Source organism: uncultured Paracoccus sp. (genome assembly GCF_937873615.1).
Lineage (GTDB): Bacteria > Pseudomonadota > Alphaproteobacteria > Rhodobacterales > Rhodobacteraceae > Paracoccus.
In genome coordinates, this window is the sequence record NZ_CALMYP010000017.1 from 57,672 (window position 1) to 284,591 (window position 226,920).

Genomic DNA, 226,920 nt, shown 5'->3' on the forward strand with positions numbered 1-226,920 from the left:
CTTCGCCCGGCGCGCCGTGATGGTCCTTGTCGGTGGTGCCGATCAGGGTGAAATCCTGCTCATAGGGGAGGGCGAAAACGATCCGCCCGTCGCTGCCCTGAAAGAAATAGCAGCGGTCGTGATCGTAAAGCTTCGGCACCACGATATGACTGCCGCGCACCAGCCGCACCCCCTCGGTCGAGGGGATATGGGCGACATTGCGGATCACATCCTCGACCCAGGGACCGCCGGCATTGACAAGCGCGCGGGCCTGCCAGATCCGGGGGCCGTCCGGTCCTTCGCATGTGATCTGCCAGAACTCGCCCTGCCGCTCGGCATGGGTGACGCGGGTCCGGGTCAGGATGCGCGCGCCCCGCGCCTCGGCATCGCGGGCGTTCAGCACCACCAGCCGCGAATCCTGCACCCAGCAATCGGAATATTCGTAAGCCAGCCGGAAGCCAGGTTTCAGCGGCCTGCCGGCAGGATCGCTCGTAAGATCCAGCCGCGCGGTCCCCGGCAGGATCCTGCGCCCCCCCAGACGGTCGTAAAGAAACAGCCCCAGCCGGATCAGCCAGGCCGGCCGCCGCCCGCGCATCCAGGGCATGACGAAGGACAGGATCCGCGAGGTCGGCGTATCGCTGTCGAAGCGCATATCCGGCGCATAGGGCAGCACGAAACGCATCGGCCAGCTGATATGGGGCATGGCGCGCAGCAGCGTCTCGCGTTCGTGCAGCGCCTCGCGGACCAGCCGGAACTCGAAATATTCGAGATAGCGCAGCCCGCCATGAAACAGCTTGGTCGAGGCCGACGAGGTTCCCTGCGCCAGATCGCCCTGCTCGGCCAGCACCACCGACAGCCCGCGCCCGGCGGCGTCGCGGGCAATGCCGCACCCGTTCACCCCGCCGCCGATGACGAACAGATCGACCGGCGCGGAAGATGCCGGTTGCGGCAGGCTGTCCTTGTGATGGGTCTTCACGGAATCGCTCATCAGGTATTTTCGTTTATATTCGTTATCTGCTAAAAGGAACGTAATGCAACATCCTTTCCGCTTTTCAACGCCCGGCAGGTCCCCGTCATGACGCTGAGCATCCGCCAATCCGAAATCCTGGAACTGGCCCGGGCCGAGGGCCGGGTCGGCGTCGATGCCCTGGCGCAGCGGTTCGATGTCACCCTGCAGACCATCCGCCGCGATCTGGGAGAGTTGGCCGAGGCTGGGCTGGTCGAACGCGTGCATGGCGGCGCGGTGCCGCGCATGGGCATGGTCAATCTGGGTTACGAGGCCCGGCGGCGGCTGAACGCCGATGCCAAGGCCGCCATCGGTGCCGCCTGCGCGGCCATGATCCCGGACAATTCCAGCCTGATCCTGAATCTCGGTACCACCACCGAAGCCGTGGCGCAGGCGCTGATCCATCACGCCAATATCACCGTCATCACCAATAACATGAATGTCGCCAATATCCTCGCCGCCAATCCGGGCTGCGAGATCATGGTGGCGGGCGGTGCGCTGCGGCGCTCGGATGGCGGGCTGGTGGGCGATCTGGCCACGCAGTTCATCGAACAGTTCAAGGTCGATTACGCCATCATCGGCAGCTCGGCGCTGGATCTGGACGGGGACCTGCTGGATTACGATCTGGCCGAGGTCCGCGTCAGCCGGGCCATCCTGCGGCAGGCGCGGCGCAGCTTTCTGGTCAGCGATCACTCGAAGTTCCGGCGTTCGGCCCCGGCCCGCATCGCCAGCCTGTCCGAGATCGACGCCTTCTTCACCGACCTTCCCCTGCCCGCGCCATTGGCAGGGCTTTGCCGCGACTGGGGCACGGATGTGCATCTTTGCGGCGAAACGGCGGGGTGAGGCCTGCCGGGCCGCGGGGGGCGGCCCGGCAGCGGCCTATTGCAGATCGAGGAGCCGCAGCGCTTGCGCCACCTGATCCTCGATGGACAGGCTCATGTCGATGATCTTGCCGTCTTCGTCGGGCTGCAACGGCTCCAGCGCCGCCAGTTGCGAATCCAGCAGTTCGGGGGCAAAGAAATGCCCCTGCCGACCGGCCAGACGCGCCACCAGCACCTCGCGCGAGCCATGCACCATCAGGAAGCGCACCCGTGGCGCGCCGCCGCGCAGGATGTCTCGATAGGCGCGCTTCAGCGAGGAACAGCCCATGACCGAGCTTTGTCCTTGCGCCTCGAACCGGCCCAGTTCCTGTGCCAGCGCATGAAGCCAGGGGTCGCGATCCGCGTCGTTCAGCGGAATGCCGCCATGCATCTTCTCGACATTGGCGGCGGGGTGGAAGGCATCGCCCTCGATGAAGGGCCAGCCAAGATGGCGGGCAAGCGCCTCGCCCGTGGTCGATTTGCCGGCACCCGAGACGCCCATCACGACAATATGCTGAGCGCCGCTCATGGCTGCCACCGGCCAAGGCTATCCACAGGCTGCACGGTCAAACTCCGCATTCTCGCCATCCGTTCTTCCTCGCCCTCCAACCCCGACCCGGGATGATCGCACAAGGCGCCCGATCCCGGCGTCATCACTGAAAGAGATCACCGCGCAGCTTTGGGCCGACGCGGCGGCGCGCTGCCACCTTTCGCGGTTTTCGCACGATCCGCCGCCTTCGGCTTCTTTCCCTTCGCCCAGCCTGCCGGCTTCGCGGCGTTCCCCGACTTGGTCTTGTCCTTCTTCCAGCGTGGCTTTTTCGGCGGTGCTTCCGTCACCTCGCCCGAATCCACGGGCGACCAGGCCTCGGCTTTCCTTTCCGCCTTGCGTCCCGCAGGCTTCCTTGGTGCCGCAGCAGCCTTGGGGGAAGGCGAAGTCGGCGGGGCGGCGCGTTCCTCAACCTCGCGACCAACCGCAGGCTTGCCGGCAGGACCGCCCTTGCCCTTGCGCGGGGCCCGAGCCGGACGCGCCGGACGGGGGGCAGCCGGCCCGCGTTCCAGCGACGGCTCGCCGTCCAGCCGGCGCATCGTCAGGCCCGGTTCCAGCTCCGTCGCCTCGCCGAATTTCGGGGCCGAGCCGGTCGCGATCTGCACGAAGGTCTCGTGCTCGCGCACCCGGATCGCGCCGATGGCGTCGCGGGTGATGCCGCCGGCCTCGCAGATCTTGGGCAGCAGCCAGCGCGCCTCGGCCCGGCCGCTATGGCCGACCGACAGCGTGAACCAGACCGCCGGTCCGAATTCGCGCGGCGGGCGCGGCGCGGCATCGGAAGGCGCCACGCTCTCGCTCAACTCCTCGGGCGCCGGGCGACCGTCGCGCCACAGCTGGACAAAGGCCGCCGCCACCTGCTCGGGCCCGACGCGGGCCAGCAACTCGCGCACGATCCCCATATCCTCAAGCTCAGCCGACAGCGCCGGATGCTCCAGCATCCGCTGATCGTCGCGGGCGCCGACCTCCTCGGCCGAGGGCGGCTTGCCCCATTCGGCGACGACCTTGGCCCCCTGCAACAGCCGCTGCGCCTTCTTGAACGAAGACGGCGGCACGATCAGCGCCGAGACCCCCTTCGCCCCCGCCCGCCCGGTCCGGCCCGAGCGGTGCAGAAGGGTTTCGGGATTGGTCGGCAGATCGGCATGGATGACCAGTTCCAGCCCCGGCAGGTCGATGCCGCGCGCGGCGACATCGGTGGCGATGCAGACCTGCGCGCGCCCGTCGCGCAACGCCTGCAGGGCATGGGTGCGTTCCTGCTGCGAGAGTTCGCCCGACAGCGCCACGACCCGGAAGCCGCGATTGCCCATGCGGGCCAGCAGGTGATTCACCTCGGCCCGGGTCTTGCAGAAGACGATGGCGGTGCGCGCCTCGTAGAAGCGCAGCAGGTTCAGGATCGCGTTCTCGCGGTCGCGGGCGGCCACCGACAGCGCGCGATAGGTGATGTCGCCATGCTGGCGCGACTCGCCCTGGGTGGCCAGCCGCAGCGCGTCGCGCTGGAAATCGCGGGCCAGCTTCTCGATCGCCGGCGGCACCGTGGCCGAGAACATCAGCGTGCGGCGGCTTTCGGGCGCGGCCTGAAGGATGAATTCCAGATCCTCGCGGAAACCCAGATCGAGCATCTCGTCGGCCTCGTCCAGCACCGCGACGCGCAGTTCCGCCAGATCGAGCGCCCCGCGCTCGATATGATCGCGCAGCCGGCCCGGGGTGCCTACGACGATGGCCGGGGCGCGGGCAAGCGCGCGACGCTCGGTCCGGTAATCCATGCCGCCGACGCAGGTCGCGATCTGGGCGCCGGTGCCGGCATAAAGCCAGCGCAGTTCCACCGCGACCTGAAGCGCCAGCTCGCGCGTCGGTGCCACGACAAGCGCCAAGGGCGCATTGCCCTGCGGCAGCGTGCCATCCGCGTTCAGCACGTCCGAGGCGGCGGCGATGCCGAAAGCCACGGTCTTGCCAGAGCCGGTCTGGGCCGAGACCAGCAGGTCGCGGCCGGGCGCCTCGGGGGTCAGCATCGCCTGCTGCACGGCGGTCAGGGTATCATAGCCTCGTTCGGCCAGTGCCGCAGCCAAAGGCGCGGCGATAAGTTCATGGGTCATGTTTCTGCCTGGATGGCCGCTCGGGCCGGGTTTGACGGCCCGATCCTGCCTCCACACGCCGCCTCGACGCGGCGCAACCAGAACAGCCGATCCGCTGACCTATCGCCATGCGCCGGCGAAGTCAAAGCCGGATTACTGCGCCCCCTGATAATAGGCGACGATATCGCGCGGCGAGATCGGCGTATCGGCCTTGCGACCATAGAAGAAGACGCCGCTGGCCGCATCCTGCGCGTAATCGGGTGGGATAATCCGGTCGAGATACTGGGTCCAGAAAAATGCCAGCTTCGCCGCCTTGCCGGCCTTGCGCGACCGAAAGACGCTGCGCGCCAGATAATCGACCGACCACATGAACTGCACGCCCGGCCCCCCGCTCGCCCCCGAGGCCAGCACGTCGAAATTCCGGAACAGATAGCGATGCCCGCTTTCGGTGAAACGGGTGAAATCGTAAGGCCCTTCATGGACCTGCTGCATGAAGGGGGTCTCGGCATAGACCAGCCCGCCGGGGCGCAGCACCCGCCAGATCTCGGCCACGACCTGCGCCGGTTGCAGCACATGTTCCAGCACCGCCTGAATGATCACCGCGTCGAACAGGTCATCGGGCAGCGGCAGGTGATGGCCGTCGGCGATGAACTGCACATTCGGGGTGTCGTAGATGTCGAAGGCGTAGATCTCGATCCCGGGATGGTCATAGATCGGGGCCATGCCCTGCCCGACGCTGCCGCCGCCGATCACCAGCAGCCGCGCCGGCCGGCCAAGCGCCTCAAGATCGGCGATCAGCCGGGCCACGTTTCGCGCCGTCGCCTTCTTCTCGGGCGAGACCAGCCGTTTGATCCGCGCCGTCAACCCGTTGTAATTCTTGCGGGCGATCTGGCTATGGGCCTTCGTGGCCATCACCGCCTCCTCGGACAGGACCGAGTCGCTGAAATCGACCAGAACCGGCTTGCCGCGCAGCACCGGATAGACCCGCCCCGAGGCCGTCCGCAGCCGGTCGGACCCGTCCCGAACCAGTGCCTCGCCACTGAGCGGGCAGCGCAGGATCGTCAAACAGTCTTCACTACTCACCAACATCGCAGTCATTCCTGAACATGCGGTCTATACGAGTGAAGCCAAATGCCGCCCGAATTTCAAGCCAAATCCCTGAAAATGGCGATGCGGCATCGTGAAAGCACGCTGCGACAGGTGCCTCGCAGACAGGCTTACCGTCGCCTTGCCTGTGCCAGAAACTCCTGCGCCAGCCGGTCGGCGCCGCTGAACAGCAACCCGCAATCGCTGCCGACCGAGACGAAATCGAGCCCCGCCGACAGGAACAACCGCGCCTGATCGGCGCTTGCCGCCAATGCGCCGGCGAACTTGCCTGCGGCCTGGACCTGTCTTGCCCCCCGGACGATGGCCTCGCTGATCTCGGGATCGGCGGGATGGCCCAGCTTGCCCATATGGGCCGACAGATCGCCCGGCCCGAAGAAAACCGCATCCATGCCCTCGACCGCTGCGATCTCGGAGACCTGCGACAGCGCCGCCGGCGTTTCCACCTGACCGATCAGGAACAGCCCCTCGCCTGCGCGCTGCACATAGTCGCGGATATGGCCATAGCGGCTGGCGCGATGCATGGCGGCGAATCCACGCTGACCGGCACCGGGATAGCGCATGGCCTGCACCGCCGAAGCCGCTTCCCCCGCTGACTGGATCATCGGCACCATGATGGTGCGCGCGCCGATATCGAGATGGCGCTTGAACAGCACCGGGTCGTTATCCGCGATCCGGGTGATCGCCACCGTGGGCGAGGCTTCCATGGCGCGCAGATGCGACAGCACGTCGCCAAGCTCGACCGGGGAATGCTCGCCGTCGATCAGAAGCCAGTCGAAACCGGCCCAGGACAGCCCCTCGATGGCGGCGGTCGAATTCAGCATCGCCCAGGCCCCGATCAGGGGCCGGCCTTCGGACAGGCGGCGACGGAACGGGTTGGCATAGAGCGTTTCGCTTTGGTCGTCGGGGGCGGCCATGATCTGTCCCTCTTCTCAGGTCGCGGCACTCAGGCGGCGGATTGGCTGTGGCAGGTCCGGTATCGGTCCAGTTCCTCGGGCAATGCCTCGATGCCGAGGCCGGGTTCAGCCCGGATGTCCCAGCCACGGGGCGACATGGCGCCGGGCAGGTCGCCGAAGGCCTGTCGCAGGCGGTTCGGATTGACATCGACCTCCAGCAGGCCCGGCCCGCCCGCCGCCGCCAGGAGATGCGCCGAAGCGGCAAGGCCGATGCCGCCGCCAAGGTAATGCGGGCAATAGCTTCGCCCCGCCCCGATGGCGCGGCGGGCGACGCCATGGCATCCGGTGATGCCGCCCCATTTGGCGACATCGGGTTGCAGCACCGACAGATAGCCCGCCGCCTGCGCCCGTTCGAAATCGGGATGACCGGCGATGTTCTCGCCCCCCGCGAGCGGCGTCGCGCTGACACGGGACAGGCGCTGCCAGCGGGCTTCGGGCGCGGTGGCGATGATCGGTTCTTCCACCCAGGCGAGGTTCAGCGCCTCGGTCTCGCGCAGAAAGGCCGCAGCCTGCACCTCGTCCCAGCCCTGATTGGCATCGACGCAAAGCCGCTCTCCGGTTTGCAGCCCTCCGGCCAGTTCGGCGATGCGCCCGGCCTCGTCCGGCCGGCCAAAGCCGGTCTTGACCTTGAACTGCGCAAAACCCTGCGCGCGTGCCTTCTCGATCTCGGCGGGCGCGGCATCGGGATGGATGCCGCTCGCATAGGCCGGGACATGGGCCGGCGATTGCGGGTTCAGGAAGCTGGCAAGCGGTTGCCCCGCCCGGCGCGCGAACAGGTCCCACAGCGCGATATCGAGCCCGGCGATCGCCTGCCGGAACGGCCCCCATTCGCCGCATTGCAGGGCCCGGATCTCGGTCCGCGCTTCCAGCAGATGAAACAGATCAGAGGGGTGCGCGAAGCTATTGCCAAGGAAAATATCGGCAATATCCTCGACCACCAGCCGGCAGCGATGCTCGGCCCCGGCGGCGGGCCAGTTGGCGAAGATCTCGCCCCAGCCGAACGCCCCATCGGCATCTTCCAGCCGCACGAACACCGCCGAGCGTTGCCGCATGATCCCGAAGGACAGGGCCACCGGCGTCCTGACATCCTCGCGAAAGGCGAAGGCCTCCAGCTTGCGCAGGTGGACCGGTGCGACCGGGCCGATCTCGATCCGGGGCGCGGCAATTGTCATCCTGTTCACCATTCGGCAAAGCTCCCATCTGGATGGCGCCAGTCATTGTCGGGCATCCGCGACTCGTCGCGGGCCGCGTTGATGCCGCCTGCATTCAACCCGATCCCGAGGCCCGGGCCACCAAGCCATTCAAACGCGCCGGCCCGCGTGGTCAAGGGCGCCGGGTCGTCCAGATAGTCCAGCAGATCCGCCGCCGGCAGCCCATCGTAACCCTGATTGTAATGCAGCCCGAGGCTCTGTTCCTGAATCGCGACATTGGCGCAACAGAAGCCGACCTGAAGCGAGGCCGCCAGCGAGACCGGGCCGTTCGGACAATGCGGGGCGACGGCGACATCGTGGACTTCCGCCAGACGGGCGATCTTTTCCAGCTCGAACAGGCCGGTGATCGAGACATCGGGCTGGACGATATCGACCCCGCCCCGGTCGAGCAGGCGCTTGAAGTCCCAGCGGTCCAGCAGCCGCTCGCCGGTGGCGATGGGGATATGGGGCGACAGGCTGGCCAGCATGGATTGGGTATCCTCGGCCTCGGGCAGCCATGCTTCTTCAAGCCACATCGGGCGGAAGGGCTCGACCTCGCGGATCAGTTCTTTCAGCGCCGTGCGCGGCACCCGGCCATGCAGATCGAGCGCGATATCGAGGCCCGTCCCGTAAGCGTCGCGCAACAGGCCCATGCGCTCGACAAGCGCGTCGATCTGGGCGTGATAGCCAAGCATGGGCACCGATGTGGTCGCGTTCATCTTGACGGCGGAAAATCCGGCTGTGATCCGTTCGCCCGCATGGGCGACCACATCGGCGGGCCTGTCGCCGCCGATCCAGCAATAGGAGCGGATGCGGTCGCGCACCCTGCCGCCAAGGAAATCATGGATCGGCAACCCGGCCCGCCGCGCTTTCAGGTCCCAGAGCGCGATCTCGATCCCGGCGGCGGCGGAACAGAGGACCGGGCCACGGCGGAAGAAGGCACCCTTGCGCATCTGCTGGAAGATATCCTCGATCCGGCTGGCATCCTGCCCGATCAGCCGGCGCGAGAAATCGGTGATCGCGCCAAGGATGGCGTCGCGGCGCTTGGGCAGGATCGGCTCCCCCCAGCCGCAATTGCCATCCTCGTCGGTGACGCGGATGAAGATCCAGCGCGGCGGCACCGGAAAGGCCTCGATGGCGGTGATGCGGGCCATGCTCACAACGCCGCCTCGGTCTCGGCATCGAACAGATGCACGGCATCCATGTCGATGGACAGCGTGACCTTCTGATCGGGACGCAGGCCGGCGGTGCGGGGCATCCGCGCGGTCAGCATTTCATCGGGGCCGAGGCGGCAATGAACATATTGCTCGGCCCCCAGCATCTCGACCATCTCGACCGTGGCGGAAAGCTGCGCCTGTCCGGCGACCTCGCCCAGGGTGATATGTTCGGGGCGGATGCCGATGGTGAGATTGCCGCGCGCCCCGATCCGTTGAGCCTGCGCGGCGCTGATCGCGACCTCGCCGGTCGCGGTGCCCAAGCCGCCCTCGCCGGCGCGTCGGGCGGCGACGAAACCCATCGCCGGGGTGCCGATGAACGAGGCGACGAAGCGGTTGCAGGGCTGGTCGTACAGTTCTTCCGGGGTGCCGACCTGCTGGATGCGGCCCTGATGCATGACCACGATCCGGTCGCCCATGGTCATCGCCTCGACCTGGTCATGGGTGACATAGACCGCCGTCGCCTTCACCCGCTGATGCACGCGCAGGATCTCATGGCGCATCTGCACCCGAAGCTGGGCGTCGAGATTGGACAGCGGCTCGTCCAGCAGGAAGACTTCAGGGTCGCGCACCATGGCCCGGCCAAGCGCCACGCGCTGACGCTGACCGCCGGACAACTGCTTTGGCCGCCGTTGCAGGTAATCCGACAGGTTCAGCAACTCGGCGGCGTTGCGCACCTTGGCGTCGATCTGCTGCCTGTCCAGACCCCGGCGGCGCAGGCTGAAGGCCATGTTCTCGAACACCGACATATGCGGATAAAGACCGTAATTCTGGAACACCATGGCAATGTCGCGATCCGATACGTCCAGATCGTTGACCCGGGTCTCGTCAAAATACATGTCCCCGCGCGAGATCGGCTCCAGCCCCGCGATCAGGCGCAGAAGCGTGGTCTTGCCCGACCCGGACGGGCCGACGAGGACGATGAACTCGTTATCCCGGATCTCCAGATTGCAATCGTGAAGGACGGTCAGGGCGCCGTAATCCTTTTCGACACCTGCCACGCGAATATCAGCCATCTTGGTCTTCCTGAGAGAGATCGTGTTCGAATTCGGCCTGAAACGGGTCATGGCGGCGGCTATGGGCGCGCCCGCCATCGACCGCCAGCATGGCGCCGGTGATGAAAGAGGCATCCTTCCCGGCCAGAAACAGGACCGCGTTTGCGACCTCCTCTGGCGTGCCGGCACGGCCCAGAAGCGAGGCCAGCGGCGGTGCATCGCTGCCGGCAAGACGCTCAAGACTGTCGCGATAGGCTTCCGAGGCGATGACGCCGGGGGCCACGCCATTGACGCGGATATTCAGATTGCCAAGCTCTGCCGCAAGCGCCCGCGTCATGGCCACCACCGCGCCCTTGCTGGAGACGTAAGCGGCATAGGACAGCGCCGGCAGATCGAACTGGACCGAGCCGATATTGACGATTGCCCCGCCGCCCTGCCGTGCCATGACCATCGCCGCCTGGCGCGACAGCGCGGCAGCGGCGAAGACATTGACCCGGAACACCTGCTCCCATTCCGCCATCGGCGTGTTCAGCACCGATTGCCGGCTGCCATGGAAAGCCGCGTTATTGACCAGGGCGTCGATCTGGCCCCAGCGATTGCGCGCTGCATCGACGATCCGCTTCGGGGCGGCGGGATCGGACAGTTCCTCGGCATGGGTCGCGATATCGAGCCCCTCGTCGGCAAGCGCCCTCGCCGCCACCTCCAACTCCCTGGCGTCAATATCGGTCAAAAGCGTGCGATAACCGTGGCGGGCGAAACGCGCGGCCACGGCGCGCCCGATGCCGCGCCCGGCCCCGGTCACGATGGCGACGGCTGGGCTGTCCACGGCCCCGCTCATGTCCCGGTCACCGATCCGGCGGTCAGCCCGCGCACCATCGAGCGCTGCACCGTGAAGAAGGCGATCATCAGCGGCAGGGTCGTGACCACCGAGGCCGCCATCATCCCGCCCCAATCGGTCTTGAACTGCCCGGTAAAGGTCAGTTGCAGCGCCGCCGGCAGGGTCTGCTTGTCCAGCGTGGTGATGAAGGTCAGCGGATAGATCAGGTTGTTCCAGGCCTCCATCAGCACGAAGATGCCGGTGGTGATCAGCCCGGGATAGATCAGCGGCACGACGATGCGCAGCAGGATCTGCCAGCGCGGATAGCCGTCGACACGGGCGGCCTCCTCGATCTCGATGGGAACCGCGTCGATGAAGCCCTTGATCATCCAGACCGCGAAGGGCAGCCCGAAGGTCGTATAGCCGACGATCAGCCCGAAATGCGTATCCAGAAGCCCGGTCGTCAGCAGGATCAGGTAAAGCGGCGCCAGCAGCACGACCATCGGGAACATGCGCACGATCAGGATCAGATAGCCCACCTGCGAGGCCGCCCGGAACTTCGCCCGCGACAGCGCATAGGCCGCCGGGATGGCGATGACCACGGCGACAATGGCGGCGACAAGGCAGGTCAGCACCGAGTTCACGAAGAACTGCATGAAAGGCAGAGAGCCGCCGGCCAGCCCGGTATAATTCTGCAAGGTGATGGAATGCGGAAACAGCGTCGGATCGAGCTGCGTCGCCTCCAACTCGGTTTTCAGCGAAGTTGCCACCATCCAGTAAAGCGGCGCCAGCGTCCACAGAAGCGCAAAGCCAAGCCCGGCGAATTGCAGCCCGCGCCCGATCCTGCGCCCGGCGCTCTGGCGGTGGCGAAAGCCCTGCCTGCCTGCATCGGTCATCAGTCGCGCCCCCTCAGCAGCCGGAAGTAAAGCGCCGCCGTCACCAGCAGAAGGATCAGCCAGATCACCCCGAGCGCCGAGGCATAGCCGAGGCGGAAATTCTCGAAGGCCATGCGATAGACATAGACGACAAGCGTCGTGGTCGAAAAACCGGGCCCGCCCTGGGTCATCACCCAGACCTTGGCGAAATCGTTGAAATTGGCGATGATCATCAGCAATGAGCCGATCACCAGCGGGTTGCGCATATAGGGCAGCTTGATGTGGTAAAGCGTGGCCCAGGTGCCGGCGCGGTCGACACGCGCGCTTTCCAGCACCGCATCGGGAATGCCCGACAGCGACGAGGCCACCAGCAGGAAAAAGAACGGCGTCGTCGTCCAGATATTGGCGACGATGATCGCCGGCAGCGCCAGATCGGAATCGTTCAGCCAGGGGATCGGGGCCTCGATGATCCCCAGATGCATCAGCACCGCGTTCAGGACCCCGCCCTTCTGCATGTAGATGAAGCGGAACAGGAAGGCCACGACGACGAAAGGCACCGCCCAGGGCGAGACCACGATGGCGCGCGCGGCATTGCCGAAGGGCCCGTTCAGGTTCTCCAGCATCAGCGCCATGGCCGCGCCCAGAAAGGCCGCGACAAAGACCGTCCCGAAGGTATAGATCAGCGTGTTCTTCACCGCCGTCCAGAAGATCTGGTCCGAGGCGATATCGCTGAAATTCCGCATCCCCACATAGCTCGGTGCGGCATCGTTGATAAGGTCGTATTGCTGGACCGACAGCATCAGCGTCGAGACCACCGGATAGCCGATGATCAGCGCCAGCACGATCAGCGTCGGCACCACCATGCCGTCGAGAAGCGGCGCCCTCCCCCGCATGGGGCGGGAGAGATGCGCCTTTTTCGCAGCGCCCGGCCTCATCAGCGGTCCAGCTGGCTCTGGATATCGGCGGCGATGTCGTCGATCGGGCGGTCGCTGGTCACCGCCTCCTGCACGCCGGCCATGATCGCCGTGGCGGCGGTGGCGAAGTCGGGGCCGAAGGGCTCGGGCGTGATCGTCGGGATGATGCTGGTCGAGAAGGCCTCGATCACCGGCGTATCCAGCGATGCCGCAAGCTCCGGGTCGGCGAAACTGGCCGCCGGCGGGATCGAGCGGTTGGTATCGACGGTGTAAAGCTTCGCCGCCGCCTCATCCGTCGCCAGATAGTTGATGAATTTCCAGGCCGCGTCCTTCTGCGCGCTCTTGTCGAACATCACCAGCTGATGCCCGCCCTCGAAGCTGTAGCCGCTGCCCAAGGCGCCGGCGGGCATGGGGGCCACGCCGAATTGCGCATTGAAGGTGGCGTCGTCGATGCCGCTGGCATTCTGGATGACGCCCTGCACCAGCACCTGATCCCACAGGAAAGCCACCTGCCCCTGCGCGATCAGGGGCCGGAACTCTCCGATCTTGCGGCCCGGATCGATATAGCCTTCCTGCGCCAGCATTCGCATCCAGCCGAGATAGGCCTTCATCTCGGGCGTATCCGCGCCGGTCGCGCCCTCGCCGATGGGCAGCGCCCCGAAGGCCCGCATCCAGGGCCAGTTCGATTGCAGCGAGAAGGCCCGGTTGGTCGTGTCCATGCCCAACACGATGATATCGGGATAGGCCTCCTTGACCTTGGCCATGGCGGCGTTCAGGTCCTCGATGGTGGCCGGCGGATTGTCGGGGTCAAGTCCCGCGCCCTTCAGAATATCGCGGCTGAACCAGAAGCCCGCCGGCGCCTGGTTCCAGGGCATCGCAACCAGCCCCTTCTCGGTCTGGAACGGCGCGTAGGAGCCGGGCTTGAGCGTGGCCAGCGTCTCGCCCGCGTAATCGTCGAGCGCCTGCAACCCGCCCGAGGCGGCCAGAAGGAAAGTGTCGTTGCCGGCGATCTGGGCCACGTCCGGCGGATTGCCCGAACGGATGCGCAGCACCATCTGGCGCCCGATTTCCGGGAAGGCGATGGCCTGGCTGTCGATCCTGATGCCCGGATTCGCCTCCTCGAAGCGGGCGATGACCTGCTCCATGCCGTCGCGCGTCGTGGCCTCTGCCGTGGCCCAGTTGGCGAAGGTCAGCGTGATATCCTGCGCCATTGCCGGCAGCGCCGCGAAAACCGCAGCACTCAGCATCAGCACCCGGCGGCTCATTCGAATTCTTGCCATGTCCTCGTCTCCTCCCTCGTGCCGGGCAGCGGACAAAGCTCCCCGGTCCTCACAACTGGCATCTAGCATATCAGATATCAGTTGTCAATTTTGCCGTGCCGGCCTATCATTGCCGGTGACAGATCTACCATTTGAAACGAGTTCGCCTTGCCCATTCATCGCATCAAACGCCCCCAGTCGCTGACCGAGACCGTGCTGAACGATATCCGCGAGGCGATCATCCAGGGCACGATCGAACTCGGCTCGCAACTGTCCGAGTTGCGCCTGTCGGAAAGCCTCGGCGTGTCGAAAACCCCGGTGCGCGAGGCGCTGCAGGAATTGCGCCGCAGCGGCCTTGTCCAGATCGCGCCGAAAAGCGGGACCGTGGTCTTCCTGCCCGATGAAAAGGAACTGACCGATATCTTCGACCTGCGACTTCTGCTGGAGCTCGGCTCGGCCGAGCGGCTGTTCGAACGCCGGTTCGAGGAGACGCTGGCCAAGATGACATCCGTCGTCGGACAGATGCAGGCGGCAGTTGCGGCCAAGGATTACCGCGCCTATCGGCAACTCGATTCCGACTTCCACAAGGCCATCGTCGCCGGCTCGGACAATGCCATGATCGTCGAGGCCTATGCGCCCCTGTCGCTGAAGATAGACGCCCTGCGCAATCGCGGGCTGGAAGTGGTCAGCGTGATCGAACGCTCGCTGGCCTTCCACGAAAAGCTGCTCGACCTGCTGCGCCGGCAGGAAAGCGCCGCCTTCCGCGATGCCCTCGCGCTCCATATCGCCAACAGCCGGCGCGATTACACCGCCTGGCTGGAGAAGTTCAGCCCCGCCCAGCAGGAGCGTCGGGGCGAGCGGCTGGACCGCGGGGCATGACGCTCAAGCCAAGCGGAACGGTGCCGTTGCGATATGCGTCTTGGCGGCGGGCGACGATGGCGCGGCCCTCGTCAGCGCGTGCCGACGCCATATGCACAGCATATGGACAGGATATGCACCCGAAGATGACGCCGTTTTTGCGGCCTCAATCCTCGGCAGTCGCCTCGGCCCGGCTCTTGCCCGAGACATCCAGCGCCAGCGTCGCCGCCATGAACGCATCGAGGTCGCCATCCAGCACCCCCTGCGTGTCCGAGGTCTCGTGCGAGGTGCGCAGGTCCTTCACCATCTGATAGGGATGGAGCACATAGGACCGGATCTGGTTGCCCCAGCCGGCATCGCCCTTGGCGTCGTGCTGGGCGTTGATCTCGGCATTCCGCTTGTCGAGTTCAAGCTGGTAAAGCCTTGCTTTCAAAGCATTCATTGCCGCGTCACGGTTCTGGTGCTGCGACTTCATCGAGCTTGTGACCACGATCCCGGTCGGCAAGTGGGTGATCCGCACCGCCGAATCCGTGGTGTTGACATGCTGCCCGCCCGCCCCTGACGAACGATAGGTGTCGATGCGGATATCGTTGTCCGGCACGTTGATCTCGATATTGTCGTCCACCACCGGATAGACCCAGACCGAGCTGAACGAGGTATGCCGCCGCGCCGCGCTGTCATAGGGAGAGATACGCACCAGCCGGTGCACCCCCGATTCCGACTTCAGCCAGCCATAGGCGTTATGCCCGCTGATCTTGTAGGCGGCCGAGCGAATCCCGGCCTCGTCGCCCGCGGATTCGGAAATGAGTTCAACCTCATAGCCCTTCTTCTCGGCCCAACGCACATACATCCGCGCCAGCATCGAGGCCCAGTCGCAGCTTTCGGTGCCGCCCGCCCCGGCATTGATTTCAAGGAAGGTGTCGTTGCCATCCGCCTCGCCGTTCAGCAGCGCCTCAAGCTCTTTCTGGGCGGCTTCCTCGGCCAGGGCTTTCAGGTTCGCCTCGGACTCGGCGACCAGTTCCGCGTCGCCCTCGGCCTCGGCCAGTTCGACCATTTCGGCATTGGCTTCCAGATCGCCCGACAGCCGCCGATAGCCCTCGACCGCATCCGACAGCGCCTGACGGTCGCGCATCAGCTTCTGCGCCCGGGCCGGATCGTTCCACAGATCGCCATCCTCGATCATGGCGTTCAGCTCCTCCAGCCGATGCGGCGCGGTCTCCCAGTCCATGCGCTGCGCCAGCAGCCGCAGGGATTTGCGGATCGCTTCGATGGTGGCGACGGTTTCGGCGCGCATGGCTTGTCCTTCCAGATCGGGTGGAGGCTGAAATAACCCGAGACCGCCGCCCTCACAAGGGCGGCCGGGTGCCGGATGGGCCGGTCAATACAGCCCGCCCGAGGAGATGGTGCCGAAATCGGCCTTGCGCGGGATCACCTTCTGCTGCCCGGTCGAGGTGGTGATGGCCTTGGTGCCATAGGTCCCCTCGCCCGCCTTGGGCAGTTCCTTCAAGGTCAGCGGCAGACCGTCGACGCCGGGCATGATCTTCGCCTCGAAGCCGCCATCGATGTAATCCATGCCGGTATTGCGGTCGGTGCCTTCGCGGAAGAATTCCGAAATCACATTGTCGCCGGTCGCGTCGGCGGACAGACGCGCCCCGGTGAAACGGTCGATCTTCACGAAATAACCGCCCTCGGGCACCCGGAACTGCGTGCCGCCATATTCCTTGACCGCCTGACGCATGAAGGCATTGAACACCGGCACGCAGAGCGTCCCGCCGAAAGCATTGCTGCCAAGCGTGCGCGGCTGGTCATAACCCAGATAGCAGCCGGCAACGATGTTCGAGGTAAAGCCCACGAACCAGACATCCTTGGCGTCATTGGTGGTGCCGGTCTTGCCGGCGACCGGCACCGGCAGGTTCACACCCTTGCCGGAACCGCGCTTGACCACGCCTTCCATCATCGAGGTGATCTGATAGGCGGTGATCGCATCCATCACCCGCTCTCGATTGGTGTCGATCTCGGGTGAAGTGCCGGCGGGCAAGGCATTCTGCGAACAGCCGACGCAATCGCGCTGATCGTGGCGATAGATGGTGCGGCCGCGACGGTCCTGCACCCGGTCAACCAGTGTCGGCTCCACCCGCTCGCCGCCATTGGCGAACATCGCATAGGCGGCGACCATGCGGTAAAGCGTGGTTTCCTGCGCGCCAAGCGAGTTGGCCAGGAAGGGCCGCATCTGGCCGTCGTCATAGACGCCGAAACGCTCGGCATATTTGGCGACCAGATCCATGCCGATATCCTGGGCCACGCGGATGGTCATCAGGTTGCGCGACATCTCGATCCCGGTACGCAGCGGCGTCGGCCCATAGGTCCGGTTCGAGGAGTTCTTCGGCCGCCACAACCCGGCGGGCGTGTTGATGGCGATCTCCTCGTCGACGACGATGGTCGAGGGGGTATAGCCGTTATCCAGCGCCGCCGCATAGACGAAGGGCTTGAAGCTCGACCCCGGCTGGCGCATCGCCTGCGTCGCCCGGTTGAAGACCGAGGACTGATAGGAAAAGCCGCCCTGCATGGCGATGACGCGGCCGGTATTGACGTCCATGGCCATGAAACCGCCCTCGATTTCCGGCACCTGGCGCAGGGTCCAGCGGATGAAGCTGCCATCGCCGTCATTGGTCATGGCGCGGACCATGACGACATCGCCGGTCTTGACCAGATCGCCGGCCCCGCCGGCCTTGCCGCCCAGCTTGCCATCGGCAAGGCGCGGCCTTGCCCATTGCGCGTCCTTGGCCGGGATCCAGTGACCATCGGCGTCTTCCTCGATCCCTTCGATGCCGATGCGGGCGTCGCCGCCCTCGACGGCCAGAACCACCGCCGGCATCCAGCCCGGAATGTCGCGCGGGGCTTCCTTGATGTCGAACAGCGCACCGCGCCAGGCGGCCTCGTCAGCGAGGCTTTCAGCCGGGATATTGGCGATCACACCGTGCCAGATGCCGCGGCCTCGGTCATAATCCTCAAGCGCCTCGCGCAGGGCGTCGGCGGCAAGGCGCTGCATGTCCGGTTCCACCGTGGCGCGAATGGTCAGACCGCCGCCGAAGAACTCATCCTCGCCGAACTCCTCGGAAAGCTGGCGGCGGATCTCGTCGGTGAAATAGTCGCGCGGCGGCAGCTTTTCCGAGAAGGCCGGGAAATCGCCATTCTGGACCGAGCGCAGCGGCAGCGCCGCCTCGGCGCGATAGGTCGCCTCGTCGATATAGCCGTTCTGCCACATCTCGCGCAGCACGTAATTGCGCCGGTTGGTCAGGTCCTCCTTGGCCCGGACCGGATGAAAATGGCTGGGCGCCTGCGGCATCGAGGCCAGGGTCGCGGCCTCATGCGGGGCCAGTTGCGAAAGGGTCTTGTTGAAATAGGTCTGCGCGGCGGCGGCCACGCCATAGCTGTTCTGGCCGAGGAAGATCTCGTTCAGATAGAGTTCGAGGATCTGGTCCTTGCTCAGCGACTGTTCCAGCCGCGTGGCCAGAATCAGTTCCTTCACCTTGCGTTCGACGCTGCGATCCGACGACAGCAGGAAGTTCTTCATCACCTGCTGGGTGATGGTCGAGGCGCCACGCACATTCGAGCCGCGCGAAGCCACCGCCTGATAGAAGGCGGCGGCAATGCCGCGCGGGTCGAAGCCGTGATGGACGTAGAAATTCTTGTCTTCGGCCGAGACGAAGGCCTGCTTCACCAGATCGGGAATTTCCTCGCCCGGCACGAAGATGCGGCGCTCCTGGGCGAATTCGTCGATCAACTCGCCCTCGCCGGAATAGACCCGGCTGATGGTCTTGGGTGCGTATTGGGACAGTTGCTCATGGCTGGGCAGGTCGCGCGAGAAGGTCCAGAACACGCCGCCGAGGATCAGCATGGCAAAGATCGCCCCGGTCACAACGAACGAGAAGATGGAGCCGAAGAAGGAAAGTATGAACCGGACCACGCAGTACTGCCTCTTGCGATTGTTGTGGCTTCTTAGACTTTGCCGGCGGACGCGTCAAAACAAGCTTGGGTGACTGGTATAGCCGAGGGGCGGATAATTGCCAGTGCCGGCACGAACTAGTGACGCCGCAGCGTCGCGCGGGCGGCGTCGTCTTCCGACCAGGCACTCACGGCAGCCGCAACGGCGGTGGCCATGCGCGCGCGCCATGCCGGGTCGATCAGATTGGCGCGGTCGCCCGGATCGGTCAGGAAACCCAGTTCCAGCAGGACCGAAGGGATATCGGGCGATTTCAGCACGCTGAAGGCCGCCCCCTTGACCGGCCTGCGGCGCAAGGCCAGCCCGGCCTGTGCCAGCGAGGCCGACATATGCTGCGCCAACGCCTGCGAGCGCGGATGCGTATCGGCCCGCGCCATGTCCATCAGCGTCGCTGCAATCTGGTCGTCTGTCCCGGCCAGATCCAGCCCCGCCACCAGATCGGCCCGGTCATGGCGCGAGGCCAGTTGCCGCGAGGCGCGGTCGTCGGCCTCGCTGTTCCAGGTGAAGATCGCCGCCCCCGCCGCCTGCCCCTCGGGCAGCGCATCGGCATGAAGCGAGATCAGCAGATCCGCCTTCGAGGCCCGCGCCTCGGTCATGCGCGCCTCCAGCCCGACGAAATCGTCATGGCGGCGGGTCAGCACCACCTCGAAGCCGGCACGGATCAGCTTTTCGGTCAGCTCGCGGGCGAAATCCAGCATCAGATCGGCCTCGCGCAGCCCCTGATCGACAGCACCGGAATCGATGCCGCCATGGCCCGGGTCGATGGCCACGCGCAAGGGACGCGGCCGCGAGGGATCGACCACCGGCGTGGTCGGCTGCGGCAGGTCCCAGAGCGCCGACATGGCATTGGCGGCACCCAGAAATTCCTCGGCCGCGACCGGCTTCAGGCGCATGTCCAGCACCCCGCCGCCGCCCGTGGTCTTCATGACCGCGCTGTCGATCGCGTAAGGGCCGCGCAATTCGAATACCAGCCGCGACCAGCCCGGCTTGAGCGGCCCGGCGCGCAGCCCCTCGAACAGATCCGCACCCTGAATCCCGGCCAACTCGCCTTGGGCATCGCCCGCGCTTTTCACGTCGATCACCAGCCGCTTCGGCCCCGTCACCAGCATCGGGCGATAGGGCACGGGTGCCGCGAAACGCAGCGAGATCAGCAGATCCCCATCTTCCTGCGTGACCGAGGATTGCGCGAGATCGAGCCCCGGCACCCCCTCCTGCGCCAGCACAGCCAGCGGCCAGAGCAGCGACAGGATCAGCGCCAGCCAGTGCATCAGCGCGCGCCCATGAAACGGGTCAGCCGGGCGATGCCATCGGCAATATCCTCGGTGCTGCGGGCATAGGAGAAACGCAGTGTTCGCGCCCCGCGCTTCGGGTCGAAATCCAACCCCGGCGTGACCGCGACCCCGGCCCGCTCCAGAATCTCGGCGGCGAAGGCCAGGCTGTCATCGGTCAGCGCCGACACATCGGCATAGATATAGAAGGCCCCGTCCGGCGGCGCGATGCGGTCGAACCCGATCTTCGGCAGCGCCTCCAGCAGCAGCCGGCGGTTTTCGGCATAGGTCGTCAGATTCGCCTCGCATTCATCGACGCCGTCCAGCGCCGCCAAGGCCGCGACCTGGCTGGCATGGGGCGGGCAGATGAACATGTTCTGGGCGATCCGCTCGATGGTGCGGATATGATCCTCGGGCACCACCATCCAGCCGACCCGCCAGCCGGTCATCGAGAAATATTTCGAAAACGAGTTGATCACATAGACATCGTCGCTGACCTCCAGCGCCGAATGGCAGCGCCCGCCATAGCTCAGCCCGTGATAGATCTCGTCCGAGATCACGGCGACGCCCAGTTCCGCCGCCCGCCCCAGCAGCCGGCGATAATCCTCCAACCCCAGCATGGTGCCGGAAGGATTGCCGGGCGAGGCCAGCATCAACCCGGCCACGTCACGCGGAATTTCCTCGGGCCGGGGCTGATAGCGGTTTTCGGGCGCGGTCTGGATGCCCACCGGCTCCAGCGACATGGCGCGCATGATCTGGCGATAGCTGGGATAGCCCGGCTCGCCCAGGGCCACGCGCTCGCCGGCGTCGAACAAGGCCGAAAAGGCCAGCATGAACGCCCCCGAGGAGCCCGGCGTCACCACCACCCGCGCCGGGTCCAGATCGACACCGTACCAGCGGCGATAAAGCCCGGCGATGCCGGCGCGCAGCTCCGGCAGGCCAAGCGCCACGGTGTAACCCAGCGGCTGATCCAGCCGCGCCTGCAATGCCGCGCGCGCCAGGGCGGGCGCCGGCGTTGCTGGCTGGCCGACTTCCATATGGATCACATGGTGCCCCGCCGCCTCGGCCCGGCGCGCGGCTTCCATCACATCCATGACGATGAAGGGATCGACCTGACCCCGTTTCGACTGCCGCATCTGCGCCTCTGCCCGGTTTTTTCTGACCTATGCCCGCCCGCGCGCCCCCGGGTCAAGCCGATCACGCAGGCTTTGCTTGTCATCGCCGCCGAATAGGGCCAGTGTCGCGCGCAAATCTGACAAGGATGACCCGATGAAAACGCTGATCGCCGCCCTGCTTCTTTCCGCCACCCCGGCCCTCGCGCTGGATCTCGGCGCCATGAGCGAGACCGAGAAGGACCAGTTCGGCACGGCGGTGCGCGATTACCTGATGGAAAATCCCGAAGTCCTGATCGAGGCGATGAACGCCCTCGAACAGCGCCGCCTGGCCGAGGAAACCAAGAACGACGCCGCCATGATCGCCCAGCTTTCCGATCAGATCTACAATGACGGCCATAGCTGGATCGGCGGCAATCCCGAGGGCGACGTGACCGTGGTCGAATTCATCGACTATCGCTGCGGCGTCTGCAAACAGGTCTTCCCCCATGTCGAGGATACCGTCGCCAAGGACGAGAACCTGCGGATCATTTTCAAGGAATTCCCCATCCTCGGTCAGGAAAGCGAGCTTGCCGCCCGCTTCGCCATCGCCGTCAAGCAGGCCGAGGGCGACGAGGCCTATAAGAAAGTCCATGACAATTTCTACACCATGCGCGGCAATGTCACCGTCGACAGCCTGAAGGCGATCTCGGAGGAGATGGGCTTTCAGACCGACGCGATCATCGAGGCCATGCAGGGCGATGCGGTGACCGATGTGCTGCGCGAAAACGCGCAACTGGCGCAGGCGCTGCAGGTTTCCGGCACGCCCACCTTCATCATCGGCGATACGCTGCTGCGCGGGATGCCGCAGACCGGCATCGTCCCGGTGATCGAGGCGACCCGCAAGGCCAGCGAAGGCTGATGCCCTCTTTGGTGTGAAAATACCTCGGGGTCCGGGGCAGCGCCCCGGTCCCTACTCCGCCGCTTTCGCGGCCTCGATTTTTTCGGCACGTTCCTCGACCAGCTCGACGATATGGTCGATCATCTGGTCGTTCGTCATCTTGTGGTCCTGCTTGCCGGCCAGATAGACCATGCCCGCGCCCGCACCGCCGCCGGTAAAACCGATATCGGTCATCAGCGCCTCGCCCGGCCCGTTGACCACGCAGCCGATGATCGAGAGGCTCATCGGGGTCTTGATATGCTCAAGCCGCGCCTCCAGAGCCTCGACCGTCCTGATCACATCGAAGCCCTGCCGCGCGCAGGAGGGGCAGGAGATGATCTGCACGCCCCGCGTCCTCAGCCCCAGCGATTTCAGGATCTCGAAGCCGACCTTGACCTCCTCGACCGGATCGGCGGACAGGCTGACCCGGATGGTATCGCCGATCCCGGCCCAGAGCAGGTTGCCAAGCCCGATCGCGGATTTCACCGTGCCGCCGCGCAGGCCCCCGGCCTCGGTGATGCCCAGATGGATCGGCGCGTCGGTGACATCGGCCAGCTGCTGATAGGCCGCCGCCGACAGGAACACGTCCGAGGCCTTCACGCTGATCTTGAATTCGTGGAAATCGTGGTCCTGCAGCAGCTTGATGTGATCGAGCCCGCTGTCCACCATCGCATCCGGGCAGGGTTCGCCGTATTTTTCCAGCAGGTGCTTTTCCAGACTGCCGGCATTGACGCCGATGCGGATCGAACAGCCGTGATCCTTGGCCGCACGCACCACCTCGGCCACGCGCGAGGCATCGCCGATATTGCCGGGATTGATGCGCAGGCAGGCGACGCCGGCCTCGGCGGCCTCGATGGCGCGCTTGTAGTGGAAATGGATGTCGGCGACGATGGGAACCGGGCTTTCGCGGCAGATCTCCTTCAGCGCCCGGGTGGTCTCCTGATCCGGCGCGCTGATGCGCACGATATCGGCACCGGCATCGGCGGCGCGGATCACCTGATCCAGCGTCGCGCGCACGTCGTGGCCATCGGTATTGGTCATGGTCTGCACCGAGATCGGGGCATCGCCGCCGACCGGCACATTGCCGACCATGATCTGGCGCGACTTGCGCCTTTCGATATCGCGCCACGGACGGATCGGGTTATGCGTCATCTCGGTCCCCAGATTGCTGCGCCACAGATAGACCCTTGCCGGGCGGGCGGCAAGTTCAGCCCCGGCCCGAACCGACCGGCAGGATCACGGTAAAGCAGGACCCCTCGCCCGGTTGCGATTCGATGCGCAGCTTGCCGCGATGCCGGCTGACGATATGCTTGACGATGGCCAGCCCCAGCCCGGTGCCGCCCTTCTGGCGCGAGCGGTCGTCGTCGACGCGATAGAAACGCTCGGTCAGGCGGGGCAGATGGCGTTCGTCGATCCCCTCGCCCCGGTCGATCACCGCCACCGCCCAGGCCGGACCGCGCAGGCTGGCATCATGGGCGATGGCTGCGATCCGCAGGATCACCTCGCCGCCGGCGCCGCCATATTTCACCGCATTCTCCACGAGATTGTGAAAGACCTGCGTCAGTTGATCGGCATCGCCCTCGACCGGCACCGGGCCATCGGCGCCCTCGACCCTGATGGTCACGCCCTGCGCATGGGCCGTCTGCGACAGCGTTTCGGCCACCGCGCGCACCAGCCGGCCCAGATCGAGCCTTTCGGAGGGGCGGCGGCGTTCCTCGGATTCCACCCGGCTGAGCGAAAGCAGGTCCAGCACCAGCCGGTTCATCCGCGCCGCCTCGGTCTCCATGATCGACAGGAAACGATCGCGCGCCGCCGGATCGTCGCGGGCCGGGCCGCGCAGGGTCTCGATGAAGCCGATCATCGCGGTCAGGGGCGTGCGCAATTCATGGCTGACATTGGCGACGAAATCGCGGCGCAGCTGCACCGCCTCCTCGATGCCCGAACTGTCCTCGATCACCACCAGCACCGCCGGACCGTTCTGCATCGGCAGGGCCGAGACGGTGATTTCCGCCGGCAGGTCGCGCCCCCGGGCCGAGATCACCACACGACTGCGATAGCCGCCGGCTTCCGCCCTGCCCGGCGCACCGTCCTGCGCCCCGTCAGACGGCGCGGCTGCTCTGGAGTCAAGCAATGTATCGACCGCCTGCACGATGGTCGGATGGCGCAGCACGGTGACGAAGGGCCGGTCGGTCAGGCGGTCGCCCAGAAGCCCGGTCGCGGCCCGGTTCGCGGCAAAGACCCGCGCCTCGGCATCGACGGCCAGAACCGGAACCGGCAGCGCCGCAATGACCTGCTGGACCAGCCCGACATCCATCCTAGCCGACCTGTTTCAGCCCGGCGCGGAACCGCGCCCCGTTCTGCTGATAGCGCCGCGCCGATTCCAGAAGATCGGCATAGCCGGCATCGTCGATCTCGCGCACGACGCGGCCGGGCGCGCCCATGACCAGCACCCGGTCGGGGATCTCCTTCTTCTCGGAAATCAGCGCGGCCGCCCCGATCAGGCTGCCGGACCCGATCCGCGCACCGTTCAGCACCGTGGCACCCATGCCGATCAGCGAGGCCGCACCGATCCGGCAGCCATGCAGCATCGCGCGATGGCCGACGGTCACATTCTCGCCGATCAGCAGCGGAAAGCCCGGATCGGTGTGCAGACAGCAGAGATCCTGCACGTTGGAGCCGCGCCCGATGCGGATCTCCTCGTTATCGCCGCGTAGGACGGCGCCCCACCAGACGCTCGCCCCCGGCTCGATGACCACCTTGCCGATGATCTGTGCATCCGGCGCCACCCAGGCATCCTCCGCGATTTCGGGGCGTACCCCGTCGAGTTCCCAGATCATGCGCTTTCTCCTCCCTCCATCAGCGATTTCACGAAACCGCCCAGACTTTTCTGCCGCTCGCGCCGCAGCCTTTCGGCCGTCAGGATCGCGATCAGGCGCTGGAAGCTGGCCTCAAGATCGTCATTGACCAGCACATAGTCATATTCCGCCCAATGCGAAATCTCGTCGCGGCTTTTCGCCATCCGCCCGGCGATCACCTCGGGCGCGTCCTGCCCGCGAGAGATCAGCCGCCGTTCGAGTTCGGGTAGCGAGGGCGGCAGGATGAAGATCGAGACCACATGCGGCCCCAGCACCGAGGCCCGGATCTGCTGGCCGCCCTGCCAGTCCACGTCGAAGAGCGTGTCACGTCCGGCCTGCATCGCGGCCTCGACCGGTGCGCGCGGGGTGCCGTAAAGGTTCCCGAAGACCTCGGCATGTTCCAGCATGTCGCCGGAACCGGCCATGCGGGCGAAGTCGTCGCGGGCGATGAAATGGTAATGCTGGCCGTCCACCTCGCCCGGGCGCGGGCTGCGCGTCGTCGCCGAGACCGAGAAGGACAGCGTCGGATCCCAGTCGATCAGCCGCCGCGCCAGCGTCGACTTCCCGGCCCCGGAGGGCGAGGAGAGAATGATCAGAAGCCCGGTCCGGTCCATGCGGTTCCCCTTGTGTCTTGCGCGCTTTTGCCCGCGAGCGCCGGGGAGAATCAAGCCTCCGCGCTTAACCAATTGCCGAAATCCTGCATTTCCAGCGCGTAAGGATAGGGTATGACAGCACCCCGGCGGACCGCTATCGGAAAAGATTGCCCGAGAGCCCGGATCTGCCTTAGGTTGAACTTGATGAGTGACGATATCGACGATACCCACCCGGCCGGGGCCGAACTGACTGCACCTCCGCAACAGGATCGGGGCGCAGAAATCCTGCAATTGACCGCCATTGCTGCCCCCAACTCTGTGCGGATCGTCAGCGAGATGCGCAGCTATTGGCAGGACTTGCGCCGGGGTCGCGCCGTGCCCGACCGCGCCGATGTCGAACCGCAGGGCATCCGCGCCGCGCTCGACTATGCCTTCATCCTTGAACGCATCGCGCCGGGTGCGGCCCGGTTTCGTCTGGCCGGGCGGCATCTGGTGGACCTGATGGGAATGGAAGTGCGCGGGATGCCGATCTGCTCTTTCCTCAACCCTGACAGCCGGGGGCGCCTGTCTGATGTTCTGGAAACCGTGTTCAAGGGTCCGCAGATCGCCGAGATCGCCATGCACTCCCATCCTGCCTATGGACGGCCACCGCTTGATGGAACGCTGCTTCTGCTGCCGCTGAAATCCGATCTGGGCGACATCACCCGCGCGCTCGGCTGCCTGGTCACCAGGGGCGAGGTCGGACGCGGCCCGCGGCGCTTCGATATCCTGAGCGATTCGGTCTTTCCGGTGATCGAAGGGGCGGCACCGCTTTTCCCCAGCCCCGGCGGCTTCGCCGAGGAGCCCGCGCCGTGGCGTCCCCCGAACCCCCGGAGAGATCCGCGCGACAGCGCCCCCCCACCAGCCGGGATCACACCAGAGGAACGCCGCGCCCGCTTCCTGGTGATCCGGTCCGAGGAAGGGGATCGCTAGGACCAGCCGGGCACAAGGGCTTTCCGCCCGGCACCTCTCGGCGACGAAACGGGAAATGCAATCGGCTTCTGGCGATGCCCGAAGAAAGGCGCTAGATGTGGCAGCCGTAGCCGCTGGCGGGCATCTCATCATGCCCGTCTTGCCAATCGGAAGGAATTGCCCATGCCCGCCTATCGTTCCCGCACCTCGACCCATGGCCGCAATATGGCGGGCGCGCGCGGGCTCTGGCGCGCCACCGGCATGACGGACGGCGATTTCGGCAAGCCGATCATCGCCATCGTCAACAGTTTCACCCAATTCGTGCCCGGCCATGTCCATCTGAAGGATCTGGGCCAGCTTGTCGCGCGCGAGGTCGAGAAGGCCGGCGGCGTCGCCAAGGAATTCAACACCATCGCCGTCGATGACGGCATCGCCATGGGCCATGACGGGATGCTCTATTCCCTGCCCTCGCGCGAGATCATCGCCGACAGCGTCGAATACATGGTCAACGCCCATTGCGCCGATGCCATGGTCTGCATCTCGAATTGCGACAAGATCACCCCGGGTATGCTGAACGCGGCAATGCGGCTGAACATTCCCGCGATCTTCGTCTCGGGCGGCCCGATGGAGGCCGGCAAGGTCGTGCTGCAGGACGGCAAGCTGCATGCGCTCGATCTGGTCGATGCCATGGTCGCCGCCGCCGATGACAAGGTCAGCGACGAGGACGTGGCCACCATCGAGCGTTCCGCCTGCCCGACCTGCGGGTCCTGTTCCGGCATGTTCACCGCCAATTCGATGAACTGCCTGACCGAGGCGCTTGGCCTGTCGCTGCCCGGCAATGGCTCGACCCTCGCCACCCATGCCGACCGCCAACGCCTGTTCGAGGAGGCCGGTCAGCGCATCGTCGGCCTCGCCCGGCGCTACTATGAGCAGGAGGATACCAGCATCCTGCCGCGCAATGTCGCCAACAAGAAGGCGTTCGAGAACGCCATGTCGCTGGATATCGCCATGGGCGGCTCCACCAATACCGTGCTCCATATCCTTGCCGCCGCGCATGAGGGCGGGATCGATTTCGACATGGACGATATCGACGCGCTGTCGCGCAAGGTGCCGTGCCTGTCCAAGGTCGCGCCGGCCAAGCAGGACGTGCATATGGAGGATGTCCACCGCGCCGGCGGCATCATGGCGATCCTCGGGCAGTTGGAACGCGGCGGGCTGATCCATCGCGACAGCCCCACCGTCCATGCGCCGACGCTTGGCGAGGCCATCGACCAATGGGACATCTCGCGGACCGAGGACGCCGCCGTGCACAAGTTCTATTCCGCGGCCCCCGGCGGTGTGCCGTCGCAGGTCGCGTTTTCGCAGGACAAGCGGTGGGATGCACTCGATCTCGACCGTCAGGGCGGGGTGATCCGTTCGGTGAATTCGCCGTTTTCGGCCGATGGCGGGCTGGCGGTGCTGAAGGGCAATATCGCGCTGGATGGCTGCATCGTGAAGACGGCGGGCGTGGACGATTCCATCCTGGTCTTCGCCGGCCCGGCGGTCGTCTATGAAAGCCAGGACGCGGCGGTCAGCGGCATCCTGACCGGCAAGGTCAAGGAGGGCGACGTGGTCGTCATCCGCTACGAAGGCCCCAAAGGCGGGCCGGGGATGCAGGAGATGCTTTATCCGACCAGCTACCTGAAATCGAAGGGCTTGGGCAAAGCCTGCGCGCTTGTCACCGACGGGCGTTTTTCGGGCGGCACCTCGGGCCTCTCCATCGGCCATGCCTCGCCCGAGGCGGCGCAGGGCGGCATGATCGGCCTTGTCCGCGACGGCGACCGGATCGAGATCGACATCCCGAACCGAACCATCCACCTGGCCGTCCCCGAGGCCGAACTGGCCACCCGCCGCGCCGAGCAGGACAGGCTGGGCTGGAAACCGGCCGAGAAGCGCAAGCGCAACGTCACCACCGCGCTGAAAGCCTATGCCGCCTTCGCGGCGAGTGCGGACAAGGGCGCGGTCCGGGTGCTGCCGGAATAGGTCGGTCTTCGGCGCAACTCGCCGCCGTATCAAATCGTCAAACGCGCCGATCCTCCTTCGGCGCGTTTGCTTTTTGAACCGCACGGTCTGGGAAACGTGCCCCTTTTGCCCGGCGGCCTTTCCCGCAGCATTCGCCGCACGAGAGCAGCTCACACCGCAATCATCAGGCTCAAAGCTCGTCCCGCCAGCGGTTGACCAGCGGATAGCGACGGTCGAGCCAGAAGGCCCTGGTCGAGATGCGCGGCCCGGGCGCGGCCTGATAGCGCTTCCATTCGCTGTTCAGAAGCAGCCATTCGACCTTCTTCACCGTCGCCGCGTCGAAGCCGCGCGCGACCAGTTCCTTCAGCGACAGGTCTTCCTCCACCAGCCCGAACAGGATCTGGTCGAGCACGTCATAGGGCGGCAGCGAATCGCTGTCCTTCTGGTCGGGGCGCAATTCGGCGCTTGGCGGCTTGGTGATGATCCGGGGCGGGATCACCTCGCCCGTCCTGCCCATCATCCAGCCACGATGATTGGCATTGCGCCAGCGGCAGGTCTCGAAGACGCGGGTCTTGTACAGGTCCTTGATCGGGTTATAGCCGCCGGCCATGTCGCCATAGATGGTGGCGTAACCGACCGCGACCTCGGACTTGTTGCCGGTGGTCAGCAGCATCTCGCCGAACTTGTTCGACAGCGCCATCAGCATCACCCCGCGCAGGCGGGACTGGATATTTTCCTCGGTCACGTCGGGCTTGGTGCCCTCCATCAGATGCGCCAATGCGCCCGAGACCGCGTCGCGGGCGCCGTCGATCTTCACCGTGTCCAGCCGCACGCCCAGCCGGGTCGCGCAATCGGCGGCATCGTCGAGGCTGGCCTGCGAGGTATATTCCGAGGGCAGCATCACGCAGCGCACGTTCTCCGGCCCGACCGCATCCGAGGCGATGGTCGCGACAAGCGCCGAATCGATGCCGCCCGACATGCCCAGCACCACCTTGCGAAAGCCCGACTTGCGCAGATAATCGCGCAGGCCGGTCATCATGGCGCGGTAATCCTGTTCCCACTCATCGGGCTGATCCGCCATCTGCCCGGGTTTCGCCCGCCAACCGGCTTCGGTGCGGATGAAATCGACATGCTCGATCACCTCGTCGAAAGGGGCGAACTGCACCACCTTTTCGGCACCGCCATCGGGGCCGGGGTTCAGAACGAAACTGGCCCCGTCATAGATCTGGTCGTCCTGCCCCCCGACCGAGTTCAGATAGACGAGCGGCAGCCGGTTCTCGACCACGCGGGCGACCATATGGCCCATGCGCAGGTCCAGCTTGTTGCGATGATAGGGGCTGCCATTGGGCACGATCAGGATTTCCGCCCCCGATTCCTGCAGCGCCTCGGCCACGTCGGGCCACCAGGCATCCTCGCAGATCGGCGATCCGATGCGCACGCCCTTGATGCTGTAGGGGCCAGAGATCGGGCCCTCGTCGAAAAGCCGCATCTCGTCGAAAAGCTGCTTGTGGGGCAGTTCGTGTTTCAGGACGCGTGCCACGACCTTTCCGCCCTCGCAGACGAAGAAGGCGTTGTAAAGCTTGCCATCCTGCGCCCAGGGGGTGCCGATGCCAAGCGCCGGGCCATCGGCGCATTCGCGCGCCAGAGCCTCGACCTGGGCCACGGCATGGGCGACGAATCCCTTCTTCAGCACCAGGTCCTGAGTCTGATAGCCGGTGATGAACATCTCGGGCAGGACGACGAAATCGGCCCCGGCATCGCGGCCCTTTTCCCAGGCCGAGCGCGCCTTGGCGGCATTGCCTTCCAGATCCCCCAGCGTCGGGTTTAGCTGGGCAAGCGTGATACGGATACTGTCGGTCATGTCCGGTCCCTCGTTCTGCTTGCGCCAGCCATAGCGCAGCGCGCGGCGAAGGGGAACGGCAGGCTTTGCGCTGCGGTTCCTTCTCGGCTAAACGGGGGGCCAAAGAACGGAGTCGGGCATGAAAGCAGCTCTCGTGGCAGCAGCTCTGGCGGTGGCAATGCCGGCCATGGCACAGGACAATACCGAGCAGGCGGCCAATGTGGTCACCAAGCCCTATGACGATGGCGGGGTCTATACCGGCACCTTCCGCAACGGGTTGCAGCATGGGCGCGGCACGTACACCCTGCCCTCGGGCTATGAATATGATGGCGACTGGGTCGAGGGCGAAATTCTGGGCCAGGGCCGGGCCAAATTCCCCAACGGTTCGATCTATGAGGGCAGCTTTGCCAAGGGCAAGCCGAACGGTCGCGGCAAGATCACCTATGCCGATGGCGGCACCTACGAAGGCGACTGGGTGGACGGCCAGATCACCGGTCAGGGCGTGGCGCAATATGCCAATGGCGCCAGCTACGAGGGCGGCTTCCAGAATGCCATGCATCACGGCAAGGGCGTGCTGAGCCAACCGAACGGCTATCGCTATGACGGCGACTGGGTGAAGGGCGTCAAGGAGGGCATGGGCCGCATCACCTATCCCGACGGCGCCAGCTATGAGGGCCAGATGCTGGCCGGGCAGCGCGCCGGGCGCGGCAAGCTGACCATGCCCGACGGGCTTTCCTATGACGGCACCTGGGAGGCCGGGCAGATGTCGGGCCGGGGCGCGCTGATCCAGCAATCCGGCGACCGCTACGAGGGCGAGATGCGGGCCGGCAAGCGCGAGGGTCAGGGCCGCGCCACCTATGCCAATGGCGATGTCTATGACGGCCAGTTCCGCGACGACCGCCGCGACGGCACCGGCACCTTCACCGGCACCGACGGCTATGTCTATGCCGGGCAATGGGCCGCCGGGCAGATGCAGGGCGAGGGCCGCATCACCTATCCCGACGGCTCGGTCTATCAGGGCCAGATGGCCGCCGACCAGCCCGACGGGCGCGGGCTGATCACCTATCCCGACGGCGCCACCTATGACGGCGACTGGGTGGCTGGCGTGATCCAGGGTCAGGGCCGGGCCGCCTATGCCAATGGCATGGTCTACGAGGGCAGCTTCCGCGAGGCCCGCATCGACGGTCAGGGCCGCATGACCTATCCCGACGGCTATGTCTATAACGGCGAATGGAAGAATGGCGAGCGCGACGGGCGCGGTCAGGCGACCTATCCCGACGGCACCGTCTATACCGGCGAATTCGCCGGCGGGCTGCGCGCCGGTCAGGGCAAGCTGACCACGCCGGACGGCTTCATCTATGAAGGCGGCTGGAAGGATGGCGAGATCGACGGCGAAGGCGTCGCCACCTATGCCACCGGCGACACCTATACCGGCCATTTCGCCGCCGGAAAGCGGCAGGGCCAGGGGGTCATGCGCTATGCCACCGGGCAGGTCGCATCCGGCGAATGGGATCAGAACCGGCTGAGCCGCCCCGGCCCGGTCGCGACCGAAGGCCCGGCGCCCGAGGAAGCGCCTGCCCCGGCAGAAGCGGCCACCGAGCCGACCGAAGCCGTCCCCCTGCCCGTGCAGGAAAACCCGGTCCCGGCACTTCCGGCTGAGGCCGACACGCCCGCCGAACCCGAAGCGCCGCCGGCAGAACCCACCGCACCAGACACCACCGAAGCCCAGCCCGCCAGCGGAGAGAATTGATGATCGTCATTGCCCTTGCCATCCTCGGCCTCGCCCTTGGCTGGATGCGCGCCGGGCGCGCCGGCGGCAACCGCAAGGACCGCGTGCAATGGGCCTTGGCGCATATGCTGGCCTTCATGCTGGTCGGACTGTTCGCCACCATCCTCATCGACCGCATGGCCTGATGTTTCGCCCCTTCCTCGACAGCCTGCGCCGTCATGGCGTGCCGGTCAGCCTTCGGGAATATCTCGATCTGCTGGGCGGGATGGCCGCCGGGGTGACGGGACAGAATACCGAGGATTTCTATCACTTCGCCCGCCTCTCGCTGGTGAAGGACGAACGCCATCTGGACCGCTTCGACCGCGCCTTCGCCGAGGCCTTCGCCGGTCTCGAACAGGTCCCGGTCGAGGCGCTGCTGGATCAGGCCGAACTGCCCCGCGAATGGCTGGAGAAACTGGCCGAGAAGCTGCTGACCGAGGCCGAAAAGGCCGAAATCGCGGCATCGGGCAGTTTCGAGGCGCTGATGGAAAAGCTGCGCGCGCGTCTGGCCGAACAGCAGGGCCGCCATCAGGGCGGCAGCAAATGGATCGGCACGGGCGGCACCTCGCCCTTCGGGGCTAATGGCTATAACCCGGAAGGGGTGCGGATCGGGCAGAACGAAAGCCGCCACCGCCGGGCGGCGAAGGTCTGGGACAAGCGCGAGTTCCGCGATTTCGACGACAGCGTCGAACTTGGCACCCGCAATATCAAGGTGGCGCTGAAACGCCTGCGGCAATGGGCGCGCCATGGCGCGGCCGAGGAACTGGACCTGCCCGCCACCATCCGCGCCACTGCGGACCACGGCTATATCGACGTGCAGACCCGGCCCGAGCGGCGCAATGCGGTGAAGGTGCTGCTGTTTCTCGACGTGGGCGGCAGCATGGACGACCATATCCGCGTCGTTGACGAGCTGTTCAGCGCCGCCCGCGCCGAGTTCAAGCATATGGAGCATTTCTTCTTCCATAACTGCCTTTACGAGGCGGTCTGGAAGGACAGCCGCCGCCGCTGGACCGAGACCACGCCGACATGGGACATCCTGCACCGTTACGGGCGCGACTATAAATGCATCTTCGTCGGCGATGCCTCGATGTCGCCCTACGAGATCGCGGTGCCGGGCGGTGCGAACGAGCACTGGAACCCCGAGCCGGGCGAATTATGGCTGCGCCGCGCGACCGAAACCTGGCCCGACCATGTCTGGCTGAACCCGGTCGCCCGCCAGCACTGGCGCCATACCCAATCCATCGGCATGATCGGCACCGTCTTCGAGAACCGGATGATGCCGCTGACGCTGGAAGGGTTGACGCAGGCGATGCGCATCCTTGGCTGAGGCCGCACCCGCAAACAGCGCTGCGACAGGTATTTTTACACCGAAGAGCCCCATCTTCGGTGCTCAAATACCTGTGCCGAGTTGCCAGGCGGCTTGATCGCCGGGCCGACTCGCGCCACATCTGTCACATGCTGAAATTCCTGCCCCTCCTGCTCATCCTCGCCTATACGCTGGCCATGTGGTTCTTCTCGGTCTGGCGGCTGAAACGCGAGATGGCCGCGCATTCGACGCCGCTCGACGATGCCCGGCTGAACCCGCTTCTGGACCGGCTGGGCGCGGCGATGGACCTGCCGCGAATCCGGGCGCAGGTCTATGAGGTGCCAATGGTGAACGGGCTGGCGGCCCCGGACGGGCGCATCTTCATCACCCGGGGCTTCATCGAGCGCATGGACAAGGGCGAGGTCACCCCCGAGGAGCTTGCCGGCGTCGTTGCGCATGAATTGGGCCATGTCGCCCACGGCCATTCCAAGCGCCGGCTGATCGACTTCGCCGGGCAGAATGTCATCCGCAGCGTGCTTCTGGTGACGATCGGCCGCTTCCTGCCCTTCATCGGCCCCTGGCTGATCAACCTGGCCGTCATGGCACTGGCGGCGCGCCTGTCGCAATCGGACGAGTTCGAGGCCGACCGCTTCGCCACCGCGCTGCTGATCAGATCGGGGATCGGCGCCGGCCCGCAGATTTCGCTGTTCGAGAAGCTCGGCCGGCTGACCGGGGGACGGAGTGCGGCCGCGCCGGCCTGGCTCCTGTCGCATCCGGTGACGGAAAAGCGGATCGAGGCGATCCGGGCCAATATGCAGCGCTGGCAGTAAGGCTCAGCTCAGCATCACCGCATCGCCATCGGTGCCGCCTTCCAGCACCAGGCTGTCGAAATCCGACAGGATCACGCCGCGCTTGCCCGAAAGCTCGATCAGCCCGTCGCGTTTCAGCGCCGTCATCTGGCGGCTGACCGTCTCGATGGTGAGGCCGAGGTAATCCGACATCGCCTCGCGGCTGAGCGGCAGTTCCAGATGCATCCGGCCCTGCGGGTCTTCACCGTCAAGCACAGCCTGGCGCCGGGCCAGGATCGACAGGAACGAGGCGATCTTCTCGCGCGCCGATTTGCGCCCCAGAAGCAGCAGCCATTCGCGGGCCGCGTCAAGCTCATCCAGCGTCATTTCCAGAAGGCGCGAGGAAATGCGATGATCGTCGCGCATCATCTTCTCGAAGGGTTGGCGGCGGAAGCAGCACAGTTCCAGATCGCTGGTCGCGGTCACCGTATAGGTGGCGACGCGATGCCCGGGACGGCCCAGAAAATCGCTGGGCATGAGCAGCCCGACCATCTGGATGCGCCCGTCGTCCAGCATCCGCGTCAGCGTGGCCACACCCCGTACGATGGAGGCGACGAAATCCATCTCGTCCCCGGCCCAGACGACGACCTGCCCGGCCTCATAACGGCGATAGTATTTCACTGTTTCGAGGCATTCGAGATAGCGCGTGTCGCAACGCGCGCAGACCGCCCGTTCATGGATCGGACAGGTCACGCAACTGGGCCCGCAAGGGGCAGCGGTGAACTCAGCTATGGCGGCCTTGACTTGCATCAATGTGTTTTCCTGTTCGCCGCATATTCCTACGCAGATGGAACACGAATCGCAACTTGCGCGGCTGGGACTGTTTGACGCACGGGTGCCGCGCTATACCTCATATCCGCCGGCCACGCAGTTCAAACCGGGCATCGGTCCCGCCGAGGTCGAGGCTTGGCAGGCGGCGATCCCGGCAGGCAGCGCGATCTCGCTTTACATGCATGTGCCCTTCTGCCGCCGGCTGTGCTGGTTCTGCGCCTGCCGCACCCAGGGCACGCAATCGGACGATCCGGTCCGGGTCTATGCCGAGACCCTGCTGGCCGAGCTGGAACTGCTGAAATCGCGCCTTGCGCCCGGCGTCCGGCTGTCGCGGCTGCATTGGGGCGGCGGCACCCCCACGATGATGCCGCCCGATGTCATGCGCCGGGTGGCGGCTGCGGTCTTCGACGCCTTCCCGCTGGCGGAGGGGGCCGAGTTTTCGGTCGAGATCGACCCGAACGAGATCGACGACACCCGCATGGACGCCCTGGCTGAGGCCGGGCTGACCCGCGCCAGCATCGGCGTGCAGGATTTCGATCCAGAGATCCAGGCCACCATCGGCCGCGAGCAGAGCTTCGAGGTCACCGCCAAGGCGGTCGAGATGCTGCGCGCCCGTGGGATTGCCAGCATCAATGCCGATATCCTGTTCGGGCTGCCGCATCAGGACAATCGCCGGATCGCGGAATCGGTGCAGCAATTGCTGGCGCTGTCGCCCGACCGGGTGGCGCTTTACGGCTATGCCCATGTGCCCTGGATGGCCAAGCGGCAGGTGCTGATCCCGACCGAGGCCCTGCCCTCGCCCGAGGCGCGGCTGGCGCTGTTCAACACCGCCCGCGACCTGTTCATGGCCGACGGCTATGCCGAGATCGGCATCGACCATTTCGCCCGCCCCGATGACGGGCTGGCAAAGGCGCAGGCGGCGGGGCTGATGCGGCGGAACTTTCAGGGCTATACCGACGATCAGGCCGATGTGCTGGTGGGCATCGGCGCCTCGTCGATCTCGCGCTATCCACAGGGCATCGCCCAGAACGCGCCGGCGACCGGCGCCCATGTGAAGGCGATCCGCGACGGGCGGCTGTCGGTCACGCGCGGCCATGCCTTCACCGCCGAAGACCATTGGCGCGCCCGCATGATCGAGGCGCTGATGTGCGATTTCCGCATCGACGCGGGCGAAATGTCGCGCCGCTTCGGCATGGGCGATGAGGCGCTGAAGGCGCTGTTCGCGCCCATTACCGCGCGGTTCGGCGAGATGGTGCAGCTTGACGCGGATGGCTCTCTGGCGATCCCGGTTCGGGCAAGGCCGCTGACGCGGATGATCGCGCGGATGCTAGACGCCTATGAGATGGAAAAGAGCGGCCATTCCCCGGCGATCTGAATCGTCGAGGATGCGCCAGCAACAGTCTGATTACATGTAGGGATCGACCGTGCGCCCGGGCTTATTGCCCGAGCGGCACCGGTTGGGCGATGCTGGCATCGAGCGGCATCATCGCCGGCTCGGCCGAGGCGACCGAGATCATCTCTCGCAGGTCCTCGTCCTTCGACAGATCGGCAAAGGCATAGCGCGCGGTCAGGTTGGCCGGCGAAAGCTCCAGGTTCTTCACCACCTGTGCGCCGGGCGCGGCCGGGCCATAGGTGCGGCCATTGACGGCGAAATAGACCGCGCCGGAATTGCCCGCGCGCAGGATCGGCGGCGATTCCAGCTTCGGCATGGCGAAGCGTTCGCCCGCATCCATGGTCTTTTCCAGAAGCACGGTGCCATCGGCCGAAGTCACCCGCACCCAGGACGGGCGCACGGCCAGGATTTCGACCTCGGGGGCGTCGGGGGCGACGGTGCGTACCGCCATCTGGTCAGCCGGCAGTTGCGGCCCGTAATCGGTCCCGAGCGCCATCTGGCGTGGCACGGTCGGCGCCATCGCGCCCGCCACCGTTTGCGCGGCACCGCTTGCAGGGGCCACCACCGCCGCCAGTTCCTCAGCCGTGGGCAGTTCGGGATCAATCGAGGCAATGGGACCGTCCCGCGCCGTCAGGACCGGAATTTCAAGGACTTGCGGCCTGTAGATGCGGTCGATGCCTTCTGGTTGCGGCAGGTTGACCGCCAGATCGCCGACTTCCTCCGTAGCGGGCTGTGCCGTGCTCTCGACCGGATCGAGCGCAGCGGTCACGCCGGGGGCCTGATCGCTGGGGGTCAGATTGACCTTCTGCAATTCCTGCAGCACCGACCAACCGCCATAGCCAAGGCCCGCGACAAGCGCGATCAGCACCATGACCGAGCCGATGGCGCGGGGTTCTACCGAAGACCAGAAGGACTCGGGCTGCGGAATGAACAGCGCGCGCGGATTGGCCAGGGCCTCTGCCGGGTCCGAAGGACGGCGCTGCGGCTTCGGCCCCGACGCGACCGGCGACATGCCATGCGGGGGTTTGAACCCCGATTCGTCACAGAAACGCGCGAAGACGATATCCGGGTTCATCTTCAGATAGCGCGCATAGGACCGCACATAGCCCGAGATGAAACTGGGCGCATCGAAGGCGGAGATGTCGCAATTCTCGATCGCGGCGATATAGCTGGCGCGAATGCGCAACTCTCGCTGCACGTCCAGCAGCGACTTGCCCATCGTCGCACGCTCGCCCCGCATGAGATCGCCCAGACGAATTTCGAAATCGTCAGCATCGGCGCCCGCGAGCACCATATCGTCATGCTTTGCCGAAGCCTTTGCCGGCAGCCTGATCATTCCGCCCGTCCTAACATTAACCTGCCTGTCGCAAGCCGCGAATCGCAAACCTGCATCGTATGATTAAGGCAAGGTTATCACAGAGGCGAGAGACGTTCACCCCGCATCGGGGTTTACGCAACCGCAACCGAGCGATTTAGCTGGCATTGTGACCAAAGCGCGTCCATCGCGTGCACCAGACCGTCGATCTGGTCGGGCGAATGCACCGGCGACGGCGTGAAACGCAGCCTTTCGGTGCCACGCGGCACGGTCGGGAAGTTGATCGGCTGCACATAAACGCCGAAATCGCGCAGCAGCATGTCCGACAGCGTCTTGCAATGCACCGGATGGCCGACATGGACCGGCACGATATGGCTGCCGTGGTCGATGATCGGCATTCCCAGCCCTTTCAGGCGCATCTTCAGGATCTTCGCATGAAGCTGCTGCATGTCGCGCAGCTCCTGCCCCGCATCCGACTTCAGGAAGGCGATCGAGGCCGCCGCCCCGGCCGCCACGGCGGGCGGCAGCGAGGTGGTGAAGATGAAGCCCGGCGCATAGGAGCGGATGGCATCGACCATCTTCGCGCTTGCCGCGATATAGCCGCCGAAAACCCCGAAGGCCTTGCCGAGCGTGCCGTTGAAGATGTCGATCCGGTCCATCAGCCCGTCGCGCTCGGCCACGCCGCCGCCACGGGGGCCATACATGCCGACGGCATGGACTTCGTCCAGATAGGTCAGGGCGCCGAATTCCTCGGCCAGATCGCAGATCGCGGCAATGGGGCCGAAATCGCCGTCCATCGAATAGATCGATTCGAAGGCGATCAGCTTCGGCGCCTGCGGGTCGTCGGCTTCCAGCAATTCGCGCAGATGATCGAGGTCGTTATGGCGAAAGATGCGCTTGGCACCGTCGAAGCGCTTGATCCCCTCGATCATCGAGGCGTGGTTCAGCGCATCGGAATAGATGATCAGGCCGGGGAACAGCTTGCGCAGCGTCGAAAGCGTCGCGTCATTGGCGATATAGGCGCTGCTGAACACAAGCGCGGCTTCCTTGCCGTGCAGATCGGACAGCTCGGCTTCCAGCTTCTTGTGATAGACCGTGGTGCCAGAAATGTTGCGCGTCCCGCCCGAGCCGGCGCCGGTTGCATCCAGCGCCTCATGCATGGCGGCAAGCACGACCGGGTGCTGGCCCATGCCAAGGTAATCGTTGCCGCACCAGACGGTGATTTCCTGTTCCGAGCCATCGGGCCGGGTCCAGACCGCATGTGGAAAGGCGCCCTTGCGACGTTCGATATCGATAAAGGTGCGGTAACGACCTTCTTCGTGTAGCTTACCGATAGCCTGATCGAGGGCTGCATCATAATCCATCGCGGGGTCCCTTGCCTTGCTTGCTGGGGGCGATCATGTCAAATCACTCGGACCTCACATTGATAAGGGTCAATTGCGCGAAGTTACAGTGCGAATTTCCGCCGATATGCCAAACAATTCCGTGCTTTAATCCCAAGTGAAACAGTCAGGAAACCCATGACCGACCATAAGCTTGACCAAATTCTCGACCGTCTCGATGCCGGCCTGCCCGCAGCGCTTGACCGTCTTCTGGGGTTTCTGCGCATCCCCTCGATCTCGACCGATCCGGCCCATGACGGCGATGTTCTCGATGCCGCGACCTGGCTGACCGACGAATTGCGAAACCTCGGTTTCGCCGCCGAGATCCGCGAAACCACGGGGCACCCGATGGTTGTCGCCTCGACCCCGCAAGGCACTGAAAGAACGCTGCTTTTCTATGGTCATTACGATGTGCAGCCGGTCGATCCGCTGAATCTCTGGACCCGCCCGCCCTTCGAGCCGGCCATCGAGGACACACCCGATGGCCGCGTCATCCGGGGGCGTGGCGCCTCGGACGACAAGGGCCAGTTGATGACCTTTGTCGAGGCCTGCCGGGCCTGGAAGGCGGTCCATGGCGAACTGCCCTCGGGGCTCACCCTGCTTTTCGAGGGCGAGGAGGAATCCGGTTCGCCCTCGCTCATCCCCTTCCTGGAAGCCAATCGCGACGAGTTGTCGCAGTCGCTGGCGCTGATCTGCGACACCGGGCTTTATTCGGACGGTCGCCCGGCGATTTCCAGCCAGTTGCGCGGTCTGGTGGGCGAGGAGATCGTGGTTCACGCCGCCAATCAGGATCTGCATTCGGGCAGTTTCGGCGGGCTTGCCGCGAACCCGATCCAGATCCTCTGCAATGCACTGGCAGCGCTGAAGGACGAAAACGGCCGCGTCACCCTGCCCGGCTTCTATGACGGCGTGGAGGAACTGTCCGACACGCTGCGGCGCGACTGGGAGGCGCTTGATTTCGATGCCGGGAAATTCCTGTCGCGCGTCGGGCTGAAATATCCCGTCGGCGAAAAGGGCCGCACACCGCTGGAAATGGTCTGGAACCAGCCGACGGCGGAAATCAATGGCATCTCCGGCGGCTATACCGGCGACGGCTTCAAGACCGTACTGCCAGCCGAAGCCCGCGCCAAGGTCAGCTTCCGCCTGACCGGCACGCAGGACCCCGAGAAGATCCGCAGCGCCTTCCGCGCCCATGTCCAGAGCTTCATCCCCGCCGATTGCCGGGTCGAGTTCCACGAACATGGCGGATCGCCCGCCGCTGTCATGGACCTGTCGGACCCGGGCTTCGCAGCGGCGAAACAGGCGCTTTCAGAGGAATGGGGTCGCGAGGCGGTTTACATCGGCATGGGCGGCTCGATCCCGATTGCCGGGGATTTCAAGCGCATCCTCGGCATGGATGCGATGCTGGTCGGCTTCGCGAAAGACGACGACCGCATCCATTCCCCGAACGAGAAATACGATGTCGAAAGCTTCGCCAAGGGCGCGCGAAGCTGGGCGCGCATCCTCGCCGCACTGCGCTGAGGCATACGCGCGGAAAGGCGGCGCATCATGCTTGCGCCGCCATCCGACTGGGAAACATTGGCCCGCAAGCCGAACCTTGCGGGCCCGACCACTTGCCCGCGCGCCCTGCCCGGCATAGAAACCGGGGCGACAAGACAGGACATGACCATGCTCGATCATCTCGAATTCACCGCGCCTGAACCGAAAACCATCGCCGGTGCGACCTCTGACTGGGAGCTGGTGATCGGGCTTGAGGTTCACGCCCAGGTCTCCTCGAACGCCAAGCTGTTTTCCGGCGCACCGACCACGTTCGGGGCGGAACCCAACAGCAATGTCGCTTTTGTCGATGCGGCCATGCCGGGGATGCTGCCGGTCATCAACGAATATTGCGTGGCCCAGGCGGTGAAGACCGGGCTGGGGCTGAAGGCCGAAATCAACCTGTTCAGCGCCTTCGACCGCAAGAACTATTTCTACCCGGACCTGCCGCAGGGCTATCAGATCAGCCAGCTTTACCACCCCATCGTCGGCGAGGGCGAGATCATCGTCGACATGGGCCCGGGCGTCGCCCGCAAGGTCCGTATCGAGCGCATTCATCTGGAACAGGATGCCGGCAAGTCGATCCATGACATGGACCCGAACATGTCCTTCATCGACTTCAACCGCACCGGCGTGGCGCTGATGGAAATCGTCAGCCGCCCCGACATTCGCGGCCCCGAGGAAGCGGCGGCTTATGTGTCGAAGCTGCGTCAGATCATGCGCTATCTCGGCACCTGCGACGGCAATATGCAGAACGGCAACCTGCGCGCCGATGTGAACGTCTCGGTCTGCAAGCCCGGCGATTACGAACGCTTCATCGAAACCGGCGATTTCGGCGTGCTCGGCACCCGCTGCGAGATCAAGAACATGAACTCGCTGCGCTTCATCCAGGCCGCCATCGAATACGAGGCGCGCCGCCAGATCGGCATCATCGAGGATGGCGGCAAGATCGTGCAGGAAACCCGGCTCTATAACCCGGATGACGGCAAGACGCATTCCATGCGCTCCAAGGAAGAGGCGCATGACTATCGCTATTTCCCCGATCCCGACCTGCTGCCCTTGGAAATCGAGCAGGCATGGGTCGATCAGATCGACGCCACCATGCCGGAACTGCCGGATGCGAAGAAGGTCCGCTTCGTCAAGGATCTGGGACTTTCGGAATACGATGCCGGCGTGCTGACCGCCGAGGTCGAGAATGCCGATTACTTCGAGGCCGTGGCTGCGGGCCGCGACGGCAAGATTTCCGCGAACTGGGTCATCAACGAGCTGTTCGGGCGGCTGAACAAGGAAGGTCTGAGCGTCGAGACCTCGCCCGTCAGCGCCGCACAGCTTGGCGGCATCATCGACCTGATCGGCAAGGGCGACATCTCGGGCAAGATCGCCAAGGACCTGTTCGAGATCGTCTGGACCGAGGGCGGCGACCCGGCCGCGATCGTCGAGGCGCGCGGCATGAAACAGGTCACCGATCTGGGCGCCATCGAGGCCGCCGTCGATGAGATCATCGCCGCCAACCCGGCCCAGGTCGAAAAGGCCAAGGCCAATCCGAAACTGGCCGGCTGGTTCGTCGGACAGGTGCTGAAAGCCACCAGCGGCAAGGCCAACCCGGCGGCGGTGAACGATCTGGTGGCGAAGAAGCTGGGTCTGTGACAGAGACTGACCGCTGGCGTCTTGCCGCGCTGTATTTGCTGATGACCGCGCCATTTTGCATGGCAGTGGCATTCGAGGCCGTTCCGCTTCCCGAAACCGGTTTGAAGCTGGTTTTCTATGGGGCACCGATTCTGGCGGCGGCGATCATTGGCATGGTCTTGCGGCGACGGCTGGGACATTTCCCGAAATGGCGAGAGCGTCATCCTTACAGTCGCGCCATGGCCTGGCTCTTATTCCTGTTCGTCTTTCTGGTTATCATGCTGCTGCCCTACGGCATGGTCGTGCAACGGAACTGGGCGGACGGCTTCTGGTCCATCGTGATCACAACCATCACCGGATTCTTCAAGGATGCCCTCCTGCTCGGTCTTCTGTCACTTGCGGCCTTGTTTCTGATGTCGCTGGCTCAGGCGGAAATCGGGTTGCTCGCAGGCTCGTGGATCGCGGATCGGATCGTCCGGCGGCGCGGTTCCGCCGAATAGCCATCCGGTCGGGCGAACCTGACCCGAAAGGCAGGCGAAAATCTGCGCAGGCGGGCTTGGCATGGCCGCGCCGAGCGGCCTATTCTTCGCCCGACCTTCGAAGAGGATGTGCCTTTGTCCAGTTTTCAATATATCGCGATCCCGGCCCCGATGCGCAGCGAGAAATCGAAAAGCGCCAAGACCCCCGCCGACCGCTATGCCGCGACCCTGACCGAGGCGATCAATTCGATGGCCGTCAACGGCTGGGAATATCTGCGCGCCGAAACCCTGCCTTCCGAGGAGCGCAGCGGGCTGACCGGGCGCACGACGCTGTTCCACAACCTGCTGATCTTCCGCCGCGCGGTAGAGGCCGCAGCCCCGGCCCATATCCCCGCTGAAACCGCGACGCCGCGAATCGAACCGGCCCCGCCCCGGCCAGAGGCCGCGAAGCCTGCCCCGGCCCCGGCCCCGGCCCTCGCCCCGGCGGAACCCTCGCCGGTGTTTTCGGAAAAGATGCCCGTGAGCGAACCGGTTGCCGAAAAGCCCGAGGCAAAGAAACCTCTGGCCGAAACCGCCGAAAAGCCCGCCGGCTGAGATCCGGCCCGCCTAATGCGGGCCGGCACCGGAAAACAGGTTGATGACGACGACGCCCGCCGCGATCAGCGCGATCCCGGCGACGGCGGCTGTATCGAGCCTCTGGCCCAGAAACACCGCCCCGATCAGCGAGATCAGCGCAATCCCGGTCCCCGACCAGATCGCGTAGACGACACCCATCGGCATCTGCTGGACGACGACCGACAAGGCATAGAAAGACAGCCCATAGCAGATTGCCATGATCGCGGTCGGCAACAAGCGCGAGAATTGCGCCGATTGCTGCAATGCCGTGGTGCCGATGACCTCCAGCAGGATCGCCCCGCCCAGCCAGACCCAGACCGGCATCAGATCAGCCTGCCGGCAAGCGAGTTGGGCGCGGAATGGGTGATCTCGACCTGCACCAGATCGCCGACCTTCGCGTCGGGCGCCTCGACGAAGACGGAATGCAGGTAATCGGACTTGCCGACCAACTGCCCGTCCAGCCGGCCCGGCTTTTCGAACAGCACACCAAGCCGCCGCCCGACCATGCTTTCCTGCGCCGCTTTCTGCTGGCGGCTCAGCAGCGCCTGCAATTCCTGCAAGCGCGCATCGGCAACGTCGCCCGGCACCTCCTCGCGGCCTGCGGCAGGCGTGCCGGGGCGTGGCGAATACTTGAAGCTGAAGGCGGTGCCGTAACCCACATCCTCGATCAGCTTCAGCGTGTCGCGATGGTCCTGATCGGTCTCGCCCGGGAATCCGGCGATGAAATCCGAGGTCAGCATGATGTCGGGCCGCGCCGCGCGGATACGCTCGATCAGGCGCAGATATTCGGCGGCCGTATGCTTGCGGTTCATCGCCTTCAAGACCCGGTCGCTGCCCGATTGCACCGGCAGGTGCAGATAGGGCATCAGCTTGGGCTCATGCCCATGCGCCTCGATCAGGTCATCGGTCATATCGTTCGGATGGCTGGTCGTATAGCGGATGCGGTCGAGCCCGTCGATTTCCGCCACCGCCCGGATCAGCCGGCCGAAATGCCATTCCTGCCCGTCCGCGCCGACCCCATGCCAGCCATTGACGTTCTGGCCCAGAAGCGTGATCTCGCGCACCCCGCGTTCGACCAGATCGCGGGCTTCCGACAGGATGCGTTCGACCGGGCGCGAGACCTCGGCCCCGCGCGTATAGGGCACCACGCAGAAGGCGCAGAACTTGTCGCAGCCCTCCTGCACGGTCAGGAAGGCGGTGGGCGCGCGGCGGGTGGCGCGCTTGGGCAGGTGGTCGAACTTGTCCTCGGCCGGGAATTCGGTCAGCACGCGCGGGCCTTCGCCGCGCGCCATGGCCGGCAGGTGGTGATAGCTTTGCGGGCCGACGACCAGATCGACCAGAGGCATCCGGTTCACGATCTCCTCGCCCTCGGCCTGGGCGACGCAGCCGGCGACGGCGATCTTCAGATCGGGCTTTTCGGCCTTGAAGGGCTTCAGCCGGCCCAGATCGGAATAAAGCTTCTCGGCCGCCTTTTCGCGGATATGGCAGGTGTTCAGCAGGACCATGTCGGCCTCGCCCTGATCCTCGGTCAGGACATAGCCGTCCGCGCCCATCGCCTCGGCCATGCGCGAGCTGTCATAGACATTCATCTGACAGCCATAGGTCTTGATGAAGAGCTTCTTCTGTTCGGCCATGTCGGGTTCCTTTGCAGCGCGCGTCATAGCCGAATCCGACGGCAAAGAGAAGCGCCGCTAAAGGTAACCCTGCCAGACCAGCACCCAGACGATGCCGATGCCCAGAACCAGCAGGCCGAAGACCACGGAGGCCGCGAAATTCGTCGCCTTCTCCTGCATCCGCGTGATCCGACCGAAGGGTTTCAGATAGGCGACCAGATCGGCATGGGCCTGTGCGGCGGCACGGAAATCGGTCTGGCGGGCGATCTTCGGGGCATTGGTCACCATCTCGGCATCGCGCAGCGCCACGGCCTTCTTGTAGAGATTGCGCGGCAGCGCCCCTCCGCGCCGGCGCAGCATGGTGTCGAGGTCGATCGCCTCGCCCCGGCGCGCGCCGCCAAGACGCGTGGCCATCAGCACCGCAACTTCCTCGGCCCAGCTTCTCACGTTCAGCGGCGTCATCCTGTCCCCCGTATCCTGGCGCGCAGCATAGTCGGGCTGGCGGCGGCATTCCAGCCCGGCTAAGCTGGCATCATGAAACTGAACACGATCATTTCGGGCGAGGATCACGGGCTGCCGCCGGTGCTGCTGGCGCATGGGCTTTTCGGATCGGCAAAGAACCTCGGCGGGTTGGCGCGGCGGCTGGACGATCATCGCAAGGTCATCTCGGTCGACATGCGCAATCACGGCGATTCCCCGCATGATACCGATCATTCCTATCCGGCGCTTGCCCGGGATCTGGCCGGGGTTATCGCCGAACATGGCGGCATTGCCGATATCGTCGGGCATTCCATGGGCGGCAAGGCGGCCATGGCACTGGCGCTGAACCATCCCGAGATGCTGCGCCGGCTGGTGGTGCTGGACATCTCGCCCATCGCCTATCGCCACAGCCAGCAGGAATATGTCGAGGCCATGCAGGGGCTGGACCTTGCCGGCGTAAAACTGCGCTCGGAAGCCGACCGGCGACTGGCCGAAACCGTGGATGATCCGGGCGTGCGCGCCTTCCTGCTGCAAAGCCTCGATCTGAAGGCCGAGCCGCCACGCTGGAAGCTGAACCTGCCGGTGCTGTCGGAGCAGATGGGCCTGCTGACCGGCTGGCCCGAGGACCTGCCGACCGGCGCGTTCACCGGCCCGGCGCTGTTTCTGGCGGGTGCCGCATCGGATTATGCGCGCGCGGGCAGGAACGCCGATGCGATCCACGCCTATTTCCCGCAGGCCGAGCTGCGCTATATCGCCGGCTGCGGGCATTGGCTTCATGCCGAGGAACCGAAGCTCGTGGCCGATGCGGTGGCGGATTTCCTGGGCTGAGCCCTCCGCCCTTTTCGCCGCTTCCATCCTATACAAAAAAAACCCCGCCGTTTCCGGCGGGGTTCTTCGTTTCAGATCGCAGAGACCGGGATTACCAGTCCGAGCGCTCGACGATGCGGGTCATGACCGGCAGCTTCATCGCGCCGAGACGCAGGGCCTCGCGGGCGATGGTGTCGCTGACGCCGTCGATCTCGAACATGATCCGGCCGGGATGGACGCGGGCGGCCCAGTAATCGACCGAGCCCTTACCTTTACCCATCCGCACTTCGGTCGGCTTCGAGGAGACCGGAACGTCCGGGAAAATCCGGATCCAGACCCGGCCCTGACGCTTCATGTGGCGGGTGATCGCGCGGCGGGCCGCTTCGATCTGGCGCGCGGTCACACGCTCCGGCTCGGTCGCTTTCAGGGCGAAGGAGCCGAAGTTCAGCTCGAAGCCACCCTTCGCCTCGCCGTGAATCCGGCCCTTGTGCTGTTTGCGGAACTTGGTCCGTTTCGGTTGCAGCATTGTTTCCTACTCCTTACCGGGCGTCGCGGTCGCGACGCGGGCCACGCGGGGCCGGACCTTCCTGCGCCTCGGCGGCCTTACGGTCGCGGGCGGACGGATCATGTTCCATGATCTCGCCCTTGAAGATCCAGACCTTGATGCCGATGATCCCGTAAGGGGTCATGGCTTCCGCCAGCGCATAGTCGATATCGGCGCGCAGGGTGTGCAGCGGCACACGGCCTTCGCGATACCATTCGGTCCGCGCGATCTCGGCACCGCCCAGACGGCCGGCGACGTTGACGCGGATACCGAGGGCACCCATGCGCATCGCGTTCTGAACCGAGCGCTTCATGGCACGGCGGAACGAGACCCGGCGCTCAAGCTGCTGGGCGATGGATTCGGCCACCAGCTGGGCGTCCAGTTCCGGCTTGCGGACCTCGACGATGTTGAGGTGCAGTTCCGAATCGGTGAACTGGGCAAGCTTCTTGCGCAGAACCTCGATATCGGCGCCCTTCTTGCCGATGATGACGCCCGGACGCGCGGCGTGAATGGTCACGCGGCACTTCTTGTGCGGACGCTCGATGATGACGCGGCTGATGCCGGCCTGCTTGGCTTCCTTCTTGACAAAGTCCCGGATCTTCAGGTCTTCGAGCAGAAGATCGCCGTAGTCCTTGTCATCGGCATACCAGCGGCTGTCCCAGGTGCGGTTGACCTGGAGGCGCATCCCGACGGGGTTTACCTTCTGACCCATTACGCTTGCTCCTCTGCGGTGTCTGCCTTGGCGGTCTTGCGCGAAGCCTTCTTGGCTTCGGCAGCAGCCGCGGCAGCGGCCGGATCGACCTCACGCAGCTTGATGGTGATTTCCGAGAACGGCTTCATGATCCGGCCATAACGGCCACGCGCCCGCGGACGGCCGCGCTTCATGACCAGGTTCTTGCCGACCCAGGCCTCGGCGACGATCAGGTTGTCGACATCGAGGTTGTGGTTGTTCTCGGCGTTGGCGATGGCCGATTGCAGGCACTTCTTCACATCGCCCGCGATGCGCTTGTGCGAGAAGGTCAGGTCCGACAGGGCCTTTTCAACCTTCTTGCCGCGGATCAGGCCGGCGACGAGGTTCAGTTTCTGCGGGCTGACGCGCAGCATGCGGGTCTTCGCCATCGCCTCGTTCTCCGCCACGCGGCGCGGATTCTTTTCCTTACCCATGACGATTACTTCCTTTTCGCTTTCTTGTCGGCCGCGTGACCGTAATAGGTCCGGGTCGGCGAATATTCACCGAATTTCTGACCGATCATATCCTCGCTCACATTGACCGGGATATGCTTCTGGCCATTGTAGACGCCAAAGGTCAGACCGACGAATTGCGGCAGGATGGTCGAACGGCGCGACCAGATCTTGATGACATCCGACTTGCCCGACTCGCGGGCCTTCTCGGCCTTCTTCAACACGTAAGCGTCGACGAACGGGCCTTTCCAAACAGAACGTGCCATGGATTAACGCCCCTTCTTCGCGTGACGCGACCGCAGGATATACTTGTCGGTCGACTTGTTCGAGCGGGTCTTCTTGCCCTTGGTGTCCTTGCCCCAAGGCGTGACCGGCGTGCGGCCACCCGAGGTCCGGCCCTCACCACCACCATGCGGGTGGTCGATCGGGTTCATGGCGACACCGCGAACGCTCGGACGGATGCCCTTGTGGCGGTTGCGACCGGCCTTGCCGAGGTTCTGGTTCGAATGATCGGCATTCGAGACGGCACCGATGGTCGCCATGCATTCCTGGCGGACCAGACGCAGCTCGCCCGAGCTCAGACGGATCTGGGCATAGCCACCGTCACGACCGACGAACTGGGCATAGGTCCCCGCCGAACGGGCAATCTGGCCACCCTTGCCGGGCTTGAGTTCCACATTGTGGACGATCGTGCCGATGGGCATACCGCTGAAGGGCATGGTGTTGCCCGGCTTCACGTCGACCTTGGCGCCGGCGATCACCTTGTCGCCCACGGCCAGACGCTGCGGGGCCAGGATATAGGCCTGCTCGCCATCGTCATATTTGATCAGCGCGATGAAGGCGGTGCGGTTGGGATCGTATTCGATCCGCTCGACCGTCGCCGCGACATCGAACTTGTTACGCTTGAAATCGACGATGCGATACAGGCGCTTGGCGCCGCCGCCCTTGCGGCGCATGGTGATCCGTCCGGTATTGTTCCGGCCGCCCTTCTTGGTCAGACCCTCGGTGAGGGTTTTGACCGGACGACCTTTCCAAAGCTCCGAACGGTCGATCAGAACCAGCCCGCGCTGGCCAGGCGTCGTCGGTTTATACGACTTGAGTGCCATCTTTCTGTCTTCCGTTGCTTTGTTTCGTCAAAAACTCAGGCGGCCCCCGCCTGGCGGAGACCGCGATCTTTCAAACCTCGATCAGAGGCCGGTGGACACGTCGATGGTGTTGCCGGCTTCCAGCGTGACATAGGCCTTCTTCACGTCCGAACGGACGCCGGGGCGGCCACGGAAACGCTTGTGCTTGCCCTTGGTCACGGTCGTGTTCACGGCCTTGACCTTCACGTCGAACAGGTTTTCCACAGCTTCCTTGATCTGCGGCTTGTTCGCATCCATCGCCACTTCGAAGACGAAGGCGTTCGATTCGCCCGCCAGGGTCGCCTTTTCGGTGATGACCGGCTTGCGGATCACGTCGTAATGTTCAGCTTTCGCGCTCATTTCAGGCGAGCCTCCAGAGCTTCGACACCAGCCCGCGTGATCACCAGCGTGTCGCGCTTGAGGATGTCATAGACATTGGCACCGATCGAGGGCAGCACATCGACGCCTTCGAGGTTGCGCGCGGCGCGGGCAAAACCTTCGTTGACATCGGCACCGTCGATGACCAGCACACGCTTCCAGCCGTTTTCCTTCACGGCCTTGGCGACGGCGGCGGTCTTGGCATCGGCGAGGTTCAGATCCTCGACGATCACCAGCTCGCCCGCAGTGGCTTTCGCCGACAGGGCATGCTTAAGACCGAGGGCGCGGACCTTCTTCGGCAGATCGAAGGCGTGGCTGCGCGGGGTCGGACCCTTGTAGACACCGCCCTTGCGGAAGATCGGCGCCTTGCGCGAACCGTGACGCGCGCCACCGGTGCCCTTCTGGCGATAGATCTTCTTGGTCGAGTAGGACACGTCCGACTTGCCCAGCACCGAATGGGTGCCGGCCTGCGCCTTGGCGTTCTGCCAGCGCACGACGCGCTGCAGCAGGTCGCCACGGGGCTCCAGCCCGAAGATCTCGTCGGCCAGCTCGATCGACCCGGCCTTGCCCGAGTCCAGCTTGATCACATCGAGTTTCATTCCTTGTCTCCTTCAGGAGCAGCATCGCCTTCGGCGGCCTGATCTGCCTCGATCGAGGCTTCGGCTTCGGCCAGGGCGGCAGCCTGAGCAGCGGCTTCGGCTTCAGCGGCGGCCTTGCGGGCGGCTTCTTCCTCGGCGGCGGCGGCAGCGGCGGCTTCCTCGGCGATACGCTGAGCTTCCTTCAGCGTCGAACGGGTCGCGGCCGGGGTAACCAGGTTCTCGGGCAGCGCTTTCTTGACGGCGTCCTTGATGACGACCCAGCCACCTTTCGAGCCCGGAACCGAGCCCTTGACCATGATCAGGCCACGGTCGCTGTCGGTGCGCACGACCTGCAGATTCTGCGTGGTGACGCGAACGGCACCCAGATGACCTGCCATCTTCTTGCCCTTGAACACCTTGCCGGGGTCCTGGCACTGGCCGGTCGAACCATGCGAGCGGTGGCTGATCGACACACCGTGCGAGGCGCGCAGACCGCCGAAATTGTGACGCTTCATGGCGCCCGCGAAGCCCTTACCGATCGAGGTGCCGGCAACGTCGACGAACTGGCCGGCGAAATAGTGATCGGCCACGATCTCTTCGCCCACATCGACCAGATTGTCTTCGGAAACGCGGAACTCGGCGATCTTGCGCTTCGGCGCGACACCGGCCTTGGCAAAATGACCGCGCAGCGGCGCGGAAACCCGCTTGGCCTTGGCATCGCCCGCGCCCAGCTGGACGGCGACATAGCCATCCTTCTCGGCGGTGCGCTGCGCGACCACTTGCAGATTGTCGAGATGAAGGACGGTCACCGGAACCTGGCGGCCGTCTTCCAGAAACAGCCGGGTCATGCCCAGCTTCTTGGCGATAACACCCGTACGCATGTCCGCCCCCTTACACCTTGATCTCGACATCCACGCCGGCGGCGAGGTCGAGCTTCATCAGCGCGTCGACGGTCTGCGGCGTCGGATCGACGATGTCCAGCAGACGCTTATGCGTGCGGATTTCCCACTGATCGCGCGATTTCTTGTCGATATGCGGACCGCGCAGGACGGTGAATTTCTCGATCTTGTTCGGCAGCGGGATCGGCCCGCGAACCGTGGCACCCGTGCGCTTGGCGGTGTTCACGATTTCCTGGGTGCTGGCATCCAGCACGCGGTAATCGAACGCCTTCAGCCGAATGCGGATATTCTGACTTTGCATCGTCATCCCTCGGAGCTTTGAGGGTTCCAGTCGAGAGGCTGACGACACACCACGCGGCGCCAGCATCGGACCTGTATAAAAACTGAGAAGCCGCCCTATAGGGGGCGGCCCCGTCAGATGCAAGCGAATCCTGTGATTTCCAGCGGATTCGGTCGCGATGTGGCTCTTTACGGGGGCATTCCTTGCCTGTCAAGCGGACTATCCGGGCGTGGAATGGGTGGGGTATTCATTGAAAGGCGGCAGCAGCGCGCAAAGCAGTCCTGCCTTTCCGAAACAGGTTCAGGTCCTGCCAACACCTTCGGCTGCGGGGAACCGACGAACCAGTTCTGGCCCGACAGGCGCAGGCATCTTGAGAATGTCCCCGTCGCTCCTTACCTTATGGGGGCGCAACAGAGGTTAAGACATGTTCTCGATCCCCGGACAGGCCCCGGTCACCATCACGCCTGCGGCAGAACGCCAGATTGCCCGGCTCATGGCCGGCAAGGATGCTTACGGTCTGAAGATCGGGCTGAAGAAGGGCGGCTGCGCGGGGATGGAATACACTATGGACATGGTCGCCGAGGCGGAAAAATCCGACGAGGTGATCGAACAGAACGGCGCCCGGGTGCTGATCGCCCCGACCGCGCAGATGTTCCTGTTCGGGACCGAGATCGATTATGAAACCGGATTGCTCGAATCCGGCTTCAAGTTTCGCAATCCGAATGTCGCCGATGCCTGCGGCTGCGGCGAATCGGTGTCCTTCAAGCTGGATCACAGTGACACAGGGACCGCCCCGCAGGCTTGAATGCCGGGCCGTGGGGGCCTATCCCTCCTTCCAACCACAGGAGGACATGATGGCCCCGAAGAAACTCGCCGCCGGAAACTGGAAGATGAACGGCCTGACCGCCGCCCTGGCAGAGCTTGACGCGATTGCCGCGCGCGACAATGGCTGCGACGTGCTGATCTGCCCGCCCGCCACGCTGATCACGGCGGCTGTCGCCCATTCGGGCGAGGTCGCCATCGGCGGGCAGGATTGCCACGCGAAGGATGCCGGCGCCCATACCGGCGATATCAGCGCCGCGATGCTGCGCGATGCGGGCGCGAGCCATGTCATCCTCGGCCATTCCGAGCGTCGCACCGACCATGCTGAGACCGATCCGCAGGTCGCCGCCAAGGCCGGGGCCGCCTACGGTGCCGGGCTGGTCGCGGTGATCTGCATCGGCGAGACCGAAGCCGAGCGCGACGGCGGCCAGACGCTCGACGTGATCGCGACGCAGCTTGCCGGCTCGGTGCCCGATGCCGCAACCGCCGCCAATACCGTCATCGCCTATGAGCCGGTCTGGGCCATCGGCACCGGGCGCACCCCGACCAATGACCAGATCGCCGAGGTTCATGCCCTGATGCGCGAGAAACTGGCCGCGCGTTTCGCCGATGGCGCGGATTTCACCCTGCTCTATGGCGGCAGCGTCAAGCCCGGCAATGCCAGCGAGATCTTCGACATTCCGCATGTGAACGGCGCGCTTGTCGGCGGCGCCAGCCTCAAGGCGGCCGATTTCGGGCCGATCATCGATGCTCTGGCGGCGGCGTAAACCGGAAATGGCGCTCAGCAAGGACATCGTGACCGAGGCGCTTCGCGGCATCGCAGCCCCGAAAGGCGGCAACCTGATCGACGCGGGCATTGCCCGGGCGATCACGGTCGAGCCCTCGGGCGAGGTGCGTTTCGTCATGGAAATCGACCCGGCCGAGGCCGAGGCGATGGAGGCGATGCTGGCCCGGGCCGAAGCCGCCATCCGCGCCCTGCCCGGCGTGACCAAAGTCGCGGGCGTGCTGACCGCGCATAGCGACAAGGTGCCGCCGGATCTGAAACCCAAGGCCAAAAGCCCGAACGCGCCCGAACGCGTGCCGGGGGTGCGTCATGTCATCGCCATCGCCTCGGGCAAGGGCGGGGTCGGCAAATCGACCGTGGCCGCGAACCTTGCCGCCGCACTCGCGGCCGAGGGGCGGCGCGTCGGGCTGCTGGACGCCGATGTCTACGGACCCAGCCAGCCGCGCATGATGGGGGTCTCGGGGCGGCCCGCCAGCCCGGACGGCAAGACCATCGTCCCGATGGACGGGCACGGGGTGAAGCTGATGTCGCTGGGTCTTTTGACCAAGGAAGACGAGGCGATCATCTGGCGCGGCCCGATGCTGATGGGCGCGCTGCAGCAGATGCTGTTTCAGGTGCAATGGGGCGAACTCGACTGCCTGATCATCGACCTGCCGCCCGGCACCGGCGATGTGCAGCTGTCGCTGTCGCAGAAGGCCCATGTCGACGGCGCCATCGTGGTTTCGACCCCGCAGGACGTGGCCCTGCTGGATGCGCGCAAGGGGATCGACATGTTCAAGCGGCTGAATGTCCCGATCCTCGGCCTGATCGAGAACATGGCCGTCCATGTCTGCACCCAATGCGGCCATGAAGAGCATATCTTCGGCCATGGCGGCGTCGCCGCCGAGGCCGAGAAGCTGGGCGTGCCGCTGCTGGGGGAACTGCCGCTGGAACTCGATGTGCGGCTGGCTTCGGATGCGGGCACCCCGGTGGTGGTGTCGACGCCCGAAAGTGCGGCCTCGAAAGCCTTCGTGAAGCTGGCGCGCGGGCTGGTCACGGCGGGGATCGCGTGATCCTGCCACCCGCCGTCATTCTGGCCGGCGGGCGGGCCAGCCGCATGGGCGGCGGCGACAAGGTGCTGCTGGAACTGCAGGGCAAGCCGCTGCTGGGCCATGTGATCGAAAGGCTGCGCCCGCAGGTCGGCGCAATCGCGATCAGCGCCAATGGCGATCCGGCGCGGTTTGCGGGCTTCGGGCTGAGGGTCCTGCCCGACGAAATGCCGGATTATCCCGGCCCGCTGGCCGGCATCCTTGCCGGGATGGACTGGGCGGCGGGTCTGGGCGCGAAAGCCGTGATCTCGGCGGCTGGTGACACGCCTTTCCTGCCCGCCGATCTGGCCCGGCACCTGCAGGACGTGGCGGGACCAACGGGTCTGGCCATCGCGGCGGATGGGGAGGCGCCCGATCTGCACCCGACCTTTGGCCTCTGGCCGGTGACGTTACGGGATGCGCTGCGCGATGCACTAATGAGTGGAGAACGCCGCATCCGCGCCTTCGCCGCCGCAAATGGCGCTCAGATCGCGCGTTTCGACGGAAGCGCACAGGCATTTTTCAACATCAACCGCCCCGAGGATCTGGCCCGCGCGGCAGCCGGCCTTCGATAGATGCCGAAGCCGGCAGATACGGCCTTGCACAATGGCGAAGAATCGCTATGTTCCGGCGTTCACGGGCCGCGCGCTCGGGCCAATCATACCGGTCAGCTTTCTGCTTGCTTCCGGCACGGTTGTCCCCTATTGCCGCGGCTCTGATCTATTTTTACACCGGCCCCGCACGGACTGCGCGGCCCCTGACCCGAGGTTGAGACATGGCTGTCCCTCAGAACCGCGTGACCCGTTCCAAGCGTAACATGCGCCGTGCGCATGATGCCCTGTCGGCGGCGAACCCGAATGAATGCCCCTCCTGCGGCGAGTTGAAGCGCCCGCATCACGTCTGCCCGTCCTGCGGCCATTACGCGGATCGCGAAGTCGTGGCCCAGTCGGCCGAGATCGACCTGGAAGACGACGCGGCCTGAGCGGCTGAGCAAGCTGCATGACGCAGACAGCGGACACAGATGCACCACGCAGCCCCCGGCAAGGGGGCGGCGTGGTCATTTCCGTTGACGCGATGGGCGGCGATCACGGGCCTTCGGCCATCGTCGCCGGCATCGCCCGCAGCGCCGAGAAGAACCCCGATATCCGCTTCATCGTCCACGGCCCCGAGGCCGAACTGTCCCGGCTGATCGCCAGGAAGCGCGACCTCGCCGGGCGCTGCGAGATCCGCGATGCAGCCGATGTCGTGACCATGGACGACAAGCCCGGTCAGGTGATCCGCAACGCCAAGGGCACCTCGATGTGGTCGGCGGTCGAATCGGTGCGCGCGGGCGAGGCTTCGATCGCGGTTTCCTGCGGCAACACCGGCGCGCTCATGGCGCTGTCGATGATCCGGCTGCGCAAGCTGCCCGGCGTGAACCGGCCCGCCATCGCCTGCCTCTGGCCCTCGCGCAATCCGCAGGGCTTCAACGTCATGCTGGATTGCGGCGCCGATATCCGCGCCGATGCCACCGACCTGCTGCAATATGCGCTGATGGGGGCCTCCTACGCGCGCAACGGTCTGGGGGTCGAACGCCCCCGCGTCGGCCTGCTGAATGTCGGCACCGAGGAGCACAAGGGCCGGGCCGAGCTGAAACAGGCGCATGAGCTGATCGGCGCGGCGCAGGATACCGGCGGCTTCGATTACGTGGGCTTTGTCGAGGGCGGCGACCTGCCCTCCAGCCGGACCGATGTGATCGTGACCGACGGCTTCACCGGCAATGTGGCGCTGAAGACCGGCGAAGGCACCGCCAAGCTGGTCAGCGACTTCCTGAAGGAAGCCTTCGCCAATTCGATCATGTCGAAGATCGCGGCGCTTCTGGCCATGACCTCGCTGAAGCGCTTGCAGAAGCGCATAGATCCGCGCAGGGTCAACGGCGGCGTGTTTCTCGGGTTGAACGGCATGGTGGTGAAATCGCATGGCTCGGCCGATGCAACCGGGGTTTCGGCGGCGATCAAGCTGGCCTTCCAGCTGGCCCAGTCGGGCTTTCAGGATCGTCTGGCCGCCCGCGTGGCCGAGGCCGCCGCGAGCGTCGAGGATGCCCGCGCCCTGACCGCCTCCCCGACCGAAGGATCCGCGCCGTGAGCCCCCGCGCCGTGATCCGCGGCACCGGCCATTACCTGCCCGAACGCGTGGTCGAAAACAGCTGGTTCGAAGACAGGATCGACACTTCGGACGAATGGATCCGCACCCGCACCGGGATCGAGCGCCGCCATTTCGCCGCCGAGGGCGAGACCACCTCGCAGATGGCCATCGAGGCCGCCAAAGCCGCGCTTGAGCGCGCCGGGCTGGCGGCCGATCAGATCGACGCGATCATCGTCGCCACCTCGACCCCCGACCTGACCTTCCCCTCGGTCGCCACCATGGTGCAGGCAGGTCTGGGCATGACGCGCGGTTTCGCCTTCGACGTGCAGGCGGTCTGCGCGGGTTTCGTCTTCGCGCTTGCGAATGCCGACGGGCTGATCCGCTCGGGCCAAGCCGAGCGCGTGCTGGTCATCGGCGCCGAGACCTTCAGCCGGCTGATGGACTGGGAAGATCGCGGCACCTGCGTGCTGTTCGGCGACGGCGCCGGCGCTGTGGTGCTGGAAGCCGCCGCGGGCGAGCGCGGAATTCTCTCCACCGATCTGAACAGCGATGGCAACTATCGCGACATTCTTTATGTCGATGGCGGCGTGTCCACCACCGGCACCGCCGGCAAGCTGCGGATGCAGGGCAATGTCCTGTTCCGCCACGCGGTCGAGAAACTGGCCGAGACCGCGCATCGCGCCATCGACAAGGCCGGGCTGACGCCGGGCGATATCGACTGGCTGGTGCCGCATCAGGCCAATGCCCGCATCATCGCCGCCACCGCGCAGCGCATGAACCTGCCGATGGACAAGGTCGTGCTGACCGTTGCCGATCACGGCAATACCTCGGCCGCCTCGATCCCGCTGGCGCTGTCGGTCGCGGATCGCGACGGCAAGCTGAACGCGGGCGACGTGGTGGTGACGGAAGCCATTGGCGGCGGGCTGAGCTGGGGCGCGGTCGTCCTTCGCTGGTAAGGCCTCTCGTCAGCCCAGTTGCATGACCCATCCCACTTCGGGAAGGTCGCGCGCGACCGATGTCAGCATGCCAAGCCGGATCTCTCGGAAGCCGGCCTTCTCCAGCACCCGCCTTGAGGCCGGGTTGTCGCGGAAGACCTCGGCGCGCAGCACCTCAAGCCCGAAGCGGTGCCGGACAGCCGCGCAGAAGGCCGGCACGATTTCCGAGGCGATGCCCCGCCCGGTCACATCCCGCGCCAGGCTGTAGAAAATCGCCGGCTCATCGCCATCGCCCACGCCGATGGTCCCGACACAGCGACCGGCGACGCGCACGGCCAGACGCAGGGGCCGCGACGCGGTGTCGATATCGCCGGCCAGAAGTTCGGCAATATCGCCGACGCTCTGGCCGGGATGAAAGCGCATCAGCATCCGCGCATTGTCCGGATCGGTCAGGATCGCATGCAGCGCCGGCATGTCTTCGGGCGCAAGCTGGTCCATCACCGTGCGCAGCGTGGCAATGCGGAACCCGGCGGCGTGGCGCAGCCCCTCGCTTTCGGCGAAGGCCTCGGGTGTCAGGACCATGCTCCGTGGCCCGGCATCGTCGCCGGGCGCGCTGTCCGGGCGATCCTGATCGCAATCGACGAAACCCAAGCGCAGAAGCATCCGCCGCGAGGCGGTATTGCCCGCGTGATGGGCGGCCTCGATGCTCTGCGCACCTTCGGCAAAGCGGTCCTGCAGCACGATCACCATGGCCTGCGTGGCGACGCCCTGACGGCGAAACTCCGGCAGCACCCAATAGCCAGGCTCGCCCACGCAGCGGATCACACCGGCGAATTCACCATCGACCGTGATTGCCTGATCGCAGCCGCGCGCCAGCCGCAGTAGGACCTGGGCGGTATCGTTCAACCGATAGGGCCAAGGCACCGAGGACAGCCATTTTTCTGCCTCGGCGTCCCGGATGCCCCGCTGGACCTGCGCGATATCCGCCTCTCCGAGCGGTCGCAGCCCGACCCTCACGTCAGATCGACAACACGGATCGCGCCACCTTCGGCAGAGAGCGCAATCTCTCCGCCCGCAAGGCGCAGCGCATCCAGCCCGAAAACCTTGGCGCGCCAGCCGTGAAGCGCCGGCACATCGCGGTTCCCCTGCGCGATGGCGTCAAGCTCCGACGTGGTGGCGATCAGCTTTGGCGCCACCCCGGTTTCCTCGGCCTTGGCCTTGAGAAGCACGCGCAGCAACTCTCCCAATGCGGCATTGCCGGGGGGGTTGTGCTGTTCCTTCGGCACGCGCGGCGGATCGGGATCGTCCAGCCCTGCCTTCACGGCGGCGAGGATCCCCTGCGCGATCTCGGGCTTGCGACCCTCGCGCAGCAGAAGCCGCGAGCGACCAAGCTCGGCCTCGGTTTGCGGTCGGGTTGACGCCAGTTCGACCAGAGCGTCATCCTTGAACACGCGCGAACGCGGTACGTTCTTGTTCTGCGCATATTCCTCGCGGAATTCGGCAAGCTTGCGCACCACGGCCAGGAAACGTGGCGAATTGGTGCGCGTGCGCACACGCTGCCAGGCATCCTCGGGACGAGAGATATAGGTCTCGGGGTCGACCAGTACAGCGACCTCCTCGGCCACCCAGGGGCTGCGACCGGTCTTGTCCAAATCGGCCCGAAGATGTTCATAGATGGCACGCAGATGGGTGACATCGGCAATCGCATAATCCTGCTGCGCCTTCGACAGGGGCCGCTGCGACCAGTCGGTAAAGCGGGACGACTTGTCGAGATTGCCCTTCGCAATCCGCCGCACCAGCGTTTCATAACCGACCTGCTCGCCGAAGCCGCACACCATCGCAGCGATCTGGGTGTCGAAAAGCGGCGTCGGGAAAACACCCGCGTCGTGGAAGAATATCTCCAGATCCTGACGGGCGGCGTGGAAAACCTTCACCGTGCTTTCATGCCGGAACAGATCGTAAAGCGGTTCCAGCGACAGCCCGAAGGTCAGCGGATCGACCAGAACCGCAGGGCCACCGTCAGTCTTCGCGCCCGATGCCGGGGGCAGCGCCATCTGGATCAGGCAGAGCCGCGAATAGAATGTCCGCTCGCGCAGGAACTCGGTGTCGATGGTGACATAAGGCTGCGCTTTCGCCTGCTCGCAAAATGCGGCAAGAGCGTCGGTCGTTGTTATGGTTGTAAATTCAGTCATAAAGGTCTGTCCGTTCAATGGGCGGGTCGTCCGCCGTTCCGTTGCCGTAACAGCATCTTGTTTTTATGACCAGAGACCGATTGACAATTGGTAAATTCCGTCACGTTTCTGCTGCCGATGAGCGAAGCTCTGCCGTATCGATCAATTGCTGCATGGCGCGCGCGCCCGCTTCGCCCATGCGGGGGGCGCGGCCGTTCTTCCAGGCCAGTCGCGCCGCCCTGAAACGCCGCTGCAAGGCATCGAGAGCGGCAATCCCGTAGCGCGGATTGTCCGCCCGCCATGCCAGAGAGCCCTTGGCCGGCTGCGGTACAAAGCCGGGGTCCCAGACTTTCAGGTCGCGGAACCAGACCTCGTTGATCTCGCTCACCGCAGGATCGTCGGTGATCAGCCAGGGTTTCTCGGCGCCGGCGAAATGCATGATGAAAGGGTCGAAGCGCCTGACCAGATCGCCCCGCCGCCAGCGTGCCAGATGCCAGTTCCAGCGCGGGTCCATGGTCACGGTCAGGTCTGCGGCGGCACCGTTCATCGCCGCCTGATCGCCCAGCTTGTGCTTTTTCAGCAGATCGAAGCGCCGTTCGGCGAATTCCAGCACCCTTCGCCCGATCCGTTCGGCGACATGCGGGCCGGTCTGCATCATCATCACCCCGGACTGGAAGAAGCGCCCTTTTCTGCCCCCCAGATCGGCAATGACCTCGCGCGAGCGGTCCCGGTTCCGCTGACTGGCACGGGTGCGCAGTTCCGGCTGATGCAGGAAGGTCAACGAGGCCGCCAGCGGCCATTCACCCGACACCGCATCGAACAGGCCCTGCATCCCGGCCCGGCGCTGCCAGGTATCCGTATCCATATAGAGAAGCCGCGCATAGTCGGCCTGCAGAAGCTCTGGCAACAGGTGGCGATAGAAGGTGCCAAGGGTGATGCGGGCGTTGGGATGAGTGATCTTTGGGATCGCGGCAATGTCCAGCCTGACCCAGCGGATCGGGCCGTCGCGCAGTCGCGCCGGCACGCAGTCCGTATCGGGCGAGGCAATGACGATATCGAAGCGACGCCCCTGCTCCAAGCGGTCGATCTGGCCGGCGGCGACCCAAGCATAAGGAAGATGGGCCGCGTCACAGGAGAAAATCGCAGCGTCGGAAAATTGTGCGGGGCGATCATACAAAACAGTCATTTGCGATCAGCTTTAGCGCGAATCGCAGCGGGTTCAATCCCGTTCACAGCGGCGGGATGTCACCCTGCGCACGCAATGCGTGGAAATCCGCCACCCAGGCATCGAGCCGCGCCTCGGCGATGGCCGCGCGCATTTCGCCCATGATCTGCTGGTAGTAGTGCAGATTGTGCCAGGTCAGCAACATGCCCGAGATCATTTCCCCGGCGCGGAAGACATGGTGCAGATAGGCGCGGGAATAGCCCCGGCAGGCCGGGCAGCTGCATTCCTCGTCCAGCGGGCGCGGATCGTCGGCATGGCGCGCGTTCTTGATATTGACCTGCCCGCGCCGGGTCCAGGCCTGCCCGGTCCGCCCCGAGCGCGAGGGCAGCACGCAATCCATCATGTCGACGCCGCGCTGCACCGCGCCGACGATATCGTCGGGCTTGCCCACCCCCATCAGATAGCGCGGCTTGTCCCCGGGCAGCAGGTCCGGCGCGTAATCGAGCACCTCGAACATCGCCTCCTGCCCCTCGCCCACCGCAAGCCCGCCGATGGCATAGCCGTCAAAGCCGATCCCGCGCAGGGCCTCGGCGCTTTCCTCGCGCAGATGGCGCAGAACGCCGCCCTGCATGATCCCGAAGAGCGCATGTCCGGGCCGGTCGCCGAAGGCATCTCGCGAACGCTCGGCCCAACGCATCGACAGCCGCATCGCCTCGGCCTGACGTTCTTCGGTCGCCGGCAGCGCCGGGCATTCGTCGAAGGCCATGACGATATCCGATCCCAGCAGGCGCTGGATCTCCATGCTGGTTTCCGGGCTGAGGAAATGGCGCGAGCCGTCGACATGGCTGGCGAAGGTCACGCCGTCCTCGGTGAGCTTGCGAAGATCGGCGAGGCTCATCACCTGAAAGCCGCCGCTATCGGTCAGGATCGGGCGATCCCAGTTCATGAAGCGGTGCAGCCCCCCCAGGCGGGCGATGCGTTCGGCGCCGGGGCGCAGCATCAGGTGATAGGTATTGCCCAGAAGGATATCGGCCCCGGTCGCCGCGACCGATTCCGGCAGCATCGCCTTGACCGTCGCCGCCGTGCCGACCGGCATGAAGGCGGGCGTGCGGATCTGGCCGCGCGGCGTGTCGATGATGCCGGTGCGGGCACGCCCGTCGGTGGCGTTCAGGGTGAAGGAAAATCGGCTCATGGCGCCCTCATCTCGCGAAGCCCGCCTTCTAGCGCGGCCCCGCCGCCTGCGAAAGCCCCGCCGCATGGCCCGAGGCCCAGGCCCATTGAAAGTTGTAACCGCCGAGCCAGCCGGTCACATCGACGCATTCGCCGATGAAATGCAGCCCCGGCACAGCCCGCGCCTCCAGGGTCTTCGCATCGAGATCGCGGGTATCGACGCCGCCGACCGTCACCTCGGCGGTGCGATAGCCTTCGGAACCGACCGGCCGGACCTGCCAGCGATGGATGCGTGCCGCGATCCGCTCGATGCTCGCATTGTTCTGATCGGCCAGCCGCGCCCCCATCAGGCCGAGATCGCCGGCAATCGCCTCGGCCAGCCGCGCCGGCAGATGCGCGCCCAGCACGGTCAGCAGCGCGACCCGGCCGCCCTGCCCGCGCCGCTCGCGCAGCACAGCACCCAGATCGAGCCCGGGGGCGAGGTCGATCACGATACCATCGCCCGGCTGCCAGAAGCTGGAAATCTGCAGCACCGCTGGCCCCGAGAGCCCGCGATGGGTGAACAGAAGCGCATCGCGGAAACGGGTCTTTTCATGACGGATCTCAACCTCGACCGAAATCCCGGCAAGCGGCTTGCACTGCGCCAGATCCTGCTCGGCAAAGGTCAGCGGCACGAGGCCCGGCCGGGTCTCGACCAGGCGCAGCCCGAATTGCCGGGCCAGATCGTAACCCAGACCCGTCGCCCCCATCTTCGGGATCGACTTGCCGCCACAGGCGACGACCACCCGCCGCGCCCGGATCACCCCCCGCGAGCTACGCGCCACAAACCCCTCGCCGTCGCGGTCGAGGCCTTGCAGCGTTGTCTCCAGCCACAGCGCGGCGCCCTCCATGCGGCGGATCAGCATATCGGTGATCTGCGTGGCCTTGCCGTCGCAGAACAACTGGCCTTGCGTCTTCTCATGCCAGGCGATCCCGGCCCGATCGACAAGCGCCACGAAATCCTGCGGCCTGAATCCCGCCAGCGCCGAGGCCGGGAATCGCGGATTTTCCGACAGGAAGCGGTCGCGCGCGGTGGCCATATTGGTGAAATTGCACCGCCCCCCGCCCGAGATGCGAATCTTCTCTCCGGGTCGGGCGACATGGTCGATGACCACGACGCTCGCCCCTTGCGCGCGGGCCGTGCCGGCACAGAATAGGCCAGCCGCGCCCGCCCCGATGATCAGGAATTCGCAATCCATGACCGTGCCATACGCGTGCCGAAATCTGCCCGCAAGTTTTTCCAAAACCCCCTTGCACCACCCCGCAACCGGCGCTAGACAGCCCCCCACAGTTGGGGCGTGGCCAAGTGGTAAGGCATCGGTTTTTGGTACCGTGTACCGTAGGTTCGAATCCTACCGCCCCAGCCAATCTTTCTTTTGACATTGATTTCCGAGGGATGCGGCACGATCAGGTGCGTTTTCTTCGTTGAACCTGCCTCGGGAAGATGTCGGGTTCTATGCCCGTTCGCGCGGCCATCCTCGCGAATGCCACGGGGCTTTCCTGACAGGAGCTGAACGCCTGCCTCGCGGATTGTAGGCCAGTTCGGCCTCGGTCCGACGCAACGCCCTTATCGCGCCAAACCCCTCGCCCGCTTTTTCAGCCCTTCGCCTTCGCGGCCAGATCGCGGGCGATGCCGTAAGCGCCCTTGATGCGGTCGCCGTCCGTGGACCAGTCGCGGCGGATGACGATCTTGTTGTCCTTGACCTTGGCCTGCCCGCGCTGATCGGTCAGGAATTCGACCAGACCCGCCGGGTTGGGGAACTTGTCGCCATGGAACTGCACCGTCGCGCCTTTCGGGCCGGCATCCAGCCGGGCGATATTGGCGCGCTTGGCCATGGCCTTGATGCGGATGACGTTCATCAGCATGGTGACCTCGCGCGGGACCGGGCCGAAACGGTCGATGAGTTCGGCGGCAAACCCCTCCATCTCGACCTTTGAGGAAATATCCGCGAGCCGCCGGTACAGCCCCAGCCGCACATCCAGATCGGCGATATAGCCTTCCGGGATCGTCACCGGCACGCCGAGGTTCAACTGCGGCGCCCATTCGTCCTCGGGTGTGCCTTCCAGCTCGCCCGATTTCAGCTTGGCGATGGTTTCCTCCAGCATCGCCTGGTAAAGCTCGAAGCCGACTTCCTTGATATGGCCCGACTGTTCCTCGCCCAGAAGGTTCCCCGCCCCCCGCAGGTCGAGATCCTGCGAGGCGAGGTTGAAGCCTGCCCCGAGCCCGTCGATATTGCCCAGAAACTTCAGCCGCCGTTCGGCCTGCGGGGTCAGCGGGCTGCGCGGTTTGGTGGTCAGGTAGCAATAGGCGCGCGTCCGCGAGCGCCCGACCCGGCCCCGGATCTGGTACAGCTGGGCGAGGCCGTAAATATCCGCGCGCCAGACGATCATCGTATTCGCGGTCGGGATATCGAGGCCGCTTTCGACGATGGTCGTCGCCAGCAGCACATCGGCCTGGCCGTCATAGAAGGCGTTCATCCGCTGATCCAGATCGCCCGCCGCCATCTGGCCATGGGCGACGATGAAGCTGACCTCGGGGACGTTCTCGCGCAGCCAGTCCTCGATTTCCGGCAGATCGGCGATGCGGGGGACGACGAAGAAGCTTTGCCCGCCGCGATATTTCTCGCGCAGCAGCGCCTCGCGGATGGTGACGCTGTCGAATTCCGACACATAGGTGCGGATCGCGAGGCGATCCACCGGCGGCGTGCCGATGATCGAGAGGTCGCGCACCCCCGACAGCGACAGTTGCAGGGTGCGCGGGATCGGCGTCGCGGTCATGGTCAGCACATGCACGTCGCTGCGCAGCTCTTTCAGGCGTTCCTTGTGGCCGACGCCGAAATGCTGTTCCTCGTCGATGACCAGCAGGCCCAGATTTCTGAAACGCACCGCCTTGGCCAGCACCGCATGGGTGCCGACGACGATATCGACGCTGCCATCGGCCAGCCCTGCCCGCGTCGCCGCGGCATCCTTGGCGCTGACGAAGCGCGACAGCGGGCGGACGTTCAGGGGCGTGCCACGGAAACGTTCGGCGAAGCTGCGGGCATGCTGGCGGGCCAGAAGCGTGGTCGGCGCGATCACCGCGACCTGCTTGCCCTGGCTCGCGGCGATATAGGCGGCGCGCATCGCCACCTCGGTCTTGCCGAAGCCCACATCGCCGACGATCAGCCGGTCCATGGGCCGGCCCGCCGCCAGATCGGCCATCACGTCCTCGATGGCGGTCATCTGGTCGTCGGTCTCGGTATAGGGGAAGCGGGCCGAAAAAGCCTCCCAGTCGTGATGATCGGGTTCCAGCACCGGGGCGGTGCGCAGCAGCCGTTCGGCGGCGACCCGCATCAGCCGGTCGGCGATCAGGCGGATGCGTTCCTTCAGCCGCGCCTTGCGCGCCTGCCACGCCCCGCCGCCCAAGCGGTCCAGCAGCCCTTCCTCGTGCCCGTAACGGCTGAGCAGTTCGATATTCTCGACCGGCAGATAGAGCCGGTCACCGCCGGCATATTCCAGCGCCACGCAGTCATGCGGCACCCCGGCGGCGCGGATGGTTTCGAGCCCGGTATAGCGCCCGATCCCGTGTTCGACATGCACGACCAGATCGCCAGGGCTCAGCGCGGTGGTGTCCTTCAGGAAATTCTCGGCCCGGCGGCGTTTCCGCGCCCCCCGGATCAGCCGGTCGCCCAGTACATCCTGTTCCGAGATCACCGCGATCTTCCCGAGCGCGGTGCCGTCTGCGGTAAACCCTTCCTCCAGCGGCCAGACCGCGAGGCCGAGCGCGCCGGGCTGATCCGGCAGATCGGCCAGCCGCGCGATGTCCTTCGCGCCCTCGACGCCTTCGTCAGCGATCAGCCCGCGCAGGCGTTCGCGCGCGCCGTCCGAGAACGAGGCGATGACGACGCGATGGGTCTTGCGCAGGTCACGCAGATGGGCGGCGAGCGCGCCGAAAAGGTCCAGTTGCTCCGACTGGCGTTCGGGCGCGAAATTCCGGCCGATCCTGCCGCCGGCATCCAGAACGCCGGGACCGGGCGGCGCGGCATTGACCGAGAGGCGCAACTGGCGGCGCGCGCCCAGCCAGTTCTGCCATTCGGGATCGGTCGCGAACATGGCGTCCGGCGCGACCGGGCGATAGACGTTTTCGGCCCCGCGCTTCGCGCCGGCTTCCTTCCGGGCAGAGTATTGCTCGGCGATCATCTCCCAGCGGGCATCCAGCACCTGCTGGCTGCGGTCGTCCAGCATCACCGAGGCGCCGGGGAGATAATCGAAGATGCTGTCGAGACTTTCATAGAACCAGGGCAGCCAGTGCTCGGTTCCGGCCAGCTTGCGCCCGGCGCTGACGGCCTCGTAAAGCGGGTCGTTGGAACCGCCGCCATATTCGGCGCGATAGGTGGTGCGGAAGCGGGTGATGGCGTCTTCGTCCAGGATCACCTCGGACATCGGCACCAGTTCCAGCCGGTCGAGCTTGTCCTTGCTGCGCTGGGTTTCAGGATCGAAGCGGCGCGCCGAATCCAGCACATCGCCGAACAGGTCCAGCCGGATCGGCCCCGAAGGGCCCGGCGGCCAGATATCGACGATGCCGCCGCGAATGGCGTAATCGCCCGGCTCGGTCACGGTCGGGGCCTGCACGAAGCCCATGCGGACCAGCCAGGCGCGCAGGCCGGCCTCGTCCATGCGATGCCCCACCCGCGCGGTGAAGCTGGCATCCTTCAGCGCCGCGCGCGGCGGCACCCGCTGGATGGCGGCGTTCAGCGTCGTCAGCAGCACGAATTTTCCCGGCACCGCACCATGGGCGAGTGCCGCCAGCGTCGCCATCCGCGCCGCCATGATCTCGCCCGCCGGTGAAACCCGGTCGTAAGGCGTGGTGTCCCAGGCCGGGAAATCCAGCACCGTCAGGCCCGGCGCGACGAAACGCAGCGCCTCGCGCATGGCCTCGGCCCGGCGGTCGTCGCGGGCGATGTGGATGACCGGCCCGCGTTCGGCCTCGCGGGCCAGAAGTGCGGCGTCATAGCCCTCGGGGGCGCCGGAAAGGGTGATGATGTCAGCCATGGCGTTCAGATAACCCAGAGGGCGGCGGGGTCAAGGTCACATGCCGTTCGGATGGAACGCCATCCAGCGCGCGGCCCAGAAAGCGGTGAGGGTGACCGCCAGAAGCGAGATCACCGTATGTTGCAGGCGATAGCGATTGATGCGCCGCATCGCCTCGATCGCCGCGACACGGGCGGGCTGGCCCAGATGCGCGGCCTCCATCACCCAGCCAAGCTGCCGGGCCAGTCGCAGCTTCAGGACCAGCAGAAGCGCGAAGGGCGCGGCGAGCAGCGTCAGCGCCTGCGCCATTTCCAGCTGATAGCGAAAGCCCAGAAGCGCCAGCGTGGTCAGCCCGAAAGCGGCGGCGCCGGTCAGAACCGCGCCCATGCCGGGGCTGATCTGCCAGCGCGGCAATTGCAGCGACAGCCAGTCGAGCAGCAGATGCGCGCCCTCGGGATCGGTATCGTCGGCATTGCGCAGGGCCTGCCCGGCGCGCGCCAGCACATCGTTTGGCACGCCCAGCACGCCGCGCCCGGCCAGCGTCCAGAGACTGACCAGCACCAGCCAGAACCAGGGCGATGCGAAGGATCGGGCATCGAGGATGGAAAGAATTTCGGAAACTATCACGCGGGGAAAGCCTGTCTCGGGTTTGCCTGCTTGCCGGGGCACCTCGGCGACCTTAGAACAGGGGCCGAACAAGGAAAAGGACGAATGCCGATGTCCCCGAACCCGATCCTCGCCCCCTTCCCGCTGTCCCGCCCGCGCCGGCTGCGCCGCACGGCGGGTCTGCGCGATCTGGTGGCCGAAACCGGGCTGTCCGCCCGCGACCTGATCTGGCCGGTCTTCGTGACCGAGGTCGAGGGCGCGGATGCCGAAATCCCGTCCATGCCCGGGGTGATGCGCTATACCGTCGATGGCGTGAAGGCCGCGGCCGAACGCGCCGCCCGTCTGGGCATCCCGGCGGTCTGCATCTTTCCGCATTCCGATCAGGCGCTGAAGACCGAAAGCTGCGAACGCGCCTGGGACCCCGACAATATCGGCAATCAGGCGATCCGCGCAGTGAAAGAGGCGGTGCCCGATCTGCTGGTGATGACGGATATCGCGCTCGATCCCTATAACGCCAACGGCCATGACGGGATCGTGCGCGACGGCGTGATCGTGAATGACGAGACCGTCGAATGCCTGACCCGCATGGCACTCGTGCAGGCCGAGGCCGGGGCCGATATCCTCGGGCCCTCGGACATGATGGACGGGCGCATCGGGGCGCTGCGCGCGGCGCTGGAACAGCGCGGCCACAAGGATGTGGCGATCATGTCCTATGCGGCGAAATTCGCCTCGGGGTTCTATGGGCCGTTCCGCGACGCGGTCGGCGCATCGGGCCGGCTGGTCGGCGACAAGAAGACCTATCAGATCAACCCCGCGAACCGCGAGGAAGCCCTGCGCTGCGTCGCCCGCGACCTGTCGGAAGGTGCCGACATGGTGATGGTCAAGCCCGGCTTGCCCTATCTGGATATCTGCCGAGAGGTCCGTGACCGCTTCGGCGCGCCGACCTTCGCCTATCAGGTCAGCGGCGAATACGCGATGATCGAGGGTGCGATCCGGCAGGGCTGGCTGTCGCGCGAGGTGGTGCTGGAAAGCCTGCTGGCCTTCCGCCGCGCCGGCTGCGACGGAATCCTGACCTATTTTGCCCCCGAGGTCGCGGAAGCTCTGGCCTGAGCAGGGCAATTTCGTTATTCTGCATCAAAATAGTGGGGTTTTGAGCATGGACAAACACAAGGTTTTGACTCGTCGCGCCTTCGTCGGCGGTGCTGCGCTTTTCACACTCGCCGCCTGCAACAACAGCACCAGCACCAATGCGACGCAGGTGCTTGAGGGCCGGGTGAACGGCACGCTGAACGAGCTGATCACCAAATATCCGAGCGCCGGCCCGCTGCTGGAAAACGCCAATGGCGTGCTGGTCATTCCGGTGATGACGCAGGCGGGGCTGGGGGTCGGCGGCTCTTACGGCGAAGGCGCGCTGCGCATCCGTGGCCAGACCGTCGACTACTATTCGGCGACGCAGGCCTCGGTCGGTTTCCAGGCCGGCGCGCGGCAATATGCGCAGGTGCTGGTCTTCCAGACCGACAAGGCGCTTGGCGATTTCCGCGCCGCGCCGGGCTGGGTCGCGGGGGCCGGTGCCTTCTACGCCCTGCCCGAAAACGGGCTGAGCTTCGGCGCCGATACCGTCACCTATAATCACCCGATCCTGGCGATGATCTTCGGCGAGACCGGCATCATGGCCGGCGCGGCGATCGAGGGCACGAAATACACCCGCATCATCCCCTCGGCGCTGGGCACCCGCTGAAGCGGCGTCCGAAATGACAAAAGGGGCCGCGAGGCCCCTTTTTTCCTGCGCCTTTCGCGGGCCGGATCAGCCGCCGGCGATGATGCGCACATAGTTGCGGGTCTCGCGATAGGGCGGGATGCCGCCATATTTCTGCACCGCGCCCGGCCCGGCATTATAGGCCGCCAGTGCCAGTCGCCAATCGCCGAACTGGTTGTACATCATGCGCAGATAGCGCGCCCCGCCTTCCAGATTCTGCACCGGATCGCGCGGGTTCACACCCAGTTTCGCGGCGGTGCCCGGCATCAGCTGCGCCAGCCCCATCGCCCCCTTGTGCGAGCGCGCATTCGGGTTCCAGCGCGATTCCTGGTTCACCAGCCGCAGGAACAACGCCTCGGGGATGCCGTATTTCCGCGCCATCGCCTGCGCATGGGGGATATAGGCCGAGCGCTTGCCGTTATAGGCCTTGGTCGAGATCGTCGGCGAAAGCTCCATCGTGGTGACATTCACCACCTGCCGGCCGGTCGGGCGCAGCCGCTTCGACTGCTGATACTGGCTGGCCAGCCGCGAATCCATCAACTGCTTCTGGCGGTCGAACTGTGCCTGCCGGTTCCGCTCGCTCACCGCCTTGAGGTTGAGCCCGTCGGCCGAGGCCGGCATGGGCAGCGCGGTGGCGCTGACACAGGCCGCAATCGCCCCGACCTTCATTGCTGCGCCGAGGCGGTTGAAAGCTCTGCCGATCATGTCCCTACCCGTGACTTGTTATTATTCGGTCAGACTATACGCGAATTTGACCATTTCACCAGATGCTTCGGAATCGGGTTCCCCACCCTCGCCGCATCGGCAGGTTTTCGCCGAAGCCGTGCAAAAGGCGCCGATGCGATTCCAGCGGGGCAACGAAGGATCAGGCTTGCCGCCTGCCCCCGCTGCGGGCTAGACCGTCACGACGAATATGGGAAAGGTACGACATGGCAGGCAGCGTCAACAAGGTGATCCTGATCGGCAATCTGGGGGCCGACCCGGAAGTCCGCACGTTCCAGAACGGCGGCAAGGTGGTGAACCTGCGCATTGCCACCTCGGAACAGTGGAAGGACCGCAATTCCGGCGAACGGCAGGAGCGGACGCAATGGCACTCGGTCGCGATCTTTTCCGAACCGCTGGGGCGTATCGCCGAGCAATATCTGCGCAAGGGCAGCAAGGTCTATCTGGAAGGCCAGCTTGAGACCCGCAAATGGCAGGACCAGTCCGGCCAGGACCGCTATACGACCGAGGTGGTGCTGCGTCCCTATCGCGGCGAGCTGACCCTGCTTGACGGGCGCGGCGAAGGCGGCGGCAGCCGTGGCGGTTCGGGTGGAAGCTATGGCGGTGGCGGCGGTTACGGCGATGGCGGCGGCTATGACAGCGGCCCCTCGGGTGGCGGCAACCAGGGCGGCGGCGGCGGTGGCGGGCGCCCGGATTTCGACGACGAAATCCCGTTCTGATCGCCAAACCACGGCATCGAAGGCCCGCCACGCGCGGGCCTTTTCAATTTCAGATCAACGCGATGCGGAAAGAACTTCCAGCAGGTCGGAATGCTGCACATCGTCCGAGACGAAGGACTGCCCGATCCCGCGCGCAAGGATGAAGCGCAGCTTGCCATCGACGACTTTCTTGTCCTGCCCCATCAGCGCGATCAGTTCCGCATCGCCGGGCAGGTCGCCGGGCACATCCGACAGCCGCGCCGGCATCCCCATCTCGGCCAGATGCGCCCCGACCCGCGACGGGTCCTCCTGACTGCACAGCCCCATCCGCGCCGACAGTTCGAACGCGAGCGCGCAACCGATGGCCACGCCTTCGCCATGCAGCAGCCGGTCGGAATAGCCGGTCGCGGATTCCAGCGCATGACCGAAGGTATGGCCAAGGTTCAGAAGCGCGCGCTCTCCCTGTTCGGTCTCGTCACGCTCGACGATACCGGCCTTCATGGCGACGGAATGGGCGACGGCATGGGCGCGGGCGTCCATATCGTCGCGCAGGCGGGGGGCGTTGCCTTCGAGCCAGGCGAAGAAATCGGCGTCGCCGAGCAGCCCGTATTTCATCACCTCGCCGTAACCGGCCAGAAAATCGCGGGGCGTGAGCGTGTCGAGCACCCCGATATCGGCCAGAACCAGCGAGGGCTGGTGAAAGGCCCCGATCAGGTTCTTGCCATGGGGCGAATTGATCCCGGTCTTGCCGCCGACCGAACTGTCGACCTGCGCCAGAAGCGAGGTCGGCATCTGCACGAAGCGCACCCCGCGCCGCAGGATGGCGGCGGCAAAGCCCACGAGATCGCCGATCACGCCCCCGCCCAGTGCCACGACGATATCGCGCCGTTCGACCTTCTGTTCCAGCAGCCATTCGACCACGCGGGTCAGGTTCGGCCAGGATTTCGTGGCCTCGCCTGCGGGCAGGGTCAGCGCCTCGGAGGCGATGCCTTCCTGCCGCAGCGCGGTCTCCAGTGCCGGCAGGTGCAGACGCCCGACATTTTCGTCGGTGACGATCACGACCCGCGGGCGGGCCAGAAAGGGTGCGATCTCGGCGCCGGCGCGTGCGATCAGGCCCGCACCGATGCGCACGTCATAGGCGCGATCTCCCAGCGGGACATGGACGGTGCGGGTCATTTTTCCTCCAGAAAGCGGGGGCGCGCGCTGCGGATCAGATCGATCGCGCGGCGGGCGGTGGTTTCGACATCGGATGCGGAATCGCTTTTCAGATGCAGATCGGCGCGGGCATAGACCGGGCTGCGCTGTTCGATCAGCCGCGCCAGCGTGCCGCGCGGATCCTCGGTCAGCAGCAGCGGCCTTGTCGGACGCTGGCGCACACGCTGCCAGAGCGTTTCCAGATCGGCATCCAGCCAGAGCGACAGGCCGGCCGCGCGGATCAGCGCCTGGTTCTGCGGCTGGATCCAGGCCCCGCCCCCGGTCGAGATAACCCCGCTCCGCCCTTCCAGCAGCCGCGACAGCACCAGCGATTCGCGGTCACGGAAGAAGGCCTCGCCGTCGCGGGCGAAGATTTCCGGGATCGACATGGCGGCGGCACGTTCGATCTCGGCATCGGTATCGGTGAAAACGACGCCGAGATGACGGGCAATTTCCTGCCCGACGGCGGTCTTTCCGACCCCCATCATGCCGACCATCACGATCTGTCCCTGCATCCCGCCTTCCCGTTCGATTCATGCCGTGAATGGCGTGATCTTTCCCGAAATGCCAGTTATAAAGCGGCAAACCGGCTGAAAAGCCGGAACCGGCGGCAGGCGAAAGGGCAGAAAATGCGGTTGCTGAAATTTCTGGTGGTGATTGTGCTCTTGGCGTTTCTGGCGCTGACCGGCTACGCCTATCTGGGCGACATGGCCCCGCGTCAGCAGGAAATGCGCCAGCCGGTCGCGCTGGATACCGGGGCCCCGGCACCGGTCGCGGCGGCCCCCGCCCCCGAAACGGCGCCCCCCGCAAACGACGCGGCCACGGAAGAACCGGCGAGCGAGAACGCCGAAGAAACGGAGACGAATGGGCTGGACTGATCTGCGGATCATGGGCGGGGGCCTCGGCGCCCTGCTTGTTGTCATGGGCCTTGTTGCAGGCCCGGGTTTCACGCCGGTTATGGCGCAAGAGGCACCGCTTTCCGCCAATGACTGGCTGAAAGGCGGTCGCCCCCCACCCGGCACGGCAAGTGCATGGCGGCCCGGCGATCCGGTGCCGCCCGATGCCGCGCGGCTGCGCGGTCAGGGCGAGGCCAGCCCCGAATCCGATAATATCGCCGAGAATGCTGCCGCCGTGCCGGTCGGCGTGCGCCGGTTGAGCGCGGCTGACCCGGACGGGGCGGGGATCATCTCGGCCCGGCAGGCCGGCCTGCCCGAGGATTTCTGGAACGGCACCGATCTCGACACCGCGATACGGATGATTCGCGCCAATCCCTCGCTTCCGGCTTCGGCCCAGATCACCCGCAGGGTGCTTGAGGCCCAGTTGGCCCCGCCCGCCGTGTCCGATTCTGCACGGATCGGGGAATTCTTCGCCGCCCGCGTCGATCAACTGGTCGATGCCGGCGCCCTGCCCTCGGCCCGCGATCTTCTGCAGGGGGCCGGCCATAACGGGCCGGACACGTTCCGGCGCCTGTTCGAACTGTCGCTGCTTCTGGGCGGGGATGAACAGGTGTGCCGCCAGATGAACCTGGCCACCGGCATCGCGACCGATCCCGAGGCGCGGGCCTTCTGTCTGGCGCAGACCGGCGACTGGGATGCGGCGGCAGTGCTGTTTCTGGGCGCCACGCGCCTTGGCATGATCGACGCCCCCACCGCCGAGCTGATGTCGCGCTATCTGGACGATGCCAGCGCCGAAAGCGGTGACCTGCTGGCCCCTCCGGACCCGATCAACCCGCTGGATTTCCGCCTGCACGAGGCGATCGGCCAGCCGCTGCCGACCGGCGATCTGCCGCTGGCCTATGCCTGGTCGGATATTGAGAACCATTCCGGCTGGAAGGCGCAACTGGAAGCAGCCGAGCGTCTGGCGCGGGCGCGCGCCCTGCCCGCCAGCATCCTTGACCAGCTTTATACTGCACAGCGGCCAGCGGCCTCGGGCGGGGTATGGGAACGCGCGGCGGCGGTGCAGGCGCTGGATGCGGCACTGGCGACCGGGGATGCGGCGCGGATCGGCCCGGCTCTGGTCACCGCCTTTCAGCGCATGGAACAGGCCGGGCTGCGCGACAGTTTCGCCGCCATCGCCGCCCCCCGGCTGCAGCCCGAGATCCTGCAGGGCGATGCCGCCCATCTGGCGCTGTGGCTGCGGCTCTGGGCCGGAGAGACCGAGGTCGCGCGCGCACCCGAAGACAAGCTCGACGCCTCGCTTCTGGCACTGGCGACCGGCGGCCAGCCCGAACCGCTGACGCCGGCGCTTGGCGCGCTGGCACCGGTCTTCGCGGCTGAGTTGCCGCCCCAGCCCGATCCCAAGGACGGCATCGCGCTCGCGCCGGCGCTTTACGGTGCGCTTGCCGATGCCGATGCCGGCACCCAGGGCGACATCACCCGTGCCGTTCGCGGAGTGCGGATGTTGCGCGAACTCGGCCTGATCGCCGATGCCCGCCGCGTCGCCACCCAGATCGCCATCGACCCGCTGCTGAAGGTCGCCTCGCAATGACCGCCCTCAAGCAGCGCATCGCCACCTTCCTCGACGCGCAGGCGGCCGAGGCGGGGGCGGCGCGCAATACCATCCTGAGCTATGGCCGCGATCTGGCCGATTTCGCCGATTGGCTGGCAGCGGAAGGGCTGGATTTCGACCGCGTCAGCCGCGACCAGATCGTCGGCTATCTGTCCCATTGCGAAGCGCAGGGGCTGGCGCGCTCGACCCGGGCGCGGCGCCTCTCGGCGATCCGCCAGCTGACCCGCTTCGCGCTGGAGGAAGGCTGGCGCGAGGACGACCCCGCGATCCGCATCCAGGGCCCGGGCAAGACCCAACGCCTGCCCAAGGTGCTGAGCCAACCCGAAGTCACCGCCCTGCTGGACGCCGCCCCGAAGACCGGCCGGACCGAGGCCGACCGCGCCCGCAACCGCTGCCTGATCGAACTGCTTTACGCCACCGGAATGCGGGTCAGCGAGCTGGTCTCGCTGCCGGTGGCGGCGACGCGGGGCGATCCGCAATTGCTGCTGATCCGGGGCAAGGGCGGCAAGGAACGCATGGTGCCGCTGTCTGCCCCCGCGCAGGCGGCGCTGCATGACTGGCTGGCGGTCCGCGATCACGCCGCCAAGGACAGCCCGCTTGGCCGGCTGATCGCCGACAAGGGCGGCCGCTTCCTGTTTCCCGCCGCCTCGAAGGCCGGGCATATGGCGCGCAAGTCGATGAACGACCTGATCCGCGACCTGGCCCTTGCCGCCGGCATCGACCCGGGCCGCGTCACCCCCCATGTCATCCGCCATGCCTTTGCCACCCATCTTCTGGAAGGCGGCGCCGATCTGCGCGCCATCCAGACCCTGCTCGGTCATGCCGATCTGTCGACGACCGAGATCTATACCCATGTACTGGACGCGCGGATGCGCGATCTGGTGCTGAACCATCACCCCCTCGCCCGCGTTTGAGCGCATCATGATGACCTTACTGCCCTATCTTACCGCCGCCGCTGCCCAGACAGCCGATGCCCCCGTTCCGCAAGACGGCGGGCCAAGCACGCTTGTCTGGACCTTCGGCATCGCCATCCTGTTCCTGCTGATCGGCTCGGCCTTCTTCTCGGGTTCGGAAACCGCACTCACTGCCGCCAGCCGCGCCAAGCTGCGCAACCGCGCCGACAAGGGCGATACCGGTGCCGAGACCGCCCTCGCCCTGACCCGCGACAGCGACCGGCTGATCGGGGCGATCCTGCTGGGCAACAATGTCATGAACATCCTCTCGGCCTCGCTGGCGACGGCGCTGTTCACGACGCTGTTCGGTTCCCACGGGGTGGCCGTCGCGACAATGGTGATGACGGTTCTGGTGCTGATCTTCGCCGAGGTGATGCCCAAAACCTATGCCATCGCCAATCCGGAATCGCTGGCCTCGGTCGTGGCGCGTCCGATGTCGCTGGTGATGAAGGTGCTGTCGCCCATCGTCATGGTGGTGCGCGCCTTCGTGCGCGCCATCCTGCGGCTGTTCGGGCTACAGACCGATCCCGATGCGAACATGTTCTCGGTCCATGAGGAAATCGCCGGTGCCCTGACCATCGGCCACGAATCCGGCACGGTCGAGAAAGAGGATCGCGACCGTCTGCTGGGCGCGCTCGATCTCGGCAATCGCAGCGTCGAGGAGATCATGAAGCACCGCTCGGAGATCCAGATGATCGACGCCGCGCTCGATCCGGCGGCGATCCTCGACGCGGTGCTGTCCAGCCCCCATACCCGCCTGCCGGTCTATAAGGGCGAGCGCGAGAACGTGGTCGGCGTCATCCATGCCAAGGACGTGCTGCGCGCGATCCACAAATCCGCCTATGACGGCGAAGGCGACGCCGCCGATGCGGTGCGCGATTTCGACGTGATGTCGGTGGCGATGAAGCCCTATTTCGTGCCCGAGACCACGGCGCTGGATGAACAGATGCGGGCCTTCCTCAAGCGGCGTTCGCATTTCGCGCTTGTCGTCGATGAATACGGCGCGCTGCGCGGGCTGATCACGCTGGAAGACATCATCGAGGAAATCGTGGGCGAGATCGCCGACGAACACGACACCGAGGCCGCCCATGACCTGAAACCCGGACCGGGCGGCGATTACCTGATCGACGGGGCGATGACGATCCGCGACCTCAACCGCGCGCTCGACTGGAGTCTGCCCGACGAGGAGGCCAATACCGTCGCCGGTCTGGTCATCCACATGGCCCAGTCGATCCCGGCGCAGGGACAGGTCTTCTCGTTCCACGGCTATCGCTTCGAGGTCGTGACCCGGAAGGAGAACCGCATCACCAAGCTGCGCATCCGTCCGCTGGCTGGTCCGGCAGAGTAACGGGATCAGCCGGCGGCAAGCGCCTCGACCAAGGCAGGGCTGCGCCGGATTGCATTGGCGAAGATCTCGTCCCGGCGCATCATGAGATCATGATACCAGTCCCGCCGGGCGGCGACCTGCTGGGCCATCATGCGACTGTCTCGCACCTCGGCCCAGGCTGTCGCCGCAACCGGGTTGCGCAAGGCCGGGTCGGCTGCAAGTTCGATCAGCAGGCGCGACCAATCGCCGGGTTCACGGGTGATGAATCCATTCTCGCCATGCCGAATGGTGCCCTCATAGACCGCGGGTGAGCCGATCGCGATGGCCCCGCGGCTCGCAGCCTCAACCCATTTGACATCCGACTTGCCGAGCTCCTCGGGCAGCCCCTCCAGCGGCATCAGGCAGATATCGCAGCGCCCCATCAGGTCGAGATAGCGGTCATATTTCATCCTGCTCAGGAAATTCTTGTTCTCCGCCGGCAGCGCATCGAAAAAGGCGCGGTCATGGACGACCTCGAAACAGGCGTCGGGCAAGGCCGCAATGGACGGCGCGAATTCCGCCGCCAGTTCTGCTGTCCGGCTGCGGTTCAGCGCCCCGAACAGGACCCGCACGGCCCCCGCCCGATGCTGGCGCAGCGGGGGCAGTTGCCCGGCGACATTGGGAAAGAACATGACCTCGGGATTGGATTTCCGAAATTGCTCTGCCAGCGAGGCGGTCGAAGTCTGCACGGCATGGGCAAGCGCGATATTACGCCGGTAAATCTCTGGCGTATCGTCGCGTTTGAGGACACGGGACACCAGCGTCGGATCGTCGTCATATTCGACAATCACCACAATCCCCCGCTTCTGACAGGATGCAACATAGTCCACCAGCCGTTTGGGGTCGGATATGCGCGGTCGTTGCAGCAGCAGGACGCCCCCAGCCGATCCGACGTCCGGAACCTCGTATCGCTTGAAGACGGTAGTCACATGAAGCGAAGGCTCTGCCGACAGCGCTGTCGCGGGAATGCGTGTGCGCACCTCCATCCCCGCCGCGAGTTCGACCTGGTGGAACCGCATTGCCTTCTGAAAGCTGCCATCTTCCTCTGGCCTGGTGGCGACAGAGACGTAATGCGTGACCGCCAGCCTGGATTCCATTTGATCCGACTCGCAGCCGCTGGTCAGGCCGGCCTGCAACATGCCATCGAACCACTGCCGGTCCTGACCTGCCGGCATATGTTGCCGATGTCCGCGCACGCGCCGCAAGGTCAATCCGGCATCGGCCAGCATACCCGCCGCCCCGTCAGGCGTCAGCGCGTCACGCGATACCGCCTTTCCTTCCAGACGAGCACGCATCCGCAACCAGTGCACATCGTTCCGGTAAGAGGTAACGAGATGTCCGCCCGGCCTCATTCGCGCCGAAAGCCGCCCCAGAAGCCGGGCCGGATCGTTCAGGGCGCCAAGCGTTTCATTGATGACGACAAGATCGAACGGCCCGCCAATCCTGGATTTCGGCAATGTCTCGACACGTCCGTCGATGACCGCATCGACAATCTCCGGGTCAGCTGCACCGATGGCCGTAATCCGGGCGGTCGGGTTCAGCAGTCGATAGGCGCGCGCCAGCGCCGGGCCATCGCAGATCAGGACATCGCTGGCGGAGAGCGGCATCAATTCCAGAAGTTCCGGAATGAAGTCCATGTCGTCCGGCCTGTCGTCCTGCATCCATTTCTCTCCGCATCGGATCGCGAGGGGCGCGACCTCAGCCCGCCTTTTCGGCCAGAAGCAGCCATTCTTCCTCGGCTGCGTCAAGCGCCGCCTGACGCTCGGCCAAAGCTTCGGTTGCCTTCTGCGCCTTGGCCGGGGCCTCGGCATAGACCGCCGCGTCCGAGAGGAATTCGGACAGCCTCGCGATCTCGGCCTCCAGCCGCTCGATCAGCGCCGGCAGCGCCTCCAGCCGGTGCTTCTCGGTAAAACTCAGCCCGGATTTCTGCGCCCGCGCGGGCTCGGGCGCCGGTGTCTCGGCGGGGCGCGGCTGTGCGGCACGGGCGGCAATCGGGGCGGCGTCGGGGGCGCGTTGCGCGCGATAATCCGACCACCCGCCGGGATAGATCGTGGCCCGGCCGTCGCCGTCCATCGCCACGGTCGATGTCGCCACGCGGTCGATGAAATCGCGGTCATGGCTGACCAGCAGCACGGTGCCGTCGTAATCGCCCAGGATATCCTGCAGAAGGTCCAGCGTTTCCACGTCCAGATCGTTGGTCGGCTCGTCAAGCACCAGCAGGTTCGAAGGCCGCGCCATGATCCGCGCCAGCAGCAGCCGCGCCTTCTCGCCCCCTGAAAGGCTGCCGACAGGGGCGCGCATCTGCGCATCGTCGAACAGGAAATCCTTCAGATAACCCACGACATGACGCGGCGTGCCGCGCACCATGACCTGATCCGAACGCCCCGACACCGCCATGCCCGGATCGGTGGTCATCGCGTCCCAGAGGCTGAGATCGGGATTGATGGCGCTGCGCGCCTGATCGAAGACCGCGATGTCCAGATTGGTGCCATGGCTGACAGAGCCGGCATCAGGGGCGATCTCGCCGGTCAGCATCTTGATCAGCGTGGTCTTTCCGACCCCGTTCGGGCCGACAAACGCCACCCGGTCGCCGCGCAGAACGCGCAGATCGATAGGTTTCAGGATCGTCCGATCCCCGAAGGATTTCGCGATCCCCTGCGCCTCGATCACCCGCTTGCCCGATTGCGGCCCGGCATCGAGCGCCATCGCCGCCGTGCCCTGACGGCGGATCTGGGCGGCGCGTTCGGCGCGCAGATCCTGCAACGCCCGCACCCGTCCCATATTGCGCTTCCGCCGGGCGCTGATCCCTTCGACGGCCCAACGCGCCTCGGCCTTGATCTTGCGGTCGAGCTTGTGGCGGGCCTCGTCCTCGGCTGCCCAGGTGGTTTCGCGCCATTCCTCGAACGCGTCGAAGCCCTTGTCCTGGCGGCGCACCTCGCCCCGGTCGATCCACAGCGTCGCACGCGTCAGCGCGCGCAGGAAGGCGCGGTCATGGCTGATCAGCACGAAGGCGGCGCGGGTCTGGGACAACTGCTCTTCCAGCCAGCCGATGGCCTCGATATCCAGATGGTTGGTCGGCTCGTCCAGCAGCATCAGGTCCGGCGCCTCGGCCAGAAGCCGTGCCAGCGCCGCCCGCCGCCGTTCCCCGCCCGAGGCGGTCTCGACCGGGCGGGCAGCGTCGAATTTCAGCCCTTCGGCAGCCATCTCGACCCGGTAGGTCTCGCCCGCCGGCAGGCTGGCACTGGCGAAATCGCCAAGCGTGGCAAAGCCCGACAGGTCCGGGTCCTGCTCCATGTAACCGACGCTGATCCCGGCAGGGGTAATGACCTCGCCCCGGTCCGGCTCGACCAGACCCGCCATGACCTTCATCAGCGTCGACTTGCCCGAGCCGTTGCGCCCGACAAGCGCCACCCGGTCGCCCGGCTGGATGGTCATGTTCAAATCGTCGAAGACCGGATTGCCGCCGAAGGTCAGCGAGATATCGGTCAGTTGAAGGATCGGTGCGCGTGCCATGGCGCGCAGTTACCCCTCCGCCCCGGTGCCGTCAATCGGCGCGGGCAAGACACAGCGGCTTGCACCGGCGGCGCAGATGCGCTGATCTGCCCGGAACGCGAAAGGGGGCCGCATGGCACGCAAGATCATCATCGACACCGATCCCGGACAGGATGACGCCGTGGCGATCCTGCTGGCGCTCGCCTCGCCCGAGATCGAGGTGCTGGGCATCACCACCGTGGCCGGCAATGTGCCGCTGCCGCTGACCACGCGCAATGCCCGGCTGATCGTGGGGCTTTGCGGGCGCGAGGTGCCGATCCATGCCGGCAGCGATGCGCCCCTGCAACGCAAGCTGGTCACGGCGGAATATGTCCATGGCAAGACCGGCCTCGACGGGATCGACCTTGGCGAGCCGACCGTGCCGCTGAGTGGCGAGGACGGCGTGGGCTTCATCATCGACACCCTGCGCCGCGAAGCGCCGGGCACGGTCACGCTGGTGCCCATCGGGCCCCTGACCAATATCGCCACCGCCTTCGCCCGCGCCCCCGACATCGTATCGCGCGTCCAGCAGATCGTGCTGATGGGCGGCGCCTATTTCGAGGTCGGCAATGTCACCCCGGCCGCCGAGTTCAACATCTATGTCGATCCCGAAGCGGCGGCGGCGGTCTTTGCCTCGGGCGTCGATCTGGTGGTGATGCCGCTCGACGTGACCCACAAGGCGCTGACCTCGGCCGATTGGGTGGCGGGGATGCGCGCGCTCGGCAACCGCGCCGGTCAGGCCGTGGCCGGCTGGACCGATTTCTTCGAGCGCTACGACCGGGAGAAATACGGCGCTCATGGCGCGCCGCTGCACGACCCCTGCACCATCGCCTTCCTGATCCGGCCCGATCTGTTTTCGGGGCGGCGGATCAATGTCGAGATCGAGACGACAGGCCAGTTCACCACCGGCATGACCGTGGCCGACTGGTGGGGCGTAAGCGGGCGCGCGGCGAATGCGCTGTTCATCCGCGACATCGACCGCGACGGCTTCTTCGCCTTGCTGACGGAACGGATCGCCGCCCTGCCCTGACGCCTCAGGGCGTCGTTTCCGGGCGGCGCGGCGGGGGCATGTCGACCAGTGGGATCGACGCGGCATCGCCCCCGTCATCCGACGCCTCGGCCGGCAGGTCCGGCAGCGCGCCGCCATCGCCAACCTCGGCATTCATCCGTTCGACCAATGCCTCGGTGATATCGACGGCATTGACCGCCACCAGCACTTGCCGACGGTCCAGCACGACGCCCGCCCTGCGGTCCTGCATGATCGCGGCGATCAGCGGCAGCGAGGCTTCCACAAAGGCATTGCGATCCGCTTGCGCACGGTTTCCCAGATCGATCGCCGCCTGCCGCCGCTCGCGGCGGACATTCTGGGCACGGGTATCGAAGGCTTCCGCCCGCGCGCGAAACTCTGCCGGGGTCAGGCCGTCGCGCTCTGCAGCAAGCGCCTGCTCCTCGGAAACGAGCTGATCCTCCATCCGGGCATTCTCGGCCTCTATCTCATAGGCGGCGGCCTCGATATCGCGCTGCGCACGATCACCCCAGTCCGAGGAGACATAGGCCTGATCCACGTCTAGAACCAGCACCGCCAGGGCATGTGGCTCGGCCTGTCCGGAAAGCGTGGTGACGGCGCCTGAACTCGCGGCCTCGGGCAAGGTCGGCATACGACGCCGCTCCTCACCCTCCACCTGCGCCTGAACCTGCGCGATCACCGGCAGATCGGTTGGCGCGGCGGTCTGTGCGGCGCCAATCAACGGCCAGCCGATCAGCATCAGGCCTGATGCAAACCGGACTGTCAGCCGCCGCAATCCCATCAGAACCTGGTCGAGATGGTCAGGTCGAAGTTCTGTTCCTCGTCGTAATCCTCTTTCTCGACCGCTTTCGAGAAGTTCATACGCAAGGGACCGATGGGCGTGGTCCAGAACAGCGAGACACCGACCGCCGCACGAACATGCATGTCATCGTCGATCTCATAGGTGGTGCCATCATAGGCACGCGCCGTCTTCGTATCGAGCCCCCAGATCGAGCCGACATCGGCGAAGACACCGCCGGTCAGGCCATATTCCTCGGGGAAGCCAATCGGAAACTGAGCTTCGGCACGCGCGACCCAGAAATAGTTGCCGCCAAGCGCGTCCTCGTTCGGCGCCACGTTATCGCGCGGCCCGATGCCGTTGGATTCAAACCCGCGTATCCGCTGGCCACCGAAACGGTCGATCACCCGGCTGGACTGATCGTCGAGCATATGGACCGCACCCGCCTCAAGCTCGGCCCTGAGGGTGACGTTGGGACGCCATGCGGTCGATTCGATGCCCGCCGACAGAACCGAGGTGACCGATTTCACATCGCCGCCGACGCCCGCGAAATCCTGGGTAAAGGACAGCTTGGTCGCCGTGCGCGGGTTCAGCCCGACGCGACGGCTGTCATAGCTGTAACGATAGCCAAGCGCCGAGGTGACGCGGCCGCCTTCCTCATCCACGAGGATCGACGACGAGCCGTCGAGTTCGCCCGTCTCCGGGTCCTCAGTGATCGGATCGACATCGCGGATCGTATCCTTGGCAAGCTTGTAATGCAGGTCCAGCCGGCCCGAGGCGGAAACCGGGAACTCGATCCCCGTTTGCAGCCCGACAGAGCGGGTATCGAATTTCGAGTTGTCGTTGTCGGTCTCGCGATACCAGACCCCGAAACTATAGCGCAGATCGCGACCCAGGAAAGCCGGCTCGGCAAAGCTGAGCGCGCCCGAGCGAGAGCCCTTGGTGGTCGACAGGTTGAAGGCAACCTCTTGCCCACGGCCAAGGAAATTCCGCTCTGACAGGCCGAAATTCAGACCGACGCCGGAACTCTTGCCATAGCTGGCGCCGAATTCCAGCGTCCCGGTCGGCTGTTCCTCGACGTTCACATCGACGATGATCTGCTGCGGGCTGGAGCCTTCGCGGGTATCGACCTGCGCATCCGCGAAATAGCCGAGCGCGCGGATGCGTTCAGCCGAGTTGCGGATCTCGCGCGGGTTGAAGGGGTCGCCCTCGACAGTCTGGAACTGACGGCGGATGACCTCGTCCAGCGTCGTGGTATTGCCCTCGATGTCGATCCGCTCGACGAAGACACGCGGGCCACGGGTCAGCGCGAAGGTCAGGTCCAGCGTCTGATTACGCGGGTTGCGGGTCACGCGCGGCTCGATATTGACGAAATCGAGGCCCTGCTGCAGGGCGATGGTCTCCATCCGGCGGATGGTGACATCGACGATCTCGGGCGAATACCAGGCGCCCTGACGGACACGGTTCTGGGCCTCGAAGGCGGCGGCATCGACGCCGGCAATCTCGGACACGGTGGTGACATTGCCAAAGCGATAGCGCGGGCCTTCGGTAATGGCGAAGGTAACGAAATAGGCGTCGCGTTCACGGCTCAGTTCCGGTGCCGCGCCCTGAACCTGAAAATCGGCATAGCCCTGCGAGCGATAGAAATCGGTCAGCAGCTTTTCATCAAGCGCCAGACGCTCGGGGTTGTAGGTATCGGACTGAATGAAGGTGCGCAGGATGCCGGCCTGCTTGGTGGCCAGCACATTGCGCAACCGGCGATCGGAAAAGGCGCGGTTGCCGGTGAAGCCGACACGCTCGATCTCGGTCACATCGCCTTCGCGGACCTCGAAGACCAGATCAACGCGGTTGCCGTTGCGCGGGATGATCTTGGGCGTCACCCGCGCCGCCAGGCGGCCCTGCGCGGAATAGGCCTGAGCAATGGCCGCCGCATCTGCCTCGGCCTGTGCCGGCGAATAGACCCGGCGGGCCTGGGACTGGGTCGCCTCGGCCAGAATATCGTCCTTGATGCGACGGTTGCCCTCGAAACTGATCTGGTTGATCGTCGGCCATTCCTTGACCCGGATCACCAGCGTATTGCCCTGCGGCTGAACCTCGACGCTTTCGAACAGGCCGGAATTCTGCAGGCGTTGCAGCGCGTCGTTCACGTCGCCGGCCGAAACCTCGCCGCCATTCACGATATTGGCGAAGGAGATGATGGTCTCTGGTTCGATCCGCTCATTGCCCTCGATACGAACCTGAGTGAAGACAAAGGCATAGGCCGGTGCCGGCACGGACAAGCTGCCTAGCCCGCCGGCCAGGCCCGCGATCAGCGCCACCGCGCAAGTGCTGCGTTTGATACTCATACTGCCTGCCCCTCACAATTTGGCTTTGGCGCCCTTTAGCACCTATTTTGCTGCCGAATCTACAGGGATCGGGCTGATGGTGTCAAAACCCGATTTGCCTTTCCTAGCAACGCAGATCGTTGCTGAGGCCAAAGAACATCAGTCCGACGACAAGCGCCAGCCCGATGGAGGTCAGCAGGTTCAGCGCCCGGTCCGAAGGCGGACGGCCTGTCACCCCCTCCCAGGCGTAGAAAGCCAGATGCCCGCCATCGAGGACCGGGATCGGCAACAGGTTCAGGAAGCCGATGGCCACCGACAGGACCGAAATCCACCAGATGAAGTTTCCGATCCCCGCATTCGCCGCCTGCCCGGTGCTTTCGGCGATAGAAATGGCGCCGCCGAGGTTGCAACTGCCGATCTGGCCGGTGATCATCGCCCAAAGCCCGCTCAGGCTGCTGGCGATGATGTCCCAGACCTGCGCCAGTCCCATCCACAGCGCCGTGAACGGACCGACCGCATCGACCGCCGGGGCGAAATAGCTGCCGGCGGTGATGCCGATCAGCCAGCGCTTTTCATAGCCGCCGCCGGCAGCGGGAAGGTCCTGTTCCTTCGGCGTCAGGGCGACTTCGGATTCAGTGCCGTCACGCAGAACCCGCAGGTTCAGCGGATTGCCCTGCGCCGCCTCGACCTGGCGGCGGATGGCGTCGAAACGCATCACCGGCTCGTCATTAATCGCGGTGATCACATCGCCGGGCAGCAGACCCGCCGCAGCAGCCGCGCTGCCGGGCGCAACGCCGCCGATGACCGGCGGCACCGGGTCCGGCCCCGGCACGGTGATCTCGCGGCCGTCGCGCAGTACGCGCCAGTCCTGCGAAGGTGCCTCGGGCAGGTCTGCGGCGGCGGTATAGATTTCGCCCCAGACGGCCACCTCATGACCGCCGACGGCCAGAATCCGGTCGCCGGGCTGCAGTTCATTGGTGAAACCGGGGGGCGGTGCCGTCACCGCGCCCACGGTCGGGGTCTCGACCGCGACGCCACGGATCATGATGAAGCCGGCGAAGATCAGCGTCGACAGGATGAAGTTGAAGACCGGCCCCGCCGCCACCGTCGCCACCCGCGCCCAGAGCGGCGCGCCTTCCAGCGTGTGCCGGCGCTGATCGGGGGCGACCTGCTGCCCGGAACCGGCACTGGCGGCATTGCTGTCGCCCAGAAAGCGCACATAGCCGCCAAGCGGGATCGCCGCCACCTGCCAGAGCGTGCCGCGCCTGTCGCGGCGCGAGATCAGCCTTGGACCGAACCCCAGCGAGAAGACCTCGGCCCGGATGCCCGACCAGCGACCGACGATGTAATGGCCGTATTCATGGACGGTGACGATGATCGACAGCGCCAGGATGAAGGCCACCAGCGTCCAGACCCCGCCGCCGAGCCCTGCCAGAAAATCCATATGCCGCTCCTGTTCCTCTATCGCTTGCCGTGTCGCGCGGCCCAGCCGGCCGCCTGCTGGCGGGCCTGCTGGTCCCAGTCCAGCACCGTCGCCAGATCCCCCGGCGATGTGGTGAAACCTGCCCGCGCGGTCAAGATGTCCAGCACCGCCTCGACCGCGTCGGCCATCTCGGTAAAGCGGATGCGCCCGGCCAGAAAATCGTCGAGCGCCTGTTCCTTGGCCCCGTTCAGCACAGCGCCCGCAGCCCCGCCCGCCGCCATCGCCTCTCGGGCGAGGCGCAGGGCCGGCCAGCGGGTCTCGTCCGGGGCGCGGAAGGTCAGGCTGCCAAGCGCGGCCAGATCCAGCCGCGCCACCGGCAGATCGGCGCGTTCGGGCCAGTGCAGCGCATAGCCGATGGCATGGCGCATATCCGGCGCGCCCAGATGCGCCAGCGTGCCGCCGTCGCGATGGCTGACCATGGCGTGAACGATCGATTCCGGGTGAACCAGCACCTTGATCCGCGCCGGATCGACGCCAAAAAACTCCCGCGTTTCAATTAGTTCCAGCGCCTTGTTGAACATCGAGGCGCTGTCGATGGTGATCCGCTGCCCCATGGCCCAGTTCGGATGGGTCGAGGCCTCGGCCACCGTCGCCCCGGCCAGCTTCTCCAGCGGCCAGTCGCGAAAGGCACCGCCCGAGGCGGTGATGGTCACGCTATCGACATGATCGAGGTTTTCAGCACCAAGCGCCTGAAATATCGCAGAATGTTCGGAATCCACCGGCAGGATGCGGGCACCGGTGCGGGCGGCGGTGCCCATGACCAGATGGCCGGCAGCCACCAGCGATTCCTTGTTGGCCAAGGCCAGCGTGCCGCCGCGTTCCAGCACCCGCAGTCCGGGCGGCAGGCCGGCGGCACCGACAATGGCCGAGAGCACCCAATCGGCCGGGCGGTCGGCGGCCTCGACAATCGCGCCGGCACCGGCTGCGACCTTCACCCCCGATCCGGCCAGGGCGGCGCGCAGGTCCTCCAGCAATTCGGGATGGGCGGTCACGGCGATCTCGGCACGCAGCGCGCGGGCCATCCCGGCCAGTCGGGCGATATTGCGTCCGCCGGTCAGCGCGACCACGCGCCAGCGATCCGCCCCGCCCGAGCGCATCAGCAGGTCGAACGCACTTTCCCCGATGGAGCCTGTCGCCCCCAGAACGGAAACGCTGCGCATCCGCTCAGCCCCCGGATACGGGAAAATCGAAGGTCAGAAGATAACCGGCAATCGCAAGCGATATCAGCATCATCGCAAGGAAAGCGCCGGCCATGGCGTCGAAGCGATCCATCACCCCGCCATGCCCGGGGATGAGATCGGAACTGTCCTTGACCCCGACCCGCCGCTTCAACCAGCTTTCCGCGATGTCGCCCATCTGCCCGGCCAGGGCGATGACCGGGGCCAGCAGGACCTGCACCAGATCGAGCCTGCCCACGATCATTTGCAGGATAATGGTGAAGACTAGGGCCCCGATCCAACCGGCGACGGTGCCGCTCCAGGTCTTCTTGGGGCTGATCGCCGGCCAGAACTTCGGACCACCGAAGGCGCGACCGGCGAAATAGCCCATGATATCAGAGATCACGACCACCCCGGCGATCCAGATCACGGCCTCAAGCCCGATCCCCTCGCGCGCGAAGGCAATCCCCGCAGCGGCGCCCATTATCCCGATGAAAAACAGGGCGAACGGCCAGCGATTGCGCGCCACCGAGCCGCGCCAGCCCAGAACGAGCGGCAGTAGCGGCAGCGCATAGGCCCAACGCATCGAATAAAGCACCCCCCCGATCTGCGCGTTCGGCAAAAGCGTGGCACCGGCAAAGGCAAGCCCCGCAAGCGCGCCGGTCAGCCGGGCGTGGCGTTCGTTGCGCGCGTGCTGGTCCAGATGCCCGGTCAGCCGTGCCAGTTCCCAGATCATCAGCCCGACCAGGACAGACAGCCCGATCCGCAGCACGATGCCGGTCGAGATCAGCAGCCCGATGCCAAGCGCCGCCAGCACCACGCCCGAGACGACCCGCGTCTTCAGGTCGGCCCAGTTGCCCTTTGCCGCCCCACCCGTCATGCGCCGCCAAAGCGACGGTCGCGCAGCCCGAAGCGGTCGAGGATCTCGGCCAGGTGATCCGGCGAGAAATCGGGCCAGAGCGTCGGGGTGAATTCATATTCGGCATAGGCCGCCTGCCAGGGCAGGAAATTCGAGGTCCGGGTCTCGCCCGAGGTGCGGATCACCAGATCCGGGTCGGGGATGCCGGCGGTATCGAGGCAATCGGCGAAATCCGCCTCGCTCGGGGTCTCGATGGCACCGCTTGCGATCTTGCGGGCCAGCTTCGCACTGGCGCGCAGGATTTCGTCGCGACCGCCGTAATTGATCGCCACGGTCAGGTTCAGGCGGGTATTGCCGGCGGTGCGCGCCTCGATCCCCGACATCAGCGCCTGCAGTTTCGGGTCCAGCCGCTCGCGCCCGCCGATGAAACGCATCCGCACGCCCTCGGCGGCCAGCCCGTCGGCCTCGCGCTGGATATAGCGGCGGAAGATCTTCATCAGCCCGAGCACTTCCTCGGTCGAGCGCTTCCAGTTCTCGGTCGAGAAGGCATAGACGGTCAGCCAGTTCACGCCCAGATCGGGACAGGCGCGCACGATCTGCTTGACACGCTCGGCCCCGCGCCGATGCCCGACAAGGCGTGGCCAGCCCCGGTTCTGGGCCCAACGCCCATTGCCGTCCATGATGATCGCGACATGGCGGGGGGGCGCGGCATCGCCCGGCTGCGGCGCGGCGTGGAGGGCCATCATCAGACCTGCATGATCTCGGCCTGTTTGACCTCAAGCGCCTCGTCGACCTTGCCGATCATGCGGTTGGTCAGGGCCTGGACCTCTTCTTCCCAGAACTTCTGGTCGTCCTCGGACATGCCGGAACCCTTGGCCTTCTTCACCTGATCCATGCCGTCGCGGCGCACGTTGCGGATGGCGACGCGGGCGTGTTCGGCATATTGGGCGGCGACCTTGGTCAGTTCGCGGCGACGTTCCTCGTTCAGTTCCGGGATCGGCAGCATGATGATGGTGCCGTTCAGCTGCGGATTGATGCCGAGGCCCGATTCGCGGATCGCCTTCTCGGCCTTGCCGACAAGCGCCTTGTCCCAGATGTTGATCGTCACCATGCGCGGCTCGGGCACGTTCACGGTGCCGACCTGATTGATCGGCGTCGGGCTGCCGTAAGCGTCGACCATGATCGGTTCCACCATGCTGGCCGAGGCGCGCCCGGTGCGCAGGCTGCCGAATTCGTGGCGCAGCGATTCCATGGCGCCGTTCATCCGGCGCTCCAGGTCATCGGTATCGATCTCGATCTCGTCGGACATGCCCGTCCCTCTCATCCATTCGTTCGGGCTGTTCTAACCCGTCACAGGGCACATGGCAAAGCCCTATCGCCGGGCTGACACAGCCGTGAGATCAGATGTTCATCTGCTGGCCCAGTTCGACCACGCGGTTCGAGGGCAGCCGATAGAAATTGGTCGGTTCCGCCGCCGAGCGATAGAGGCTGGCGAAAACCCGTCCCTGCCAGCGCGGCATCATGCTGCCCTTGCCGACCCGCAACGAGCGGCGGTTCAGGAAATAGGATGTCGTCATGATGTCGAACCGGTGCCCGAGACGCTTCGCCGCAGCCAGCGCGCGCGGCACATTGGGCTGCTCCATGTAACCGAAGCGCAGCCAGGCCTTCCAGAAGCCGGGGGCGACCTCCTCGATCCGGATCCGCTCCTCGTCGGGCACGCGCGGGGTATTGGCGCTTTCGACGCGGACGATGAAATTGCGCTCGTGCAGGATGCGGTTGTGTTTGAGGTTGTGGATCAGCGCCGGCGGCATGACCGAGATATCGGCGGTCAGGAAGACGGCCGTGCCCTCGACCCGGGTCGGCGGCTTCTCGGCCAGTTTCCGGGCCAGAAAGTCGGTCTCGACGCTTTCGGCGCGGATCCTGGCCTGCAGCCGGCGCATCCCGTCGGTCCAGATCAGCATCAGGGCGATCGCGACGATGGCGAAGGCGATGGGGATATAGCCGCCATCGGCGAATTTCAGGATATTGGCCGAGAAGAAGATCAGCTCGACCCCCAGCACCGGCAGCATGATCCCCAGAACCAGCAGCCAGGACCAGCCCCAGGCCCAGCGGAAGACAATGATGGCAAGGATCGAGGTAATAACCATGTCGCCGGTGACCGCGATCCCGTAGGCATTGGCCAGCCGCGCCGAGGACCCGAAGATCAGCACCAGTGCCACGACCCCGATCAGCAGGATGAAATTCACCCGCGGCATAAAGATCTGGCCGCGTTGCGTGTCCGAGGTGTGCTGAATATCCAGCCGCGGCAGCAGGCCAAGCTGCACCGCCTGCGCGGCGACCGAAAACGCGCCCGAGATCACCGCCTGGCTGGCGATGACCGTGGCCACCGTCGCCAGCACGATCAGCGGCAGGCGGAACCAGTCCGGTGCCATGAGAAAGAAGGGATTGGCCACGGTTTCAGGATGGGCAAGCACCATCGCCCCCTGCCCGAGATAGCTGAGTGCCAGCGCCGGGAAGACCAGAGCCGTCCAGGCAATGCGGATGGCCGAGCGGCCGAAATGGCCCATATCGGCGTAAAGCGCCTCGGCCCCGGTGACAGCGAGGAAGACCGAACCCAGCACCGGCATGGCGGCGAAACCGTAATGCTGGATGAAACCCACCGCCCGCAAAGGGTTCAGCGCCTGCAGAATGCGCGCGTCATCGGCGATATGGCTGATCCCGAGCACCGCCATGACCGTGAACCAGACCAGCATCACCGGCCCGAACAGCCGCGCGATCCGGTCGGTGCCGCCGCGCTGCACCCAGAACAGCGCAAAGACGATGAGCAGCGTCAGCGGCACGACGAAGCGCTGGAACGAGGGCTGGATCAGGGTCAGCCCCTCGACCGCCGACAGGACAGAGATCGCCGGCGTGATCATCGAATCGCCGAAGAACAGCGACACGCCCACGATCCCGACCACCATCAGCAGCATCCGCCGGCGCGGATAAGAGTTGCGCCCGCCAAGCGCACCCTGCGCCTTGGCCACAAGCGACAGGGTGCCGCCCTCGCCATTATTGTCGGCGCGCAGGATCAGGATGACGTATTTGACCGTCACGATCAGCACCACGGTCCAGAACAGCAGCGAAACGATGCCGATGACCGAGGTCTCGGGCAGCCCTTCCTCATGCGCATGAACCAGCGATTCGCGCAGCGCGTAAAGCGGCGAGGTGCCGATATCGCCGTAAACCACGCCCAAACAGGCGAGAACGAGCGCCGCACTGGTTTTCTGGGGAAGATGTGCGTGATCCTGGATCAGGCCAGCGTCATTCGGGTCCGCCATCTGGCTCTCCGCAAATTTTCTGGCGCGGCATATGCGCTCGTGGGGACGCAAAATCAAGATACGCTGAACGAAGGGGCCCATCGCCACGCTTGACCCTGTGGGGGCGCATGATAGCGTCCTTGGACCCAAGCAAGGATCTCTGCCATGGCCCTCGACCGCAAGCCCGCCCCGAACGACCTGTCCGCCTTCTGGATGCCCTTTACCGCGAACCGTCAGTTCAAGTCGAACCCGCGCATGTTCGTCGGCGCCAAGGACATGCATTACACCACCGCCGACGGGCGGCAGGTGCTGGACGGGACGGCGGGCCTGTGGTGCTGCAATGCCGGCCATTGCCGTCCGAAGATCAACGAGGCCATCGCCAGTCAGGCCGCGACGCTGGATTATGCGCCCGCCTTCCAGATGGGCCACCCCGCCGCGTTCGAGCTGGCCAACCGCCTGATCGACATCGCCCCCGAGAATATGGAGCATGTCTTCTTCACCAATTCCGGCTCTGAATCGGTCGACACCGCGCTGAAGATCGCGCTTGCCTATCATCGCGTCCGGGGCGAGGGCACCCGCACCCGCTTCATCGGCCGCGAGCGCGGTTATCACGGTGTGGGCTTCGGCGGCATCTCGGTCGGCGGCATCGTCAACAACCGCCGCTTCTTCGGCACCGCACTGGGCGGTGTCGATCACCTGCCGCATACGCATCTGCCGGAAAACGCCTTCTCGAAGGGCCTGCCCGAACATGGCGCAAATCTGGCCGACAGTCTGGAGGGGCTGGTGACCCTGCACGGGGCCGAAAACATCGCCGCCGTGATCGTAGAACCCATGGCCGGCTCGACCGGGGTGCTGATGCCGCCGAAGGGCTATCTGGAAAAGCTGCGCGCGATTACCGCGAAACACGGCATCCTGCTGATCTTCGACGAGGTGATCACCGGCTTCGGCCGCCTCGGCGCGCCCTTCGCCTCGCAATATTTCAACGTGCTGCCCGACATGATCACCTGCGCCAAGGGGTTGACCAACGGTGTCATCCCGATGGGCGGGGTGATGGTGACCGGCGCCATCCATGACGCCTTCATGAACGGCCCCGAACACGTGATCGAGCTTTTCCACGGCTATACCTATTCCGGCAACCCGGTCGCCTCGGCTGCGGGTCTGGCGACGCTGGACACCTATGCCGAGGAAGGTCTGTTCGAGCGCGCGGCGACGCTGGCGCCGAAATGGGAAGCGGCGCTGCATTCGCTGAAGGGCCTGCCGCATGTGACCGATATCCGCAATCTCGGCCTCGTCGGCGCGGTCGAGTTGGAGACCATCCCCGGCCAGCCCGGCAAGCGCGGCTTCGATGCCTTCCTGAAGGCCTATGATGCCGGCATCCTGATCCGCGTCACCGGCGACATCATCGCGCTGTCCCCGCCGCTGATCGTGTCGGACGCGCAGATCGACGAGCTGGTCGGCAAGCTGGCCGAGGTGCTGAAAGCGGTGGAATGAGGTTTCGCGTCCTCGCGGCGCTGCAGCGAGGCCATGCCGGTGACGATGGATGAACTGACCTTGCTTCTATCCTTGTTTCTGGTGGGCATGCCTGTCACCATCTTCCTCGCCCGGCTGATCTATCGCAAGCTGTGGCCGAACCTGTCCGCGATCTGACCCGGCTGCGACAAATCGGGCGCAACCCGCTTTTCGGGCCAGCGACGATTGCCTTCCTCGATCCGATCGGTAACAGACGATCAACCGATCCTGAACCGACCATGGCCCATGCCCGAAATCTCGCCCCCTCAACGCCCGCCCGAAACGAAACACAGCCCCCTCGACGACGCGCAGGGGCTGGCCTATGGCAGCTTCATGGCGGCGCTGTCGGTCGTGGTGCTGACCCATCTGGGCTTCGTCACCGGGCAGACGGCGGGGATCGCGCTGCTGATCTCCTATGCCAGCGGCTGGGATTGGGCCTGGGTCTTCTTCGTCGTGAACATTCCCTTCTACTGGGTCGGCTGGAAGCGCTTCGGGCCGGTCTTCGTGGCCAAAAGCCTGTTCGCGGTCACGCTGACCTCGGTCCTTGCCGCGATCCTGCCGCGCTATGTCAGCTTTGCCGAGTTGAACCCGATGCTGGGCGCGGTGATGATCGGGGCTTTCACCGGCTCCGGGCTGATCGCGCTGTTCCGGCACGGGGCGAGCCTCGGCGGGATCGGCATCGTCGGGCTTTATATCCAGGACGCAACGGGATTTCGCGCCGGCTGGGTGCAGCTGATCGTCGATGCGGCGATCTTCGCCATTGCGCTGTTCCTGCTGAACCCGGTGGCGGTCGGCTGGTCCTTCCTCGGCGCGCTCGTCGCCAACCTGACCATCGCCATCAACCACCGCCGGGACCGGTATATCGTTTGATCATCGCCGGAACCTGCCGGAAACTCAGGACGTTGGCCCCCGAATATCCCAGAAGGAGACCGCAATGAACAATATCATCTATATCGTCGGCCTTGTCGTCGTGGTGCTTTTCATCCTCTCGATGCTGGGCCTGCGCTGAACGCCCCGGCACCCCGATGACACGGCGCGGGCGGCATCCGTCCCGCGCCGTTTCCCGATCCGCCCCGGCGGCGGCTCGATGGACATTCCCGCTGGCGTTTCAGCCGGCCCTGCGTTAGGGGGGCGCAACTTTTCCTTACAGGCCGCGCCCCATGGATATCCGCAATATCGCCATTATCGCCCACGTCGACCACGGCAAGACGACGCTGGTCGACCAGCTTCTGAAGCAATCCGGTTCCTTCCGCGAGAACCAGTCCGTGGCCGAGCGCGCCATGGACAGCAACGATATCGAGCGCGAGCGCGGCATCACCATCCTCGCCAAGGCGACCTCGGTCGAGTGGAAGGGGACGCGGATCAATATCGTCGACACCCCCGGCCACGCCGATTTCGGCGGCGAGGTGGAGCGCATCCTCAGCATGGTCGATGGCGTCTGCCTGCTGGTCGATGCCGCCGAAGGCCCGATGCCGCAGACCAAGTTCGTGACCTCGAAGGCGCTGGCGCTCGGCCTGAAGCCCATCGTGGTGCTGAACAAGGTCGACAAGCCGGCGGCCGAACCCGAACATGCGCTGAACGAGGTGTTCGATCTGTTCGCAAACCTCGGTGCCAGCGACGAACAGCTTGATTTCCCGCATCTTTACGCCTCGGGTATCGGGGGCTGGGCGGTCGCCGATCTGGAGGACGAGCGCAAGGACATGTCCGCGCTTTTCGATCTGGTCCTGAAACATGTCGAGCCGCCGAAGCAGATCGCCCATACCGATGAACCCTTCCGGATGCTGGCCACCACGCTCGGCGCCGATCCGTTCCTGGGCCGGATCCTGACCGGGCGCGTCGAATCGGGCCGCGCCAAGGCCGGCGATACGGTCAAGGTGCTGAACCGCCAGAACGAGCGCGTCGAACAGTTCCGCATCTCGAAGGTGCTGGCCTTCCGCGGCCTGACCCAGCAGCCGATCGACGAGGCTGTCGCGGGCGATATCGTCAGCCTTGCCGGCCTGGCCAAGGGCACGGTTGCCGACACGATCTGCGCGCTTGACGTGGAAGCCGCGATCCCCGCCCAGCCCATCGACCCGCCGACGATCAGCGTGACCTTCGGCATCAACGATTCGCCCTTGGCCGGTCAGGACGGCAAGAAGGTCCAGTCCCGCGTCATCCGTGAACGCCTGATGAAGGAAGCCGAATCCAACGTCGCCATCAAGGTCGAGGACACGCCCGGCGGCGAGGCCTTCGTGGTTTCGGGTCGCGGCGAACTCCAGATGGGCGTGCTGATCGAGAACATGCGCCGCGAAGGGTTCGAGCTGTCGATCTCGCGCCCCCGCGTCATCTTCCGCGAGGAAGACGGCGTCCGCATGGAGCCGGTGGAAGAGGTCATCATCGATGTCGATGACGACTATACCGGCGCGGTGATCGAGAAGCTGACCGGCGACCGCAAGGGCGAGATGGTCGACATGCGCCCCGCCGGCCACGGCAAGACCCGCATCGTCGCCCATGTCCCCTCGCGCGGGCTGATCGGCTATCACGGCGAATTCATGACCGACACACGCGGCAATGGCGTGCTGAACCGGCTCTTCCATGGCTGGACCCCCTACAAGGGCGCCATCCAGGGCCGCCGTCAGGGCGTGCTGATCTCGATGGAGAACGGGGTCTCCGTCGCCTATGCGCTGTGGAACCTGGAAGAACGCGGCAAGCTCTTCATCGGCGCGCAGGAGCAGGTCTATACCGGCATGGTCATCGGCGAGCACTCGCGCGACAACGACCTTGAGGTGAACCCGCTCAAGGGCAAGAAACTGACCAACGTTCGCGCCTCCGGCACCGACGAGGCCGTGCGCCTGACGCCCCCGGTGCGGATGTCGCTGGAAGAGGCCATCGCCTATATCGACGACGACGAACTGGTCGAGGTCACGCCGAAGAACATCCGCCTGCGCAAACGCTATCTCGACCCGCATGAACGCAAGCGGGCCGCCCGCGCGGAATAATCACCGACCATGACGCCCGCCTCGCGCGGGCGTCGGACATATTGGGCTTTGCCAAGCGCCGAAGCCCCCCGCGCAGTGTCAGCCGGAATGGCGACTTTGTGCCCAGAGCTACCATGAGGTCAGTGATCCATCTGCGCGATGAAAGTAATCCAGTGTGCGCCGACGACCGACGGTGATTTGACCAGGACTTCCAACTCGCTTTCCGCATCTGTATTGACTTCGAAGTTTCGACCGACCTGTGCTGCAAGGTAAAACGTTTCCAAGAATATGCCGGGCCAATCATGAGCAGAGGCCTTTATGCTTCCAAAAACCCTAAAGAACTTCCCATCTCCTCGTGGCTGAAATCTTTCAGGCCGGAACGGAACTTCTTTTGCAACCCAAGTCGCAATCTTTCGAGCTTTTTCTGGCGCGCCAGTCTTAGCGAGAATTTGAACGGCAATATCCATCGTTCGCATCTTAGTTGGTCAAAGTGACTAAGCCAACGGCAGCTTCGTCCCACATTACTGCCATTTAATTAACTTACAGATATGAACGGAGGAAATTCCCGTAAACTCCCCGCGTGCACGCACCGCAGCGTTCTGCCCTACTCCCCGAAATTCTGCGTGATCCAACCGTTGATGCGCGTGGCCACCGGGGCGGTCTGGCCCGGCGACATGATATCGCCCGCGATCACATGGCCGGATGCGTCGTCGCCCGGTCCCGTCACCACCGGCAGCCTGGTCACCTGCCCGCCCCAGTTGGACAGCGCCTTCTGCATCGCCGCCGGATCGACCACCTGATCGGCATCCGACCACAGGACCAGCAGGGGTTGCTTCGCCTCGGCGTAATTGCTGCCCGCCGCCTCGGCCACGAGCGCCGCCATCGGCAGCGTCGCCACCATCGGATAGCAGACCGTCCAGAACTCCCGCTGGCGGTCACTCGCCGGATCGAAGCAGCGTTCGCGCCCGGCCAGCAGCGGCAGCCATTGCCGGGCCAGCGGCTGGCGCAGCAGGAAGGAGCCGCGCGCCTGCAGCCCGAAATTCGGCGAGACCAGCACCACCCCGTCGATCTGCGGCCCCAGCACCGGATCGCGCGCCGCAAGCGCGGCCAGCGTGCCCCCGGTCGAGGTGCCGATCAGCACCACCTTCTCGCCGATCCGATGGCCGATGGCGATGGCCTCGGCCAGATCGCGGGCCCAGTCCGAGACCCGCGCCTGCCCAAGCGAGGCGCCGTCCATGCCGTGCCCGCTCAGCCGCGCGAAATAAAGATTGGCCCCGCGCCAGGCGGCGATCAGGTCGGGGACCGGGCGGATTTCCTGCGAGGTGGCGGAAAAGCCGTGGATATAGACCAGGGCCACCGGGGTCTTTGTCGCCGGACGCCCGGCCCAGACGATCCGGCGCGAGACCTCGGGGCGGACGCCGCTTTCCTGCTGGTAAAGCCAGGCGTCGAGGTCTTCCGGCAGTTCGGCGACCTGCGGCGGGTCGAAGCGGCCCGGTTCGCGCGGACCGATCAGCCAGAGAAGCAGCACAAGACCGAGAACCCCGGCCAGAACAAACATCGACATACGCAGCACCGGACGTGATTTCTGGGGCGCCACCTTGGCAGGCGCCGGCTTCGGGCGCTTCTGCCCCTTCTTCGGCTGGCCCGCCGGGGCACGGGCGCGCGATTGCCTGGGCTTAGCCACGCAGCAATTCGGCCGCAGCCGCCCCAATCAGCGCCAGGCATTCGGGGGTCGAGAAGCGGTGATCGGCACCCTTGACCAGCATCAGCCGCATATCCGGGCTGTCGGCGTGGTCGAGCAAACGCAGCGCCCAATCGACCGGCACCTCGGCATCGGCGGTGCCCTGAAACAGCCGGACTGGAAACGGCAGCGCCAGCGGGGTTTCGAGCACCAGATGGCTCAGCCCGTCCTCGATCAGCCGGTGGGTGATCACATAGGGCTGGTCGTCGTAATCCGAGGGCAGTTCGATCCGGCCCTTCTCCATCACCTCGGCGCGCATGGCCGCGTCGAACCCCGCCCAGAAGCCGTTCTTGGTGAAATCCGGCGCGGCGGCGATGCCGATCAGCCCGGCCACCCGTTCGGGCATGGCGCGCGCCACCAGAAGCGAGATCCAGCCGCCCATGGAGGAGCCGATCAGCACCTGCGGACCGGTCGTCAGCACCGAGATCGCGGCCATGGCATCGGCGGCCCAATCGCCTATGCAGCCGTCCTCGAAGGCGCCATCCGATTCGCCATGGCCGGAATAGTCGAAGCGCAGGAAGGCGCGATCGTTCCGCGCCGCCCAATCGGCCAGGTATTCGGCCTTGGAGCCGCGCATATCCGACTTGAACCCGCCCAGAAACACCACGCCCGGCCCCTGCCCGGACTGGCTTTCGTAAGCGATGCGCCGGCCCTGCGGCGTCTCCAGATAGTCGGTCATCAGCGTTCCGTCAGTTTCAGCTCGATCCGGCGATTGCGCGCGCGGTTCTCGTCCGAGTCCTCTGGCGCCACGGGCCTTGTATCGGCGAATCCCGTGGGCGCCAGCCGGTCGGCCGGGAAGCCCAGATCGTCCACCATATAGCGCACCACCGCAAGGGCACGCGCCTGGCTGAGTTCCCAGTTGTCGCGATAACGCCCCTGCCCGGAAAGCGGCGTGGAATCGGTATGGCCATCGACGCGGATCACCCAGTCGATTTCCGGCGGGATGGTGGTGGCAATCTCCTGCAGCATGGCGGTCACGCGGGCAATGCTGGCCTGCCCGGCCTCGGACAGCGTCGCCTCGCCCTGACCGAACAGCACTTCCGACTGGAAGACGAAGCGGTCGCCGACCACCTGCACCCCCTCGCGGCCCTGCAGGATCTGGTTCAGCCGTCCGAAGAATTCCGAGCGGTAGCGGGCCAGATCGGCGGCCTCGGCTTCCAGCCGCTGACGCTCGGCCTCCTCTAAGGCCAGACGCTGCGCCTGTTCCTGCGAGGCCTGCAGAAGGGCGGCGTTCAGCTGCGCGCCGAGTTCTTCCAGCCGCAATTCGGCATCAGCACCGTCGGCGCGGCTGATGTTCAGCGCCTGCTGGATGCTGCCGAGTTGCGCGTTCAGTTCCGCCACCTGTTCGTTCAGCAGGGCGACGCGGCGCTGCGCCTCGGTCGAGGCCTGTTCCTGCCCGGCCAGTTGTTGCTGTGCCTGTGCCAGCAGCGCCGCCTGACGCTCGGCCTCGCTGGCATTGCCCTGCGCCGCCGCATCCAATTGCGCGCGCGCGGCATTGGCGGCGGCGAGAAGCGTCAGCGTATCCTCGGCCTCCTTGCGGCTTTCCTCCAGCGAGAGCGTCATGGCGGTCAGTTCGGCCTCAGACGCGCGCAGCTTGTCGCGGAGCGCCTGGGCGGCGGCGGCATCGGCCAGACGCACCTCCTCGGCCGCATCCAGCGCGGCACCCGCTTCGGCGTTCTTTGCCTGGAGGTCGCGGGTCAGGGCCTCAAGCGCCTCGCGCCGGGCGGCGGCAAGGCGGGCTTCCTCGGCCCTGGCGTCGATCTCGGTCCGCGCCGAAGCCAGCGCCTGTTCGGCCCGGTCGAGTGAGCCGCGCGTGGTGGCCAGCGTCTCCTCGCTCAGCGCCAGTTCCTGTTCCCGCGCGGACAGGCTTTGTTGCGCGGATTCCAGCGCCTGGGTGCTGCGCGTCAGTTCCGCTTGCGTTGCGGCGGCGCGCCGGGCCTCGGCCTCGCGGGCGGCGATCAGGCGCGAAATACGGGTTTCGAAATCATCGATCCGGGTCTCGGCATCGGCCAGACCGGCCTGCGCCGCGGCGCGCTCGTCCTGGGTGATCGACAGCGTGCTGGTCAGCCCGGCCACCTGTTCGCCCAACTGGTCAAGCTGGCTTTCCTGACGATCCACGGTGTCGCGCAGCACCGACTGGACGACCATGAAGATGGTGATGACGAACATCAGCACCATCAGCAGCGCCGTCATGGCATCGACGAAGCCGGGCCAGATCGTGGCCGAGAAGCGATTGCCGCCCCTGCCCCGCGACAGTGCCATCACGGCCCCCCAAGGGCGCGCAGCGCAGCCGTCAGTTCCACGATCTCGTGGCGCAATTCCTCGGTCGAAAGATGCCGCGAAGCGGTTTCCCGGACCAGCTTGCCCATGGCATCGTCGATGGAGCGCAGATGCACCCGCGCCTCGTCATCGGTGCCGTGATCGGGTTCGCGCATCTCGGCAAGGCTGGCCAGCCGTTCCTGCATGTCTGCCAGCCGCGCCATGACGCGGGTGTTTTCCGCCGCCTCGGCCGGGCGCTGTTCGCCGGCGCGGATCAGCCGTTCCTGACCTTCCGCCAGACGGTGCAGCGCATCGGTGACACCGGCCATATCGGGACGCCCGGCCTCGGCCAGACGGTCCTGGCCCTCGGCCAGACGGCCAAGCGCGGGGGCGATGCCGGTCAGGTCGGGCCGGCCGATCTCGGCCAGGCGCTCCTGCCCCTCGGCCAGGCGCCGCAGCGCCTCGGCCAAGGCACCCTGATCCGGCCCCCCGGATTCGGCGGCGCGGATCAGGCGTTCCTGCCCCTCGTTCATCTGCGCCATGGCCCGCGCCATCTCGCCCAGATTCGAGACATTCGCCTCGGAATCGTCCAGCATGAACTGGCCCAGCCGTTCGACATTGCGCGCCATCAGCAGCACGCGCTCATCGGCCTCGATCGCCTCCTGCTCGCGGATCTCGTCACGTTCGGCATAGAAGGCCTGCAGATCGCCCATCTGCGCGGCGATCTGGTCCAGAAAGCCCAGAATGCTGGCCTGATCCAGCTTCTCGCCATCGTCGCCGGCAATGCCCAGCCGGGTAAAGCCGGACAGCCATTCCTCAAGCTCGCGATAGAAGCGGTTCTGGCCATGGGTGGCGAAAAGTTCCAGCAGGCCCACGACAAGCGATCCGGCAAGGCCCAGAAGCGAGGACGAGAACGCCACCGCCATGCCGCCAAGCTGCGCTTCCAGCCCGGTCATCAGCTTCTCGAAGACCTGCAGGCCGGTCTCGCCCTCCTGCGGGGCAAGGGCGCGGATGGTGTCGACCACCGCCGGCACGGTCGTGGCCAGACCATAGAAGGTACCCAGAAGGCCAAGGAAGATCAGCAGGTTGGAGAGGTATCTTGTGATGTCCCGCGCCTCGTCGATCCGCGTCGCCACCGATTCGAGGATCGAGCGCGCCGAACCGGTCGAGATCACGCCACCGACCGGGCCACGCGCGCCCAGAAGTGCCGCCAGGGGCGCCAGCAGGCGCGGCGCGCGATCCTCGCCATCGCCCATGGCAGCAACGCCGCGTTCCGAGGCATTGCGGCGGCGTTCGGCGAAACGCTCGATCCAGCTGACCGACTGGATCAGTTGCGCCACCTGCCAGAAACAGGCCAGCACGCCGATCACGAAAACCGTCAGGATCAACCCGTTCAGCCAGGGATTGGCGGCAAAGATCGGCAGGATGCGGCCATAGGCGAACCAGCCGCCGAAGCCGACCAGAACCGAGACCACCAGCATCAGCACGACCTGCCGGATCGGCTGGCTGAAATGCGGCTGCGCCATGCGCCGTTCCTGCGCGCGCCGCGCGGTCAGCCGCCGGGTCGAGCGCGGTGCCGGATCGGTGACGCTGCGCCCGCCGGTCGGCGTCTCGGGCGTGGGCTGCTCTGCACCGGGATTCTCGGACGCCGCAGCCCGGCCAATCGGATCTTCGGCGGCGGGCTTGCCTTCGGGCGGCGTCTCGGGGCTCATCTTGCGTCTCCGGGCGGGGGCGGCATTCGGGGTGGAGTTTAGCAGCCCCGCAGGTTCTGCCAAGCGTTCATTCGGTATTTCAACCGCATAGGCGCCTGACCTGCGCGGCAAGCGCCTCCATATCCGGGTCGGTCAGGCCAAGCTCGGCCAGATGCGAAGCGGTGTTGTACAGATAATCGCGATTCGGCCCGCGCCCGCCTTCCGCCCCGGCGATGATCCGCGCCTGTTCATCGGCGCAAAGCCCGCCCGCATATTGCCAGTGATCGCGGCGCATGACGTAGGTGATGGCATTGACCTCGCGCCCGTCGTCGAGAAGCAGCGGCAGCACCTCCTCGCGGTAGGCATCGGTCAGCAATTCGCGGGCACGGACCTCGGCGATGACCTGCGGCCAATCGTCATCCCTGACCCGCATGGCCACGCCCTTGCAACTGGCCCCCTCGGTCGCGTCCAGTCCCAGCACCAGACCGGGGCTGTCGATGGTGCCGCGATACTCGATCGAGCGCAGGCAAAAGCTGCGGTGAAACCCTTCCACGGTGGCCACGATACGCTCTGCCACCTCGAAACCCGGGTCCCACATCAACGACCCGTAAGCAAATAACCAGTTCTGATCGCGCATCCCTGCCTCTTTCATTATGTGCCATTCTAGGCTTAGATGCGGCCGGTTCAAGCAACCGTCGGGAGAATGGGGTCCGCCATGAAGAAACTGCTGATTGGATTGGCAATTCTGGCACTTCTGCTGGTCGGTGCCTGGTATGGCGCCGAAACCTGGCTGAGCCGCTTCGTGACCCGGACGCTGGCCGATCAGCCCGGGATCGCGGCCGAGATCGCACCCCTGCGCCAACCGGGCCGGCTGGGGCTGCACATGCAGGGGATCGAGCTTGCGGACAGCAGCGCGGGCGGGCTGAATGCCGACAGTCTGGATGCCTATATCCGGCTGCTCAGCCCGACGACGCTGAATGTCGATCTGCCCCGGACCGCCACGCTGAACCCGGCCCAGGGCGCCGCGACGCTGGTGCAACTGCAGGACGGTCAGGCCGAGGTGACGCTGTCGCCGACCCGAGAGCTGGCCATCAGCCATGTCAGGCTGACCGGGCGCGACCTGATGCTGAACGAGGCCGCCGCCTTCGATCAGCTCGATGTGGCGGCAAACCTGACCCATATGGGCGGGGCCGCGCCCACAGGTTCGGCGGCGGCCTATCGTCTGGACCTCGCCGGTGCCGGGCTGGCCTTCGGCGCCCTGCCCGAGCGGCTCGATATCGGCGGTGCGGTGCAGGTCTGGCTGGACGGGATCCCCGATCTTCCGGTGATGCAGGGCACGACCCCGCCGCCGCAGCCGACCGGTTTCCAGACCCAGAACGTCACCTTCACGCTTGGCCCGATCAGCGCCCGGCTGGCCGGCCGGATCGAGGCCGATGCCGATGGCCTCGCCAGCGGTCAGGCCGCGATCTATACGGCCTCGGCCCCCGATCTGGTCGAGGCGGCAGTAACGGCGGGCCTGATGCCGCCGAAAATCGGCGAGGCCGTGCAGGCAGTCCTGATCCGACTGGCCGGCGAGCCTCCCGAAGCTGCGGAAGCGACTGAGCCAATGGATGCCGTCGAGGCCGCAGACGAACAGGCGCTGGCCGAAGAGGTCGTGACCCTGCCCCCCGCCGGCCCCGGCGAATTGCGCCTGCCGCTTTTCTTCGGCAATGGGATTGTCCGGCTGGGCCCGGTGCCGCTTGGCCCGGCACCGCGCATCTCGGGTTTTTGACACATCCACTGTGACCCTGGTTTTCTAACCAATCGCCACGCGCCTCGGGGGTCATCACAACCTATCCAAAGGCTTGACGACAATTCACCTTTCATGTCTGCGCCTGTCGCGGTTGCGGCGCGTTGTCACGGCGCGTAACAATCGCCCGAAATCTGCCCAAGAAGGAGGCCGAGCATGGCCCGCGCTCTCAAATCCCAACGCAAAGGCCCGCAACAGGCCCGCCGCGCCGTCGTCTTCCTGCATGGCTATGGTGCCGATGGGGCCGACCTTCTCGGCCTGGCCGATGTGCTGGCCCCGCACCTGCCCGATACCGCCTTCTACGCCTCCGACGCACCCGAACGCTGCGCGAACAACCCCTATGGCTATCAGTGGTTTCCGATCCCGTGGCTGGACGGCTCGACCGAGGAACAGGCCCGCGCCTCGATGGCGCTGTCGATCGAGGATATCAACGCCTTCCTCGACAAGGTGCTGGCGGATGAGGGGCTGACGCCCGAACATCTGGCCGTGGTGGGCTTCTCTCAGGGCACGATGATGGCGCTGCATGTGCTGCCCCGCCGCGAACGGGCCGTGGCCTGTATCGTCGGATTCTCGGGGCGGTTGCTGGAACCGGAACTGCTTGAAACGGAAGCGAAGACCAGACCGCCGGTCCTGCTTCTTCATGGCGATCAGGACCCGATGGTCCCCTTCGCCGATCTGGGCGCCGCAGCCGACGCACTGGCGAAGGCCGGGTTCGAGACCTATACGCATGTCATGAAGGGCACCGGTCATGGCATCTCGCCAGATGGGCTTGGCGCGGCCCTGCAATTCCTGACCCAGCACCTGAAGGGCCAATAGCCCCGCCGCAGGATACGTCGCCAAATGAGGCGACGGGGCCGCATGAAAACTCAAGCGATTGCGCGGGCTTGCAGCAACCTCGCCGGCAAGCCTTCGCATGGCTGTCCGACTGTCATCCGCTCGTCACGCTGCAGGGCTACAACCGGCCCATATTCTGGGGGTTGCCTGCCCTGACCCCCGAGATATAGTGAAGCCAAAGCGAACCGGTTCGAAGGGCCGGAAGGACGGGGTTGCGGATGCTCGACGACCACCACCACGCGGAATTCAGGACGCAGTTCGTGCGCGAACCGGCGGCGCTGAAACAGTTCCCGGCGCTCGTGCTGAACGCGGATTTCCGGCCACTCAGCTATTACCCGCTCTCGCTCTGGCCCTGGCAGGAGGCGATCAAGGCCGTCTTCCTCGACCGGGTCAGCATCATCGCCGAATATGACGAGGTGGTGCGCAGCCAGAGACAGGCTTTCCGCATCCCCTCGGTCGTGGTGCTGAAAGATTTCGTCAAACCTCAGAAGCGCGTGGCCTTCACGCGCTTCAATCTTTTTCTGCGGGACGCATTCGAGTGTCAGTATTGCGGATCGAAGGGCGATCTGACCTTCGATCATGTGGTTCCCCGGTCGCGCGGGGGAATAACCAGCTGGGAGAATGTCGTCGCGGCCTGCTCGCCCTGCAACCTGCGCAAGGCGAACCGTTCGCTTCGGCATTCCGGGCTGGTCCTGCAGCGCCCGGCGCGGCGCCCGACAGCCGAGGACATGCATGCCATGGGCCGGCGCTTTCCGCCGAACCATCTGCATGAGACCTGGATGGATTTCCTTTATTGGGATGCCGAGCTGGAAAGCTGAGCTTTCCCGGCCCTCAATGCTGCTGGTGATCGTTCCGGCTGAAGTGAACCACCGCCGCCGCGATCAGCGCCGCGAGAGCCAGCGCCACCAGCGGCACGCCATTGGCAATGCTGACCCAGAGCGTCGCGGCCGCCGCGAGAAACACGGCAATCATCAGCAGCAGGAAATGCGGCAATGGCATATCTGATCTCCCTTCCCGATCAATATGGGGGCGATGCCGGGGAATGGAAAGAGACTCGCGGCAGGCTTGGTAAATTCTGGACAATGTTCGCTTTATGTTCCAGACTTCATTATGCTTCCGCCGCGCGATCCCGACGAAATCCTGAAAGCCCGAGGCGCCGATACCCGCCCGGCGAATCGCTTTGACCGGCTGGCAAGCGAACGCGCGCATGACGGCTGGGACATCCCCGAGGAAGCCGCGCTTCTGCGGACCGAAGTGACGAACGAAACCCCGCGCAGCATCATCACCCGGAACCGCTCTCCGGATGTGCCCTTCGACCGCTCGATCAACCCCTATCGCGGCTGCGAACATGGCTGCATCTATTGCTTCGCCCGGCCCAGCCATGCCTATTGGGGGCTGTCGCCGGGGCTGGATTTCGAAACGAAGCTCACCGCCAAGCCAGAGGCCGCGCGGCTGCTGGCCGAAGAAATCGCAAAGCCTTCCTATCGCGTCGCCCCGATCGCCTTCGGCACCAATACCGATCCCTATCAACCGGTCGAATCGAAGCTGCGCATCATGCCCGGCCTGTGGCAGGTGCTGCTGGACTGGAACCACCCGGCCAGTCTGGTGACGCGCGGCCAGACCGTGCTGCGCGATCTGCCACTGCTGGCCGAGATGGCGGCGCGGCAACTGGTCCATGTCGGGGTCTCGATCACCACGCTGGATGCCGGCCTTGCCCGGGCGATGGAGCCGCGCGCCCCTGCCCCGGCGACCCGCCTGCGCATGATCCGTGACCTCGCCGATGCCGGGATTCAGGTCCGGGTCATGGTCGCCCCGGTGATCCCGGTCCTGACCGAACCCGAGATCGAGCGCATCCTGAGCGCCGCGCGCGAGGCCGGCGCCACCCATGCCAGCATGATCCCCTTGCGCCTGCCGCTGGAGGTCGCACCGCTGTTTCGCGACTGGCTGGCGCGACACCGCCCGGATGCCGCCACCCATGTCATGAACCGCGTCCGGGCCATGCGCGGCGGGCGCGACAACGACCCGCGCTTCGGTGCCCGGATGCGCGGCGAAGGGATCGAGGCCGAGCTGATGCTGAACCGCTTCCGGCTGGCGCTAAAACGCCTGAACTATGCCAGAACCATCCCGCCGCTCGATTGCACGCGCTTCGGCCCGCCGCCGCGTGCTGGCGATCAGCTGTCGCTGTTCTGACCGAGCGGGCCCGGGCGGCGTTCCTCGGAGAGCATCACGTTCGCCTCGACCTGGCCGAGGCCGGGCAGCGTCATGATCCGCCGCCGCAGGATGCGTTCGAAATCGGCGATGTCGCGGGCGACGATGCGCAGCCGGTAATCGAACTGGCCCAGAACGTGCTGAACCAGTTGCACCTCGGGGATGGCGGTCACGGCGCGCTCGAACTCCTCCAGGCTGGTGCGGCCCTTGGTGGCGAGGCGGATGCCCAGAAACACGGTGACCCCGAAGCCGAGGGCGGCATTGTCCAGCTCGACCCGGCTGCCGGCAAGAATGCCCTCCTCGTGCAAGCGCCGGATCCGCCGCCAGGTCGCGGGCTGGGTCATGTTCAGCGCCCGGCCCACTTCCGCCGCCCCCATGGTTGCGTCCCGCGACAGCAGCCGCAGGATCGCCAGATCGGTCGCGTCCGGGGTCACAGCGGCAACTCGGCTGTGTTCTTGATGGTCGAGACCAGCATCAGCGCATCGCTGGTTTCGACATTCGGCAGGGTCAGGATGCGGGTGCGATAGACCTCCTGCCAATGCGCCATGTCCCGGGCGATGACCGACAGGCGGAAATCGACGCTGCCCAGGAATGTCTGGATCTCGATCACCTCGGGCACCTCGCGCGCGGCGGCGGTGAATTCGTCGAAGGCGCGCGGGTTGGTCTTGTCGAGGGTGAAGCGCAGGCTGACCTCGACCTCATAGCCCAGCCTGCGCCAGTCGATCCGCGCCTGCTGGCCCCTGATGGTGCCGTCGCTGCGCATCTTTTCCAGCCGCCGCCAGAGCGTGGCCGAGGTGACGCCGGCGCGTTCCGCCAGCCCGGCGGCGGGCAGGTCGGGATCGGCCAGCATCTGGCGCAGGATGCGGCGGTCGGTGGCGTCAGGCATGATAGTTGCTCATATCCTGCCATATAGTGCATGATATTTTCACTTCCAATGCAATTTTCACGAAGAATGAACGGATCGGCGCGCAGGAATCATCTATCACCCTTGCCAGCATCAATGAAAGGACCGCTGACATGCGCGTTTACTACGACCGCGATTGCGACGTTAACCTGATCAAGGACAAGAAGATCGCCATTCTGGGCTATGGCAGCCAGGGCCATGCCCATGCGCTGAACCTGCGCGATTCCGGGGCCAAGAATGTCGCCGTGGCGCTGCGCGACGGCTCGCCCTCGAAAGCCAAGGCCGAAGCCGAGGGCCTGCAGGTCATGGGCATCGCCGAGGCCGCCAAATGGGCCGACCTGATCATGTTCACCATGCCCGACGAGCTGCAGGCCGACACCTACCGGAAATACGTCCATGACAACCTGCGTGAAGGTGCCGCCATCGCCTTTGCCCACGGGTTGAACGTGCATTTCGGCCTGATCGAGCCGAAGCCCGGCGTCGATGTCATCATGATGGCCCCGAAAGGCCCCGGCCACACCGTGCGCGGCGAATATGTCAAGGGCGGCGGCGTGCCCTGCCTGGTCGCGGTCCATCACGACGCCACCGGCAAGGCGATGGATCTGGGCCTCAGCTATTGCTCGGCCATCGGCGGCGGCCGTTCGGGCATCATCGAGACCAATTTCCGTCAGGAATGCGAAACCGACCTGTTCGGCGAGCAGGCCGTGCTGTGCGGCGGGCTGGTCGAACTGATCCGCATGGGTTTTGAGACCCTGGTCGAAGCCGGTTACGAGCCGGAAATGGCCTATTTCGAATGCCTCCACGAGGTGAAGCTGATCGTCGACCTGATCTATGAAGGCGGCATCGCCAACATGAACTACTCGATCTCGAACACCGCCGAATACGGCGAATACGTCTCCGGCCCGCGCATCCTGCCTTACGAGGAAACCAAGAAGCGCATGAAAGAGGTCCTGACCGACATCCAGAACGGCAAGTTCGTCCGCGACTTCATGCAGGAAAACGCTGTCGGCCAGCCCAGCTTCAAGGCCACCCGCCGCATCAACGACGAGCACCAGATCGAGCAGGTCGGCGCCAAGCTGCGCGAGATGATGCCCTGGATCTCCAAAGGCAAGATGGTGGACAAGGCGCGGAACTGATTTTCGCGACATGCCAAAACGAAAAAGGCCCGGAGGAAGCTCCGGGCCTTTGACGTCAGACGGTCTCGTTGGCCTTCTTTTCATCCGTTCCCTGCAAGACATCTCGTCAAGCAAGGCCGCAGCGGTTAGGAGGCCGCAACTTGGTGACGATAACAGCGAGGTGGCGTCATGCAGAATCTGAAACAGGCACTGTCCTTTCTGGATCCGAACACCTGGGCGGGTGCGCTTACCATAGCGGCGATTCTTGTCATCATCGGTCTGGCGATGACCTGGTTGGTGAAACGAGGTACGGTTGAAGTGCTGCGGCACGAGCACCAGTTGCAGATAGACGAGATTTCGCTGAATTTTCTTGGCCATCTGGTCAGCCTCGCCGTCTGGATGCTGATGGCCACGCTTTATGCCCATCTGATCCCGGCGCTCGACCGCCTGGCAAGTGCCATGCTTGCCGGGGTGGGTCTGGCCTCTGTGGTGATCGGTTTTGCCGCGCAGAAGACGCTGGGGAACCTGGTCGCCGGGATCAGCCTGGTGCTTTACCGACCGTTCAAGCAGGGGGACCGGCTTCAGATTGCGACGCCAACCGCGAGCTTCTGCGATACCGGCACCGTCGAAGCGATCTCTCTCGGTTATACCACCCTGCGCACCGATGACGGCAGGGCCATCGTCGTTGCCAATGGCACAATGGCAGATCAGACCATGATCAAGCTTACCCGGACAACGCAGGACAAGTGAGACGAGGCCCCCCGGGTCCTGTCGGTGCCCGGGGTCATGCCGCATGGATTTTCATTGCCGCAGATGCCTCACAACTCGGCGACGGAGCGGTGATAGGAGTGACCGTTCCGAGCCGCCTCCGCCACAGGCTTTGGCCAGTTGCGGCGGTGATAAGCGCTGTCCCAGAAATGCCATTCATGCCAGCAGCTACGCGCGAAGACCTTCTGCATCCGCGCCCGCGTCGCCGCATCTGCCGCCGCCGCCACCCGGTCGGTCAGCGCCAGCATCTTCGCCACGCCGGCGCTGAAGTCTTCGCCCGAATAGGTGGCGATCCATTCGGCGTAAGGGTTGCCCGGCGCGGCCATGGCGGCGATCTCGTGGCCGACATCGTGATAGATCCAGAAGCAGGGCAGAAGGGCGGCAAGCGCCTCGGGGAAGTCGCCAAGGGCGCAGGCGCGGATCAACGAGGCGATATAGTGATCGCAGGCCTGCGAGACGCCGGTGGCGCGGAACTGCGCCTCTGACACGCCGTAAAGCGCCATGTAATGCCCGTGCAGCAGGCGCTCGACCGCCGCCGCCGTGCCGGCGGAACCGGCCAGTTGCGCGATCGTGGCCGGATCGGGCGCCTTCGCCGCCGCCAGCGACAGCGCCCGGGCAAAGCCCTCCAGGTAATGCGCGTCCTGCACGATATAGCCGCGAAACACCTCGGCCGGCAGCGTGCCCTCGGCCAGTTCGCGGTTGAAGGGCATGTCGTGGATCTGGCGGCGCAAATCGGCCGTCTGCAGGGCGAGGTCCTGGGTGAAGCTCATGACGGGTCTCCGTGAAAAGCGTGGAAATGATGCACCGGGCCGTGGCCCCGCCCGACCGAAAGCCGGTCGGCGGCGGCAATCGCGGCGGTGATATAGGCCTTGGCATCTTCCGCCGCGCGCGGCAGCGGCAGGCCGCGCCCCAAGAGCGTGGCCAGCGTCGAGGACAGCGTGCAGCCGGTGCCATGGGTATTGGCGGTCTCGACCCGAGGCGCGCGCAGCCAAAGCTCCGCCTCGCCCGCGATCAGAAGGTCCGGACTGGTGGCGCCCGCCAGATGCCCGCCCTTCAGCATGACCGCCCCCGGCCCGAGCGACAGGATCGCCCGTGCCTGGCGCCGCATCTCGTCGCAATTGCCGGCCTCGGGCTGGCCCAGCAGGTCGGCGGCTTCGGGCAGGTTTGGCGTGACCAGAGTAACGCGGGGCAACAGCACCTCGCGCAGGGCCGCGACCGCCTCGGTCGCCAGCAGCCGGTCGCCGCCTTTTGCAACCATGACCGGATCGAGCACGATGGGACAATCCAGCCCCGCCAGCCCCTCGGCCACGCAGCGGACGATCCCGGCCGTGCCGAGCATCCCGATCTTGACCGCATGGATGGTAATGTCGTCGCGAATGGCGGCGATCTGATCGGCGATCATCGGCAGAGGGGCAAGATGAACGCTGCGGACACCTTGCGTATTCTGCGCGGTCAGCGCGGTGATCACGCTCATCGCGTAACCGCCATTGGCCGAAATCGCCTTGATATCGGCCTGAATGCCGGCCCCGCCCGAGCAGTCCGAGCCGGCGATGCTGAGGATATTCGGGATCATGCGCGCGCCCATTCCTGCGCCAGTGCCCGCGCCGCCGCCTGCATGTCCGGGGCCCGGGAAATGGCCGAGACCACGGCAACGCCCGCCGCGCCCGCCGCCTTCAGACCCGCCAGATCGCCCGGTCCGACCCCGCCGATGGCAAGGCAGGGCAGACGGGTGGCGCCGGCAATCGCGGCAAGCCCCGCCATGCCGATGGGCGGCGCGTGATCGGGTTTCGAGGCCGTCGCCCGGATCGGCCCGACGCCGAGGTAATCGACCCCCGCCGGAACGGCAGACAATTGCCCGGCATTCTCGACCGAGAGGCCGAGGATCATCTCGGGCCCGATCCGCTGCCGGATCGCGACCGGATCGCCGTCGCCCTGCCCGATATGCAGGCCCGCCGCACCGAGGGAGACCGCAACATCGACCCGGTCGTTGATGACCAGCCCCACGCCCTCGGCGGCCAGAAGGTCGATCAGCAGCAGGCCGAGCATCGCGAATTCGTCATCCGGCATGGTCTTGTGACGTAGTTGCACCCAACCCGCACCGCCCCGCGCGGCGGCAAGCGACTGCTCGACGATGCCATGCGGTGCCTGGGCATCGGTGATGAAGCAAAGCGGCGGGATCATGCCGGGGTGATCCTTGCGCCCCGGTCGAGTTCCTCGGGGGTCAGGCTGTAAAGCGCATCTATCAGCGCGACCTGGAACGAGGCCGGCCCGCTTGAATTGCGTCCCGCGATCTCGCCAGCCAGTCCGAAATAGCTTATCGTGGCAACCGTTGCCCCGAAGGCCGGCTGACTGGCAACGAAAGCGCCAACGAGTCCGGTCAATGAGCAACCGAGCGCGGTGATGCGCGGCATCATGTCATGCCCATTGGAAATGCGCACCGCGCGCGTGCCATCGGTCACGAAATCGACCGCCCCGGTCACCGCCACCACCATCCCGTGATTGAGCGCGAGCCGGCTGGCCGCAGCTTCGGCCGAGGCGACCTCATCGACGGAATCGGCGCCCTTGCCGGCCACCGCCCGCCCGGAGAGCGCCAGGATTTCAGACGCATTGCCGCGAACAACGCTCGGGCGCTGCGCCAGAAGCTGCGCGCCGATCTCGCGCCGGTAAGACGTGGCCCCGACCGCAACCGGGTCCAGCACCCAGGGCCGTCCGGCCGCACGCGCGGCAGCGGCGGTCTTCAGCATGGCGCGCGCCCAAGGTGCCGAAAAGGTGCCGATATTGATCGTCAGCGCCGAGGCAATGGCGGCGAATTCCGGCGCCTCCTCCTCGGCATGAACCATCGCCGGCGAGGCCCCTGCCGCCAGCATCACATTGGCCATCACGTTCATGGCGACGTAATTGGTCATGTTCTGCACCAGCGGTGCTGCGGCCCGCATCTGGGCCAGGTGCTGTCCGGGGTCGATCATCGGCATTCTCCTTTTGATTGCGGCGTACAGGAAAGGAGAACAGGGAAACGGCAAAGGCATTGCGCCACGACCGTTTCCTGCGCCTCCCTCCGCCGGCATTGTCCGGTTCAGGTTCAAAGGGTGCTTCTCAGCCCGGTTACAACCCCGAGCGCCCCCGTCGCGTCGGGGGCCTAGGTGACACGCCAAGGCTGAAAGGTCAACGCATTTGAACGGTTCCGTTCGGATCGCGGCGCTGTTTCTTGCTCTGCCAGACGCGACATGCGATCAATCCGGAATGCCACCCGGCCAAAGACAGCACCCCGGAACCGTGACCCCAGACGCAACCCCAAGTATTATCTTCGAGGACGATGCCATCCGCGTCATTTGGCAGCCCGGCCAGTCGGATCATCTGGTCGTTGCGTTCGGAAATCTGCAGATGCTGGCCGACGGCACCCGTTTCTTTGCCGACGCCCCGCTAAGGGCCCTCGGGGTAAGCGGCATCGGCATCATGGCCAAGACTGCGCATTGGTTTCCCGCAGCACCCCTGCGCGCTGCGCTGCCGGCCATGCGCGGCATTATCGCCAGCCACGACGCGGTCATTGCCTTTGGCAGCTCCATGGGCGGCTATGCGGCGCTGAAACATGCCCGTCTCCTTGGCGCGACCCATATCATCGCCTGCGAGCCGCAATGGTCCATCGATCCGTCCGAATGCGAGATCATGCCGGGCTGGAAAGCCTGGTTCCGCCCCGAAATGACCGGCATGGGCATCCGCGCGGAAGATGTCTGCGGCAAGGCCTTCATCCTGCACGACCCCTGGCAGCCGCGCGACCGCTGGCATGCCCGGCGGATCGCGGCAGTCCATGCCGATACGGCACTGATACCCATCTACGGGGCCGGTCATCATGCCACCAAGGTGGTGGCTGGAACTGCCAGCCTCGCCGGTCTCATTGACGCCTGCATGGCCGGGGATGCCACGCTGATGATGCGTCACTGTCGCCTTGTGGGCCGTCACAACCCGATCCGCCGGCGTGGCATCCTGCGCCGGGCGATCGCCAGGCATCCGGGCCTCGCCATTCCGCAGATCGAGCGGCTGGGACGGCGCGAGATCACTGCCTGTTTCCGGCCCTATCGGCACCTGCTGGCACAAGCGCCGCCCGGGGCAAGGCAAGTTCTGGCCTTTGGTCCGGCCCGTCGGGTTCTGGTCTATGATGCGACGCGCGACTGCATCGTCCACCGCAAACGCCCGCTCGGCATGGGCCAGATCGCGCTCTCGGCAGAGCGGCGCAACGGAAAGCTGCGTCTCTTCTGCGTCGCGGATGATGAGCGCCTGCCCATCCGGCTCGACCCGCGAGGCGAGCTGGTTCTGGGCGTCGAAGGTGGCCGGGCCTCCCGGTTTCTGATCGAAGGACCGCTCGACGCAAGGTTCTTTCTACGCGCGGGAGAGCGCTATCTGGGCGTAGACGAAACCGGTCGCGTGCGATTGCGAGACAAGCCGTCACGCATCGCGCCTTTCTCGTTTCTGCGCCTGTCACCAAAGGACGTGGTGCCGGACAACTGACGGCCGCGCCAAGGTTCAGTTCAACCCTCGGTTACATAAGTATAAGCTATTCAGTCTTGCCTTGAGGCAGGGTTTCGGGTCGATCTGTCATGGACTGAATGGAGGAAGCACCATGAGCGAAGCGATTTCCGGCATCGCCTTCATCGGTTTCGGTGAAGCGGCAGAGGCGATCAGCACCGGCTGGGGAAAGCCCATCGCGGCCAAGGCCAAGGGTTTCGACATCAAGCTTGAGACCCCCGAAGCCGCAGCCCTGCCCCGCGAACGCGCCGCCCGTGCCGGGGTGCCGCTTATGGACAACCGCGCCGCCACACTGGCCGATAGTCGCGCCGTTTTCTGCCTCGTCACCGCCGATCAGGCGGGCAATGCCGCCGAGCAATGCGCCGACTTGCTGCCCAAGGGCGCCTTCTGGTTTGACGGCAATTCCTGCTCGCCCGGTGCCAAGCGCCGCGCCGCCGCGCAGATCGAGGCTGTGGGCGGGCGTTACGTCGATGTGGCCATCATGGCCCCGGTCTATCCGAAAATGCACAAGGTGCCGCTGCTGATCGCCGGCCCCCATGCCGAGGCTGCGGCCCCATTTCTGGCGGCACTCGGCATGAATGCATCGGTGATGGGTGAGAATGTCGGCGACGCCTCATCCATCAAGATGCTGCGATCCGTCATGGTCAAGGGGATGGAGGCGCTGACCGCCGAATGCCTGCTGGCGGCGCGCCGCGCGGGGGTCGAGGACAAGGTGCTGGCCTCGCTCTCGGCCTCGAACCCGGAAATCGACTGGCCAAGGCAGGCGGCCTATAATCTCGAACGCATGATGGTCCATGGCCGCCGCCGCGCCGCCGAGATGCGCGAGGTCGCGGCGACGCTGGAGGAACTGGGCCTGCCGAACGGGTTGACCCGGGCGACAGTCGACTGGCAGCAGCGAATCGGCGATCTGAACCTCGATCCCGGGGCGGATGATTATCCGGGTCGTGCAGATGCGGTGCTGGGGAAGATCTAGATCGCCTCGCCCTCGTCGATCAGCGCCCGCAGCACCGCGACCTGACGATCCAGCAGCTTGCGGTCGCCGCGCGATTCGACATTCAACCGCAGAAGCGGCTCGGTATTCGAGACGCGCAGGTTGAAGCGCCAATCGCCCATGTCGAGCGACAGCCCGTCCATCTCGTCGCGGCCCCTGGCCTCGGGGGCGAAGGCGGCCTCGACCCGGGCGCGGGCGGCATCGGGGTCGATGACGACGAAATTGATCTCTCCCGAGGACGGGAAAGCCGCGCGGCGTTCGGCGACGAGCGCGGAAAGCGGCAGGTTCGAGCGGCCCATCAGTTCCGCCACCAGCAGCCAGGGGATCATGCCGCTGTCGCAATGGACGAAATCGCGGAAATAGTGATGCGCCGACATCTCGCCGCCATAGACCGCGCCATGTTCGCGCAGCGCCGCCTTCAGGAAGGCATGGCCGGTGCGCGACTGGATCGCGGTGCCGTCCGCCTGGGCGACGATATCCTGCGTGTTCCAGACCACGCGCGGGTCGTGGACGATCTTCGCGCCCGGTTCCCGCGCCAGAAAGGCCGAAGCCAGCAGGCCGACGATATATTCGCCGTCGATGAAGGCGCCGGTTTCGTCGAAGAAGAAGCAGCGGTCGAAATCGCCATCGAAGGCGATGCCCATATCGGCACCGGCATCGCGCACCGCATTGCCGGTCACCGGCTGGTTCTCGGGCAGAAGCGGGTTCGGAATGCCGTTCGGAAAGCTGCCATCGGGGGCGTGATGCAGGCGGATGAATTCCAGCGGCGCGCCGGCAGAGTCCAGCGCTGCGGCAAGCGCGTCGAAGGTCGGGCCGGCGGCACCATTGCCGCTGTTGACGACGATCTTCAGCGGTCGCAGCGCCGGGACATCGACGAATTCCATCAGCCGGGCGACATAGGCGGCGCGGGCCTGATCGGCCACATCGCGGCGCTGCCCCCCCGGCTTGCCGGGGCCGAAATCGCCGGCTTCTGCGGCCAGACGCACCGCCTCCAGCCCCGAGGCCGATCCCAAGGGGGCCGAGCCTTCGCGGACCATCTTCATGCCGTTGTAATCCATCGGATTATGCGAAGCCGTGACCTCGATCCCGCCATCGGCGCCGAAATGGGTCACGGCGAAATACATCTCCTCGGTGCCGGCAAGGCCGAGGTCCAGCACCTCGACCCCTTCGGCGATCAGCGCCTCGGCCACGGCATCGGCCAGGTCCTGCGAGGAGGCGCGGATATCGCGACCCAGCACGACGCGCCTGGCATCCAGCGCCGTGGCGAAGCCATGACCGATGCGCCGGGCGATCCCCGTATCCAGATCGACACCCAGCTTGCCGCGGATGTCATAGGCCTTGAAACAGGTCAGTGTCATCCCTTGGCCCCCTGCCCGCGCGCATAGATGTCCTCGTAGCGGACGATGTCGTCCTCGCCCAGATAGCTGCCGGTCTGGACCTCGATCAGCACCATGGGGAGCTTGCCGGGATTCTCCATCCGGTGCACGGCCCCGAGCGGGATATAGACCGACTGGTTCTCGGTCACCAACTGGGTCTTGTCGTCAATGGTGACCTTGGCCGTGCCCTCGACCACGATCCAGTGCTCGGCCCGGTGATGGTGGCTTTGCAGGCTGAGCGCGGCCCCGGGATTGACGACGATGCGCTTGACCTGAAAGCGGCCGCCCAGAACCAGCGTCTCATACCAGCCCCAGGGGCGATAATCGCGGGGCAGCATCTCGGCCTGCGGACGTTGGCGGGCTTTCAGCAGATCGACCGCTTTCTTCACATCCTGCGCGCGGTCCTTGGGGGCGACCAGCACCGCATCGGGCATGGCGATGGCCACGATATTGTCCAATCCGATACCGACCAGCACCTGCGCCTCGCTTTCGGCGCGCAGCAGCGTGTCATGGCAGTCGATCGCCTCGGCCGGGCCTGACAGCGCCACACCATCGCCATCCGGCCCCTGCTCGCGCCAGACCGCGTCCCAGCCGCCAAGATCGGACCAGCCGGCGGAAAACGGCACCACGGCCAGATTATCCGCCTTCTCCATCACCGCGTAATCGACGGAAATCGAGGGTGCTTTCGCGTAATCCGCCGGTGCCAGCCGCAGAAAGCCCAGATCCGCCGTTGCCGCATTCAGGGCCGCGCTGACCGGCTTCATCACCTCGGGCGCGTGGCGACGAAAGGCCTCGACCATATCGGCGGCGCGGGCGAGGAAAATGCCGGCATTCCACAGGAATTTCCCCGAGGCGAGCATCTTCGCCGCCGCCGCCGCATCCGGCTTCTCGACGAAGCGTTCCAGATCGACCGGGGTCTCCTGCGCATCCGGCATCGCCGCCAGTTCGAGATAGCCATATCCGGTCTCGGGCCGGTCGGGGGTGATGCCGAAGGTCAGGATCTTGCCCTGCGCCACCGCCGGCAGCCCGCGCGCAACGGCGGCGCGGAAGGCCGCGGCATCGGGAATGGCGTGATCCGAGGGCGCGATCAGCATCACTGCATCAGGATCGCGCGCCATCAGATAGAAGGCGGCGGTCAGCACGGCGGGGGCGGTATTGCGCGGCTCTGGCTCGATGATGACGGCGCCGGGGTCGATTCCGACGGCCTGCAACTGTTCGGTCACCACAAAGCGGAAATCCGCGCCGGTCACGACCACGGGCGGCTGGAAATCGCCATCGGCGAAGCGCAGGGCGGCCTTCTGGAACAGCGTTTCGGGCCCCATCAGCCGGGCGAATTGCTTGGGATGCGATTTGCGCGACAGCGGCCAGAGCCGGGTGCCAGAGCCGCCGCAGAGAATGACCGGATAGATCTGGCTTATATCGGCAGGCATCGTTTCCACGCTTCTTGTCCTGACCCGCAGAGGATGCCGGCCTTCGCGCAGAACCTAAGCAGCCCGGCGCGGCAAAGCAACGCGCAATGGGTTAACGCCTTGGCCGGCCTTGCTGCGAAACGCTCAGTTCTCCGCGAGGCGGCGCGGCGCCAGCCCGGTGGCGGCGCGATACCAGTCGACAATCGCCTGCCGCTCGGGCGCTTCCATGAAGCTGACATTGGCGGGCGGCATGGCATGGGTCAGCCCGGCCTGAAGATAGACCTCACGCGCGGCACGGGTCACGTCGTCGGGGGTTTCGAGCAGCAGCCCTTTCGGCGCGCGGTGGATACCCTCATAGCCCGGCTCGCGCGCATGGCACATGGCGCAGCGGCCCGGGACGATGTTCATCACCTCGTCGAAACCCGCCGCATCGGCGAATTTCTGCTGCGCGGGGGACAGGACGCGGGCCTCCGACTCGTCGTAATCCGACTGCCAGAGCGGCGCGGTCGACAGCCACATCACGCCGATGAACAGCATCGCCGTTGCCGCCCAGGTCCACCATTTCATGCCGCCGCCGGAATGCATGGTGTTGAAGAAATGCCGGATGGTGACCCCCATCAGGAAGATCAGCGCCGCGATCAGCCAGTTATACTGGGTGGCGAAGGCCAGCGGGTAATGGTTCGACAGCATCAGGAAGATGACCGGCAGGGTCAGGTAATTGTTATGGGTCGAGCGCAGCTTGGCGATACGCCCGTATTTCGGATCGGGCTTGCGGCCCTCCTGCAGGTCCTTCACCACGACACGCTGGTTCGGCATGATGATGAAGAAGACGTTCGCGGTCATGATCGTGGCCGTGAAAGCGCCCAGATGTAGCATGGTCGCGCGGCCGGTGAAGATCTGGTTATAGCCGTAACCCATCGCCACCAGCAGCGCGAAAAGCAGCAGCATCAGCGTTGTTGGGCGTTCCCCCAGCGGGGATTTGCACAGCCGGTCATAGACCAGCCAGCCGATCGACAGCGACGCCGCCGAAATCAGGATGCCCTGCCACAAGGCCAGTTCCGCCTTGGCCGGGTCGATCAGGAACAGTTCGCCCCCGACCCAATAGACGATCATCAGCAGCGCCGCGCCCGAAAGCCATGTCGAATAGCTTTCCCATTTGAACCAGATCAGGTGCTCGGGCATGTTTTCCGGTGCCACCAGGTATTTCTGGATATGGTAGAAGCCGCCGCCATGGACCTGCCATTCCTCGCCGTAAGCGCCCGGTGGCAGATGCGGCGCCTTGCGCAGGCCCAGATCGAGCGCGATGAAATAGAAGCTCGACCCGATCCAGGCGATGGCGGTGATGACATGGACCCAGCGGACGGCAAAGCCGATCCAGTCCCAGATGATGGCGAATTCGTACATGCACTGTCCCCTGCGGCTTCCGGCACCCAGCCTAGCCGAAGGCAGGGGGCAAGGTTAAGGCCGATTAATGGAAAAGCCGCCTTCGCCCGGCACTTATGCGGCACAAGCCCGCGCGGTGATGCCCCGGCCGGCGGTCTGCCCACCGGCCGGGCAAGGCGCGTTCAGCTATAGCTCGACACATTGGTGCCGGCGAGGGCCGAGATATTCATCAGCCCGCGCACGGTGATGCCGGGGGTGACGATATGGGCGCGGTTCTCCATCCCCATCAGGATCGGCCCGACCTCCAGCCCGCCGGCGACCGAGCGCAGCATGTTGCGGGCCGCGCTCGCGATCTCGGAATTGGCATAGACCAGCCCGTTGGCCCGCCCGGTCAGCCGCCCCTCGGGATAGAGCCTTTCGCGCAGTTCCGGATCCAGCGCCACATCGGCGGTCATCTCGCCCTCGTATTCGAAGTCGAGATCCATGCCGTCGAGGATCTCCATCGCCGCGCGCATGGTCCGGCTGGTCGGGGTGTCGAGATTGCCGAATTGCGAGGCCGAGCACAGCGCGATCTTCGGCTCGATCCCGAAGCGGCGCATGTGGCGCGCGGCCCCGATGACGGTTTCAGCGACCTGGGCCGGGGTGGGATCGAGATGCACCTGCGTATCGGCGATGAACATCGGCCCACGGTCGAGGATGATCAGCGACAGCGCGCCCACCGGATGCGCATTGCCCCGGGCCAGAACCTCGCTGACATAGCGCAGGTGCCAGCGATATTCGCCGAAGGTGCCGCAGATCATGCTGTCGGCATCGCCCTGATGAACCATCATCGCGGCAATCGCGGTGGTGTTGGTGCGAATGATCGCGCGCGCCAGATCGGGCGTCACCCCGCGCCGGCGCATCAGCTGGTGATAGGCCGACCAATAGTCACGGTAACGTGCATCGCTTTCCGGGTTGATGATCTCGATCGCGCCCAGATCGAGCCGGATGCCCTCGCGCTCCAGCCGGGCCTCGATCACCTCGGGGCGGCCGATCAGGATCGGCGTGTCATGGCCTTCCTCGATCAGTTGGCGGGCGGTGTGCAGGATGCGCTCGTCCTCGCCTTCCGAGAAAACCAGCCGGCGATTGGCGGCACGGTCGGCCTCGAAGACCTGACGCATGATGCTGTAGCTGCGATAGACCTGCCCCTGCAGACGGCGGGTGTAATCGCCCAGATCGAGTTCGCGCGTCGCCACCCCCGAGGAGATCGCGGCCTTGGCCACGGCGGTGGCGATGGTCGGCAGAAGCCGGGGATCGAAGGGTTTCGGGATCAGATATTCCGGCCCGAAGCTGAGGGTTTCGCCGCGATAGGCCTGCCCGACCTCGGCCGAGGTGGTCTCGCGCGCCAGAGCCGCGATGGCCTCGACACAGGCCACCTTCATTTCGTCGTTGATCTGGGTCGCGCCGGTATCCAGCGCCCCCCGGAAGATGAACGGGAAACACAGCACATTATTGACCTGGTTCGGATAATCGCTGCGCCCCGTCGCGATCAGCGCATCCGGGGCGGCGGCGCGGGCCTCTTCCGGCATGATCTCGGGCGTCGGGTTCGCCAGTGCGAAGATGATCGGCTTCGGCGCCATTTTCGCGACCATCTCGCCGGTCAGCAGGCCCGGCCCGGAAACGCCAAGGAACAGATCCGCCCCCTCCATCGCCTCCAGCGTGCTGCGCTTTTCGGTGTCGCGGGCGAATTCCTGCTTTTCCGGGTTCAGGTCGTTGCGCTGCGTATGCACCACGCCCTTGCTGTCGAGCATGGTGATATTGTCCTTCTTCACCCCCATGACCATCAGCATCTTCAGGCAGGCGATGCCGGCCGCCCCGGCGCCGAGCGCCACGACCTTGATATCCTCGAACTTCTTGCCCGACAGCCGCATCGCATTGCTGGCCGCCGCCGCCGCCACGATGGCGGTGCCGTGCTGGTCGTCATGGAAGACCGGGATGTTCATCCGCTCCTTGCAGAGCCGTTCGACCAGAAAGCAGTCGGGCGCCTTGATGTCTTCCAGATTGACCGCGCCGAAGGTCGGCTCCAGCTTGCAGACCAGATCGGCCAGCTTCTCGGGGTCGGTCTCGTTCACCTCGATGTCGAAGCAGTCGACGCCGGCGAATTTCTTGAACAGGACCGCCTTGCCCTCCATCACCGGTTTCGAGGCCAGCGGGCCGATATTGCCAAGGCCCAGCACCGCCGTGCCGTTGGAAATCACCGCGACCAGATTCGATTTCGCCGTATAGCGCATCGCGTCGAGCGGGTTCTTCTCGATCTCCAGACAGGCATCGGCGACGCCCGGCGAATAGGCATTCGACAGGTCGCGGCCCGTATCCATGGGCTTGGTCGCCCGGATCTCCAGCTTGCCCGGTTTCGGAAACTCGTGGTAATCCAGCGCCTCCTGGCGGCGGTCATTGGTGATATCATCGGCCGGCATGGTGTCCCTCCCAGACGCGTTAACGTTCTCCTCGGGTCAATTCGGCAATTTCTGAGCGGGATTTGCAATGCCCTGTTTTGCGGCGGCTCGCGCCCTTGTCGCGTGACATCATGTGGCGCGCGCTGAAAGCCCGCATTCCTGCGCGGCGCAACGGCAGGAAAACATGCCCGGTATCGAGCGGCCCCATCCAGCGCCGTTTGGCTTTCGTTTGGCTATGTCGCGCTATGGTGTCAGGGTTCATTTGCGGCTTGTCGAAACAACGGCCGTCCCCGACAATCGCAGCACAACCGGCGGCCATATTCCTCATGACGATCACTCAGCCCAGATCTTTCACCCGTCGCCTCGCCCGTCTGGCGCTGCTGGCGGTCCTGTCCGGCATTGTCCTGCACGGCCCCCTGCCGGCAGGCGCGCAGCCGATGGGCGGGTTTGGCGGCCCCGGCGGACCCGGTGGTCGTTCCGGTCCGAGCGAGGTCGGCGTGATGCCCGTTACCCGTGCCGATGTGCCGGTGACCGTCGAATTGCCGGGCCGCGCCACCGCTTTCCAACTGGCTGCCGTGCGCCCCAAGGTCGGCGGCGAGATCACCGAGATCCCCTATGAGGCCGGCACCCTGGTCGAGGCCGGCACGGTGCTGTTCCGGCTGGAGGACGAGACCCTTGCCGTCGAACTGACCGCGCGCGAGGTTGCCGTGGCCTCGGCGCAGGCGGCGCTGGAAGGCGCGCAGGCGACGGTGGATCGCTATCGCAAGCTCAGCGGTTCGGGCGTGACTCAGGCCGATCTCGAATCGGCGGTGGTGCTGCTGGCGGCGGCGCGGGCGGCGCTCGGCTCGGCCGAATTGCAGCGCGACCTGGCCGAACTGGCGCTGCGGCGCACCGAAATCCGCAGCCCGATCCGCGGCATTGCCGCCGTCACCCCGTTCAGCGTCGGCGATACCGTCAGCGAAGGACAGTCCGACGCGCTGACCGAGGTGGCGCAGGTCGATCCGATCTATGTCGATGTCTCGGAATCGCGTGCCCGCATCCTGCGCCATCAGCGCAGCATCGCCGATGGCAGCATGGAGCGTTTCGACAGCGGCGGCGTGGCGCAGCTGACGCTTGAAACCGGCGAGACCTATGCCCAGCCGGGCCGCATCCTTGCCCCCGGAACCCAGGTTTCGGCGACCACCGGGACGATCCCGATCCGGCTGCAATTCCCCAACCCCGAGCGCCAGATCCTGCCCGGCCAATTCGTCCGCGTCACGCTGACCATAGGCCGCATCAATGCCTTCCTTGTCCCGCAGCGCGCCACCAGCCGCGCCGCCAGCGGCGACCTGACCGCATTCGTCGCCCGCGACGGCAAGGCGGTGGAGGTGCGGCTGAGCGAGGTCGGCACACATGAAAACGCCTGGATCGTGACCGAGGGGCTGGAAGACGGCGACCAATTGATCCTCGACGGGCTGAGCAACCTGCGCGACGGGGCCGAGATCACCACCGTCCCGGTCGAGATCGACGAAGGCGGCGTCGTGCGCGACGCAGAAGACGCCGCCGCCACGACCGATCCGGCCCCCGAAACCGCCGCTGCGGGAACATCCGCGCGCGCGCCTGCCACGCCTTCGGATGGCGGCTGATGGGCCAGTTCTTCATCCACAGACCGGTTTTCGCCTGGGTTCTGGCCATCGTCACCATGCTGGCCGGGGCCTATAGCCTGATCGGCCTGCCGGTCTCGCAATATCCCGATATCGCGCCGACCACGATCCGCATCAGCGCCAGCTATTCCGGCGCCACCGCCGAGGCGGTGCAGAATTCCGTCACCACCCCCATCGAGGATTCGCTGACCGGGCTGGACGGGCTGCTCTATTTCGAATCCAGTTCGTCACAGGGGCGCGCCTCGCTGACGCTGACCTTCGACGACAGCGTCAGGCCGACCGATGCGCTGAACGACGTGCAATCCAAGGTCCGCAGCGTCGAATCGCGCCTGCCTTCGCCTGTGCAGTCTGACGGGGTCTCGGTCACGCGCTCGACCTCGTCGATCCTGATGGTCGGCTCTCTGGTCTCGACCGATGGCCGCTATTCCACGGTCGAGCTGGGCAATATGCTGGAAGAAATCGTCGAAGGCCCGGTGAAGCGCGTGCAGGGCGTCGGCGGGATCAATGTCTTCGGCTCGGGCTATGCGATGCGGATCTGGCTGGATCCGTTCCGGCTGGCGCAATACAACCTTCTGCCGACCGACATCACCTCGGCGGTGGCAGCGCAGAATTCGACCGTCTCGGTCGGCTCGCTGGGGTCGCAGCCGGTCAGCCGGGGGCAGCAATTCACCTCGACCATTACCGCGCAAAGTCAGCTTGAGAATGTCGAGGGCTTCCGGCGCATCCTTCTGAAAACCGGCGAGGACGGTGCCGCCGTCTGGCTGGGCGACGTGGCCGATATCGAGATCGGGCAGGAACGCTATGGCTCCGACAGCCGCTTCAACGGCATGAACTCGGCCGGTTTCGGGATCAATCTGGAAACCGGCGCCAATGCGGTCGAGACCGCGCAGGGCGTGCGCGCCGTGCTGGAAGACCTGAACAACGCCCTGCCCGAGGGCGTCGATCTGCGCGTGGCCTATGACACCTCGCCCTTCGTCGAATTGTCGATCGAGAAGGTCTATCACACCCTGATCGAGGCCATCGTGCTTGTCGTCGCGGTGATCCTGATCTTCCTGCAAAGCTGGCGGGCGACCTTCATCCCGGTGATCGTGGTGCCGGTGGTGCTTCTGGGCACCTTCGCGGTGCTGGCGGTGCTGGGCTATTCCATCAACACGCTGACCATGTTCGCCATGGTGCTGGCCATCGGCTTGCTGGTCGACGATGCCATCGTGGTCGTGGAAAACGTCGAGCGCGTCATGCGCGAGGATCGGGTCGGCCCGGTGCCGGCCACGGAAAAATCCATGCGCCAGATCTCGGGCGCGCTGATCGGGATCGCGGCGGTGCTGTCGGCGGTGTTCCTGCCCATGGCCTTCATGGCCGGCTCGACCGGGGTGGTTTACCGGCAATTCTCGGTTACCATCATCACCGCCATGGGCCTGTCGCTGGCTGCCGCCCTGATCCTGACCCCGTCCCAGACCGCAAGCCTGCTGCGCCCGCACACGGGCGAGGCGCGCTTTGCCCCGGCCCGCTGGTTCAACCGCGGTTTCGACCGCATGGCCCATGGCTATGCCGCCGTCATCGCCCGCAGCGTCCGTCGCCCGTTCATGGCGCTTCTGCTGCTGGTGCTGATCTCGGGGGCCGCATGGCAATTGTTCGCGCGCATGAATTCGACCTTCCTGCCGACCGAGGATCAGGGTGTGCTGATGGCCCGGATCAGCCTGTCCGAAGGCTCGACCTCGCAGCAGACCGAGGCCGTGGTCGAGAAGATCGAGGATTACCTGCTGACCGAGGAACCGGGCGTGGAATCGGTCTTCGGCGCCATCGGTTTCGGTCTGTCGGCCAGCGGTCAGGGCCGGGCGACGCTGTTCGTGAAGCTGAAGGATTTCGACCTGCGCGGCGATCCCGAACAATCCGCCTCGGCCATCGCGCAGCGCGCCAATAAGCGTTTCTCGGGCGAGCGCGCCGGGCGGGTCAGCTTTACCCAGCCGCCGCCGATCCAGGGGCTTGGCAACCAGTCGGGCTTCGAGATGTTCCTGATCGACCAGACCGGTCAGGGGATCGACGGGCTGCGCGCGGCATCCTCGACGCTGGAAGCCGTGACCGAAGCCGATCCCCGCCTGCAGAACGTGCAGGGCCGGGGCGACGAGGACGACGCGGCGCTGCGCCTCGATATCGACGCGCAGCGGGCCGAGGCGCTCGGCCTCAGCCTGAACGAGGTGAACGGGATGCTCTCGGTGATCTTCTCGGGGCGCGAGGTCAACGATTTCGCCATGGGCGCGACCCTGCGCCCGGTGATCGTGCAGGGCGAGGCCGGCTATCGGATGCAGCCCGAGGATCTGGAGGCGTGGTATGCGCGCAATTCCAGCGGCGAGATGGTGCCGTTCAGCGCCTTTTCCTCCTATCGCTGGGTGCCGGTCGCGCCGCGCCTGCAACGGTTCGAGGGTTCGGACGCGATCTCGATCTCGGGCGAGGAAGCGCCGGGCACCAGTTCCGGTCAGGCCATGGCGGCGATGGAGGAACTGGTCGCGGATCTGCCCGGCGGTTTCGGCGTCGCCTGGACCGGCCTCGCCTATCAGGAGCAGCAATCCGGCAATCAGGCGCCGTTCCTTTATGCGCTGTCGGCGCTTGTCGTCTTCCTGTCGCTGGCGGCGATCTATGAAAGCTGGACGGTGCCGATGGCGGTGATCCTTGCGGTGCCGGTAGGGGTCTTCGGGGCGGTGGCGGCGGCGCTGATCTTCGGGCAGTCGAACGATGTCTATTTCAAGGTCGGCATCCTTACCACCATCGGCCTTGCGGCGAAGAACGCCATCCTGATCGTCGAATTCGCCCGGGTGCTGGAACTGGAGGGGCGATCCGCCGTCGAGGCCGCGACCGAGGCCGCGAAGCTGCGCCTGCGCCCGATCCTGATGACCTCGCTGGCCTTCATCCTCGGCGTCTTGCCGCTGGCCATGGCGCGGGGCGCAGGGGCGGCGGCGCAGAACTCCATCGGGATCGGGGTCATGGGCGGGATGATCGCCGCGACCTTCATCGGCATCTTCCTGGTGCCGAGCTTCTACGTCGCCATCCGCAGCCTGTCAGGCCCGCTGCGCGCGCCGCCGAAACGGGTGCCGGCAGCTATGCCCGGCGAATGAGGATGGCGCGGAAGTCGTTCACATTGGTCAGGGTCGGGCCGGTCACGACCTGATCGCCAAGTGCGGCAAAGAAGCTGTGCGCATCGTTGCGCGCCAGCGCCTGCGCCGCATCGACGCCTGCCGCCTGCGCGCGCGCCAGCGTATCCGGCGTGATGATCGCGCCCGCCACCTCGGCCGCGCCATCGACGCCATCGGTATCGCAGGAAATGGCGTGGATGCCGGGCGCACCATCCAGCGCCAGTGCCAGCGCCAGCGCATATTCGGCATTCGGCCCACCCACCCCGTCGCCGCGCCTTGTCACCGTCAACTCGCCCCCCGACAGCAGGATCAGCGGCGCGTCGTCTTCGGCCAGATCGGCCTGCATCTTCAGCGCCAGCGCGGCATGTTCTGCCGCCACCTCGCGCGCCTCTCCGTCCAGATCGTCGCCGAGGATGACATTCGCGAAGCCGCCCGCGCGCGCCATATCCGCCGCTGCCGCCAGCGATTGCGCAGGCGCCGCGACGACGCGGTTATCGACCTTCGACAGCCGTTCGTCGCCCGGCGGAATGACCCCGCTCCGGCCCGCCAGCACGGCACGGGCGCTGTCCGGCAGGCCGATCTGCCAGCGCTCCACAATCGCCAGCGCATCCGCCGCGCTTGAGGCATCGCCCACCGTCGGCCCCGACCCGATCATCGCCGGATCGTCGCCCGGCACGTCGGAAATCATCAGCGCCACCACCTGCGCCGGTGCGGCGGCAGCCGCCAGTTGTCCGCCCTTCACCCGGCTCAGATGCTTGCGCAGCAGGTTCATCCGGTGGATGGGCGCGCCGGATGCCAACAGCGACGCGTTCACCGCCTGCTTTTCGGCCAGGGTCATATCTCCCGCCGGCGCGCAGAGCAGCGCCGAGGCACCGCCCGAGATCAGCATCAGCACCAGATCGTCAGGGCCAAGCCCCGTCAGCATGTCCAGCATCCGCGCCGTCGCATCCACCCCGGCCTGATCCGGCACCGGATGCGCGGCCAGGGCGATCTCGATCCCTTCGACCGGGCGGCCATAGCCGTAGCGCGTGATCACCAGCCCTTCGCAGGGGCCCCATTCCGCCTCGACCGCCTCGGCCATCCGGGCCGAGGCCTTGCCGGCACCCACCACCAGCAGCCGGCCCTGCGCGCGTTCCGGCAGGTTCGGCGCGATGAAGCGCATCGGATCGGCGGTTTCGACCGCGCGGTCGAACAGGCGGCGCAAAATCACAAGGTCGCTCATTTTCCCTCCTCAGCCTTTGAGACATGACGCCGCCAGGCCTGCCATATGGACACCAGAATCAACGCGGCGGTGGCGATGGTGAAGCCGCAGGCGATGGGACGTTCCAGAAACACCATCGGATCCCCGCGCGAGATCAGCATGGCCCGGCGCAGATTGGTCTCGATCAGCGGGCCGAGGACGAAGCCCAGCAGAAGCAGCGCCGGGCTGAACCGCGCCAGCGCCAGCAGGTAACCCGCCATGCCGATCAGCGCCACGGCGGCGATGTCGAAGCTGGCACCGCGCACCGAATAGACGCCGAGACAGACGAAGATCAGGATCGCCGGGTAAAGATAGCGGAACGGAATGCGCAGCATCGACACCCAGATCCCGATCAGCGGCAGGTTCAGGATCAGCAGCAGCAGGTTGCCGATGCCGAAGCTGACGACGAGGCCCCAGAACATCTCGGGTCGGGCTTCCAGCATCAGGGGGCCGGGCTGGACGCCGTGGATGACAAGCGCGCCCAGCATCAGCGCCATGATCGGATCGCCCGGAATGCCAAGCGTCAGCGTCGGCACGAAGGCGGTGATGGCGGCGGCGTTATTGGCGGCCTCGGGGCCGGCGACACCTTCCACCGCGCCCTTGCCGAAACGCTCCGGGCTGCGGGAAACGCGACGCTCCATCGCATAGGCAAGGAAGGACGACAGCGTCGAGCCGGTGCCGGGCAGCGCCCCGAAGAAGCTGCCAAGCGCCGTCCCCCGAAGCGCCGGAAAGGGGATGCGGCGAAGGTCGTCGCGGGTCGGCATCATCTGGCGCAGGCTGACAGGCTCGGGCGCCGCCTGCCGTTCGGCATTGCGGATATTGCCGATCACCTCGGCCACGCCAAAGAGGCCCATGGCAAGCGCCACCAGATTGATGCCGTCCATCAGCTCGGTCTGGCCGAAGGTGAAGCGCTGCGCACCGGAATTCACATCGGTGCCGATACAGCCGAGGATCATGCCGAAGACCACCATGGCAAAGCCCTTCATCGGTCGCTCCGCCCCGATGGTCGAGGCCGCGACGAGGCCGAGGATCATCATCGCCGCGTAATCCGCCGCGCCGAAGGCCGTGGCCGCGCGGCTGAGCCAGCCGGCCAGCACCACCAGCACCACGATCCCCAGGATCGAGCCGATGAAGGAGGAGATCATCGAGGTGAACAGCGCCACCCCGGCCCGCCCCTGCTGCGCCATCGGATAACCGTCCAGCGTGGTCACCGCAGATTGCGGCGTGCCAGGCAGGCGCAGCAGGATCGAGGCCACCGCGCCGCCATATTGCGCCCCGTAATAGACCCCGGCCAGCATGATCAGCGCCGCCTCGGGCGTGATATAGAAGGTGATCGGCAAAAGCAGCGAGATCGCGGCCATCGCCCCGATCCCCGGCAGCACGCCGATGAAGGTGCCAAGCGTGACGCCGAGCAGGCAATAGACCAGAACGGCGGGCTGAAGCGCCACGCCGAAGCCGTAAAGGATGCCCTCCCAGGCGCTCATGGCAGCCTCGGCCAGACCGGCAGGCTCATCCGCAGGCCAAGGATGAAGACGATGTAAGTCAGCACGGTAACGGCGCAGGCCAGCACCAGCCGCCAGCGCCAGCCCGGATGCGGTGCGGGGAGGGACGCGATGAGGACGGCCAGAAAACAGGCCAGCACCACGCCCAGCCGGGACATGCCAAGACCGAAGATCAGGATCGCCGCGATCACCGCCGCCGCGTCGCCCCAGCGGATGGTGACAGGCTTCGCGCCGCGCCGCCATGCCGGGACGGCGACGCCGGCACCCAGAAGCGCCAGCATCGCCCCCAGCACGGTCGGGAAGAACCCCGGCCCCATGGCGCGCAGGGTGCCGAAATCCAGCCGCAGCCCGGCATTGATGGCCACGCCCAGCCCCAGCAGGGCCAGCACGGCCCCGCCGCAGATATCCGCCCAGTCCCGGTTCATCGGCTTATTTCGCGGCCTCGATCCTGTCGATCACCGCGCCCCACATGGCGGTATCCGCGCCGATCCGCGCCGCCAGATCATCAGCCGAGCCGCCCGCCGCCTGCCAGCCCATGTCGAGCAGTTTCTGCTGAACGGTCTCGTCGGAAAGAATGGCGTTGATCTCGGTATTCAGCCGCTCGATCACCGCCGGATCGGTGCCGGCGGGGGCGATGAAGGCGTTCCACAGCTCGGCCTTGAAATCGCCGGGCACGCCGGCATTGCCGGCGATCACCGGCACATCGGGGACCTGCGCGAAAGGCTCGGCCGAGGTCACGCCCAGCATCCGCATCTTGCCGGCCTCGACCTGCGGCATGGCGGCAGAGGGGGCCATGAAACCGGCGTCGATCTCGTGCCCGATGATCGAGGTGGTGACCTCGGCATAGGAGGTGAAGGGGATATGCAGCATCTCGACCCCGGCTTCGGCGTCGAAAAGTTCCGCCGTCAGATGCGCGCCCGAGCCCTGCCCGACGGAGCCATAGGAAAGCGCGCCGGGTTCCGCCTTGGCCAGATCGACGAAGCCCTGCAGATCGGCGGCCTCGCTGTCGGCGGCCACGGCCAGAACCAGCGGCGAGGTGGCGACAAGCGCGATGGGCGCAATATAGGCGGCCACGTCATAGCCGAGATCCGGCACCAGCCGGGGCGAGGTGGTCAGCGGCCCGTTGATCGATGTGCCGATGGCATGACCCCCTTCGGCATTGGCCAGCATCTGCTGAATGCCGATGACGCCGCCGGCGCCGGGCTTGTTTTCGACGACGATGGGCTGGCCCAGCTTCTCGGCCAGCGGCTCGGTCACGATCCGGGCCAGCAGATCGGGCGAGGAACCGGCGGGGAAGCCGACATAGACATGCACGGGCTCGGTTGGCCAGTCCTGCGCGAAAGCAGGGGCGGCGAAAGCGGCGGCACTCAGCGCAAGGATCGCGCGGCGGGTGATGGTCATGGTATCCTCCTGGTCGGTCGTTCTTGTCGGTTAGTCTTGGCGCAGGGCCGGAAGCCCGACGCCGGTGGCATCGAAACCGCCATCGGCGGCAATGGTCTGGCCGGTCACATAGCTGGCCTTGTCGGAACAGAGGAAGACGATCACCTGCGCGATCTCGTCCTCGGTGCCGTATCGGTTCAGCGGGATGGCATCGTGATAGGCGGCGCGGATTTCCGGGCTGTGCACCGCCAGCGCCAGCTTGGTATCGACCGGGCCGGGGGCGACGCAATTGGCGCGGATACCGAGTTCCCCAAGTTCCGCCGCCTGCTGGCGGGTCAGGTGGATGACGGCGGCCTTGGAGGTGCCGTAAGCCACCCTGAGCGTCGAGGCCCGTAGCCCGCTGATCGAAGCGATATTGACAATGGCCCCGCCCCCGCGCGTCATGCGCGGGATCACCGCCTGCGAGGTGATGAACACCCCGTCCAGATTGGTTGCCATGACAGTGCGCCAGATCTGCAACTCGGTCTGGTCCAGGAGCCGGAAATCGGCCACGCCGGCATTGTTCACAAGCGCGTCGATGCTGCCGAAGGCGTCGGCCACCTGCGCCACCATCGCCGCCACCTGCGCCTCGACCGAGACATCGCAGGTGATCGGCAGGACATTGTCCAGCCCCGCCGCCGCCCGCGCCAGTTCCTCGCCGTCGCGGTCGATCATGGCGACGCGGCGGCCTTCCTTCAGGAACAGTTTCGTGGTGGCAAGCCCGATGCCGCGCGCGGCGCCGGTGACGATGGCGTTTTTCATCTCAGCCTCCCATCAGGCGGACAAGGAACAGGGACATCTCGGGGAAGACCGCCACGCCGATCAGCCCGACAAGGCTGGCCAGCAGGAAGGGCAGCGCGCCCTTGGCCACCTTCTCGATGGAAAGCTTCGTCACATTGGCGGCGACGTAAAGGTTGATACCCACGGGCGGCGTGATCAGCCCGATGGCGAGGTTGACCATCAGCAGCACCCCGAACCAGACCGGGTCCCAGCCCAGTTGATGCACCACCGGCATGAAGATCGGCAGCGAGATGAACATCACCGTCACCGCATCCATGAACATGCCGGCAATCAGCAGGATCAGCATGATGACGATCAGGATCACCGCCGAATTGTCGGACAGGCCCAGAAGGGCGGTGGAATAGCTGCCGACCAGATCCTCGACCGTGACCACCCAGCCGAACAGGCTCGCATAGGCCACGACCATCATCACCACGGCGGAAGACGCCGCCGCATCGGACAGCGATTCGTAAAGCCCCCGGACGGTCAGCGTGCCATAAGCCAGCCAGCCCACGGCAAGCGCATAGACGGTGGCGACAAGGGCGGCCTCGGTCGGCGTGAAGACGCCCGAATAGATCCCGCCGAGGATCACCACCGGCGTCATCAGCCCCCAGAAACTGTCGATGAAGCTGCGGCCAAGGCGGTCCAGATACGTCCCCGCGTAAGGATCGGGGCTGATCCGGTCGAGTGCCGCGCGCCCCTGCCCGCGCCGGGCAAAGGGCAGCACGGCCAGCATCATCGCGCCCATGAAGATGCCGGGAATGATTGCGGCGATGAACAGATCGGAAATCGAGGTTTCCGCGATCACCCCATAGATCACCAGCCCGATCGAGGGCGGGATGACGATGGAAAAGGCCGCCCCCGTCGCCACCAGCCCGGCGGCGAAGGCGCGGCTATATCCATCCTCCTCCATCGCGCGGATCAGCATCGGGCCGATGGCGGCGACCGATGCGGGGCCGGAGCCAGAGACCGCGCCCCAGAACAGGCACACGACCGTGCCGACGACGCCCATGCCGCCGGGCAGGCTGCCGATCAGCACCCGGAAGAAGCGGATCATGCGCTCGGCGATGCCCAGGGATCCCATCAGCGAGCCGGCGAGGATGAAGAAGGGAATGGCCAGCAGCGAATATTTCGCGATCCCGGCGGCGATCAGGTCGCCCGCCAGATCGAAGCCGAAGCCGATCAACCACATGGCGTAAAGCGCCGAAAGGCCGAGCGAGAACGCCACCGGCACGCCAAGCGCCATCAGCAGGAAGAAGGCCAGCACCATCTGCGTGCCGGCGGGGATCTGCGCCAGCAGGTCAGACATCGGGGACCTCGTGCGGGGCGCGACCCTTCAGCATCTGCAGCGCATATTGCAGATAGCGGACAATGATCAGCGCAAAGCCGAAGGGCACACCCGCCTGATAATACCAGGCCGGGATCTGCAGCGCATAGGATTTCATGCCGTTATTCAACAGGTTCACCAGTGCCTGCCACGAGAACCAGGCCGACATGGCCAGAAGCAGCACGCTCAGCGCGACCGACAGCAGGAAGACCGCGCAGCGCAGCGGGCGCGGCAGCAGGTAGGTCAGCAGGGTGACGGCCAGATGCTCGCCCCGCCGCGCCGCGATGGCGGCACCGAAGACGGTCAGCAGCAGGAAGCCGTAGGTCAGCAGTTCCTCGGTCGCGGCCAGAGAGTAATGCGTCAGGTAGCGCGCGCAGACATTGGCGAAGCCGACCGCGGTCATGCCCAGGAAGATCACCGCGCAGACGATCTTTTCGGCCTCGTTCAGGATGAAGCGCATGGCGGTCCCCGGTTGCGGCGGCGGGTCGGGACGGCCCGCCGCGCCAGTGCTTTACTGCGCCGAAGCGACGGCGTCCTGGAAGCTTTTCACCAGATCCGGGCCGACCTTGGCCGCCCAGGTATCGAAGGCGGGCTGTGTCGCCTCGCGGAAGGCGGCCAGTTCCTCGGGCGTGGGCTCGTAGATTTCCATGCCCTGCTCCGTCAGGAAGGCGACGCCGCTATCGGTCGCCTCGCGGCTGATCTGGCGCTGATAGGCCATGGCCTCGGTCGCGGCCTCCTGGAACTTGGCCTGGGTCTCGGCATCGAGGCTGTCCCATTTCGCCTGCGACACGCCGAGGAACAGCGGGTCATAGGAATAATGCCAGGTGGTCAGGTATTTCTGCATCTCATAGACCTGCTGCGGGATGATCACCGCGCCGATCGGGTTTTCCTGCCCGTCGACCACGCCCTGTTGCAGCGCCGTGAGCGTCTCCGACCATTGCATCTGCTGGGGATTGGCACCGAGCGCGTTCATCACGTCGATATACATCGGCCCGGCCACACGGATATTCATGCCCTTCATGTCCTCGGGCGATTTCACCGGCTTGGAGTTGTTGGTCAGCTCGCGGAAACCGTTCTCGCCCCATGCCAGCACCTTGATGCCCTTGCTGGCGAGGATGTCTTCCAGCGGTTTGACCGCATCGCCCTGCGTGGTGGCATCGACCTGCGCGTAATCGGCATACATATAGGGCAGCGAGAAGACCGCCATTTCCGGCACCAGGGGCGTCACGTTGATGGCCGAGGTCACGACCAGATCCAGCGCCCCGCGTCCGACCATCTCGGCCTGCTTCATCTGATCGCCGCCCGACAACTGGGCATTGGGGAAGACGCGCACGTCATAGGCGCCATCGGTCTTCTCGGACAGAAGTTCGCCGAATTTCTCGGCCCCTTTCTGCCAGGTGGTGGTATCGCCGACATTATGCGACAGGCGCAGCGTTTCGGCCTGCGCGGCCACGGCCAGAACGGCGCTGGCGGCAAGGGCTGCAAGGCTGGTGCGGAAAATGTTCATCGGAATCCTCCCTTATCCGTTATGCGCGCGCAAGATGGACCGAAGACGGACCTGCATACAAGGCGTATTTCCGATAAACCGCCCCTAGCGCAATCGCGCCGAATGCCAGCGGATATGGTCGCCGATGAAGCTCTGGACGAAGAAATAGCTGTGATCATAGCCTTTCTGCATCCGCATGACCGACGCCTGCCGGCGCGCCGCCATGGCATCTGCCAGCGCCTCGGGGCGCAGCAGGTCGAGGAACTGGTCGGCGGTGCCCTGGTCGATCAGCACCTCTCCGGGATAGCCGCGATCACGCATCAAGAGCGTGGCGTCATGCCCGGCCCATGCCGCCGGATCAGGGCCGAGATAGGCCGACAATTGCTTGCGGCCCCAGTCGGATTCGCTCGGGTTGGCGATCGGCGCGAAAGCCGAGACGCTACGATAGGTCTCGGGCAGCGTCATGGCGATGGTCAGCGCGCCATGCCCGCCCATGGAATGCCCGGTGATGCCCTGCGCCGCGCGCATCAGCGGAAAGGCGTCAAACACCACCCCCGGCAGGTCGCGGGTGATGTAATCCCACATGCGGAAATGCGGCGCCCAGGGCTTTTGCGTGGCATCGACATAAAACCCCGCCCCCTGCCCGAGATCGTAGGCCTCGTCATCCGCCACCCCCTCGCCACGCGGCGAGGTGTCGGGGAAGATCAGCGCGATCCCTTCGCGCGCGGCATGTTCCTGCGCGCCGGCCTTGGTCATCGCATTCTCATGCGTGCAGGTCAGGCCCGAGAGATACCACAGCACCGGCACCGGCCCCGCCTCGGCTGCGGGCGGCAGATAGACCGCGAAGGTCATGTCGGTGCCGGTCGCCCCGGATGCGTGGCGATAGACGCCCTGCACGCCCCCGAAGCTGCGGTTCTCGCTGACGACCTCCATCAATAGACCACGACCGAGCGGATCGACTTGCCGGCATGCATGAGGTCGAACCCCTCGTTGATCTGATCGAGCTTGAGCTTGTGGGTGATCATCGGGTCGATCTCGATCTTGCCGTCCATATACCAGTCGACGATCTTCGGCACATCGGTCCGGCCGCGCGCACCGCCGAAAGCCGTGCCTTTCCAGATCCTTCCGGTAACAAGCTGGAAAGGTCGGGTGCTGATCTCGGCCCCTGCGGGCGCCACGCCGATGATGATCGACTGGCCCCAGCCGCGATGGGTGCATTCCAGCGCGTCGCGCATCACCTTCACATTGCCGGTGCAGTCGAAGCTGTAATCCGCCCCGCCGATCTGGTCGAAGGGGGTTTTCGTCAGATTGACGATCTCCTGCACGACATTGTCGGTGTTCTTCGGGTTGATGAAATGGGTCATGCCGAAATGCTCGGCCATCGGCTTCTTGTCGTCGTTCAGATCGACGCCGATGATCATGTCGGCACCGGCCAGCCGCAGCCCCTGCAGCACGTTCAGCCCGATCCCGCCGAGACCGAAGACCACGGCCTTGGCGCCGATTTCCACCTTGGCGGTGTTGATGACCGCGCCGATCCCGGTCGTCACGCCGCAGCCGATATAGCAGATCTTGTCGAAAGGCGCGTCCTCACGCACCTTGGCCAAGGCGATTTCCGGCAGCACGGTGTAATTCGAGAAGGTCGAGCAGCCCATGTAATGATGGATCGGCGTGCCGTCGAGCATCGAGAAGCGCGAGGTCCCGTCCGGCATCAGCCCCTGCCCCTGCGTGGCCCGGATCGCGGTGCAGAGGTTCGTCTTACCCGACAGACACGACGCGCATTGCCGGCATTCTGGCGTGTAAAGCGGGATGACGTGATCGCCGGGCTTCACGCTGGTCACGCCCGGCCCGACCTCGACCACCACGCCCGCGCCCTCATGGCCGAGGATCGACGGGAAGATCCCTTCCGGGTCGGCGCCGGACAGGGTGAATTCGTCGGTATGGCAGATGCCGGTGGCCTTGATCTCGACCAGCACCTCGCCCGCCTTCGGACCGTCGAGATTGACCTCCATCACTTCCAGCGGCTTTCCGGCTTCAAGGGCGACTGCGGCGCGGGTTCTCATCGGCATCTCCTTCGCTTTGGGCCAATTTCGGGCAGGATCGGGGCCGGGTCAAGCATCGGGGTCCGTTAATCCTTTGGGCGAATAGCGATTGCCCGGCGCGGCAGGCTCTGGCAAGCTCGGCGGCGTATCCTTTTCACCTGTCTGGGGGACGTCATGCGCAGCTCGGCTTTCGCCGCAATCGGGGCGATCTGCCTTTGGCTCGGCATGATCGGGGCCGTTTCGGCACAGAACGCAATTCCCGAACGGCGCATACCCCTGCAGAACGGCTTCGATATGCCGGGCGGCGATCTCGGCCCGATTTTCGACATCAACCAGACCGCCTGCCTGCAATCCTGCCTGAAGAACGACGCCTGCACCGCCGTCACCTATAATGCCGGGGCGCGGGCCTGTTTTCCGAAGGCCAATCCAGAACCACCGATCCGCTTCGACGGGGCGCTGTCGGGCACCGTGCTGCGCGCCGATCCCGAGGTGGTCGCGCGCGCCGAAGAACGCCGGAACGCGGCGGGCGACTGGCTGCGGGACTCGGATATCGCCGCCGCCCGGTCGCAGGCCGCGAGCCTGAGCGAGACCTACCCGAATTATGGGCAAAGCGTTCTGGACCTGCGCGAGACCTTGCGGGGTTGGGTCAACTCTACCAGCAATTCGAAGATTCGTGTCCAATCCATGCTGACAGCCGAAACCGATGCGGCCGAGGATTGGGCGGCGCTGTCGCGGGTGCTGACCGCCAATGCCAGGGATGCCGACGACGCCAGCGAAAAGCGCCGGCTGGCGCTGTCGGCGGCGACCAATGCCTGGCTGCGCGCCCCGGGCGATATCTCGACCTATCTGGCGCTCTGGGCGCAGGCGGCGGAACAGATGGACCGGGGCCGCGACGGATTGGGTGCCCTGCGCAGCGGCGATCCAGCTGCCCCGGAGATCGCCGCGCTGATGGACGAATTCGAAGGCCGCTACGGTTTCCGCGTGCAGGACAGCGAGGTTCGCGCCGAAGGGCCCGATCCGCGCTTCTGCGTGCAATTCTCGGACCGGCTGGCGCGCAATGCCGATCTGCGGCCCTTTGTCGGCCTGCCCGAGCAGACCCTGGGGATCGAGGCCAATGGCAGCGAGCTTTGCGTGACCGGCATGGAACGCGGCACCGATCTCACCGTGACGATGCGCGCCGGAATGCCCTCGGAAGACGGCGACAAGCTGGCCCGCGAAGTCCAGCAGAGCGCCTATATCCCCGACCGCAGCCCGGCGGTCCGTTTCCCGGGCCGGGCCTATGTGCTGCCGGCCTCGGGCGATCTCGGGCTGACGCTTTACACGGTCAATACCGACGAAGCCGCACTGACGCTTTACCGCATGTCCGACCGCAATCTGGTGCAGGCCCTGCGTGACGAGATGTTCGGCACGCCGCTGGACGGCTGGCGCGCGAACCGCTTCACCTCGGAACTGGGCAACGAGGTCTGGACCGGATTTGCCAGCGTCGCGCCGCCGCCGGGCGGCGGCAGTCATCCGGTCAATGCCGAGGTGGCGACCCGGCTCGACCTGCGCCATGAGGCCGGCCCGCTGGAGCCGGGGATCTATGCGCTGTCGGCGGCCCTGCCAAATGTGGACCAGGACGAGGCGCCGGCGGCGACGCAATGGTTCATGGTCTCGGATCTGGGCCTGTCCAGCTTTTCGGGCACCGACGGGCTGACCGTCGCGGTGCGCGGCCTCTCGGACGCCGCCGCGCGGGCGGGGGTCGAGGTCGCGCTGATCTCGCGCGGGAATGCGGTTCTGGGCAAGACCATGACCGATGCGGACGGATTCGCGCATTTCGACGCCGGGCTGACTCGTGGCCGCGCGGCGGCGGAACCGGCGCTGATCACCGCCTCGCGTCTCGACGGCGAGACAGTCGCGGATTTCAGCATCCTGTCGCTGATGGATCCCGAATTCGACCTGTCGGATCGCGGGGTCGAGGGCAATCCGCCGGCCCCGCCCGTCGATGTCTTCGCCACGCTCGACCGTGGCGCCTATCGCGCCGGCGAAACCGCCCATGCCACCATCCTGACCCGCAACGGGCTGGCCGAGGCGATCGAGGGGCTGCCGCTTTCCGCCACCGTCCTGCGCCCCGATGGCGCAGAATATGCCCGGCTGATGCCGGTCCCGGCCCCGGCTGGCGGCTATGTGCTGGATTTCCCGGTCCCCGCCACCGCACCGCGCGGCGCCTGGCAGATCGAGCTGCGCGTCGAGGAAGACGGGCCGGCGCTTGCCAGCCTGCGGATGCTGGTCGAGGATTTCCTGCCCGAGCGGATAGATTTCGATCTCGACCTGCCCGACGCGCCGCTGCCCCTGTCGCAGAAGGTGACCGCCGATATCGCCGCACGCTGGCTTTACGGCGCCCCTGCCGCCGATCTGCCGGTCGAGGGTGAATTGACGCTCAGCCCGGCGCGCAGCCTGCCGGGCTGGGAGGGCTATGTCTTCGGCCGCCATGACGAGACCCAGCCGCAGGGCGCAGGCATGCTTGCCGGCACCACCGATGCGGAGGGCGTCTATCATCTGGAGGCCGGATTGCCGCCGGCCATGGCGCAGGCGACCCGGCCCTGGAACCTGACGGTCCGGCTCGACGTGTTGGAAGGTGCCGGCCGCCCGGTCGAGCGCACCGATACCGCGCTGATCCTGCCCGCCGCCGGGCACATTGGGATCAAGCCCGATTTCGCCGATCTGACCGTGCCCGAAGGCGGCGCGGCGGCGTTTTCGGTCGTGGCGCTCGGCCCCGATCTGCAGCCGGTCGCGGGCGATTACAGCTGGCAGCTGAACCGGGTCGAATCGGATTACCAATGGTATTCCATCGACGGCGACTGGCAGTGGGAGGCGATCACCCATCGCAGCGCCGTGGCCTCGGGCAAGGTCACCCTGAACGGCGCCGGGCCGGGCAAGATCGAAGCCGCCGTCGAATGGGGCGAATTCGAACTGGTCGTGCACGCCCCGAACGGGGCCGAAAGCTCGATCCTCTTCTATGCCGGCTGGGGTTCGGCCAGCGGCGCGCAGGACAGTCCCGACCGGCTGCGCGTGACGCTGGACAAGCCCGCCTATCGCCATGGAGAGACCGCGACCGTCACCTTCGAAGCGCCCTCGGACGGGGCAGCGCTGATCTCGGTCATGTCGAACCGGCTGGTCGCGATGCAGGCGGTCGAGGCGAAGGCCGGCGTCAATACGGTCGATCTGCCGGTGACCGACGAATGGGGTGCGGGCGTCTATGTCGCGGTCAGCGCCATCCGCCCGGTGGGTGAGGATGCCGGTCATGCGCCGATGCGCACGCTCGGCCTTGCGCCGGCCATGGTCGATCCGGGCGAGCGCCGGCTGGACGTGGCCCTGAGCGCGCCGGAACAGACCGATCCGCGCCAGATGGCCGAGGTCACGCTGAGCGTGACCGGCGCGGCTGCGGGCGAGACGGTGAACGCGACCATCTGGGCGGTGGATCAGGGCATCCTGAACCTGACCCGCTATCAGCCGCCCTCGGCCACCGATCACTATTTCGGCCAGCGTCGTCTGGGCGTCGGGCTGCGCGACCTTTATGGCCGGCTGATCCTGGCCTCGGGCGCGGCTGACGGCGCCATCCGTTCGGGCGGGGATGCCGGCGCCAGTGCCACTGCCGCGCCGCCGCCGACCGAGAAGCTGATGTCCTGGTTCTCGGGCCCGGTGACGCTGGATGCGTCTGGCAAGGTCACCGTCGCGGTGCCGCTGCCCGATTTCAACGGCGAGGTGCGGCTGATGGCCGTGGCCTGGACCGCCAAGGCCGTCGGTCAGGCCGACCGGACCATGCTGGTGCGCGACCCGGTGGTGATGACCGTCACCGCCCCGGCCTTCCTGTCGCCGGGCGACACCGCCACGGCCCAGATCGCATTGGCCCATGTCTCGGGCCCGCCGGGCGAGGTAGCACTTTCGGTCGAGCCGCAGGGCAACGGCCCGGCCATCGGCACCGCCAACCTGCCCGCCACGGTCACCCTGACCGAGGGCGAGCGGCTGCCGCTTTCGCTCTCGCTCAGCGCACCGCCGATCGAGGGGCCGGCCGGGCTGCGCGTCTCGGCCAGGCTGCCGGACGGGCGCACGGTCACCAAGGACCTGCAGATCCCGATCATCGTCAATGACGAGCCGGTGACCCGCGCCCTGCGCCTGACCCTTGCGCCGGGGCAGAGCCTCAGCCCGGATCTGTCCTCGCTCGGCAGTTTCCAGCCCGGCTCGGGCCGGCTGACCGCCTCGGTCGGGGCCTATGCGCTGCTCGATATCCCGGCGGCGCTGACCCTGTTGCGGCGCTATCCCTATGGCTGCACCGAACAGCTGACCTCGGCGGCCATGCCGCAGCTTTATCTGGGCAATCTGATGCCCGACAATGCACCGCCGATGCCGGGCGATCTGCCGCGCGGCATCGACGATGCGATCGAGCAGATCCTGACCCGGCAGACATCCCCGGGCGGTTTCGGCATGTGGAGTGCGGCCTATGGCAGCGAGCCTTGGCTCGACGCCTATGCGACGGATTTCCTGTCGCGCGCGCGCGCCGCCGGCCATGACGTGCCCGAGGCGAATTTCCGCCGCGCGCTCGCCAATCTGCAGAACCGGCTGAACGCCGCCTCCGAGGCGCAATATGCCGAACCGGACGAGGCCGCCGCCATGGCCTATGCCGCCTATGTGCTGGCGCGCGAACGCGCGGCGGTGGTCAGCGACCTGCGTTATTATGCCGATACCGGCCGCGAAAGTTTCGCCACGCCGATGGCGGCCGCCCAGCTTGGCGCGGCACTTGCCTTCCTGGGCGATCAGCCCCGCGCCGACCGCATGTTCGCCCATGCCGCCCATCTGCTGGAAAAAGACACCGACCGGCCCGGCCTGCGCCGCGATTTCGGCACCGATCTGCGCGACAGCGCGGCGGTGCTGACGCTGGCGGCCGAGGCCGGATCGCAGCAGATCGACCGTAACCGGCTGGCATCGGGCATGGCCCGCCAGATCGCCACCCGCGACCGCGGCACCCTGTCGACGCAGGAGGCGCTCTGGACCGTGCTGGCCGGACAGGCGCTTGTCGCCGGCGACGATCCCGGTCAGGGCGTGACCCTGGGCGGCGCGGCGCTGAACGCACCGGTGGCCGATCTGGGGGATGCCTCGGCGCCGCTGGCGCTGCCCATCGCCAATATCGGCAACCGCCCGGTCGATGTCACCATCTCGGCCACCGCCGTGCCGGTCGATGCGATCACGGCGGGCGGCACCGCCTACAGCATCACCCGGCGCTATTTCACCCCCGAGGGCGAGCCGCTGGACCCCGGCCTGATGGCGCAGGGTCAACGGCTGGTGGCGGTGCTGGAAATCCAGCCCTTCGACGAAAGCGGCGGGCGGCTGATCGTCACCGATCCGCTGCCGGCGGGGTTCGAGATCGACAATCCGAACCTGATCGAAGCCGGCGAGTTGTCCGGCCTCGACTGGCTGGAAAATGCCGCCTCGACCGAAATGACCGAGTTCCGGGCCGACCGTTTCGCGGCCTCGGTCGAATGGAGCGGGACTTCCTCGTTCCAGCTGGCCTACCGGCTGCGGGCGGTCACGCCGGGGCAGTTCCACCACCCGGCGGCGACGGTTTCGGACTTCTACCGCCCGGAACGCCGGGGCTGGACCGACAGTGCGACCGCAAGCATCGTCCCCTGAGGGCGACGCGCGGCGGCGCGACCCCGCCCGCCGCGCCGGTCGCCGGATCATCGCCGCAGCCCTGGCGCTTGGCCTGATCGCGGCGGCGGCGGATGGCGCGCGCGCGGCCTTCTGGCGCTGGATCGACGCCACCCCCCTGCCGCTGCTGGCGGTCGAGACCGGGACCGAGGTTCTGGCCCGCGACGGCAGCCTGCTGCGCGCCTTTCAGGTCGGGGACGGGCTGTGGCGGCTGGCGCCCCCCGCCGCCGGCGTCGATCCGCGCTTCCGGCAGATGCTGATCGCCTGGGAAGATCGGCGCTTTTCCGAACATGCGGGCGTCGATCCGCGCGCCGTGATCCGGGCCGGTGCGCAGGCGCTGCGCCATGGCCGCGTGATCTCGGGCGCCTCGACCCTGTCGATGCAGACGGCGCGGCTGCTGGAACGCGGCCCGACCGCCGATTGGGGCGGCAAGCTGCGTCAGGCGCGGCTGGCCATGGCGCTGGAACGCCGCATCGGCAAGACCGGGATCATGGCGCTGTACCTGCGCCTCGCGCCCTATGGCGGCAATACCGAAGGGGTGCGCGCCGCAAGCCTGATGTGGTTCGGCAAGGAACCGACGCGGCTGACCCCGGCAGAGGCTGCGCTTCTCGTGGCCCTGCCGCAAGCGCCCGAGGCCCGGCGCCCCGACATCCCCGCCCGGCGCGCGGAGGCGCTGATCGCGCGCAACCGCGTCCTCGACCGGGCCGAGGCGGAAGGCATCCTCGATGCCGAAGCGGCCGATCTGGCCCGCGCAGCCCCGATGCCCACGACGCGGCGCCCCTTCCCGAACCATGCCGCCCTTCTGGCCGAGCGCCTGCGCCGCGAAAACCCCGGTGCCCTGCGCATCGAGACCACCATCGACCCGCAGTTGCAGCGCGCCGCCGAAGGGCTGATCGCGCGGGCGGTGGCCGGCCAATCCGACCGCGTCTCAGCCGCCGCGATCCTCGCCGATCATAGCAGCGGCGAGATTCTGGCCGAAATCGGGACCGCCGCTTATGGCGACACCCCGCGCGACGGTTTCGTGGACATGACCCGGGCCCTGCGCTCGCCCGGATCGACGCTGAAACCCTTCGTCTATGCGCTCGGCTTCGATGACGGGCTGATCCATCCCGAAACCCTGATCGAGGATCGTCCCGCCATCTTCGGCCGCTGGCAGCCGCAGAATTTCGACCGCCATTTCCGTGGCACCGTCACCATCCGCCGGGCGCTGCAGGATTCGCTGAACATCCCCGTGGTCCGCGTGGCCGAGGCGCTTGGCCCGGCGCGGATCATGGCCACGCTGCGCCGCGCCGGGATGCAGGTCGAGGTGAAGGGCGGCACCCCGGGACTGGCCCTGGTGCTGGGCGGGGCCGGGGTTTCGCTTTACGATCTCGTCGGCGGCTATGCGGCACTGGCCGAGGGCGGGCAGACGGTCGCCCTGCACGAGACCCACAGGCAGGGCGAACCCGGGGCGCAGTCGCGGCTGGTCGGCCGCGCCGCCGCCTGGCAGATCGGCCATATCCTGTCGCGCCTGCCGCCGCCACAAGGCCGCCCGGCGGGCCGCGTCGCCTACAAGACCGGCACCAGCTATGGCCATCGCGACGCGCTTGCCATCGGCTATGACGGGCGCTTCGTGGCCGGGGTCTGGCTGGGCCGGGCCGATGGCACGCCGGTGCCCGGGGCCTTCGGCGGCGATCTGGCGGCACCGGTGCTGTTCGATCTGTTCGACATGCTGGGCGCGCGCCGCAAGGCGCTGCCGCCGCCGCCGCCCGAAACGCTGATCGTCGCCAATCCGAACCTGCCCGCGCCCCTGCGCCGCTTCACCCCGGCGGGCAGCACCAGTGCCGCAACCGCCGCCGCCGGCCTGACCATGAACGGCCAGGCCGATCCCCTGACCATCGTCTTTCCACCCGACGGGGCCGAGCTGGAACTGTCCTCGGGCAGTCGCATCCCGGTGCGGCTGCGCGGCGGCGTGCCGCCCTATACCTGGCTTCTGAACGGCGCGCCCGCCGCCATCGCCTCGCCCGAGCAGATGACACAGATCACCGGCACGCCCGGCCTGTCGGAACTGACGGTGACCGATTCGACCGGCACCACGCGCCGCGCCCGGCTGCGGATGATCCGCCCCTGATCCCCACCCATTGCCACGCGATTTGACGATCCGTCACTTGCCGGGACCTCCTGCCGCACCCATTTCCGACAGAAACAGTTTGACAACCGGCGCCCCGCCTGATGAAAACACTAGGAAATAAGAATCCAGCCAAGGAAACCCCATGCTGCGCAAGACCATGACCGCAATGACGCTCGCCCTGATGGCCTCTGCGGCCCATGCGGCCCATGCGGCAACGCCCGATGAGGTCGTCACGCATTACGCCGACATCGCGGAAGCCGCCTATGGCGACAGCCTGACCACGGCCGAGGCCCTGCGCGCAGCCATCGGCGCCCTGGTCGAGGCCCCGTCCGAGGAAACCCTTGCCGCCGCCCGCGCCGCCTGGACCGCCGCCCGCGTCCCCTATCAGCAGACCGAGGCCTATCGCTTCGGCAACCCGATCGTCGACGACTGGGAAGGCCGGGTGAATGCCTGGCCGCTGGACGAGGGGCTGATCGACTATGTCGCCGAGGACACCCCCTCGGCCGAGGATAACGAGTTGGCGCAACTGAATGTCATCGCCACCCCCTCGCTGGATCTGGGGACCGAGGTTCTGGACGCCGCCACCATCACCCCGGACACGATCCGCGCCCTGCACGAGGCCGGCGGGATCGAGGCCAATGTCGCCTCGGGCTATCACGCCATCGAATTCCTGCTCTGGGGTCAGGACCTGAACGGCACCGGCCCGGGCGCAGGCGACCGGCCCTATACGGATTATGTGCAGGGCGAGGGCTGCACCGGCGGCAATTGCGACCGCCGCGCCGCCTATCTGGTCGCGGCCTCTGACCTGCTGATCGAGGATCTTCACGAAATGGTCGGCGCATGGGGCAAGGACGGGGCCGCGCGCAAGACCGTCACCGCTGACCCGCAGGCCGGGCTGAGCGCCATGCTGACCGGCATGGGCAGCCTGTCTTACGGCGAACAGGCGGGAGAGCGGATGAAGCTCGGCCTGATGCTGAACGACCCCGAGGAAGAACACGACTGTTTCTCGGACCAGACCCATTTCAGCCATTACTATGACGGGCTGGGCATCCAGAACGTCTATCTGGGCCGCTATACCCGCACCGATGGCACCGAAATCACCGGCCCGTCGCTGTCGGATCTGGTGGCCGAAAAGGACGCCTCGGTCGATACGGCGCTGAAGACCGATCTCGATGCGACCATGGCGGCCCTTGGCGCGCTGCGCGACAAGGCCGAGGGCGGCATGGCCTATGACCAGATGCTGGCACCGGGCAATGCCGAGGGCGAGGCCGTCATCACCGCCGCCATCGACGGGCTGGTCAAGCAGACCCAGGCGATCGAGCGGGCCGTCGCCGTGCTCGGCCAGGACGGCATCGAATTCGAGGGTTCCGACAGCCTCGACAACCCCGAGGCGGTTTTCCAGTAAGCCGCCTCAAGGATCAGAGAAACAAGGATTTTTGTCATGATCGTCTGCCACTGCAACCAGATCACCGACCACGATATTCGTGCCGCGGTCGGCTGGATGCGCGCTGCCGACCCTGATACCATCGTCACGCCGGGCAAGATCTATCACGCGCTCGGCAAGCGCGCCGATTGCGGCGGCTGCATGAAGTTGTTCGTCGCCCAGATGCGCGCGGCGGACGGGTTCGCTGTCGGCGAGGCTCAGCCTGTGCCGGCAGTATTGACAGGTCTGCGCCGGACGGCGGCAGGCTGACAGGAAAGGAATTGGAATGAAGGGCGACGCAAAGGTTATTGAATACCTGAACGCAGCTTTGCGGTCGGAACTGACCGCCGTCAGCCAGTATTGGCTGCATTACCGGCTGCAGGAGGACTGGGGTTACGGCCGCATCGCCGACAAATCCCGCGCCGAATCGATCGAGGAGATGAATCACGCCGACCGGCTGATCCAGCGCATCATCTTTCTGGAAGGGCATCCGAACCTGCAGAAGCTCGACCCGCTGCGCATCGGCCAGAACGTCAAGGAGACGATGGAGGCCGATCTGGCCGGCGAGCATGACGCCCGCACGCTGTATATCGAGGCGCGCGACCATTGCGAGAAGGTCGGCGATTACGTCTCGAAGGCGTTGTTCGAGGATCTGATCGCGGATGAGGAAGGCCATATCGACTTCCTCGAAACCCAGATCGCGCTGCATGACGAAATCGGCGCGCAGAATTTCGGCCTGCTGAACGCGAAACCGGCGAACGAAGCCGAATAAGACTTCCGGCGGGCGACATCAGCCGCCCGCCCAATCCCGGCCCCCGGCCACAACCCGCTGATTGCCATGAAAATTCATCCTGTTTCCGCCTTCGCATCCGCCGGAGGGGCGGGTATCCTTGCGCTTGCCCTGACCGCCCTGCCCCCCATGGCCGCCGCGCAGGAGGCCCTGCCCGACTGGCAGAGCGAGCCGCATCTGAACATTATCCCGCGCGACGCCGAGGAAAGCGCGCGCATCGCCCGCGTCACCGCCCCGCCACAGGATTTCACCGCGCCCGAGACATTCGAGCAGAACCCTGCCGGTGCCGCGACCACGCGTTTCACCGACAATGCCGACGCGTTCTCGCAATTCTCGCCCAATATGCCCCGCACCAGCGAGATGGAGTTCAAGCTGGGCAATGGCATCTTCCGCAAGCTCTGGGTCGGCGCGCCGTCCTCGACCAAGGGCAGCGACGGGCTCGGGCCGCTATACAATGCGCGGGCCTGCCAGAACTGCCACATCAAGGACGGGCGCGGCCATATGCCGGACAGCCCCGATGACAGCCGCGTATCCGCCTTCCTGCGCCTGTCGGTGCCGGGCGGCGATCCGCAGCCGGCGATCCCGGATTACATCCCGACCAGCCCCGATCCCGTCTATGGCGGGCAATTGCAGGATCTGGCGCTTGAAGGCTATCTGGCCGAGGCGAAGATGGGCATCCGCTGGACCGAGATCCCGGTCACGCTGGCCGATGGCAGCACGGTTTCGCTGCGCGCGCCCGATTATGCGCTGGAAAACCCGGCTTACGGCGACCCGCATGAGGGGCTGATGCTGTCGGCCCGGGTGGCGCCGCAGATGATCGGGCTGGGCCTGTTGGAGGCCGTGCCGGTCGCCGATGTCCTGGCGCTTGCCGATCCCGAAGATACCGATGGCGACGGCATTTCCGGTCGTCCGCAGATCGTCTGGTCGGCCGAGTTCGACCGCCCGATGCTGGGCCGCTTCGGTCACAAGGGCGGCAATGCCACCATCCGCGCCCAATCGGCCGGTGCGCTTGCCGGCGATATGGGCCTGTCGAACCCGCTGGCCCCCGACCCGTCCGGCGAATGCACCGCAGCCCAGGCCGATTGCCGCAAGGCCCCCGCCGGGCAGGAAGACGGCATTCGCGACGGGCTGGAACTCGACGGCAAAAGCCTCGATCTCATCACCTTCTATTCGCGCAACCTCGCCGTGCCGGAGCGCCGCAAACTCGACGACCCGCAGGTGCTGCGCGGCAAGGAGATCGCCTATACGGTCGGCTGCACCTCCTGCCACAATCCGAAATTCGTCACCCACCGCCTGAACGATCAGCCCGAGCAGAGCTTTCAGCTGATCTGGCCCTATACCGACCTGCTGCTGCACGACATGGGCGAAGGGCTGGCCGATAACCGCCCGGAATCCCGCGCGACGGGGCGCGAATGGCGCACCGCGCCGCTCTGGGGGGTTTCGCTGAACGCTCAGGTGACCGGCGTCGAAAGCTATCTGCACGATGGCCGCGCGCGCACGCTGCTGGAAGCGATCCTCTGGCATGGCGGAGAGGCAGAAACTGCGCGCGACGCGGTGATCACCCTGCCGACCGAGGACCGCGAGGCGCTGATCGCCTGGCTGCAATCGCTATAGGAACAAGCGCCGCAATCGCGGCGCCTGCTTCTCACTTCTACGCGCTCATTCCAACTCGATCAGCAGGTCCTTGGCGTCGATCTGCTGGCCGGGGCCGACATGGACGGCTTTTACCATGCCCTCGCGGTCGGCATGGATGGCGGTTTCCATCTTCATCGCCTCGATGGTCAGAAGCAGATCGCCGGCATTGACCTTCTGGCCGGCCACCGCCGCCACCGTCGCCACCACGCCCGGCATAGGCGCACCGATATGACCGGGATTGGCCGGGTCGGCCTTGGGTCGCGCGGCACTTGCGGCACCCTCGGCCCGGTTCGGGACACGGATATTGCGGGGCTGGCCGTTCAGGTCGAAGAAGACCTTCACCTCGCCCTTCTCGTCGGTTTCGCCGATGGCCTGCAGGCGGATTTCCAGCGTCTTGCCGGGGTCGATCTCGCAGGCGATCTGATCGCCGGGCTGCATCCCGTAGAAGAAGTTCCGCGTCGGCAGGGTGCGCACGGGACCATAGGTTCGATGCCGACCCATGTAATCGAGGAAGACCTTCGGATACATCAGGTAACCGTTCAGATCCTCGTCATCGACCCTCTTGCCCTCCATCTGCGCCGACAGATCGGCGCGCGTCGCTTCCAGATCGACCGGGGCCATGGTGGCGCCGGGGCGCGCGGTGGAGGCGGCCTCGCCCTTGAGGATCTTCTTCTGCAGCGCCGGCGGCCAACCGCCCGGGGGCTGGCCGAGATTGCCCTTCATCATGTCCACGACGCTGTCGGGGAAGACCACGTCGACGCCCGGATCCTCGACCTGGGCGCGGGTCAGGTTCTGGCTGACCATCATCAGCGCCATGTCGCCCACCACCTTCGAGGACGGCGTGACCTTCACGATATCGCCGAACATCCGGTTCACATCGGCGTAAGCCTGCGCCACCTCGTGCCAGCGATCCTCCAGCCCGAGGGAACGCGCCTGCGCCTTCAGATTGGTGAACTGGCCGCCCGGCATCTCGTGCAGATAGACTTCCGAGGCCGGGGCCTGCAGGCCGGATTCGAAGGCCCGGTAATCCTCGCGCACACGTTCCCAATAGTTGGAAATCTCGCGGATCGCCCCGATATCCAGACCCGTATCGCGGTCCGAACGCGCCAGCGCCTCGACCACCGACCCCAGCGTCGGCTGCGAGGTATTGCCCGAGAGCGCATCCATGGCCCCGTCGACGATATCGACGCCTGCAGCGGCAGCGGCCAGATAAGACGCCCCACCCATGCCGGACGTATCATGGGTGTGGAAATGGATCGGCAAACCGACCTCTTCCTTCAGCGCCTTGACCAGCACACCGGCGGCACCGGGTTTCAACAGCCCCGCCATATCCTTCAGCCCGAGGATATGGGCGCCGCCGTCGCGCAACTCCTTACCCATCGAAACGTAATATTTCAGGTCGTATTTCGACCGTGCCGGGTCCTGGATATCGCCGGTATAGCAGATCGCGGCCTCGCAGATCTTGCCGCTGTCGACCACCGCATCCATGGCAACGCGCATGTTTTCGACCCAGTTCAGGCTGTCGAAGACGCGGAACACGTCGATGCCGGTTTCCGCCGCCTGCTTCACGAAGGCCTGCACGACATTGTCGGGATAATTGGTATAGCCGACCCCGTTCGAGGCCCGCAGCAGCATCTGAGTCAGCAGGTTCGGCATCGCCGCGCGAATGTCGCGCAGCCGCTGCCAGGGGCATTCCTGCAGGAAGCGATACGCCACGTCGAAGGTCGCGCCCCCCCAGCATTCGACGCTGAAGAGCTGCGACAGGTTGGCGGCATAGGCCGGCGCCACCCGGATCATGTCGATCGACCGCATCCGGGTTGCCAGCAGCGACTGGTGGCCGTCGCGCATGGCGGTATCGGTCATCAGCAGCTTCGACTGCGCCGCGACCCAATCGGCCACTGCCTGCGCACCCTTTTCCTCCAGCAATTGCCGGGTGCCGGGCGGCGGGGACGAGACGCGGGGCTTCGGCGCCACGGCCGGGCGCACCTCGGCCGGCGGCGCGGCGCGGCCGGCGGTCTCGGGGTGCCCGTTCACGGTGATATCGGCCAGATAGGTCAGGATCTTCGTCGCCCGGTCGCGGCGGGCGCGGAACTCGAACAGGGCGGGCGTCGTGTCGATGAATTTCGTCGTATAGGTATTGTCGAGGAAGGTCGGGTGTTTCAGCAGGTTGATGACGAAGTCGATATTCGTCGAGACCCCGCGCACCCGGAATTCGCGCAGGGCCCGGTCCATGCGGCGGATCGCCTGTTCCGGGGTCTGGGCCCATGCAGTGACCTTCACCAGCAGCGAATCGTAGAAGCGGGTGATGACGCCGCCCGCGTAAGCCGTGCCCCCATCCAGACGGATGCCCATGCCCGTCGCGGTGCGATAGGCGGTGATGCGGCCGTAATCGGGGATGAAATTGTTCTGCGGATCCTCGGTCGTGACCCGGCATTGCACGGCATGGCCGGACAGGGTGACATCGGCCTGGGTCGGCGCGCCGGTCGCCTCGGCCAGGGTCTCGCCCTCGGCGATCCTGATCTGGGCCTGAACGATGTCGATGCCGGTGACTTCCTCGGTCACGGTATGCTCGACCTGCACGCGGGGGTTCACCTCGATGAAATAGAAATGCCCGCTGTCCATATCCATCAGGAATTCGACCGTGCCGGCATTCTGATAGCCGACCGCCTGCCCGATCTTCAGCGCCAGCCCGCAGACTTCCTGCCGCTGTTCATCGGTCAGGTAAGGCGCGGGCGCGCGTTCGACGACCTTCTGGTTGCGGCGCTGCACGGTGCAGTCGCGCTCGTAAAGGTGATAGAGGCCGCCATGCGTGTCGCCCAGCAACTGCACCTCGACATGGCGGGCGCGCAGGATCATCTTTTCCAGATAGCCCTCGCCATTGCCGAAGGCGGCCTCGGCCTCGCGCCGGCCCTCGCGGACCTTTTCGACCAGCTCGTCCGGGCCGTTGATCGGGCGCATCCCGCGCCCGCCGCCACCCCAGCTGGCTTTCAGCATCAAGGGATAGCCGATCTCGGCGGCTTCACGCTTGATGGCGTCGAAATCCTCGCCCAGCACTTCGGTCGCGGGGATGACCGGAACATCGGCCTGAATGGCAACCCGGCGCGCGCTTGCCTTGTCGCCGAGCGCGCGCATGGTCGCGGCCTTCGGGCCGATGAAGATGATCCCCTCGCGTTCGCAGGCATCGACCAGTTCGGGGTTCTCGGACAGAAGGCCGTAACCGGGATGGATCGCATCGGCGCCGGATTCCTTGGCGACGCGGATGATCTCGGGGATCGACAGATAGGCCGCGACCGGGCCGAGGCCCTCGCCGATCCGGTAAGCCTCATCCGCCTTGAAACGGTGCAGGCCCAGCTTGTCTTCCTCGGCATAGACGGCGACCGTCTTCTTGCCCAGTTCGTTGGCGGCCCGCATGACGCGGATTGCGATCTCGCCGCGATTGGCGATCAGGATCTTGCGAATGTCGCGCATGGCGTCCCCCAAGTTTCTGCAACTGCGAAGAACAATAAACGATCATTAAGACTTGTAAACGCGGGATGACAGCTATCCGCGAATTAGAGGTTATGCCTATGCCGACAAATCGACCCAAACCGGAACGTGATCCGAGGGCTTCTCGCCCGCACGGACATCCCGATCCACACCGCATTCATTCACGATGTCAGAGGCTTGCGGAGATAACATCAGGTGGTCGATGCGGATGCCGTTATCGCGCCGCCAGGCCCCGGCCTGAAAATCCCAGAAGGTGAAGGGGCCGCGCCGACCGAACGGGTCGCGGATGCGCAGCGCGTCGGTCCAGCCCTGCGCTGCGATGCGGCGAAAGGCGGCGCGGCTCTCGGGCAGGAACAGCGCGTCCTTCAGCCATTCGCCCGGCTCGGCGGCATCGCGCGGCTCTGGTATGATGTTGAAATCGCCCAGCATCACCACCGGCATCTCGGTTTTCAGAAGCTCGGCCGCGCGGGCGCGAAGGCGCTCCATCCAGGCCAGCTTGTAGTCGTATTTCGGCCCCGGAACCGGGTTGCCATTGGGCAGATAAAGGCCCGCGATGCGCACCGCGCGGTCACCCACCACGGTCGCCTCGATATAGCGGGCCTGCTCGTCTGCCTCATCCCCGGGCAGGCCGCGCATGACATCTTCCAGCGGCAGTTTCGACAGGATGGCGACGCCGTTGAACCCTTTCTGGCCATGGGTTTCGACATTATAGCCCATGTCCTCGAAATGCTGGGCCGGAAAGCCCTCATCGACGGTCTTGATTTCCTGCAGCACGACCAGATCGGGCTGTGCCTCGGTCAGCCAGGCGCTCAGCGCCTCGATCCGGGCCTTGATGCCATTGATATTGAAGCTTGCGATTTTCATGGCCGGCATCATGTGCCGGGCCGGCGCGATTGGCAAGGCGATGCCGGGGGTCTAGACTGCCGTGAAGGAGGCCGCGATGCGCCTTGCCCTTACCCTGATCCTGCTGCTTTGCGCGCCTGCCCTTCGGGCCCAGGATATGGCGCGCCCGCCCGCCGGCCTGATCCGCAACGACAGCGGTCTGCCCGCCACCCTGCCCCTGCAGGTGAAAAGCGAGGCCGGGCTGGATCATGTCGTTTTCCTGACCGCCCCTGACGGCGCGGCCCCGGCGATGACCGGCTATATCCGTGGCGGCGAGTTCTTCCGGCTGCTGGTGCCGCCCGGCGACTGGCGGATCGGCTTCGCCTCGGGGTCCGACTGGCAGGGGGAAGACGCGCTGTTCGGCCCCGCCACGCTTTACAGCGAATGGCCCGAAACCCTGCGCTTCTTCGCCGGGGACAGCGCGCTGCATGGCCATGTCCTGACCCTGTCCACGGATGGAGATACGGTCGAGATCGCCCATATCGGGCCGCGCACCATCTGCCGCGTCGCCTATTGGGCGCCCGACCTGTTTGATCGGCCCGGCGACAATGTGCAGGCAAACCGGACCGCCCTGCCCGAACGCATGGCCCCGCCCGAGCGGACCGACCGGCTGACGCAGGACGACCCGTCACGGCTGAACCCGGCGCGGCCGGATCACCCGTTCGAGGATCGCATGGTGAATCCGCTTGGGCCGCGCCACGGCGCGGTCAGATTGCGGTCTGTGCTTTGCGAATAAATCCAGGGACGGACAGATCAGCGCCGCTCAGCCCGGCTGCCACGCCAGTGGCAGCCACGCGCCTGCCCGCCCCATGGCGGGCGCGTTCGCGCCCCCCCGGGCAGTCGCTCTCCGCTTAGCGCCGGCATCAGGCAAAAATCAGATGGAAAACGAGGTCCCGCAACCGCAGGAGGACGCCGCATTCGGATTGTCGATAGTGAAACGCGCCCCGATCAACTCGTCGGCAAAGTCGATCACCGCACCGGCCAGAAACGGCAGCGAGACCGGATCGACCAGCACCCGCTGACCCTGACCTTCCAGGATCAGATCGTCCTCGGCCTCGGCATCCAGCCGGATGTCGTATTGGAAGCCCGAACAGCCGCCGCCCTCGACCGCCACGCGCAGGGCCTGCGGGGCCTCGGCGCCGTCATTGATCTCGGCCAGCCGGGCAAAGGCGCGTTCGGTGACAGAAGGGGGCAGGTTCATGGGGCGTTCCTGTTTCGCAATTCCTTCCCGGAATATAGGGTTCGCCCGTAAGCCCTGCAAGGAACCCGCATGACCGCGCCCTATGCCTGCCATCCCGAAGACAGCCGTGGCCGGCTTCACCCGGAAAACCTGTCGAGCTTCCGTTCCCCCTGGCAGCGCGACCGCGACCGGATCATCCATTCCAGCGCCTTCCGGCGGCTGAAGCACAAGACACAGGTCTTCGTCGAACAGGAAGGCGACGCCTATCGCGGCGACTACTTCCGCACCCGGCTGACCCATACGATCGAGGTGGCGCAGGTCGCGCGCACCATCGCCGGGGCGCTGGATCTGAACACCGATCTGGCCGAAGCCGTGGCGCTTGCCCACGATCTCGGCCATCCGCCCTTCGGCCATACCGGAGAAGATGCGCTCGCGGCCCTGATGGAGCCCTATGGCGGCTTCGATCACAACGCGCAGGCCCTGCGCATCGTCACCCGGCTGGAACGTCACTATGCCGGTTTCGACGGGCTGAACCTGACCTGGGAGACGCTGGAGGGCATCGCCAAGCATAACGGCCCGGTCGAGGCCCCCTATCCCTATGCCCTGGCCGAAGTGAACGCCCAATGGGATCTGGAACTGCACACCAATGCCAGTGCCGAGGCGCAGGTGGCGGCGGTGGCCGACGATATCGCCTATAACCATCACGACCTGCATGACGGCCTGCGCGCCGAGCTGTTCACCGAGGACGATCTGTCCGAACTGCCGGTCGTCGGCCCGGCCTTCGCCGAGGTCGATGCAAAGCATCCCGGCCTCGACCCCGACCGCCGCCGGCACGAGGCCCTGCGGCGCGTCTTCGGGGTCATGGTCGAGGATGTGATCGCCGTGGCCCAGAACCGGCTGACCTCGCTGCAACCGAAATCGGTGGACGAGATCCGGCAGATGGACGGCCCGATCATCCGCTTCTCGAAGCCGCTTTATCAGAACCTGAAGGCGATCAAGCTGTTCCTGTTCACGCGCATGTATCGCGCGCCTTCCGTGGTGGTCGAACGCAAGCTGGTCACCGCCATGCTGAACGAGCTGTTTCCGCTGTTCATGTCCAATCCCGAGATGCTGCCCGAACATTGGCGCCCCGAGGCTTTCGCGGCCTCGGAAACCGAACGCGCGCGGATCGTCCTGGATTACACCGCCGGGATGACCGACCGCTTTGCCATGGCGGAATGGGAAAGGCTGTGCAGCTAGCGCAGGAAGATCAGCCCCATGCCGATCACGGCAATGGCCGCGCCGGCCCAGCTGGTGGCGCTCGGCCGGGCGCCGGTGACGATCCACAACCCGGGCAGGATGAAGACCGGCGACAGCGCCGAGAGCGTCGAGACGATGCCGACCTTGCCGCCCTGCAGCGCAAACAGCAGCAGCGACATGCCGATCACCATGGCGAGGATGCCGGATCCGGCCAGCAGCAGGAACAGCCGCATGTCCAGCCGACCCTTGGGTTTCAGCGCCGGGATCGGCAGCGCCATCAGCACCGACAGCCCGACGGCGGCGGTCGCCACCCGGATCATGCTGCCGGTGAAGGGGTCGAAGCCCTGCTCCATCACCGGGCGGGCGATCAGCGATCCGACCGCCTGCGCCAGTGCGGCGGCCACGCCCAGCAGGATGCCCATGCTCAGGCTGCCGCGCACGGCCTCGAACGCGTGGCCGCCGCTGCGCCCGGGCCGGCCCAGCACCGCCAGCCCCACGCCCGCCGCGCAAAGCAGCACGCCCAGCCAGGCCATCGGGCTGAGCGCCTCGTCCAGCACCGCCCAGCCGAGCACGGCCGCAATCGGCGCATTCAGCGCGAACAGCGCCCCGGCCCGGCGCGGCCCGATCCGCGCGATTGAGGTGAACAGCACCGTATCGCCCAGGAAAATCCCGACAAAGCCCGACAGGATCAGCGGCAGGACCTGCGCCCAGGTCGAGCCATGCCAGGACCCGCCAAGCCCGACGATCAGCGCCAGCACAAGCGCGGTAAAGCCCTGCCGGTAGAAATTGAACGCAAAGGGCCCCAGCCGGGTCAGCGGCGGGGTGACCATCAACCCGGTCGCAGCCCAGGATATGGCCGCGCCGAGGGCGGCAAGCTCGTAAACGGGCAACAGGTTCCTCCGCGCCTCACATGGGTCGATTCGATGGACCCGCGTTTGCCCGGCCCCCATGGCTCGCGTTAAACGAGCTTCGGGCGATTACCAAGCCCGCTTCCGCCAATGGCGCAGCGTCACTGGGTTCGTGAAAGCGGTTGACCGGCACCGTCAAGCTGTTTCACCAGCCCGGCCGCGACCTCGCGGAAACGGGCAGCCTCGGGGCTGTCGGGGGCGGCGCGCAGGATCGGGGCGCCGGCATCGCCGGTTTCGCGCAGGGGACGGCTCAAAGGCAGGGCGCCAAGGAAGGGGATCCCGCGCGAGGCCGCCTCGGCCTCGCCGCCGCCATGGCCGAACACGTCATCCTCCTGCCCGCAGCGGGTGCAGATATGGCTGGACATGTTCTCGATCAGCCCGATCACCGGCACCCCGGTCTGCTCGAACAGGTCGATGGCGCGGCGGGCGTCGATCAGGGCCACGTCCTGCGGCGTGGTCACGATCACCGCCCCGGTCAGCGGCACCGTCTGGGCCAGCGTGATCTGCACATCGCCGGTGCCGGGCGGCAGGTCCACCACCAGCACATCCATCGGCGCCCAGATCACGTCATGCAGCAATTGCCGGATCGCGGTGACCAGCATCGGCCCGCGCCAGACCAGGGCCTTGCCAGGGTCCATCAACATCCCCACCGACATGCAGCGGATACCATGGGCCGAGAGCGGCACGATCTTCTCCTCGCGGCCCACCGGGCGGCCGGTCGCGCCCAGCATGGTCGGCTGCGACGGACCATAGATATCGGCATCCAGCAGCCCGACCCGATACCCCAGATCGGCAAGCGCCAGCGCCAGATTGGCCGCCACGGTCGATTTCCCGACCCCGCCCTTGCCCGAGCCCACGGCGACGATGGCCGCCACGCCCTCGATCCCCGCAGCTGCGGCGAATTCCGGTGCCGGCGCAGGCGCCGAAAGCCCGACCTTGACGGCGCGCACGCCCTCGATCCCGGCCACCGCCGCGCGGGCAAGATCGGCGGCGTTTTCCGGCAGCGGCACGTTTTCGGCGTCGAGCACGAAGCTCACCTCGCCCGCATTCACCTGCAGGGCGCGCAGCGCGCCGAGCGGGACGATTCCGGCCAGAGCGGCCTTCACCTCGGTTTCGATTCGGCGGTCCATGCGCTCCTCCTCGATGATGCTTGCGACCTGTGAAGGACGATTTTGTCCCCGCGTCAACGGCTGCGAAACAAGGACATTATGTCGCAGTCGGGCGGACTGACAGCCGTTCTGCCAAATTGTCATGCGCCACCCCCACGGGAAGACGGGCTTTTTTCACGACGGTCCCGCAACCCTGACATGATGTCAGGTCAAATTTTTCTCTAAATATTTGTTATAATTAGATTTTGTCTAGGAATCAGCGCCGCAGCCGATATGTTCACCATGCCGGTTCGGGGGCATTCGGGCCTTTGACCGCGCTTATTCGAGAGGCATTTCCATGATGATCCGGATTGTCGCCGCATTCGTTCTGGCCACCGCACCCGTGCTTGCCCAGGAGGTCGAGGCGCCCGCCGAACATACGGGCTTCATCGCCGGCACCGCCCCTTCGGCGCGGCCGCCCGAAGCCCCGGTCATCACCGAATATACCAAGGATGCAGCCTGGTTCCGGACGGCGCTTCACGGCGTGTCGCAGCCCTATCCCGACAGCCTGCACTTCCTTCAGGACCAGGGCGCCTGGTGGACGCCCTTCATCCATGCCGGGGCGCATCGCCCCTATGACATTCGCGGCTGGCACAACGACTAGGCCGCATCACGGTTTCCGGCGCAGACCGCGTCGGAAGGCAGCGTTTGCCACGGGATGGGCCCGTGCGAGACGCGTAACTCTAGGAGGATTAACGCGATGACCAAGTTTCTGAAAACGACCCTCGCCGCGTTCCTTTGCACGGGCGCGCTGATGTCGGTCGCCGGTGCTCAGGGCATGTCGGGGATGTCCGGCATGGACGGCATGTCGGGAATGTCCGGCATGGGTGGCATGTCCGGGATGAGCGGCATGTCTGGAATGGGCGGCATGTCCGGCATGGGCGGCTCGACCGAAGTCGTCTGCGTTCAGTGGACCCATCCGGCCTATGCCAGCGCCCCCGCCGGGATGAGCGGCATGTCGGGGATGTCCGGCATGGGTGGCATGTCGGGGATGTCCGGCATGGGTGGCATGTCCGGGATGTCCGGCATGGGCGGCATGTCAGGGATGTCCGGCATGGGCGGCATGTCCGGGATGAGCGGCATGGGCGGCATGTCCGGGATGAGCGGCATGGATGGCATGTCCGGGATGAGCGGCATGGATGGCATGTCCGGGATGAGCGGCATGGACGGCATGTCGGGGATGTCCGGCATGGACGGTATGTCGGGAATGTCCGGCATGGGTGGCATGTCGGGAATGTCCGGCATGGGTGGCATGTCCGGGATGTCCGGCATGGGTGGCATGTCCGGGATGAGCGGCATGGGTGGCATGTCGGGGATGTCCGGCATGGGCGGTATGTCGGGGATGTCCGGCATGGGTGGCATGTCCGGCATGTCCGGCATGGGCGGTGATCAGGCCGGCTGGGTCTGCACCATCTGGAGCAACCCGGGCATGGGCGGAATGTCCGGCATGGGTGGCATGTCGGGGATGAGCGGCATGGGTGGCATGTCGGGGATGTCCGGCATGGACGGCATGTCGGGAATGTCCGGCATGGACGGCATGTCGGGGAACTGATCCCCACCATCTGTAAATGACCCTTGGGACGGCGGTCTCCGCCGTCCTTCCTCAGCCTTCGCCAGGGAAAGCAGGACAATGAAGCGGCTTGAATCAGCCTTGGGCTATATCGCCTTTGCCTTGTTCACATCGACAGGGGTGCTCGCACTCTTCGTGATCGTCACCCTCATTGTCAGGGGACCGGAGGAACTGCCGGAATTCGTCTCGACCGCTTCCGCCCGCACCACCGGGACCGAGAGCGCCGCCGAAACCGAAGGCGGCCCCGATCTCGGCACGGCGGCAGCCGCAGCCGCAGCCACCGACGCAGCCCCGACCGAAGCCGCCGCCGCGCCCGCAGCGACGCTGGATCTCGCGGCGGGCGAGAAGGTGTTCAAGAAATGCGCCTCTTGCCATACCATCGACAAGGGCGGTGCCAACCGCGTCGGGCCGAACCTCTGGGGCGTGGTCAATCGCAGCACCGCCCATGCCGAGGGGTTCAAGTATTCCGACGCCATGCTGTCGCATGATGCCGAGACCTGGACGCCCGAACATCTGGACGAATACCTGGCCAAGCCGCGCGACGTGATCGCCGGCACCACGATGAGCTTTGCCGGCCTGCCCAAGCCCGAGGACCGCCATAACCTGATCGCCTGGATGGCGGCGCAATCCGACAGCCCGGTCGCGGCCGAGGCCCTGCCCTTCGCGGTCGCTGCGGCAACCACGACCGAAACGGCGACCGATGCCACGGCCGAGGCCCCCGCTGACACGCCGGCAGACGCGCCAGCCGACACCGCCGAGGCACCGGCCACCGATACCGCCGAGGCCAACAGCAGCGAGCCGGCCCAGATCCCCCATACCGACCCGCCGGGTTCGGATGCGGACGATTTCTCGGTCATCGCGGCGCGGATCGCGGCGCTGACCGCCGACAGCCGCGCGATGGATTACCAGCGGGCGCGCTTCCATCCGATCCATTTCCCGCCGCAGATCGAAACCGCGACCAATGGCGAATGCCTGACCTGTCACCAGGAGGTGCTAGACCACCAGGTCCGCGCGGAATCGCCGGCCGGTCTGAAGGCCGATGAGGCGCTGGCATGGTATCAGACGCTGGACACCTATGTGCCCGAAGCCGGCACCGGCCAGTCGGATTTCCACTGGCGGCACCTCGACAGCCCGCTGGCGCAGAAGGTCATGAACCTGCAATGCAACTTCTGCCATCGCGGCAATGACCCACGCGAGGAAAGCCCGGACATGATGCCGCTGCGCGCCGCCTTCAGCGCCGATCCGGCCACGCCAGAATTCACCCTGCGCAAGATGGTGAACCCGTCCGAAACCTGCCTGCTCTGCCACGGTGCCATGCCCGACCCGGAGAACATCATGGGCCTCGGCGGTCCCTGGCCCGAGATCCGCGCCGATATGGAAGACCAGTCGAGCGACGATCCGACGCTGGCCAATGGCTGCCTGTCCTGCCACCAGGAACTGTTCCGCACCAACCGGCACAACGTGACCTATCTGAAGGCCGCCGGGATCGAGGATCTCGCGCAAGCCGGATCGGACACCTGTTACGGCTGTCACGGTGGCCGCGCCTGGTATCGCATCAGCTATCCCTATCCGCGCCATCCGTGGCCCGGCATGGATCCCGAGGTGCCGGAATGGGCGGCAGAGCGCCCGACCGCCAGCGACCCGCGCTTCCAGCGCACCGACAACGCGCCTGCCCAGTAAGGAGGCCATGATGACCCTGCAGAACCGCATTGCAGACTGGCTTCGCGCCGTCAGCCCGACCCGCCGGCAATTCCTGAAATCGGCCTCGGCCACGGCGGCCACGACCCTGGTGGTCGGCAGCCTGCCCCGCCGCGCCGGCGCCTTCGCCTATGAGCCCTATCCGACCGATGACGAGCTTGAGACCGTCGTCACCTCCTGCGCGCATAACTGCGGCAGCCGGCACATGCTGGTCGCGCATAAGAAGGGCGACGTGATCGTGCGGCTGTCGACCGATAACGGCACCTATCAAGGCGATGCCTATGGCACCGATACCGAGGAGAAGCCGCAACTGCGCGCCTGCCTGCGCGGGCGCTCCTATCGCTCGCGGCTCTACAGCCCGGAACGGCTGCTTTACCCGATGAAGCGGGTCGGCGCGCGCGGCGAGGGCAAGTTCAAGCGCATCAGCTGGGATCAGGCCCTGACCGAGATCGCCCAGAGGATGACCTATCTGAAGACGACCTACGGACCGACAGCACTTCTGGACCAGTCCTATGCCGGTGCCTCCTATGGCGTGCTGCACAAGTCGGACCAGATCGAGGGGCTTCTGGCCCGTTTCCTCGGCATGTTCGGCTGCCGGACCAACTCCTGGTCGGTGCCGTCCTATCAGGGCACGACATTCTCAAGCCGGATCACCTATGGCACCATCGAGGATGGCAACGAGGACGACACCTTCGCCCATTCGAAGCTGATCGTCATGTGGGGCTGGAACCCGGCCTATACCTTCCACGGCGGCAATACCTTCTACTACATGCGCATGGCCAAGCAGCGCGGCTGCAAATTCGTGCTGATCGATCCGCAATATACCGACAGCGCCGCGGCCTATGACGCCTGGTGGATCCCGATCCGCCCGAATACCGATGCCGCGATGATGGCCGGCATGGCCTATCACATCTGGGATCAGGGCTGGCACGATCAGGACTTCATCGACCGCTTCGTGCAGGGGATGGACCCCGGCACCATGCCCGACTGGGCCAAGGGACAGGAAAGCTTCCGCGATTACATCTTCGGCGTCAGCGACGGCGTCCCGAAAACCCCGGAATGGGCCGCCGAGATCTGCGGCGTCTCCGCCGAGGATATCAGGAAACTGTCCGAAATGTATGCCACGACCAAGCCCGCCGCGCTGAAGGCAAGCTGGGCGCCGGGCCGCAACGCTTACGGCGAGCAATATAACCGCATGGCCGCCGCCCTTCAGGCGATGACCGGCAATATCGGCGTGCTCGGCGGCTGTGCCGAGGGCGTCGGCAAGGCCTGGCACGCGGAAGGCGTGGCCTATCCCTATGACCAGAACGCGAACCTCTGGTGGGCCTCGATCAAGTCGGACCGTTGGGCGCATGTGGTGCTGAACTATCCCAATGTCACCCGGCAGGAGGCCGGGCTCTGGCCGCGTCAGGACCAGCTCGACGGGGTGATCCCGAATATCCGGGGGATCTTCTGGCAAGGCTCGGACTGGTTCAACCAGCTGACCAATATCAACAAGGAAATCGCCGCCATCCGCCGGCTCGACAGCTATGGCGAGGGCGAGAGCCTGCTGGTCTGCATGGACAGCACCATCACGCCGACCGGCATCTGGGCCGATTACCTGCTGCCCATCGCCACCCATTTCGAGCGTCACGACGTGGCCCTGCCCTGGTACAAGGGACATTACTACATCCACCGCCCGGTGGTGATCCAGCCGCTCGGAGAATCGAAGACCGATCTGCAGGTCTTTACCGAGCTTGCCTGGCGGCTGGGTTTCGGGCCGGGCTATAACCCCAAGGCCACGCGCGATTACTTCAACGACCCCACCGCCGTGGACGAGGCCTATCTTCAGGACTGGTGGCACAAGGTGCAGGATCACCAGGGCGCCGAGATCGACTGGGAAACCTTCAAGCAGCGCGGCGTCTACAAGTTCATCCTGCCCGAGCCGCATGTCGCCTTCCGCGCCCAGGTCGAACAGGGTGTGCCCTTCCAGACCGCCAGCGGCAAGATCGAGATCTTCTCGGGCCAGCTGGCCCAGATTACCGACTGGACGCGGACGCAATACGGCTATCCGATCCCGGCGATCCCGAAATGGATCGAGCCCTGGGAAAGCCTCAATTCGCCCAAGACCGCGACCCATCCCTTCCACCTGATCAGCCCGCATCCACGCTGGCGGACGCATTCGATCTTCAACAACATCCCCTGGCTGCGCGAGACCTTCAGCCAGGAGGTGACGATGAACGCCTCGGACGCGAAGCGACTGGGGATCTCGATGGGCGATACGGTCGAGGTCTTCAACGATCGCGGCAGCTGCATCGTGCCGGTCTATGTGACCGAGCGCTGCATGCCCGGCGTGGCGGTGCTGCATGAGGGCGCCTGGATGGATATCGACGGCAATGGCAAGGACCGCTCCGGCAACCCGGATTTCCTGACCCTGGACGAGCCGTCCCCGGCCGGCGCCTTCGCCTATAACACGGTGCTTTGCGACATTCGCAAGACCAATCTCGACCACCGCCCCGGATGGGACCAGCTCGCCACCGCGCGCAGCCATGTGTTCCGCCGGGATCTTTGAGGGGAGGCGCGCATCATGGCCAACAAGCTGGACAAGGCCCGGATCAAGGAAAACGCCGCCCGCATCAAGCGCGAGGGCTATACGCCGGTCGTGCCCGACCTGCAGATGGGCTTCATCCACAACAATGTGGACTGCATCGGCTGCCGGGCCTGCGAAATGGCCTGCAAGGACAAGAACGGCCTGTCCGCCGGGCCGCGCTTCCGCCGGGTGCAGTATATCGAGGGCGGGGTCTTCCCGAATGTCTTCGCCTTCAAGATCAACATGTCCTGCAACCATTGCGCCGAACCGGCCTGCCTTCCGGCCTGCCCGACCGGCGCGATCTGGAAACGGCAGGATAACGGCGTCGTCGACATCGACTCGACGCTCTGCATCGGTTGCCGCAAATGCGAGGCCGCCTGCCCCTTCGGCGCGCCGCAATTCGACCCCGAGGACAACCTCGTCAAGAAATGCAACATGTGCATCGACGAGCTGGAGGCCGGGCGCAAACCCTATTGCGTCGCCGCCTGCATGATGCGGGTGCTCGATGTCGGCCCCCTGTCCGAGATCGACGCCGGCACCTATGAGACCAAGGCCGTCGGCCCGAACGAGGATCTGGTCCGTCAGGTCCGCAGCATGGCCGACCCGGATCTCACCAACCCGTCGATTCGCTTCGTGGCCCATAGCAAGGGCCGGGTCGATGAGTGAAGCCGCGCCCCTCGCCCCCCTGCCTCCGGGCGCGGCCGAAATGCTGACGCCCGTGGCCGAGGGCATGGGCCTTCTGATCCGGCTTCTGGACCGGGAAGCCGATGCCGATCTGATCGCCGGGCTGAACTCCATGGGCGCGGGCGGCTTCTTCGCGGCCCTTCTGCCCGGCGAGACCGGGGCCGAGATCGCCCGCGTCCTCGATGCCACGCTTGCCGAGATCGAGGATCCCACCGATCCCGACATGCTGGACGAACTGGCCGCCGATTACGCCGATTGCTTCCTGACCCATGGCCGGCGGCTGTCGCCCAACGGTTCGGTCTGGATGACCGAGGAGCGGCTGGAGCGGCAGGAACCGATGTTCGCGGTGCGCGACTGGTATGCGCATTACGGGCTGGAAACCCCGAACTGGCGCATCCGCTCGGACGATCACCTCGTGCATGAACTGCAATTCGTCCAGCACCTGCTGACGCTCGCCACGCCCGAGGCCAGCCATGACGCGGCCCATTTCATGGACCGGCACCTGCTGCCTTGGGCGCCGGAATTCGGTCGCCAACTGGCCAGCCGCGCCGCCACCCCGCTGATCGCGGTCAGCGGCGCGCTTCTGGACGATTATCTGCGGATGCTGCGCGAGCTTCTGACCGAAATCACCGGCATAGCCCCCGATATCGCGCCCCTGCCGGGCGACAAGCCCAATCCCAAGGCCCCCGAGCAACAGCTCTATATCCCCGGAGTCGCCGAAAGCTGGTAGATCGCGCCCATCCCCTGCCAGAAATCGACCGCGCGGCCTGTATCCACAGCCTGTCGCCCTTGGCCGGCTGCGCCGATTGCATTGCCGCCTGCCCGCATGACGCCCTGTCCTATGAAGCCGGCGGCATCGCGCTCGATGCGGGGGCCTGTTCCGGTTGCGGGGCCTGCGCCGGCATCTGCCCGGCCCGCGCCATCACACTGGACGCGCCCGAGCCGGTCACGGACGGCCGCCGCCTGATCGCGGTCTGCGCCCGCCATCCCGCCGCACGCGGCCGCCCGGCGCCGGTCTGCATCAACCGCGCCGGACTGAACGATTTCGCCGCCTGGGCGCTTGCCGGCATCCGCGAAATCGCCATCGCCACCGGCGATTGCGACACCTGCCCCGAAAGCACCCCGCGCCACCTCGCCAGCATGGCCGGGGATTTCGCCCCCCTCGCCCGCGCCCATGGCCTGCCCGGGATCGAGATCGTCGAGGCCGGCGCCCCCGACCTGAAGCTCTGGTCGCGCCGGGCCGAGGACGGCCCTGTTCCCGCCCGCCGCGCTTTGCTGCGCGCGATCACCGCGCCCCTGCGCGACGAAAGCGCCGCCACACCGCCATTGCAAAGCCTGCAAAGCCGCGATTCCGTCTTCGCCTTTGCCCCGGTCATCGACGCCAATGCCTGCAGCGGATGCGATGCCTGCGTGAACCTCTGTCCCGAGGGCGTTTTGACCCTGATCAACGACAGCGACGGAAAAATGCGCTATGGGACCGCTGCCGCAGCCTGCACGGGCTGCCTGCTCTGCGAAGATATCTGCGCCGATCACGCGGTCGAGGTTTCTGCCATGCATCCCAATCCGCCCGAGATTGCCCTTGTCGAATTCTCCTGCCGCGCCTGTGGCGTGAGCGCCCATGTTCCTGCCTCGGGCCGGCGCGCCGCATCCGGTCTCTGCCCGGTCTGCGCGGCGAGCGGGCATCACAAGAAGCTGTTCCAGGTCCTTCCTTGACGGCTGGAAACGGCTTGATCGCGCGCTTGCAACAGCGCGTCTGGCTGCGCCTGATCCTGCTTCTGGGCGGGACGCTGATTGCCGTCTCGACGGTGCTTCTGCTGCTGGTCGTGGGCTTCTACACCAACCGCCTTCGGGCCGAGCAGGAACATGCGGCCTCCCAGGTCGGCAGCCTGCTTCATGCGGCGCTGGAAAACGCCATGCTGAAGCGCGACATCCCCGGCCTGACCGCCATCGTGACCGGGCTGGGTCAACAGCCCAGCATCGACCGGGTGATGATCCTGAACCCGGCGCGCGAGATCCGCTTCGCCTCGGACCCGGCATTGATCGGGCAGATCCTGCCGCCCGATGCCGCGCCCGCGCGCGGCAGCAGCCGGTCCGAGGTCGCGGTGCCCAATCGCGAAGCCTGCCGGTCCTGCCATGGCGAGGTGACCGAGCACCCGCTGAACGGGACGCTGGTGGTCGATTACGACGATCACGGCCTGTTTCGGCAGGCGCTGACCGGCGCCCTCGGGCTGGTCCTTCTGGGTGGGCTGGCGACGCTGGCGGCCTCGGTCGCACTTGCCTTCGGGCTGCGCCGGATCGTCGTGCGCCCGGTGGCCGAACTGGCTCGCGCCGCCGATGCCATGGCTTCGGGCGATCTGTCGGCGCGGGTCGCCCCCCGTGGCCGGGACGAGATCGCCGCTTTGGGCCACAGCTTCAACCGCATGGCCGGCCATATCGAGACCAGCCAGGCCGAGTTGATCCGGGCCGAGCGGATGTCGCAATCGCTGATCGACGCCATTCCCGACGGCATCCGCGTGATCGGCCCGGATTTCCGCATCCGCCGCGCCAATGCCGCCTATGCGGCGCAGGTGGGCCTGCCGCTCGATCAGATCGTCGGGCAGTTCTGCCACCGCTCCAGCCATGGCCGCGACACGCCCTGCCCCTGGACCATGGTCACCTGCCCGGTGGCCGAGATGAAGCAGACCGCCCGCCGCCTGACCTTCCGCGACCAGCACCGGCGCCCCGATGGCAGCGCCATGGCGGTCGAGGTCTCGGCCGCGCCCATGGACGGGCTGGTGGTCGAGGCGATCCGCGATCTGGACGAACAGGTCCGCGTCTCGCAGACCGAGCGGCTGTCGGAAATCGGCCTTCTGGCGACGGGCGTGGCCCACGAGATCCACAACCCGCTCAGTTCCATCGCGCTGACGCTGTCGACGCTGAACCGCGATCTGGCGCAGGACCGGACCGACCGGGCGCTGCAATATCTCGATCTGATCCGCGCCGAGATCGACAAGAGCCTGCAGATCACCGACAGCCTGCTGCGCCTCGGCAGCCCGGCCAGCGGAGAGCCGCAACTGATCGACCTCGCCCCCGCCATCGGCGCGGTGACGCGGCTGCTGGATTTTCAGGCCCAGACCATGCAGGTCCGTATCGAGATCGACATTCCCGCCGATCTGCGCGTGCTCATCGCCGATTCCGACCTGCGCATGGCAGTCACCAATCTGGTGCTGAACGCCTTCCACGCCATGCCCGAAGGCGGGCTGCTGACGCTTTCGGCCCGGCGCGCGGGCGAACGGGTCGAGCTTGCGATTACCGATACCGGCCTCGGTATCGCGCCGGAAAACCTGCAGAACATCTTCATGCCCTTCTGGTCGCGCCGCGCCGACCGGTCCAGCGGGCGCGGCCTCGGCCTTGCCATCACCCGCGCCATCGCCGAGCGCGCCCATGCCAGCCTGTCGGTGCAAAGCACGCTTGGCCAAGGCAGCCGCTTCACCCTGTCCTTCCCTGACCCGGACCATGCCCATGTGCCCTGACCGCGCCCATACGATCCTGATCGTCGAGGATGACCGCACCCTGAACCGGCTGATCTGCGACCAGCTGGGCGATCTTGGCCATCATGCCGTGGGCGTCGGCTGCCGCGCCGATGCGCTGGAACAGCTGGGGCATCTGGCGCCGGATCTGGCGCTGCTGGATATGCGCCTGCCCGATTGCGACGGGCTGACCTTCCTGCCGGAACTGCGCGAATATTGCCCGGTGATCGTGCTGACCGCCTATGGCTCCATCGACCAGGCGGTCGAGGCGGTGAAGCGCGGGGCCAGCGAATACCTGCTGAAGCCGATCACCGCCGAAGGCCTGCAGATGGCACTGTCCAAAGTGTTCGAGACCGCCGCCCTGCGCCGCGATCTGGCCTTCTGGCAGGCCGAGGCGCAGCGCCGCAACCGGCCCGAACTGGTCGGCGACAGCCCCGGGATGAAGGAGTTGCGGCGCATGGTCGAACTGCTTTCGGCCTCGGATGCGCCGGTGCTGATCCAGGGCGAATCCGGCACCGGCAAGGGGGTGGCGGCGGCCGCGATCCACGCGCAGGGGCCGCGCGGCAATGGCCGCATCGTCGCCGTCGAATGCCATGCCGAGATGCTGGAATCCGAACTTTTCGGCAAGGTCCGCGACGGCAGGCTGATCGAAGGGCTGATCGCCGCCGCCGGTCCCGGCACGCTGGTTCTGAACGATATCGACCAGTTGTCCGGCGCCGTTCAGGGCCGGCTTCTACGCCTGATCGAGCAGCAAAGCTATCGCCCGCATGGCTCGACCGCCGAGATCCATTCCAGCGCTCGCATCATCGCCACCAGTGCCGCGGACATGGAGGCAGCGGCACTGGCCGGCAGCTTCAGGCCGCAGCTTTATTACCAGTTCTCGGGCTTCACCCTGCACCTGCCGCCGCTGCGCCAGCGGATCGAGGATCTGCCCGCCCTGGTCGAGTTCCTGCTTGCCGACCGCAGCTTCCAGCGCGGCGTGGCCAAGGAACTGACCCCCGACGCGATGGAGGCGATGCGCAGCTATGATTGGCCCGGCAATATCCGAGAGCTTGCCAATGCCGTGGACCGGGGCGTGATGATGTCGGCGGGCGAAACCCGGATCACCGCCGCGCATCTGGGGCTGGCGCCGCGCACGGCGGGCGATGCCTCTGGCCGCAGCGTGAGCCTGCGTTTCGCAGATACGCCGACACTGGAAGCCCTGCGCGACGCCTATATCCAACTGCTTCTGGACCGCTTCGAGGGCAATCGCCAACGCACGGCAGCGGCGCTAGGCATCTCGGAGCGTAACCTCTACCGATTGTTGAAATCCGGGGGCGAGGACAGTTCCTGACAGAAGGCACCAGCCACCGCTTTGCAGCGATCTGCAATCTTGTCAATACAACCATAAAGTGATACCCTTTCCGGAAAGTCGCGTCATGTGGGCTGCTTGTGACGCAGAACCTGCCGCGCGCTTCCGTCCGGCAGCGGTGTTCCAGATTGTCGCGGTTAACCCACCTTCCCGATCAGCGTGAAAGGACCGCCATGACACAGATGAGACAGGGGGCCAAATTCCGCCATGCGGGCCGCCGGGCCGGCATGGTCCTTGCCGCCGGAATGCTGGCCAGCGGCATGGCCGGGCAGGCGCTCGGCGCTGAAGGCGGGGTCGGCTTCTATATCCTTGGCAGCCGGACCATCAATGCCGGGATCGTGCCGCCGCCCGGCACCTATCTGCAATTCTCGACCTATGGATTTTCCGGCTATTCCAATGTCGCCACGCCGCAGAACGGACGGATCAATCTGGGCCTTTCGGGCGATGCGCTGATCGGGCTTTATACGGCTGTCTGGTCGCTCGACAGCGAACCCGTTCTGGGCGGCCAACCCTATCTGGCCGCGACTTTGCCGATCGGCTGGAAGAAGACGACGCTGGACGGGCAACTGGCCCGACCGGGCGGCAATATCGTCTCGGGCAGCCGCGACAAGGACAGCTACCTGATCGGCGATCCGGTGATCGGCGGCGGCATCGGCTGGGGCGAAGGGCCGTGGTTCACCTCGCTCAACCTGCTCATCAATATTCCCGCCGGCGATTACGAGACCGGCCGGCCGACCAATGTCTCGTTCAACCGCTGGGGCGCCGATCTGACCGGCGGCATCACCTGGATGAATGCGAATGGCTGGCAGGTCAGCGGCGCGCTCGGCCTGACCGTGAACGGCGAGAACGACGATACCAATTACAATACCGGCAACGAGCTGCATCTGGAAGGCGCGGTCGCCAAGACCACCGGCAGCTGGACGCTCGGTCTGGCCGGCTATCACTACAATCAGGTCAGCGGCGACAGCAGCGAGACCCCGCTTCTGGGCGAGTTCAAGGGCCGCGTCAGCGGCATCGGCCCGGTGATCGGCTGGTCGGGCATGTGGGGTCAGCAGCCGGTCAGTCTGGATGCGCGCTTCTATCACGAATTCGACGCCAAAAACCGGGTCGAGGGCAATACGGTTCTGTTCAACCTGACCATCCCGCTTGGCGGGTAACGAGGCGGAACACGGCATAAGGAAAAGCTATTTTTAGCATCTTTCGAAGGATTGATCGGGTTTCGGGATCTGCCACGGCTCCGGGCCAGGGGCCCCGCCCTGCGGGGGCACGCTTTCGGCCCACCGGCGCGACAGTTTGGCGCAGGACGGAAATGCACCTTCCGGTCAGGCCGGAACCGAAGCATTTGACGGTCGTTCGCGGCACGTGCGGGCGTCGAATGACAACCTATGCGTGAATATCCTGAAAATGCGAAAATCGGCGGAACCTGACCTTACGTAAAATAAACCGTGTCCACCCTATTTTCCTACGCGATGCAATCGAAGCCCGTCTGCGCATTATATGCTGCCCATCCAAGGGCGGTTTCATAATGTCATATGATAAATCAGGACTCGCCCCGGTCTTTCCGACCATATTGTAAATCCGGGAGCTGAAACGGATCAGGTCGCGAACCTGTCCTTGCGCCGGTGCCTCCGATGCGGCAGGGCATGAACAGCGACCGCCGAATGCCAGACTGGAGCCAGAATGTTCAGATCCCTCGCCGCCCTCGCGCTGATCTTTTCGACCACGGTCGCCGCCGCTCAGGAGGTGCCGGCCTATATCGGCTCGGCCAAATGCGCGACCTGTCACGAAGCCCAGGCAGAGGCATGGAACGGCTCGGACCACCAACTCGCCTGGACGGAGCCTTCGGCCGATACGGTCAAGGCGGGTTTCGATGGGACCGCGTTCCAGAATGACGATATCTCGGTCGCCTTCTCGCAGGATGACGCAGGCTATCACGCCACGATCACCGAATCCGATGGCACGACCACGACCCGCGACCTGCATTCCGTGGCCGGGGTCGAACCACTTCAGCAATATCTGTTCGAGACCGAACCGGGCAAGCTGCAAAGCTTCGATGTCGTCTGGGATACCGAGGAGGGGCTCTGGTATCATCTTTATCCAGACCAGTCGCTGCCGCTGGGCGACGGGATGCACTGGACCGGGCCTTACAAGAACTGGAACGCCCGCTGCGCCGAATGCCACGCGACCGGGTTCGAAAAGAATTACGACCCGGCGACCCGCAGCTATCAATCCACCGAGGCCGAGATCGGCGTCGGCTGCGAGGCCTGTCACGGCCCCGGCGAAAAGCACCTCGAATGGGCCGAGAACCGGCAGCCGGTGACGATGGCGGGGCTGGACAGCCTCGGCTTCACCATGCCGACCGGGGCCGAAACCGAAGCCTGGATGCAGCAATGCGCCGGCTGCCATTCCCGGCGCGAGGCTTTTGGCGACGGCAACCCCCTGCCCGGCACGCCTTATCACGACGCCTATCGGCTGGCGATGCTGACGCCGGATCTCTATTTCCCCGACGGCCAGATCCGGGAAGAGGTCTATGTCTACGGCTCTTTCCTGCAATCGAAGATGTATGCCAAGGGCGTCGGCTGCCAGAACTGCCACGACCCCCACAGCACGAAACTGCGTGCCGAGGGCAATGCCGTCTGTGCGCAATGCCATTCGCCCGCCGGCAACCCCGACTTCCCCAGCCTGCGCAAGGCCGAATATGACAGCCCCGCGCATCACTTCCATGCCGAGGGCTCGGAAGGTGCGCAGTGCAAGAACTGCCATATGGTCGAGCGCGCCTATATGGGCGTGGACGAACGCGCCGATCACAGTTTCCGGATTCCCCGCCCGGATCTGGCCGCCGCAACCGGCGCGCCGGATGCCTGCACCGCCTGCCACGGCGACAGGACCCCGGATTGGGCGGCGGACCAGATCGCCGCCCGGTATCCCGATTCCCCCCATCGCGGCCCGCATTTCGGCACAACCTTCGCCCAGGCGGCCAGCGATCCGGCAGGCGCCCTGCCCGGGCTTCTGGGCATTGCCGGCGACGAGACCGAGGCCGATCTGGTCCGCGCGACGGCGCTTTACCTGATGGCCGGTGCCGGCGATGCGAAACTCGCTGACGATACGGCGAAATTCCTTGCCGACGACAGCCCGCTTCTGCGCAGCGCCGCCGTCAGGTTGCAGCGCAATGCCGATCCGCAGCTCCGGGTGCAGCGCCTGCTGCCGCTTCTCAGCGACCCGGTGCGGATGGTGCGGATGAGCGCCGTGCCCGACATGCTCGGCGCGCCGATCGCGCATCTGCCGGCGAAGATCGCCGAGACACTGCGCCGGGCGGCGGATGAATGGCAGCAATCGCTGTCGAACCGGCTGGATTTCCCGGAAACCCATCTGGTGCTGGGCGGCACGGCGCTGACCATGCGCAACCTGCCCGCCGCCGCCGGCGCCTTCCGCACGGCGGTGACGCTGGACCCGCAGCGCGCCGAGGCCTGGGTGATGCTAGTCCGGCTGGAGGCAACGCTGAACGGGCGCGAAGCGGCGGAAAAAGCCGTCGCCGATGGCCTTGCCGCCATTCCCGGCCAGCCCGATCTGGAAGCGATGAAGGCGGAACTCGACCAGCTTCCGGTTGAGTAATCCCCCGATCCGGCAAAGAAAACGGGCCGCTGCACCGGCAGCGGCCCGTTTCCTTCATGTCACCCCGGAGTTACTGTTTCGGGGTGAAAGAGCCCGCTTCCTGACGCTGCGGATATTCCTCGAAGGTCGCCATGAAATCGGCCACGACACCGCCGACCGGGCCGAAGGCCCACATCCGGCGCAGCTGCCATTCGTCGTAATGCGAGGAATCCGCCGGCGCCGTCTCGAACGGATCGGCTTTCAGGTCGATCAGCAGCGGCGCTTTCAGCGGCACCTGACCACGGCGCCAGGCATCCATGCCCTCGTGTTCCTGAACGCTGAAATGCGCCTTCATCCGACCATAGCGGACCGCGCCAAGGCTGCCATCGTCGACGAAGGCGAAGAATTCCTGACGCGGCCAGTCGCCGGCATCGGCGGCCCCGGTCAGGTTCGGCAGCAGGTTATAGCCGTCGATATGGACGTTGAAGCTTTTGTCGCCGGCCTGATAGCCGTCCAGCAGTTCCTGCTTGATATTGCTGTCGCCCGCCGCCGCGATCAGGGTCGGGAACATATCTTCCAGCGACAGGATCTCGTTATTGACCTGCCCGCCTTCGATATGGCCCGGCCACTTGATCAGGAAGGGCACGCGGATGCCGCCTTCCCAGGTGGTCGCCTTCTCGCCCCGGAAGGGCGAGGTGCCGCCATCCGGCCAGGTGAATTTCTCGGCCCCGTTATCGGTGGTGTAGATGACGATGGTGTTGTCCGCCGCGCCGATTTCGTCGAGCTTGTCGAGAAGCTGGCCGACCATGCCGTCATGCTCGACCATGCCATCGGCATAGACCCCGAGGCCGGTCGCCCCGTTCGAGGCATCCTTCAGATGGGTGAAGATGTGCATCCGGGTGGTGTTATACCAGACGAACCACGGGGTATCGGCGTCTTCCTGACGCTGGATGAAGTCGATGGCGGCGGTCAGGAATTCTTCGTCCACCGTCTCCATCCGCTTCTTGGTCAGCGGGCCGGTATCCTCGATCTGGCCGTCCGCCGAGGACTTGATGACCCCGCGCGGACCGTATTTTTCGCGGAAGGCGGCATCCTTCGGATAGTCCGGGTTTTCCGGCTCTTCCTCGGCATTCAGGTGGTAGAGATTGCCGAAGAACTCGTCGAAGCCGTGATTGGTCGGCACGTATTCGTCGCGGTCGCCAAGGTGGTTCTTGCCGAACTGGCCGGTGGCATAGCCCATCGGCTTGAGGATCTCGGCAATGGTCGGATCCTCGGGCTGCAGACCCAGCGGATCGCCGGGCATACCGATCTTCAGAAGGCCGGTGCGCTTGGGCGACTGGCCGGTGATGAAGGCGGCCCGTCCGGCGGTGCAGCTTTGCTGGCCGTAAGCGTCGGTAAAGCGGATCCCGTCTTCGGCGATGCTGTCGATATTGGGCGTGCGATAGCCCATCATGCCGCTGTTATAGGCACTGGTGTTGAACCAGCCGATATCGTCGCCCATGATGACAAGGATATTCGGCTTCTCCGCCGCGTCCTGCGCCATGGCCATGCCCGAGGCCATGACCAGCACCAATGTGCATCCCAGTTGTCGGAACATCTATGCTTCTCCTGAAATGAAAACGAGTTGCGAGACATTATAGCATATCCCGGCAGCATGAACGGTTAACAACGTCCCGCCTCGAACCGAATTTGTCGCCGCGCATCCGTTTCTGCACGAACCGTGGCGAATAACGGCGACATGCCAACGAAAAAATGGCTGGCAATGGACAAAAGCCGCGACTTCCGCGCGACCGCTTTCAGGACGGCGAAGAAGATTGAAGCCAAACGCGACAATTTTGCGCATTTTCGGCAGAGCCGATAGCGCCCTTCGGTTGAACAGTGTTAGACTGTTCTCGCAGAATCAATTTCTTAACCGGGAGAAACAGACATGTTTCGCTTAGCAAGCTGCACATTGGTAATGGTAACGATTTCAGGCCTGGCCATGGCGCAGGACGCACCGGCTACTTCGGAAGGTAGCGCCACACAGCCCAACATCCTTGTCATCATGGGCGACGATATCGGTCAGGGCAATATTTCAGCCTATACCAGGGGGCTGATGGGCTATACCACGCCCAATATCGACAGCATCGCCAATGACGGTGCGATCTTCACCGATTACTATGCCGAGCAAAGCTGCACCGCCGGCCGCTCGACCTTCATTACCGGCCAGTCGACCTTCCGCACCGGCCTGTCCAAGGTCGGTCTTCCGGGTGCCAATGCCGGGCTTCAGGATGTCGACGTGACCCTGGCCTCGGCGTTGAAGGATCATGGCTATGCCACCGGTCAGTTCGGCAAGAACCACCTCGGCGACCGCGACGAATTCCTGCCGATCAATCACGGCTTCGACGAGTTCTTCGGCAACCTCTATCACCTCAATGCCGAGGAAGAGCCGGAGAACTTCAACTATCCGCAGGACCCCGCCTTCCGCGAGCAGTTCGGCCCGCGCGGCGTCATCAAGGCGTCTGCCGATGGCCAGATCGAGGATACCGGCCCGCTGACCCGCAAGCGGATGGAAACCGTCGACGACGAGACCTCGGCTGCGGCCATCGACTTCATGAAGCGTCAGGTCGATGCCGGCACGCCCTTCTTCGTCTGGATGAACACCACCCGGATGCACTTCCGCACCCATGTCCGCGACGAACATCGCAGCGAGCCCGGCCTGAGCGCGCGGACCGAATATGCCGATGGCATGGTCGAACATGACAACCTGATCGGCACGCTGCTGCAATCGCTGGACGATATGGGCGTCGCCGACAATACCATCGTCGTCTACACCACCGATAACGGGCCGCACCAGAACTCCTGGCCGGATGCGGGCACCACCCCCTTCCGCAGCGAGAAGAACACCAGCTGGGAAGGCGCCTACCGCGTTCCGGCGATGATCAAATGGCCGGGCCATATCGAGCCGGGTTCGGTCGCCAATGACATCATGTCGGGCCTCGACTGGTTCCCGACGCTGCTGGCCGCCGTCGGCGATACCGACATCAAGGACCGGCTGCTGACCGGCACCACCATCGACGGCAAGGAATACAAGAACCACCTCGACGGGTATAACCAGTTGCCCTACCTGACCGGCGAACAGCCCGAGGGCGCCCGTAACGAGTTCTTCTATTTCAACGACGATGGCGAAATCGTCGCGCTGCGTTACGAGAACTGGAAGATCGTCTTCGCCGAACAGCGCATGAAAGGCACCATGGCCGTCTGGGCCGAGCCCTTCACCAAGCTGCGCGTGCCGAAGCTGTTCGACCTGCGCTCGGACCCGTACGAGCGCGCCGATATCACCTCGAACACCTATTGGGACTGGATCCTCGATCACTCCTATATCGTGGCCCCGGCCAGCGTCGAAGTCGGCAAGTTCCTGGCAACCTTCGAGGAATTCCCGCCGGCTCAGCGCCCGGACAGCTTCTCGATCGACCAGGTCCAGGAAGAGATCAACAAGTCGCTTGAGAACATGGCCGGCGGCCAGTGACGGCGCAATCGGGGGGCTGCTTCTGGGCCGCCCCTCGTTCATCATGATCGCGCATCCCGGCCCTTGCAACCGGGATGCGTCTTCCTTTGATCGGAGCGGCCATGTTCATCGCAAAATCCATTCTTCCCGCCCTTGCCCTTCCCGCCCTTGCCCTCGCCGGCCTTGCCCTGCCGGCCTTTGCCGATCCGCTGCCCTCGTGGAATGACGGCGCGGCAAAAACGGCGATCATCGACTTTGTCGAAAGCGTGACCGACCCGGCGTCGGAACAGTTCGTCCCCGAGGCCGACCGCATCGCCACCTTCGACAATGACGGCACCCTCTGGGCCGAACAGCCGCTTTACTTTCAGGGTCTCTACGCGCTCGACGTGCTCAAGGCGAAGGCCGAGACCGATCCCTCGATCCTCGACAGCGACGCGCTGAAAGCCGCCGCTGCGGGCGATGTGGATGGCGTGATGGCCGGCGGGATGGAGGGGCTGCTTTCCGTCCTCAATGTGTCTCATTCCGGCATGACGGTCGAGGATTTTCAGGATGATGCCGCCGCATGGGTGTCCACGGCGACGCATCCGACCAAGGGCATGACCTATGCCGACATGACCTATCAGCCGATGCTGGAACTGCTCGGCTATCTGCGGGACGAAGGTTTTTCGACCTATATCGTCTCGGGCGGCGGGGTGCATTTCATCCGCGCCATCTCGGAAGATGCCTATGGCATTCCGCCCCAGCAGGTCGTCGGCACCGAGGGCAACACGAAGTATGAAGAGCTGGACGGCAAGCCGGTGCTGATGAAGCATGGCGGCGTCAGCTTCATCGACGACAAGGACGGCAAGCCGGTGGGCATCGACCGCCATATCGGCAAGCGCCCGATCTTCGTCGCCGGCAATTCCGACGGCGATTTCGCCATGCTGGAATATGCCTTTGCCGGCGAGGGGCCGCATTTCGGCCTGATCGTTCATCACACTGATGCCGACCGCGAATTCGCCTATGACCGCGACAGCCATGTCGGCGCGCTGGATCGCGGGCTGGACGAGGCGGCGGCCCGCGGCTGGCTGCTGGTCGACATGAAGAACGACTGGGCGCGCGTCTGGTCGGGCGGGCAGTAAGCCATGGCCGAGACGGACACCAGCGACACCCGCGCCCGGATCGAGGATCTGCGCAGCCGCATGGGCGGCTCGATCATTGGGCAGCGCGAGGTGATCGAGCGCCTCATCATCGGCCTTCTGGCCAATGGCAACCTGCTGGTCGAAGGCATGCCCGGCCTCGCGAAAACCCGCGCGATCAAGGCCCTGGCGAAGAATGTCGATGCCAGTTTCAGCCGCATCCAGTTCACGCCCGACCTTCTGCCCTCGGACGTGACCGGGACCGAGGTCCTCTATAAATCCGGGGACGAGACCGAGTTCCGCTTCTCGCCCGGACCGATCTTCGCCAATATCGTGCTGGCGGACGAGATCAACCGCGCCCCCGCCAAGGTGCAGGCGGCGCTGCTGGAGGCGATGGAGGAACGTCAGGTCACCGTCGCCGGCAAGACCCACCGGATGGAACCGCTGTTCATGGTCATGGCGACCCAGAACCCGGTCGAGCAGGAAGGCACCTATCCCCTGCCCGAGGCGCAGATGGACCGTTTCCTGATGCATGTGAACATCACCTACCCACCGGTCGAGGACGAGGTCGAGGTGATCCGCCTTGTCCGGGGCGAAGAAATCGCGGCCATCCATGAACGCGACGGCGCCCCCGCCGCCGAACCGCCGGCGCCGATCCCGCAGGATGTGGTCTTCGCCGCCCGGCGCGAGATCGCGGCGATCCAGGTCGCCCCGGCGGTCGAACGCTACATGGCCGATCTGGTCAACGCGACCCGCATCCCGACCCAGTTCGGCGAGGATCTGAAACGCTGGATCGAGATCGGCGTTTCGCCCCGCGCCTCGCTGGCGCTGGATCGCTGCGGGCGCGCCCATGCCTGGCTGAAGGGCCGCGACTATCTCGACCCCGAGGATGTGCGCGCGGTGCTGCCCGACGTGTTCCGCCACCGCCTCGCGCTCAGCTTCGAGGCGCAGGGCGAGGGCATCGCCCCCGATCAGGTCAGCGCCGAGATCGTGAGGCAGGTCGCCCTGACCTGACCCGCCCATGAAGGACCAGGCCGCCCGCATCCGCACCGGAACCGCCACGCCCGTCCCCCCATCGGGCAGCAGCGACCCGCGAATCGGCGTCGACCTGTCGCATCTGCGCCGGCTGGAGGCGCGGGCCAAGCGCATCAGCTTCCTGCCGCGCCAGCCCTCGGGCAGCGTGCTGAACGGTCGCCATGCCTCGCGCCTGCGCGGGCGCGGCCTGAATTTCGAGGAATTGCGCGACTACCTGCCCGCCGACGACATCCGCAGCATCGACTGGAAGGTGACGGCGCGCACCGGCACCCCCCATGTCCGCGTCTATACCGAGGAACGCGACCGCCCGACGCTGATCGTGGTCGATCAGCGCATGTCGATGTTCTTCGGCTCGGTCCTGAACATGAAATCGGTGACGGCGGCGGAATGCGCGGCGCTTGCCGCCTTCCGCATCTTCGATCAGGGCGACCGGGTCGGCGGCATCGTCTTCGGCGATCAGATGCTGGCCGAGATCCGGCCCGCCCGCTCGCGCCACGCGCTGACCTCGTTCCTGACCGCGCTTGCCGATGCCAACGGGCTGCTGCACGCCGACGCCCCCCCGGTCGCGCCGATCGGCATGAACCGGGTGCTGCAATCGGTGGCGCGGCTGGCCCCGCGCAATCATCTGGTGCTGGTCTTCAGCGATTTCGACATTGTCGACGACACCACAGAACGCCTGATCGCCGGGCTGTCGCGGCGCAACGATCTGGTTCTGGGGCTGGTCTGGGACCCGTTCTCGCAACAGATCCCCGCCGGGCAAAGGCTGGTCGTCTCGGACGGGCAGCTACAGGCCGAGATCGACACCGGCGATCAGAAGACCTTTCGCGCGATCAGCGATTTCTCGACCGGGCGGCTGGCCGAGATCCGGGACTGGCAGCGCCGCTTCGGCATCCCGGTCCTGCCGCTCAGCGCGGCCGAGGACAGCGTGACCCAGATGCGCCGGCTGATGGGGCTGGCGGGGGCGCGGCGCTGATGGAACAGGATGCGGCCCAGCCGGTCGACAATGACAGCCTGATCGGGCTGATCGAGCAGCTGACCGAACCGGCCGAGCCGCCGCCGATCCCGATGATCCCGCAGACCTGGGGCTGGGCGGTGCTGGCGGCACTTGTGCTGGCAGCGCTTGCCCATGCCGTCCGGCGCTGGATCCGCCACCGCCGCGCCAATGCCTATCGCCGCGCCGCGCTCGCAATGCTGGACGGCGCCGGCGACGATCCGGCCCGCCTTGCCGCGATCCTGCGCCGCACCGCACTTGCCGCCTATCCGCGCGTCACGGTGGCCTCGCTCAGCGGGCAGGAATGGCTGCAATTCCTTGACGCGCAGGTGGGCGGCACGGCCTTCTCGACCGGCGCGGGGCGCGGGCTGGCGCGCGAGCCTTACCGCCCGAATGGCCCCGACCCGCAGCTTCGCCCGCTGGTCGCCGACTGGATCCGCAAGCATCGCGGGGGGCCGGCATGATCTCGCTCGGCTTTCCATGGGCCTTGCTGGCCCTGCCCCTGCCGCTGCTGATCTGGTGGCTGGTGCCGCCGCACAAGCAGCAGGTTCCGGCGCTGCGTTCGCCCTTCTTTCGCCGCGTCGTCGATGTCAGCGGTGCCAGTGCCGCCGAGGGCGCCGTGGTCATGCGGCGCGGGCGGATGCAGATGGCCGCCGCCCTGCTGGTCTGGCTGCTGCTGATCCTGGCCATGGCCCGGCCCGAACGCGTCGGCGCGCCCATCGAACAGCAGCGCGCGGCGCGCGACGTGGTGCTCTCCATCGACATTTCCGGCTCGATGGATGCGAAGGATTTCCACGCCCCCGATGGATCGGTTCAGCAGCGCCTGCAGGGTGTGCGTCAGGTGGTGGACGGCTTCATCGCCGGGCGCGACGGCGACCGGATGGGACTGATCGTCTTCGGTTCCCGCGCCTATGTGCAATCGCCGCTGACCACCGATCTGCGCACCATCCGCGACCTTCTGGACCAGACCGAGGTCGGCATGGCCGGCCCCCATACCGCGCTTGGCGATTCCATCGGCCTTGCCATCCGCACCTTCGAAGCCAGCGAGATCGAACAGCGCCTGCTGATCCTTCTGTCCGACGGCACCGATACCGCCAGCCGGATGAGCCCGCTGAACGCCGCCGAGATCGCCCGTGACCGCGAGATCGAGATCTATACCATCGGCGTCGGCAACCCCGATGCCACCGGCGAAGAAAAGGTGGACCTGCAGACGCTTGAGGACATCGCCGGCCGCACCGGCGGGCGTTATTTCTATGCCGAGGATCAGGCCGGGCTGGAGGAGGTTTATCGGCGCATCGACGCCCTCGCCCCGCGGGTGACGGAAACGCTGTCCTATCGGCCCCGGCAGGCATTGGCATGGCTGCCGCTGCTGCTGGCGGCACTGATCGGAACGCTGTCGACCGGGCTGCTGGCGCTGCGCAACCGTCGCGAAAGGGCGCGGGCATGAGCGATCTGACCCTGACCTTTGAGTTGTTCCATTTCCTGCGGCCCTGGCTGCTGGTGCTGCTGCCGCTGATCGGGCTGATCTGGTGGTCCGCGCGCCGCCGCGCCGGCAGGGCCAGCCCGCCAGATGCCCATATCGCCCCGCATCTGGCGCAGGCGCTGATGGTCGGCAAGCCGCGCGGCGGCCGGCTTCTGCCCATCGACGGGGTGGCCCTGGTGCTGGCCCTCGCCTGCCTTGGTGCCGCCGGCCCGACCTGGTCGCGGGTGCCCGATCCTTTCGTGGCCCAGACCGCGCCCCTGGTCATCGCGCTGAAGGTGACCCCCTCGATGGAGAACCGCGATGTCGCGCCCTCGCGGCTCGAACGCTCGCGCCAGAAGATCCGCGACCTGCTGGCGCTTCGGACCGGCGCACGCTCGGCGCTGATCGCCTATGCCGGCACCGCGCATTCGGTGGTGCCGATGACCGAGGACCCGAATGTCCTTCTGCCCTATCTGGAGGGGTTGGAAATCGACGTGATGCCCGACGAAGGTAATGCCACAGGTGCTGCACTGGATCTGGCGGCGGCGATCATGGCCAAGGAAAGCGCGCCGGGGGGGATCCTGTTTGTCACCGACGACATCGCCGGGCCCGACGTGGCGGCGCTGAATGCGTTTCAGGAGGCGAGCCTTGCCGTGCTCGCCCCCCTGCCCGAAGGCACCGGCAGCGCCGGGATCGACGCGCTCGGCATTCCGGTGCGGCAGGTCACGGTGGACGACACCGACATCAATCAACTGAACCGGCAGCTGAACACCGCCTATCGCCGCGCTCTGGCCGAGGATGGCGACCAGCCCTGGGACGATCGCGGCTGGCTTCTGGCCTTTCCGGCGGCGCTGCTGGCACTGATCTGGTTCCGGCGCGGCTGGACCATGCGTTGGGCGGCCCCGGCTCTGGCGGCACTGATGCCGATGCTGATGCCGGCCCCGTCCCGGGCCGAAGGCGCGGCCGACTGGTTCCTGACCCCCGACCAGCAGGGCCAGATTGCCTATGACAGGCACCGCTTCGAACGCGCGGGCGAGTTGTTCCTCGATCCCATGCACAAGGCCCATGCGCTCTATCGCGACGGCCAATATGACGCCGTAGTCGAGACGGTGGCAGGGCTCGACACGCCCGATGCCGCCTTCATCGCCGGCATGGCCCATATCAAGAGCCGCGCCTATCGCGATGCCATCGAGGATTTCCAGACGGCGCTGGAGCGCGACCCGGATTTTCCCGGCGCGGCGCAGAATCTGGAACTGGCGCGGAAGATCCTCGATTACGTCGAAGACGCGCGGGTGCAATCCGATACCGGCGAGGATCAGGGCATCGGCGCCGACGAGGTCGTCTTCGACAACAAGGATGCGAAGGGCGCCGATACCCAGATCGAGGCTGAACAGGAAGGCTCGGGCCTGCTGACGGCGGATCAGTGGATGAATACGGTCGACACCAATACCGGCGATTTCCTGCGTCAGCGCTTCGCCATCGAGGCGGCGCAGAAATGATCCGGCTGGCCCTCATCCTGCTGATCCTGATGGCCGCGCCGCTGCGCGCGCAGGAGGCCCCGGCCCCGATTGTCGAGACCGAGCTTGACGCGACCGAGGTCGTGCCGGGCCAGTCGGTGACGCTGCGCCTGAACATCCTCGTGCCAAGCTGGATGCCGAAGCCGCCCGACCTGCCCTCGTTCGAGACCGCGAACCTGCGCGTGCGCCGCCCCGCCAATGGCTCGACCGCGATCAGCCGCAGCGTGGATGGCGACACCTGGTCCGGGGTCTCGCGCCGCTATCTGCTGACGCCAATGGTGCCGGGGCAATTCGTGCTGCCGCCGCAACCCATCCCGCTGACCTATATCGGCCCCGACGGCACCACCCCCATTGCAACCACGGTCCAGACCGAGCCCATCGCGCTGACCGGCATCCTGCCCGAAGGCGCCGAGGGTCTGGACCCGTTCATCGCCGCCGAAAAGCTGGAGCTGACGCAGGAACTTTCCGGACCGAGCACCGATCTGGCCCCCGGCGCAAGCGTCATCCGCACGGTGACGGCGCGGGTCGACGGCGCCTCGCCCATCGTACTGCCAGAGCTTCTGCCCCCGGTCGAGATCCCGGCCCTGCGCGTCTATCCCGACAGTCCGCAGGTGGTTGAGGAAGATGACGGCAAGACCCTGTCCGGCAGCCGCATCGAAAGCGAGACCTTCATGGCCCTTGGCGGCGGCACCGGCACCGTGCCTGCGGTGCATCTCGACTGGTTCAACCTTGCGACCGGCCAGATCGAAAGCGCCGAGGTGCCGGGCTTCGACATCTCGGTCACCGGCCCGCCTGTGCGCACGGAAGGGACACGCGATATGTACGACTGGCGCCTGCTTTTGGCACTGGCCGTGGCGGCACTGGCGCTGGCTCTGATCCTGCGCCGGCTGCTGCCGCGTCTGCGGCAGGCGCTGCGCGACCGCCGCGCGGCACATCTGGCCAGCGAGGCCTATGCCCGCCAGATGCTGCTTCGGGTGATCGCGCGTCGCGACTATCCGGCGGTGACGCATTGGCTGGCCGAATGGCGCGCGCGGCTGACGCAGCCGGAACCCGCCGACATCCCCGACCTGATGGCCCGCCTCGGGGCCAGCATCTATGGCAAGGCCCCCCAGCCCCCGGCCGCGCCGGAATGGGAGGCACTTGCCCGCACCATCCGCGCCACCGCGCAGCGCAAGGCGGGTCGTGCCGCCACCCTGCCCGCACTGAACCCGCAGGGCCGCGCCTGACAGACCCTATTCCGCCGCCTGTTCCGGCCTGTCCGAAGCCCCAGTCGCCGTCAGCGCCCGCCAGGCATCGTATTGCGACAGGAATACCTCGCCGGTCATCTCATCCAGGAAATGCGAACGTTTCAGGCGATCCATCACCGGCCCCTTGACCTCTGAAAGATGCAGCCGGATTCCCATGTCGCGCAGCCGGAAGTTGATCGCCTCAAGGCTTTCCAGCGCCGAGTAATCGACCGCATTCACCGCCGAGAACATCAGCACCACGTCGTGAATCCTGCAGCCCTCGGTCACACGGTTCTGAATCAGCGCCTCCAGAAAGCGGGCATTGGCGAAATAGAGGCTCTCGTCCACGCGCAGGGTCAGAAGGCCGGGATCGGTTTTCACCTCGTGGCGCAGGATATTGCGGAAATGCTGGGTGCCGGGGACCAGCCCGACCTCGGCCACATGCGGGCGCGAGGTCTTGAAGATCTGCAACAGCACCGAGATGCCGACGCCCGCGGCCACGCCGATCTCGACCCCCATGGTCAGGGTCAGCAGGATGGTGGCCGCAACGGCCAGAAAATCCGAGCGCGAATAGGCCCAGGTCTTCTTGAGGATCGACAGATCGACAAGGCTCAGCACCGCCACCACGATGGTCGCGGCCAGCGTCGCATTGGGCAGGAAATAGACCAGGGGCGTCAGCGCAACGGCGGCAATGGCCAGTCCCACGGCGGTAAAGATGCCTGCGGCAGGGGTCTCGGCACCGGCATCGAAATTCACCACCGAACGGGCAAAGCCGCCGGTCACCGGATAGCCGCCGGTGAAGGCCGCGCCGATATTGGCCGCACCAAGGCCGATCAGTTCCTGATCCGGGTCGATCCGCTGGCGGCGCTTGGCGGCCAGCGTCTGCGCGACCGAGACGCTTTCGACAAAGCCGATGACCGAAATCAGGATCGCGGGCAGAAGAAGCGTGCCCAGAAGGTCGGGCGACAGGTCGGGCATGGTCAGGGGCGGCAGGCTTTGCGGGACTGCGCCCACGATCTTCACACCCTTGTCGACAAGACCGAGGCCAGCCACCGCCAGTGTCGAGACGATCACCGCCGCGACGGGGCCGGCCTTGGCAAGAATATCGGCCAGAAGCGGCGGCGCACCGAGTCGCTTCAGCAATGGCTTCAACCCTCGCCGCGCCCAGAACAGGAAGCCGGTCACGCCAAGCCCGATGGTCAGCGTGATCGGATTGGTCTCGGGCAGGTTTCGCAGGATCGCGGCCAGCATTTCGGGCAGGTTATGGCCGCCGGCCTCGATCCCCAGCAGATGCTTGAGCTGGCTGGTGGCGATCAGGATACCCGAGGCGCTGATGAAGCCCGCAATCACCGGATGGCTCAGGAAATTCGCCAGAAACCCCAGCCTCAGAACCCCGAGCGCCAGCAGGAACAGCCCCGAGAGCAACGCCAGCGTCAGCGCCGCCATGGCATAGCCGGCCGTGCCCTGCTGCGCCACCTGCCCCACCGCCGAGGCGGTCAGAAGCGAGACCACCGCCACCGGCCCCACTGCCAGCGCCCGGCTGGTGCCGAAGATCGCATAAAGCACCAGCGGCGCGATAGAGGCATAGATCCCGGCCTCTGGCGGAAGCCCCGCCAGCATCGCATAGGCAAGCGATTGCGGGATCAGCATGATGGTCACGATGACCGCCGCCACCAGATCGTTCAGCAGCGCCGAACGGTCATAGCGGCGGCCCCAATCGAGAATGGGGAAATAGCGGCTCAGGCGCGGCATGAAGGCAGGACTCCGGTCATCGAGGCAGGCAAGGCGGGCGAATTACAACCCGTTGATCGGCACCTTCAGCATCGGCCTGCCATCTTTGTCCTTCGGCACTTCGCCTGCGCGCATGTTCACCTGCAGCGAGGGAATGATGAGTCTGGGCATGTCCAGCGTCGCGTCACGCTCGGTCCGGAACTTGATGAACTCCTCGCGCGTCTTGCCGCCGCCGACATGGATGTTCTGCGCCTTCTCTTCGCCCACGGTGGTTTCCCAAAGGATCTCTCGGCCATTGGGGGCATAGTCGTGGCACATGAACAGCCGCATTTCGTCCGGCAGGGCCAGGACTTTCTGAATGCTGTCATAGAGTGTGCCGGCATCCCCGCCCGGAAAATCGGCCCGGGCAGAGCCGCCATCGGGCATGAACAGCGTGTCACCGACAAAGGCCGCGTCGCCCATCACATGGGTCATGCAGGCCGGCGTATGGCCGGGCGTATAGATGGCGAAGGCCGGCATATTGCCGATCATGTAGGTATCGCCATCCTCGAACAGCCGGTCGAACTGGCTGCCGTCGCGCTGGAACTCGGTGCCTTCGTTGAAGATCTTGCCGAACGTGTCCTGCACGACCAGGATCTTCGCGCCGACACCGATCTTGCCCCCCAGTTGCTGCTGGATATAGGGCGCGGCGGACAGGTGATCGGCATGGACATGGGTCTCGATGATCCATTGCAGGTCGAGGCCCTGTTCACGCACCGCCGCAATCATCGCATCTGCGTGGTCATAGGTGATGCGCCCGGCGGCATAGTCGATGTCCATGACACTGTCGACGATGGCGCAGGCGTTCGAACTCGGATCCTTCACGATATAGGAAATCGTGTTGGTGGCCTCGTCGAAGAAGGCCTGAACATCGGGATGCAAGGACATGTCGATCGGATGGGTGGTCATCTCGTCTCTCCTTCGATCAGGTGGCGGGTGCAAGGCGCCGGGACCGCAGCAGCCGTTGCAGCCAGATCCCGACGATTACCGCACCCAGGAACAGTGCGACCTCCCAACGGCCGGTGCCGAGCGCGGGAATGGCGGCACCCGGGCAGAAGCCGGCAATGCCCCAGCCGATGCCGAACAGTGCCGAGCCGCCGACCAGACGCGCGTCTATGGCGGTGGCGGTGGGAATCTGGAAACGCTCGGCAAAGACCGGCGTGCCACGCTTCCAGACCAGCCGGTAGCCGATGAAGGCCACGATCAGGGCGCCGCCCATGACGAAGGCAAGGCTCGGATCCCAGCTTCCGGCGAGGTCGAAGAAATTCAGCACCTTGGCCGGGTTCATCATCCCCGAAATGGCGATACCGACACCGAAGACCAGGCCGGTCAGAAGGGCGTATAGGGGTTTCATCGCTCAGCCTCCGAAGACATGGCGGATCAGATAGACAGTCAGCGCAGCCGTGGCCATGAAGGTCGGCACCGCGACGATGGAGCGCCGCGACAGCCGCGCCAGACCGCAAATGCCGTGGCCGGAGGTGCAGCCGGACCCGAGGCTGGCGCCGAAGCCAACGATCACGCCGCCAATCGCGATCATGGCCGGGCTGACCGGCACATCGAGCGCGGGCCAGTTGCCGCTGACCAGAAAGACCAGCCCCGGCGCCAGAACCATGCCGAGCACCATGGCCGCGCGCCAGGAAAACTCCTCGGCATCAGCAGGAAAGGCGAGGCCCGAAAGAATGCCCGTCGCCCCGAGGATACGACCGAGGCCGAGCATCAGAAGCACCGCGCCAAGCCCGATCAGAAGCCCGCCGCCAAAGGACGCGAAAGGGGTGAATGCCGTGACCATCGCTTATCTCCGACAGGTCTTGACGCCGAAGATGGAATAAAGCGGGCAGACGCGCATCGCCGCCGTCACCAGCATGACGACACCCACAAGGGCCGCGCCGTATTTCAGGAACCCTCCGGCAAAGGCGGGAATGCCGCTGAAAAAGGCGAGGTAGAGCAGCACGATCCCCAGAACCACCCGCAGAATTCGGTCGAGATTTCCAACATTGACAGACATCTTGCCCTCCGGGCTTTATGAAACTGTCCTCAATGTAGCGCGACCGACCCGCCGTTTAAGTGATATTGTCACGCTCGGCGCCGATTTCGGGGGTGACGCCGTTCAGCTTTGTGCCAGCGCCACGAGCGCCGGCTTGTCGCTCAGTGTGATCCGTCCGCGCGATTGTGCGATCAGCCCGCGCTTCTGGAAATCCTGCAACACGCGCGAGATCACCTCGCGCGCGGTGCCAAGCTCGCTGGCAAGTTGCTGATGGGTGGCCGAAAGCTCCTTCATCGGGCCGGCCAGCGTCAGCAGCCGCTCGGCAAGGCGCACGTCGATCCGACCGAAGGCAACATCGTCGACCACGCGCAAGAGGTCGATCAGCCGGCGCGAATAGGCCGCGAAGACAAAGGAGCGAAAGGCGTCCTCCTCGGCCAGAAGACGTTCAAAGGAATGCTTGGGCAGCATCACCACGGTGACATCGGTTTCGGCGATGCCCTCGGCATTATAGGCTTCTTCGGCCAGCATGCAGGCGGTGGTCAGCACACAGCTTTCGCCGGCATCGACACGGTAAAGCACGATGTCGCGCCCGCTGCCCGAGCTTTGCGAGACCCGGATCGTGCCCTCGGACAGAAACAGCAGGCTGTCGGGAATGTTCGAAGGTCCGAAAACCTGCCGGCCCTTCGCCACTTTCCGAACCCGCCCGACCGCAAGCAGCCGGTCCCGCACCGCGCGCGGCAGGTTGCGGGTGCCCTGAAACTGCTCGGTCCAGTCCTTCGCAATGGTCATTGCGTCCTCCCTGTCAGCGCCGGGTGATCCCCTCGATCGGCGCAGGGGGAACCGGGCGCGTGACCAGATGGCTCTTGCGCTTCTCGTAGAAGGCATTTCCGCCGGTCACCAGAACGTAATGCATGTTATCATAAGGGAAGCTGTAGCCGGCGGTATGAAAGAACATCGCATTGGCGACCAGCGGATGCCGCTCTCCTCGCAGGACGGCGCGGGCGGCTTCCTCGATCATCGGCATGGAGCGCGAATTCATCTTCCGGGTCATCACCCCCTTGGCGAACTGGTTCTTCTGCCCGACCACGCCGCAGACCGTATTCGGGAACTTGTCCGATTCCACCCGGTTCATGACCACGCTGCCGACCGCGATCATGCCATCGCGGCTGGAACGGTTGGATTCGAAATACATCGCCCGTTCCATGCATTCCAATTCGCTGTGACGACCGCCGATAGAGCATCCCGCCAAAAGCGCAATGCCCGCGACCGAGGCGATGGCGGACCATCGCGCAGGCTGGGGAAGTTTCATCCTGAAGTCCTCGTGCTGCTCGTGTTTTTTGTTCTTTGTCCGTCAGAGGCTAACAGCAGCAGGGCCTGCATTTCAACTGCGCCAAGCTGACAGATCGGCTGATGGCCCGACACATCCTTGTTACGCAAAGAGGCTGACAGGAGGTCAATCGACGTGGGTATGAAGAACCGTCCGGCCCGCCCTGACATCCATGCTTCAGCCTTGCTTCGACCGATGCGCGACCCTTGCCGAGCCGGGCAGATCGTGACAGATGAATGGCGGCTCGGTCGACGGGCCGCCTGCAACGGACCATGCCAAAAATGACCGAAGCCGTCCTGACCCTGAATGCCGGGTCTTCCTCCTTGAAAGTGGCGCTGTTTCCGGCCTCGGGCGATCAGCCAATGGTCACCGGCTTGGTCGACAGCATCGGCCCGAATGCCGCCCTGAAGCTGAAGAATGAACGCGGCGAGGCCATCGCCCCCGTCCCCGGCGACATGAGCACCCATGCCGGGGCCATGCAGACCGTGGTCGCGAGCCTCCGTCGCGCCTATCCCGACCTGGACCTTGTCGCGATAGGTCATCGTGTCGTTCATGGCGGCGACCGCCATACTGCCCCGGCCCTGGTGGATGCGGCGGAACTACAGGCGCTGGACGCGCTGTCGCCCTTCGCGCCGCTGCATCAGCCCCATAACCTCGCCGGGATCCGCGCCGCGATGGAGAGCTTTCCCGGCGTGCCGCAGGTGGCCTGTTTCGACACCGCCTTTCACCGCAACCATCCCTGGGTGAACGACACCTTCGCCTTGCCACGGTCCTTTTATGACGAGGGCGTGCGCCGCTATGGCTTTCACGGCCTCAGCTATGACTATGTCTCGGGCGAGTTGGCGCGCACTGCCCCGCAACTGGCCGAGGGGCGGGTGGTGATCGCCCATCTCGGGAACGGCGCTTCGATGTGCGCCCTTCAGGATGGCCGCTCAATGGCCTCGACCATGGGGTTTTCGGCGCTTGACGGGCTGCCGATGGGCACGCGTTCGGGCCAGCTCGATCCGGGCGTCCTGCTGTATCTGATGGATCAGCGCGGGATGAGCGCGGCCGAAATCTCGGACCTGCTCTACAAGAAATCGGGGCTTCTGGGCCTGTCGGGCCTGTCGAATGACATGCGCAAGCTGGAAGCGGCAGGCACGCCCGACGCCGCGCAGGCCATCGACTATTTCGTCTTTCGCGCGCAGCGCGAGGTCGGGGCCATGGCAGCAGCCCTTGGCGGCATCGACGCACTGGTCTTCTGCGGCGGCATCGGCGAAAACTCCCGCCTGATCCGCGCCCGCATCTGCGAAAGGCTGGACTGGATGGGGATCGAGATCGACCATCAGCGCAATGCCGCCAATGACCGGGTCATCTCCTCTGAAATGGCACGGACCACGGTGATGATCATTCCCACGAACGAGGAACTGGTGATCGCCCGCGCCGCGCGCAAGGCGGCAGATCTCAACAAAAGCAATCAATTGTAAGAAACTATTCTGAGCCATGCGCTGCTGCCGGAAGGCACTTCCGGATGTCAGCCCTATGTCTGGCAGGCTCAAAGTGATCGTATGATCGGCCTTCTTGTCGAGCCGGGCCGCGGCACGCCCCAAGGCTGTGGGCAACCGGCCAGAAAGGTGAGACGCATGGTCGCGGAGAGATGATTGCTGTTCAAAACCTCAGGCTGCGGGATTAGTCATTAAAGCAAACGCGGCTCGACGGCATAAGCTGTCGGGGCGACAGGGAGGGGAAAATGACAGTCCAGACCACGCCAAGCCACCACCTGCCTGCCAAGCCGGCATGGCACTGAGCGGCACCTGATGGCCGAGGTTGCAAAGCGCATCCGCGAATGGCAGGGCCCCGCGCTGTTTTCATATGGGTTCCGACCGTTCTTTCTCTCAGCCGGACTTTGGGCGGTTCTGGCCATGGTCCTGTGGCTGCTGTTTCTGACCGGGCATCTGGACCTGCCCGGCCCCTTCGACCCGACAAGCTGGCACGCGCATGAGTTTCTGTTCGGCTATACCGGTGCGGTGATCGGCGGCTTCGTTCTGACGGCGGTCCCGAACTGGACCGGACGGCTTCCGGTAACCGGCTGGCCGCTGGCGGGACTGTCCGGGCTTTGGCTTCTGGGCCGGATCGCGGTCATGAGTCCGCTCGACTGGTGGCTGATCCTCGTTCTCGACCTGTCCATGCCTGTGGCATTGGTCGCCGTAATCCTGCGCGAAGTCCTTGCCGGGCGGAACTGGCGCAACCTGCCGGTGGCCGGGCTGATCGCGGTCTTTGCCCTGTCGAACGGCCTGTTCCATATCGAGGCGGCAAGGGGGATTGCGGCCTCAAGCGGTCTCGGGATGCGCCTCGGGCTGGCGGCCGTGCTGATGCTGATCGCATTGATCGGTGGGCGCATCATCCCCAGCTTCACCCGCAACTGGCTTGCGGCGCGGGGCGCGACCGCCCTGCCCGTCCCTTTCGGGCGGGCCGACAGGCTGGTGCTGGCCGTTACCGCGCTGACGCTTCTGGCCTTTTTCGCCGGACCCGGGTGGCCGTTCACGGCGTGGTTGTTCCTGATCTGCGGGCTGGCCCATGTCTGGCGCCTCTCGCGTTGGCGTGGGTTGGCTACCGGCGCCGAGCCATTGGTCTGGGTGCTTCATATGGCCTATGCGCTGCTGGCCCTAGGCTTCCTGACCGAAGGCCTCGCAGGGCTGGGCCTCGCCCCCGAACCTGCCGCCCGCCATGTCCTTATGGCTGGCGCCATCGGGATGACGACCCTCGCGGTGATGAGCCGTGCCAGCCTTGGCCATACCCGCCGCACACTTCACGCCGGGCCGGGACTGAGCGCCTGCTATATTTCGCTGGCGCTGTCCGTTTTCGCGCGTCTGGCCGCCGGGTTCTGGCCGGATGCGACTGCATTGCTGCACATATCGGCGACTCTCTGGATCATGGCCTATGGCGGCTTTTGCCTTCTCTACTGGCCAATCCTGACCCGACCGCCGCTTCCAAGAGGCTGACCGCGCCCCTGACCCGAACCGATACCGTCCGGCTCGGGCCTTGGCGTCATGCCGTCTCGCCCGTGGGCAGCCGCAGCCGCACCCGCTTCACCCGGCGCGGATCGGCATCGACGACCTCGAATTCGGCGCCGCTGTCATGGGGGATCACCTCGCCGCGCACCGGAACCCGGCCGGTCAGCATGAAGATCAGCCCGCCGAGCGTATCGACATCCTCGTCTTCCTCGCCCGGCACCAGGCGCAGCCCGGTTTCCTGTTCCAGTTCATCCAGCGGCGCACGGGCCTGGATCAGCCATTGACCCGGCTTTTCCTCGACCCAGAGGCCGCCTTCGACCTCGTCATGCTCGTCCTCGATTTCGCCGATCACCTGTTCGATCAGATCCTCGATGGTCACCAGCCCGTCGACGCCGCCATATTCGTCGATGACGAGTGCCATGTGGATGCGGTCCTTCTGCATCTGCTGCAGGAGCACGCCGATGGGCATCGAGGGCGGCACATAAAGCAGCGGTCGCAACATCGGGCGCAGGCTGAACTTGCCGGCGGGCTTGGCGCCAAAGCCGTGTTTCAGCGCCAGATCCTTGAGATGGATCAGCCCCAGCGGGCTGTCCAGCGTGCCCCGAAAGACCGGGATGCGCGAAAAGCCATGCTCGCGGAACATCTCGACCAACTCGTCGAGCTTTGCCGTGATCGGTGCCGCGGCGATCTCGACCTTGGGAATGGCCACATCGTCGACCCGCATCCGCCTGAGGTTGAGCATACCCGGCACCGCCGGCTCGGGCGCGCGGTGTTCCTCGGGGATGGCATTGGCATCTTCGCCGCTAGAAAAGGCGCCGAACAGACGGCCCAGGAACCCGCGCGATGCAGGCAGGTCGCGCCCCTCGCTGCCGACACCGTCTGCCCATCCGGCTGGATCGGCACCGATATCGGCGGGGGGCGCGGGACTTCGCGATGGGTCGCTGTTCATGTTTCCTTCTCCAGATAGGGGTCTTCTATGCCAAGCGGGCCAAGGATCGCGCGTTCGGCATCCTCCATGGTCTTCGCATCAGCGTCATTCAGATGGTCATAACCGGCCAGATGCAAAATGGCATGGACCAGCAAATGCGTGACATGGGCATCGAACCGCTTGTGTTGCGCCTGTGCCTCAGCCGCGCAGGTCTCGTAGGCGATGGCGATATCGCCCAATTCCTCCGTGTCCGGGCGCGGCGGATGGGCGCCGGGGGTGTGGGCCACATGCTCGACCGCCGGCCAGGACAGGACATTGGTCGGCTGCGGCTTGCCGCGGAAATCGGCGTTCAGATCGGCGATGCGGGCATCGTCGCAGCCCATCACCACGATATCGGCATCCATCCCCAGCCAGTCCAGCACCGCGCGCCCGGCCCGTTCGGCCAGAGCCTCAAGCCCCGCCGCGCCCCATCGGTCATCCTCGATGACGGTGTCGATCTCAGCCATCGGCCTGATTCCGCGCGCTTCCCGGCGTCCGGCGCGGCGGGTAATTGCCGCGCGAATTGTCTTCGCCCCGCGCCAGTGCCGCCGCATCGTCGGCATCGTAAGCCTCAATCACCCGGGCGACGAGCGGGTGGCGCACCACATCCTTGGCGGTGAAATAGTTGAAGCTGATCCCCTTCACATGGCCGAGGATCCGCTCGGCATCGACCAGCCCCGATTGCGTCCCGCGCGGCAGGTCGATCTGGGACCGGTCGCCGGTAATGACCATGCGAGAGCCTTCGCCGAGACGGGTCAGGAACATCTTCATCTGCATGGTCGAGGCATTCTGCGCCTCATCGAGCACCACGAAGGCATTGGACAGCGTGCGCCCGCGCATGAAGGCCAGGGGCGCGATCTCGATGCGCTTTTCCTCCATCAGCTTGGCGAGTTGCTTGCCGGGCAGGAAGTCGTTCAGCGCGTCATAGAGCGGCTGCATGTAGGGATCGACCTTCTCCTTCATGTCGCCGGGCAGAAAACCCAGACGCTCGCCCGCCTCGACCGCCGGGCGCGACAGGATGATGCGATCCACATGGCCGCCGATCAGCATGGTCACGCCGACCGCGACGGCGAGATAGGTCTTGCCGGTGCCGGCCGGGCCGATGCCGAAGGCCATTTCATGGGCAAAGAGGTTGCGGACATAGTCCTTCTGCGCATCGGTGCGCGGCTCGACCGTCTTCTTGCGGGTGCGCAGCTCGATCGGGCCCTTGCCGAACATCTCCAGCTGCTCGTCGGGCGACAGCGAGGCGGGCTCGGCATCGGGGCCCATGCGCAGAGCGGCGTCGATTTCGGCCGGCGAGACCGGGCGCCCCTGTTCGAGCCGCGCATAAAGCGCCTGCAGAAGCTGGGCGGCATCGGTGCGGGCGGTCTCGGGGCCGACTAGGGCCAGAAGGTTGCCCCGGCGCAGGATATGCATGCCAAGCGCCGTCTCGATCTGGGCGAGATGCGCATCGGCGGGGCCGCAAAGCTCGATCAGCAGCCGGTTGTCGGGAAATTCCAGAAGCGTCTCGCCCTGCGAGGCGGCGGGTGGCGCGGCGGTATCGGGTGCGGTCGGGGTCAGGCCCAATGAGGTCTCCGGGTTTTCAATCACCCCATGGTGGGGCGCATAAGGCAATTGCACAAGGGTTTGCGGATAAAACTGCGCATCTGTCGCAAAAATTTCACAGGATCGGGCTTTCAGGGCCGCCAGATGCCACGAATGAAGTCATGCAGATGCGGCTCGTGCGCCGCTTCCATCGCGGCCACGTCGCCCTGCCAGACGACACCGCCGCCCGACAGCATGGCGACACGGTCGGCGACGCGGCGCACGGTGGTCATGTCATGGGTGATGGTGATGGCGGTCGCGCCGGTTTCAGTGACGATGTCGCGGATCAGCGCATTGATGCGCGCGGCCCGGATCGGATCGAGGCCGGTCGTCGGCTCATCGAAGAAGATCACCTGCGGGTCGGCGGCAATGGCGCGGGCCAGCCCGGCGCGCTTGGCCATGCCGCCCGAGAGCGCCGCCGGGTGCAGATCGGCGACCTCGGGGCCAAGGCCGACACGGGCCAGTTTCTCGACCGCGATCCGGCGCGCTTCGGCATCGCCCAGCCTGCGGCGCAGCCGGAAGGCCACGTTCTGCCAGACGGTCAGGCTGTCGAACAGCGCCGCCCCCTGAAACAGCATCCCGAACCCGTCCAGGAAGGCCGCGCGGGTCCTGCGATCAAGCGGTTTGCCCTGCCACAGCACCTGCCCCGCATCGGGCGTTTCCAGCCCGAGGATGCATTTCAGCAGCACCGATTTGCCGGTGCCCGACTGGCCGATCACGACAAGGCTTTCGCCCTTTTCCACCGCCAGATCGACCCCGGCCAGCACCTGCTGGCTGCCGAAGGCCTTGCACAGGCCGCGCGTTTCCAGAACCGGGCTCATCCGAAGAACAGCCCGGTCATGGCGAAATTCGCCGCGAAGATGCCGACGGCGGCGGCGACCACGGCATATTTCGTGGCCCGCCCCACGCCCGCAGCACCACGTCCCGCATTCATGCCGAACCAGCAGCCCGACAGCGCCACGATCAGCCCGAAGACCGCCCCTTTCAGCAGCCCCGAGACCACGTCCCAGCTTTCAAGGAAGGACCAGCTGCCCTTGATATAGGCCGCCGAGGTAAAGCCAAGCGATTGGGTGCCGACGATCCAGCCGCCCATGATCCCGATCACGTCGCCCACGCCGACCAGAATCGGCACGGCAAGGATCGCGGCCCAAAGGCGCGGCGTCACCAGATGGCGCTGCGGATCGGCGGACAGGGTGACAAGCGCGTCGATCTGCTCGGTCACGCGCATGGTGCCGATCTCGGCCGCGATCGAGGAGGCCACGCGCGCCGCCACCATCAGCCCGCCCAGAACCGGGCCAAGCTCTCGTGCCATGCCGATGGCGACGACCGCCGGCACCACCTCTGCGGCCGAGAAGCGCTGACCGCCGGAATACATCTGCAAGGCCAGTGCCGCGCCGGTAAACAGCGCCGTCAGCCCGACCACCGGCAGCGACAGCCAGCCGATCTGGATCAGCTGGCGCAGGAATTCGCGCGGCTCGGGCAGTCTGGCAAGGCTGCGGCTGGCGAAGATCGCCACCCGCCCGATCAGCCGGGTCAGGCCAAGCGCGGCCCGCCCGGTCAGGGCAACGGGGGTGGACAGGCTCATGCGAACTGGCGTTGGTAGCGCGACCCGAGCGAGGTCAGCACCTCGTAACCGATGGTCCCCATGGCTGCGGCCACGGCATCGACGGGCTGCGCGGGACAGATCAGATCGAGCGCGTCGGGCACCGTGCCAAGGGCCGAGACATCGGCGGTGATCAGGTCCATCGACACCCGCCCGATGATCGGGCAACGGGTTTCACCGGCGAACAGGTCGATGCGCGGGCGGTTCCCGTTTGAGGACAGGGTGCGGTGCAGCCCGTCCGCATAGCCCGCCGCGAGTGTGGCGACACGCGTCGGCTTCCCGGCGGTCCAGGTATTCGAATAGCCCACCGTCTCGCCCGGCGCGACCTCTCGGGTCTGGATCACCGGCAGGGACAGGCGCACGACCGGCTCTGCCTTGGCGAAGGGCAGCCCGCCGTAAAGGCCGATGCCGGGGCGGGTGATGTCGAAATGATATTCGGGGCCAAGCAGGGTACCTCCGGTGGCCGCCAGGCTGCGCGGAACGGTCACGCCCTCGGTCATCTCGCGGAAGGCGGCAAGCTGGCGCGGGTTCATCGGATGATCCGGCTCATCCGCGCAGGCCAGATGCGACATGACCAGTTCGGGACCGGCGGCCAGGATCTCGGATTTCAGGCCGGCCCATTCGCCGGGCTCGAACCCCAGCCGGTTCATGCCGGTATCGAGTTGGATCGCGAAGGGCTGCCCGGGCCGGGTGGCGCGGTCGTGGAAATACTGCTCGGGGCTGTTCAGGACCGGGATGGCATGGCGCAGATCGGCACCGGCCATATGCCCCGAGAGCACGAAGATGCGCGGCCCCTGCCCGACCGCCTGCCGCACCGGCACCGCTTCCGAGGCCAGTGCGACGAAGAAATCCTGCGCCCCGGCATCGGCAAGCGCCTTCGCCACCGGTCCCGCGCCCAGCCCATAGCCGTCCGCCTTCACCACCCCGGCCGCCCGCGCCGCCGGTGCCAGCGCAGCGAGCGCGCGATAATTGGCCTGAATGGCCGCAAGATCTATCTGAAGTCCCATGCGCCCGCTTTCCCCCATCGCCCGCCCCGCGTCAAGATTGCCGGTCGCAGACCCGATCACCAAGATGTGTTTGCATCCTTGCAACAGAGCCGGCATTTCCCTTGTGGACGCCATTAGCCCGGTTCCGTCCGGCTGTTAGACTGCCCCAAACAGATTCGCCTGCGGGCGCAAAATCCCGTCGGTGCCACCGAGGCAAGCGGTTCCGCGCGCTGTGCGCGGTTCCCTTCTTCGGGCCTTCACGGAACAGAATAGGTCGCGTCAACCATCATGAACCAACTCACCTCTGTTCTGCCACTTTCGCTTGCCTTGCTGAGCCTGCCCGGCCATGCCACCGAATTGAGCGGCCCTGCCCTCGATGTGCCTTCGGGGCAGCCGATCTATTGGCAGGACATGGTCACGGGCACGCCCGGCACGCATGGGCTGACCTATCGCTTCCGCTTCGTCGCCCCCGATCTGGCCAATCTGGTGCCTATGGCCGCCCCGGCCCCGATGGAGGAGCTGACCGAGGAGGAGATGGAGGCGCTGGATGAGTTGGCAGAGGCAGAAGGCGGTGCGGCGATCATCATCCGCGATGCGCTTGGCGAAGGACTGATCTCGGCTTCCGAACTGGACCAGACGCCGGTCATCTCGATCCAGGACGCGCCGGCCGACGATTCGGCAGATGACCTGCCGACCGGCGATTTCGTGCTGCCGCCCGCCCCCGAAAGCCTGCTTCGCGATCCAATGCATGACGATATCGTGTGGCTCTGTCAGCATTTCGTTCTGCCCCGCATCGCCAACCCCGGACCCCGCCCGACCGAAATCGTGATCTCGCTCTCTGACCGGATGTTGGACAGCACCGGGCTGGAACCCGGCGCGGTGCAGCTTTTCGAGGCCTTCAGCCTGCCGCGCGACCGCGACGAATGTGTCTGGCAGCCGCTTTAGGTGTTGATGCAAGGCGGCCACAGATAGGCGAAGTCGCGCCGGGGCCAGATGCGCCCCGCTATCGCCGCGCCACAATCTTGCCTAGAATCAGGGCGTCCGCGCATGTCGCGTGGCCATAATCGACAAAAAGGGGCGAAAAGCCCCGTTTACAGGAGCAGACAATGTCGAAAAAAATCGCGCTCGCCCTCGTGGCCCTGGGCGTTCTCGCCGCTTGCCAGCCGCGTGAGCCGGAAATCACCACCTCGCCGGTCGTCCCGGTCACGCAGGAGCCGGTCTATCAGGGCAAATACGGCGCCAACTGATCCCGACCGCCGGGCGCGCGGGCGGTTCGGCTGCCCGTGCGAACGCCTCTGGCAGCGCAAGACCATCTGAAAGAGATGTTCAGACCATGTTGAAACATCGGGGTTTCCCCTCTCGGCTTCCGTCCACGGACTACCAGTTCACCATTCGTCGTGGCAATCCGAAGGGTGCCACCAAGCTGGTCGCCCGCGAACGCTATCGCGACCGCAGCGCCGCCGACCGGCGTGCCGATGCGGGCTTTCTGGGCGCGCTCATCGCCCATTTCGGCGAAGAGGAATTCGAGCGCGGCAATCTCGATGCCGGTCGCCTGTCATGGCTTCTGGGCCGCGAGGTGGTCGCCGTCGGCAAGCTCGACGCGACCTCTTACGAACAGCTTTTCCGCGTCGACATGGCCAAGGCCGAAGCCAGTTTCCCCGAGCTTTTCGCCAGCGACGCGGTCGAGGAGGACTGGCCAGAGGATTGGGACGACGAATTCCCCGAGGACGAGGACTGAGTTCATCCCCGGCGGGAACACGACCGGAAGACAATCTCTCGGTCGTGATGGAACATTTCACGCGCTTGTCAGTTTTCTCGGCAGGTGCATTGTGACAAATTCACAATCACAACAATCGCGCCCGGAAAAGGGCGCTTCAAACCAGAAGGCAGTGTTACATGCAGATCAAGACCTCTCTCCGCCTCGTTGGCGCAGTTTTCGCCGTCGCCGCCCTTTCGGCCTGCCAGCAGGGCTATGGCGGCACCACGATGTCCCCCGATGCGCAACGCGCGCTGATCGGTGCCGGTGCCGGTGCCGTTGCCGCCAAGGCATTTGACGAAGACGTCGGAACCGGCGCCGTTCTCGGTGCGGCAGCCGGCGCGCTTTGCGACGATGCGGGCGTTTGCCAATAATCCGCTGATGATTCTGGCGGCGGCGCACCCTGCCGCCGTCATTCAGACGACCTTTACCGCTTGAGGATCGATACGGTCCCCGAAACCAGAGAACCCACATGAGCAAACTTCACATTCCGGTCACGGCCGTTCTGTTCGCGCTCGGCCTGGCCGGCTGCACCCAGAACATAAACCCGACCGATATCGACCGCGCCGCCATCGGTGCTGCGGCGGGCGCGACCATCGCCCATGTCGCCGACAAGGATGAAAGCGATGTCTACAAGGGCGCGGCCATCGGTGCCGCTGCCGGCGCACTGTGTAACGATGTGAGACTTTGCCAGTAATCGACAGGCGCCAACCGCCCCTGTGAAAGAAACGGCGCGCCGCCCCGCAATGCAGTTGGGCGGCGTTTTTCGTTCCTGCTCTCTCGCCTTGGCCGGGAAGTCGGGCTAATCTGATCCCTGCGACCACCTCGCCCGACCGGAGCCTGCCCCATTCGATGACGCCGCCGCTTGACCAGATTCTCGCCCCGCAGGCGCAATCGGCCGTCATTGCCGGGCTGTTCATCGCAACAGGCTGGTGGGTGGTGGCCTTGCAGAACCGCAAGCGCGACGCCAAGCTGCGCGCCGAACGGGTGCGCGACGTGCAACGCGCGCTCTATGCCGAGATCCGCGCCTATCTGGCGGTGCTGCAGCGCGACCATATCGAGGAATACGGCGCCGAGATTGCCCATCGGATCGAGACCGAGCGCGGCTATTTCCCGGTCATCCCGACCGAGCATAACGACGCGATCTTCCGTGCCATCGTCGGCGAATTGCACATCCTGCCCCGCGATACGGTGGATCCGGTCGTGCTCTACTATAGCCAGTTGAATGCGATTTCAGCGATGATCGCCGATCTGCGGGCGCTCGATACGGTGAAGATCGGCACCGGACGCGCGGCGGCCATGTATCGCGATTATATCTCGATGAAGCTGGGCGCCATCGAACTGGGCGAAGGCGCCTTGGCGGCGATCCTGTCCAATGTGGACGGTCGCAGAACCGTCAGTAACCCGGACGCGGGCCTGTCCGGACCTTGATCGGTTTGGGCGTGTAGGTTGCGGACATGACGCAATCTCCCTGCTGCTCTACTCAGATATAGGCGATCCCTGCGATTTTCGCAAGATTCACGGCATCAGGCGGGCGCGCCCGATCTCCTCGCGGCGCAGCGGGAACTTGTCGATGGCGGCGGCGATTTCCGGCACGCTCCAGGGCTGGGGCTTGCGCTGCTTCACCTGCCCGTCCTTGTCGATGATGACCAGCGAAAAGCCGCGCGGATGCAGCTTCTGGCGCCAGAGGCTGTTTTCGGAAGGATCGGCATCGGTGATCACGACCACATCGCGTTCCAGAAGCGCCTCGGGCCGCGCCTGCAGGCGTTCGAGTTGCAGCTGAAACGCCGGATCGGCGGCGGTATCGGCAAAGATCACCACCGGGCGCGCCTGCCAGAGGAACTCCTCGGGCGCGGATTCCATGGCCGGCAGGACATGCAGGCTGACGGATGCGGCAGCTTCGGGTGCCTCGCGCGGCGCGGACTGGGCAGCATCGACATCTGCCGCCGAGGGTGGGTTGACCCGCGACGGCGGCGAGGGATCGCCACCCGAGCCCATCGCCCCGACCAGCAGGGCCATGACGGCGAAAATGAAAAATCTCGGCATCGCGCCTCCTTCCGTTGCTGAATATAGGCAATCGCGGCGGAAGCGAAAGGATCGCCGGCATCCGAAGATCGGGGCTGGAGGCCGGCTGCGGCCTCGGCTACCAATTCAGCATGTCGATATCTCGTGCCCCCGACCGCCTGCCCGACGACTTCGCCGCCGCACTCGGTCATGCCATTTCCGGCTTCGGCTTTCTGGAGGAGGCGCTGAAACGCGCCATCTTCGCCCTGTCGCTGAGCGGGCTGGGCAAGCGCCCCGACGACCGCGCGCTGAAGGCCTGGCTGCGCCGGATGGAGGATCTGGCCGATGACACGCTCGGCACGCTGATCGACCAGTTCGTCAAGCAGATGGGCAATGCCGAGCTGCGTGGCCGCGACGATCTGGCCCGCGACCTGCGCCAGATCCGCTATAATCGCAACATGCTCTGCCATGCCTCGTGGAAGCCGACCGATATACCGGGCCGCTGGCATCCGTCTTTCCTGAACACCAAGGGCGAGATCTTTCCCGGCGATCTCAGCGCCGAAGAGATCGCCGATATCCACGAGAGCACGCTGGAGGCTGCCGCGCGCATCGTCTCGATCATGCGCGCAACCGGGATCGAGGGCGAATGGGTCGGCCATGACGAGGACTAGCCGCCCGCGATGGCCCCGGCGGCGCGCATGTCGCGTTGCAACGGCGCCCGGGTCGCGCTAACAGGCTGAGCAAGCGAAAAACGAGGCTTCCATGTCTGCCCCCCTTCGGCTTGGCATCGCCGGGCTTGGCACCGTCGGGATCGGTGTCGTCAAGATCATCCAGAAACATGCCGACCTGCTGGCGGCGCGCTCGGGCCGGCCCGTGGCGATCACCGCGATCAGCGCCCGCGACCGGATGAAGAACCGCGATGCGGACCTGTCCTCCTATGAGTGGGTCGAGGATCCGGTGGCGCTTGCCACGCGCGAGGATGTCGATGTCTATGTCGAGCTGATCGGCGGCGACGAGGGCATCGCGCGGGCCTCGGTCGAGGCGGCCCTGCGGGCCGGCAAGGATGTGGTCACCGCCAACAAGGCGCTGCTGGCCATTCACGGGCAGGAACTGGCCGAACTGGCCGAGGAAACCGGCCGGGCGATCCGCTTCGAGGCCGCCGTCGCCGGTGGCATCCCGATCATCAAGACGATGACCGAATCCATGGCCGGCAACCGCATCACCCGGGTCATGGGGGTCATGAACGGCACCTGCAATTACATCCTGACCCGGATGGAAAGTGCCGGTCTGCCCTATGAGGCCGTCTTCGAGGAAGCCCGCCAACTGGGTTATCTGGAGGCCGACCCGACGCTGGATGTGGGCGGGATCGACGCCAGCCACAAGCTGGCCATCCTGTCCTCCATCGCCTTCGGCACCCAGGTCGATTTCGACGCGGTCGAGATCGAGGGGATCGAGCGGGTCAGCATCGACGATATCCGCCGCGCCGCCGACATGGATTACCGCATCAAGCTTCTGGGCGTGGCCCAGATGACGGCGCGCGGGCTGGAACAGCGCATGTCGCCCTGCCTGGTGCCGGCCGACAGCCCGATCGGGCAATTGCAGGGCGGCACCAATATGGTGGTGATCGAGGGCGACAGCGTCGGCCAGATCGTCCTGCGCGGTGCCGGGGCCGGCGAAGGCCCGACGGCAAGCGCGGTCATGTCCGACGTGGTCGAACTGGCGCGCGGGGTGCGTATGCCGGTCTTCGGCCAGCCCGCCGACCGGCTGACCCATGCCCAGCCCGCCCGCACCGCGGTGCCGGCGGCCTATTACCTGCGGCTGGCGCTTCTCGACAAGCCGGGGGCGCTGGCAAAGGTGGCAACCGTGCTGGGCGATGCCGGGATCTCGATCCACCGGATGCGGCAATACGATCACGAGGACGGCCCGGCCCCGGTGCTGATCGTCACCCACAAGACCACCCCCGACGCCATCGACCACGCGATTGCGGAACTGCCGAAGACCGGCGTCATTGCCGAGGATCCGGTGGAATTGCGGATCGAAGAGGTCTGAGCGCAGGACCGGGGGCGCCGCCCCCGGACCCCCGAGGTATTTTCGCACAGAAGAAGATGTTAGGGTGCAGGCATGAGTCGGGCCTTGGTCAACGAGATATGCAGCGGTTTCCCGGGGGCGGAATGTTCCGATCCCTGGGGCGGCGGGCATGATTGCTGGAAGGTCGGCGGCAAGATCTTCGCGCTGATCGGCGCGATGGAGGAGCGGGTCTCGGTCAAATGCGACAGTATCGAGACCGCCACCATGCTGATCGACGCGGGCGTGGCCGCGAAGGCCCCCTATATGCATCGCAGTTGGGTGTCGCTGGATTGCGATGCGGCGCGCGACGAGCTGGCGCACCGGATCGGGCAATCCTATCGGACCATCCGCGCCAGCCTGCCGAAGAAACTGCAGGCCGGGCTGGCGCCGCTGGAATAGGCTCTAGCGGAACAGGATCATGCTGGAGGGCGACCAGCCGACGGTGACGCGTTCGCCCACGCAGGGAATGTCGCGACCGAAGACATTGCGCATGGAGATGCGGACGGGTTCGGAACGGGTGCCGTCTTCCTCGTCCAGGCGGACATCGTAATAGGTCATGTCGCCGTAATAGACCACCTCGTCGATGGTGCCGCCGTTCTGGCGCGGCGCGGTCTGGGGCTGGCCTTCGGGGAAGACATTCACCGCCTCGGGGCGGAAGCCGATCATGATCGGGTCGTCATCGTCCTTGCCGGCGATCTGGGCACGGGGGATGTCGATCTCGCCCAGGCCTTCGACATCGACGCGGATATTCTCGGCCTCCTCGCCCAGGACGGTCGCGGGCAGGAAGTTCATCACCCCGATGAAATCCGCGACCCGGCGGCTGACCGGCCGGGAATAGAGCGTCTCGGCCTCGTCCAACTGGGCGATGCCGCCTTCGAACATGACCGCGATGCGGTCGGACATGACAAGCGCTTCCTCCTGGTCATGGGTGACGAGGACGAAGGTGATGCCGACCTGGCGTTGCAGCTTGATAAGCTCCACCTGCATCTGCTCGCGCATCTTGCGGTCGAGCGCCGAGAGCGGTTCGTCGAGCAGCAGCACCTTGGGTTTCAGGATCAGCGCGCGTGCCAGCGCCACCCGCTGCCGCTGACCGCCGGACAGGGCGTGTGCGGCGCGCGTGCCATAGCCGGTCAGGCCGACCATTTTCAGCGCCTCCTCGACAGCGGCGGCTTTCTCGGCCTTCGGGCGCGGGTCGCGGCGCAACCCGAAGGCCACATTCTCGGCCACGCTCAGATGCGGGAAGATGGCATAGGACTGGAAGACCATATTGGTCGGGCGCTTGTTCGCAGGCACATCGGCCATGTCGCCGCCGTCGATCAGCACCACGCCAGAGGAGATATCCTCGAACCCGGCGATGGTGCGCAGCAGCGTGGTCTTGCCGCAGCCCGAGGGCCCGAGAAGCGAGAAGAACTCGCCCTCGCGGATGGTCAGGTCGATGCCGCGCAGCGCGTGGTAATCGCCGTAATACTTGTGCACATCTCGGCATTCGATCATCGGCTTCGCCGCCTGCAATTCGGCATAGCGGCTGGCCGCCTTGCTGCTGCGCGTGGCGGGCTTGGGCGGATTGGCAGGGTCCGGCGTGAGCGCCTTGGTCGTATCGTTCACAGGAAACCCCCATGGTCTTTTTGGCCGGTGCGGGCGACGCCGCGACGGCGGAAATATTCGGCGACGGTCAGAAGCAGCACCGAGAGCACCACCAGCACGGTGCCGAGCGCCATCATCACCGGAACGGATTTCGGGAAACGCAGCTGGCTGAAGATATAGGTCGGCAGCGTCGGCTCGTTCCCGGCCAGGAAGAAGGCGATGATGAACTCGTCGAGCGAGATGGTGAAGCTCATCAGCAGCGACGAGACGATGCCCGGCATCACCAGGGGCAGGATGACCAGGCGGAACGCGCTCCATTTCGTTTCGCCGAGGTCATAGGCGGCTTCCTCCAGCGACTTGTCGAGGCTGCTGAAGGCGGTGGACAGGATGGCGATCGCATAGGGCATGCAGATCAGAGTATGGCCGAGGATCACGGTGAAGATCGACAGCGGAATGCCCACGGCCAGCAGCACCACCAGAAGCGACATGGCGACGATGATCTCGGGCAGCACAAGCGGCAGCATGATCAGCCCCATGGCCGGGGTCTTGCCGGGGAAGTTGAACCGGGTCGAGGCGCGGGCGGCAAAGATGCCGAGGCAGGTCGCCAGCAGCGCCGCGGTCAGCGCGATGGTCAGCGAATTGGTGAAGGCGCGGCGCAGGGTCTGGTTGGCGATCATCTGGCCGAACCATTCGGTGGTGAAGCCCTTCAGCGGAAAGGCGATGATGGTGCCGTCGTTGAAGGCGAAAAGCGGCAGAAGCAGGATCGGCGCATAAAGAAACGCCAGATAGAGGATCGCATAAAGGCGCAGGCCACCGGATTTCATTGGCGCACCTTCAGGAAGCGGCGGTTCAGGAACAGGAAGATCAGGCTGACGATGGTCACGATCACCATGGCCGTCACCGCCAGCGCCGAGCCCATCGGCCGGTTATCCAGCGCCAGCATGTTCGCCTGCACCATATTCGCGATCATCGGCGTCTTGCCGCCGCCGATCAGTTCCGGGGTGACGTAATCGCCGATGGTCGGGATGAAGACGATCAGCGTGGCCGCGATCACCCCCGGCATGGCCAAAGGCAGCGTCACCCGCCAGAAAGTCATCAGCCGCGATTCGCCCAGATCCTGCCCGGCCTCCAGCAGCGAGCGGTCGATCTTCTCCAGCGCCACATAGATCGGCAGGATGGCGAAGGGCGCATAGGCGTGGGCCAGCGTGACCACCATCGCCTGCACATTGTAAAGCATGTTGCCGAAGGGAGAGTGATCCACGAAGGGCAGCAGCGTCACCAGCGAATTGACGACCCCGTTCTCGGCCAGGATCACCTTCCACAGGAAGACCCGGATCAGATACGAGGTCCAGAACGGAATGGTGATCAGAAACAGCCACATCGCCTTGCGCTCGGCGCGGACGGCGAAGGACAGGAAATAGGCGACCGGGAAGGCCAGCACCACCGTCACCAGCGTCACCAGCATGGCCACCACGACCGAACGCAGCATCACCTTGTGAAAGACCGGGTCGCTCAGAGCGGTGCGGTAATTGTCCAGGGTGAACTCGCGGATGACCTCAAGATAGCCGTCCTTGAAGAAGGAATAGGCGAGAATCGTCAGAAGCGGCGCGGCCAGCAGCAGCAGCGCATAGACGAGCGGCGGCGAGATCATCGCCAGACCCTGACGCGCTTCGGCGTCGAAACGGGGTGCGGACATCATGACTCCCCAAGGCACCAACAACCCGAGAATATAAAGCCAAGGCGGGGTTGAAAAGCCGCGATTGCAAGTCCGGATGCACTCCGAGGCCCGATTGCCCGGCATTTGCGCAGACTCGGAGGGCCTGCCGCAGCGTCAACTGAATGACGCAAAGTAAAGCTCGATATGTCGAAGGTTTTTTCCAATCCGTGCGGTCTTTCGTCTCGACAGCGGGGCGGCGGGTATGCACATTACCTGCCAAGCGGGGCCATTCGAACCCCGCGCTTGTGGAGGACACATGACCGATAAATCCAAACTCAACCGCCGTCGTTTCCTGGCCCATGCGACGATCGGGGGCGCGTCTGCCGCCGCCGCGACGACGCTGGCCGCCCCGGCCATCGCCCAGGAAGCGCCGGAAGTGAACTGGCGCCTGACCTCGTCATTCCCGAAATCGCTCGACACCATCTATGGTGGCGCCGAAGTGATGTCGCAGATGGTCAGCGACGCCACCGATGGCAAGTTCAAGATCCAGGTCTTCGCCGCCGGCGAGATCGTGCCCGGCCTGCAGGCTGCCGATGCCGCCAGCGAGGGCACCGTGGATGCGGCGCATACCGTGTCCTATTATTACTGGGGCAAGGATCCGACCTGGGCGCTTGGCGCGGCCGTGCCCTTCGGCCTGTCGGCCCGGGCGATGAACGCCTGGCAGTATCACGGCGGCGGGATCGACCTGTTCAACGAATTCCTGGCGACGCAGAACCTGTTCGGCCTGCCGGGCGGCAATACCGGTGCCCAGATGGGCGGCTGGTATCGCAAGGAGATCAACACCGTCGAAGACCTGAAGGGCCTCAAGGTCCGTCTGGGCGGCTTTGCCGGCGCCGTGGCCGAGAAGCTGGGCGTCGTGCCGCAGCAGATCGCCGGCGGCGACATCTACCCGGCGCTGGAAAAGGGCACCATCGACGGCGCCGAATGGGTCGGCCCCTATGACGACCAGAAGCTCGGCTTCGCCAAGGTCGCGCCCTATTACTACTATCCCGGTTGGTGGGAAGGCGGCCCGACGGTCCACTTCCTGTTCAACAAGGAGAAGTACGAGGCGCTGCCGGCCCATTACCAGGCCATCCTGCGCACCGCCTGTCAGGCCGAAGATGCCGACATGCTGCAGAAATACGACTGGAAGAACCCGACGGCCCTGAAAGAGCTGGTCGCCGGCGGCGCGCAACTGCGTCCTTTCCCGCCGGATGTCATGGAGGCCTTCTACAAGGCCGCGAACGAGGTCTATGCAGAACTCGACGCCAATAACGAGAACTGGAACAAGATCTGGTCCTCGATCAAGGCCTTCCGCAACGACTGGTATCTCTACAACCAGACCGCGGAATACACCTATGACACCTTCATGATGATCCAGCAGCGCAACGGCACGCTGTAAGCGGATCGCAGGAACGGCAAAGGGCGTCCCTCGGGGCGCCCTTTTTTCATGCTCACATCGCCCGATAGCGTTCAGGCATGAGGAAAAGATCGGTATCATCGGGCCGCGCGCCGGCTGCGGTCAGCATGGCATGGACCTGCCCGCGATGATGGGTCTGGTGGTTGAACAGATGGACAATCAGGATGCTGCGGGGTTTGGTGACTTCGCGCCCTGCCACAGCGGAATACCAGGTCAGATCGCCTGCAAACCAGTCCGGCGCAACCTCATGCGCCCAGTCCAGAATGCGCTGGTCGAATTGCCGTCGCGCCAGGCAATAGCTGTCCCAGTCCCCGAACATCGCAGCCGAATCAGGGATCCCGCAGCCCGGCGGCTCGGTTCCGGCAAAGCGCGACATCCAGGTCCGGTCGCCCCAGTAAAGATGCGACAGCGTGCCGGCGATGGAGCGGAAGAAGGCCCCGCGATCCCGCTGCCGCTCATCCTCGGACAGGCCATCCGCCGCTGCCATCAGGCTGTCATTCTGCCAGGCGTTGTATCTGGCCATCAGCAAGGCATAGTCTTGGTCAGCCATCGCACCCTCCATCGCATTCCCTGCCATAAGAGCTAGGCTGGGGGTTGCCCGCCGTCGAGGGCCTTTTCAAACCCGGCAAACCCTGCTATGCGCGCGGCTTCGGTCTCACCCTTGGAGGAGACCGCTTATCTTGAAAGGAAATATCATGGCCAAGACGATCCCAGATCTGGTGGCCGAGGCACGTACGGGGACAGGCAAGGGGGCCGCCCGTCAAGCTCGCCGTAACGGCAAGGTGCCCGGCATCGTATATGGCGACCACAAGGACCCGGTCGCCGTCCAGTTCGACTTCAACCAGCTTCTGACCAAGCTTCGCGCCGGTCGCTTCATGTCCACGCTGTGGAACCTGAAGGTCGACGGCCAGGAAGACGTGCGCGTGATCTGCCGCGCCGTTCAGAAGGACGTGGTCAAGGACCTGCCGACGCATATCGACTTCATGCGCCTGCGCCGCACCTCGAAGGTGAACCTGTTCATCCATGTCGAGTTCATCAACGCCGACACCTGCCCCGGCCTGAAGCGCGGCGGCACGCTGGTGACGGTGCGCCCGGAAGTCGAGCTGAACGTGACCGCCGGCGACATCCCGGAAAGCGTGATCGTGGACCTCTCGGGTCACGAGATCGGCGATTCGATCCATATCGGCGACGTGAAGCTGCCGGCCGGCGCCAAGCCGACCACCGACCGCAACTTCGTCATCGCCAATATCGCCGCGCCCTCGGCCCTGGTCTCGGAAGAGAATGAGGCCGGCTCTGACGATGCCGCTGCCGAAGCGCCCGCCGAGGAAGCCGCCGAAGAGTGATCTTCGCCGGATAGACGACCAGAAGGGCGGCGCATCGGCGCCGCCTTTTTCTTTTTCCCTGCCCCTACAGTTCTGCAAGCTGGGCCAGATGCGCCTCCAGCCCGGCCTCGGCCCCCACCGCGTTGACGGTTTCGAAATAATCGTGCCAGCCCGAGGCAGAAATGCCGGAAACGAGCGCTTCTGCCGCAGCCTTGTCCGGGCAGCGCCAGATCGCCAGAAAGCGCTGCTGTGCCGGATTGTCAAAGCCGGCCTCGACCTCGGACAATGTCAGGGGTGCCACGCCCATTTCGACAAGCGCGCCCATGCCGGCACCGATTTCTTCAAAGAAGGCGGCCCGTCCTGCCGCATCCAGCGCCGCCCAGGTTGGTTTCGGCGAATAGAGTTCAACGAGGTAATGCGTCATATTCCGAATTCCTTTCAGTCGACGATTGATCCGGCGCCAGACCGGCGCTTTGACGGACCCGTTCCAGCAGCGCGCTCAACATCCGGCGATCCTCGGGGCCAAGCCCGCTGCAAAGTGACGAGATCCAGCGCAGATGTTCGTCCCCAAGTGTCCCTGCCAGCGCCTTGCCGGCCGGTGTAAGGCGAACGATCATCTTGCGCCGGTCTTCGCAATCGTGGCTGCGCGTGATCAGCCCGTCGCGCGCCATCCCATCCAGCAGGCCGGTCATGGTTGCCCGCGTCACCCCGGCCAGATCGGCAAGGACATGAGGCGCGGCCCCGTCAGGCTCGTCACGCAACAGCGACAACAGCAGAAACTTGCTTTCCGACAGACGATAAGGCGCCAGCCGCACCGCGCAGGCCCGGTCGATCTGGCCGGCGAGCGAGAGGATCTCGAAACAGATCCGCATCTCTCCCGCCGCTGCGCCCGCCGAGGACATCAATGCCCGGTATTTTTGCTCCAATTCCATAAGCCGCCATATAATCTGGCACCTAATTCAATTCAAGTCCGAATCCCTGCCTGGCCGATTTCAGCCGCTCTCAGCCAGATCTATCGCCTCCAGCGCCGCCTGCCAGCTCAGCAGGATCGAGGCGTGACGATTGGGATAGTCCCGCGCCGGGATCAGCACTTCCAGCCCGGCCCAGGGCGCATCCGGGACCGGTCCGGCTTCCTTCAGCATGGCGCTAAGCTGTTCGGTGCCCTTCGCAATCTCCTCGCGGCTGGCGCCGATCACCGCCTGCCCCAGCACCCCGGCCGAGGCCTGGCCAAGCGCGCAGGCGCGGACCTCCTGCCCGAAATCCTCGACGCGCCCGTCCTTCATCCGCACATGCGCCGTGACCGTCGACCCGCATTGCGGAGAGCGTTTCATGGCGCTGCCCTCGGCGCCCTCGATCCTGCCGAGATGCGGGATATCCGCCGCCAGCGCGAGGATCCGCTTCGAATAAAGCTGCATCATATCGGCGTCGGACATGGTTTTCCTCCGGTCTCTTAGGGCCTAGATAGGCAGCGAGACCCCGAAAGGAAAGCCGATGTTCGACCCCGCGACACTTCGCTTCGACGCCAATGGGCTGATCCCCGCCATCGCGCAGGAGGCCGCGACCGGCGAAGTCCTGATGATGGCCTGGATGAATGCCGAGGCCGTGGCCTGCACGCTAAAGACCGGGCGGGTGACCTATTGGTCGCGTTCGCGGCAGGGGTTCTGGGTCAAGGGCGAAACATCGGGCCATGTGCAGAAACTGGTCGAGATGCGCGTCGACTGCGACCGCGACTGCCTGCTGGTGCTGGTCGAACAGGCCGGGCCGGCCTGCCACACCAACCGGCGCAGCTGCTTCTATACCGCGATCCGCGACGGCGCCGAGGTCGAGATCATGGCCCCGCTAGAGGCCGACTAGCGCCCGGATATCGTCGGGGCTTGCACCCTGCCCGCGCAACTCTCGCAGGCTGCGCGCATCGTCGCGCTTGGCCAGCCGCTTGCCGGCCTCGTCCCTTATCAGCCGGTGGTGGCGGTATTCCGGCGTCTCAAGGTCCAGCAGGCGCTGCAGCAGCACATGGACCCATGTGGATGCGAACAGGTCCTGCCCGCGCGTGACCAGCGTCACCCCCTGCGCCGCGTCGTCCACCACGACCGACAGATGATAGGAGGTCCCCATCCCCTTGCGCGCCAGCACCACGTCGCCGATGCCGTCCTGAAACGCGTCCCGCGTCATTACATACGACCCGTTATCACGGAAATTCAGCATGTTATCGCCCAGCATATCGAAAGCCCGCCCGGCATCCAGCCGGATCACGTCGCCCTTGACCAGCCTGCGCATGTCGCGCCCGCGACAGGTGCCGGGATAGACCAGCCCGTCCGGCCCGAGGATCGGCGCGCCTTCCTGCGGGGCCGACAGCGCCGCCCTGATATCGCCGCGCGTGCAGGAACAGGGATAGGTGACGCCGAGACCCGAGAGATGATCCAGCGCCTGCTGATAGATCCCCAACCGGTCCGATTGCCGCATCACCGGCTCTGGCCAGTCGAGGTCGAGCCAATGCAGGTCCTCGAAGATGGCGGCCTCATATTCCGGCTTGCAGCGGGCACGGTCGATATCCTCGATCCGCAGCAGCATCCCCCCGGCCCCGGCGGCGACAAGCGCCGAATAGGCATGGCCCAGATGCAACAGCCCCGTGGGCGAGGGCGCGAAGCGGGTTACTGCCCGGCCAGCCATGCGGTGAAATCGTCCTTGGCGCGGTTGGTATAGGCCGGGTAGCGGTCCTTGCGGCCGCGCCGTCCGGCCTTGGCCTCGATGGGCGGGAAAAGCCCGAAATTCACGTTCATCGGCTGGAAGGTCTTCGCCTCCGCCCCGCCGGTGATGTGATGGATCAGCGCACCCATGGCGGTGGTGCCGGGCGGCGGCGCAAGGTCCGCACCCCTGGCCTCCGCCGCCGCCATCCGACCCGCAAGCAGCCCCATCGCGGCGCTTTCGACATAGCCTTCCACGCCCGTCACCTGCCCGGCAAAGCGCAGGTTCGGCCGCGCCCGCAGCCGCATCCTGTCGTCGAGCAGCGTCGGCGAGTTCAGGAAGCTGTTGCGATGGATGCCGCCAAGCCGCGCGAACTGGGCATTCTGCAGGCCGGGGATCATGCGGAAGACTTCGGTCTGGGCGCCGTATTTCATCTTGGTCTGGAAACCAACAATATTATAGAGCGTCCCCAAGGCATTATCCCGCCGAAGCTGGACCACGGCATAGGGTTTCTCGTCCGGCTTATGGGCATTGGTCAGCCCCACGGGCTTCATCGGGCCGTGGCGCAGGGTTTCGCGGCCGCGTTCGGTCATCACCTCGATGGGCAGGCAGCCGTCGAAATAGCCGGCGGTCTCGCCCTCGTGGAACTCGGCCTTGTCCGCCGCCAGCATGGCGTCGATGAAGGCCTCGTATTCGGGCCTGGTCATCGGGCAGTTGATATAGGCGGTGCGTTCTTCCTCGGTCTCGCCCTTGTCATAGCGCGACTGCCGCCAGGCGATGTCCATGTCGATGGTCTCGGCATAGACGATGGGGGCGATGGCATCGAAGAAGGCCAGCGATTCCGCCCCGGTCTCGGCCCGGATCGCCGCCCCGAGTGCTGCCGAAGTCAGCGGTCCGGTGGCGACGATCCAGCGGCCCTCGCGCGGCAATTCGGTGATCTCGCCCGGCTCGACGCTGACCAGCGGCTCGGCCCGGAGCGCCTTGGTCACATCGGCCGAAAACGCCTCGCGATCCACGGCAAGCGCGCCGCCTGCGGGCAGCTTGTGGCGGTCGGCCATGGCCATGATGAGGCCACCCGCCTGCCGCATTTCCCAGTGCAGCTGCCCGACGGCATTGTTCTGGTCGTCATCCGAGCGGAAGGAGTTCGAGCAGACCATTTCCGCGAAATCGCCCGACTTGTGGGCGAAGGTTTCGACCGATGGGCGCATCTCGTGCAGGATGACGGGAATGCCGGCGCGGGCGATCTGCCAGGCGGCCTCTGATCCGGCGAGGCCGGCACCGATGATGTGAACGGGTTCCATGGGCGCCGAGCTAATGCTTGTGGGCGCCCGGCGCAAGATTTGGCTTGCAGATCCGGCCCGGCTTCAGGGCATGTCGCGTCGTTGGGCAGCGACCCTTCGGCAAACGAACGATCCGGTGAGATCGGAACAGGCACCCCGTCGGGCGCGATGGATCAATGGGTGGACATGGCATCCAGCCTTCAAGATACCTCCGGCAGGCCCAAGCCCTTGCGCAGGCCGTCCAGTCCGTTTTCAAGCGCCTCATGCGTGCCCGCATCCTTCAGCGCCTTGCTCAAGGTCTGGTTCAACCCGCCCTCGGTGCCGCCGATCAGACCGGCAATATAGCGCACGGCACCGGCATGATCGCCAGTATATCCGGCCAGCCATGTCGCGCTTGTGTCGACCTAGTCGAACAGCGGCAAGAGCAGCCCGGACACACCGAAATGAGCGGCGATTTCCTGCTCTGTTCGACAGGCATGGATCTGCGCATGGGGTCCGAACAGGTCGCGCAGCCGGGGATTATCGGGAAACGCCGCCAATGGCGTCCCACCCAACGGCATCGGCGGCAAAGGTATGGCCAGACAGATATCGGTGACCGGCCCGCTCTGGCCGGATGCGATGACCTTCAGTCAATGCGCGAAAATACTCGCGAGGGCGCGCGGTTCTGGCTTGGTCCCGCCCGGATCAATCCGCCCTGACCCGGATCGGGATCGACTTGGCGGCGGGCGTGCCCGAGATGCGATCGTAATGATCCAGGGCCAGAAGCGGGTTCAACTCGGGGAAGTAGCCCGCCGTGGCGCCGCGCGGCAGCGGATATTTCAAAGCTGTCAGCCCCCCGACCTGGCGAAGGCGACCATCGTCGCTGATCGTCTCGGCGGTGACCTTGGCGCCATTGGGGATGCCGCGCGCTTCCATGTCCTCGGCATTCATGAACAGCACCATGCGGTCGCCGTGAATGCCGCGATAACGGTCGTTATAGCTGTAGATCGTGGTGTTGAACTGATCGTGAGAGCGGATCGTGGCGAGGCGCAGCATCTCGGGATCTGCCAGATCGTCATTCATCGACAGCCCCGGCAGGATCAGGAAATTCGCCTTGCCATTCGGCGTGCGCCAGATCCGCTGGCGGGGCGGCACGTCGAGGTGAAAGCCATCCGGGGCCTGAATGCGTTTGCTGAAATCGGCATAGATCGCCGGATAGACATCGGCGATGCGGTCGCGGATCTGGTCGTAATCGCCGATGTAATCCGCCCATGGCACGACGCTGTCCGGCAAGCTGGCCATGGCCATGCGGCAGACGATCTCGACCTCTGGCAGCAGGTGTTCCGAAGCGGGTTCCAACGGGCCGCGCGAGGCGGTGACATTGGACATCGCATCCTCGGTGGTCACGAATTGCTCGCCCTTGGTCGTGCGAACCACCTCGGAGCGGGCGACGACCGGCAGAATCAGGGCATCGCGGCCATGGACGAGATGACCCCGGTTCAGCTTGGTGGCTATGCCGACTGTCAGGTCGAGCTTGCGCATCGCGGCCTCGGCCCGCGGCGTATCGGGAACGGCACGGATGAAATTGCCGCCCATGCCGATGAAGACCCGGGCCGAGCCCTCCTCCATCGCGCGCAGGGTTTCGACGACGTGATGACCATGCTCGCGCGGGGGTTGGAAGCCGAAGACCTCGGCCAGCCGGTCCAGATAGGCGGCGGTCGGCTTTTCGTCGATGCCGACGGTGCGGTCGCCCTGCACGTTCGAGTGGCCACGGATCGGCGCAATGCCGGCGCCGGGCTTGCCGAAATTCCCCTTGAGCAGCAGCAGGTTCGCGACCTGCTGCAAAAGCTGGGCGCTTTTCTGGTGCTGGGTCAGGCCCATGCCATAGGCGATCATGGTCGCCTTCGAATCCGCATAGATCCGCGCGCAATCGCGGATCTGCGCCTCGCTCAGTCCGGATGCGGCCACGATCTCGGGCCAGTCCTGAGCCATGATGTCGGCGCGCAGGGCATCTATCCCATCGGTATGTTCGGCGATGAAGGCGTGATCCAGAACCCCGCCTTCCGCGTCGTCAGCCTCGATGAGCGCCCGCATCATCCCTTTCAGCAGGGCCAGGTCGCCACCGATCTTGATATGAACGAACTCGCTGGCGATGTTAGTATGACGCAGCAGCGCCATCTGACGGATATCCTGCGGATCGGTAAACTCGATAAGCGCGCGTTCCGGCATCGGGTTGACAACGATGACAGGCACGCCGCGCTTTCGCGCCTCGACCAGGTTCGACATCATCCGGGGCGAGTTTGTGCCGGTATTCTGCCCGAAGATGAAGATCGCCTCGGTGGCGTCGAAATCCTCCATGATGACCGTGCCCTTGCCGATGCCGATCGAGGGCGGCAGGCCCCGGCTTGTCGGTTCGTGGCACATATTGGAGCAGTCGGGGAAATTGTTGGTGCCGAACTCACGGACGAAAACCGAGAACAGGAAAGCTGCCTCGTTGGAGGTTCGGCCCGAGGTATAGAACTCAGCCTGATTCGGATCGCCAAGGGCACGCAGATGCTGGCCGATCATGGCAAATGCCTCGTCCCATGACACCGGAACATAGTGATCGGTGGCGGCGTCATAGCGCATCGGCTCGGTCAGCCGGCCCTGCATTTCCAGCCAGTAGTCGCTTTCTGCCGCCAGTTCGGTCACGCTGTGATCTGCAAAAAATTCGCGCGTCAGCCGCCGCCGTGTCGCCTCATGCGCCAGTGCCTTCACCCCATTCTCGCAGAATTCCAGCTTCTTGCGATGGGTCGGGTCTGGAAAGGCGCAGCTCGGGCATTTGAAGCCGCCGGGCTGGTTCATCTCCAGCAAAGCGCGCGAGCCCTTGGTGACCACGCTCTGCTCGATCAGCACCTTCGCGGTGGCCGCAGCCGCACCCCAACCGCCGGCCGGACTTTCATATGTGCTGTAACGCGGCTTCTTGTCGGACATGATCGGCCTCCCCTGATGAACCATTGCAACCCGGATCGGGTGCGGGATCAAGCCTTGCGTTACAACCTTTTCGGTGGGCGGCGAGGCGCAGATACCTCTGGCTTTCGTCGTGACTCTGCGCGACTGTGGTCGCATGAGCTGGAACCCCGCCCTGAGCCCCGGTAACCCCGACGAAATCGGCCTCGACGCCATCGAGACGACGATCATTCCCCGCGCCCGCGATCTCGGCGGCTTCGAGGTCAAGCGCGCCCTGCCCGCGCCGCAGCGCCAGATGGTCGGGCCGTTCATCTTCTTCGATCAGGCCGGCCCGGCGGAATTCCTGACCGGTCAGGGCATCGACATCCGCCCGCATCCGCATATCGGGCTGGGCACCGTCACCTATCTCTATCGCGGCGATTTCCATCATCGCGACAGTATCGGCACCGATCAGGTGATCCTGCCCGGCGCGGTGAACTGGATGGTGGCCGGCAAGGGCGTCACCCATTCCGAGCGCACCTCGGCCGCCGGCAGGCAGGGGCCGCACAGCCTTTACGGCATCCAGACCTGGATCGCCCTGCCCGAGAACCGCGAGGAGATGGACCCGATCTTCGAGCATCACGGCAAGGAGGCCCTGCCCCGCTTCGAGGCCGAGGGGATCGCGGCGACGCTGATCCTCGGCAGCGCCTATGGGGCCCAGGCACCGGCCACGCTTTATTCCGAGACCTTCTATCTCGACGTGACGCTTGCCCCCGGCGCGCGCTTCCCGCTGCCCGACGATCACGAGGATCGCGGGATATACATCACCGAGGGCAGCGTCAGCATTGCCGGCGACAGCTTCGAGGCCGGGCGGATGATGGTCTTCCGCCCCGGCGACAAGATCACCGTCGCCGCCGGCCCGCAAGGCGCGCGGCTGATGGCGCTTGGAGGGGCGACGCTGAACGGGCCGCGCTATGTCTGGTGGAACTTCGTCGCCTCCAGCCGCGAGAAGATCGCCCATGCCCGCGAGGAATGGCGCGCCGCCGATTGGGGTCAGGGGCAGTTCGACCTGCCCGAGGGCGACCGGGACGAATTCATCCCGGCCCCGACACCGATCCGCACGCCCTCCCAGACAGGCTAGACCCGCTCAACGCCAGCCGAGCGCCGGGGCGACGTGGCGCAGGATGCTGTCCAGCACATGGACGTTATAGTCCACGCCCAGCATGTTCGGCACTGCCAGAAGCAGGGTATCGGCCTCGGCAATAGCCTCGTCCTCGCGCAGCTGTTCGACCAGGCGGTCGGGCTCGTCGGCATAGCTGCGCCCGAAGATCGAACGGGTCTGGTCGATCACCCCGATCTGGTCCTCGTCCTTGCCGCCGCGACCGAAATACATCCGGTCCTCCGGCGTCATCAGCGCGAAGATCGAGCGGCTGACCGACACCCGGGGGCTGCGCGCGTGGCCTGCGGCCTTCCAGGCCTCGCGATAGGCGCGGATCTGCTTCGCCTGCTGGATATGGAAGGGCTCTCCGGTTTCGTCGGTCTTCAGGGTCGAGCTTTGCAGGTTCATCCCCAGTTCCGCCGCCCAGACCGCCGTCGCGTCCGAGGCCGCACCCCACCAGATCCGGTCGCGCAGGCCTTCGGAATGCGGCTCCAGCCGCAACAGGCCGGGCGGGTTGGGGAACATCGGCTGCGGATTCGGCTGGGCGAAACCATCGCCGTCAAGCAGGCGCAGGAAGGTCTGGGCATGACGCCGCGCCATGTCGGCATGGTCCTCTCCCTCCATCGGCTGATAGCCGAAATAGCGCCAGCCATCCACGACCTGCTCGGGCGAGCCGCGACTGATGCCAAGCTGAAGCCGCCCGCCCGCGATCACATCGGCGGCGCCGGCATCCTCGACCATGTAGAACGGGTTTTCATAGCGCATATCGATAACGCCGGTGCCGATCTCGATCTTTGAGGTCCGCGCCCCGATCGCCGCCAGCAACGGAAAGGGCGAGGCCAGTTGCCGGGCATAGTGATGAACGCGGAAATAGGCGCCATCGAGACCGATCTTCTCGGCCTCGACCGCCAGTTCGATGGATTGGGTCAGCACATCGGAAGCCGAGCGCACCATCGAGCCACGTTCAGGCGACCAATGCCCAAAGGACAGAAATCCCAGCTTCTTCACAATCATACTCCTCGGTGCGGGGTCGCGTTTGATAAAACTGCATACAGCTTTAACCATCTGCCGCAGGGGGGCCGCAAGTCCGACGCCGGAACCGCCCCTTCGGGCTTTACCGGCGACTGAGATAAACGGATCACCTCTGCGTGCTGCGCTCAGGTATTTCCGGAAGACACGGAGCGGTTCGATATCGCCTTGCGCCCGGCTTGTCGGCGCGACGTTCCAAGGCTACCGTAGCTGTCTGAACCAGGGCGAGACCACCATGCCAGAGCTGACATCCAATCCCGGCACCGCGCTGACGCCGGAATGGTTCGACCAGATCCGCATCAATACCCCGGCGGTGGAACGCCGTGCGGCCAGCTTGCCGGCGCGGCGCTCGATCAAGAAGGATTATCAGGCTGCATGGGTCCTGAACGCGGTGCGCTGCATCGACCTGACGACGCTGGCGGGCGACGATACCGAGGACCGGGTGGCGCGGCTTTGCGCCAAGGCCCGCCAGCCAATCGCGCCCGAGCTTCTGGCGGCGATGGGCATCGAGGGGCTGACCACTGGCGCTGTCTGCGTCTATCCGACCATGGTCGCGGCGGCGAAGCGCGCGCTCGGCAATTCCGGGGTGCCGGTCGCCAGCGTCGCCACCGGCTTTCCCGCCGGGCTGATGCCGCTCGATCTGCGGCTGGCCGAGATCCGCTATGCCGTCGATCAGGGTGCCGACGAGATCGACATCGTCATCACCCGCGCCCATGTGCTGCAGGCGAACTGGGCTGCGCTTTACGACGAGATCCGGGCCATGCGAGAGGCCTGCGGGCCGGCGAAGATGAAGGCCATTCTGGCGACGGGCGATCTGAAATCGCTGGAAAACGTCGCCCGCGCCAGCCATGTCGCCATGCAGGCGGGGGCGGACTGGATCAAGACCTCGACCGGCAAGGAAGGGGTGAACGCCACGCTGCCGGTATCCTTGGTCATGTGCCGCGCCATCCGCGACTATCGTGACCGGACCGGCCACAGGGTCGGCTTCAAGCCGGCGGGCGGGTTGAAGACCGCGAAGGACGCCATCGCCTGGCAGGTGCTGATGCGCGAGGAACTTGGCCGCGACTGGCTGGATCCGCGCCTGTTCCGCATTGGCGCAAGCTCGCTTCTGGGCGATCTGGAACGCCAGATCAGCCATCACGTCACCGGCCGCTACGGTGCGGCCCACCGCCTGACCATGGCCTGAGGGGAACGATGCCGACTGTGAGCGAGATCATGGAGACGATGGATTACGGCCCCTCGGTCGAGGATGCGGGCGCGGTGCGCGACTGGCTGACGGCGCATGAGAAATTCGGCCATTTCGTCGATGGCGGCTTTACCGCGCCGGGACGGACATTTGCCTCTCGCGACCCCTCGACCGGCGAATTGCTGGCCGAGGTGACGCAAGGCTCGGCGGATGACGTGGCGGCGGCGGTGAAGGCCGCACGCCGGGCGCAGCCGAAATGGGCCGGGCTGCCGGGTCACACGCGCGCGCAATATCTTTACGCCATCGCCCGCAGCATCCAGAAGCGGGAACGCTTCCTGTCGGTGCTGGAAAGCCTCGACAATGGCAAGCCGATCCGGGAAAGCCGCGACGCCGATATTCCGCTGGTCGTGCGCCATTTCTATCACCATGCCGGCTGGGCCGAGATCATGGCGGATGAATTCACCGGCCATGCGCCCATCGGGGTCGCGGGCCAGATCATCCCGTGGAATTTCCCGCTGCTGATGCTGGCCTGGAAGATCGCGCCGGCCATCGCGGCGGGCAATACGGTGGTGCTGAAACCGGCGGAATATACCTCGCTTTCGGCGCTGGCTTTCGCCGAAATCTGTCAGGAGGTCGGGCTGCCCAAGGGGGTCGTGAATATCGTCACCGGCGACGGCGAAACCGGGGCGGCGCTTGTGGCATCTGACGTGGACAAGATCGCCTTCACCGGCTCGACCGAGGTCGGGCGCGCCATCCGCGCCGCCACCGCCGGAACCGAAAAGCGGCTGACGCTGGAACTGGGTGGCAAATCCCCCTTCATCGTCATGGAGGATGCCGATCTCGATGCCGCGGTCGAGGGCGTCGTCGATTCGATCTGGTTCAATCAGGGCCAGGTCTGCTGCGCCGGCTCGCGGATCCTCGTGGCCGAGGCCGTGGCCGACCGTTTCGAGGCGCTGTTGCAGCGCCGCATGAACACGCTGCGGCTTGGCCCGCCCTTGGACAAATCGACCGATATCGGCGCCATCGTCGATCCGGTGCATAAGGACCGCATCACCGGCATCATCCGTCAGGCGGTGGAGGCGGGCGCCGACCTGATCGGCGGTCAGGCCGCTGAGACCTGCTATGTCGCACCCGGCTATCTGCGTGAGGTTTCGCCCGCAAACCCCGTCTGGAGCAAGGAAATCTTCGGCCCCATCGCCACGCTGACAAGCTTCCGCACGGCGGATGAGGCGATCAACCTGGCCAATAACACCCGCTACGGCCTTGCCGCGCAGATCTGGTCGGAAAGCGCCACCGTGGCGACCGATCTGGCGGCGCAGGTGAAGGCCGGCGTGGTCTGGATCAATGGCGCGAACATGTTCGACGCCGCCGCACCTTTCGGCGGCATGCGCGAATCCGGCTTCGGGCGCGAGGGCGGACGGGTCGGGATGCTGGATTACCTGTCCGGCCCCAAGATCAGGCCGGTGAAGGAACCGACACCCGCCACGCTGCAAGCCGCGCCCGATGGCGCAGCGCATGGCGGCGGCATCGACCGGACCGAGAAGCTCTATATCGGCGGGGCGCAGAAGCGGCCCGATGGCGGGGCCAGCTATCGCGCGGCCTCGGGCGATCTGGTGCCGCTCGGCAATCGCAAGGATATCCGCAACGCGGTCGAGGCGGCGAAGAAAGCCGGAAAATGGGCCGCGATGGGCGGTCATGGCCGGGCACAGGTGCTGTATTTCATCGCCGAGAACCTGTCGCAGCGCCGCGACGATCTGGCGAAGAAGCACGGCGCGAAAGCGGTCGATGCGGCGATTGCACGGTTCTTCCATTATGCTGCATGGGCCGACAAGTTCGACGGGCTGAATGTGCAGACCAGGCCCGGCCATCTGGTCAATGTCATCCCCGAGCCCTTCGGCGTGATTGGCATCGCCTGCCCGAACGATGCGCCGCTTCTGGGCCTCGTCAGCCTGATCGCGCCGGCGATTGCCATGGGCAATGCGGTGGTGGCGATCCCGGCCGAGGGCGATCCGGTCGCCGCCTTCGATCTGGCGCAGGTCTTCGACACCTCGGACCTGCCCGGCGGCGTGGTCAATATCGTCTCGGGTCCGAAGCTGGAACTTGCGCAGGTGCTGGCCGGCCATGACGACGTGGCCGCGATGTGGTTCTGCGGCACCGCAGGGGCCGAGGCGGTGAAGCTGGCCTCGACCGGCAATCTCAAGCCGGTCTGGGCCTTCGCCAATCGCGACTGGACGAAGCCGGATGCGCAGGGGCGCGGGTTCCTGAATCATGCGGTGCAGTGGAAAACGGTCTGGTTGCCTTACGGCGCGCTGCCGGCGGGGACGGGCAGCGTGGCTTACTGAGCGGCTGCATCAGGCCATCAGGCTGCTCTGCCTCATCCTGCCTCAGCCGCAGGTCGGTCCGGGAAACCGAGGCGATGCGGTTTCATCTTATCGAGATCGAATCAACTCTCGCCAACGCCACAGGGGCATCGTCGCGCCGAAAGCGGATGAATGAACCTCCTGCCATTCCTCCTCGTCAAACGCCGGGAAGAACGCATCGGCATCCTCAACCGCCGTGTCCACTTCGGTGATCAGAAGGCGGTCAGCGCGGGGCAGCAATTCGCGATAGATCCGCTCGCCGCCGATGCCATAGATGCGGGCATAGCCGGCGGCGCGGGCGGTCCGGATCGCTGTATCGAGGTCGGGGACGGCGTGGCCGGGCAGACCCAGCGTCGAGGTCACCACCAGATTCAGCCTGTCCTTCAATGGCCTATAGGGCAGACTTTCCCAGGTGCGGCGGCCCATGATGATGGCCCCGCCCAGGGTCTCGCGCTTGAAGAAAGCCAGATCCTCGGGGATGTGCCAGGGGATCTGGCCGTTCTTGCCGATGGCGCCGTTGCAGGCGCGGGCGACGATCAGGCTGAGCATCAGACCGCCACCGGCGCCTTGATGCCCGGCGCGGGATCGTAATTCAGGAACTCGAAATCCTCGAAGCGGAAATCGAAGATCGAGGTCACCTTGCGGGTCAGGCGCAGCTGCGGCAGCGGCTTCGGCTGGCGCGACAGCTGCAATTTCACCTGATCCATGTGGTTGGAATAGATATGCGCGTCGCCGATGGTATGGATGAAATCGCCCGGCTCATAGCCGGCCACCTCGGCCAGCATGACCAGCAGCAGCGCATAGGAGGCGATGTTGAAGGGCACGCCCAGGAACATGTCGGCAGAGCGTTGGTAAAGCTGAAGATGCAGCTTGCCGCCCAGGATACGGACCTGCCAGAGCGTATGGCAGGGCGGCAGGGCCATCTGCGGCACATCGCCGGGATTCCAGGCCGAAACGATCAGCCGGCGGCTGTCGGGGGTCTTGCGGATGGCCTCGATCAGGTCCGAGATCTGGTCGACCTCGCCCAGCAGCAGCTTGGGTTCCGAATCGTCGGACAGCGCCCGTTCCAGCTTCGGAAAGCGCCGCCACTGATGCCCGTAGACCGGCCCGAGATCGCCATTCTCATCGGCCCATTCGTCCCAGATGCTGACCCCGTTCTCGCGCAGATAGCGGATATTGGTATCGCCCGAGAGGAACCACAAAAGCTCGTGGATGATCGAGCGCAGATGCAGCTTCTTCGTGGTGACCAGCGGAAACCCTTCGGACAGGGGATAGCGGCATTGCATCCCGAAATGGGAAATCGTGCCGGTCCCGGTCCTGTCGGTCGAGACCGTCCCCCGGTCGAGCACCGTTTGCAACGCATCGAGATACTGCCGCATGTCGTCCTTTCAGAAAGCTGAAGCCGCCGGTTCTGGATAGCGGCGCAGGGCCGCAGGCTCAAGCGTCGCGATTGGCCAGTTGCCCCGGCCCTGCCCTCATGCGAGACTTTCGCCCTAATCCCCACGGAAGGAAATCCCATGCCGCTCCGCTATCTGCACACCATGGTCCGGGTGAAGGATCTGGAAAAATCCATGGCCTTCTATCGCCTGCTCGGGCTGGAGGAGGTCAAGCGCATCGACAATGAGCAGGGCCGTTTCAGCCTGATCTTCATGGCCCCTCCCGGGCAGGAGGAATGCCCGGTCGAGCTGACCCATAACTGGGATGGCGACGAGGGGCTGCCTTCGGACAGCCGGCATTTCGGCCATCTCGCCTATCGCGTCGACAATATCTACGAGACCTGCCAGAAGCTGATGGATGCCGGCGTCACCATCAACAGGCCGCCGCGCGACGGGCATATGGCCTTCATCCGCAGCCCCGACAATATCTCGATCGAGCTTCTGCAGGACGGCCATCTGGAACCGCAGGAACCCTGGGCCAGCATGGGCAATACCGGGCATTGGTAAGCGCAAGAAGATCGGGCCGGCGCGCGCCGTTCCGATCCGGACGCAATGCCATCCGACCAGATCGGGGATCGCCCTGGTCGATTCTGTCGATGACCCATGACGGATCTGCCGGGGCTTGCGACCACAGCGCCATGTCCCTATATTTGTCCCGTTCGGGTTCGCCCGGACTATGGGCATAAACGCGCTCGTAATAAGCGGATCGGACCCGGGGGCGGTACCCGGCGACTCCACCAAATTCGCCTTCGTTGGGGGGATCTGGGGTCGAAACAGGATCGACGAACGTGTAAAGGGGATGGCTTTGCCTCGGTGAGCTACCACCGTTATCGGTGCAAAACGTACAGTTGCCAACGACAACCGTGCTCCGGCAATGGCCCTGGCTGCGTAAGCAGTTCGGGTCGCCGAAACTAAGCCCTTGCGCCTAGCCGCGTAAGGCGGGGTTCGCAGGTACCTGGCAACAGAAACCTGCACTTTTCCTTCTCTCGTTTACGCAGCTGACATATTGGCGCATTATCCGCCAGATCATGACCAGCAATCGCGAGATTTTCCTTGTCTTTCACCGTATTGGCTGGCTGTCCTTCGGCGGCCCGGCCGGTCAGATCGCGCTTATGCATGGCGAATTGGTCGAGCGTCGGCACTGGCTTTCCGAACAGCAATTCCTGCGCGCCCTGTCGCTGTGCATGCTGCTGCCGGGGCCGGAAGCCACCCAGCTTGCCGCCTATGCCGGCTGGCGGTTGCGCGGTATTCCCGGCGGGCTGATCGCCGGCGGGCTGTTCGTGCTACCAGGAGCGATGGTCATCGCGGCACTTGCCGCCGCCTATGCGACCTGGGGGCAATTACCGCTGGTGCAGGCGGCATTCCTGGGCATCAAGGCAGCCGTTCTGGCTGTGGTGGTCCAAGCTTTGCTGCGCGTCTCTCAGAAGGCGCTGAAGGGGCGCGCGCATCGCCAGATCGCGCTTGCCGCCTTCCTTGCCATAGCCGGGTTCAGCCTGCCCTTCCCGCTTGTCATCCTGACCGCCGCCGCTGTTGGCACCATGATGCGCCCCGTCCTGACCGAGTTCTCCCCCGCGCCGCACCCGGCCAAATCCCTTGCCATCCTGCTGCCCGGCATCCCGATCTGGCTGGCGCCTGTGGGCCTTGCCTGGGCCATGGGGTCCGCGTTCCTGACCACGCTCGGGATCTTCTTCGCGAAACTCGCCATCGTCAGTTTCGGTGGGGCCTATGCGGTGCTGACCTATATGACGCAGACCGTGGTGCAGGATCTGGGCTGGCTGTCCACCGGCCAGATGATCGACGCGCTCGGCCTTGCCGAGACCACGCCCGGCCCGCTGATTCTGGTCACCGAATTCGTGGCCTGGCAGGCCGGGAACGCGCAAGGCGGCCCGGCCATGGCGGCGATTGCGGCCTTGCTCTGCCTCTGGGTCACCTTCGTGCCGTCCTTTCTGTTCATCTTCGCCTTCGCGCCCTCGATCGACTGGCTGGCCTCGCGCCCGCGCCTGTCGGCAGCGCTGGAGGGTGTCACCGCCGCCGTCGTCGGCGTCATCGCCACGCTGGCGCTGTGGTTCGGGGCGCAGGTCCTGTTCGGCGGTGACATGCTGAACCTCGGCCCGATCAGCCTGCCCGATCCGGCGGCGCTCGACTGGCGGGCGGCACTGATCGCGCTTGGCGCGGGCCTTGCCTTGCTGCGTTTTCAGGCAGGGCTGCTGCCTGTGCTCGGGGCCTCGGCAATGGCGGGATTGCTGCTGGCCGGATAAGGCGCGGCGGACACTTTTGTCCCCTTTTCATCTTCCGCCATATCCCTATGCTGACCTCGGGAACGACGGAAGGACGGGCCATGACTGGCGCAATCGACTATGGCGGAATGATGCATCGCGCGATGCAGGGGCTGATTGCCGAAGTGCTGACGCGCGTCGCCGAGAGCGAACTGCCGGGCGAGCATCATTTCTTCATCACCTTCGACACCCGCGAAGACGGGGTCGAGATCGCCGATTGGCTGCGCGAACGCTATCCTGCGGAAATGACCATCGTCATCCAGCACTGGTACGAAGACCTGCACGTCAACGCCGACGGCTTTGAAATCACGCTTAATTTCGGCAATTCGCCGGAGCGGCTGGTCATCCCCTTCGACGCCCTGCGCACCTTCGTCGACCCCTCGGTCGAATTCGGCCTGCGCTTCGAAACCCAGGAAGGCGACGAGGACGACGAGGACGACATCCCGGACGCCGAGATCGAGGACGCCCCGACCGAAGATCCCCCCAAGGGCAGCGGCGAGGTTGTCAGCCTGGACAAGTGGCGGAAATAGCCCCGGCAACACCGGGGCGCGCTGCTTCTGCAACACCGCATACCGTCGCATACTGATTGCGAATCCTCCCCCCTCCGGCTAAAACCCCCGCAAATTCGCAAGGGGAGCCCCGCCATGACCAAGACCCGCACCGAAACCGACAGCTTCGGCCCGCTGGAGGTTGACGCCTCCAAATACTGGGGCGCTCAGACGCAGCGCTCGATCATGAACTTCCCCATCGGCTGGGAGCGTCAGCCGGTCGCCATCATTCGCGCGCTTGGCGCGATCAAGCTGGCGGCGGCGCGGATCAATATGCGCGAGGGCAAGCTGGACCCGACCATCGGCAAGGCGATGGAAAAGGCCGCGACCGAGGTGTTTCAGGGCAAGTTTGACGACAATTTCCCGCTGGTGGTCTGGCAGACCGGGTCGGGCACCCAGTCGAACATGAACGCCAACGAGGTCGTCTCGAACCGCGCCATCGAAATTCTGGGTGGAGAGCTTGGTTCCAAGAAGCCGGTCCATCCGAACGACCATGTGAATATGGGCCAATCCTCGAACGACACCTTCCCGACCGCGATGCATGTCGCCATCGGCATGATGGCCCGTGACGTGCTGCTGCCGGGGCTGGAAAAGCTGGCCGCCGCGCTGGAAGCCAAATCGGCCGAGTTCAAGGATATCATCAAGATCGGCCGCACCCATACGCAGGACGCCACACCGCTGACCCTGGGTCAGGAATTCGGCGGCTATGCCCATCAGGTCCGCATGGGGATCGAGCGGGTGAAGCTCTGCCTGCCGCAGGTCTATGAACTGGCGCAGGGTGGCACCGCTGTCGGCACAGGGCTGAATACCAAGAAGGGCTGGGACAAGGCCATTGCGGCGGAAATCGCCGATGTCACCGGCCTGCCCTTCGTCACCGCGCCGAACAAGTTCGAGGCGCTAGCCGCCCATGACGCCATGGTCTTCTTCTCGGGCGCGCTGAAAACCATCGCCGCCTCGCTGTTCAAGATCGCCAACGACCTGCGCCTGCTGGGCTCCGGCCCGCGCTCGGGCCTGGGCGAACTGATCCTGCCGGAAAACGAACCCGGCTCCTCGATCATGCCGGGCAAGGTCAACCCGACCCAGGCCGAGGCTTTGACCATGGTCTGCGCCCATGTCATGGGCAATGACGCCGCCGTCGGCATCGCCGGCTCGCAGGGTCATTTCGAGTTGAACGTCTATAACCCGATGATGTCCTATAACGTGCTGCAATCCATGCAGCTTCTGGGTGACGCGGCGGGCAGCTTCACCGACAACATGGTCGTCGGCACGCAAGCCAACACCGCGCGGATCGACAAGCTGATGAAGGAATCGCTGATGCTGGTCACCGCACTGGCGCCGACCATCGGTTACGACAACGCCACCAAGGTCGCCAAGACCGCCCACAAGAACGGCACCACGCTGCGCGAGGAAGCCATCGCGCTCGGCCTCGTCGATGGCGAGACCTTCGACAAGGTGGTTCGCCCGGAACTGATGATCGGGCCGGAAGACTGATCCTTACGACAGACTGAAAAAGGCGCGTCCGGTGCGGCGCGCCACGCGAAGTCCCAAAAGCCAACCGCCCCGCCATGCGATGATCTCGCGCGGCGGGGCGGTCTGATTTCAGGCGAGACCCGACAGGCGGAAAGCCCGTTACGCCTCGTCCTTGGTCTCCTCGTCCTGTGACTCGTCATATTCCAGCGGCATATCGTTGGGCTTCATGCCAAGCATGCTCTTTGCCTTCTCGCGGATGGTCTCGAAGATGACATAGAGTGCCGGGATCACGAAGATGCCGACCATGGCCGAGGCCAGCATACCGCCGGCCACGCCCGTCCCCACCGCCCGGCGGCTGAGCATCGACGCGCCGGTCGCCACCACCAGCGGCAGCAAGCCGCCGATGAACGCGAAGCTGGTCATCATGACGGCCCGGAAGCGGTCGCCCGCGCCACCCATCGCCGCGTCGATGATGGATTCGCCCTCCTCCCGTCGGGCCTTGGCGAATTCCACGATCAGAATGGCGTTCTTTGCCGCAAGCGCAATCAGCACGACGAAGCCGATCTGCGCATAGACGTCGAGCGCAAGGCCAGAGACCAGCAAGGCCAGCAAGGCCCCGCAGACACCGAACACCACCGAAAGCAGCACCGAAACCGGGATGGTCCAGCTTTCGTAAAGACCGACCAGGAACAGATAGGCAAAGAGGATCGCCATCCCGAGGATGATGACCGTCTGGCCCGATGCCGCCTTTTCCTGCAGGGCGGTGCCGGTCCATTCATAGCCATAGCCATCCGGCAGGGTCGCCGCGGCAACATCCTCCATCGCCTGAAGCGCCGTGCCCGAAGCCACACCCGGGGCCGGACCACCGCTCAGCTTGGCCGAGCGGACGTTGTTGTAACGCTCGATCGAGGACGGGCCGACGGTGCTGCGCACGGTGGCGAAGGCACTGACCGGCACCATCGCACCCGTGGCCGAGCGCACATAGACACGGCCCAGATCGTCGGCCTTGTCGCGATATTCCTGCTCGCCTTTCAGGTTCACCTGCCAGGTCCGACCGAACAGGTTGAAGTCGTTCACATAGACCTGACCGAACACCCCGCTGAGCGCCTGGAAGACGTCGGTCAGCTGAATGCCGAGGGCATAGAGCCGCTCGCGGTCGATATCCATGTAAAGCTGCGGGCTGTCCGCCGAGAAGGTCGTATAGACCCCGGCCAGATCCGGGTTGGAATTGGCCGCGACCATCAGCGCCCGCGCCGTCGCCGCAAGTTCGGTCGCCGCGCGCCCTTCGCGATCCAGCAATTCGAACTCGAAACCCGATCCGGTGCCAAGACCCGGAATAGGCGGCACGTTGAAGGGCAGGATCTGCGCCTCTCGGATGCCGGCGCCCTGCGCAGCGATGGCCTGGATACCGGCAAAGACAGATGCCGCGGCCTCGGTCCGCTCTTCGAAGGGTTCCATGTCGACCACGGCGAAGGCCGCGTTCGACTTGGTGATCCCGTCGACCATCGAGAAGCCGGTGACGCTGGCCACGGCATTCACGCCGGGCAGATCCATCAGCATCTTCTCGACCCGGGCCTGAACGTCCTTCGTGCGATTGACCGAGGCGCCTTCAGGCAGCCGGGTCTCGACGATGAAGTTGCCCTGATCCTCGTCCGGCAGGAAGCCGCTTGGCACCGCCTTCATCAGCGTGCCCGCCAGCAGGAAGCCGGCGATCAGCAGACCGAGCCCGAGAATGGCACGCCGCGCGATCACGCCGGCGATCCGGACATATCCCCGCCCGGCCGCGTCGATCTTGTTCGACACCCAGTGCAGGATGCCCTTGCGCCCATGCCCTTCCGGATCATGCTTCAGCAGGATCGCGCAGAGCGCCGGTGACAGCGTCAGCGCGTTGATGGCCGAAATCACCATGGAGACAGAGACCGTAACCGCGAATTGCCGGAACAATTCACCCTGAATCCCCGGAATGAAGGCCACCGGCACGAAGACCGAAAGCAGCACCATGGTAATCGCCAGGATGGCCCCGGTGATTTCCTGCATCGCCGAATGGGCGGCCTGGGCCGGCGTCATGTGCGGATGCTGTTCCATCTTCGCTTCGACCGCCTCGACCACGACGATGGC

Annotated in this window: 210 protein-coding genes, 1 tRNA gene, 1 other RNA gene, 1 pseudogene and 1 riboswitch (2 of these 214 running past the window's edge); of the genes and pseudogenes, 92 read left to right on the forward strand and 121 right to left on the reverse strand. The window is 65.7% G+C overall.

Annotated elements, in window-relative coordinates; translation table 11 throughout:
- A protein-coding gene (gene glpD, locus Q0330_RS05245; RefSeq protein ID WP_299475501.1) for a glycerol-3-phosphate dehydrogenase crosses the window boundary here: on the reverse strand, positions 1-967 show its 5' portion. Its footprint begins 656 nt before the window's first position; the window shows 967 of its 1,623 coding nt (coding positions 1-967); it begins with the start codon at positions 965-967; the stop codon falls past the left edge of the window.
- 87 nt (positions 968-1,054) lie between these two features.
- Here glpD and Q0330_RS05250 point away from each other — a divergent pair, with 87 nt between their 5' ends.
- Positions 1,055-1,828 (forward strand): DeoR/GlpR family DNA-binding transcription regulator, encoded by a 774-nt coding sequence (locus Q0330_RS05250; protein WP_299475504.1) that lies wholly within the window; start codon positions 1,055-1,057, stop codon positions 1,826-1,828.
- Positions 1,829-1,864: 36 nt separating this feature from the next.
- Here the strand turns inward: Q0330_RS05250 and Q0330_RS05255 are convergent, their stop codons facing one another.
- The 11 genes from Q0330_RS05255 to Q0330_RS05305 form a co-directional block, all read right to left on the reverse strand.
- Positions 1,865-2,374 (reverse strand): gluconokinase, encoded by a 510-nt coding sequence (locus Q0330_RS05255; protein WP_299475507.1) that lies wholly within the window; start codon positions 2,372-2,374, stop codon positions 1,865-1,867.
- 137 nt (positions 2,375-2,511) lie between these two features.
- Positions 2,512-4,482: a DEAD/DEAH box helicase gene (locus Q0330_RS05260; RefSeq protein ID WP_299475511.1), complete on the reverse strand. Its 1,971-nt coding sequence runs from the start codon at positions 4,480-4,482 to the stop codon at positions 2,512-2,514.
- A gap of 132 nt (positions 4,483-4,614) precedes the next feature.
- The gene (locus Q0330_RS05265; protein ID WP_299475514.1) at positions 4,615-5,550 is read right to left on the reverse strand and encodes a class I SAM-dependent methyltransferase; all 936 of its coding nucleotides are present in this window, start codon (positions 5,548-5,550) and stop codon (positions 4,615-4,617) included.
- 128 nt (positions 5,551-5,678) lie between these two features.
- Positions 5,679-6,482 carry an aldolase/citrate lyase family protein gene (locus Q0330_RS05270; RefSeq protein ID WP_299475516.1) on the reverse strand — a complete coding sequence of 268 codons (804 nt, stop codon included), beginning with the start codon at positions 6,480-6,482 and terminating at the stop codon, positions 5,679-5,681.
- Between the two features lie 29 nt (positions 6,483-6,511).
- Positions 6,512-7,693 carry a mandelate racemase/muconate lactonizing enzyme family protein gene (locus Q0330_RS05275; protein WP_299475518.1) on the reverse strand — a complete coding sequence of 394 codons (1,182 nt, stop codon included), beginning with the start codon at positions 7,691-7,693 and terminating at the stop codon, positions 6,512-6,514.
- A gap of 5 nt (positions 7,694-7,698) precedes the next feature.
- The gene (gene dgoD, locus Q0330_RS05280; RefSeq protein ID WP_299475521.1) at positions 7,699-8,865 is read right to left on the reverse strand and encodes a galactonate dehydratase; all 1,167 of its coding nucleotides are present in this window, start codon (positions 8,863-8,865) and stop codon (positions 7,699-7,701) included.
- 2 nt (positions 8,866-8,867) lie between these two features.
- Positions 8,868-9,941 (reverse strand): ABC transporter ATP-binding protein, encoded by a 1,074-nt coding sequence (locus tag Q0330_RS05285; RefSeq protein ID WP_299475524.1) that lies wholly within the window; start codon positions 9,939-9,941, stop codon positions 8,868-8,870.
- On the reverse strand, positions 9,934-10,758 hold the full coding sequence (locus Q0330_RS05290) for an SDR family oxidoreductase (RefSeq protein ID WP_299475527.1): 825 nt from the start codon (positions 10,756-10,758) through the stop codon (positions 9,934-9,936). The genes Q0330_RS05285 and Q0330_RS05290 overlap by 8 nt, the downstream gene beginning before the upstream one ends.
- Complete coding sequence (locus tag Q0330_RS05295) at positions 10,755-11,633, reverse strand: carbohydrate ABC transporter permease (RefSeq protein ID WP_299475530.1); 879 nt, start codon at positions 11,631-11,633, stop codon at positions 10,755-10,757. The genes Q0330_RS05290 and Q0330_RS05295 overlap by 4 nt, the downstream gene beginning before the upstream one ends.
- Complete coding sequence (locus Q0330_RS05300; protein WP_299475534.1) at positions 11,633-12,505, reverse strand: sugar ABC transporter permease; 873 nt, start codon at positions 12,503-12,505, stop codon at positions 11,633-11,635. The genes Q0330_RS05295 and Q0330_RS05300 overlap by 1 nt, the downstream gene beginning before the upstream one ends.
- Before the next feature lie 41 nt (positions 12,506-12,546).
- Positions 12,547-13,806 carry an extracellular solute-binding protein gene (locus tag Q0330_RS05305; RefSeq protein WP_299475537.1) on the reverse strand — a complete coding sequence of 420 codons (1,260 nt, stop codon included), beginning with the start codon at positions 13,804-13,806 and terminating at the stop codon, positions 12,547-12,549.
- Positions 13,807-13,953: 147 nt separating this feature from the next.
- On the opposite strand from Q0330_RS05305, the gene Q0330_RS05310 reads away from it, so the two are divergent.
- The gene (locus Q0330_RS05310) at positions 13,954-14,664 is read left to right on the forward strand and encodes a GntR family transcriptional regulator (protein ID WP_299475540.1); all 711 of its coding nucleotides are present in this window, start codon (positions 13,954-13,956) and stop codon (positions 14,662-14,664) included.
- Between the two features lie 145 nt (positions 14,665-14,809).
- Here Q0330_RS05310 and prfB read toward each other — a convergent pair whose 3' ends face one another.
- From prfB to Q0330_RS05330, 4 genes are all read right to left on the reverse strand, one after another.
- The gene (gene prfB / locus Q0330_RS05315) at positions 14,810-15,937 is read right to left on the reverse strand and encodes a peptide chain release factor 2 (RefSeq protein ID WP_299475543.1); all 1,128 of its coding nucleotides are present in this window, start codon (positions 15,935-15,937) and stop codon (positions 14,810-14,812) included.
- Positions 15,938-16,021: 84 nt separating this feature from the next.
- Entirely contained in the window at positions 16,022-18,610 is a 2,589-nt protein-coding gene (locus tag Q0330_RS05320) for a PBP1A family penicillin-binding protein (protein WP_299475546.1), read from the reverse strand.
- Between the two features lie 116 nt (positions 18,611-18,726).
- Positions 18,727-19,914 (reverse strand): N-acetylmuramoyl-L-alanine amidase, encoded by a 1,188-nt coding sequence (locus Q0330_RS05325; protein ID WP_299475549.1) that lies wholly within the window; start codon positions 19,912-19,914, stop codon positions 18,727-18,729.
- A complete protein-coding gene (locus Q0330_RS05330; protein ID WP_299475552.1) occupies positions 19,914-21,050 on the reverse strand; it encodes an aminotransferase class I/II-fold pyridoxal phosphate-dependent enzyme in 1,137 nt (378 codons plus the stop codon). The genes Q0330_RS05325 and Q0330_RS05330 overlap by 1 nt, the downstream gene beginning before the upstream one ends.
- A 133-nt stretch (positions 21,051-21,183) precedes the next feature.
- Between Q0330_RS05330 and Q0330_RS05335 the strand changes: the two genes are divergently transcribed.
- Positions 21,184-21,927, forward strand: coding sequence for a DsbA family protein (locus Q0330_RS05335; RefSeq protein ID WP_299475555.1), 744 nt, complete (start codon positions 21,184-21,186; stop codon positions 21,925-21,927).
- A 51-nt stretch (positions 21,928-21,978) separates the two neighbouring features.
- Here Q0330_RS05335 and ispG read toward each other — a convergent pair whose 3' ends face one another.
- From ispG to gmk, 4 genes are read right to left on the reverse strand one after another with little or no spacing between them, the layout of a single operon-like run.
- Entirely contained in the window at positions 21,979-23,097 is a 1,119-nt protein-coding gene (gene ispG, locus Q0330_RS05340) for a flavodoxin-dependent (E)-4-hydroxy-3-methylbut-2-enyl-diphosphate synthase (protein WP_299475558.1), read from the reverse strand.
- A 55-nt stretch (positions 23,098-23,152) separates the two neighbouring features.
- Complete coding sequence (locus tag Q0330_RS05345) at positions 23,153-24,259, reverse strand: ATP-binding protein (protein WP_299475561.1); 1,107 nt, start codon at positions 24,257-24,259, stop codon at positions 23,153-23,155.
- Between the two features lies 1 nt (position 24,260).
- Positions 24,261-24,782 carry a gamma carbonic anhydrase family protein gene (locus Q0330_RS05350; protein WP_299475564.1) on the reverse strand — a complete coding sequence of 174 codons (522 nt, stop codon included), beginning with the start codon at positions 24,780-24,782 and terminating at the stop codon, positions 24,261-24,263.
- On the reverse strand, positions 24,779-25,414 hold the full coding sequence (gene gmk / locus Q0330_RS05355) for a guanylate kinase (protein WP_299475567.1): 636 nt from the start codon (positions 25,412-25,414) through the stop codon (positions 24,779-24,781). Before gmk ends, Q0330_RS05350 begins: the two co-directional genes overlap by 4 nt.
- Before the next feature lie 183 nt (positions 25,415-25,597).
- Between gmk and Q0330_RS05360 the strand changes: the two genes are divergently transcribed.
- Entirely contained in the window at positions 25,598-26,365 is a 768-nt protein-coding gene (locus tag Q0330_RS05360) for a PAS domain-containing protein (protein WP_299475570.1), read from the forward strand.
- 162 nt (positions 26,366-26,527) lie between these two features.
- A complete protein-coding gene (gene ilvD / locus Q0330_RS05365) occupies positions 26,528-28,366 on the forward strand; it encodes a dihydroxy-acid dehydratase (RefSeq protein ID WP_299475573.1) in 1,839 nt (612 codons plus the stop codon).
- A 169-nt stretch (positions 28,367-28,535) separates the two neighbouring features.
- Here ilvD and Q0330_RS05370 read toward each other — a convergent pair whose 3' ends face one another.
- Entirely contained in the window at positions 28,536-30,206 is a 1,671-nt protein-coding gene (locus tag Q0330_RS05370) for an NAD+ synthase (protein WP_299475577.1), read from the reverse strand.
- 157 nt (positions 30,207-30,363) lie between these two features.
- Between Q0330_RS05370 and Q0330_RS05375 the strand changes: the two genes are divergently transcribed.
- The 4 genes from Q0330_RS05375 (at position 30,364) to Q0330_RS05390 (ending at position 34,089) form a co-directional block, all read left to right on the forward strand.
- Complete coding sequence (locus Q0330_RS05375) at positions 30,364-31,935, forward strand: 2-isopropylmalate synthase (RefSeq protein ID WP_299476069.1); 1,572 nt, start codon at positions 30,364-30,366, stop codon at positions 31,933-31,935.
- Complete coding sequence (locus Q0330_RS05380) at positions 31,935-32,099, forward strand: hypothetical protein (RefSeq protein WP_299475580.1); 165 nt, start codon at positions 31,935-31,937, stop codon at positions 32,097-32,099. The genes Q0330_RS05375 and Q0330_RS05380 overlap by 1 nt, the downstream gene beginning before the upstream one ends.
- Entirely contained in the window at positions 32,099-33,280 is a 1,182-nt protein-coding gene (locus tag Q0330_RS05385) for a VWA domain-containing protein (RefSeq protein ID WP_299475583.1), read from the forward strand. The genes Q0330_RS05380 and Q0330_RS05385 overlap by 1 nt, the downstream gene beginning before the upstream one ends.
- Positions 33,281-33,408: 128 nt before the next feature.
- Entirely contained in the window at positions 33,409-34,089 is a 681-nt protein-coding gene (locus Q0330_RS05390; RefSeq protein WP_299475586.1) for a M48 family metallopeptidase, read from the forward strand.
- A gap of 3 nt (positions 34,090-34,092) precedes the next feature.
- On the opposite strand, the gene fnrL is transcribed toward Q0330_RS05390, so the two are convergent.
- The gene (gene fnrL / locus Q0330_RS05395; protein ID WP_299475589.1) at positions 34,093-34,857 is read right to left on the reverse strand and encodes a transcriptional regulator FnrL; all 765 of its coding nucleotides are present in this window, start codon (positions 34,855-34,857) and stop codon (positions 34,093-34,095) included.
- A gap of 37 nt (positions 34,858-34,894) precedes the next feature.
- Here fnrL and hemN point away from each other — a divergent pair, with 37 nt between their 5' ends.
- Positions 34,895-36,253, forward strand: coding sequence for an oxygen-independent coproporphyrinogen III oxidase (hemN, locus tag Q0330_RS05400; protein ID WP_299475592.1), 1,359 nt, complete (start codon positions 34,895-34,897; stop codon positions 36,251-36,253).
- Positions 36,254-36,314: 61 nt separating this feature from the next.
- On the opposite strand, the gene Q0330_RS05405 is transcribed toward hemN, so the two are convergent.
- Both Q0330_RS05405 and hemA read right to left on the reverse strand, forming a co-directional pair.
- A complete protein-coding gene (locus Q0330_RS05405) occupies positions 36,315-37,565 on the reverse strand; it encodes a helix-turn-helix domain-containing protein (protein WP_299476072.1) in 1,251 nt (416 codons plus the stop codon).
- A 155-nt stretch (positions 37,566-37,720) separates the two neighbouring features.
- Complete coding sequence (gene hemA / locus Q0330_RS05410; protein WP_299475595.1) at positions 37,721-38,950, reverse strand: 5-aminolevulinate synthase; 1,230 nt, start codon at positions 38,948-38,950, stop codon at positions 37,721-37,723.
- 156 nt (positions 38,951-39,106) lie between these two features.
- On the opposite strand from hemA, the gene Q0330_RS05415 reads away from it, so the two are divergent.
- The 4 genes from Q0330_RS05415 (at position 39,107) to Q0330_RS05430 (ending at position 43,203) form a co-directional block, all read left to right on the forward strand.
- The gene (locus tag Q0330_RS05415) at positions 39,107-40,489 is read left to right on the forward strand and encodes a dipeptidase (protein WP_299475598.1); all 1,383 of its coding nucleotides are present in this window, start codon (positions 39,107-39,109) and stop codon (positions 40,487-40,489) included.
- 147 nt (positions 40,490-40,636) lie between these two features.
- A complete protein-coding gene (gene gatB, locus Q0330_RS05420) occupies positions 40,637-42,151 on the forward strand; it encodes an Asp-tRNA(Asn)/Glu-tRNA(Gln) amidotransferase subunit GatB (protein ID WP_299476075.1) in 1,515 nt (504 codons plus the stop codon).
- Positions 42,148-42,630, forward strand: a complete 483-nt coding sequence (locus Q0330_RS05425; protein ID WP_299475601.1) for a hypothetical protein — start codon at positions 42,148-42,150, stop codon at positions 42,628-42,630. Before gatB ends, Q0330_RS05425 begins: the two co-directional genes overlap by 4 nt.
- Before the next feature lie 114 nt (positions 42,631-42,744).
- Positions 42,745-43,203 (forward strand): DUF4177 domain-containing protein, encoded by a 459-nt coding sequence (locus Q0330_RS05430; RefSeq protein ID WP_299475604.1) that lies wholly within the window; start codon positions 42,745-42,747, stop codon positions 43,201-43,203.
- Between the two features lie 12 nt (positions 43,204-43,215).
- Here the strand turns inward: Q0330_RS05430 and Q0330_RS05435 are convergent, their stop codons facing one another.
- From Q0330_RS05435 to Q0330_RS05445, 3 genes are read right to left on the reverse strand one after another with little or no spacing between them, the layout of a single operon-like run.
- Positions 43,216-43,548 (reverse strand): multidrug efflux SMR transporter, encoded by a 333-nt coding sequence (locus Q0330_RS05435; RefSeq protein WP_299475607.1) that lies wholly within the window; start codon positions 43,546-43,548, stop codon positions 43,216-43,218.
- A complete protein-coding gene (gene miaB, locus Q0330_RS05440; RefSeq protein ID WP_299475610.1) occupies positions 43,548-44,858 on the reverse strand; it encodes a tRNA (N6-isopentenyl adenosine(37)-C2)-methylthiotransferase MiaB in 1,311 nt (436 codons plus the stop codon). Before miaB ends, Q0330_RS05435 begins: the two co-directional genes overlap by 1 nt.
- A gap of 57 nt (positions 44,859-44,915) precedes the next feature.
- On the reverse strand, positions 44,916-45,299 hold the full coding sequence (locus tag Q0330_RS05445) for a hypothetical protein (RefSeq protein WP_299475614.1): 384 nt from the start codon (positions 45,297-45,299) through the stop codon (positions 44,916-44,918).
- A gap of 72 nt (positions 45,300-45,371) precedes the next feature.
- Here Q0330_RS05445 and Q0330_RS05450 point away from each other — a divergent pair, with 72 nt between their 5' ends.
- Entirely contained in the window at positions 45,372-46,145 is a 774-nt protein-coding gene (locus Q0330_RS05450; RefSeq protein WP_299475617.1) for an alpha/beta fold hydrolase, read from the forward strand.
- 91 nt (positions 46,146-46,236) lie between these two features.
- On the opposite strand, the gene rplP is transcribed toward Q0330_RS05450, so the two are convergent.
- From rplP to rpsJ, 9 genes and pseudogenes are all read right to left on the reverse strand, one after another.
- Positions 46,237-46,650: a 50S ribosomal protein L16 gene (gene rplP, locus Q0330_RS05455; RefSeq protein ID WP_299475620.1), complete on the reverse strand. Its 414-nt coding sequence runs from the start codon at positions 46,648-46,650 to the stop codon at positions 46,237-46,239.
- Positions 46,651-46,663: 13 nt separating this feature from the next.
- A complete protein-coding gene (rpsC, locus tag Q0330_RS05460) occupies positions 46,664-47,380 on the reverse strand; it encodes a 30S ribosomal protein S3 (protein WP_299475623.1) in 717 nt (238 codons plus the stop codon).
- A 74-nt stretch (positions 47,381-47,454) separates the two neighbouring features.
- A pseudogene (rplV, locus tag Q0330_RS05465) lies at positions 47,455-47,832 on the reverse strand (50S ribosomal protein L22); the annotation flags it as partial.
- 5 nt (positions 47,833-47,837) lie between these two features.
- Positions 47,838-48,116, reverse strand: coding sequence for a 30S ribosomal protein S19 (rpsS, locus tag Q0330_RS05470; protein WP_147095517.1), 279 nt, complete (start codon positions 48,114-48,116; stop codon positions 47,838-47,840).
- 3 nt (positions 48,117-48,119) lie between these two features.
- Positions 48,120-48,956: a 50S ribosomal protein L2 gene (gene rplB / locus Q0330_RS05475; protein ID WP_299475629.1), complete on the reverse strand. Its 837-nt coding sequence runs from the start codon at positions 48,954-48,956 to the stop codon at positions 48,120-48,122.
- 81 nt (positions 48,957-49,037) lie between these two features.
- Positions 49,038-49,334: a 50S ribosomal protein L23 gene (locus Q0330_RS05480; RefSeq protein WP_299475632.1), complete on the reverse strand. Its 297-nt coding sequence runs from the start codon at positions 49,332-49,334 to the stop codon at positions 49,038-49,040.
- Positions 49,331-49,951 carry a 50S ribosomal protein L4 gene (rplD, locus tag Q0330_RS05485; RefSeq protein WP_299475635.1) on the reverse strand — a complete coding sequence of 207 codons (621 nt, stop codon included), beginning with the start codon at positions 49,949-49,951 and terminating at the stop codon, positions 49,331-49,333. The genes Q0330_RS05480 and rplD overlap by 4 nt, the downstream gene beginning before the upstream one ends.
- Entirely contained in the window at positions 49,948-50,811 is an 864-nt protein-coding gene (gene rplC, locus Q0330_RS05490) for a 50S ribosomal protein L3 (RefSeq protein ID WP_299475638.1), read from the reverse strand. Before rplC ends, rplD begins: the two co-directional genes overlap by 4 nt.
- Before the next feature lie 10 nt (positions 50,812-50,821).
- Positions 50,822-51,130: a 30S ribosomal protein S10 gene (gene rpsJ / locus Q0330_RS05495; protein ID WP_042247848.1), complete on the reverse strand. Its 309-nt coding sequence runs from the start codon at positions 51,128-51,130 to the stop codon at positions 50,822-50,824.
- A gap of 403 nt (positions 51,131-51,533) precedes the next feature.
- Between rpsJ and Q0330_RS05500 the strand changes: the two genes are divergently transcribed.
- From Q0330_RS05500 to Q0330_RS05530, 7 genes are all read left to right on the forward strand, one after another.
- Positions 51,534-51,914, forward strand: coding sequence for an iron-sulfur cluster assembly accessory protein (locus Q0330_RS05500; RefSeq protein ID WP_299475641.1), 381 nt, complete (start codon positions 51,534-51,536; stop codon positions 51,912-51,914).
- A gap of 49 nt (positions 51,915-51,963) precedes the next feature.
- Entirely contained in the window at positions 51,964-52,698 is a 735-nt protein-coding gene (gene tpiA, locus Q0330_RS05505; protein WP_299475644.1) for a triose-phosphate isomerase, read from the forward strand.
- A 7-nt stretch (positions 52,699-52,705) separates the two neighbouring features.
- Positions 52,706-53,767, forward strand: coding sequence for an Mrp/NBP35 family ATP-binding protein (locus Q0330_RS05510; RefSeq protein ID WP_299475647.1), 1,062 nt, complete (start codon positions 52,706-52,708; stop codon positions 53,765-53,767).
- The gene (gene mobA / locus Q0330_RS05515; RefSeq protein WP_299475650.1) at positions 53,764-54,357 is read left to right on the forward strand and encodes a molybdenum cofactor guanylyltransferase MobA; all 594 of its coding nucleotides are present in this window, start codon (positions 53,764-53,766) and stop codon (positions 54,355-54,357) included. Before Q0330_RS05510 ends, mobA begins: the two co-directional genes overlap by 4 nt.
- Before the next feature lie 200 nt (positions 54,358-54,557).
- Positions 54,558-54,764, forward strand: coding sequence for a 50S ribosomal protein L32 (rpmF, locus tag Q0330_RS05520; protein WP_299475653.1), 207 nt, complete (start codon positions 54,558-54,560; stop codon positions 54,762-54,764).
- Positions 54,765-54,781: 17 nt separating this feature from the next.
- On the forward strand, positions 54,782-55,906 hold the full coding sequence (gene plsX, locus Q0330_RS05525; RefSeq protein WP_299475657.1) for a phosphate acyltransferase PlsX: 1,125 nt from the start codon (positions 54,782-54,784) through the stop codon (positions 55,904-55,906).
- Positions 55,903-56,862 carry a beta-ketoacyl-ACP synthase III gene (locus tag Q0330_RS05530; RefSeq protein WP_299475660.1) on the forward strand — a complete coding sequence of 320 codons (960 nt, stop codon included), beginning with the start codon at positions 55,903-55,905 and terminating at the stop codon, positions 56,860-56,862. The genes plsX and Q0330_RS05530 overlap by 4 nt, the downstream gene beginning before the upstream one ends.
- Before the next feature lie 9 nt (positions 56,863-56,871).
- Here the strand turns inward: Q0330_RS05530 and Q0330_RS05535 are convergent, their stop codons facing one another.
- The 5 genes from Q0330_RS05535 to Q0330_RS05555 form a co-directional block, all read right to left on the reverse strand.
- Entirely contained in the window at positions 56,872-57,858 is a 987-nt protein-coding gene (locus Q0330_RS05535) for a GNAT family N-acetyltransferase (protein WP_299475663.1), read from the reverse strand.
- Positions 57,855-59,033, reverse strand: coding sequence for a ribonuclease D (rnd, locus tag Q0330_RS05540; RefSeq protein WP_299475666.1), 1,179 nt, complete (start codon positions 59,031-59,033; stop codon positions 57,855-57,857). Before rnd ends, Q0330_RS05535 begins: the two co-directional genes overlap by 4 nt.
- A 100-nt stretch (positions 59,034-59,133) precedes the next feature.
- Positions 59,134-60,198, reverse strand: coding sequence for a glycosyltransferase (locus Q0330_RS05545; protein WP_299475669.1), 1,065 nt, complete (start codon positions 60,196-60,198; stop codon positions 59,134-59,136).
- Positions 60,199-60,241: 43 nt separating this feature from the next.
- The gene (gene tgt, locus Q0330_RS05550) at positions 60,242-61,369 is read right to left on the reverse strand and encodes a tRNA guanosine(34) transglycosylase Tgt (RefSeq protein WP_299475674.1); all 1,128 of its coding nucleotides are present in this window, start codon (positions 61,367-61,369) and stop codon (positions 60,242-60,244) included.
- A gap of 28 nt (positions 61,370-61,397) precedes the next feature.
- Positions 61,398-62,585 (reverse strand): NAD(P)/FAD-dependent oxidoreductase, encoded by a 1,188-nt coding sequence (locus Q0330_RS05555; protein WP_299475677.1) that lies wholly within the window; start codon positions 62,583-62,585, stop codon positions 61,398-61,400.
- 93 nt (positions 62,586-62,678) lie between these two features.
- On the opposite strand from Q0330_RS05555, the gene Q0330_RS05560 reads away from it, so the two are divergent.
- Positions 62,679-62,753 (forward strand) — tRNA-Gln (locus Q0330_RS05560).
- Between the two features lie 229 nt (positions 62,754-62,982).
- Here the strand turns inward: Q0330_RS05560 and mfd are convergent.
- Both mfd and Q0330_RS05570 read right to left on the reverse strand, forming a co-directional pair.
- Positions 62,983-66,417 carry a transcription-repair coupling factor gene (mfd, locus tag Q0330_RS05565; RefSeq protein WP_299475680.1) on the reverse strand — a complete coding sequence of 1,145 codons (3,435 nt, stop codon included), beginning with the start codon at positions 66,415-66,417 and terminating at the stop codon, positions 62,983-62,985.
- Between the two features lie 36 nt (positions 66,418-66,453).
- A complete protein-coding gene (locus tag Q0330_RS05570) occupies positions 66,454-67,023 on the reverse strand; it encodes a hypothetical protein (RefSeq protein WP_299475683.1) in 570 nt (189 codons plus the stop codon).
- A gap of 90 nt (positions 67,024-67,113) precedes the next feature.
- Here Q0330_RS05570 and hemB point away from each other — a divergent pair, with 90 nt between their 5' ends.
- Both hemB and Q0330_RS05580 read left to right on the forward strand, forming a co-directional pair.
- A complete protein-coding gene (hemB, locus tag Q0330_RS05575) occupies positions 67,114-68,112 on the forward strand; it encodes a porphobilinogen synthase (protein WP_299476079.1) in 999 nt (332 codons plus the stop codon).
- 46 nt (positions 68,113-68,158) lie between these two features.
- Complete coding sequence (locus tag Q0330_RS05580) at positions 68,159-68,740, forward strand: YSC84-related protein (RefSeq protein WP_299475686.1); 582 nt, start codon at positions 68,159-68,161, stop codon at positions 68,738-68,740.
- Between the two features lie 66 nt (positions 68,741-68,806).
- On the opposite strand, the gene Q0330_RS05585 is transcribed toward Q0330_RS05580, so the two are convergent.
- Positions 68,807-69,379, reverse strand: coding sequence for a lytic transglycosylase domain-containing protein (locus tag Q0330_RS05585; RefSeq protein WP_299476082.1), 573 nt, complete (start codon positions 69,377-69,379; stop codon positions 68,807-68,809).
- A 308-nt stretch (positions 69,380-69,687) separates the two neighbouring features.
- Between Q0330_RS05585 and ssb the strand changes: the two genes are divergently transcribed.
- Complete coding sequence (ssb, locus tag Q0330_RS05590; RefSeq protein WP_299475689.1) at positions 69,688-70,200, forward strand: single-stranded DNA-binding protein; 513 nt, start codon at positions 69,688-69,690, stop codon at positions 70,198-70,200.
- A gap of 54 nt (positions 70,201-70,254) precedes the next feature.
- Here the strand turns inward: ssb and aroB are convergent, their stop codons facing one another.
- A complete protein-coding gene (aroB, locus tag Q0330_RS05595) occupies positions 70,255-71,355 on the reverse strand; it encodes a 3-dehydroquinate synthase (RefSeq protein ID WP_299475692.1) in 1,101 nt (366 codons plus the stop codon).
- Entirely contained in the window at positions 71,352-71,888 is a 537-nt protein-coding gene (locus Q0330_RS05600; RefSeq protein ID WP_299475695.1) for a shikimate kinase, read from the reverse strand. The genes aroB and Q0330_RS05600 overlap by 4 nt, the downstream gene beginning before the upstream one ends.
- Before the next feature lie 114 nt (positions 71,889-72,002).
- Here Q0330_RS05600 and Q0330_RS05605 point away from each other — a divergent pair, with 114 nt between their 5' ends.
- From Q0330_RS05605 to Q0330_RS05620, 4 genes are read left to right on the forward strand one after another with little or no spacing between them, the layout of a single operon-like run.
- A complete protein-coding gene (locus Q0330_RS05605) occupies positions 72,003-72,251 on the forward strand; it encodes a hypothetical protein (RefSeq protein ID WP_299475699.1) in 249 nt (82 codons plus the stop codon).
- The gene (locus Q0330_RS05610; RefSeq protein WP_299475702.1) at positions 72,238-73,860 is read left to right on the forward strand and encodes a hypothetical protein; all 1,623 of its coding nucleotides are present in this window, start codon (positions 72,238-72,240) and stop codon (positions 73,858-73,860) included. The genes Q0330_RS05605 and Q0330_RS05610 overlap by 14 nt, the downstream gene beginning before the upstream one ends.
- Positions 73,857-74,795 carry a tyrosine recombinase gene (locus tag Q0330_RS05615; RefSeq protein WP_299475705.1) on the forward strand — a complete coding sequence of 313 codons (939 nt, stop codon included), beginning with the start codon at positions 73,857-73,859 and terminating at the stop codon, positions 74,793-74,795. Before Q0330_RS05610 ends, Q0330_RS05615 begins: the two co-directional genes overlap by 4 nt.
- Positions 74,796-74,802: 7 nt before the next feature.
- Positions 74,803-76,182, forward strand: a complete 1,380-nt coding sequence (locus Q0330_RS05620; protein ID WP_299475708.1) for an HlyC/CorC family transporter — start codon at positions 74,803-74,805, stop codon at positions 76,180-76,182.
- Positions 76,183-76,187: 5 nt separating this feature from the next.
- Here the strand turns inward: Q0330_RS05620 and Q0330_RS05625 are convergent, their stop codons facing one another.
- Together Q0330_RS05625 and Q0330_RS05630 are read right to left on the reverse strand one after the other, a co-directional pair.
- On the reverse strand, positions 76,188-77,861 hold the full coding sequence (locus Q0330_RS05625) for a methyltransferase domain-containing protein (protein WP_299475711.1): 1,674 nt from the start codon (positions 77,859-77,861) through the stop codon (positions 76,188-76,190).
- A 37-nt stretch (positions 77,862-77,898) separates the two neighbouring features.
- Positions 77,899-79,713, reverse strand: a complete 1,815-nt coding sequence (locus Q0330_RS05630; RefSeq protein ID WP_299475714.1) for an ATP-binding cassette domain-containing protein — start codon at positions 79,711-79,713, stop codon at positions 77,899-77,901.
- Positions 79,714-79,825: 112 nt separating this feature from the next.
- Here Q0330_RS05630 and Q0330_RS05635 point away from each other — a divergent pair, with 112 nt between their 5' ends.
- Positions 79,826-80,761, forward strand: coding sequence for a nucleoside hydrolase (locus tag Q0330_RS05635; protein ID WP_299475717.1), 936 nt, complete (start codon positions 79,826-79,828; stop codon positions 80,759-80,761).
- Positions 80,762-80,765: 4 nt separating this feature from the next.
- Here Q0330_RS05635 and Q0330_RS05640 read toward each other — a convergent pair whose 3' ends face one another.
- The 8 genes from Q0330_RS05640 to Q0330_RS05675 all read right to left on the reverse strand — a co-directional run bounded on the left by Q0330_RS05640 (position 80,766) and on the right by Q0330_RS05675 (position 90,679).
- The gene (locus Q0330_RS05640; RefSeq protein ID WP_299475720.1) at positions 80,766-81,497 is read right to left on the reverse strand and encodes an OmpH family outer membrane protein; all 732 of its coding nucleotides are present in this window, start codon (positions 81,495-81,497) and stop codon (positions 80,766-80,768) included.
- 41 nt (positions 81,498-81,538) lie between these two features.
- Complete coding sequence (gene bamA / locus Q0330_RS05645) at positions 81,539-83,881, reverse strand: outer membrane protein assembly factor BamA (RefSeq protein ID WP_299475723.1); 2,343 nt, start codon at positions 83,879-83,881, stop codon at positions 81,539-81,541.
- A gap of 103 nt (positions 83,882-83,984) precedes the next feature.
- Positions 83,985-85,304, reverse strand: coding sequence for an RIP metalloprotease RseP (rseP, locus tag Q0330_RS05650; protein ID WP_299475726.1), 1,320 nt, complete (start codon positions 85,302-85,304; stop codon positions 83,985-83,987).
- A 17-nt stretch (positions 85,305-85,321) separates the two neighbouring features.
- The gene (gene dxr, locus Q0330_RS05655; protein ID WP_299475729.1) at positions 85,322-86,503 is read right to left on the reverse strand and encodes a 1-deoxy-D-xylulose-5-phosphate reductoisomerase; all 1,182 of its coding nucleotides are present in this window, start codon (positions 86,501-86,503) and stop codon (positions 85,322-85,324) included.
- A gap of 4 nt (positions 86,504-86,507) precedes the next feature.
- Complete coding sequence (locus Q0330_RS05660) at positions 86,508-87,380, reverse strand: phosphatidate cytidylyltransferase (RefSeq protein ID WP_299475732.1); 873 nt, start codon at positions 87,378-87,380, stop codon at positions 86,508-86,510.
- A complete protein-coding gene (gene uppS / locus Q0330_RS05665) occupies positions 87,377-88,105 on the reverse strand; it encodes a polyprenyl diphosphate synthase (protein ID WP_299475735.1) in 729 nt (242 codons plus the stop codon). The genes Q0330_RS05660 and uppS overlap by 4 nt, the downstream gene beginning before the upstream one ends.
- Entirely contained in the window at positions 88,105-88,668 is a 564-nt protein-coding gene (frr, locus tag Q0330_RS05670; RefSeq protein ID WP_299475738.1) for a ribosome recycling factor, read from the reverse strand. Before frr ends, uppS begins: the two co-directional genes overlap by 1 nt.
- 91 nt (positions 88,669-88,759) lie before the next feature.
- Positions 88,760-90,679 carry a potassium transporter Kup gene (locus Q0330_RS05675; protein WP_299475741.1) on the reverse strand — a complete coding sequence of 640 codons (1,920 nt, stop codon included), beginning with the start codon at positions 90,677-90,679 and terminating at the stop codon, positions 88,760-88,762.
- Positions 90,680-90,823: 144 nt separating this feature from the next.
- On the opposite strand from Q0330_RS05675, the gene Q0330_RS05680 reads away from it, so the two are divergent.
- The 3 genes from Q0330_RS05680 to typA all read left to right on the forward strand — a co-directional run bounded on the left by Q0330_RS05680 (position 90,824) and on the right by typA (position 95,145).
- Positions 90,824-92,149 (forward strand): aspartate aminotransferase family protein, encoded by a 1,326-nt coding sequence (locus Q0330_RS05680; protein ID WP_299475745.1) that lies wholly within the window; start codon positions 90,824-90,826, stop codon positions 92,147-92,149.
- Positions 92,150-92,413: 264 nt separating this feature from the next.
- Positions 92,414-93,037 carry a YitT family protein gene (locus Q0330_RS05685; RefSeq protein WP_299475748.1) on the forward strand — a complete coding sequence of 208 codons (624 nt, stop codon included), beginning with the start codon at positions 92,414-92,416 and terminating at the stop codon, positions 93,035-93,037.
- A gap of 290 nt (positions 93,038-93,327) precedes the next feature.
- On the forward strand, positions 93,328-95,145 hold the full coding sequence (typA, locus tag Q0330_RS05690) for a translational GTPase TypA (RefSeq protein WP_299475751.1): 1,818 nt from the start codon (positions 93,328-93,330) through the stop codon (positions 95,143-95,145).
- Between the two features lie 119 nt (positions 95,146-95,264).
- Here typA and Q0330_RS05695 read toward each other — a convergent pair whose 3' ends face one another.
- The 6 genes from Q0330_RS05695 to Q0330_RS05720 form a co-directional block, all read right to left on the reverse strand.
- Complete coding sequence (locus Q0330_RS05695) at positions 95,265-95,591, reverse strand: hypothetical protein (RefSeq protein WP_299475754.1); 327 nt, start codon at positions 95,589-95,591, stop codon at positions 95,265-95,267.
- 137 nt (positions 95,592-95,728) lie between these two features.
- A complete protein-coding gene (locus Q0330_RS05700; protein WP_299475757.1) occupies positions 95,729-96,688 on the reverse strand; it encodes an alpha/beta fold hydrolase in 960 nt (319 codons plus the stop codon).
- Between the two features lie 112 nt (positions 96,689-96,800).
- Positions 96,801-97,544, reverse strand: a complete 744-nt coding sequence (locus Q0330_RS05705) for an alpha/beta hydrolase (protein ID WP_299475760.1) — start codon at positions 97,542-97,544, stop codon at positions 96,801-96,803.
- Positions 97,544-99,127 carry a peptidoglycan -binding protein gene (locus Q0330_RS05710; protein WP_299475763.1) on the reverse strand — a complete coding sequence of 528 codons (1,584 nt, stop codon included), beginning with the start codon at positions 99,125-99,127 and terminating at the stop codon, positions 97,544-97,546. Before Q0330_RS05710 ends, Q0330_RS05705 begins: the two co-directional genes overlap by 1 nt.
- A complete protein-coding gene (locus Q0330_RS05715; RefSeq protein ID WP_299475765.1) occupies positions 99,127-100,836 on the reverse strand; it encodes a hypothetical protein in 1,710 nt (569 codons plus the stop codon). Before Q0330_RS05715 ends, Q0330_RS05710 begins: the two co-directional genes overlap by 1 nt.
- A 79-nt stretch (positions 100,837-100,915) precedes the next feature.
- Positions 100,916-101,467, reverse strand: a complete 552-nt coding sequence (locus Q0330_RS05720) for a gamma-glutamylcyclotransferase (protein WP_299475770.1) — start codon at positions 101,465-101,467, stop codon at positions 100,916-100,918.
- A gap of 63 nt (positions 101,468-101,530) precedes the next feature.
- Between Q0330_RS05720 and Q0330_RS05725 the strand changes: the two genes are divergently transcribed.
- The 3 genes from Q0330_RS05725 (at position 101,531) to Q0330_RS05735 (ending at position 104,256) form a co-directional block, all read left to right on the forward strand.
- Complete coding sequence (locus Q0330_RS05725; protein WP_299475773.1) at positions 101,531-102,586, forward strand: DUF2125 domain-containing protein; 1,056 nt, start codon at positions 101,531-101,533, stop codon at positions 102,584-102,586.
- A 174-nt stretch (positions 102,587-102,760) separates the two neighbouring features.
- Positions 102,761-103,420, forward strand: a complete 660-nt coding sequence (locus Q0330_RS05730) for an alpha/beta fold hydrolase (protein WP_299475776.1) — start codon at positions 102,761-102,763, stop codon at positions 103,418-103,420.
- A gap of 236 nt (positions 103,421-103,656) precedes the next feature.
- A complete protein-coding gene (locus Q0330_RS05735) occupies positions 103,657-104,256 on the forward strand; it encodes an HNH endonuclease (protein WP_299475779.1) in 600 nt (199 codons plus the stop codon).
- A gap of 13 nt (positions 104,257-104,269) precedes the next feature.
- On the opposite strand, the gene Q0330_RS05740 is transcribed toward Q0330_RS05735, so the two are convergent.
- Positions 104,270-104,437, reverse strand: coding sequence for a hypothetical protein (locus Q0330_RS05740; protein ID WP_299475782.1), 168 nt, complete (start codon positions 104,435-104,437; stop codon positions 104,270-104,272).
- Between the two features lie 111 nt (positions 104,438-104,548).
- Between Q0330_RS05740 and Q0330_RS05745 the strand changes: the two genes are divergently transcribed.
- Positions 104,549-105,628, forward strand: coding sequence for a PA0069 family radical SAM protein (locus Q0330_RS05745; RefSeq protein WP_299475785.1), 1,080 nt, complete (start codon positions 104,549-104,551; stop codon positions 105,626-105,628).
- Here Q0330_RS05745 and Q0330_RS05750 read toward each other — a convergent pair.
- Both Q0330_RS05750 and Q0330_RS05755 read right to left on the reverse strand, forming a co-directional pair.
- The gene (locus Q0330_RS05750) at positions 105,610-106,080 is read right to left on the reverse strand and encodes an Lrp/AsnC family transcriptional regulator (protein WP_299475788.1); all 471 of its coding nucleotides are present in this window, start codon (positions 106,078-106,080) and stop codon (positions 105,610-105,612) included. The genes Q0330_RS05745 and Q0330_RS05750 overlap by 19 nt on opposite strands.
- Entirely contained in the window at positions 106,077-106,532 is a 456-nt protein-coding gene (locus Q0330_RS05755; protein ID WP_299475793.1) for an Lrp/AsnC family transcriptional regulator, read from the reverse strand. The genes Q0330_RS05750 and Q0330_RS05755 overlap by 4 nt, the downstream gene beginning before the upstream one ends.
- Before the next feature lie 131 nt (positions 106,533-106,663).
- Between Q0330_RS05755 and ilvC the strand changes: the two genes are divergently transcribed.
- Both ilvC and Q0330_RS05765 read left to right on the forward strand, forming a co-directional pair.
- Positions 106,664-107,686, forward strand: a complete 1,023-nt coding sequence (ilvC, locus tag Q0330_RS05760; RefSeq protein ID WP_299475796.1) for a ketol-acid reductoisomerase — start codon at positions 106,664-106,666, stop codon at positions 107,684-107,686.
- A 168-nt stretch (positions 107,687-107,854) separates the two neighbouring features.
- A complete protein-coding gene (locus tag Q0330_RS05765) occupies positions 107,855-108,415 on the forward strand; it encodes a mechanosensitive ion channel domain-containing protein (protein WP_299475800.1) in 561 nt (186 codons plus the stop codon).
- Between the two features lie 68 nt (positions 108,416-108,483).
- Here Q0330_RS05765 and tenA read toward each other — a convergent pair whose 3' ends face one another.
- Genes tenA through thiM form a run of 4 tightly spaced genes read right to left on the reverse strand, consistent with a single transcriptional unit; the run spans position 108,484 to position 111,399 of the window.
- Positions 108,484-109,203, reverse strand: coding sequence for a thiaminase II (tenA, locus tag Q0330_RS05770; RefSeq protein WP_299475803.1), 720 nt, complete (start codon positions 109,201-109,203; stop codon positions 108,484-108,486).
- Positions 109,200-110,006, reverse strand: a complete 807-nt coding sequence (gene thiD / locus Q0330_RS05775; protein ID WP_299475806.1) for a bifunctional hydroxymethylpyrimidine kinase/phosphomethylpyrimidine kinase — start codon at positions 110,004-110,006, stop codon at positions 109,200-109,202. Before thiD ends, tenA begins: the two co-directional genes overlap by 4 nt.
- Positions 110,003-110,614 (reverse strand): thiamine phosphate synthase, encoded by a 612-nt coding sequence (gene thiE / locus Q0330_RS05780; RefSeq protein WP_299475809.1) that lies wholly within the window; start codon positions 110,612-110,614, stop codon positions 110,003-110,005. The genes thiD and thiE overlap by 4 nt, the downstream gene beginning before the upstream one ends.
- Complete coding sequence (gene thiM, locus Q0330_RS05785; RefSeq protein ID WP_299475812.1) at positions 110,611-111,399, reverse strand: hydroxyethylthiazole kinase; 789 nt, start codon at positions 111,397-111,399, stop codon at positions 110,611-110,613. Before thiM ends, thiE begins: the two co-directional genes overlap by 4 nt.
- Before the next feature lie 67 nt (positions 111,400-111,466).
- Positions 111,467-111,565, reverse strand: a riboswitch (TPP riboswitch).
- A gap of 141 nt (positions 111,566-111,706) precedes the next feature.
- Between thiM and Q0330_RS05790 the strand changes: the two genes are divergently transcribed.
- A complete protein-coding gene (locus Q0330_RS05790) occupies positions 111,707-112,936 on the forward strand; it encodes a hypothetical protein (RefSeq protein WP_299475814.1) in 1,230 nt (409 codons plus the stop codon).
- A 112-nt stretch (positions 112,937-113,048) separates the two neighbouring features.
- Positions 113,049-113,927: an NAD(P)-dependent oxidoreductase gene (locus Q0330_RS05795; protein ID WP_299475817.1), complete on the forward strand. Its 879-nt coding sequence runs from the start codon at positions 113,049-113,051 to the stop codon at positions 113,925-113,927.
- Here the strand turns inward: Q0330_RS05795 and Q0330_RS05800 are convergent.
- From Q0330_RS05800 to Q0330_RS05820, 5 genes are all read right to left on the reverse strand, one after another.
- Positions 113,924-115,303 carry a phosphomannomutase gene (locus tag Q0330_RS05800; RefSeq protein WP_299475820.1) on the reverse strand — a complete coding sequence of 460 codons (1,380 nt, stop codon included), beginning with the start codon at positions 115,301-115,303 and terminating at the stop codon, positions 113,924-113,926. The two genes, Q0330_RS05795 and Q0330_RS05800, sit on opposite strands and share 4 nt — an antisense overlap.
- On the reverse strand, positions 115,300-116,751 hold the full coding sequence (locus tag Q0330_RS05805; protein ID WP_299476085.1) for a mannose-1-phosphate guanylyltransferase/mannose-6-phosphate isomerase: 1,452 nt from the start codon (positions 116,749-116,751) through the stop codon (positions 115,300-115,302). The genes Q0330_RS05800 and Q0330_RS05805 overlap by 4 nt, the downstream gene beginning before the upstream one ends.
- A gap of 123 nt (positions 116,752-116,874) precedes the next feature.
- Positions 116,875-118,134 carry a urate hydroxylase PuuD gene (locus Q0330_RS05810; protein ID WP_299475823.1) on the reverse strand — a complete coding sequence of 420 codons (1,260 nt, stop codon included), beginning with the start codon at positions 118,132-118,134 and terminating at the stop codon, positions 116,875-116,877.
- Between the two features lie 161 nt (positions 118,135-118,295).
- Complete coding sequence (locus Q0330_RS05815) at positions 118,296-120,569, reverse strand: NADP-dependent malic enzyme (RefSeq protein ID WP_299475825.1); 2,274 nt, start codon at positions 120,567-120,569, stop codon at positions 118,296-118,298.
- A 19-nt stretch (positions 120,570-120,588) separates the two neighbouring features.
- A complete protein-coding gene (locus tag Q0330_RS05820; RefSeq protein ID WP_299475828.1) occupies positions 120,589-120,810 on the reverse strand; it encodes a hypothetical protein in 222 nt (73 codons plus the stop codon).
- 64 nt (positions 120,811-120,874) lie between these two features.
- On the opposite strand from Q0330_RS05820, the gene Q0330_RS05825 reads away from it, so the two are divergent.
- Positions 120,875-122,173 (forward strand): efflux RND transporter periplasmic adaptor subunit, encoded by a 1,299-nt coding sequence (locus Q0330_RS05825; protein ID WP_299475830.1) that lies wholly within the window; start codon positions 120,875-120,877, stop codon positions 122,171-122,173.
- Complete coding sequence (locus Q0330_RS05830) at positions 122,173-125,301, forward strand: multidrug efflux RND transporter permease subunit (protein ID WP_299475832.1); 3,129 nt, start codon at positions 122,173-122,175, stop codon at positions 125,299-125,301. The genes Q0330_RS05825 and Q0330_RS05830 overlap by 1 nt, the downstream gene beginning before the upstream one ends.
- Here Q0330_RS05830 and Q0330_RS05835 read toward each other — a convergent pair.
- From Q0330_RS05835 to Q0330_RS05880, 10 genes are all read right to left on the reverse strand, one after another.
- Positions 125,285-126,541 (reverse strand): glycerate kinase, encoded by a 1,257-nt coding sequence (locus Q0330_RS05835; protein ID WP_299475835.1) that lies wholly within the window; start codon positions 126,539-126,541, stop codon positions 125,285-125,287. The two genes, Q0330_RS05830 and Q0330_RS05835, sit on opposite strands and share 17 nt — an antisense overlap.
- Positions 126,538-128,043 (reverse strand): tripartite tricarboxylate transporter permease, encoded by a 1,506-nt coding sequence (locus Q0330_RS05840; RefSeq protein ID WP_299475837.1) that lies wholly within the window; start codon positions 128,041-128,043, stop codon positions 126,538-126,540. Before Q0330_RS05840 ends, Q0330_RS05835 begins: the two co-directional genes overlap by 4 nt.
- Complete coding sequence (locus tag Q0330_RS05845; RefSeq protein ID WP_299475840.1) at positions 128,040-128,486, reverse strand: tripartite tricarboxylate transporter TctB family protein; 447 nt, start codon at positions 128,484-128,486, stop codon at positions 128,040-128,042. Before Q0330_RS05845 ends, Q0330_RS05840 begins: the two co-directional genes overlap by 4 nt.
- 4 nt (positions 128,487-128,490) lie before the next feature.
- Entirely contained in the window at positions 128,491-129,462 is a 972-nt protein-coding gene (locus Q0330_RS05850; RefSeq protein WP_299475843.1) for a tripartite tricarboxylate transporter substrate binding protein, read from the reverse strand.
- Between the two features lie 30 nt (positions 129,463-129,492).
- Positions 129,493-130,242, reverse strand: coding sequence for an SDR family oxidoreductase (locus tag Q0330_RS05855; protein WP_299475845.1), 750 nt, complete (start codon positions 130,240-130,242; stop codon positions 129,493-129,495).
- A gap of 1 nt (position 130,243) precedes the next feature.
- Positions 130,244-131,569 carry a TRAP transporter large permease gene (locus Q0330_RS05860; RefSeq protein WP_299475848.1) on the reverse strand — a complete coding sequence of 442 codons (1,326 nt, stop codon included), beginning with the start codon at positions 131,567-131,569 and terminating at the stop codon, positions 130,244-130,246.
- Positions 131,562-132,047 carry a TRAP transporter small permease gene (locus Q0330_RS05865; RefSeq protein WP_299475851.1) on the reverse strand — a complete coding sequence of 162 codons (486 nt, stop codon included), beginning with the start codon at positions 132,045-132,047 and terminating at the stop codon, positions 131,562-131,564. Before Q0330_RS05865 ends, Q0330_RS05860 begins: the two co-directional genes overlap by 8 nt.
- Positions 132,048-132,098: 51 nt before the next feature.
- Complete coding sequence (locus tag Q0330_RS05870) at positions 132,099-133,094, reverse strand: DctP family TRAP transporter solute-binding subunit (protein ID WP_299475853.1); 996 nt, start codon at positions 133,092-133,094, stop codon at positions 132,099-132,101.
- An 84-nt stretch (positions 133,095-133,178) separates the two neighbouring features.
- Positions 133,179-134,006: an S-formylglutathione hydrolase gene (fghA, locus tag Q0330_RS05875; protein ID WP_299475855.1), complete on the reverse strand. Its 828-nt coding sequence runs from the start codon at positions 134,004-134,006 to the stop codon at positions 133,179-133,181.
- Entirely contained in the window at positions 134,006-135,133 is a 1,128-nt protein-coding gene (locus tag Q0330_RS05880; protein ID WP_299475857.1) for an S-(hydroxymethyl)glutathione dehydrogenase/class III alcohol dehydrogenase, read from the reverse strand. Before Q0330_RS05880 ends, fghA begins: the two co-directional genes overlap by 1 nt.
- Positions 135,134-135,286: 153 nt before the next feature.
- On the opposite strand from Q0330_RS05880, the gene Q0330_RS05885 reads away from it, so the two are divergent.
- The 6 genes from Q0330_RS05885 to Q0330_RS05910 all read left to right on the forward strand — a co-directional run bounded on the left by Q0330_RS05885 (position 135,287) and on the right by Q0330_RS05910 (position 146,734).
- Positions 135,287-140,779 carry an alpha-2-macroglobulin family protein gene (locus Q0330_RS05885; RefSeq protein WP_299475860.1) on the forward strand — a complete coding sequence of 1,831 codons (5,493 nt, stop codon included), beginning with the start codon at positions 135,287-135,289 and terminating at the stop codon, positions 140,777-140,779.
- Entirely contained in the window at positions 140,754-142,907 is a 2,154-nt protein-coding gene (gene pbpC, locus Q0330_RS05890) for a penicillin-binding protein 1C (protein ID WP_299475863.1), read from the forward strand. The genes Q0330_RS05885 and pbpC overlap by 26 nt, the downstream gene beginning before the upstream one ends.
- A gap of 166 nt (positions 142,908-143,073) precedes the next feature.
- Entirely contained in the window at positions 143,074-144,312 is a 1,239-nt protein-coding gene (locus Q0330_RS05895) for an imelysin family protein (protein ID WP_299476088.1), read from the forward strand.
- Positions 144,313-144,348: 36 nt separating this feature from the next.
- Positions 144,349-144,600, forward strand: a complete 252-nt coding sequence (locus tag Q0330_RS05900; protein WP_299475866.1) for a (2Fe-2S)-binding protein — start codon at positions 144,349-144,351, stop codon at positions 144,598-144,600.
- A gap of 16 nt (positions 144,601-144,616) precedes the next feature.
- The gene (bfr, locus tag Q0330_RS05905; RefSeq protein ID WP_299475869.1) at positions 144,617-145,102 is read left to right on the forward strand and encodes a bacterioferritin; all 486 of its coding nucleotides are present in this window, start codon (positions 144,617-144,619) and stop codon (positions 145,100-145,102) included.
- Between the two features lie 147 nt (positions 145,103-145,249).
- Entirely contained in the window at positions 145,250-146,734 is a 1,485-nt protein-coding gene (locus Q0330_RS05910; RefSeq protein WP_299476091.1) for a di-heme oxidoredictase family protein, read from the forward strand.
- 45 nt (positions 146,735-146,779) lie between these two features.
- On the opposite strand, the gene Q0330_RS05915 is transcribed toward Q0330_RS05910, so the two are convergent.
- Positions 146,780-150,223, reverse strand: a complete 3,444-nt coding sequence (locus Q0330_RS05915) for a pyruvate carboxylase (RefSeq protein ID WP_299475872.1) — start codon at positions 150,221-150,223, stop codon at positions 146,780-146,782.
- Positions 150,224-150,319: 96 nt separating this feature from the next.
- Positions 150,320-151,105, reverse strand: a complete 786-nt coding sequence (gene xth / locus Q0330_RS05920; protein ID WP_299475875.1) for an exodeoxyribonuclease III — start codon at positions 151,103-151,105, stop codon at positions 150,320-150,322.
- Positions 151,106-151,181: 76 nt separating this feature from the next.
- Between xth and Q0330_RS05925 the strand changes: the two genes are divergently transcribed.
- On the forward strand, positions 151,182-151,859 hold the full coding sequence (locus Q0330_RS05925; RefSeq protein WP_299475878.1) for a hypothetical protein: 678 nt from the start codon (positions 151,182-151,184) through the stop codon (positions 151,857-151,859).
- Positions 151,860-151,997: 138 nt separating this feature from the next.
- Here Q0330_RS05925 and Q0330_RS05930 read toward each other — a convergent pair whose 3' ends face one another.
- Complete coding sequence (locus tag Q0330_RS05930; protein WP_299475880.1) at positions 151,998-152,324, reverse strand: iron-sulfur cluster assembly accessory protein; 327 nt, start codon at positions 152,322-152,324, stop codon at positions 151,998-152,000.
- A 69-nt stretch (positions 152,325-152,393) separates the two neighbouring features.
- On the opposite strand from Q0330_RS05930, the gene Q0330_RS05935 reads away from it, so the two are divergent.
- On the forward strand, positions 152,394-153,542 hold the full coding sequence (locus Q0330_RS05935; RefSeq protein WP_299475883.1) for a deoxyguanosinetriphosphate triphosphohydrolase: 1,149 nt from the start codon (positions 152,394-152,396) through the stop codon (positions 153,540-153,542).
- Here the strand turns inward: Q0330_RS05935 and Q0330_RS05940 are convergent.
- Entirely contained in the window at positions 153,539-154,432 is an 894-nt protein-coding gene (locus tag Q0330_RS05940; protein ID WP_299475885.1) for a DMT family transporter, read from the reverse strand. The genes Q0330_RS05935 and Q0330_RS05940 overlap by 4 nt on opposite strands.
- 119 nt (positions 154,433-154,551) lie before the next feature.
- Entirely contained in the window at positions 154,552-155,580 is a 1,029-nt protein-coding gene (locus tag Q0330_RS05945) for an Mrp/NBP35 family ATP-binding protein (RefSeq protein ID WP_299475887.1), read from the reverse strand.
- A 316-nt stretch (positions 155,581-155,896) separates the two neighbouring features.
- Here Q0330_RS05945 and Q0330_RS05950 point away from each other — a divergent pair, with 316 nt between their 5' ends.
- On the forward strand, positions 155,897-156,202 hold the full coding sequence (locus Q0330_RS05950) for a hypothetical protein (protein ID WP_299475890.1): 306 nt from the start codon (positions 155,897-155,899) through the stop codon (positions 156,200-156,202).
- 88 nt (positions 156,203-156,290) lie between these two features.
- Here Q0330_RS05950 and Q0330_RS19215 read toward each other — a convergent pair whose 3' ends face one another.
- Positions 156,291-157,160 (reverse strand): DUF4573 domain-containing protein, encoded by an 870-nt coding sequence (locus Q0330_RS19215; protein WP_366518307.1) that lies wholly within the window; start codon positions 157,158-157,160, stop codon positions 156,291-156,293.
- Between the two features lie 68 nt (positions 157,161-157,228).
- Between Q0330_RS19215 and Q0330_RS05960 the strand changes: the two genes are divergently transcribed.
- From Q0330_RS05960 to Q0330_RS06000, 9 genes are all read left to right on the forward strand, one after another.
- The gene (locus tag Q0330_RS05960; protein ID WP_299475896.1) at positions 157,229-158,848 is read left to right on the forward strand and encodes a cytochrome c family protein; all 1,620 of its coding nucleotides are present in this window, start codon (positions 157,229-157,231) and stop codon (positions 158,846-158,848) included.
- Between the two features lie 10 nt (positions 158,849-158,858).
- The gene (locus Q0330_RS05965; RefSeq protein ID WP_299475898.1) at positions 158,859-161,417 is read left to right on the forward strand and encodes a molybdopterin-dependent oxidoreductase; all 2,559 of its coding nucleotides are present in this window, start codon (positions 158,859-158,861) and stop codon (positions 161,415-161,417) included.
- A gap of 15 nt (positions 161,418-161,432) precedes the next feature.
- Complete coding sequence (locus Q0330_RS05970; RefSeq protein ID WP_299475900.1) at positions 161,433-162,101, forward strand: 4Fe-4S dicluster domain-containing protein; 669 nt, start codon at positions 161,433-161,435, stop codon at positions 162,099-162,101.
- Positions 162,094-162,849: a molecular chaperone TorD family protein gene (locus tag Q0330_RS05975; protein ID WP_299475903.1), complete on the forward strand. Its 756-nt coding sequence runs from the start codon at positions 162,094-162,096 to the stop codon at positions 162,847-162,849. Before Q0330_RS05970 ends, Q0330_RS05975 begins: the two co-directional genes overlap by 8 nt.
- 59 nt (positions 162,850-162,908) lie before the next feature.
- The gene (locus tag Q0330_RS05980) at positions 162,909-163,832 is read left to right on the forward strand and encodes a 4Fe-4S dicluster domain-containing protein (RefSeq protein ID WP_366518305.1); all 924 of its coding nucleotides are present in this window, start codon (positions 162,909-162,911) and stop codon (positions 163,830-163,832) included.
- Positions 163,833-163,858: 26 nt separating this feature from the next.
- Complete coding sequence (locus Q0330_RS05985; protein ID WP_299475906.1) at positions 163,859-165,631, forward strand: ATP-binding protein; 1,773 nt, start codon at positions 163,859-163,861, stop codon at positions 165,629-165,631.
- The gene (locus Q0330_RS05990; protein WP_299475908.1) at positions 165,621-166,961 is read left to right on the forward strand and encodes a sigma-54 dependent transcriptional regulator; all 1,341 of its coding nucleotides are present in this window, start codon (positions 165,621-165,623) and stop codon (positions 166,959-166,961) included. The genes Q0330_RS05985 and Q0330_RS05990 overlap by 11 nt, the downstream gene beginning before the upstream one ends.
- Positions 166,962-167,152: 191 nt before the next feature.
- A complete protein-coding gene (locus Q0330_RS05995; protein WP_299475911.1) occupies positions 167,153-168,136 on the forward strand; it encodes a transporter in 984 nt (327 codons plus the stop codon).
- Between the two features lie 523 nt (positions 168,137-168,659).
- Positions 168,660-170,591: a multiheme c-type cytochrome gene (locus Q0330_RS06000; RefSeq protein ID WP_299475914.1), complete on the forward strand. Its 1,932-nt coding sequence runs from the start codon at positions 168,660-168,662 to the stop codon at positions 170,589-170,591.
- Between the two features lie 70 nt (positions 170,592-170,661).
- Here the strand turns inward: Q0330_RS06000 and Q0330_RS06005 are convergent, their stop codons facing one another.
- Entirely contained in the window at positions 170,662-172,167 is a 1,506-nt protein-coding gene (locus Q0330_RS06005; protein ID WP_299475917.1) for an arylsulfatase, read from the reverse strand.
- A gap of 384 nt (positions 172,168-172,551) precedes the next feature.
- Between Q0330_RS06005 and Q0330_RS06010 the strand changes: the two genes are divergently transcribed.
- The 8 genes from Q0330_RS06010 to Q0330_RS06045 all read left to right on the forward strand — a co-directional run bounded on the left by Q0330_RS06010 (position 172,552) and on the right by Q0330_RS06045 (position 181,406).
- Positions 172,552-174,078 (forward strand): arylsulfatase, encoded by a 1,527-nt coding sequence (locus Q0330_RS06010; protein ID WP_299476097.1) that lies wholly within the window; start codon positions 172,552-172,554, stop codon positions 174,076-174,078.
- Positions 174,079-174,179: 101 nt separating this feature from the next.
- The gene (locus Q0330_RS06015) at positions 174,180-175,178 is read left to right on the forward strand and encodes an HAD family hydrolase (protein ID WP_299475919.1); all 999 of its coding nucleotides are present in this window, start codon (positions 174,180-174,182) and stop codon (positions 175,176-175,178) included.
- Between the two features lie 3 nt (positions 175,179-175,181).
- Complete coding sequence (locus Q0330_RS06020) at positions 175,182-176,189, forward strand: AAA family ATPase (protein WP_299475923.1); 1,008 nt, start codon at positions 175,182-175,184, stop codon at positions 176,187-176,189.
- A 7-nt stretch (positions 176,190-176,196) separates the two neighbouring features.
- Complete coding sequence (locus Q0330_RS06025) at positions 176,197-177,183, forward strand: DUF58 domain-containing protein (protein ID WP_299475925.1); 987 nt, start codon at positions 176,197-176,199, stop codon at positions 177,181-177,183.
- Positions 177,183-177,665 carry a DUF4381 domain-containing protein gene (locus Q0330_RS06030; protein WP_299475928.1) on the forward strand — a complete coding sequence of 161 codons (483 nt, stop codon included), beginning with the start codon at positions 177,183-177,185 and terminating at the stop codon, positions 177,663-177,665. Before Q0330_RS06025 ends, Q0330_RS06030 begins: the two co-directional genes overlap by 1 nt.
- On the forward strand, positions 177,662-178,648 hold the full coding sequence (locus tag Q0330_RS06035; protein ID WP_299475930.1) for a VWA domain-containing protein: 987 nt from the start codon (positions 177,662-177,664) through the stop codon (positions 178,646-178,648). Before Q0330_RS06030 ends, Q0330_RS06035 begins: the two co-directional genes overlap by 4 nt.
- Entirely contained in the window at positions 178,645-180,162 is a 1,518-nt protein-coding gene (locus Q0330_RS06040) for a VWA domain-containing protein (protein WP_299475932.1), read from the forward strand. Before Q0330_RS06035 ends, Q0330_RS06040 begins: the two co-directional genes overlap by 4 nt.
- The gene (locus Q0330_RS06045; protein ID WP_299475934.1) at positions 180,159-181,406 is read left to right on the forward strand and encodes a hypothetical protein; all 1,248 of its coding nucleotides are present in this window, start codon (positions 180,159-180,161) and stop codon (positions 181,404-181,406) included. Before Q0330_RS06040 ends, Q0330_RS06045 begins: the two co-directional genes overlap by 4 nt.
- 6 nt (positions 181,407-181,412) lie before the next feature.
- Here Q0330_RS06045 and sulP read toward each other — a convergent pair whose 3' ends face one another.
- From sulP to Q0330_RS06080, 7 genes are all read right to left on the reverse strand, one after another.
- Positions 181,413-183,158, reverse strand: a complete 1,746-nt coding sequence (gene sulP, locus Q0330_RS06050; RefSeq protein WP_299475936.1) for a sulfate permease — start codon at positions 183,156-183,158, stop codon at positions 181,413-181,415.
- A 42-nt stretch (positions 183,159-183,200) separates the two neighbouring features.
- Entirely contained in the window at positions 183,201-184,085 is an 885-nt protein-coding gene (locus Q0330_RS06055; RefSeq protein WP_299475939.1) for an MBL fold metallo-hydrolase, read from the reverse strand.
- 16 nt (positions 184,086-184,101) lie between these two features.
- Positions 184,102-184,530 carry a DUF6691 family protein gene (locus tag Q0330_RS06060; RefSeq protein ID WP_299475941.1) on the reverse strand — a complete coding sequence of 143 codons (429 nt, stop codon included), beginning with the start codon at positions 184,528-184,530 and terminating at the stop codon, positions 184,102-184,104.
- A 3-nt stretch (positions 184,531-184,533) separates the two neighbouring features.
- On the reverse strand, positions 184,534-184,965 hold the full coding sequence (locus Q0330_RS06065) for a YeeE/YedE thiosulfate transporter family protein (RefSeq protein ID WP_299475943.1): 432 nt from the start codon (positions 184,963-184,965) through the stop codon (positions 184,534-184,536).
- Between the two features lie 3 nt (positions 184,966-184,968).
- On the reverse strand, positions 184,969-185,181 hold the full coding sequence (locus Q0330_RS06070) for a DUF2892 domain-containing protein (protein WP_299475945.1): 213 nt from the start codon (positions 185,179-185,181) through the stop codon (positions 184,969-184,971).
- Positions 185,182-185,283: 102 nt separating this feature from the next.
- A complete protein-coding gene (locus tag Q0330_RS06075; protein WP_299475947.1) occupies positions 185,284-185,949 on the reverse strand; it encodes a Crp/Fnr family transcriptional regulator in 666 nt (221 codons plus the stop codon).
- 13 nt (positions 185,950-185,962) lie between these two features.
- Complete coding sequence (locus tag Q0330_RS06080) at positions 185,963-186,469, reverse strand: cell wall hydrolase (RefSeq protein WP_299475950.1); 507 nt, start codon at positions 186,467-186,469, stop codon at positions 185,963-185,965.
- Positions 186,470-186,768: 299 nt separating this feature from the next.
- Between Q0330_RS06080 and Q0330_RS06085 the strand changes: the two genes are divergently transcribed.
- Together Q0330_RS06085 and Q0330_RS06090 are read left to right on the forward strand one after the other, a co-directional pair.
- A complete protein-coding gene (locus Q0330_RS06085) occupies positions 186,769-187,953 on the forward strand; it encodes an acetate/propionate family kinase (RefSeq protein WP_299476100.1) in 1,185 nt (394 codons plus the stop codon).
- Positions 187,954-188,283: 330 nt separating this feature from the next.
- The gene (locus Q0330_RS06090; RefSeq protein ID WP_299475952.1) at positions 188,284-189,468 is read left to right on the forward strand and encodes an NnrS family protein; all 1,185 of its coding nucleotides are present in this window, start codon (positions 188,284-188,286) and stop codon (positions 189,466-189,468) included.
- A 46-nt stretch (positions 189,469-189,514) separates the two neighbouring features.
- On the opposite strand, the gene Q0330_RS06095 is transcribed toward Q0330_RS06090, so the two are convergent.
- The 6 genes from Q0330_RS06095 to alr form a co-directional block, all read right to left on the reverse strand.
- Positions 189,515-190,429 (reverse strand): hemolysin family protein, encoded by a 915-nt coding sequence (locus Q0330_RS06095; protein WP_299475954.1) that lies wholly within the window; start codon positions 190,427-190,429, stop codon positions 189,515-189,517.
- Positions 190,426-190,914, reverse strand: coding sequence for an rRNA maturation RNase YbeY (gene ybeY / locus Q0330_RS06100; RefSeq protein ID WP_299475956.1), 489 nt, complete (start codon positions 190,912-190,914; stop codon positions 190,426-190,428). The genes Q0330_RS06095 and ybeY overlap by 4 nt, the downstream gene beginning before the upstream one ends.
- A complete protein-coding gene (locus Q0330_RS06105) occupies positions 190,907-192,013 on the reverse strand; it encodes a PhoH family protein (protein ID WP_299475958.1) in 1,107 nt (368 codons plus the stop codon). The genes ybeY and Q0330_RS06105 overlap by 8 nt, the downstream gene beginning before the upstream one ends.
- Positions 192,014-192,123: 110 nt before the next feature.
- Complete coding sequence (locus Q0330_RS06110) at positions 192,124-192,852, reverse strand: ATP-binding cassette domain-containing protein (RefSeq protein ID WP_299475960.1); 729 nt, start codon at positions 192,850-192,852, stop codon at positions 192,124-192,126.
- Positions 192,849-193,616, reverse strand: a complete 768-nt coding sequence (locus Q0330_RS06115) for an ABC transporter permease (protein WP_299475962.1) — start codon at positions 193,614-193,616, stop codon at positions 192,849-192,851. The genes Q0330_RS06110 and Q0330_RS06115 overlap by 4 nt, the downstream gene beginning before the upstream one ends.
- Positions 193,613-194,641 carry an alanine racemase gene (alr, locus tag Q0330_RS06120; protein WP_299475964.1) on the reverse strand — a complete coding sequence of 343 codons (1,029 nt, stop codon included), beginning with the start codon at positions 194,639-194,641 and terminating at the stop codon, positions 193,613-193,615. Before alr ends, Q0330_RS06115 begins: the two co-directional genes overlap by 4 nt.
- A gap of 267 nt (positions 194,642-194,908) precedes the next feature.
- Here alr and Q0330_RS06125 point away from each other — a divergent pair, with 267 nt between their 5' ends.
- From Q0330_RS06125 to Q0330_RS06135, 3 genes are all read left to right on the forward strand, one after another.
- Positions 194,909-195,565: a DUF6497 family protein gene (locus Q0330_RS06125; protein WP_299475966.1), complete on the forward strand. Its 657-nt coding sequence runs from the start codon at positions 194,909-194,911 to the stop codon at positions 195,563-195,565.
- 161 nt (positions 195,566-195,726) lie between these two features.
- Positions 195,727-195,867: a hypothetical protein gene (locus tag Q0330_RS06130; protein ID WP_299475968.1), complete on the forward strand. Its 141-nt coding sequence runs from the start codon at positions 195,727-195,729 to the stop codon at positions 195,865-195,867.
- 86 nt (positions 195,868-195,953) lie between these two features.
- The gene (locus Q0330_RS06135; protein ID WP_299475970.1) at positions 195,954-196,358 is read left to right on the forward strand and encodes a hypothetical protein; all 405 of its coding nucleotides are present in this window, start codon (positions 195,954-195,956) and stop codon (positions 196,356-196,358) included.
- Between the two features lie 68 nt (positions 196,359-196,426).
- Here Q0330_RS06135 and Q0330_RS06140 read toward each other — a convergent pair whose 3' ends face one another.
- Positions 196,427-196,792, reverse strand: coding sequence for a hypothetical protein (locus tag Q0330_RS06140; protein ID WP_299475972.1), 366 nt, complete (start codon positions 196,790-196,792; stop codon positions 196,427-196,429).
- A gap of 56 nt (positions 196,793-196,848) precedes the next feature.
- Here Q0330_RS06140 and Q0330_RS06145 point away from each other — a divergent pair, with 56 nt between their 5' ends.
- Both Q0330_RS06145 and Q0330_RS06150 read left to right on the forward strand, forming a co-directional pair.
- Positions 196,849-197,073, forward strand: a complete 225-nt coding sequence (locus Q0330_RS06145; protein WP_299475974.1) for a YMGG-like glycine zipper-containing protein — start codon at positions 196,849-196,851, stop codon at positions 197,071-197,073.
- 155 nt (positions 197,074-197,228) lie between these two features.
- Positions 197,229-197,807 carry a hypothetical protein gene (locus Q0330_RS06150; protein ID WP_299475977.1) on the forward strand — a complete coding sequence of 193 codons (579 nt, stop codon included), beginning with the start codon at positions 197,229-197,231 and terminating at the stop codon, positions 197,805-197,807.
- An 87-nt stretch (positions 197,808-197,894) separates the two neighbouring features.
- Here the strand turns inward: Q0330_RS06150 and Q0330_RS06155 are convergent, their stop codons facing one another.
- Complete coding sequence (locus tag Q0330_RS06155) at positions 197,895-198,422, reverse strand: DUF4174 domain-containing protein (RefSeq protein ID WP_299475979.1); 528 nt, start codon at positions 198,420-198,422, stop codon at positions 197,895-197,897.
- A 110-nt stretch (positions 198,423-198,532) separates the two neighbouring features.
- On the opposite strand from Q0330_RS06155, the gene Q0330_RS06160 reads away from it, so the two are divergent.
- From Q0330_RS06160 to Q0330_RS06170, 3 genes are all read left to right on the forward strand, one after another.
- Positions 198,533-199,051: a hypothetical protein gene (locus Q0330_RS06160; RefSeq protein ID WP_299475981.1), complete on the forward strand. Its 519-nt coding sequence runs from the start codon at positions 198,533-198,535 to the stop codon at positions 199,049-199,051.
- Between the two features lie 91 nt (positions 199,052-199,142).
- Positions 199,143-200,429 carry a homoserine dehydrogenase gene (locus Q0330_RS06165; protein WP_299475983.1) on the forward strand — a complete coding sequence of 429 codons (1,287 nt, stop codon included), beginning with the start codon at positions 199,143-199,145 and terminating at the stop codon, positions 200,427-200,429.
- 72 nt (positions 200,430-200,501) lie between these two features.
- Positions 200,502-200,846, forward strand: a complete 345-nt coding sequence (locus Q0330_RS06170; RefSeq protein WP_299475985.1) for an MmcQ/YjbR family DNA-binding protein — start codon at positions 200,502-200,504, stop codon at positions 200,844-200,846.
- Between the two features lie 3 nt (positions 200,847-200,849).
- Here Q0330_RS06170 and Q0330_RS06175 read toward each other — a convergent pair whose 3' ends face one another.
- The 3 genes from Q0330_RS06175 to Q0330_RS06185 form a co-directional block, all read right to left on the reverse strand.
- Positions 200,850-201,941: an ABC transporter ATP-binding protein gene (locus Q0330_RS06175; RefSeq protein ID WP_299476103.1), complete on the reverse strand. Its 1,092-nt coding sequence runs from the start codon at positions 201,939-201,941 to the stop codon at positions 200,850-200,852.
- Between the two features lie 107 nt (positions 201,942-202,048).
- On the reverse strand, positions 202,049-202,855 hold the full coding sequence (locus tag Q0330_RS06180) for an ABC transporter permease (protein ID WP_299475987.1): 807 nt from the start codon (positions 202,853-202,855) through the stop codon (positions 202,049-202,051).
- The gene (locus tag Q0330_RS06185) at positions 202,852-203,730 is read right to left on the reverse strand and encodes an ABC transporter permease (protein WP_299475989.1); all 879 of its coding nucleotides are present in this window, start codon (positions 203,728-203,730) and stop codon (positions 202,852-202,854) included. The genes Q0330_RS06180 and Q0330_RS06185 overlap by 4 nt, the downstream gene beginning before the upstream one ends.
- A 274-nt stretch (positions 203,731-204,004) precedes the next feature.
- Here Q0330_RS06185 and Q0330_RS06190 point away from each other — a divergent pair, with 274 nt between their 5' ends.
- Complete coding sequence (locus Q0330_RS06190; protein WP_299475991.1) at positions 204,005-205,129, forward strand: TRAP transporter substrate-binding protein; 1,125 nt, start codon at positions 204,005-204,007, stop codon at positions 205,127-205,129.
- Between the two features lie 52 nt (positions 205,130-205,181).
- Here the strand turns inward: Q0330_RS06190 and Q0330_RS06195 are convergent, their stop codons facing one another.
- A complete protein-coding gene (locus tag Q0330_RS06195) occupies positions 205,182-205,697 on the reverse strand; it encodes a DinB family protein (RefSeq protein ID WP_299475993.1) in 516 nt (171 codons plus the stop codon).
- 145 nt (positions 205,698-205,842) lie between these two features.
- Between Q0330_RS06195 and Q0330_RS06200 the strand changes: the two genes are divergently transcribed.
- Entirely contained in the window at positions 205,843-206,490 is a 648-nt protein-coding gene (locus Q0330_RS06200; RefSeq protein ID WP_299475995.1) for a 50S ribosomal protein L25/general stress protein Ctc, read from the forward strand.
- A 64-nt stretch (positions 206,491-206,554) separates the two neighbouring features.
- Here Q0330_RS06200 and Q0330_RS06205 read toward each other — a convergent pair whose 3' ends face one another.
- From Q0330_RS06205 to Q0330_RS06215, 3 genes are read right to left on the reverse strand one after another with little or no spacing between them, the layout of a single operon-like run.
- Positions 206,555-206,893, reverse strand: a complete 339-nt coding sequence (locus tag Q0330_RS06205) for a DUF6616 family protein (protein ID WP_299475997.1) — start codon at positions 206,891-206,893, stop codon at positions 206,555-206,557.
- Positions 206,874-207,401: a MarR family transcriptional regulator gene (locus Q0330_RS06210; RefSeq protein ID WP_299475999.1), complete on the reverse strand. Its 528-nt coding sequence runs from the start codon at positions 207,399-207,401 to the stop codon at positions 206,874-206,876. The genes Q0330_RS06205 and Q0330_RS06210 overlap by 20 nt, the downstream gene beginning before the upstream one ends.
- Positions 207,402-207,461: 60 nt before the next feature.
- Entirely contained in the window at positions 207,462-207,902 is a 441-nt protein-coding gene (locus tag Q0330_RS06215) for an iron-sulfur cluster assembly scaffold protein (protein WP_299476002.1), read from the reverse strand.
- Positions 207,903-207,960: 58 nt separating this feature from the next.
- On the opposite strand from Q0330_RS06215, the gene hisI reads away from it, so the two are divergent.
- Entirely contained in the window at positions 207,961-208,323 is a 363-nt protein-coding gene (hisI, locus tag Q0330_RS06220) for a phosphoribosyl-AMP cyclohydrolase (RefSeq protein ID WP_299476005.1), read from the forward strand.
- On the opposite strand, the gene gluQRS is transcribed toward hisI, so the two are convergent.
- The 3 genes from gluQRS to Q0330_RS06235 form a co-directional block, all read right to left on the reverse strand.
- Complete coding sequence (gluQRS, locus tag Q0330_RS06225) at positions 208,309-209,136, reverse strand: tRNA glutamyl-Q(34) synthetase GluQRS (protein WP_299476008.1); 828 nt, start codon at positions 209,134-209,136, stop codon at positions 208,309-208,311. The two genes, hisI and gluQRS, sit on opposite strands and share 15 nt — an antisense overlap.
- Positions 209,118-210,452 (reverse strand): methylenetetrahydrofolate--tRNA-(uracil(54)-C(5))-methyltransferase (FADH(2)-oxidizing) TrmFO, encoded by a 1,335-nt coding sequence (gene trmFO / locus Q0330_RS06230; RefSeq protein ID WP_299476010.1) that lies wholly within the window; start codon positions 210,450-210,452, stop codon positions 209,118-209,120. Before trmFO ends, gluQRS begins: the two co-directional genes overlap by 19 nt.
- A 179-nt stretch (positions 210,453-210,631) precedes the next feature.
- Positions 210,632-210,781, reverse strand: coding sequence for a hypothetical protein (locus tag Q0330_RS06235; RefSeq protein ID WP_299476012.1), 150 nt, complete (start codon positions 210,779-210,781; stop codon positions 210,632-210,634).
- A 93-nt stretch (positions 210,782-210,874) separates the two neighbouring features.
- On the opposite strand from Q0330_RS06235, the gene Q0330_RS06240 reads away from it, so the two are divergent.
- On the forward strand, positions 210,875-211,129 hold the full coding sequence (locus tag Q0330_RS06240) for a hypothetical protein (protein ID WP_299476014.1): 255 nt from the start codon (positions 210,875-210,877) through the stop codon (positions 211,127-211,129).
- Here the strand turns inward: Q0330_RS06240 and Q0330_RS06245 are convergent.
- Positions 211,116-213,383 (reverse strand): FdhF/YdeP family oxidoreductase, encoded by a 2,268-nt coding sequence (locus Q0330_RS06245; protein WP_299476017.1) that lies wholly within the window; start codon positions 213,381-213,383, stop codon positions 211,116-211,118. The two genes, Q0330_RS06240 and Q0330_RS06245, sit on opposite strands and share 14 nt — an antisense overlap.
- Positions 213,384-213,516: 133 nt before the next feature.
- Here Q0330_RS06245 and Q0330_RS06250 point away from each other — a divergent pair, with 133 nt between their 5' ends.
- Positions 213,517-214,479: a pirin family protein gene (locus Q0330_RS06250; protein WP_299476020.1), complete on the forward strand. Its 963-nt coding sequence runs from the start codon at positions 213,517-213,519 to the stop codon at positions 214,477-214,479.
- A gap of 6 nt (positions 214,480-214,485) precedes the next feature.
- Here Q0330_RS06250 and Q0330_RS06255 read toward each other — a convergent pair whose 3' ends face one another.
- The gene (locus Q0330_RS06255) at positions 214,486-215,505 is read right to left on the reverse strand and encodes an LLM class flavin-dependent oxidoreductase (RefSeq protein WP_299476023.1); all 1,020 of its coding nucleotides are present in this window, start codon (positions 215,503-215,505) and stop codon (positions 214,486-214,488) included.
- A 256-nt stretch (positions 215,506-215,761) separates the two neighbouring features.
- Between Q0330_RS06255 and deoC the strand changes: the two genes are divergently transcribed.
- Complete coding sequence (gene deoC / locus Q0330_RS06260) at positions 215,762-216,712, forward strand: deoxyribose-phosphate aldolase (protein ID WP_299476026.1); 951 nt, start codon at positions 215,762-215,764, stop codon at positions 216,710-216,712.
- Between the two features lie 8 nt (positions 216,713-216,720).
- Positions 216,721-219,054, forward strand: coding sequence for an aldehyde dehydrogenase family protein (locus tag Q0330_RS06265; protein ID WP_299476029.1), 2,334 nt, complete (start codon positions 216,721-216,723; stop codon positions 219,052-219,054).
- Positions 219,055-219,141: 87 nt separating this feature from the next.
- Here the strand turns inward: Q0330_RS06265 and Q0330_RS06270 are convergent, their stop codons facing one another.
- Together Q0330_RS06270 and Q0330_RS06275 are read right to left on the reverse strand one after the other, a co-directional pair.
- Positions 219,142-219,621 carry a dihydrofolate reductase gene (locus Q0330_RS06270; protein WP_299476032.1) on the reverse strand — a complete coding sequence of 160 codons (480 nt, stop codon included), beginning with the start codon at positions 219,619-219,621 and terminating at the stop codon, positions 219,142-219,144.
- The gene (locus Q0330_RS06275; protein WP_299476035.1) at positions 219,621-220,451 is read right to left on the reverse strand and encodes a thymidylate synthase; all 831 of its coding nucleotides are present in this window, start codon (positions 220,449-220,451) and stop codon (positions 219,621-219,623) included. The genes Q0330_RS06270 and Q0330_RS06275 overlap by 1 nt, the downstream gene beginning before the upstream one ends.
- 138 nt (positions 220,452-220,589) lie before the next feature.
- Between Q0330_RS06275 and Q0330_RS06280 the strand changes: the two genes are divergently transcribed.
- From Q0330_RS06280 to fumC, 5 genes are all read left to right on the forward strand, one after another.
- A complete protein-coding gene (locus Q0330_RS06280) occupies positions 220,590-221,015 on the forward strand; it encodes a VOC family protein (protein WP_299476038.1) in 426 nt (141 codons plus the stop codon).
- Positions 221,016-221,126: 111 nt separating this feature from the next.
- Positions 221,127-221,484: a transfer-messenger RNA gene (gene ssrA / locus Q0330_RS06285) on the forward strand.
- Positions 221,485-221,536: 52 nt separating this feature from the next.
- Positions 221,537-222,766, forward strand: coding sequence for a chromate efflux transporter (chrA, locus tag Q0330_RS06290; RefSeq protein WP_299476041.1), 1,230 nt, complete (start codon positions 221,537-221,539; stop codon positions 222,764-222,766).
- 80 nt (positions 222,767-222,846) lie between these two features.
- Complete coding sequence (locus Q0330_RS06295; RefSeq protein WP_299476044.1) at positions 222,847-223,314, forward strand: ClpXP protease specificity-enhancing factor SspB; 468 nt, start codon at positions 222,847-222,849, stop codon at positions 223,312-223,314.
- A gap of 114 nt (positions 223,315-223,428) precedes the next feature.
- A complete protein-coding gene (gene fumC, locus Q0330_RS06300; protein WP_299476047.1) occupies positions 223,429-224,823 on the forward strand; it encodes a class II fumarate hydratase in 1,395 nt (464 codons plus the stop codon).
- 138 nt (positions 224,824-224,961) lie between these two features.
- Here the strand turns inward: fumC and Q0330_RS06305 are convergent, their stop codons facing one another.
- On the reverse strand, positions 224,962-226,920 hold the 3' portion of the coding sequence (locus tag Q0330_RS06305) for an efflux RND transporter permease subunit (protein ID WP_299476050.1). Its footprint extends 1,230 nt past the window's final position; 1,959 of the gene's 3,189 nt are visible here — the last part of the coding sequence; the start codon falls outside the window, past its right edge — the gene reads right to left on this strand; the stop codon is at positions 224,962-224,964.

Excerpts from the sequence above, each read along its gene's own strand:
- Q0330_RS05415 (WP_299475598.1), top strand. The coding sequence starts at position 39,107 with ATGACCGACCATAAGCTTGACCAAATTCTCGACCGTCTCGATGCCGGC.
- Q0330_RS05865 (WP_299475851.1), bottom strand. The coding sequence starts at position 132,047 with ATGCGCTTCATCCTGAACGAGGCCGAAAAGATCGTCTGCGCGGTGATC.
- gluQRS (WP_299476008.1), bottom strand. The coding sequence starts at position 209,136 with ATGGCTGGCCGGGCAGTAACCCGCTTCGCGCCCTCGCCCACGGGGCTG.
- ybeY (WP_299475956.1), bottom strand. The coding sequence starts at position 190,914 with ATGGCTGAGATCGACACCGTCATCGAGGATGACCGATGGGGCGCGGCG.
- thiM (WP_299475812.1), bottom strand. The coding sequence starts at position 111,399 with ATGATCGACCCCGGACAGCACCTGGCCCAGATGCGGGCCGCAGCACCG.
- Q0330_RS05930 (WP_299475880.1), bottom strand. The coding sequence starts at position 152,324 with ATGAACCTGCCCCCTTCTGTCACCGAACGCGCCTTTGCCCGGCTGGCC.
- Q0330_RS05845 (WP_299475840.1), bottom strand. The coding sequence starts at position 128,486 with ATGAACCGGGACTGGGCGGATATCTGCGGCGGGGCCGTGCTGGCCCTG.
- Q0330_RS06140 (WP_299475972.1), bottom strand. The coding sequence starts at position 196,792 with ATGACGGCGGCAGGGTGCGCCGCCGCCAGAATCATCAGCGGATTATTG.
- Q0330_RS05995 (WP_299475911.1), top strand. The coding sequence starts at position 167,153 with ATGACACAGATGAGACAGGGGGCCAAATTCCGCCATGCGGGCCGCCGG.
- ilvC (WP_299475796.1), top strand. The coding sequence starts at position 106,664 with ATGCGCGTTTACTACGACCGCGATTGCGACGTTAACCTGATCAAGGAC.
- Q0330_RS06190 (WP_299475991.1), top strand. The coding sequence starts at position 204,005 with ATGACCGATAAATCCAAACTCAACCGCCGTCGTTTCCTGGCCCATGCG.
- Q0330_RS05270 (WP_299475516.1), bottom strand. The coding sequence starts at position 6,482 with ATGGCCGCCCCCGACGACCAAAGCGAAACGCTCTATGCCAACCCGTTC.
- aroB (WP_299475692.1), bottom strand. The coding sequence starts at position 71,355 with ATGACCCGCACCGTCCATGTCCCGCTGGGAGATCGCGCCTATGACGTG.
- Q0330_RS05810 (WP_299475823.1), bottom strand. The coding sequence starts at position 118,134 with ATGTACGAATTCGCCATCATCTGGGACTGGATCGGCTTTGCCGTCCGC.
- Q0330_RS06015 (WP_299475919.1), top strand. The coding sequence starts at position 174,180 with ATGTTCATCGCAAAATCCATTCTTCCCGCCCTTGCCCTTCCCGCCCTT.
- Q0330_RS05900 (WP_299475866.1), top strand. The coding sequence starts at position 144,349 with ATGATCGTCTGCCACTGCAACCAGATCACCGACCACGATATTCGTGCC.
- rnd (WP_299475666.1), bottom strand. The coding sequence starts at position 59,033 with ATGACTGAATTTACAACCATAACAACGACCGACGCTCTTGCCGCATTT.
- rseP (WP_299475726.1), bottom strand. The coding sequence starts at position 85,304 with ATGGATTTTCTGGCAGGGCTCGGCGGCGGGGTCTGGACGCTGGTGGCC.
- alr (WP_299475964.1), bottom strand. The coding sequence starts at position 194,641 with ATGGGACTTCAGATAGATCTTGCGGCCATTCAGGCCAATTATCGCGCG.
- Q0330_RS06205 (WP_299475997.1), bottom strand. The coding sequence starts at position 206,893 with ATGACGCATTACCTCGTTGAACTCTATTCGCCGAAACCAACCTGGGCG.
- Q0330_RS06130 (WP_299475968.1), top strand. The coding sequence starts at position 195,727 with ATGTCGAAAAAAATCGCGCTCGCCCTCGTGGCCCTGGGCGTTCTCGCC.
- Q0330_RS05610 (WP_299475702.1), top strand. The coding sequence starts at position 72,238 with ATGGGCTGGACTGATCTGCGGATCATGGGCGGGGGCCTCGGCGCCCTG.
- Q0330_RS06240 (WP_299476014.1), top strand. The coding sequence starts at position 210,875 with ATGAGCGGCGATTTCCTGCTCTGTTCGACAGGCATGGATCTGCGCATG.
- Q0330_RS06280 (WP_299476038.1), top strand. The coding sequence starts at position 220,590 with ATGCCGCTCCGCTATCTGCACACCATGGTCCGGGTGAAGGATCTGGAA.
- rplP (WP_299475620.1), bottom strand. The coding sequence starts at position 46,650 with ATGCTGCAACCGAAACGGACCAAGTTCCGCAAACAGCACAAGGGCCGG.
- Q0330_RS05990 (WP_299475908.1), top strand. The coding sequence starts at position 165,621 with ATGTGCCCTGACCGCGCCCATACGATCCTGATCGTCGAGGATGACCGC.
- Q0330_RS05370 (WP_299475577.1), bottom strand. The coding sequence starts at position 30,206 with ATGACCGACAGTATCCGTATCACGCTTGCCCAGCTAAACCCGACGCTG.
- thiE (WP_299475809.1), bottom strand. The coding sequence starts at position 110,614 with ATGATCCCGCCGCTTTGCTTCATCACCGATGCCCAGGCACCGCATGGC.
- tenA (WP_299475803.1), bottom strand. The coding sequence starts at position 109,203 with ATGAGCTTCACCCAGGACCTCGCCCTGCAGACGGCCGATTTGCGCCGC.
- rpsC (WP_299475623.1), bottom strand. The coding sequence starts at position 47,380 with ATGGGTCAGAAGGTAAACCCCGTCGGGATGCGCCTCCAGGTCAACCGC.
- fghA (WP_299475855.1), bottom strand. The coding sequence starts at position 134,006 with ATGGAGGTCGTCAGCGAGAACCGCAGCTTCGGGGGCGTGCAGGGCGTC.
- ssb (WP_299475689.1), top strand. The coding sequence starts at position 69,688 with ATGGCAGGCAGCGTCAACAAGGTGATCCTGATCGGCAATCTGGGGGCC.
- hisI (WP_299476005.1), top strand. The coding sequence starts at position 207,961 with ATGTTCGACCCCGCGACACTTCGCTTCGACGCCAATGGGCTGATCCCC.
- Q0330_RS05390 (WP_299475586.1), top strand. The coding sequence starts at position 33,409 with ATGCTGAAATTCCTGCCCCTCCTGCTCATCCTCGCCTATACGCTGGCC.
- Q0330_RS06270 (WP_299476032.1), bottom strand. The coding sequence starts at position 219,621 with ATGCTCAGCCTGATCGTCGCCCGCGCCTGCAACGGCGCCATCGGCAAG.
- Q0330_RS06215 (WP_299476002.1), bottom strand. The coding sequence starts at position 207,902 with ATGTCCGACGCCGATATGATGCAGCTTTATTCGAAGCGGATCCTCGCG.
- Q0330_RS05545 (WP_299475669.1), bottom strand. The coding sequence starts at position 60,198 with ATGACTGTTTTGTATGATCGCCCCGCACAATTTTCCGACGCTGCGATT.
- hemB (WP_299476079.1), top strand. The coding sequence starts at position 67,114 with ATGTCCCCGAACCCGATCCTCGCCCCCTTCCCGCTGTCCCGCCCGCGC.
- bfr (WP_299475869.1), top strand. The coding sequence starts at position 144,617 with ATGAAGGGCGACGCAAAGGTTATTGAATACCTGAACGCAGCTTTGCGG.
- sulP (WP_299475936.1), bottom strand. The coding sequence starts at position 183,158 with ATGCCGCGCCTGAGCCGCTATTTCCCCATTCTCGATTGGGGCCGCCGC.
- tgt (WP_299475674.1), bottom strand. The coding sequence starts at position 61,369 with ATGAGCCGATTTTCCTTCACCCTGAACGCCACCGACGGGCGTGCCCGC.
- fumC (WP_299476047.1), top strand. The coding sequence starts at position 223,429 with ATGACCAAGACCCGCACCGAAACCGACAGCTTCGGCCCGCTGGAGGTT.
- Q0330_RS05630 (WP_299475714.1), bottom strand. The coding sequence starts at position 79,713 with ATGGCACGCGCACCGATCCTTCAACTGACCGATATCTCGCTGACCTTC.
- Q0330_RS06065 (WP_299475943.1), bottom strand. The coding sequence starts at position 184,965 with ATGGTCACGGCATTCACCCCTTTCGCGTCCTTTGGCGGCGGGCTTCTG.
- Q0330_RS06125 (WP_299475966.1), top strand. The coding sequence starts at position 194,909 with ATGAACCAACTCACCTCTGTTCTGCCACTTTCGCTTGCCTTGCTGAGC.
- Q0330_RS06245 (WP_299476017.1), bottom strand. The coding sequence starts at position 213,383 with ATGTCCGACAAGAAGCCGCGTTACAGCACATATGAAAGTCCGGCCGGC.
- miaB (WP_299475610.1), bottom strand. The coding sequence starts at position 44,858 with ATGGCCGAACAGAAGAAGCTCTTCATCAAGACCTATGGCTGTCAGATG.
- Q0330_RS06135 (WP_299475970.1), top strand. The coding sequence starts at position 195,954 with ATGTTGAAACATCGGGGTTTCCCCTCTCGGCTTCCGTCCACGGACTAC.
- Q0330_RS05885 (WP_299475860.1), top strand. The coding sequence starts at position 135,287 with ATGCGCAGCTCGGCTTTCGCCGCAATCGGGGCGATCTGCCTTTGGCTC.
- Q0330_RS05820 (WP_299475828.1), bottom strand. The coding sequence starts at position 120,810 with ATGAACCCTGACACCATAGCGCGACATAGCCAAACGAAAGCCAAACGG.
- Q0330_RS05330 (WP_299475552.1), bottom strand. The coding sequence starts at position 21,050 with ATGCGGCAGTCGAAACGGGGTCAGGTCGATCCCTTCATCGTCATGGAT.
- Q0330_RS05710 (WP_299475763.1), bottom strand. The coding sequence starts at position 99,127 with ATGGCACTGTCGCGGGGCAGGGGCGGCAATCGCTTCTCGGCCACGATC.
- Q0330_RS05605 (WP_299475699.1), top strand. The coding sequence starts at position 72,003 with ATGCGGTTGCTGAAATTTCTGGTGGTGATTGTGCTCTTGGCGTTTCTG.
- Q0330_RS06200 (WP_299475995.1), top strand. The coding sequence starts at position 205,843 with ATGGCCAAGACGATCCCAGATCTGGTGGCCGAGGCACGTACGGGGACA.
- Q0330_RS06045 (WP_299475934.1), top strand. The coding sequence starts at position 180,159 with ATGATCCGGCTGGCCCTCATCCTGCTGATCCTGATGGCCGCGCCGCTG.
- Q0330_RS05695 (WP_299475754.1), bottom strand. The coding sequence starts at position 95,591 with ATGGATATTGCCGTTCAAATTCTCGCTAAGACTGGCGCGCCAGAAAAA.
- Q0330_RS05835 (WP_299475835.1), bottom strand. The coding sequence starts at position 126,541 with ATGAGCGACCTTGTGATTTTGCGCCGCCTGTTCGACCGCGCGGTCGAA.
- frr (WP_299475738.1), bottom strand. The coding sequence starts at position 88,668 with ATGTCCGACGAGATCGAGATCGATACCGATGACCTGGAGCGCCGGATG.
- Q0330_RS05675 (WP_299475741.1), bottom strand. The coding sequence starts at position 90,679 with ATGGCGGACCCGAATGACGCTGGCCTGATCCAGGATCACGCACATCTT.
- gmk (WP_299475567.1), bottom strand. The coding sequence starts at position 25,414 with ATGGACCGGACCGGGCTTCTGATCATTCTCTCCTCGCCCTCCGGGGCC.
- Q0330_RS05640 (WP_299475720.1), bottom strand. The coding sequence starts at position 81,497 with ATGCTGATCGGCTGGCCGTTGATTGGCGCCGCACAGACCGCCGCGCCA.
- Q0330_RS05300 (WP_299475534.1), bottom strand. The coding sequence starts at position 12,505 with ATGCGGGGGAGGGCGCCGCTTCTCGACGGCATGGTGGTGCCGACGCTG.
- Q0330_RS05895 (WP_299476088.1), top strand. The coding sequence starts at position 143,074 with ATGACGCTCGCCCTGATGGCCTCTGCGGCCCATGCGGCCCATGCGGCA.
- gatB (WP_299476075.1), top strand. The coding sequence starts at position 40,637 with ATGCTCGATCATCTCGAATTCACCGCGCCTGAACCGAAAACCATCGCC.
- Q0330_RS06080 (WP_299475950.1), bottom strand. The coding sequence starts at position 186,469 with ATGAAACTTCCCCAGCCTGCGCGATGGTCCGCCATCGCCTCGGTCGCG.
- Q0330_RS05620 (WP_299475708.1), top strand. The coding sequence starts at position 74,803 with ATGATGACCTTACTGCCCTATCTTACCGCCGCCGCTGCCCAGACAGCC.
- Q0330_RS05435 (WP_299475607.1), bottom strand. The coding sequence starts at position 43,548 with ATGCCGGTCTGGGTCTGGCTGGGCGGGGCGATCCTGCTGGAGGTCATC.
- trmFO (WP_299476010.1), bottom strand. The coding sequence starts at position 210,452 with ATGGAACCCGTTCACATCATCGGTGCCGGCCTCGCCGGATCAGAGGCC.
- fnrL (WP_299475589.1), bottom strand. The coding sequence starts at position 34,857 with ATGCAAGTCAAGGCCGCCATAGCTGAGTTCACCGCTGCCCCTTGCGGG.
- Q0330_RS05445 (WP_299475614.1), bottom strand. The coding sequence starts at position 45,299 with ATGACGCCGCTGAACGTGAGAAGCTGGGCCGAGGAAGTTGCGGTGCTG.
- Q0330_RS06150 (WP_299475977.1), top strand. The coding sequence starts at position 197,229 with ATGACGCCGCCGCTTGACCAGATTCTCGCCCCGCAGGCGCAATCGGCC.
- Q0330_RS05290 (WP_299475527.1), bottom strand. The coding sequence starts at position 10,758 with ATGAGCGGGGCCGTGGACAGCCCAGCCGTCGCCATCGTGACCGGGGCC.
- Q0330_RS06155 (WP_299475979.1), bottom strand. The coding sequence starts at position 198,422 with ATGCCGAGATTTTTCATTTTCGCCGTCATGGCCCTGCTGGTCGGGGCG.
- Q0330_RS06085 (WP_299476100.1), top strand. The coding sequence starts at position 186,769 with ATGACCGAAGCCGTCCTGACCCTGAATGCCGGGTCTTCCTCCTTGAAA.
- ilvD (WP_299475573.1), top strand. The coding sequence starts at position 26,528 with ATGCCCGCCTATCGTTCCCGCACCTCGACCCATGGCCGCAATATGGCG.
- Q0330_RS05805 (WP_299476085.1), bottom strand. The coding sequence starts at position 116,751 with ATGCCTGCCGATATAAGCCAGATCTATCCGGTCATTCTCTGCGGCGGC.
- uppS (WP_299475735.1), bottom strand. The coding sequence starts at position 88,105 with ATGATGGCCCTCCACGCCGCGCCGCAGCCGGGCGATGCCGCGCCCCCC.
- deoC (WP_299476026.1), top strand. The coding sequence starts at position 215,762 with ATGCCAGAGCTGACATCCAATCCCGGCACCGCGCTGACGCCGGAATGG.
- Q0330_RS05795 (WP_299475817.1), top strand. The coding sequence starts at position 113,049 with ATGAGCGAAGCGATTTCCGGCATCGCCTTCATCGGTTTCGGTGAAGCG.
- Q0330_RS06025 (WP_299475925.1), top strand. The coding sequence starts at position 176,197 with ATGAAGGACCAGGCCGCCCGCATCCGCACCGGAACCGCCACGCCCGTC.
- Q0330_RS06180 (WP_299475987.1), bottom strand. The coding sequence starts at position 202,855 with ATGAAATCCGGTGGCCTGCGCCTTTATGCGATCCTCTATCTGGCGTTT.
- Q0330_RS06010 (WP_299476097.1), top strand. The coding sequence starts at position 172,552 with ATGGCGCAGGACGCACCGGCTACTTCGGAAGGTAGCGCCACACAGCCC.
- Q0330_RS06170 (WP_299475985.1), top strand. The coding sequence starts at position 200,502 with ATGAGTCGGGCCTTGGTCAACGAGATATGCAGCGGTTTCCCGGGGGCG.
- Q0330_RS06275 (WP_299476035.1), bottom strand. The coding sequence starts at position 220,451 with ATGCGGCAGTATCTCGATGCGTTGCAAACGGTGCTCGACCGGGGGACG.
- Q0330_RS05960 (WP_299475896.1), top strand. The coding sequence starts at position 157,229 with ATGAAGCGGCTTGAATCAGCCTTGGGCTATATCGCCTTTGCCTTGTTC.
- Q0330_RS06110 (WP_299475960.1), bottom strand. The coding sequence starts at position 192,852 with ATGAGCCCGGTTCTGGAAACGCGCGGCCTGTGCAAGGCCTTCGGCAGC.
- rplC (WP_299475638.1), bottom strand. The coding sequence starts at position 50,811 with ATGCGTACGGGTGTTATCGCCAAGAAGCTGGGCATGACCCGGCTGTTT.
- Q0330_RS06160 (WP_299475981.1), top strand. The coding sequence starts at position 198,533 with ATGTCGATATCTCGTGCCCCCGACCGCCTGCCCGACGACTTCGCCGCC.
- dxr (WP_299475729.1), bottom strand. The coding sequence starts at position 86,503 with ATGCGCAGCGTTTCCGTTCTGGGGGCGACAGGCTCCATCGGGGAAAGT.
- rpsS (WP_147095517.1), bottom strand. The coding sequence starts at position 48,116 with ATGGCACGTTCTGTTTGGAAAGGCCCGTTCGTCGACGCTTACGTGTTG.
- Q0330_RS06000 (WP_299475914.1), top strand. The coding sequence starts at position 168,660 with ATGTTCAGATCCCTCGCCGCCCTCGCGCTGATCTTTTCGACCACGGTC.
- Q0330_RS06075 (WP_299475947.1), bottom strand. The coding sequence starts at position 185,949 with ATGACCATTGCGAAGGACTGGACCGAGCAGTTTCAGGGCACCCGCAAC.
- Q0330_RS06295 (WP_299476044.1), top strand. The coding sequence starts at position 222,847 with ATGACTGGCGCAATCGACTATGGCGGAATGATGCATCGCGCGATGCAG.
- Q0330_RS05870 (WP_299475853.1), bottom strand. The coding sequence starts at position 133,094 with ATGAACATTTTCCGCACCAGCCTTGCAGCCCTTGCCGCCAGCGCCGTT.
- Q0330_RS05855 (WP_299475845.1), bottom strand. The coding sequence starts at position 130,242 with ATGAAAAACGCCATCGTCACCGGCGCCGCGCGCGGCATCGGGCTTGCC.
- Q0330_RS05660 (WP_299475732.1), bottom strand. The coding sequence starts at position 87,380 with ATGACGGGTGGGGCGGCAAAGGGCAACTGGGCCGACCTGAAGACGCGG.
- Q0330_RS05335 (WP_299475555.1), top strand. The coding sequence starts at position 21,184 with ATGAAAACGCTGATCGCCGCCCTGCTTCTTTCCGCCACCCCGGCCCTC.
- Q0330_RS05625 (WP_299475711.1), bottom strand. The coding sequence starts at position 77,861 with ATGCAGGACGACAGGCCGGACGACATGGACTTCATTCCGGAACTTCTG.
- mfd (WP_299475680.1), bottom strand. The coding sequence starts at position 66,417 with ATGGCTGACATCATCACCCTTTCCGGCGCCCCCGAGGGCTATGACGCC.
- Q0330_RS05450 (WP_299475617.1), top strand. The coding sequence starts at position 45,372 with ATGAAACTGAACACGATCATTTCGGGCGAGGATCACGGGCTGCCGCCG.
- Q0330_RS05255 (WP_299475507.1), bottom strand. The coding sequence starts at position 2,374 with ATGAGCGGCGCTCAGCATATTGTCGTGATGGGCGTCTCGGGTGCCGGC.
- rplD (WP_299475635.1), bottom strand. The coding sequence starts at position 49,951 with ATGAAACTCGATGTGATCAAGCTGGACTCGGGCAAGGCCGGGTCGATC.
- rplB (WP_299475629.1), bottom strand. The coding sequence starts at position 48,956 with ATGGCACTCAAGTCGTATAAACCGACGACGCCTGGCCAGCGCGGGCTG.
- Q0330_RS06035 (WP_299475930.1), top strand. The coding sequence starts at position 177,662 with ATGATCTCGCTCGGCTTTCCATGGGCCTTGCTGGCCCTGCCCCTGCCG.
- Q0330_RS05815 (WP_299475825.1), bottom strand. The coding sequence starts at position 120,569 with ATGCCGGCCGATGATATCACCAATGACCGCCGCCAGGAGGCGCTGGAT.
- Q0330_RS05405 (WP_299476072.1), bottom strand. The coding sequence starts at position 37,565 with ATGGTGCTCGCGGGCGCCGATGCTGACGATTTCGAAATTCGTCTGGGC.
- Q0330_RS05305 (WP_299475537.1), bottom strand. The coding sequence starts at position 13,806 with ATGGCAAGAATTCGAATGAGCCGCCGGGTGCTGATGCTGAGTGCTGCG.
- Q0330_RS05935 (WP_299475883.1), top strand. The coding sequence starts at position 152,394 with ATGACCGCGCCCTATGCCTGCCATCCCGAAGACAGCCGTGGCCGGCTT.
- Q0330_RS05975 (WP_299475903.1), top strand. The coding sequence starts at position 162,094 with ATGAGTGAAGCCGCGCCCCTCGCCCCCCTGCCTCCGGGCGCGGCCGAA.
- Q0330_RS05260 (WP_299475511.1), bottom strand. The coding sequence starts at position 4,482 with ATGACCCATGAACTTATCGCCGCGCCTTTGGCTGCGGCACTGGCCGAA.
- bamA (WP_299475723.1), bottom strand. The coding sequence starts at position 83,881 with ATGAGTATCAAACGCAGCACTTGCGCGGTGGCGCTGATCGCGGGCCTG.
- Q0330_RS05600 (WP_299475695.1), bottom strand. The coding sequence starts at position 71,888 with ATGCAGGGACAGATCGTGATGGTCGGCATGATGGGGGTCGGAAAGACC.
- Q0330_RS05830 (WP_299475832.1), top strand. The coding sequence starts at position 122,173 with ATGGGCCAGTTCTTCATCCACAGACCGGTTTTCGCCTGGGTTCTGGCC.
- Q0330_RS05720 (WP_299475770.1), bottom strand. The coding sequence starts at position 101,467 with ATGAAAGAGGCAGGGATGCGCGATCAGAACTGGTTATTTGCTTACGGG.
- Q0330_RS05755 (WP_299475793.1), bottom strand. The coding sequence starts at position 106,532 with ATGCCTGACGCCACCGACCGCCGCATCCTGCGCCAGATGCTGGCCGAT.
- Q0330_RS06145 (WP_299475974.1), top strand. The coding sequence starts at position 196,849 with ATGAGCAAACTTCACATTCCGGTCACGGCCGTTCTGTTCGCGCTCGGC.
- Q0330_RS05250 (WP_299475504.1), top strand. The coding sequence starts at position 1,055 with ATGACGCTGAGCATCCGCCAATCCGAAATCCTGGAACTGGCCCGGGCC.
- Q0330_RS05295 (WP_299475530.1), bottom strand. The coding sequence starts at position 11,633 with ATGACCGATGCAGGCAGGCAGGGCTTTCGCCACCGCCAGAGCGCCGGG.
- Q0330_RS05740 (WP_299475782.1), bottom strand. The coding sequence starts at position 104,437 with ATGCCATTGCCGCATTTCCTGCTGCTGATGATTGCCGTGTTTCTCGCG.
- dgoD (WP_299475521.1), bottom strand. The coding sequence starts at position 8,865 with ATGGCCCGCATCACCGCCATCGAGGCCTTTCCGGTGCCGCCGCGCTGG.
- Q0330_RS05700 (WP_299475757.1), bottom strand. The coding sequence starts at position 96,688 with ATGTCGATGTTTGTTCTGGCCGGGGTTCTCGGTCTTGTGCTGCTTCTC.
- Q0330_RS05580 (WP_299475686.1), top strand. The coding sequence starts at position 68,159 with ATGGACAAACACAAGGTTTTGACTCGTCGCGCCTTCGTCGGCGGTGCT.
- Q0330_RS05745 (WP_299475785.1), top strand. The coding sequence starts at position 104,549 with ATGCTTCCGCCGCGCGATCCCGACGAAATCCTGAAAGCCCGAGGCGCC.
- Q0330_RS05825 (WP_299475830.1), top strand. The coding sequence starts at position 120,875 with ATGACGATCACTCAGCCCAGATCTTTCACCCGTCGCCTCGCCCGTCTG.
- plsX (WP_299475657.1), top strand. The coding sequence starts at position 54,782 with ATGACGCAGACAGCGGACACAGATGCACCACGCAGCCCCCGGCAAGGG.
- Q0330_RS05685 (WP_299475748.1), top strand. The coding sequence starts at position 92,414 with ATGCCCGAAATCTCGCCCCCTCAACGCCCGCCCGAAACGAAACACAGC.
- hemA (WP_299475595.1), bottom strand. The coding sequence starts at position 38,950 with ATGGATTATGATGCAGCCCTCGATCAGGCTATCGGTAAGCTACACGAA.
- Q0330_RS05970 (WP_299475900.1), top strand. The coding sequence starts at position 161,433 with ATGGCCAACAAGCTGGACAAGGCCCGGATCAAGGAAAACGCCGCCCGC.
- Q0330_RS05765 (WP_299475800.1), top strand. The coding sequence starts at position 107,855 with ATGCAGAATCTGAAACAGGCACTGTCCTTTCTGGATCCGAACACCTGG.
- Q0330_RS06090 (WP_299475952.1), top strand. The coding sequence starts at position 188,284 with ATGGCCGAGGTTGCAAAGCGCATCCGCGAATGGCAGGGCCCCGCGCTG.
- Q0330_RS06195 (WP_299475993.1), bottom strand. The coding sequence starts at position 205,697 with ATGGCTGACCAAGACTATGCCTTGCTGATGGCCAGATACAACGCCTGG.
- Q0330_RS05840 (WP_299475837.1), bottom strand. The coding sequence starts at position 128,043 with ATGAGCGCCTGGGAGGGCATCCTTTACGGCTTCGGCGTGGCGCTTCAG.
- chrA (WP_299476041.1), top strand. The coding sequence starts at position 221,537 with ATGACCAGCAATCGCGAGATTTTCCTTGTCTTTCACCGTATTGGCTGG.
- Q0330_RS06165 (WP_299475983.1), top strand. The coding sequence starts at position 199,143 with ATGTCTGCCCCCCTTCGGCTTGGCATCGCCGGGCTTGGCACCGTCGGG.
- Q0330_RS05555 (WP_299475677.1), bottom strand. The coding sequence starts at position 62,585 with ATGGATTGCGAATTCCTGATCATCGGGGCGGGCGCGGCTGGCCTATTC.
- Q0330_RS06055 (WP_299475939.1), bottom strand. The coding sequence starts at position 184,085 with ATGACCACCCATCCGATCGACATGTCCTTGCATCCCGATGTTCAGGCC.
- Q0330_RS05730 (WP_299475776.1), top strand. The coding sequence starts at position 102,761 with ATGGCCCGCGCTCTCAAATCCCAACGCAAAGGCCCGCAACAGGCCCGC.
- Q0330_RS05910 (WP_299476091.1), top strand. The coding sequence starts at position 145,250 with ATGGCCGCCGCGCAGGAGGCCCTGCCCGACTGGCAGAGCGAGCCGCAT.
- Q0330_RS06020 (WP_299475923.1), top strand. The coding sequence starts at position 175,182 with ATGGCCGAGACGGACACCAGCGACACCCGCGCCCGGATCGAGGATCTG.
- Q0330_RS05500 (WP_299475641.1), top strand. The coding sequence starts at position 51,534 with ATGTTCTCGATCCCCGGACAGGCCCCGGTCACCATCACGCCTGCGGCA.
- Q0330_RS05615 (WP_299475705.1), top strand. The coding sequence starts at position 73,857 with ATGACCGCCCTCAAGCAGCGCATCGCCACCTTCCTCGACGCGCAGGCG.
- Q0330_RS05915 (WP_299475872.1), bottom strand. The coding sequence starts at position 150,223 with ATGCGCGACATTCGCAAGATCCTGATCGCCAATCGCGGCGAGATCGCA.
- tpiA (WP_299475644.1), top strand. The coding sequence starts at position 51,964 with ATGGCCCCGAAGAAACTCGCCGCCGGAAACTGGAAGATGAACGGCCTG.
- Q0330_RS05265 (WP_299475514.1), bottom strand. The coding sequence starts at position 5,550 with ATGTTGGTGAGTAGTGAAGACTGTTTGACGATCCTGCGCTGCCCGCTC.
- Q0330_RS06095 (WP_299475954.1), bottom strand. The coding sequence starts at position 190,429 with ATGAACAGCGACCCATCGCGAAGTCCCGCGCCCCCCGCCGATATCGGT.
- Q0330_RS05385 (WP_299475583.1), top strand. The coding sequence starts at position 32,099 with ATGTTTCGCCCCTTCCTCGACAGCCTGCGCCGTCATGGCGTGCCGGTC.
- Q0330_RS05680 (WP_299475745.1), top strand. The coding sequence starts at position 90,824 with ATGGCCCTCGACCGCAAGCCCGCCCCGAACGACCTGTCCGCCTTCTGG.
- Q0330_RS05860 (WP_299475848.1), bottom strand. The coding sequence starts at position 131,569 with ATGTCTGACCTGCTGGCGCAGATCCCCGCCGGCACGCAGATGGTGCTG.
- Q0330_RS06040 (WP_299475932.1), top strand. The coding sequence starts at position 178,645 with ATGAGCGATCTGACCCTGACCTTTGAGTTGTTCCATTTCCTGCGGCCC.
- Q0330_RS05800 (WP_299475820.1), bottom strand. The coding sequence starts at position 115,303 with ATGACACTGACCTGTTTCAAGGCCTATGACATCCGCGGCAAGCTGGGT.
- Q0330_RS05375 (WP_299476069.1), top strand. The coding sequence starts at position 30,364 with ATGCCGGCCATGGCACAGGACAATACCGAGCAGGCGGCCAATGTGGTC.
- Q0330_RS06060 (WP_299475941.1), bottom strand. The coding sequence starts at position 184,530 with ATGAAACCCCTATACGCCCTTCTGACCGGCCTGGTCTTCGGTGTCGGT.
- Q0330_RS06030 (WP_299475928.1), top strand. The coding sequence starts at position 177,183 with ATGGAACAGGATGCGGCCCAGCCGGTCGACAATGACAGCCTGATCGGG.
- Q0330_RS05585 (WP_299476082.1), bottom strand. The coding sequence starts at position 69,379 with ATGCCGGCCTCGGCCGACGGGCTCAACCTCAAGGCGGTGAGCGAGCGG.
- Q0330_RS06210 (WP_299475999.1), bottom strand. The coding sequence starts at position 207,401 with ATGGAATTGGAGCAAAAATACCGGGCATTGATGTCCTCGGCGGGCGCA.
- Q0330_RS05705 (WP_299475760.1), bottom strand. The coding sequence starts at position 97,544 with ATGACCGACTATCTGGAGACGCCGCAGGGCCGGCGCATCGCTTACGAA.
- Q0330_RS05285 (WP_299475524.1), bottom strand. The coding sequence starts at position 9,941 with ATGGCTGATATTCGCGTGGCAGGTGTCGAAAAGGATTACGGCGCCCTG.
- Q0330_RS05725 (WP_299475773.1), top strand. The coding sequence starts at position 101,531 with ATGAAGAAACTGCTGATTGGATTGGCAATTCTGGCACTTCTGCTGGTC.
- Q0330_RS05950 (WP_299475890.1), top strand. The coding sequence starts at position 155,897 with ATGATGATCCGGATTGTCGCCGCATTCGTTCTGGCCACCGCACCCGTG.
- thiD (WP_299475806.1), bottom strand. The coding sequence starts at position 110,006 with ATGATCCCGAATATCCTCAGCATCGCCGGCTCGGACTGCTCGGGCGGG.
- Q0330_RS05275 (WP_299475518.1), bottom strand. The coding sequence starts at position 7,693 with ATGACAATTGCCGCGCCCCGGATCGAGATCGGCCCGGTCGCACCGGTC.
- prfB (WP_299475543.1), bottom strand. The coding sequence starts at position 15,937 with ATGCGCGCCGAAACCGTCGCCACCATCGAAGCGATCCGCAAATCCCTG.
- rpmF (WP_299475653.1), top strand. The coding sequence starts at position 54,558 with ATGGCTGTCCCTCAGAACCGCGTGACCCGTTCCAAGCGTAACATGCGC.
- Q0330_RS06250 (WP_299476020.1), top strand. The coding sequence starts at position 213,517 with ATGAGCTGGAACCCCGCCCTGAGCCCCGGTAACCCCGACGAAATCGGC.
- Q0330_RS05480 (WP_299475632.1), bottom strand. The coding sequence starts at position 49,334 with ATGAGCGCGAAAGCTGAACATTACGACGTGATCCGCAAGCCGGTCATC.
- Q0330_RS05380 (WP_299475580.1), top strand. The coding sequence starts at position 31,935 with ATGATCGTCATTGCCCTTGCCATCCTCGGCCTCGCCCTTGGCTGGATG.
- Q0330_RS05965 (WP_299475898.1), top strand. The coding sequence starts at position 158,859 with ATGACCCTGCAGAACCGCATTGCAGACTGGCTTCGCGCCGTCAGCCCG.
- Q0330_RS06005 (WP_299475917.1), bottom strand. The coding sequence starts at position 172,167 with ATGTTCCGACAACTGGGATGCACATTGGTGCTGGTCATGGCCTCGGGC.
- Q0330_RS06175 (WP_299476103.1), bottom strand. The coding sequence starts at position 201,941 with ATGATCGAATGCCGAGATGTGCACAAGTATTACGGCGATTACCACGCG.
- Q0330_RS05360 (WP_299475570.1), top strand. The coding sequence starts at position 25,598 with ATGAGTGACGATATCGACGATACCCACCCGGCCGGGGCCGAACTGACT.
- Q0330_RS05345 (WP_299475561.1), bottom strand. The coding sequence starts at position 24,259 with ATGGATGTCGGGCTGGTCCAGCAGGTCATTGCGGCGCTGCCGGTTCCG.
- Q0330_RS06185 (WP_299475989.1), bottom strand. The coding sequence starts at position 203,730 with ATGATGTCCGCACCCCGTTTCGACGCCGAAGCGCGTCAGGGTCTGGCG.
- Q0330_RS05925 (WP_299475878.1), top strand. The coding sequence starts at position 151,182 with ATGCGCCTTGCCCTTACCCTGATCCTGCTGCTTTGCGCGCCTGCCCTT.
- Q0330_RS06265 (WP_299476029.1), top strand. The coding sequence starts at position 216,721 with ATGCCGACTGTGAGCGAGATCATGGAGACGATGGATTACGGCCCCTCG.
- Q0330_RS06070 (WP_299475945.1), bottom strand. The coding sequence starts at position 185,181 with ATGTCTGTCAATGTTGGAAATCTCGACCGAATTCTGCGGGTGGTTCTG.
- Q0330_RS05350 (WP_299475564.1), bottom strand. The coding sequence starts at position 24,782 with ATGATCTGGGAACTCGACGGGGTACGCCCCGAAATCGCGGAGGATGCC.
- Q0330_RS06115 (WP_299475962.1), bottom strand. The coding sequence starts at position 193,616 with ATGAGCCTGTCCACCCCCGTTGCCCTGACCGGGCGGGCCGCGCTTGGC.
- Q0330_RS05635 (WP_299475717.1), top strand. The coding sequence starts at position 79,826 with ATGGCACGCAAGATCATCATCGACACCGATCCCGGACAGGATGACGCC.
- Q0330_RS05510 (WP_299475647.1), top strand. The coding sequence starts at position 52,706 with ATGGCGCTCAGCAAGGACATCGTGACCGAGGCGCTTCGCGGCATCGCA.
- Q0330_RS19215 (WP_366518307.1), bottom strand. The coding sequence starts at position 157,160 with ATGGTGGGGATCAGTTCCCCGACATGCCGTCCATGCCGGACATTCCCG.
- Q0330_RS05850 (WP_299475843.1), bottom strand. The coding sequence starts at position 129,462 with ATGACCATCACCCGCCGCGCGATCCTTGCGCTGAGTGCCGCCGCTTTC.
- ispG (WP_299475558.1), bottom strand. The coding sequence starts at position 23,097 with ATGACGCATAACCCGATCCGTCCGTGGCGCGATATCGAAAGGCGCAAG.
- rpsJ (WP_042247848.1), bottom strand. The coding sequence starts at position 51,130 with ATGCAAAGTCAGAATATCCGCATTCGGCTGAAGGCGTTCGATTACCGC.
- Q0330_RS05325 (WP_299475549.1), bottom strand. The coding sequence starts at position 19,914 with ATGCACTGGCTGGCGCTGATCCTGTCGCTGCTCTGGCCGCTGGCTGTG.
- Q0330_RS05945 (WP_299475887.1), bottom strand. The coding sequence starts at position 155,580 with ATGGACCGCCGAATCGAAACCGAGGTGAAGGCCGCTCTGGCCGGAATC.
- hemN (WP_299475592.1), top strand. The coding sequence starts at position 34,895 with ATGGAACACGAATCGCAACTTGCGCGGCTGGGACTGTTTGACGCACGG.
- Q0330_RS05735 (WP_299475779.1), top strand. The coding sequence starts at position 103,657 with ATGCTCGACGACCACCACCACGCGGAATTCAGGACGCAGTTCGTGCGC.
- Q0330_RS05715 (WP_299475765.1), bottom strand. The coding sequence starts at position 100,836 with ATGAGCCCCGAGACGCCGCCCGAAGGCAAGCCCGCCGCCGAAGATCCG.
- Q0330_RS05880 (WP_299475857.1), bottom strand. The coding sequence starts at position 135,133 with ATGAGAACCCGCGCCGCAGTCGCCCTTGAAGCCGGAAAGCCGCTGGAA.
- typA (WP_299475751.1), top strand. The coding sequence starts at position 93,328 with ATGGATATCCGCAATATCGCCATTATCGCCCACGTCGACCACGGCAAG.
- xth (WP_299475875.1), bottom strand. The coding sequence starts at position 151,105 with ATGAAAATCGCAAGCTTCAATATCAATGGCATCAAGGCCCGGATCGAG.